The organism is Mesorhizobium sp. C277A, from assembly GCF_040324395.1.
In the GTDB taxonomy this organism is placed as follows: Bacteria; Pseudomonadota; Alphaproteobacteria; order Rhizobiales; family Rhizobiaceae; genus Mesorhizobium.
Window position 1 is genome coordinate 401,870 of record NZ_JAMYVW010000002.1, and the last position, 224,883, is coordinate 626,752.

General features: G+C 63.1%; 223 protein-coding genes, 1 tRNA gene and 2 pseudogenes (2 of these 226 only partly in view). 123 read left to right on the plus strand and 103 right to left on the minus strand.

Annotation, left to right across the window (positions count from 1 at the left end; genetic code table 11):
- The 3 genes from NKK52_RS01925 to NKK52_RS01935 form a co-directional block, all read left to right on the plus strand.
- Positions 1-121, plus strand: the end of a protein-coding gene (locus NKK52_RS01925; RefSeq protein WP_023684451.1) for a sugar ABC transporter ATP-binding protein. 1,391 nt of this gene lie to the left of the window's left edge; 121 of the gene's 1,512 nt are visible here — the last part of the coding sequence; the start codon falls outside the window, past its left edge; it ends in the stop codon at positions 119-121.
- A 74-nt stretch (positions 122-195) separates the two neighbouring features.
- Positions 196-1,191, plus strand: coding sequence for an ABC transporter permease (locus NKK52_RS01930; RefSeq protein WP_023684450.1), 996 nt, complete (start codon positions 196-198; stop codon positions 1,189-1,191).
- A 46-nt stretch (positions 1,192-1,237) separates the two neighbouring features.
- Positions 1,238-2,290, plus strand: coding sequence for a substrate-binding domain-containing protein (locus NKK52_RS01935; RefSeq protein WP_023692173.1), 1,053 nt, complete (start codon positions 1,238-1,240; stop codon positions 2,288-2,290).
- A gap of 70 nt (positions 2,291-2,360) precedes the next feature.
- On the opposite strand, the gene NKK52_RS01940 is transcribed toward NKK52_RS01935, so the two are convergent.
- From NKK52_RS01940 to NKK52_RS01960, 5 genes and pseudogenes are all read right to left on the minus strand, one after another.
- Positions 2,361-2,648 (minus strand): type II toxin-antitoxin system RelE/ParE family toxin, encoded by a 288-nt coding sequence (locus NKK52_RS01940; RefSeq protein WP_023696644.1) that lies wholly within the window; start codon positions 2,646-2,648, stop codon positions 2,361-2,363.
- Positions 2,641-2,901: a ribbon-helix-helix domain-containing protein gene (locus NKK52_RS01945; RefSeq protein WP_023692171.1), complete on the minus strand. Its 261-nt coding sequence runs from the start codon at positions 2,899-2,901 to the stop codon at positions 2,641-2,643. Before NKK52_RS01945 ends, NKK52_RS01940 begins: the two co-directional genes overlap by 8 nt.
- Before the next feature lie 94 nt (positions 2,902-2,995).
- Positions 2,996-3,330: pseudogene (locus NKK52_RS01950) on the minus strand (D-alanine--D-alanine ligase A); the annotation flags it as partial.
- A gap of 214 nt (positions 3,331-3,544) precedes the next feature.
- Positions 3,545-5,599 (minus strand): bifunctional aldolase/short-chain dehydrogenase, encoded by a 2,055-nt coding sequence (locus NKK52_RS01955; protein ID WP_023684446.1) that lies wholly within the window; start codon positions 5,597-5,599, stop codon positions 3,545-3,547.
- Positions 5,600-5,693: 94 nt separating this feature from the next.
- Positions 5,694-6,665: a sugar-binding transcriptional regulator gene (locus NKK52_RS01960; RefSeq protein ID WP_023684445.1), complete on the minus strand. Its 972-nt coding sequence runs from the start codon at positions 6,663-6,665 to the stop codon at positions 5,694-5,696.
- 190 nt (positions 6,666-6,855) lie between these two features.
- Between NKK52_RS01960 and NKK52_RS01965 the strand changes: the two genes are divergently transcribed.
- The 5 genes from NKK52_RS01965 (at position 6,856) to NKK52_RS01985 (ending at position 15,467) form a co-directional block, all read left to right on the plus strand.
- The gene (locus NKK52_RS01965) at positions 6,856-8,496 is read left to right on the plus strand and encodes an acyl-CoA synthetase (protein ID WP_023684444.1); all 1,641 of its coding nucleotides are present in this window, start codon (positions 6,856-6,858) and stop codon (positions 8,494-8,496) included.
- Between the two features lie 153 nt (positions 8,497-8,649).
- Positions 8,650-9,255: a TetR/AcrR family transcriptional regulator gene (locus NKK52_RS01970; protein WP_023668564.1), complete on the plus strand. Its 606-nt coding sequence runs from the start codon at positions 8,650-8,652 to the stop codon at positions 9,253-9,255.
- A gap of 58 nt (positions 9,256-9,313) precedes the next feature.
- A complete protein-coding gene (locus NKK52_RS01975) occupies positions 9,314-10,453 on the plus strand; it encodes an efflux RND transporter periplasmic adaptor subunit (protein ID WP_023692166.1) in 1,140 nt (379 codons plus the stop codon).
- 247 nt (positions 10,454-10,700) lie between these two features.
- Positions 10,701-13,838 (plus strand): efflux RND transporter permease subunit, encoded by a 3,138-nt coding sequence (locus NKK52_RS01980; RefSeq protein WP_023684443.1) that lies wholly within the window; start codon positions 10,701-10,703, stop codon positions 13,836-13,838.
- 273 nt (positions 13,839-14,111) lie between these two features.
- Positions 14,112-15,467: an LLM class flavin-dependent oxidoreductase gene (locus NKK52_RS01985; protein WP_023684442.1), complete on the plus strand. Its 1,356-nt coding sequence runs from the start codon at positions 14,112-14,114 to the stop codon at positions 15,465-15,467.
- A 62-nt stretch (positions 15,468-15,529) separates the two neighbouring features.
- Here NKK52_RS01985 and NKK52_RS01990 read toward each other — a convergent pair whose 3' ends face one another.
- The 16 genes from NKK52_RS01990 to NKK52_RS02065 form a co-directional block, all read right to left on the minus strand.
- A complete protein-coding gene (locus NKK52_RS01990; RefSeq protein WP_023684441.1) occupies positions 15,530-17,239 on the minus strand; it encodes a trimethylamine N-oxide permease in 1,710 nt (569 codons plus the stop codon).
- A 306-nt stretch (positions 17,240-17,545) separates the two neighbouring features.
- Positions 17,546-19,915 (minus strand): trimethylamine N-oxide demethylase, encoded by a 2,370-nt coding sequence (locus NKK52_RS01995; protein WP_023684440.1) that lies wholly within the window; start codon positions 19,913-19,915, stop codon positions 17,546-17,548.
- Positions 19,916-20,170: 255 nt separating this feature from the next.
- A complete protein-coding gene (locus NKK52_RS02000) occupies positions 20,171-20,797 on the minus strand; it encodes a sarcosine oxidase subunit gamma (protein ID WP_031204184.1) in 627 nt (208 codons plus the stop codon).
- Entirely contained in the window at positions 20,790-23,771 is a 2,982-nt protein-coding gene (locus NKK52_RS02005) for a sarcosine oxidase subunit alpha (RefSeq protein ID WP_023684438.1), read from the minus strand. Before NKK52_RS02005 ends, NKK52_RS02000 begins: the two co-directional genes overlap by 8 nt.
- A 199-nt stretch (positions 23,772-23,970) precedes the next feature.
- Entirely contained in the window at positions 23,971-24,246 is a 276-nt protein-coding gene (locus tag NKK52_RS02010) for a sarcosine oxidase subunit delta (protein ID WP_023684437.1), read from the minus strand.
- Positions 24,247-24,261: 15 nt separating this feature from the next.
- Positions 24,262-25,515, minus strand: a complete 1,254-nt coding sequence (locus tag NKK52_RS02015; protein WP_023668554.1) for a sarcosine oxidase subunit beta family protein — start codon at positions 25,513-25,515, stop codon at positions 24,262-24,264.
- 36 nt (positions 25,516-25,551) lie between these two features.
- The gene (gene glnT, locus NKK52_RS02020) at positions 25,552-26,859 is read right to left on the minus strand and encodes a type III glutamate--ammonia ligase (RefSeq protein WP_023684436.1); all 1,308 of its coding nucleotides are present in this window, start codon (positions 26,857-26,859) and stop codon (positions 25,552-25,554) included.
- 29 nt (positions 26,860-26,888) lie between these two features.
- Positions 26,889-28,217 carry an FMN-binding glutamate synthase family protein gene (locus NKK52_RS02025; RefSeq protein ID WP_023684435.1) on the minus strand — a complete coding sequence of 443 codons (1,329 nt, stop codon included), beginning with the start codon at positions 28,215-28,217 and terminating at the stop codon, positions 26,889-26,891.
- 6 nt (positions 28,218-28,223) lie between these two features.
- The gene (locus NKK52_RS02030) at positions 28,224-28,952 is read right to left on the minus strand and encodes a GltB/FmdC/FwdC-like GXGXG domain-containing protein (RefSeq protein WP_023684434.1); all 729 of its coding nucleotides are present in this window, start codon (positions 28,950-28,952) and stop codon (positions 28,224-28,226) included.
- A gap of 4 nt (positions 28,953-28,956) precedes the next feature.
- The gene (locus NKK52_RS02035) at positions 28,957-29,853 is read right to left on the minus strand and encodes a class II glutamine amidotransferase (protein WP_023684433.1); all 897 of its coding nucleotides are present in this window, start codon (positions 29,851-29,853) and stop codon (positions 28,957-28,959) included.
- Between the two features lie 85 nt (positions 29,854-29,938).
- Positions 29,939-30,262 (minus strand): hypothetical protein, encoded by a 324-nt coding sequence (locus NKK52_RS02040; RefSeq protein WP_031204182.1) that lies wholly within the window; start codon positions 30,260-30,262, stop codon positions 29,939-29,941.
- Entirely contained in the window at positions 30,259-30,948 is a 690-nt protein-coding gene (locus tag NKK52_RS02045) for a hypothetical protein (protein WP_031204180.1), read from the minus strand. The genes NKK52_RS02040 and NKK52_RS02045 overlap by 4 nt, the downstream gene beginning before the upstream one ends.
- Before the next feature lie 42 nt (positions 30,949-30,990).
- On the minus strand, positions 30,991-32,385 hold the full coding sequence (locus NKK52_RS02050) for an APC family permease (RefSeq protein ID WP_023668547.1): 1,395 nt from the start codon (positions 32,383-32,385) through the stop codon (positions 30,991-30,993).
- Positions 32,386-32,399: 14 nt separating this feature from the next.
- The gene (locus tag NKK52_RS02055) at positions 32,400-32,561 is read right to left on the minus strand and encodes a hypothetical protein (protein WP_023668546.1); all 162 of its coding nucleotides are present in this window, start codon (positions 32,559-32,561) and stop codon (positions 32,400-32,402) included.
- Positions 32,562-32,588: 27 nt separating this feature from the next.
- On the minus strand, positions 32,589-32,966 hold the full coding sequence (locus NKK52_RS02060; protein ID WP_023668545.1) for a hypothetical protein: 378 nt from the start codon (positions 32,964-32,966) through the stop codon (positions 32,589-32,591).
- A 28-nt stretch (positions 32,967-32,994) separates the two neighbouring features.
- Positions 32,995-33,282, minus strand: a complete 288-nt coding sequence (locus NKK52_RS02065; protein WP_023684429.1) for a hypothetical protein — start codon at positions 33,280-33,282, stop codon at positions 32,995-32,997.
- Positions 33,283-33,568: 286 nt separating this feature from the next.
- On the opposite strand from NKK52_RS02065, the gene NKK52_RS02070 reads away from it, so the two are divergent.
- The 4 genes from NKK52_RS02070 to NKK52_RS02085 are packed head-to-tail and all read left to right on the plus strand — an operon-like array spanning position 33,569 to position 37,352.
- Positions 33,569-34,702 carry an aminomethyl transferase family protein gene (locus NKK52_RS02070; protein ID WP_023684428.1) on the plus strand — a complete coding sequence of 378 codons (1,134 nt, stop codon included), beginning with the start codon at positions 33,569-33,571 and terminating at the stop codon, positions 34,700-34,702.
- Positions 34,703-34,743: 41 nt separating this feature from the next.
- Positions 34,744-35,340: a dimethylamine monooxygenase subunit DmmA family protein gene (locus tag NKK52_RS02075; protein ID WP_023668542.1), complete on the plus strand. Its 597-nt coding sequence runs from the start codon at positions 34,744-34,746 to the stop codon at positions 35,338-35,340.
- Positions 35,337-36,302, plus strand: coding sequence for a PDR/VanB family oxidoreductase (locus NKK52_RS02080; protein ID WP_023684427.1), 966 nt, complete (start codon positions 35,337-35,339; stop codon positions 36,300-36,302). The genes NKK52_RS02075 and NKK52_RS02080 overlap by 4 nt, the downstream gene beginning before the upstream one ends.
- Before the next feature lie 9 nt (positions 36,303-36,311).
- Positions 36,312-37,352: a heme-dependent oxidative N-demethylase family protein gene (locus NKK52_RS02085; protein ID WP_023684426.1), complete on the plus strand. Its 1,041-nt coding sequence runs from the start codon at positions 36,312-36,314 to the stop codon at positions 37,350-37,352.
- Between the two features lie 117 nt (positions 37,353-37,469).
- Here the strand turns inward: NKK52_RS02085 and NKK52_RS02090 are convergent, their stop codons facing one another.
- Positions 37,470-37,841 (minus strand): endonuclease domain-containing protein, encoded by a 372-nt coding sequence (locus tag NKK52_RS02090; protein WP_023684425.1) that lies wholly within the window; start codon positions 37,839-37,841, stop codon positions 37,470-37,472.
- 154 nt (positions 37,842-37,995) lie between these two features.
- Positions 37,996-38,706 carry a helix-turn-helix domain-containing protein gene (locus NKK52_RS02095; protein WP_023684424.1) on the minus strand — a complete coding sequence of 237 codons (711 nt, stop codon included), beginning with the start codon at positions 38,704-38,706 and terminating at the stop codon, positions 37,996-37,998.
- 265 nt (positions 38,707-38,971) lie between these two features.
- On the opposite strand from NKK52_RS02095, the gene NKK52_RS02100 reads away from it, so the two are divergent.
- Positions 38,972-40,330, plus strand: coding sequence for a trimethylamine monooxygenase (locus tag NKK52_RS02100; protein WP_023668538.1), 1,359 nt, complete (start codon positions 38,972-38,974; stop codon positions 40,328-40,330).
- Between the two features lie 41 nt (positions 40,331-40,371).
- Here the strand turns inward: NKK52_RS02100 and NKK52_RS02105 are convergent, their stop codons facing one another.
- The 11 genes from NKK52_RS02105 to NKK52_RS02155 all read right to left on the minus strand — a co-directional run bounded on the left by NKK52_RS02105 (position 40,372) and on the right by NKK52_RS02155 (position 52,046).
- On the minus strand, positions 40,372-41,166 hold the full coding sequence (locus NKK52_RS02105) for a hypothetical protein (protein ID WP_023684423.1): 795 nt from the start codon (positions 41,164-41,166) through the stop codon (positions 40,372-40,374).
- 155 nt (positions 41,167-41,321) lie between these two features.
- A complete protein-coding gene (locus NKK52_RS02110; protein WP_023684422.1) occupies positions 41,322-41,459 on the minus strand; it encodes a hypothetical protein in 138 nt (45 codons plus the stop codon).
- A gap of 4 nt (positions 41,460-41,463) precedes the next feature.
- Complete coding sequence (locus NKK52_RS02115; protein WP_023684421.1) at positions 41,464-42,264, minus strand: hypothetical protein; 801 nt, start codon at positions 42,262-42,264, stop codon at positions 41,464-41,466.
- A 7-nt stretch (positions 42,265-42,271) separates the two neighbouring features.
- Positions 42,272-44,251 (minus strand): ABC transporter permease, encoded by a 1,980-nt coding sequence (locus NKK52_RS02120; RefSeq protein WP_023684420.1) that lies wholly within the window; start codon positions 44,249-44,251, stop codon positions 42,272-42,274.
- Complete coding sequence (locus NKK52_RS02125) at positions 44,248-45,327, minus strand: quaternary amine ABC transporter ATP-binding protein (protein WP_023684419.1); 1,080 nt, start codon at positions 45,325-45,327, stop codon at positions 44,248-44,250. The genes NKK52_RS02120 and NKK52_RS02125 overlap by 4 nt, the downstream gene beginning before the upstream one ends.
- Before the next feature lie 70 nt (positions 45,328-45,397).
- Positions 45,398-46,372, minus strand: coding sequence for an ABC transporter substrate-binding protein (locus NKK52_RS02130; protein ID WP_023716139.1), 975 nt, complete (start codon positions 46,370-46,372; stop codon positions 45,398-45,400).
- Between the two features lie 418 nt (positions 46,373-46,790).
- Positions 46,791-47,576 (minus strand): glucose 1-dehydrogenase, encoded by a 786-nt coding sequence (locus tag NKK52_RS02135; RefSeq protein ID WP_023684417.1) that lies wholly within the window; start codon positions 47,574-47,576, stop codon positions 46,791-46,793.
- A 9-nt stretch (positions 47,577-47,585) separates the two neighbouring features.
- On the minus strand, positions 47,586-48,350 hold the full coding sequence (locus NKK52_RS02140) for an SDR family oxidoreductase (RefSeq protein WP_023684416.1): 765 nt from the start codon (positions 48,348-48,350) through the stop codon (positions 47,586-47,588).
- A gap of 106 nt (positions 48,351-48,456) precedes the next feature.
- A complete protein-coding gene (locus NKK52_RS02145; RefSeq protein WP_023684415.1) occupies positions 48,457-49,965 on the minus strand; it encodes a sugar ABC transporter ATP-binding protein in 1,509 nt (502 codons plus the stop codon).
- A 29-nt stretch (positions 49,966-49,994) separates the two neighbouring features.
- Complete coding sequence (locus tag NKK52_RS02150; RefSeq protein ID WP_023684414.1) at positions 49,995-50,933, minus strand: sugar ABC transporter substrate-binding protein; 939 nt, start codon at positions 50,931-50,933, stop codon at positions 49,995-49,997.
- A 129-nt stretch (positions 50,934-51,062) separates the two neighbouring features.
- Positions 51,063-52,046 carry an ABC transporter permease gene (locus tag NKK52_RS02155; RefSeq protein WP_050588086.1) on the minus strand — a complete coding sequence of 328 codons (984 nt, stop codon included), beginning with the start codon at positions 52,044-52,046 and terminating at the stop codon, positions 51,063-51,065.
- Between the two features lie 284 nt (positions 52,047-52,330).
- On the opposite strand from NKK52_RS02155, the gene NKK52_RS02160 reads away from it, so the two are divergent.
- The gene (locus tag NKK52_RS02160) at positions 52,331-53,293 is read left to right on the plus strand and encodes a sugar-binding transcriptional regulator (RefSeq protein WP_023684411.1); all 963 of its coding nucleotides are present in this window, start codon (positions 52,331-52,333) and stop codon (positions 53,291-53,293) included.
- A gap of 16 nt (positions 53,294-53,309) precedes the next feature.
- On the opposite strand, the gene NKK52_RS02165 is transcribed toward NKK52_RS02160, so the two are convergent.
- The 8 genes from NKK52_RS02165 to NKK52_RS02200 form a co-directional block, all read right to left on the minus strand.
- Positions 53,310-53,903, minus strand: coding sequence for a hypothetical protein (locus NKK52_RS02165; RefSeq protein ID WP_156939282.1), 594 nt, complete (start codon positions 53,901-53,903; stop codon positions 53,310-53,312).
- A 97-nt stretch (positions 53,904-54,000) separates the two neighbouring features.
- Positions 54,001-55,488, minus strand: coding sequence for a xylulokinase (locus NKK52_RS02170; RefSeq protein ID WP_023684409.1), 1,488 nt, complete (start codon positions 55,486-55,488; stop codon positions 54,001-54,003).
- A 20-nt stretch (positions 55,489-55,508) separates the two neighbouring features.
- Complete coding sequence (locus NKK52_RS02175; RefSeq protein ID WP_023668524.1) at positions 55,509-56,831, minus strand: NAD(P)H-dependent oxidoreductase; 1,323 nt, start codon at positions 56,829-56,831, stop codon at positions 55,509-55,511.
- Positions 56,832-56,992: 161 nt separating this feature from the next.
- Complete coding sequence (locus NKK52_RS02180; protein ID WP_023684408.1) at positions 56,993-58,096, minus strand: mandelate racemase/muconate lactonizing enzyme family protein; 1,104 nt, start codon at positions 58,094-58,096, stop codon at positions 56,993-56,995.
- A 17-nt stretch (positions 58,097-58,113) separates the two neighbouring features.
- Positions 58,114-58,821, minus strand: coding sequence for a GntR family transcriptional regulator (locus NKK52_RS02185; protein WP_023684407.1), 708 nt, complete (start codon positions 58,819-58,821; stop codon positions 58,114-58,116).
- 181 nt (positions 58,822-59,002) lie between these two features.
- Positions 59,003-60,157 carry an efflux RND transporter periplasmic adaptor subunit gene (locus NKK52_RS02190; protein WP_031198584.1) on the minus strand — a complete coding sequence of 385 codons (1,155 nt, stop codon included), beginning with the start codon at positions 60,155-60,157 and terminating at the stop codon, positions 59,003-59,005.
- Between the two features lie 14 nt (positions 60,158-60,171).
- The gene (locus NKK52_RS02195; RefSeq protein WP_023684405.1) at positions 60,172-63,360 is read right to left on the minus strand and encodes an efflux RND transporter permease subunit; all 3,189 of its coding nucleotides are present in this window, start codon (positions 63,358-63,360) and stop codon (positions 60,172-60,174) included.
- A complete protein-coding gene (locus NKK52_RS02200; RefSeq protein WP_023668519.1) occupies positions 63,354-63,614 on the minus strand; it encodes a hypothetical protein in 261 nt (86 codons plus the stop codon). Before NKK52_RS02200 ends, NKK52_RS02195 begins: the two co-directional genes overlap by 7 nt.
- A gap of 242 nt (positions 63,615-63,856) precedes the next feature.
- On the opposite strand from NKK52_RS02200, the gene NKK52_RS02205 reads away from it, so the two are divergent.
- Positions 63,857-64,438, plus strand: a complete 582-nt coding sequence (locus NKK52_RS02205; RefSeq protein ID WP_023668517.1) for a TetR/AcrR family transcriptional regulator — start codon at positions 63,857-63,859, stop codon at positions 64,436-64,438.
- Between the two features lie 335 nt (positions 64,439-64,773).
- On the opposite strand, the gene NKK52_RS02210 is transcribed toward NKK52_RS02205, so the two are convergent.
- The 7 genes from NKK52_RS02210 to NKK52_RS02240 form a co-directional block, all read right to left on the minus strand.
- Complete coding sequence (locus NKK52_RS02210) at positions 64,774-65,796, minus strand: LacI family DNA-binding transcriptional regulator (RefSeq protein WP_023668516.1); 1,023 nt, start codon at positions 65,794-65,796, stop codon at positions 64,774-64,776.
- Between the two features lie 136 nt (positions 65,797-65,932).
- The gene (locus tag NKK52_RS02215; protein ID WP_023668515.1) at positions 65,933-66,727 is read right to left on the minus strand and encodes an ATP-binding cassette domain-containing protein; all 795 of its coding nucleotides are present in this window, start codon (positions 66,725-66,727) and stop codon (positions 65,933-65,935) included.
- A gap of 4 nt (positions 66,728-66,731) precedes the next feature.
- A complete protein-coding gene (locus NKK52_RS02220) occupies positions 66,732-67,718 on the minus strand; it encodes an ABC transporter permease (protein ID WP_023668514.1) in 987 nt (328 codons plus the stop codon).
- A 109-nt stretch (positions 67,719-67,827) separates the two neighbouring features.
- On the minus strand, positions 67,828-68,760 hold the full coding sequence (locus tag NKK52_RS02225) for a substrate-binding domain-containing protein (RefSeq protein WP_023687083.1): 933 nt from the start codon (positions 68,758-68,760) through the stop codon (positions 67,828-67,830).
- 296 nt (positions 68,761-69,056) lie between these two features.
- Entirely contained in the window at positions 69,057-70,085 is a 1,029-nt protein-coding gene (locus NKK52_RS02230) for an ABC transporter permease (protein ID WP_196813737.1), read from the minus strand.
- Positions 70,082-71,626 (minus strand): sugar ABC transporter ATP-binding protein, encoded by a 1,545-nt coding sequence (locus NKK52_RS02235; RefSeq protein ID WP_023684402.1) that lies wholly within the window; start codon positions 71,624-71,626, stop codon positions 70,082-70,084. Before NKK52_RS02235 ends, NKK52_RS02230 begins: the two co-directional genes overlap by 4 nt.
- 137 nt (positions 71,627-71,763) lie before the next feature.
- Entirely contained in the window at positions 71,764-72,921 is a 1,158-nt protein-coding gene (locus NKK52_RS02240) for a fumarylacetoacetate hydrolase family protein (protein WP_023684401.1), read from the minus strand.
- A gap of 176 nt (positions 72,922-73,097) precedes the next feature.
- Here NKK52_RS02240 and NKK52_RS02245 point away from each other — a divergent pair, with 176 nt between their 5' ends.
- From NKK52_RS02245 to NKK52_RS02270, 6 genes are all read left to right on the plus strand, one after another.
- Complete coding sequence (locus NKK52_RS02245) at positions 73,098-74,375, plus strand: NAD(P)/FAD-dependent oxidoreductase (RefSeq protein ID WP_352628192.1); 1,278 nt, start codon at positions 73,098-73,100, stop codon at positions 74,373-74,375.
- Positions 74,376-74,442: 67 nt separating this feature from the next.
- Positions 74,443-75,324: an ABC transporter permease gene (locus NKK52_RS02250; RefSeq protein ID WP_023684398.1), complete on the plus strand. Its 882-nt coding sequence runs from the start codon at positions 74,443-74,445 to the stop codon at positions 75,322-75,324.
- Positions 75,321-76,148, plus strand: a complete 828-nt coding sequence (locus tag NKK52_RS02255) for an ABC transporter permease (RefSeq protein ID WP_502902980.1) — start codon at positions 75,321-75,323, stop codon at positions 76,146-76,148. The genes NKK52_RS02250 and NKK52_RS02255 overlap by 4 nt, the downstream gene beginning before the upstream one ends.
- Before the next feature lie 25 nt (positions 76,149-76,173).
- Complete coding sequence (locus tag NKK52_RS02260) at positions 76,174-77,280, plus strand: ABC transporter substrate-binding protein (protein WP_023668506.1); 1,107 nt, start codon at positions 76,174-76,176, stop codon at positions 77,278-77,280.
- A 281-nt stretch (positions 77,281-77,561) separates the two neighbouring features.
- Entirely contained in the window at positions 77,562-78,161 is a 600-nt protein-coding gene (locus NKK52_RS02265; RefSeq protein ID WP_023684396.1) for a helix-turn-helix domain-containing protein, read from the plus strand.
- Complete coding sequence (locus NKK52_RS02270) at positions 78,151-79,236, plus strand: ABC transporter ATP-binding protein (RefSeq protein ID WP_023684395.1); 1,086 nt, start codon at positions 78,151-78,153, stop codon at positions 79,234-79,236. The genes NKK52_RS02265 and NKK52_RS02270 overlap by 11 nt, the downstream gene beginning before the upstream one ends.
- Positions 79,237-79,676: 440 nt before the next feature.
- Here the strand turns inward: NKK52_RS02270 and NKK52_RS02275 are convergent, their stop codons facing one another.
- Positions 79,677-80,381 carry an SOS response-associated peptidase gene (locus NKK52_RS02275; RefSeq protein WP_023684394.1) on the minus strand — a complete coding sequence of 235 codons (705 nt, stop codon included), beginning with the start codon at positions 80,379-80,381 and terminating at the stop codon, positions 79,677-79,679.
- A gap of 186 nt (positions 80,382-80,567) precedes the next feature.
- Here NKK52_RS02275 and NKK52_RS02280 point away from each other — a divergent pair, with 186 nt between their 5' ends.
- Positions 80,568-80,921 carry a nuclear transport factor 2 family protein gene (locus tag NKK52_RS02280; protein WP_023684393.1) on the plus strand — a complete coding sequence of 118 codons (354 nt, stop codon included), beginning with the start codon at positions 80,568-80,570 and terminating at the stop codon, positions 80,919-80,921.
- An 89-nt stretch (positions 80,922-81,010) separates the two neighbouring features.
- On the opposite strand, the gene NKK52_RS02285 is transcribed toward NKK52_RS02280, so the two are convergent.
- The gene (locus NKK52_RS02285) at positions 81,011-81,490 is read right to left on the minus strand and encodes an SRPBCC family protein (protein WP_023668501.1); all 480 of its coding nucleotides are present in this window, start codon (positions 81,488-81,490) and stop codon (positions 81,011-81,013) included.
- Complete coding sequence (locus tag NKK52_RS02290; RefSeq protein WP_023684392.1) at positions 81,487-81,843, minus strand: ArsR/SmtB family transcription factor; 357 nt, start codon at positions 81,841-81,843, stop codon at positions 81,487-81,489. Before NKK52_RS02290 ends, NKK52_RS02285 begins: the two co-directional genes overlap by 4 nt.
- 165 nt (positions 81,844-82,008) lie before the next feature.
- Between NKK52_RS02290 and NKK52_RS02295 the strand changes: the two genes are divergently transcribed.
- Positions 82,009-82,356 carry an ArsC family reductase gene (locus NKK52_RS02295; RefSeq protein WP_023687095.1) on the plus strand — a complete coding sequence of 116 codons (348 nt, stop codon included), beginning with the start codon at positions 82,009-82,011 and terminating at the stop codon, positions 82,354-82,356.
- 138 nt (positions 82,357-82,494) lie between these two features.
- Here NKK52_RS02295 and NKK52_RS02300 read toward each other — a convergent pair whose 3' ends face one another.
- The 3 genes from NKK52_RS02300 to NKK52_RS02310 all read right to left on the minus strand — a co-directional run bounded on the left by NKK52_RS02300 (position 82,495) and on the right by NKK52_RS02310 (position 85,123).
- Entirely contained in the window at positions 82,495-82,851 is a 357-nt protein-coding gene (locus tag NKK52_RS02300) for a DUF488 domain-containing protein (RefSeq protein WP_023684390.1), read from the minus strand.
- A 15-nt stretch (positions 82,852-82,866) separates the two neighbouring features.
- Positions 82,867-84,123 carry an aminopeptidase gene (locus tag NKK52_RS02305; RefSeq protein WP_023684389.1) on the minus strand — a complete coding sequence of 419 codons (1,257 nt, stop codon included), beginning with the start codon at positions 84,121-84,123 and terminating at the stop codon, positions 82,867-82,869.
- Between the two features lie 85 nt (positions 84,124-84,208).
- Positions 84,209-85,123 (minus strand): LysR substrate-binding domain-containing protein, encoded by a 915-nt coding sequence (locus NKK52_RS02310; RefSeq protein ID WP_023752591.1) that lies wholly within the window; start codon positions 85,121-85,123, stop codon positions 84,209-84,211.
- Positions 85,124-85,217: 94 nt separating this feature from the next.
- Between NKK52_RS02310 and NKK52_RS02315 the strand changes: the two genes are divergently transcribed.
- From NKK52_RS02315 to sbmA, 3 genes are all read left to right on the plus strand, one after another.
- Entirely contained in the window at positions 85,218-85,421 is a 204-nt protein-coding gene (locus NKK52_RS02315; protein ID WP_023684387.1) for a hypothetical protein, read from the plus strand.
- 334 nt (positions 85,422-85,755) lie between these two features.
- Positions 85,756-86,913, plus strand: a complete 1,158-nt coding sequence (locus NKK52_RS02320; protein WP_023684386.1) for a YbfB/YjiJ family MFS transporter — start codon at positions 85,756-85,758, stop codon at positions 86,911-86,913.
- 120 nt (positions 86,914-87,033) lie between these two features.
- Positions 87,034-88,293, plus strand: a complete 1,260-nt coding sequence (sbmA, locus tag NKK52_RS02325; protein ID WP_023684385.1) for a peptide antibiotic transporter SbmA — start codon at positions 87,034-87,036, stop codon at positions 88,291-88,293.
- A gap of 33 nt (positions 88,294-88,326) precedes the next feature.
- Here the strand turns inward: sbmA and NKK52_RS02330 are convergent, their stop codons facing one another.
- Positions 88,327-89,331 (minus strand): polysaccharide deacetylase family protein, encoded by a 1,005-nt coding sequence (locus NKK52_RS02330; protein ID WP_031198580.1) that lies wholly within the window; start codon positions 89,329-89,331, stop codon positions 88,327-88,329.
- Between the two features lie 193 nt (positions 89,332-89,524).
- Here NKK52_RS02330 and NKK52_RS02335 point away from each other — a divergent pair, with 193 nt between their 5' ends.
- Together NKK52_RS02335 and der are read left to right on the plus strand one after the other, a co-directional pair.
- Complete coding sequence (locus NKK52_RS02335) at positions 89,525-90,187, plus strand: tetratricopeptide repeat protein (RefSeq protein WP_023668491.1); 663 nt, start codon at positions 89,525-89,527, stop codon at positions 90,185-90,187.
- Between the two features lie 59 nt (positions 90,188-90,246).
- A complete protein-coding gene (gene der, locus NKK52_RS02340; RefSeq protein ID WP_023684383.1) occupies positions 90,247-91,677 on the plus strand; it encodes a ribosome biogenesis GTPase Der in 1,431 nt (476 codons plus the stop codon).
- 239 nt (positions 91,678-91,916) lie between these two features.
- Here the strand turns inward: der and NKK52_RS02345 are convergent, their stop codons facing one another.
- Positions 91,917-92,825, minus strand: a complete 909-nt coding sequence (locus tag NKK52_RS02345) for a LysR substrate-binding domain-containing protein (RefSeq protein ID WP_023684382.1) — start codon at positions 92,823-92,825, stop codon at positions 91,917-91,919.
- A gap of 117 nt (positions 92,826-92,942) precedes the next feature.
- Between NKK52_RS02345 and NKK52_RS02350 the strand changes: the two genes are divergently transcribed.
- From NKK52_RS02350 to NKK52_RS02380, 7 genes are all read left to right on the plus strand, one after another.
- Entirely contained in the window at positions 92,943-94,238 is a 1,296-nt protein-coding gene (locus NKK52_RS02350) for an MFS transporter (protein WP_023716384.1), read from the plus strand.
- 137 nt (positions 94,239-94,375) lie between these two features.
- Complete coding sequence (locus NKK52_RS02355) at positions 94,376-95,560, plus strand: cell wall hydrolase (RefSeq protein ID WP_023668487.1); 1,185 nt, start codon at positions 94,376-94,378, stop codon at positions 95,558-95,560.
- Positions 95,561-95,824: 264 nt separating this feature from the next.
- Complete coding sequence (locus tag NKK52_RS02360) at positions 95,825-96,217, plus strand: AtpZ/AtpI family protein (protein ID WP_023668486.1); 393 nt, start codon at positions 95,825-95,827, stop codon at positions 96,215-96,217.
- A 65-nt stretch (positions 96,218-96,282) separates the two neighbouring features.
- Positions 96,283-97,041, plus strand: coding sequence for a F0F1 ATP synthase subunit A (locus NKK52_RS02365; RefSeq protein ID WP_023668485.1), 759 nt, complete (start codon positions 96,283-96,285; stop codon positions 97,039-97,041).
- Between the two features lie 66 nt (positions 97,042-97,107).
- Complete coding sequence (locus tag NKK52_RS02370; protein ID WP_006206606.1) at positions 97,108-97,332, plus strand: F0F1 ATP synthase subunit C; 225 nt, start codon at positions 97,108-97,110, stop codon at positions 97,330-97,332.
- A gap of 92 nt (positions 97,333-97,424) precedes the next feature.
- Complete coding sequence (locus tag NKK52_RS02375) at positions 97,425-98,024, plus strand: F0F1 ATP synthase subunit B (RefSeq protein ID WP_023684380.1); 600 nt, start codon at positions 97,425-97,427, stop codon at positions 98,022-98,024.
- Positions 98,025-98,034: 10 nt separating this feature from the next.
- On the plus strand, positions 98,035-98,526 hold the full coding sequence (locus tag NKK52_RS02380) for a F0F1 ATP synthase subunit B (RefSeq protein ID WP_023668483.1): 492 nt from the start codon (positions 98,035-98,037) through the stop codon (positions 98,524-98,526).
- 243 nt (positions 98,527-98,769) lie between these two features.
- On the opposite strand, the gene rnhB is transcribed toward NKK52_RS02380, so the two are convergent.
- Entirely contained in the window at positions 98,770-99,459 is a 690-nt protein-coding gene (gene rnhB / locus NKK52_RS02385) for a ribonuclease HII (protein ID WP_023684379.1), read from the minus strand.
- 154 nt (positions 99,460-99,613) lie between these two features.
- Positions 99,614-100,768, minus strand: a complete 1,155-nt coding sequence (locus tag NKK52_RS02390; RefSeq protein ID WP_023684378.1) for a PA0069 family radical SAM protein — start codon at positions 100,766-100,768, stop codon at positions 99,614-99,616.
- 150 nt (positions 100,769-100,918) lie between these two features.
- Between NKK52_RS02390 and NKK52_RS02395 the strand changes: the two genes are divergently transcribed.
- Positions 100,919-101,422: a glycosyltransferase gene (locus tag NKK52_RS02395; RefSeq protein WP_023684377.1), complete on the plus strand. Its 504-nt coding sequence runs from the start codon at positions 100,919-100,921 to the stop codon at positions 101,420-101,422.
- Positions 101,423-101,674: 252 nt separating this feature from the next.
- Positions 101,675-102,649 (plus strand): hypothetical protein, encoded by a 975-nt coding sequence (locus tag NKK52_RS02400; RefSeq protein ID WP_023684376.1) that lies wholly within the window; start codon positions 101,675-101,677, stop codon positions 102,647-102,649.
- Here NKK52_RS02400 and NKK52_RS02405 read toward each other — a convergent pair.
- From NKK52_RS02405 to NKK52_RS02435, 7 genes are all read right to left on the minus strand, one after another.
- On the minus strand, positions 102,639-103,070 hold the full coding sequence (locus tag NKK52_RS02405; RefSeq protein ID WP_023684375.1) for a GFA family protein: 432 nt from the start codon (positions 103,068-103,070) through the stop codon (positions 102,639-102,641). The two genes, NKK52_RS02400 and NKK52_RS02405, sit on opposite strands and share 11 nt — an antisense overlap.
- Positions 103,071-103,195: 125 nt before the next feature.
- On the minus strand, positions 103,196-103,750 hold the full coding sequence (gene moaB / locus NKK52_RS02410; RefSeq protein WP_023684374.1) for a molybdenum cofactor biosynthesis protein B: 555 nt from the start codon (positions 103,748-103,750) through the stop codon (positions 103,196-103,198).
- The gene (locus NKK52_RS02415; RefSeq protein ID WP_023684373.1) at positions 103,737-104,630 is read right to left on the minus strand and encodes a 4-(cytidine 5'-diphospho)-2-C-methyl-D-erythritol kinase; all 894 of its coding nucleotides are present in this window, start codon (positions 104,628-104,630) and stop codon (positions 103,737-103,739) included. The genes moaB and NKK52_RS02415 overlap by 14 nt, the downstream gene beginning before the upstream one ends.
- 26 nt (positions 104,631-104,656) lie before the next feature.
- Entirely contained in the window at positions 104,657-104,842 is a 186-nt protein-coding gene (locus tag NKK52_RS02420; RefSeq protein WP_023668475.1) for a membrane protein, read from the minus strand.
- 72 nt (positions 104,843-104,914) lie between these two features.
- Positions 104,915-105,772, minus strand: coding sequence for a S49 family peptidase (locus tag NKK52_RS02425; RefSeq protein WP_023668474.1), 858 nt, complete (start codon positions 105,770-105,772; stop codon positions 104,915-104,917).
- A gap of 120 nt (positions 105,773-105,892) precedes the next feature.
- Positions 105,893-106,687: a tRNA1(Val) (adenine(37)-N6)-methyltransferase gene (locus NKK52_RS02430; RefSeq protein WP_023684372.1), complete on the minus strand. Its 795-nt coding sequence runs from the start codon at positions 106,685-106,687 to the stop codon at positions 105,893-105,895.
- On the minus strand, positions 106,687-106,911 hold the full coding sequence (locus NKK52_RS02435; protein ID WP_023684371.1) for a putative signal transducing protein: 225 nt from the start codon (positions 106,909-106,911) through the stop codon (positions 106,687-106,689). Before NKK52_RS02435 ends, NKK52_RS02430 begins: the two co-directional genes overlap by 1 nt.
- A gap of 221 nt (positions 106,912-107,132) precedes the next feature.
- On the opposite strand from NKK52_RS02435, the gene NKK52_RS02440 reads away from it, so the two are divergent.
- The 5 genes from NKK52_RS02440 (at position 107,133) to NKK52_RS02460 (ending at position 112,346) form a co-directional block, all read left to right on the plus strand.
- On the plus strand, positions 107,133-108,149 hold the full coding sequence (locus tag NKK52_RS02440) for a polyprenyl synthetase family protein (protein WP_023668471.1): 1,017 nt from the start codon (positions 107,133-107,135) through the stop codon (positions 108,147-108,149).
- 87 nt (positions 108,150-108,236) lie between these two features.
- The gene (locus NKK52_RS02445) at positions 108,237-108,905 is read left to right on the plus strand and encodes a GntR family transcriptional regulator (protein ID WP_023687112.1); all 669 of its coding nucleotides are present in this window, start codon (positions 108,237-108,239) and stop codon (positions 108,903-108,905) included.
- A 353-nt stretch (positions 108,906-109,258) separates the two neighbouring features.
- Positions 109,259-109,852, plus strand: coding sequence for a biotin transporter BioY (locus tag NKK52_RS02450; RefSeq protein ID WP_023684369.1), 594 nt, complete (start codon positions 109,259-109,261; stop codon positions 109,850-109,852).
- 110 nt (positions 109,853-109,962) lie between these two features.
- The gene (locus NKK52_RS02455) at positions 109,963-110,379 is read left to right on the plus strand and encodes a DUF1284 domain-containing protein (protein WP_023684368.1); all 417 of its coding nucleotides are present in this window, start codon (positions 109,963-109,965) and stop codon (positions 110,377-110,379) included.
- A gap of 191 nt (positions 110,380-110,570) precedes the next feature.
- Positions 110,571-112,346, plus strand: a complete 1,776-nt coding sequence (locus tag NKK52_RS02460) for a tetratricopeptide repeat protein (protein ID WP_031204175.1) — start codon at positions 110,571-110,573, stop codon at positions 112,344-112,346.
- Between the two features lie 209 nt (positions 112,347-112,555).
- On the opposite strand, the gene NKK52_RS02465 is transcribed toward NKK52_RS02460, so the two are convergent.
- A complete protein-coding gene (locus NKK52_RS02465) occupies positions 112,556-113,017 on the minus strand; it encodes a GNAT family N-acetyltransferase (protein WP_023684366.1) in 462 nt (153 codons plus the stop codon).
- Positions 113,018-113,193: 176 nt separating this feature from the next.
- On the opposite strand from NKK52_RS02465, the gene NKK52_RS02470 reads away from it, so the two are divergent.
- From NKK52_RS02470 to glyS, 3 genes are all read left to right on the plus strand, one after another.
- Positions 113,194-114,138 carry a glycine--tRNA ligase subunit alpha gene (locus NKK52_RS02470; RefSeq protein WP_023684365.1) on the plus strand — a complete coding sequence of 315 codons (945 nt, stop codon included), beginning with the start codon at positions 113,194-113,196 and terminating at the stop codon, positions 114,136-114,138.
- A 397-nt stretch (positions 114,139-114,535) separates the two neighbouring features.
- Entirely contained in the window at positions 114,536-114,937 is a 402-nt protein-coding gene (locus NKK52_RS02475; protein ID WP_023692101.1) for an endonuclease domain-containing protein, read from the plus strand.
- 68 nt (positions 114,938-115,005) lie between these two features.
- On the plus strand, positions 115,006-117,474 hold the full coding sequence (gene glyS, locus NKK52_RS02480) for a glycine--tRNA ligase subunit beta (RefSeq protein ID WP_050591997.1): 2,469 nt from the start codon (positions 115,006-115,008) through the stop codon (positions 117,472-117,474).
- 80 nt (positions 117,475-117,554) lie between these two features.
- Here glyS and NKK52_RS02485 read toward each other — a convergent pair whose 3' ends face one another.
- Positions 117,555-117,938 (minus strand): hypothetical protein, encoded by a 384-nt coding sequence (locus NKK52_RS02485; protein ID WP_081726860.1) that lies wholly within the window; start codon positions 117,936-117,938, stop codon positions 117,555-117,557.
- Between the two features lie 165 nt (positions 117,939-118,103).
- Positions 118,104-118,556: a hypothetical protein gene (locus NKK52_RS02490; RefSeq protein ID WP_023684360.1), complete on the minus strand. Its 453-nt coding sequence runs from the start codon at positions 118,554-118,556 to the stop codon at positions 118,104-118,106.
- Between the two features lie 371 nt (positions 118,557-118,927).
- On the opposite strand from NKK52_RS02490, the gene NKK52_RS02495 reads away from it, so the two are divergent.
- The 4 genes from NKK52_RS02495 to NKK52_RS02510 all read left to right on the plus strand — a co-directional run bounded on the left by NKK52_RS02495 (position 118,928) and on the right by NKK52_RS02510 (position 123,279).
- Positions 118,928-119,893 carry an L-threonylcarbamoyladenylate synthase gene (locus NKK52_RS02495; RefSeq protein ID WP_023684359.1) on the plus strand — a complete coding sequence of 322 codons (966 nt, stop codon included), beginning with the start codon at positions 118,928-118,930 and terminating at the stop codon, positions 119,891-119,893.
- 18 nt (positions 119,894-119,911) lie between these two features.
- Positions 119,912-121,342, plus strand: a complete 1,431-nt coding sequence (locus tag NKK52_RS02500) for an FAD-binding oxidoreductase (protein ID WP_023684358.1) — start codon at positions 119,912-119,914, stop codon at positions 121,340-121,342.
- A gap of 183 nt (positions 121,343-121,525) precedes the next feature.
- Positions 121,526-122,092, plus strand: coding sequence for a DUF6101 family protein (locus NKK52_RS02505; RefSeq protein WP_023684357.1), 567 nt, complete (start codon positions 121,526-121,528; stop codon positions 122,090-122,092).
- Between the two features lie 212 nt (positions 122,093-122,304).
- On the plus strand, positions 122,305-123,279 hold the full coding sequence (locus tag NKK52_RS02510) for an IS5 family transposase (protein ID WP_023743626.1): 975 nt from the start codon (positions 122,305-122,307) through the stop codon (positions 123,277-123,279).
- A gap of 161 nt (positions 123,280-123,440) precedes the next feature.
- On the opposite strand, the gene ubiA is transcribed toward NKK52_RS02510, so the two are convergent.
- Entirely contained in the window at positions 123,441-124,424 is a 984-nt protein-coding gene (gene ubiA / locus NKK52_RS02515) for a 4-hydroxybenzoate octaprenyltransferase (protein WP_023685390.1), read from the minus strand.
- 51 nt (positions 124,425-124,475) lie between these two features.
- A complete protein-coding gene (locus tag NKK52_RS02520) occupies positions 124,476-125,387 on the minus strand; it encodes a LysR family transcriptional regulator (protein ID WP_023668455.1) in 912 nt (303 codons plus the stop codon).
- Between the two features lie 91 nt (positions 125,388-125,478).
- Here NKK52_RS02520 and NKK52_RS02525 point away from each other — a divergent pair, with 91 nt between their 5' ends.
- Together NKK52_RS02525 and purD are read left to right on the plus strand one after the other, a co-directional pair.
- Entirely contained in the window at positions 125,479-126,273 is a 795-nt protein-coding gene (locus NKK52_RS02525; RefSeq protein WP_023685391.1) for a phytanoyl-CoA dioxygenase family protein, read from the plus strand.
- A gap of 145 nt (positions 126,274-126,418) precedes the next feature.
- On the plus strand, positions 126,419-127,702 hold the full coding sequence (gene purD, locus NKK52_RS02530; RefSeq protein ID WP_031204361.1) for a phosphoribosylamine--glycine ligase: 1,284 nt from the start codon (positions 126,419-126,421) through the stop codon (positions 127,700-127,702).
- A gap of 3 nt (positions 127,703-127,705) precedes the next feature.
- Here the strand turns inward: purD and NKK52_RS02535 are convergent, their stop codons facing one another.
- Entirely contained in the window at positions 127,706-128,818 is a 1,113-nt protein-coding gene (locus tag NKK52_RS02535; RefSeq protein WP_032905831.1) for a glycoside hydrolase family 25 protein, read from the minus strand.
- A gap of 448 nt (positions 128,819-129,266) precedes the next feature.
- Here NKK52_RS02535 and NKK52_RS02540 point away from each other — a divergent pair, with 448 nt between their 5' ends.
- The 6 genes from NKK52_RS02540 (at position 129,267) to NKK52_RS02565 (ending at position 135,087) form a co-directional block, all read left to right on the plus strand.
- On the plus strand, positions 129,267-131,036 hold the full coding sequence (locus tag NKK52_RS02540) for an acyl-CoA dehydrogenase family protein (RefSeq protein ID WP_352628207.1): 1,770 nt from the start codon (positions 129,267-129,269) through the stop codon (positions 131,034-131,036).
- 31 nt (positions 131,037-131,067) lie between these two features.
- Positions 131,068-131,820, plus strand: a complete 753-nt coding sequence (locus NKK52_RS02545; RefSeq protein WP_031204362.1) for a crotonase/enoyl-CoA hydratase family protein — start codon at positions 131,068-131,070, stop codon at positions 131,818-131,820.
- A 199-nt stretch (positions 131,821-132,019) separates the two neighbouring features.
- A complete protein-coding gene (locus NKK52_RS02550; RefSeq protein ID WP_023685396.1) occupies positions 132,020-133,357 on the plus strand; it encodes a hypothetical protein in 1,338 nt (445 codons plus the stop codon).
- Positions 133,350-133,934: a hypothetical protein gene (locus tag NKK52_RS02555; protein WP_023685397.1), complete on the plus strand. Its 585-nt coding sequence runs from the start codon at positions 133,350-133,352 to the stop codon at positions 133,932-133,934. Before NKK52_RS02550 ends, NKK52_RS02555 begins: the two co-directional genes overlap by 8 nt.
- Positions 133,931-134,527: a hypothetical protein gene (locus NKK52_RS02560; protein ID WP_023685398.1), complete on the plus strand. Its 597-nt coding sequence runs from the start codon at positions 133,931-133,933 to the stop codon at positions 134,525-134,527. The genes NKK52_RS02555 and NKK52_RS02560 overlap by 4 nt, the downstream gene beginning before the upstream one ends.
- Positions 134,524-135,087, plus strand: a complete 564-nt coding sequence (locus NKK52_RS02565; protein WP_023685399.1) for a hypothetical protein — start codon at positions 134,524-134,526, stop codon at positions 135,085-135,087. Before NKK52_RS02560 ends, NKK52_RS02565 begins: the two co-directional genes overlap by 4 nt.
- Positions 135,088-135,109: 22 nt before the next feature.
- Here the strand turns inward: NKK52_RS02565 and pdxH are convergent, their stop codons facing one another.
- Positions 135,110-135,739: a pyridoxamine 5'-phosphate oxidase gene (gene pdxH / locus NKK52_RS02570; protein ID WP_081725434.1), complete on the minus strand. Its 630-nt coding sequence runs from the start codon at positions 135,737-135,739 to the stop codon at positions 135,110-135,112.
- Positions 135,740-135,767: 28 nt separating this feature from the next.
- Between pdxH and NKK52_RS02575 the strand changes: the two genes are divergently transcribed.
- Positions 135,768-136,229: an RT0821/Lpp0805 family surface protein gene (locus NKK52_RS02575; protein ID WP_023685400.1), complete on the plus strand. Its 462-nt coding sequence runs from the start codon at positions 135,768-135,770 to the stop codon at positions 136,227-136,229.
- 124 nt (positions 136,230-136,353) lie between these two features.
- A complete protein-coding gene (locus NKK52_RS02580; protein ID WP_023685401.1) occupies positions 136,354-137,283 on the plus strand; it encodes a DnaJ C-terminal domain-containing protein in 930 nt (309 codons plus the stop codon).
- 19 nt (positions 137,284-137,302) lie between these two features.
- Here the strand turns inward: NKK52_RS02580 and NKK52_RS02585 are convergent, their stop codons facing one another.
- Positions 137,303-137,938, minus strand: a complete 636-nt coding sequence (locus tag NKK52_RS02585; RefSeq protein WP_023685402.1) for a TetR/AcrR family transcriptional regulator — start codon at positions 137,936-137,938, stop codon at positions 137,303-137,305.
- A 187-nt stretch (positions 137,939-138,125) separates the two neighbouring features.
- On the opposite strand from NKK52_RS02585, the gene mddA reads away from it, so the two are divergent.
- The 3 genes from mddA (at position 138,126) to NKK52_RS02600 (ending at position 140,540) form a co-directional block, all read left to right on the plus strand.
- Positions 138,126-138,860, plus strand: a complete 735-nt coding sequence (mddA, locus tag NKK52_RS02590) for a methanethiol S-methyltransferase (RefSeq protein ID WP_023685403.1) — start codon at positions 138,126-138,128, stop codon at positions 138,858-138,860.
- Between the two features lie 224 nt (positions 138,861-139,084).
- Positions 139,085-139,906 (plus strand): enoyl-ACP reductase FabI, encoded by an 822-nt coding sequence (fabI, locus tag NKK52_RS02595; RefSeq protein WP_023727494.1) that lies wholly within the window; start codon positions 139,085-139,087, stop codon positions 139,904-139,906.
- Positions 139,907-139,952: 46 nt separating this feature from the next.
- The gene (locus NKK52_RS02600; protein WP_023685404.1) at positions 139,953-140,540 is read left to right on the plus strand and encodes a histidine phosphatase family protein; all 588 of its coding nucleotides are present in this window, start codon (positions 139,953-139,955) and stop codon (positions 140,538-140,540) included.
- 84 nt (positions 140,541-140,624) lie between these two features.
- On the opposite strand, the gene NKK52_RS02605 is transcribed toward NKK52_RS02600, so the two are convergent.
- A complete protein-coding gene (locus tag NKK52_RS02605) occupies positions 140,625-140,879 on the minus strand; it encodes a DUF1344 domain-containing protein (RefSeq protein WP_023685405.1) in 255 nt (84 codons plus the stop codon).
- A 184-nt stretch (positions 140,880-141,063) separates the two neighbouring features.
- Between NKK52_RS02605 and aroC the strand changes: the two genes are divergently transcribed.
- The 3 genes from aroC (at position 141,064) to NKK52_RS02620 (ending at position 143,795) form a co-directional block, all read left to right on the plus strand.
- Positions 141,064-142,179, plus strand: coding sequence for a chorismate synthase (gene aroC / locus NKK52_RS02610; RefSeq protein ID WP_023685406.1), 1,116 nt, complete (start codon positions 141,064-141,066; stop codon positions 142,177-142,179).
- A gap of 74 nt (positions 142,180-142,253) precedes the next feature.
- Positions 142,254-143,354 carry a 3,4-dihydroxy-2-butanone-4-phosphate synthase gene (gene ribB / locus NKK52_RS02615; protein WP_023685407.1) on the plus strand — a complete coding sequence of 367 codons (1,101 nt, stop codon included), beginning with the start codon at positions 142,254-142,256 and terminating at the stop codon, positions 143,352-143,354.
- Between the two features lie 18 nt (positions 143,355-143,372).
- On the plus strand, positions 143,373-143,795 hold the full coding sequence (locus NKK52_RS02620) for a hypothetical protein (RefSeq protein ID WP_023685408.1): 423 nt from the start codon (positions 143,373-143,375) through the stop codon (positions 143,793-143,795).
- Between the two features lie 62 nt (positions 143,796-143,857).
- Here the strand turns inward: NKK52_RS02620 and NKK52_RS02625 are convergent, their stop codons facing one another.
- Entirely contained in the window at positions 143,858-145,081 is a 1,224-nt protein-coding gene (locus tag NKK52_RS02625; protein ID WP_031204363.1) for an MFS transporter, read from the minus strand.
- A 118-nt stretch (positions 145,082-145,199) separates the two neighbouring features.
- On the opposite strand from NKK52_RS02625, the gene NKK52_RS02630 reads away from it, so the two are divergent.
- The 8 genes from NKK52_RS02630 to NKK52_RS02665 all read left to right on the plus strand — a co-directional run bounded on the left by NKK52_RS02630 (position 145,200) and on the right by NKK52_RS02665 (position 151,819).
- Positions 145,200-145,808 (plus strand): TetR/AcrR family transcriptional regulator, encoded by a 609-nt coding sequence (locus NKK52_RS02630; RefSeq protein ID WP_023685410.1) that lies wholly within the window; start codon positions 145,200-145,202, stop codon positions 145,806-145,808.
- A gap of 93 nt (positions 145,809-145,901) precedes the next feature.
- Positions 145,902-146,885 (plus strand): hypothetical protein, encoded by a 984-nt coding sequence (locus tag NKK52_RS02635; RefSeq protein WP_023685411.1) that lies wholly within the window; start codon positions 145,902-145,904, stop codon positions 146,883-146,885.
- A 71-nt stretch (positions 146,886-146,956) separates the two neighbouring features.
- Positions 146,957-147,883 (plus strand): histone deacetylase family protein, encoded by a 927-nt coding sequence (locus NKK52_RS02640; RefSeq protein WP_023685412.1) that lies wholly within the window; start codon positions 146,957-146,959, stop codon positions 147,881-147,883.
- 3 nt (positions 147,884-147,886) lie between these two features.
- A complete protein-coding gene (locus tag NKK52_RS02645; protein WP_023668433.1) occupies positions 147,887-148,138 on the plus strand; it encodes an exodeoxyribonuclease VII small subunit in 252 nt (83 codons plus the stop codon).
- 38 nt (positions 148,139-148,176) lie between these two features.
- Positions 148,177-148,443: a DUF2277 domain-containing protein gene (locus tag NKK52_RS02650; RefSeq protein WP_023668432.1), complete on the plus strand. Its 267-nt coding sequence runs from the start codon at positions 148,177-148,179 to the stop codon at positions 148,441-148,443.
- 10 nt (positions 148,444-148,453) lie between these two features.
- Complete coding sequence (locus NKK52_RS02655; RefSeq protein WP_023685413.1) at positions 148,454-149,374, plus strand: pirin family protein; 921 nt, start codon at positions 148,454-148,456, stop codon at positions 149,372-149,374.
- 101 nt (positions 149,375-149,475) lie between these two features.
- Positions 149,476-151,389 carry a 1-deoxy-D-xylulose-5-phosphate synthase gene (dxs, locus tag NKK52_RS02660; protein ID WP_023685414.1) on the plus strand — a complete coding sequence of 638 codons (1,914 nt, stop codon included), beginning with the start codon at positions 149,476-149,478 and terminating at the stop codon, positions 151,387-151,389.
- Positions 151,390-151,534: 145 nt separating this feature from the next.
- Entirely contained in the window at positions 151,535-151,819 is a 285-nt protein-coding gene (locus NKK52_RS02665; RefSeq protein WP_023668429.1) for a hypothetical protein, read from the plus strand.
- On the opposite strand, the pseudogene NKK52_RS02670 reads toward NKK52_RS02665, so the two are convergent.
- Positions 151,816-152,218: pseudogene (locus tag NKK52_RS02670) on the minus strand (GFA family protein). The gene NKK52_RS02665 and the pseudogene NKK52_RS02670 overlap by 4 nt on opposite strands.
- 146 nt (positions 152,219-152,364) lie before the next feature.
- Here NKK52_RS02670 and NKK52_RS02675 point away from each other — a divergent pair.
- Positions 152,365-153,141: a TlyA family RNA methyltransferase gene (locus NKK52_RS02675; protein WP_023685417.1), complete on the plus strand. Its 777-nt coding sequence runs from the start codon at positions 152,365-152,367 to the stop codon at positions 153,139-153,141.
- Positions 153,141-154,376 carry a class I SAM-dependent RNA methyltransferase gene (locus tag NKK52_RS02680; protein ID WP_023668426.1) on the plus strand — a complete coding sequence of 412 codons (1,236 nt, stop codon included), beginning with the start codon at positions 153,141-153,143 and terminating at the stop codon, positions 154,374-154,376. Before NKK52_RS02675 ends, NKK52_RS02680 begins: the two co-directional genes overlap by 1 nt.
- Positions 154,377-154,442: 66 nt before the next feature.
- Here the strand turns inward: NKK52_RS02680 and NKK52_RS02685 are convergent, their stop codons facing one another.
- The 5 genes from NKK52_RS02685 to NKK52_RS02705 all read right to left on the minus strand — a co-directional run bounded on the left by NKK52_RS02685 (position 154,443) and on the right by NKK52_RS02705 (position 157,725).
- A complete protein-coding gene (locus tag NKK52_RS02685; protein WP_023692077.1) occupies positions 154,443-154,832 on the minus strand; it encodes a type II toxin-antitoxin system VapC family toxin in 390 nt (129 codons plus the stop codon).
- Complete coding sequence (locus NKK52_RS02690; protein WP_081725433.1) at positions 154,819-155,094, minus strand: AbrB/MazE/SpoVT family DNA-binding domain-containing protein; 276 nt, start codon at positions 155,092-155,094, stop codon at positions 154,819-154,821. The genes NKK52_RS02685 and NKK52_RS02690 overlap by 14 nt, the downstream gene beginning before the upstream one ends.
- 79 nt (positions 155,095-155,173) lie before the next feature.
- Positions 155,174-156,877, minus strand: coding sequence for a metalloprotease TldD (gene tldD / locus NKK52_RS02695; protein WP_023685418.1), 1,704 nt, complete (start codon positions 156,875-156,877; stop codon positions 155,174-155,176).
- The gene (locus NKK52_RS02700; RefSeq protein WP_155923284.1) at positions 156,874-157,071 is read right to left on the minus strand and encodes a hypothetical protein; all 198 of its coding nucleotides are present in this window, start codon (positions 157,069-157,071) and stop codon (positions 156,874-156,876) included. Before NKK52_RS02700 ends, tldD begins: the two co-directional genes overlap by 4 nt.
- 69 nt (positions 157,072-157,140) lie before the next feature.
- Positions 157,141-157,725 carry an invasion associated locus B family protein gene (locus NKK52_RS02705; protein WP_023668422.1) on the minus strand — a complete coding sequence of 195 codons (585 nt, stop codon included), beginning with the start codon at positions 157,723-157,725 and terminating at the stop codon, positions 157,141-157,143.
- Positions 157,726-158,088: 363 nt separating this feature from the next.
- Here NKK52_RS02705 and coxB point away from each other — a divergent pair, with 363 nt between their 5' ends.
- The 13 genes from coxB to NKK52_RS02770 all read left to right on the plus strand — a co-directional run bounded on the left by coxB (position 158,089) and on the right by NKK52_RS02770 (position 168,022).
- Positions 158,089-158,985, plus strand: a complete 897-nt coding sequence (coxB, locus tag NKK52_RS02710) for a cytochrome c oxidase subunit II (protein WP_050485823.1) — start codon at positions 158,089-158,091, stop codon at positions 158,983-158,985.
- A 38-nt stretch (positions 158,986-159,023) separates the two neighbouring features.
- Positions 159,024-160,676, plus strand: coding sequence for a cytochrome c oxidase subunit I (ctaD, locus tag NKK52_RS02715; protein WP_023668420.1), 1,653 nt, complete (start codon positions 159,024-159,026; stop codon positions 160,674-160,676).
- A 70-nt stretch (positions 160,677-160,746) separates the two neighbouring features.
- Complete coding sequence (locus NKK52_RS02720; protein ID WP_023685421.1) at positions 160,747-161,691, plus strand: heme o synthase; 945 nt, start codon at positions 160,747-160,749, stop codon at positions 161,689-161,691.
- Positions 161,688-161,843 carry a cytochrome c oxidase system small membrane protein gene (locus tag NKK52_RS02725; RefSeq protein WP_023668418.1) on the plus strand — a complete coding sequence of 52 codons (156 nt, stop codon included), beginning with the start codon at positions 161,688-161,690 and terminating at the stop codon, positions 161,841-161,843. The genes NKK52_RS02720 and NKK52_RS02725 overlap by 4 nt, the downstream gene beginning before the upstream one ends.
- 8 nt (positions 161,844-161,851) lie before the next feature.
- On the plus strand, positions 161,852-162,478 hold the full coding sequence (locus tag NKK52_RS02730; protein ID WP_031204367.1) for a cytochrome c oxidase assembly protein: 627 nt from the start codon (positions 161,852-161,854) through the stop codon (positions 162,476-162,478).
- Between the two features lies 1 nt (position 162,479).
- Entirely contained in the window at positions 162,480-163,361 is an 882-nt protein-coding gene (locus NKK52_RS02735; RefSeq protein ID WP_023668416.1) for a cytochrome c oxidase subunit 3, read from the plus strand.
- 77 nt (positions 163,362-163,438) lie between these two features.
- A complete protein-coding gene (locus NKK52_RS02740; RefSeq protein WP_023668415.1) occupies positions 163,439-163,579 on the plus strand; it encodes a L,D-transpeptidase family protein in 141 nt (46 codons plus the stop codon).
- Between the two features lie 13 nt (positions 163,580-163,592).
- Positions 163,593-163,979 (plus strand): DUF983 domain-containing protein, encoded by a 387-nt coding sequence (locus NKK52_RS02745; RefSeq protein WP_023685423.1) that lies wholly within the window; start codon positions 163,593-163,595, stop codon positions 163,977-163,979.
- On the plus strand, positions 163,976-164,731 hold the full coding sequence (locus NKK52_RS02750; RefSeq protein ID WP_023685424.1) for an SURF1 family protein: 756 nt from the start codon (positions 163,976-163,978) through the stop codon (positions 164,729-164,731). The genes NKK52_RS02745 and NKK52_RS02750 overlap by 4 nt, the downstream gene beginning before the upstream one ends.
- A 162-nt stretch (positions 164,732-164,893) precedes the next feature.
- On the plus strand, positions 164,894-165,904 hold the full coding sequence (gene ispH, locus NKK52_RS02755) for a 4-hydroxy-3-methylbut-2-enyl diphosphate reductase (RefSeq protein ID WP_023685425.1): 1,011 nt from the start codon (positions 164,894-164,896) through the stop codon (positions 165,902-165,904).
- A 7-nt stretch (positions 165,905-165,911) separates the two neighbouring features.
- Positions 165,912-166,874, plus strand: coding sequence for a homoserine kinase (locus NKK52_RS02760; protein ID WP_023685426.1), 963 nt, complete (start codon positions 165,912-165,914; stop codon positions 166,872-166,874).
- The gene (rnhA, locus tag NKK52_RS02765) at positions 166,871-167,407 is read left to right on the plus strand and encodes a ribonuclease HI (protein WP_023685427.1); all 537 of its coding nucleotides are present in this window, start codon (positions 166,871-166,873) and stop codon (positions 167,405-167,407) included. Before NKK52_RS02760 ends, rnhA begins: the two co-directional genes overlap by 4 nt.
- A 30-nt stretch (positions 167,408-167,437) precedes the next feature.
- A complete protein-coding gene (locus NKK52_RS02770; protein ID WP_023685428.1) occupies positions 167,438-168,022 on the plus strand; it encodes a histidine phosphatase family protein in 585 nt (194 codons plus the stop codon).
- 72 nt (positions 168,023-168,094) lie between these two features.
- Here the strand turns inward: NKK52_RS02770 and NKK52_RS02775 are convergent, their stop codons facing one another.
- From NKK52_RS02775 to NKK52_RS02785, 3 genes are all read right to left on the minus strand, one after another.
- Positions 168,095-168,574: a DUF2938 domain-containing protein gene (locus tag NKK52_RS02775; protein ID WP_023685429.1), complete on the minus strand. Its 480-nt coding sequence runs from the start codon at positions 168,572-168,574 to the stop codon at positions 168,095-168,097.
- 87 nt (positions 168,575-168,661) lie between these two features.
- A complete protein-coding gene (locus tag NKK52_RS02780) occupies positions 168,662-169,144 on the minus strand; it encodes a peroxiredoxin (protein ID WP_023668407.1) in 483 nt (160 codons plus the stop codon).
- Between the two features lie 111 nt (positions 169,145-169,255).
- Entirely contained in the window at positions 169,256-170,062 is an 807-nt protein-coding gene (locus tag NKK52_RS02785; RefSeq protein WP_023685430.1) for a protein-disulfide reductase DsbD domain-containing protein, read from the minus strand.
- Between the two features lie 215 nt (positions 170,063-170,277).
- On the opposite strand from NKK52_RS02785, the gene NKK52_RS02790 reads away from it, so the two are divergent.
- On the plus strand, positions 170,278-170,886 hold the full coding sequence (locus NKK52_RS02790; RefSeq protein WP_023668405.1) for a YqgE/AlgH family protein: 609 nt from the start codon (positions 170,278-170,280) through the stop codon (positions 170,884-170,886).
- A gap of 195 nt (positions 170,887-171,081) precedes the next feature.
- Here the strand turns inward: NKK52_RS02790 and NKK52_RS02795 are convergent, their stop codons facing one another.
- From NKK52_RS02795 to thrC, 4 genes are read right to left on the minus strand one after another with little or no spacing between them, the layout of a single operon-like run.
- Positions 171,082-173,970, minus strand: a complete 2,889-nt coding sequence (locus NKK52_RS02795; RefSeq protein WP_023706671.1) for an EAL domain-containing protein — start codon at positions 173,968-173,970, stop codon at positions 171,082-171,084.
- 3 nt (positions 173,971-173,973) lie between these two features.
- Positions 173,974-174,570: a GNAT family N-acetyltransferase gene (locus NKK52_RS02800; protein ID WP_023668403.1), complete on the minus strand. Its 597-nt coding sequence runs from the start codon at positions 174,568-174,570 to the stop codon at positions 173,974-173,976.
- 14 nt (positions 174,571-174,584) lie between these two features.
- Entirely contained in the window at positions 174,585-175,877 is a 1,293-nt protein-coding gene (locus tag NKK52_RS02805) for a M16 family metallopeptidase (RefSeq protein ID WP_023685431.1), read from the minus strand.
- A gap of 14 nt (positions 175,878-175,891) precedes the next feature.
- Positions 175,892-177,289, minus strand: coding sequence for a threonine synthase (thrC, locus tag NKK52_RS02810; RefSeq protein ID WP_031204368.1), 1,398 nt, complete (start codon positions 177,287-177,289; stop codon positions 175,892-175,894).
- 128 nt (positions 177,290-177,417) lie between these two features.
- Here thrC and NKK52_RS02815 point away from each other — a divergent pair, with 128 nt between their 5' ends.
- From NKK52_RS02815 to NKK52_RS02845, 7 genes are all read left to right on the plus strand, one after another.
- Positions 177,418-178,149 (plus strand): hypothetical protein, encoded by a 732-nt coding sequence (locus NKK52_RS02815; RefSeq protein ID WP_031204370.1) that lies wholly within the window; start codon positions 177,418-177,420, stop codon positions 178,147-178,149.
- Between the two features lie 199 nt (positions 178,150-178,348).
- Positions 178,349-178,672: an ArsR/SmtB family transcription factor gene (locus tag NKK52_RS02820; RefSeq protein ID WP_023668399.1), complete on the plus strand. Its 324-nt coding sequence runs from the start codon at positions 178,349-178,351 to the stop codon at positions 178,670-178,672.
- Positions 178,669-179,094 (plus strand): SRPBCC family protein, encoded by a 426-nt coding sequence (locus NKK52_RS02825; RefSeq protein ID WP_023685434.1) that lies wholly within the window; start codon positions 178,669-178,671, stop codon positions 179,092-179,094. The genes NKK52_RS02820 and NKK52_RS02825 overlap by 4 nt, the downstream gene beginning before the upstream one ends.
- Before the next feature lie 57 nt (positions 179,095-179,151).
- Positions 179,152-179,544: a VOC family protein gene (locus NKK52_RS02830; protein WP_023668397.1), complete on the plus strand. Its 393-nt coding sequence runs from the start codon at positions 179,152-179,154 to the stop codon at positions 179,542-179,544.
- Between the two features lie 25 nt (positions 179,545-179,569).
- Complete coding sequence (locus tag NKK52_RS02835; RefSeq protein ID WP_023668396.1) at positions 179,570-179,791, plus strand: hypothetical protein; 222 nt, start codon at positions 179,570-179,572, stop codon at positions 179,789-179,791.
- Positions 179,792-179,794: 3 nt separating this feature from the next.
- The gene (locus NKK52_RS02840; RefSeq protein WP_023685435.1) at positions 179,795-180,253 is read left to right on the plus strand and encodes a DUF1801 domain-containing protein; all 459 of its coding nucleotides are present in this window, start codon (positions 179,795-179,797) and stop codon (positions 180,251-180,253) included.
- A 13-nt stretch (positions 180,254-180,266) separates the two neighbouring features.
- Complete coding sequence (locus tag NKK52_RS02845; protein ID WP_023685436.1) at positions 180,267-180,698, plus strand: DUF1801 domain-containing protein; 432 nt, start codon at positions 180,267-180,269, stop codon at positions 180,696-180,698.
- Positions 180,699-180,703: 5 nt separating this feature from the next.
- On the opposite strand, the gene NKK52_RS02850 is transcribed toward NKK52_RS02845, so the two are convergent.
- Positions 180,704-181,390 (minus strand): HAD family hydrolase, encoded by a 687-nt coding sequence (locus tag NKK52_RS02850; RefSeq protein ID WP_023685437.1) that lies wholly within the window; start codon positions 181,388-181,390, stop codon positions 180,704-180,706.
- A 187-nt stretch (positions 181,391-181,577) separates the two neighbouring features.
- Here NKK52_RS02850 and NKK52_RS02855 point away from each other — a divergent pair, with 187 nt between their 5' ends.
- On the plus strand, positions 181,578-182,711 hold the full coding sequence (locus NKK52_RS02855; RefSeq protein ID WP_023668392.1) for a site-specific DNA-methyltransferase: 1,134 nt from the start codon (positions 181,578-181,580) through the stop codon (positions 182,709-182,711).
- A 219-nt stretch (positions 182,712-182,930) separates the two neighbouring features.
- Here the strand turns inward: NKK52_RS02855 and NKK52_RS02860 are convergent, their stop codons facing one another.
- Positions 182,931-183,542: an HAD family hydrolase gene (locus tag NKK52_RS02860; protein ID WP_023685438.1), complete on the minus strand. Its 612-nt coding sequence runs from the start codon at positions 183,540-183,542 to the stop codon at positions 182,931-182,933.
- A gap of 22 nt (positions 183,543-183,564) precedes the next feature.
- Positions 183,565-184,686: an A/G-specific adenine glycosylase gene (gene mutY, locus NKK52_RS02865; protein WP_023685439.1), complete on the minus strand. Its 1,122-nt coding sequence runs from the start codon at positions 184,684-184,686 to the stop codon at positions 183,565-183,567.
- Between the two features lie 50 nt (positions 184,687-184,736).
- On the opposite strand from mutY, the gene NKK52_RS02870 reads away from it, so the two are divergent.
- From NKK52_RS02870 to NKK52_RS02885, 4 genes are all read left to right on the plus strand, one after another.
- Entirely contained in the window at positions 184,737-185,243 is a 507-nt protein-coding gene (locus NKK52_RS02870; RefSeq protein WP_023687168.1) for a DUF721 domain-containing protein, read from the plus strand.
- Between the two features lie 167 nt (positions 185,244-185,410).
- A complete protein-coding gene (locus tag NKK52_RS02875) occupies positions 185,411-186,139 on the plus strand; it encodes a DsbA family protein (RefSeq protein ID WP_023692056.1) in 729 nt (242 codons plus the stop codon).
- 69 nt (positions 186,140-186,208) lie between these two features.
- Positions 186,209-189,667 carry a chromosome segregation protein SMC gene (smc, locus tag NKK52_RS02880; protein ID WP_352628219.1) on the plus strand — a complete coding sequence of 1,153 codons (3,459 nt, stop codon included), beginning with the start codon at positions 186,209-186,211 and terminating at the stop codon, positions 189,665-189,667.
- 1,234 nt (positions 189,668-190,901) lie between these two features.
- Entirely contained in the window at positions 190,902-191,210 is a 309-nt protein-coding gene (locus NKK52_RS02885; RefSeq protein ID WP_023684610.1) for a hypothetical protein, read from the plus strand.
- A 117-nt stretch (positions 191,211-191,327) separates the two neighbouring features.
- Here the strand turns inward: NKK52_RS02885 and NKK52_RS02890 are convergent.
- Both NKK52_RS02890 and NKK52_RS02895 read right to left on the minus strand, forming a co-directional pair.
- Positions 191,328-191,402 (minus strand) — tRNA-Gln (locus tag NKK52_RS02890).
- Between the two features lie 110 nt (positions 191,403-191,512).
- The gene (locus tag NKK52_RS02895) at positions 191,513-191,857 is read right to left on the minus strand and encodes a VOC family protein (protein WP_023670692.1); all 345 of its coding nucleotides are present in this window, start codon (positions 191,855-191,857) and stop codon (positions 191,513-191,515) included.
- A 216-nt stretch (positions 191,858-192,073) separates the two neighbouring features.
- On the opposite strand from NKK52_RS02895, the gene ppdK reads away from it, so the two are divergent.
- From ppdK to NKK52_RS02910, 3 genes are all read left to right on the plus strand, one after another.
- Positions 192,074-194,779, plus strand: coding sequence for a pyruvate, phosphate dikinase (gene ppdK / locus NKK52_RS02900; RefSeq protein WP_023684609.1), 2,706 nt, complete (start codon positions 192,074-192,076; stop codon positions 194,777-194,779).
- A gap of 174 nt (positions 194,780-194,953) precedes the next feature.
- A complete protein-coding gene (locus tag NKK52_RS02905) occupies positions 194,954-196,054 on the plus strand; it encodes a glycosyltransferase family 9 protein (protein WP_023684608.1) in 1,101 nt (366 codons plus the stop codon).
- A gap of 89 nt (positions 196,055-196,143) precedes the next feature.
- Complete coding sequence (locus tag NKK52_RS02910; RefSeq protein WP_050592005.1) at positions 196,144-196,914, plus strand: polysaccharide deacetylase family protein; 771 nt, start codon at positions 196,144-196,146, stop codon at positions 196,912-196,914.
- Positions 196,915-197,078: 164 nt separating this feature from the next.
- Here the strand turns inward: NKK52_RS02910 and NKK52_RS02915 are convergent, their stop codons facing one another.
- Together NKK52_RS02915 and NKK52_RS02920 are read right to left on the minus strand one after the other, a co-directional pair.
- Entirely contained in the window at positions 197,079-197,468 is a 390-nt protein-coding gene (locus tag NKK52_RS02915) for a DUF427 domain-containing protein (RefSeq protein WP_023684606.1), read from the minus strand.
- A gap of 161 nt (positions 197,469-197,629) precedes the next feature.
- On the minus strand, positions 197,630-197,989 hold the full coding sequence (locus NKK52_RS02920; protein ID WP_023684605.1) for a hypothetical protein: 360 nt from the start codon (positions 197,987-197,989) through the stop codon (positions 197,630-197,632).
- A gap of 374 nt (positions 197,990-198,363) precedes the next feature.
- Here NKK52_RS02920 and NKK52_RS02925 point away from each other — a divergent pair, with 374 nt between their 5' ends.
- Both NKK52_RS02925 and NKK52_RS02930 read left to right on the plus strand, forming a co-directional pair.
- Positions 198,364-199,992 carry a fatty-acid--CoA ligase gene (locus NKK52_RS02925; RefSeq protein WP_023684604.1) on the plus strand — a complete coding sequence of 543 codons (1,629 nt, stop codon included), beginning with the start codon at positions 198,364-198,366 and terminating at the stop codon, positions 199,990-199,992.
- 122 nt (positions 199,993-200,114) lie between these two features.
- Positions 200,115-200,897 carry a DUF1499 domain-containing protein gene (locus tag NKK52_RS02930; protein WP_023684603.1) on the plus strand — a complete coding sequence of 261 codons (783 nt, stop codon included), beginning with the start codon at positions 200,115-200,117 and terminating at the stop codon, positions 200,895-200,897.
- 2 nt (positions 200,898-200,899) lie between these two features.
- Here NKK52_RS02930 and NKK52_RS02935 read toward each other — a convergent pair whose 3' ends face one another.
- Positions 200,900-201,808: an MBL fold metallo-hydrolase gene (locus NKK52_RS02935; protein ID WP_023684602.1), complete on the minus strand. Its 909-nt coding sequence runs from the start codon at positions 201,806-201,808 to the stop codon at positions 200,900-200,902.
- A gap of 117 nt (positions 201,809-201,925) precedes the next feature.
- On the opposite strand from NKK52_RS02935, the gene NKK52_RS02940 reads away from it, so the two are divergent.
- The 11 genes from NKK52_RS02940 to NKK52_RS02990 all read left to right on the plus strand — a co-directional run bounded on the left by NKK52_RS02940 (position 201,926) and on the right by NKK52_RS02990 (position 211,154).
- On the plus strand, positions 201,926-202,519 hold the full coding sequence (locus NKK52_RS02940; RefSeq protein WP_023684601.1) for a biotin transporter BioY: 594 nt from the start codon (positions 201,926-201,928) through the stop codon (positions 202,517-202,519).
- Positions 202,520-202,791: 272 nt separating this feature from the next.
- Positions 202,792-203,673 (plus strand): glucose-1-phosphate thymidylyltransferase RfbA, encoded by an 882-nt coding sequence (gene rfbA, locus NKK52_RS02945; protein ID WP_023684600.1) that lies wholly within the window; start codon positions 202,792-202,794, stop codon positions 203,671-203,673.
- 1 nt (position 203,674) lies between these two features.
- On the plus strand, positions 203,675-204,226 hold the full coding sequence (gene rfbC, locus NKK52_RS02950) for a dTDP-4-dehydrorhamnose 3,5-epimerase (RefSeq protein WP_023684599.1): 552 nt from the start codon (positions 203,675-203,677) through the stop codon (positions 204,224-204,226).
- A 25-nt stretch (positions 204,227-204,251) separates the two neighbouring features.
- Complete coding sequence (gene rfbB / locus NKK52_RS02955) at positions 204,252-205,355, plus strand: dTDP-glucose 4,6-dehydratase (protein ID WP_023684598.1); 1,104 nt, start codon at positions 204,252-204,254, stop codon at positions 205,353-205,355.
- A complete protein-coding gene (rfbD, locus tag NKK52_RS02960; protein WP_023684597.1) occupies positions 205,352-206,275 on the plus strand; it encodes a dTDP-4-dehydrorhamnose reductase in 924 nt (307 codons plus the stop codon). The genes rfbB and rfbD overlap by 4 nt, the downstream gene beginning before the upstream one ends.
- A 161-nt stretch (positions 206,276-206,436) precedes the next feature.
- Positions 206,437-207,174, plus strand: coding sequence for a hypothetical protein (locus NKK52_RS02965; protein WP_023684596.1), 738 nt, complete (start codon positions 206,437-206,439; stop codon positions 207,172-207,174).
- Between the two features lie 30 nt (positions 207,175-207,204).
- Entirely contained in the window at positions 207,205-207,645 is a 441-nt protein-coding gene (locus tag NKK52_RS02970) for a hypothetical protein (RefSeq protein ID WP_031198413.1), read from the plus strand.
- A complete protein-coding gene (locus tag NKK52_RS02975; protein WP_023715706.1) occupies positions 207,642-208,322 on the plus strand; it encodes a glycosyltransferase family 2 protein in 681 nt (226 codons plus the stop codon). Before NKK52_RS02970 ends, NKK52_RS02975 begins: the two co-directional genes overlap by 4 nt.
- The gene (locus tag NKK52_RS02980) at positions 208,322-209,518 is read left to right on the plus strand and encodes a glycosyltransferase family 2 protein (RefSeq protein ID WP_198031521.1); all 1,197 of its coding nucleotides are present in this window, start codon (positions 208,322-208,324) and stop codon (positions 209,516-209,518) included. Before NKK52_RS02975 ends, NKK52_RS02980 begins: the two co-directional genes overlap by 1 nt.
- Positions 209,518-210,051, plus strand: coding sequence for a DapH/DapD/GlmU-related protein (locus NKK52_RS02985; RefSeq protein WP_198026970.1), 534 nt, complete (start codon positions 209,518-209,520; stop codon positions 210,049-210,051). The genes NKK52_RS02980 and NKK52_RS02985 overlap by 1 nt, the downstream gene beginning before the upstream one ends.
- 2 nt (positions 210,052-210,053) lie before the next feature.
- Positions 210,054-211,154, plus strand: a complete 1,101-nt coding sequence (locus NKK52_RS02990) for a DegT/DnrJ/EryC1/StrS family aminotransferase (RefSeq protein ID WP_023684592.1) — start codon at positions 210,054-210,056, stop codon at positions 211,152-211,154.
- Here the strand turns inward: NKK52_RS02990 and NKK52_RS02995 are convergent.
- The 3 genes from NKK52_RS02995 to NKK52_RS03005 all read right to left on the minus strand — a co-directional run bounded on the left by NKK52_RS02995 (position 211,151) and on the right by NKK52_RS03005 (position 213,874).
- Positions 211,151-212,188, minus strand: a complete 1,038-nt coding sequence (locus tag NKK52_RS02995) for an acyltransferase family protein (RefSeq protein WP_245263130.1) — start codon at positions 212,186-212,188, stop codon at positions 211,151-211,153. The genes NKK52_RS02990 and NKK52_RS02995 overlap by 4 nt on opposite strands.
- Before the next feature lie 148 nt (positions 212,189-212,336).
- The gene (locus tag NKK52_RS03000) at positions 212,337-213,074 is read right to left on the minus strand and encodes an ABC transporter ATP-binding protein (RefSeq protein WP_023684590.1); all 738 of its coding nucleotides are present in this window, start codon (positions 213,072-213,074) and stop codon (positions 212,337-212,339) included.
- Between the two features lie 8 nt (positions 213,075-213,082).
- Entirely contained in the window at positions 213,083-213,874 is a 792-nt protein-coding gene (locus tag NKK52_RS03005; RefSeq protein WP_023684589.1) for an ABC transporter permease, read from the minus strand.
- A gap of 390 nt (positions 213,875-214,264) precedes the next feature.
- Here NKK52_RS03005 and NKK52_RS03010 point away from each other — a divergent pair, with 390 nt between their 5' ends.
- From NKK52_RS03010 to NKK52_RS03020, 3 genes are all read left to right on the plus strand, one after another.
- Positions 214,265-216,253, plus strand: coding sequence for a UDP-N-acetylglucosamine 4,6-dehydratase (locus NKK52_RS03010; protein WP_031198406.1), 1,989 nt, complete (start codon positions 214,265-214,267; stop codon positions 216,251-216,253).
- 138 nt (positions 216,254-216,391) lie between these two features.
- Positions 216,392-217,324: a glycosyltransferase family 2 protein gene (locus NKK52_RS03015; protein WP_023684587.1), complete on the plus strand. Its 933-nt coding sequence runs from the start codon at positions 216,392-216,394 to the stop codon at positions 217,322-217,324.
- Positions 217,325-217,341: 17 nt separating this feature from the next.
- Positions 217,342-217,881, plus strand: coding sequence for a sugar transferase (locus NKK52_RS03020; protein WP_023684586.1), 540 nt, complete (start codon positions 217,342-217,344; stop codon positions 217,879-217,881).
- Here the strand turns inward: NKK52_RS03020 and NKK52_RS03025 are convergent.
- Together NKK52_RS03025 and NKK52_RS03030 are read right to left on the minus strand one after the other, a co-directional pair.
- Positions 217,869-218,804 carry an NAD-dependent epimerase/dehydratase family protein gene (locus NKK52_RS03025; protein ID WP_023670715.1) on the minus strand — a complete coding sequence of 312 codons (936 nt, stop codon included), beginning with the start codon at positions 218,802-218,804 and terminating at the stop codon, positions 217,869-217,871. The two genes, NKK52_RS03020 and NKK52_RS03025, sit on opposite strands and share 13 nt — an antisense overlap.
- Positions 218,801-220,093: an O-antigen ligase family protein gene (locus tag NKK52_RS03030; protein WP_031198404.1), complete on the minus strand. Its 1,293-nt coding sequence runs from the start codon at positions 220,091-220,093 to the stop codon at positions 218,801-218,803. The genes NKK52_RS03025 and NKK52_RS03030 overlap by 4 nt, the downstream gene beginning before the upstream one ends.
- Positions 220,094-220,507: 414 nt before the next feature.
- Between NKK52_RS03030 and cysD the strand changes: the two genes are divergently transcribed.
- Genes cysD through cysQ form a run of 3 tightly spaced genes read left to right on the plus strand, consistent with a single transcriptional unit; the run spans position 220,508 to position 224,152 of the window.
- On the plus strand, positions 220,508-221,413 hold the full coding sequence (cysD, locus tag NKK52_RS03035) for a sulfate adenylyltransferase subunit CysD (protein ID WP_023670717.1): 906 nt from the start codon (positions 220,508-220,510) through the stop codon (positions 221,411-221,413).
- A 2-nt stretch (positions 221,414-221,415) separates the two neighbouring features.
- Positions 221,416-223,353 (plus strand): sulfate adenylyltransferase subunit CysN, encoded by a 1,938-nt coding sequence (gene cysN / locus NKK52_RS03040; RefSeq protein ID WP_023684584.1) that lies wholly within the window; start codon positions 221,416-221,418, stop codon positions 223,351-223,353.
- 10 nt (positions 223,354-223,363) lie between these two features.
- On the plus strand, positions 223,364-224,152 hold the full coding sequence (gene cysQ, locus NKK52_RS03045; RefSeq protein WP_031196090.1) for a 3'(2'),5'-bisphosphate nucleotidase CysQ: 789 nt from the start codon (positions 223,364-223,366) through the stop codon (positions 224,150-224,152).
- Position 224,153: 1 nt separating this feature from the next.
- Here cysQ and NKK52_RS03050 read toward each other — a convergent pair whose 3' ends face one another.
- Positions 224,154-224,883, minus strand: partial view of a DegT/DnrJ/EryC1/StrS family aminotransferase gene (locus NKK52_RS03050; RefSeq protein ID WP_023684583.1) — the 3' portion only. 413 nt of this gene lie beyond the right edge of the window; the window shows 730 of its 1,143 coding nt (coding positions 414-1,143); the start codon falls outside the window, past its right edge — the gene reads right to left on this strand; it ends in the stop codon at positions 224,154-224,156.

A 224,883-nucleotide genomic window follows, 5' to 3' on the forward strand; every position in this document is an offset into this window, starting at 1 on the left:
GGCCGATCGCATACTGGTGATGTCCGAGCAGACCATCGTCGGCGAACACCGCAACGCCGATGTCGATCTCGACCGTCTGCTGGCCGAAGTCGCGGGCGGGCCGTTGCACAGTGCGGCCTGAGCCACGATGATTGAAGAACTGAGGGTTGGAATGGAGTGCACGGGTTTGAGTTGGGTATTGACGGCGGGCGCTGAATGACGCTGCGCGACCACGCCATCCGCTATGGGTTCATCGTGCTTCTGTTCGGGCTGATCGCGTATTTCGCCATCGCCGCCGACGGGTTCGTCTCGCCGCAAAGTGCCGTCTTCATTTTCCAGTCGGTCGCCATCACCGGCGTGCTGGCGCTGGGCGTCACCGCCACACTGGTTGTCGGCGGCTTCGATCTCTCGATCGGCTCGGTTGCCACATCGGCCATGATGGCGGCTGCCTATGTCATGGTGGTGCTGGAGCAGAACGTTGTCGTCGCTGTCCTCATCTGCCTGCTCATCGGCGCCCTTGTCGGCCTCATCAATGGCTGGCTGATCGTCTATATGCGCGTGCCCGATCTGCTGGCGACGCTCGGCATGATGTTCCTGCTCGTCGGCCTGCAGCGCATCCCGACTGAAGGACGCTCCATCGCCACCGGTATGACAATGCCGGACGGCTCGGTCGCCAACGGCAAATTCTCCGACGCCTTCCTGGCGCTCGGCCGCCACCGCTTCGACTTCTTCATCCCGAACCTCATTCCGGTCTCGGTGGTCGTGCTGATCGTGCTCGCCGTGCTGATCTGGTTCTTCCTCGAATACACACGCTTCGGCCGCATGATGTATGCCGTGGGCAGCAATGAACGGGCCGCCGAACTCGCCGGCGCGCCTGTCAAGGCATACAAGATCTGGGCCTACGTCATTTCAGGAGTTTTTGCCTCGATCGGCGGGATTTTGCTGGCCGCACGGCTTGGACGCGGTGACATCGCGTCGGGTAATAATCTGCTGCTCGATGCGGTTGCCGCGGCGCTGATCGGCTACGCGGTGCTCGGCGCCGCCAAGCCGAACGCCTTCGGCACCGCCATCGGCGCGCTGTTCGTCGGCATCCTGCTGCAAGGCCTGACGATGATGAACGCGCCTTACTACACGCAGGATTTCGTCAAGGGCGTGGTTCTCGTCGTCGCCCTTGTCTTTACCTTCGCCCTTTCCGGCCGGGGCAGGAGATAGAATGGCTGCCGGAACAGTTTTGGGTTCAACAAACGGAGGAAAGAACGTGAACATCACAAGACGACTTTTGGGGAAGGTCGCGCTCGGATTGGCCGGCGCAACAATGCTGATGCAGGTCCCGGCCTTTGCCGCCGACAAGCCGGCGCCGTTCGACAAGCCCGGCGTCAAGATCGCGCTGGTGCGCTATCTCTCGACCGGCGATTTCTTCCAGGCCTATCTCTCAGGCGTCGAGTCCCAGTCCAAGGCGCTCGGCATCGACTTGCGCGTGCTGGACAGCCGCCAGGATGCCGCACTGCAATCCGACATGGTCGACCAGGCCATCGCACTCGGCGTGCAGGGCATCATCATCCAGCACGGCCTGACGGAATCGATGAAGGACGCCGCCCAGCGCGCGGTTGATGCCGGCATCAAGGTTGTCGCCTTCGACGTCAATGTCGAAAACCCCAAGATCCCGCAGATCGAACAGTCCGACAAGGACCTGGCGCGCCTGGCGCTCGAACAGGCCGTCAAGGACAATGGCGAGAGCTGGAACGCCGGCTATGTCTATGTCGCCGGCATCGCGCCGCTCGACCGCCGCAACGAGACCTGGGTCGACGTGAAGAAGAAACATGCCGGCATCAAGGAAGTCGCGATGTTCGGCACGCTCGACAACCCGATCGCCAACTCGGTCGCCAACCAGGCGCGCTCGGTGCTGCAGGCGCATCCCGACATCAATGTGATGTTCGCGCCCTATGACGAGTTCGCCAAGGGTGTGAAGATCGCCGTCGACGAGGCGGGGCTGAACAAGAAGATCAAGATCTACTCCGCCGACATCTCTACCTCGGACATCGCGGCCATGCGCGAGACCGACAGCGCCTGGGCCGCCACCGCCGCCACCAACCCTGCCGTCGTCGGCCAGGTCTCGGTGCGCGCGCTGGCGCAGCTGCTCGCCGGTGAAGATCCCGGCCACAACGTCATCGTGCCGCCGACGCTGATCACCCAGAAGGACCTGATCGACAAGGACATCAAGAACATGGAGGACCTGTCGGCCAAGCTGCCGCAATTCGCCCATGCCGATGTCGCCATGCCGGCCTGGATGCCGAACCCGAACGCGAAGTAGGATCGGACATCTGATAGATGCGAAGGGCGGCATGGGCCGCTCTTTTCATATTGATCGTAAGCCTGCCGGCCTACAACCAATGGTCTGGATCGCGCATCCCGTGGACAATCGCCACAGCGATAACACCATCGGGCTGCGGCTCGTAGATGATGATATAGCGGCCTTCGACGAGCACGCGGGCCGTTGCGCTTAACTCGGGCCGTGCGCTGCCCATCTTGGGGTGCTGCGCCGCCAGCTCCAGTCTTTCGAAAATGCGCATCAACAGTCTGTCTGCTGCCTTTTCATTGTCGGCGGCGATGGTGTGCCAGATGTCTCGCAAATCCTGCGAAGCGCGCGGTGTGAGCCTATAGCTAGCCACGGGCGCGGCGTTCTGCCTTCAGGCTGCCGATGAACTCGGTGGGGTCGACAGCCACTGGCTTGCCGCTGCCCATCCCGTCGGCATAGGCCCGCTTCAAGTGCTGGAGTTCGAGCGTGCGCAATTCCTCGCGCTGCTCCCATAAGCGCAGGGCGTCGCGGACAATCTCGCTGTTGGAAGCATAACCGCCACCTTCGATAGCGCTTTGCAGGCGAGCTATCTGCTGCGCGGTAAGGGATATGGTGAGGGTGCGCATAGGTTCGTTTTTCATACCCACATTATAATGCAGCCAACAAGATCTAACAATATCTGTTAGGAATCTGCCCCTGCATCATGACCGCCCGACGCGCACCAGCCACCGCGCCGTCCTCGCCATGCAGGCGTGCAGCACCGGAACACCATATTCGATGGCAGGCAGGTCATGCGGCGCCCTTGGCGGGATCGCCAGCATCCGCCATGCCCGCCCGGCGGCAGGCAAAGCTGCGTCCCATCAGACGGTGTCGCCAGCGCGCCGTCCTTGAAATCGCTCAGCAGCCATTGGCCTTCGCGGGTGACGAAGGTGGGAACGGAGTCGTATTTCGCCGATCCAGAGTACGCATGACATGGTTGCCGAAAGCAGCGAAACCTCATGCTCGGCGGAGCGCCCGCCGAACAGCACGCCGACACGAAGTCTCTTCGCAGCCATCGACAACTCCACCAAGGATCAGGGTCGGAGCTCGCATGCGAAACACAAGGCGCGCCCTAAAGTGGTCGAGCAATAGGCCAAGGATTGGAGTGGATTTTGACCAGTTCGAGCAGTTTTTCAGCACGACCTGCAAAAGCAGTTCTCCGCCTGGAGTCCTTCAGGTGGGAGAGCGGTTCGTCGTTTTGGTGAACGATGAACCGCTCCAGGTCTATGTCTAGCGCAGCGCTGCGGCGATGTTGCCACCGTCGACCGTCGTCACATCGGCGGTGGTGCGTTCGGCCAATGCTTGGTGCAGGAAGGCCTGCGCCACGTCTTCTGCCGTCACCTCCTGTCCGAGCAGATTGCCCGACATGTATTCCTTCTCCGACACGCCGCGCGCGCCGGAACGGCTGGCGATCATGGCGTCGGTCAACAGGCCGGAGCGGATGCGGTCGGCGTTGACCGCATTGGAGCGGATGCCGTGCGCGCCGTAGTCGAGCGCATATTGCCGGGACAGGAATAGCGTCGCCGCCTTCGGCACACCATAGGCGCCGAATTTCGGACCCGGGTTGACCGCCTGCTTGGAGGTGTTGAACAACAACACACCGCCGGTGCCCTGTTCCAGCATGATGCGCACCGCGTTCTGCGCCGCCGACTGGTGGGCGAAGAAGTTGAGCTCGAAACTCTTGCGCAGCAGGGCATCGTCGAGCTCGCCGATGCGGCCTTCCCAGGCGGCACCGGCGTTGGAGACCAGAATGTCGACGCCGCCATAGACAGCGACAGCTTTGTCGAAGGCGGCGCGCAGCTCGGCCGGGTTGGTGATGTCGGCGCCGACGCCGATCGAATTGTTGCCGGCTGCCTTTGCCGCCTCGGCCGCCCTGGCCGCATCGAGATCGACGACGACGGCATGCGCGCCATTGGCGGCGAACAGTTTTGCCGTCGCAGCACCGATCGCGCCGGCGCCGCCAGTGATCAGCACCACCTGGCCGGTCAGCGGCTTCGGCTTGTTGGAGGCGAGCTTGGCCTGCTCAAGCGACCAGTACTCCAGCGGGAAGAGGTCGGCCTTCGATAGAGGATGGAAGCTGCCGACGGCCTCGGCGCCGCGCACCGCCTCGATCCACATCTCGCCGACATCAGATGCGATCTTCGCATCCTTCAGCGTGCGGCCATGGCCGAACATGCCGAGGCCCGGCACCAGCGTCAGCCGCGGCATCGGGTCGAGCATGGTGCGCTGGACGTCGTCCAGCGCATCGTTGGTTTCGAAATAGGCGCGATAGTCGTTGGCGAAGGCGTCGACATGGCTCTTGATGACGGCCTTGTAGTCGCCAATCTTGTCGGCGTCTGGCGCCGGAACCGCCATCGGTCCGGTCTTGATGCGGATCGACAGGTCGGGCGTCGACACGCCGCGTCCGGCATAGGCTGCAATGCCGGCTGAGTTAATGAAATCGACGATGGCGTCCGAAGTGCGGAAATCGCTGATCATGCGGTCGAAGCGGCCTTCGCCACGCGCCACCGCCACCGCGCCACGCAGCATCGGCGCGATCGCTGCCGGCGTTGCGAGCTTGGCCGGCAGTGCGGCTTTCGCTGCCTTCGGCTTGCCGTTCTTCGCCACATAGTCTTCGGCCACGTTCACATAATGGATCATGCGGTCATAGGCCTGCTTCGCAGCGTCGCCGAAGGTGAAGATGCCATGCTTGTCGAGGATCAGGCCTTCGACGCTGGGGTCGGCGTCGTAGACATCGGCGGCCACCTTGGCGAGGTCGAAGCCCGGCTTGATGTAGGGCACGTACCCCATCTTGTCGCCGAACACGGTCTTGATCAGCGGCTTGCTGTCCGCCTGGTCGACGATGGCGAGGATCGCGGTCGAATGCGTGTGGTCGACGAATTTATGCGGCAGGAAGGCGTGCAGCAGCGTCTCGACCGATGGATTGGGGGAGGCGGGGTCGATGAGGTTCGCCCGCTGCAGCGCCACCATGTCCTCGTCGGCGAGGCTGGCCAGCGCACGCGCCTTCAGCAGCGCGCCGAGCTTGACCGCCGGCAGGCCTTGCGGCTCGATCACACCCATGTCCCAGCCGCTGCCCTTGACGCACAGCACATCCCATTCGTCGCCGACGAGATCGGTGGCCTTGGTCTTGCAGGAGGTGTTGCCGCCGCCATGCAGCACCAGCCGCGGCTCGCCGCCGAGCAGCCGGGTCGTGTAGACGCGCAGCGCGAGGTCGCGGGCAACGCCCTTTTTCGCATAGTCGGCAACCAGTCTTTCCGCGTCGCCGTCATTCCAAAGGTTCTTCATGTCGCTATGTCCGCTTTGCTGTCTTTGATGTTGCTGTGAACAGGAGTGCCGCGACGCCTTGATGACAATGCGCCTGCTGCTGGGATTTCGTTGGTCAGGAAGCCTTTTTTGCCCCCGCACTGGCTCCGGCATGGTCGAGCAGCCGCCGCGCCATGCTGGCGCCGACGACGAGATGCGTGCAGAGTCCGCCGGCGAGCGCGGCGAGCAGCGGTTCGAACTTGCTGTCTTCCTGCACCACCATCAGCCGCTTTTCGATCTGGCGCAGTGACGACAGCGAGGCCGAGATGACGCGGCGGTTGTAGCTGCAGTCGAGCGCCTTGCCGGTGGCATCGATGATCTGGCCGGCAACGACGCCGGCGGCGCCCGCTTCGCGCAACAGCCCCATCTCGCCGGGGCTGAGCGCGCCGCATTTGACGACATGGCTGTCGCCATCGACGGTGCCGACCGAATAGAGCGCCAGATCGCAGTTGGCAATATCGGCCAGTTGTTCGCGGATCACCGGTTCGGCGCGCAGCCCATGCGCCAGCAATTCCGTCGTCAGCACCAGCGGCGCGTAGAAATTGAGGCCCTTGGCGTTGAGCCGCCGGGCGATCTCCATCGTGCACTGGTCGGGACGGTAGGAGTAGGGCGCGCCGAGATTGCCGCAGAGCTGCACAACGGTGACGTCCTGCAGGTCGGCATAGGACATGACGTCGGCGATGGTGTAGACGGTGCGGCCCCAGGCGACGCCGATCCGGTCGCCCTTCTTGACCAGTTCGAGAAAGACGCCCGCCGCCAGCACCGCAACGTCCGTCGAAGGGTCGACGACATAGGCATTCTCCGGCGCGATCCACACCGCATCAAGCTTGAGCGCGTCCTCGAGCTGGCGCGCAAGCACGTCGTCGGTGAACAGCTGCGTCGAGGTCGAGATGTTGACGATGCCGGTCTCGCGCGCCTTGCGCAAATACATGGCGACCGAGGCGCGGGAGATGTTAAGCTGGCTGGCGACCTGGTCCTGGCGCAGGCCATGGGCATAATAGAGCCATGCGGCCTTGTGGATAAGCTGTTCTGCCGGTCGGATCGCCATGCCGTCTCCTCGGCTGACATTATTCACGGCTCTCGACAAAAGTCAAACTGGCGTGGGTACACGATACCTCTTTGCCCATCGAATCTGGACGATCATTGCGCCAAATGTGCCCGGTCGGGAATCGCCGATGGTGACGTGGCGGGAAGCTGTGGTTAGAAGTTCTCAACAATGAAAATTCGGGGAGCACGGGATGGGCAGTCCCTACGAGCAGGATCTCGGCAAGAACGCCGCCAACCATCAGCCGCTGACGCCGCTCACCTATCTGGAGCGGGCGGCAAGCACCTATCCCGATCATGTCGCCATCATCCATGGCAGCCAGCGCATCACCTATCGCACCTTCTGGCAGCGCTCGCTGAAGCTCGCCTCGGCGCTGTCGAAGCGCGGCATCGGCAAGGGTGATACGGTGACCGTCATGCTGTCCAACACGCCCCCCATGCTGGAGGCGCATTTCGGCGTGCCGATGGCCAAAGCGGTGCTGCATTCGCTCAACACAAGGCTCGATGCCGCCGTCATCGCGTTCCAGCTCGACCATGCCGAGACCAAGGTGCTCATCGTCGACCGCGAATTCGCTGCTGTCGTCAAACAGGCACTGGCACTGGCCAAGGTGAAGCCGCTGGTCATCGACTATGACGATCCCGACTATGCCGCCGATGCACCCTATCCCAAGGGCGAGCGCATCGGCGCGATCGACTATGAGGCGTTCGTCGCCGGCGGTGACCAGGGCTACGCCTGGTCGATGCCCGACGACGAATGGGACGCCATCTCGCTCAACTACACCTCCGGCACGACAGGCAATCCGAAGGGCGTCGTCTACCACCATCGCGGCGCTGCCCTGATGGCTTACACCAACACCATCCATGCCGGCATGGCCAAGCACGCCGTCTATCTGTGGACGCTGCCGATGTTCCACTGCAATGGTTGGTGCTTCCCATGGACAATGGCCGTCCAGGCCGGCACCCATGTCTGCCTGCGCTGGGTGCGGCCGAAGCCGATCTACGATGCCATCGCCGACCACGGCGTCACACATCTTTGCGGTGCGCCGGTCGTCATGTCGGTGCTCATCAACGCCAGCGATGAGGACAAGCGCCACTTCCCGCAGACCGTTACCTTCAACACCGCTGCCGCGCCGCCGCCGGAAGCCGTGCTGTCAGGCATGGCCGATGCCGGCTTTGCCGTCACCCATCTCTACGGCCTGACCGAGACCTATGGCCCGGCGGTCGTCAACGAATGGCACACCGCCTGGGACGGTCTCGACAAGGGCGAACGCAGCGCCAGAAAGGCCAGGCAGGGCGTGCGCTATGCCGCACTCGAAGGCCTGACGGTGATGGACGCGGAGACGATGCAGAAGACGCCGGCCGACGGCGAGACCATCGGCGAGGTCATGTTCCGCGGCAACATCGTCATGAAGGGCTATCTGAAGAACAGGAAGGCGACCGACGAGGCTTTCGCCGGCGGCTGGTTCCACTCCGGCGACCTCGGCGTCATGCATCCCGACGGCTACATCCAGCTCAAGGACCGCTCCAAGGACATCATCATCTCCGGCGGCGAGAACATTTCATCGATCGAGGTCGAGGAAGCCCTCTACAAACACCCGTCCGTGGCGTCCTGCGGCGTCGTCGCCAAGGCAGACGACAAATGGGGCGAGGTGCCGGTCGCCTATGTCGAGCTGAAGCCCGGCAAGGTGGCAAGCGAGGCCGAGATCATCGAACACTGCCGCGCGCTGCTCGCCCGCTTCAAGGTGCCGAAGGCGGTGATTTTTGCCGAGATCCCGAAGACATCGACGGGGAAGATCCAGAAGTTTCAGCTGCGGGAAATGGCGAAGGGATCTTAGTTCCAGAGCGCAACGGCACGCGCAAGGTCGAGTTCGCGCACACCCTCTGTCACCAAATTATACGCGTACGTCGAATTCGCATTGACACTTCCCTCTTTTCGATTTACGACTGACGAAAGTTGAAATTCGTCACTCATAAATCGACAGAGAGCCATGTCCGAAGCCGCCAGCATAATGGCCGACTCCACCCGCCAGGAGAATGTCACCCGCATTCTCGACTGTGCCGAACGCCTGTTCCGGCACTATGGTTACGGCAAGACCAATGTCGCCGACATCGCCCGCGAACTCGGCATGTCGCCGGCCAATATCTACCGTTTCTTCGCCTCCAAGGTCGAAATCCACCAGGCCGTCTGCGGCCGCATGCTCCTCGCCAGCTACAACATGGCCTACGAGATTTCCCGGTTGCCGATCAGCGCCGAGGAGCGGCTGCGCCGCTACGTGCATGCGCAGTACAAGATGACGCTGGAAGTCATGCTCGACGACCAGAAGGTCCACGAAATGGTCATCGTCGCGCTCGAGCGCGACTGGGGCGTCATCGACAAGCATATCGACAGCATTCACGACCTGTTTGCCGAGGTCATCCGCGAGGGCATCGAGGCCGGCGAGTTTGCCGACCAGGATCCGGTCATCGCATCGCGCTGCTTCGGCGCCGCCACCGTCATTCTGTGCCACCCGCAAATGGTGGCGCAGTGCCTTGCCAAGACCAATCGGGCGATGCCCGACGATCTCATCGATTACGCGATCAAGGCTCTGAAGTAATAGCCGCCGCCCGCCGGGCGCCGGTGTCGACCGTTCATCTCCAGTCGGGAGTACGAAAGTGTCTTTGTCCAGTTCCATCATCCGCAAGCTGCCGGTCGCCGGCCTGATCGTCGCCACGCTCGGGCTCGCCGCCTGCAGCCAGGAGAAGACCGAGGTCCAGGACATCATCCGTCCGGTCAAGGTGGTCGAGATCGGCCAGGCCGAAAAGAGTCGCGAACTCACCTATTCCGGCTCGGTGCGAGCCCGTACCGAAATGAACCTCGGCTTTCGCATCTCGGGCAAGGTCACTGAGCGTCTGGTCGACATCGGCCAGCATGTGACGACAGGCGATGTGCTAGCCCGTATCGATCCCACGGACTATGAGTTGTCGGTCAAGAGCGCCAAGGCCAGCCTCGACGCCGCCGAGCGGCAGGTCGAGACGGTCGATCTGTCCCGCAAGCGCGCCGAACAGCTTTTTGCCAAGAACTTCACCTCCAAGTCGCAGCTCGAACAGGCGACGCTGAGCTACAACCAGGCGGTAGCGACGCGCGATGCCGCCCGCTCTACCCTTGCCCAGGCGCAGAACCAGGTCGTCTACACCGATCTCAAGGCGAGCGAGAACGGCATCGTCACGGCGGTCTCGGCCGATGTCGGCCAGGTGGTCGGCGCCGGAACGCCTGTGATGACCGTTGCCGTCGACGGCGAAAAGGAAGTGCTGATCGCGGTTCCCGAAATGGACATCGCCGCCTTCAAGCCGGGAAAGGACGTCAAGGCCAGCTTCTGGTCCGATGACGCGCTGGCGCTCTCCGGCAAAGTGCGTGAAGTCGCCGGCAGCGCCGACCAGCAGTCGCGCACCTTTGCCGTCCGCGTCTCGCTGCCCGACGACCCGCGCGTGCTGCTCGGCATGACCGCCAACATCGAGGCCTCGGTGGCCAAGAAGCAGGAGATGGTGTCGATCCCGCTCAGCGCGCTTGCGGAAAAGGATGGTCGCAAGATTGTCTGGACCGTCGACCGCGCCGGCGAGACGGTGCACGAGCGCCTGGTCAAGGTTGCGGAGTTCACCGCCGACGGCGTCAGCGTCGCCGACGGGCTCAAGCCGGGGGATGTCGTCGTTGCCGCCGGCACCCAGTTCATGACCGAGAATCTCAAGGTCAAGCTGACCGGCGATGCGGTCCAGGCCGCCTCTGCGGAAGGCGATGCCGCAAAGGCCCTGCGCTGACCGCAGGCATGAAGCCGGCTTGATCGTCGCTTCGGCGAAAGGGCTGGGCAAGCGAATTCAGGTTTCCGGGCGGCGAGCGCCCGATGGTCGAGACGCCAAGATCGAGTTCCCCCGCATCGATCCGCGCGTCCCACCGCGATGAGTGTCTCTCCGCTCGGAAAGCCTCGCCGCCCGGAAGCCAGCATCGGAATATCCTAGCTGCATGCAAAGCGTATGCGCGCACGATCAACGAATTGGACTGACGCCGATGACCGCCACCGACAGCACTGAAAAGCAGCCTTTCAATCTTTCGCGCTGGGCCATCGGCCATCCCTCGATCGCGCGCTTCCTGTTCGGTCTGATCATCATTGCCGGCGCGCTCGGCCTGATGCGCATGGGCCAGAAGGAAGACCCCGATTTCACCTTCCGCGTCATGGTCGTCCAGGCGATCTGGCCGGGCTCCTCGATCCAGGAGATGGAAGACCAGGTCGTCAACAAGATCGAGCGCAAGCTGCAAGAAACGCCGCACCTCGACTTCGTCCGTTCCTACACCCGCGCCGGCAGCGCCATCATCACCGTCCAGATCAAGGGCGACACCAATGCAGAGGAGGTGAAGGACGCCTTCTACCAGGTGCGCAAGAAGGTTGGCGACATCTCCGGCGACCTGCCGCAAGGCCTGCTCGGGCCCTATTTCAACGACGAGTTCGGCGACACCTTCATCACCCTGCACTCGATCGGCGGCGACGGCTACAGCTGTCCGGAGCTGAAGAAATTCGCCACCCAGGCTCGCGACATGCTGCTGACGACGCCGGGAGTCGAGAAGGCCGTCATCATCGGCGACCAGCCGGAGAAGCTTTATATCGACGTCTCGTCCAAGGCCCTGGCCGAACGCGGCCTGACGCTGACCGACCTGCAGAACGCCATCAAGGGCCAGAACAATGTCGATCCGGCGGGCTCCGTCGACACCGGCCTGCGCTCGGTGCGCATCTCGGTCGAGGGCGATGTCACCAGGGCTGCCGACATCAGGGAATTGCGCCTGCGCGCCGGTGGTCAGGTGACACGTCTTGGCGACATCGCCACCGTGAGTTCCGGTCTCGAAGATCCCTATCAGCGCAAGTACCGCTTCAACGGCCACGAAAGCGTCCAGGTCGGCGTCGTCATGGCCAAGGGTTTTAACGTCAGGGACGTCGGCACGGATGTCGAGGCGACCTACAAGCGCTTTGAGGAAGCGCTGCCCTACGGCGTTGCGGTTGACCAGATCTCCAACCAGCCCGAGGTTGTCAAGGACGCCGTCAACGAGTTCATGGAGGCGCTCGGCGAGGCGCTGCTGATCGTGCTTGCTGTCTCGCTGCTGTCGATCGGCTGGCGTTCCGGCCTGGTCATCGCCATTGCCATTCCGCTGGTGCTGGCCGCCACCTTCGCCATCATGTACGAGCTCGGCATCGATCTGCAGCGCATTTCGCTCGGCGCCCTGATCATCGCGCTCGGGCTGTTGGTCGACGACGCCATGATCGTCGTCGAGATGATGGAGCGCAAGCTGGAGGAGGGGCTGGTCAAGATCGAGGCGGCGAGCTTCGCCTATTCCTCGACCGCCTTCCCGATGCTGAGCGGCACGCTGATCACTATCGCCGGCTTCATCCCGGTTGGCTTCGCCGCCTCGACCGCAGGCGAATATGTGCGCACGCTGTTCTATGTCGTCGGCATCGCGCTCGTCGTGTCGTGGTTCGTCGCCGTCTATTTCACGCCGTGGCTGGGCTACATGATCCTCAAGCAGCGCAAGCATGCCGGCAACCATCATGACGCCTTCGACACCGGCTTCTACCGGCGGCTGCGCGCCACGGTCGGCTGGGCGGTGCGCCACCGCATCATCGTTCTGGTGATGACGCTGGTCACCTTCGCCACCAGCCTGTGGGCGTTCCAGTTCATCCCACAAAACTTCTTCCCGCAATCCTCGCGGCCGGAAATCCTCGTCGATCTCTGGTTGCCTGAGGGAACCTCGATCAAGGAAGTCGAGACGCAGGCCAAGGCGCTGGAAGCCCGGATGATGGACGACAAGGACAAGCGCTTCATCGCCACCTATATCGGCGAAGGCGCGCCGCGCTTCTTCCTGCCGCTCGACCAGCAATTGCGCAATTCGAACTATGCGCAGCTTCTGGTGATGGCCAATGACGAGCCGGCACGCGAGCGGCTGATCCTCAAGCTGCGCTCAATCCTGGCGCAGGATTTCCCCTCGATCCGTTCCAAGGTCGACCGTCTGTTCCTCGGCCCGCCGACCGGCTGGCCGGTGCAGATGCGCATCATGGGTCCGGACCGCCAGGAGGTGCGCCGCATCGCCGACCAGGTGAAGGCGAAATTCGCCGAAAATCCGCTGCTCGGCGCCGTCCATGACGACTGGCTGGAGCCGGTACCGGCGATGAAGCTGATCATCGACCAGGACCGCGCCCGTGCTCTTGGCGTCACCTCGCAACGCATCCGCCAGATGCTGCAGGCAGCGATGTCCGGCGCGCCGCTCGATGACTTCCGTGATGGCGAGGAGACGGTTTCCATCGTCGCCCGCGAACCGGACGCCAGCCGCAGCCTGCTGTCCTCGGTCGACTCGGTCTATATCCCGACCGATTTCGGCGGCTTCGTGCCGCTGTCGCAGGTGGCCAAGGTGGTGCCGGTGCTCGAGCAGGGCGTCGAATGGCGGCGCGACCGCCTGCCGACCATCTCGGTGCGCGCCACGCTGCCGGATGGCGTGCAGTCGAACGACGTCGTCACCAAGCTCTACAATGACATGCAGGGCATGCGCGCCGGCCTGGCGCCCGGCTACAAGATCGAGATCCAGGGCGGTGCGGAAGATTCCGCCGAAAGCCAGGCCTCGATTGCCGCCAAGGCGCCGATCATGCTGGCCGTCATCGTCGTGCTCCTGATGATCCAGCTGCAGCATTTCGGCAAGGCGATGCTCGTGCTGGCCACCGGTCCGCTCGGCATCATCGGTGCGGCGGCGGCTCTGTTGATCAGCGGCGCGCCGTTCGGCTTCGTCGCCATCCTCGGTGTCATCGCGCTGCTCGGAATCATCATGCGCAACTCGATCATCCTGGTCGACCAGATCGATCAGGACATCGCCAGGGGGATGGACCGATCGGAGGCCATCATCGGCTCGGCCGTGCGCCGTTTCCGGCCAATCGTGCTGACGGCGATGACGGCGGTGCTGGCGTTGATCCCGATCTCGCGTGCGGTGTTCTGGGGACCGCTCGCCTACGCCATGATGGGCGGCATCCTCGTCGCCACCGTACTCACCATCCTGGTGCTGCCGGCAGGCTACGCGCTGTTCTTCGGCCGCGAGCTGAAGAAAGGCAGGAAGCCGGCTGATGAGGCGGTGCAGGACAATGACAGGCCGCCACTGGCGCTGGCCGCCGAGTAGGCGCTGCTGGGGCACAGGATCTTCCTTGGAAAATGCTGGAACGCCGTACGCTTGACGTGCGGTTCTGGCTTTCTCCTTGCCGGTGGCACCGAGCACCCAGGCAAGTATCTCAACACCGGGCGGGTTCATCAAAATAGGTTGAACGGCCACCTGTATGAAAATGCTTCGCGGCGCCGGTTTTGCAAAACAGAATTCCTTTCCAGGACAACAAAGCCGTCCGATCCTGCTTACATATCGGAGCGGCAACGCTCATTCGCATCAGGTGATCATCCCATGGTAGACAATAAGCAATTGCGGCTCGGCGCCTTCATGCGTCCGGTCAGTCTTCACACCGGGGCCTGGCGCTATCCCGGCTCATATCCCGATGCCAACTTCAACTTCGCCCATCTGAAGCGCTTCGCGCAGACGCTTGAGGCGGCGAAGTTCGACGCCTTCTTCATGGCCGACCATCTGGCCGTTCTCAACATGCCGATCGAGGCGCTACGGCGCAGCCACACGGTGACCTCGTTCGAGCCGTTCACGCTGCTGTCGGCGCTTGCCGCCGTCACCGACCATATCGGCCTTGTCGCCACCGCATCGACGACCTTCGACGCGCCCTATCACATTGCCCGCCGCTTCGCCTCGCTCGACCATATCAGCGGCGGCCGCGCCGGCTGGAACATCGTCACCACATCCAATCCCGATGCCGCGTTGAACTTCGGCCTCGACGAGCATGTCGAGCACGACGAGCGCTATCACAATGCGCGGGAATTCTACGATGTGGTGACCGGCCTCTGGGACAGCTTTGCCGACGACGCCTTCATCCGCGACGCCGAGAGCGGGCTCTATTTCGATCCCGCGAAGCTGCATGTGCTCGACCATAAGGGTGAGCATCTCTCGGTGCGCGGCCCGCTCAACATTGCGCGGCCGGTGCAGGGCTGGCCGGTCATCGTCCAGGCCGGCGCATCTGAGGCCGGGCGGCAGCTGGCAGCCGAAACGGCGGAGGTGATCTTCGCCGCCCATTCCGATCTGGCGGCTGGGCAGCGCTTCTTTGCCGATGTCAAAAGGCGGGCCGAGAAGCTCGGCCGTTCGCGCGACGACATCAAGATCCTGCCCGGCACCTTCGTCATCGTCGGCGACAGTGTCGAGGAAGCACAGGCCAAACGCGCCAAGCTCGACAGCCTGGTCTATTACGAGAGCGGCATTGCCTCGCTGTCGATCGCGCTGGGGCACGACGCATCCGGCTTCGATCCCGACGCGCCCCTGCCCGAAATCCCCGAGACCAATGCCTCGAAGAGCGGCCGTGAGCGCGTCATCGAGCTGGCGCGCCGGGAGACTTTGACCGTCCGCCAGCTGGCGCAGCGACTCGGCGGCTATTCCGGCCTTGCTTTCGTCGGCACGCCGAAAACCATCGCCGATTCGATGGAGGAATGGCTGTATGCCGAAGGGTCAGACGGCTTCAACGTCATGTTCCCCTATCTGCCAGCCGGGCTCGACGACTTCGCCGAGAAGGTGGTGCCCGAGCTGCAGCGGCGAAAGCTCTTCCGGCGCGAGTATGAGGGCACCACCTTGCGCGAGAATCTCGGCCTGAAGCGTCCGCCGAACCGGTTCTTCAAAGGCTCCGAAGGGGCCATTCGCAAGGCCGGCTGACGTCCTGCCATAAAAAGAAACAGGCGCGCCGAAGCGCGCCCATTCTTTTCAAGCCATCACTTTCAGATGACGAAGTACCAGTTGGCGAGCAGCATCACCACCACGCCGGCGACCAGCGTCAGGTAGGGCAGCATGCCTGCCTTTTTGACCGAGAGGTCTGCGCCCGCCATGCCGAGGTCGGCCAGCATGTGGTCGGGGAACTTGCCCTTGTCCTGGACGTAGTGCCGGTAGCAGAACACCGGGATGATCAAGGCGGCTGTGATCAGGCCGGCCCAGAGCGCCATCGGGTTCCACACCTTGGCGCCGGCGCCCATGAAGATGGCGTTTACATAGGCGAAGATGGCGCCGAGGCCGAGCAGCCAGCTCGGCGCCTTCCAAGGCCGGTTGATGTGGCCGTTGTCGATGCGGTGGATCCAGCCGGCATTGAGGTTGAGGAAGTTGAAGATGATGTAGCCGCAGTTCGACACGGCGAGGATGAAGAAGAAGCTCGTCGCGTCGGCCGAGGCGATGGCCAGCACGATCAGGTTGAAGACGAGATCGGTCCACATGGCGCGCGTCGGCGCGCCATGCTCGTTGACGTGGCTGAGATAGCGCGGCAGCCAGCCATCGACCGAGCCCTGGTAGAGCGTGCGCGACGAGCCGGCCATTGCCGTCATGATGCACAGCACCAGCGCCAGGATCATCAGCATCACCAAGAGGCTGTGGATCAATGCGCCACCCCCGACCATGCCGGCCAGTGCATCGGCGACACCCGAGCCGTCGACGATCGGCGTCGCCAGCATGCCGTTGAGGCCCAGCACGCCCTGGAAGGTGAAGGGCACCAGGATGAACAGAAGCATGCAGAGCAGGCCGGAATAGAAAATCGCCTTGAACGTGTCGGTGCCCGGGTTCTTGAACTCCGATGTGTAGCAGACGGCGGTCTCAAAACCATAGGTCGACCATGCGGCGATGAACATGCCGCCCAGCACCAGCGTCCAGCCGGCAATGTTCCACGAGCCGGGCTCCGGCGCGTAAGCCGCCGCCAGCGGCACCAGCGGCGAAAAGTTCGCCCAGTTGATCTGGCCGGTGACGATCGGCACGACACCGACGATCAGCATCGGGATGATGACCAGGAGGCCGATATACTTCTGCACATTGGCGGTGCCGAGAATGCCGCGATGCTGGATCGAGAAGATGATCAGCATCAGCACCGCGCCGATGAAGAAAGTGGCATTGAGGGTGAAGGAGACAGGACCTAGCGTGTGGCTGAACAGCGTCCAGTTGCGGATCGCCGGCGTGGCCGCCGCGGTCACCGCGGCGATGGCGTCGGCAGGCACCGTTCCGGCATGCGCCGCGATATAGGCGACGACGTCCGGCGACGCCTCGGTGAACAGCGGCACCGGCGCCAGCGCGTTGAGAATATAGGCGGCGGCGATCGAGCAGCCCAGCGACAGCACCGGCGACCAGGCGAACCAGTTGCACCACACCGACAGCGGCGCGATGAACTTGGAATAACGCAGCCAGGCGGTGGCGCCGTAGATCGAGGCGCCGCCCGACTTGTTCGGGAACAGGCCGGCGATCTCGGCATAGGTGAAGGATTGCAGGAAGCCCATGATCATGGAAGCGATCCAGATCCCGAAGGCCAGCGTTCCCGTCGTTCCGGCAATGCCGCCGATCGAAAACAGGACAAGGGCAGGAACGCCGCTCGCCACCCAGAAGGCGCCGCGCCAGTCGATGTTGCGGAGCAGCTTGCCTTCAGCGGGCTGCTCCAGGGCAGTGGTAATCGTGCTCATCTGTCTGAATTCCCCATTTTGTGTTCCCGGCCGGTGATGCCTCGGCTTCGCGAAGCTTGTTCCCCGGTACATGACCGCACGACTCCAGTGTTTCCACTCAGTCGTATTTTTTTCTTAACAGTGAAGATTGATCCGGCGCGCTTTCACGTCAAGTGATTTGTGGCGTCGTGCACATCACGGTTGCGAAACGCTCGCTTTGTCCTTCTCCCCTTGTGGGGTGAGAAGCGGTCCGCGGTAGCGGACGGAAAGCCAATTGCTTTCGAGCTTCGAACGCCCTGAGCCTGCGAAGGGCCGGGGGTGCAACCCTCAGGATCGCGGCCTGGTCTTTTGCGGATCGTAGTGGGCGAAGGCCACGACGCGCGCCGGCAGCCGCTTGGCATGACCGTCGAGCTTGCCGATCTCCACCTCTGTGCCGATTGCCGCGTGGGTGACGTCAAGCCTCGCCAGAGCGATGTTTTTGTTCAGCACCGGCGAGCGCATGCCCGAGGTGACGACACCGATCTGGGCGCGGCCGATATGGACGCAATCCCCATGGCCGACGGCGACATTGCTGTCGATGTCGAGGCCAACGAGCTTGTGCTGCGGATGTTCCTTGCGCCTTATCAGAGCCTCGCGGCCGATGAAATCGTCGGTCTTGGCCTTCAACGGTACGGTGAAGCCAATGCCCGCCTCGAACGGGTCGGTCTGGTCGGAGAATTCGTAACCGGCGAAGATCAGCCCGGCTTCGATGCGCACCATGTCGAGTGCCTGCAGGCCCATCGGCTTCAGCCCGTGCGGCTGGCCGGCCTCCCAGATGGCATCGAACACTTTTTCGGCGTCGCGTGGGTGGCACCAGATTTCGTAGCCGAGCTCGCCGGTATAACCGGTGCGCGACACCACGACCGGAATGCCATTGCCGCCGCCGATGCGCGCGACAGCGAAGCGGAACCATTCGAGTTCGTCGATCGACGGTTGCAGCGGCGAGGTCCAGACCACCTCTCGCAAAATGTCACGGCTCTTCGGCCCTTGGACAGCGACATTGTGCATCTGATCGGTGGAGGAACGCACCAGCACGTTGAGGCCAAGCTTTTTCGCGGTGTCGCGCAGCCATTCGCCGGACAGGTCGTCGCCGCCGACCCAACGGAAATTGTCCTTGCCGAGCCGCAGCAGCGTGCCGTCGTCGATCATGCCGCCATGCTCGTAGCACATGGCGGAATAGACGACCTGGCCGACGCCGAGCTTCTTGACGTCGCGGGTCAGCGTGTATTGCAGCAGCGCCTCGGAATCCGGGCCGGTGACCTCGAACTTGCGCAACGGCGACAGGTCCATGATCACGGCATCCTGCCGGCAGGCCCAGTATTCGGCGATGGCGCCTTCCTTGGCGAAGGAATTGGCCAGCCAATAACCCCGGTATTCCACGAAGTTGCGGGTGTGCTTGGCGAAGCTTGAATGGAAGGCGGTCTCGCGGGTCATTTTCGGTTCCGAATCGGGCGTCATGCGTCTGGCGATCGCTCGCGAGAATTTGTGTTGGCCGGAATAGGTTCGCACATGGATGTCGGTCGGGTTCCAGCCATTGGCCGGTGTCGTGTCGTCGGGACAGGCGGAGGAGACGCAGACGATGTCGGTGAGCGCCCTGAGCAGGACATAGTCGCCGGCGCGCGACCACGGCTCATCCGACACCATGACGCCATGGGCGTCGATCGCCGTGTTGAAGAAGAAGTTGATCGCCATCCAGCCGGCACGTGGGGTGACACCCTTGTCGGCCAGCGCGCGGTTGAAATTCTCCGAGCAGTTGGTGTGGCCGGGATAGCCGATGTCGTCGTAATATTTGGCGGCACACGCCAGCGCGAACGCGTCATGCCGGCCGCATGTGTCCTGGATAACCTCGACCAACGGCTCCATGTCCTGGTCGTAATATTTCGAGTGAAGGCCGGGCATCGGGTAGCTCGACCCCATCAGCGTGCGCGTGGTCGTTACGTCGAGCGGATGGTCCAGCCCCTTGTCCAGCTTGCGCGCCGAGAAGCACTGGAAATCGGTGCACTGGCGGCCGTCGACATCGATGATCTGCAGATAGTCGCCGGCCTTGACGAAATAGGATTCGGCTGTTGCCGAATGGACGCGCAAATCGAGCACCGGATCGGCGAGCGGATCGGCGAGCTGCGATTTCGATTTCAGGCGCACCGTGGCACGGCGGACGATGACGGTGAGCGGCGTTGCCGTGTCGTGGCCGTCGACCAGCATCGGCCCGCTAGGCGCTGCAATCAGCAAGCCGCCATCGCGCGCGACGGTGAAGGCCTGCTCGGTGCCTGCCGGCGTGGCGCCGCCGAAGACGCGCACCGCCTTGGCCTGGTCAAGCTGCACCTGGCGGCGCTCGAGTCCGCGGCGCACGGAAGCGAGGCTATCGTCGCCCTCGGCCAATAGCGCCTTGATCCCGGCGGCATTGCTATTGGACTTTTCGCCGAAGATGGCGGGGTCGGTGGCGCCTGACTTGTCCCAGGCCAAAAGCTCGCAGGCCTGGCCGCCCTCGACATTGCGGATGGCAAATGTATCGCCGGCCTCGATATCGATCAGCACCGCGCCGTAACCGGGGGCCGCATACCGCTCCATGCCCGGCGGCAGCGCGATCTGGCCGGGCCGCAGGATGAGGCTTGGCCGGGGCGGCCCGGCTGTCACTGAAGGGTAGGGCGACTGGCTCATCTCAGCCTTGCGGTTCGAGAAACAAGTTTGCCTGTGTGTAAAATTACTTTAGCTGCAAGAATAGCAGCGCAGTTGCGTTTGGCAAGGCTGGCTCCCCCTTCTCCCTCTGTGGGAGAAGGTGTCGCCGCAGGCGACGGATGAGGGGTGTTCCAGCGGTGAGACGTTGGCGTACCCTGGAACACCCCTCATCCGTCTCGGCACTAACGCGCCGATCTTCCTTCTCCCACAAGGGGAGAAGGAAGAAGCGCACAAGCGCTACGCCAAATCCTCGGAATGCCCGATCTCGACACCATACTCCGCCGCCGAATCCAGCATCGTGTGCCACAGACTTTCAGCAAATGTCGCAAACATCAGCACGTTGAACACCGCCTGCCCATCCGGCCGGTCATTCCCGCGCCAGAGCGTGACGCTGGTGTGATCCATCGAGGTCGCGGCAGCCGCCCCAACCAGAAATGCATCGGGATGCAGATCGATCGACGACAGCTTGCCCAGCATCGCCCGCGCCTTGGTACCGGAGATACTGATCAGCACTCGCGCATGCGACTGGTCCGATAGCGAAGCGGAAGACGCGAACGTCTGGGCGAGTGCTTCAGTCCCATGCTTGCCGCCCTTCAACAGCACGAAGAACTGGTCCGGTCCCGACCAGATCAGCGTCGCATCCGAAGTCTGCACCGCCTTGGGTGTCTCAGGAGCCGCAACACCGAAGCTTGCCTTCGCAGCGTTGGCCAAATCTCCCGCCTTGCCGCGCCGCGCCATCACCTGGATCAGGTCGAAATTGCGGATTTCGGTCAGCAACACGCCGACATTGCCGTTCGCGCCGTAAGGCCCGACAACAAGTGCCCGCTCGAGCGGGCTACGAACATTCCAGGAAAAATCAGCCACGCTGGCGCCCTCCATCGGGATCGTAGAAGACGGGATTGCAGAGCTCGACATCATAGTCTTCACCGCGCAGCGGATCATGCGCGTGGACGATCTCGCCGATGCGTTCGCGGCCGCGCTCGACAAGGCCGAGACCGATCCACTGGTCGAGCGTCGGCGAGAAGCAGACCGAGGTGACGTAGCCTTGGTCGTTATCAGGCCCGGGCGTCTGGCCCTTCGGGATGATGTGCGCGCCGGAGCGCAGGCGGCGCGCCTTGTCGATCGGCTTGATGCCGACCACGACCTGCCGGTCCGGCGCCACCAGCGCCTCGCGGCCGGCCATGACGCGACCGATGAAATCCTTCTTGGTCGACATCATCTTGCCGAGGCCGAGATCGGCGGCGGTCGTCATGCCGCTCAGTTCCGGTCCGGCGACATGGCCCTTTTCAACGCGCATGACGCCGAGGGCTTCTGTGCCATACGGCGTCACGCCGAACGGTTTTCCCGCCAGCATCAAATTGCGTGCCATCGCTTCACCGTAACGCGCCGGCACCGAAATCTCGAACGCCATCTCGCCGGAGAAGGAGATGCGGAACAGCCGCGCCTTGATGCCGCCGCGCAAAGCGACTTCGCGCACGCCCATGAAGGGAAAACCTTCGTTCGAAAGGTCCTCGGCAGGGTCGACGATTTCCTTCAACAGGTCTCGCGTCCTCGGCCCGGCAATCGAGAACTGCGCCCACTGGTCGGAGACCGAGGTCAGTTGCACGTCGAGTTCGGGGAATAGCACCTGCCGGCAGAATTCGAGATGCTGCATCACCAGCCCGGCCTTCGCCGTGGTCGTGGTGAGGAAATAATGGTCCTCGGCCAGCCGCGAGGTCGTGCCGTCATCATAGACGAGGCCGTCCTCGCGCAGCATCAGCCCGTAGCGGGCTTTTCCCACGGCAAGGTTTGAGAAGGTGTTGATGTAGACGCGGTCGAGGAAGGCGCCGGCATCGGGGCCGTGCACATCGATCTTGCCCAGCGTCGAGACATCGCAGAAGCCGACGCCCGAGCGCACCGCCTTGACCTCGCGGGTGACCGATTCCAGCCAGTCCTTCTCGCCCGCGCGCGGATACCATTGCGCGCGCTTCCACAGGCCGGTGTCGACAAAGATCGCGCCTTGTTCGGCCGCCCAGTGATGCGACGGCGTCAGCCGCGTCGCATGGAAATTTTCGTCGCGATGGTGGCCGGCAAAGGCGCCGATGGCGACCGGCACGTACGGCGGGCGATAGATGGTCGTGCCGGTCTCGGGAATGGATTTGCCCGACACCGCCGCCATGATGGCGAGGCCGGCGACATTGGACGTCTTGCCCTGGTCGGTCGCCATGCCGAGCGTGGTGTAGCGCTTCAGATGCTCGACCGATTCAAAACCCTCGCGCTGCGCCAGCTCGATGTCGGACGCGGTGACGTCATGCTGCTGGTCTACAAAGGCCTTGCCTTTGCCGGCGACGTGCCAGAGCGGGGTCAGTGAGAAGGACTCGTCGCCGGCAACAGCTGCAGAGCCCGGATTGCCATTGCGTCCCGCGTCCCGCGCCGCTGCGGCGCCGGCCTCGAAACCTGCGCGCAGGCAGGCGCCTAGCCCGAAGTCGCCGTTAGCCGCACCTGCGGCGACCATACCGGGCGGCGCGCCGTCCGGCACGAAGGCGGCGATGTCGTCTCGCCATTTCGGCCGGCCGCGATGGTAAGAGGTGAGCCCGACCGCCGGATTCCAGCCGCCGGAAACGGCAAGCCCGTCGGCCTCGACCTCGGCGCGCGCGCCGCCGGTCAGCGACACCGCTATTTTTCTTACGCCGTCCTTGCCGCCGTCGACGCCGCTGACCGAACCATGCAGCACGGTGAAGCCGTTCATGGAAGCGAGAGAACGATGGGCAGGCGAGACGTCAGGCCGCGCGTCGATCACCGCCGCGATCTGCAGCCCGGCGCCGAGTGCCGTCTCGACCGTGCGCCAGCCATCCTCATTGTTGGTGAACAGCGCGATCCGCTTTGCCGGCGTCGCCGCATAACGTGTGACGTAGGTGCGGATGGCGGACGCCATCATCACGCCGGGCGTGTCATTGCCGGCAAAGACGATGGGACGCTCAATCGCGCCGGCGGCGACGACGCAGCGCTTGGCCACGGTGCGCCACAGGCGCTGGCGCACCTGATGCTCGGGCGGCACCGGCAGATGATCGTTGACCCGCTCGATCGCGCCATAGGTACCGCCGTCATAGACGCCGAACAGGGTCGTGCGGGTCATGATGCGGACATCCGGCATCGAGCTGAGCTCGGCCAGTGTGCGCGACAGCCACTCCGCGGCCGGCAGACCGTCGATCGTGCCGCCATCCGACAACAGACGGCCGCCGGGCGCAAAATCTTCTTCGCACAGGATGACGCGCGCACCGCTGCGGCCTGCAGCGAGTGCGGCGGCGAGACCGGCCGGACCAGAGCCGGCGATCACCACATCGCAATGCGCCCAGGCCTTGTCGTAGTGATCCGGATCGGGGGTGACCGCCGCGCGACCCAGACCCGCGGCGCGTCGGATCGCCGGCTCGTAGACCATTTCCCAGAATTTTGCCGGCCACATGAAGGTTTTGTAGTAGAAGCCGGCGACGAAGATCGGTGCGAACAGCTGGTTCACCGACATCACATCGTGGCGCAGCGACGGCCAGCGGTTCTGGCTGGCCGCTTCGAGGCCTTCATAGAGTTCGGCCGTCGTGGCCTTGGTGTTGGCCTCGCGCCGTGCGCCGGTGCGCAGTTCGACCAGCGCGTTGGGTTCTTCCGAGCCCGCAGTCAGAATGCCGCGCGGACGATGGTATTTGAACGAGCGGCCGACCAGCTTGACGCCATTGGCGACCAGCGCCGACGCCAGCGTGTCGCCCTGGAAGCCGGAGAGGCTCTTGCCATCGAAGCGGAAGTTGAGCGGCGCCGAGCGGTCGATGAGACCGCCGGATGTGAGACGATGGGATTGGCTGGAACTCACGATGGCCGGCCTCTCATCGATCCAATGCCAGGCGGGACCGTCGCGCTCTTCACCCTCCCCCTTGTGGGGAGGGTCGCTGCGCAGCAGCGGGGTGGGGGTGCGGCACCGACCCCCACCCGGACCTGCGGTCCGACCTCCCCACAAGGGGGAGGTAGGGGGCTGGCGCTTTTCGCGACGGCTGTGGTCTCGACAGAATAGCTCATGTCTCCACCTGGCTCGCACCAGCCCCCGCCGCCGGTTCCACCGCCGAGATCTCGTGCGTCAGCGTGTTGCGGGTGACCTTCAGCCAGGCCCGGCAGCCACCGCCGTGATACCAGTTCTCTGCCATCACGCCGGCGATGTTGTCGCGCAGATAGACATAGTCGTAGACGGCATCTTCGCCGGCATCCGCCGCCGGCCGTACAGGCTTGGCATCGCCGAGATAGCTGAACTCGCCGAGTTCGCGTTCGCCGCAGAAAGGACAGGTGATACGCATCTTGTTCCGGCCGCCTCAATGCAGGTTCGGTTGGGCGCCTTGGCCCTTTTCGTCGATCATGGCGCCGCGCTGGAAGCGGTCGAGCCGAAACAGCGCCGCCTCCTTGTGCGTTTCGTCACGCGCCAGAAGATGGGCAAAGACGAAGCCGGAACCGGGCGTCGCCTTGAAGCCGCCATAACACCAGCCGGCGTTGAGGTAGAGCCCGTCGACCGGTGTCTTGTCGATGATCGGCGAGCCATCCATCGACATGTCCATGATACCGCCCCACTGGCGCAGAAGCCGCACGCGGCCGATCATCGGGATCAGCGCCATGCCGCCTTCGCAGACATCTTCCATGACAGGCAAATTGCCGCGCTGGGCGTAGGAATTGTAGCCATCGATGTCGCCGCCGAAGACCAGCCCGCCCTTGTCCGACTGGCTGACATAGAAATGCCCGGCGCCGAAGGTCATGACGCCGGGGATGAGCGGCTTGATCGCCTCCGAGACGAAAGCTTGCAGCACATGGCTTTCGATCGGCAGGCGCATGCCCGCCATCGCTGCGACACGCGACGATGACCCGGCGACTGCCATGCCGACCTTGCCGGCGCCGATCTTGCCGCGCGACGTCTCGACGCCAGTCACCTTGCCGTTGCCGTCCCGGACAAAGCCGGTGACCTCGCAGTTCTGGATGATGTCGACGCCGAGTTCGCTCGCCGCATGGGCATAGCCCCAGACCACCGCGTCATGCCGCGCGGTGCCGCCGCGGCGCTGCAGGAGGCCGCCCTGCACGGGAAAGCGCGCATGGTCGAAATTCAGGAACGGCAGCATCTTCTTCAGCGCCGCCTGGTCGAGCAGTTCGGCATCGATGCCATTGATGCGCATGGTGTTGCCGCGCCGCGCATAAGCGTCGCGCTGCGCATCGGAATGATAGAGGTTGAGGACGCCGCGCTGGCTGACCATGGCGTTATAGTTGAGGTCCTGCTCCATCCGCTCCCAAAGCTTCATCGAAAGCTCGTAGAAGCCGGTATTGCCGGGCAGGCCGTAATTGGAACGGATGATGGTGGTGTTGCGGCCGGCATTGCCGGAGCCGATCCAGCCCTTTTCCAGCACGGCGACGTTTCTGATGCCGAACTCGCTGGCGAGGAACCAGGCGGTGGCGAGCCCATGGCCGCCGCCGCCGATGATCACAACATCGTAGTGGTCCTTGGGCGCCGCATCGCGCCAGGTGCGCTGCCAGTTCTTGTGGCCGGAAAGGGCAGCACGGGCGAGCGAGAAGATCGAATATTTCATCAGGTCATTCCGAGGTCGCTCGCACCGCTAGGACGATTATATGTCCAGCGTGTGGTCGCGCTCCCATTGCGTGAAGTGCGAAGCATAGGAATTCCATTCCTGTTGCTTCAGCTTTAGATAAGCCGACGAGAATTCCTCACCCAGCGCCGCCTTGAGCGATTTGTCCTTGTCGTATTCGCGAAGCGCGTCGAGCAGGTTGAGCGGCAGCTTCGGCGCGCCCTTCACAGTGTGACCGTTCTGGTACATGTCGATGTCGTAGCGCTTGCCGGGATCGGCCTTGGAGCGGATGCCGTCGAGACCGGCGGCAATGATGACGGCCTGCAGCAGATAAGGGTTTGCGGCGCCGTCCGGCAACCGCAGCTCGAAGCGGCCGGGGCCGGGCACGCGCACCATGTGAGTGCGGTTGTTTCCGGTCCAGGTCACCGTGTTCGGCGCCCAGGTGGCGCCCGAAATGGTGCGCGGCGCGTTGATGCGTTTGTAGGAGTTCACCGTCGGGTTGGTGATGGCGGCCAGCGCCGAGGCATGTTTCATGATGCCGCCGAGGAAATTCTTGCCCTTGGCCGACAGGCCGAGTTCCATCGCGTTATCGGCAAAGACGTTGACCTTGCCGGCCTTGTCCCAGACCGAAATATGGGCGTGGCAGCCATTGCCGGTCAGGCCCTGGAAAGGCTTTGGCATGAAGGTCGCGCGCAGGCCGTGTTTCTCGGCCACCGACTTGACCATGAACTTGAAGAAGGAGTGCTTGTCGGCGGTGGCGAGCACATCGTCGAAAGCCCAGTTCATCTCGAACTGGCCGTTGGCGTCCTCATGGTCGTTCTGGTAGGGGCTCCAGCCCAGCGCCAACATGTGGTCGCAAATCTCGGCGATGACATCGTAGCGGCGCATCACCGCTTGCTGGTCGTAGCAGGGTTTTGAAGCCGTGTCGTATTTGTCGGAGATGACGCTGCCGTCCGGCGAGATCAGGAAGAACTCTGCCTCGACGCCAGTCTTGACATGCATGCCGTCAGTGGCGGCTTCCGCGATCAGCCGGCGCAGCGTGTTGCGCGGCGCCTGCTCGACTTCCTTGTCGTCCATGATGCAGTTGGCGGCGACCCAGGCGACATCGGGCTTCCACGGCAGCTGGATCACCGAATCCGGATCCGGCACCGCCAGCATATCAGGATGCGCCGGCGTCAGGTCGAGCCAAGTGGCGAAACCGGCGAAGCCGGCGCCGTCCTTCTGCATGTCGGCGATCGCCTGCGCCGGCACCAGCTTGGCGCGCTGGCCGCCGAACAGGTCGGTGTAGGAAATCATGAAATATTTGACGCCGTTCTCTTTGGCGAATGCGGCGAGATCGTTCCCCATTATAGTTCCTCGCTTATTTGATGTGTTTTTTAGAAGCCGTCTTTCCCCGGTATCCAGTTGGTGCCGGCCAGCGGCACGCCGGCCATGGCGGCGGCTTCGATGGTGAGGGCTACGAGATCCTCGGGCTCGAGATTGTGCAGGCTGTTCTTGCCGCAGGCACGCGCAATGGTCTGCGCCTCCAGCGTCATCACCTTGAGGTAGTTCGCGAGACGCCGTCCCGCGGCGACCGGATCAACCCGCTTCATCAGTTCGGGGTCCTGCGTGGTGATGCCCGCGGGGTCGCGGCCCTCGTGCCAGTCGTCATAGGCCCCGGCGGTGGTGCCGAGCGCATTGTACTCCGCTTCCCAGCGCGGATCATTGTCGCCGAGTGCGACCAGCGCTGCCGTGCCGATCGACACCGCGTCCACGCCGAGCGCCAGCGCCTTGGCGACGTCGGCGCCATTGCGGATGCCGCCGGACACGATCAGCTGCACCTTGCGGTGCATGCCGAGATCCTGCAGCGCCTGCACCGCCGGCCTGATACAGGCAAGCGTCGGCTGGCCGACATTTTCGATGAACACTTCCTGCGTCGCCGCCGTGCCGCCCTGCATGCCGTCGACGACGACGACATCGGCGCCGGCCTTCACCGCAAGTGCAGTGTCATAATAGGGGCGGGCGCCACCGACCTTGACGTAGATCGGCTTTTCCCAGTCGGTGATCTCGCGTAGTTCGAGGATCTTGATCTCGAGATCGTCCGGCCCGGTCCAGTCGGGATGGCGCGAGGCCGAACGCTGGTCGATGCCTTTCGGCAGCGTGCGCATTTCGGCAACGCGGTCGGAGATTTTCTGGCCAAGCAGCATGCCGCCACCGCCCGGCTTGGCGCCCTGGCCAACGACCACTTCGATGGCGTCGGCGCGGCGCAAATCCCTGGGGTTCATGCCGTAGCGCGACGGCAGGTACTGGTAGACCAGTTGCTTGGAATGGCCGCGCTCTTCCTCGGTCATGCCGCCGTCGCCGGTGGTGGTCGACGTGCCTGAGAGTGTGGCGCCACGGCCGAGCGCTTCCTTGGCCGGGCCGGACAGCGACCCGAAGCTCATGCCGGCAACGGTGATCGGGATTTTCAGCTCGATCGGCTTCTTGGCATAGCGCGAGCCCAGCACCACCGACGTGTCGCACCGCTCGCGATAGCCTTCCAGCGGATAGCGCGAGATCGAGGCGCCGAGGAACAGCAGATCGTCGAAATGCGGCAGCTTGCGCTTGGCCCCGGCGCCCCTGATGTCATAGATGCCGGTCGCCGCGGCGCGGCGGATTTCGGAAAGCGTGTAGTCGTCGAAGGTCGCGGATTTGCGCGGCGTCGTCGGCGGGTTCTTGTAGGTCATGCTGCCTCAATACGCGTCGGCGTTGTCGATATTGAAATTGTAGAGCGTGCGCGCCGAGCCGTAGCGCTTGAATTCCGACGGCTTGACGCCGGTGACGCCGGCGCGGTCGAGCAGGCCCTGCAGCAGTGCGATATGCTCGGGCCGCATCTCCTTGGCGATACAGTCGGCACCCAGGCTCTCGACCTTGCCGCGCACGAACAGCCGCGCCTCATAGATGGAATCGCCAAGTGCGTCGCCGGCATCGCCCAGCACCACCAGATTGCCGGACTGCGCCATGAAGGCCGACATGTGGCCGATATTGCCGTGCACGACGATGTCGATGCCCTTCATCGAGATGCCGCAGCGCGAGGATGCGTTGCCCTCGATGACGAGCAGCCCGCCCTTGCCGGTGGCGCCGGCATACTGGCTGGCGTCGCCCTTGATGACGATCGAGCCCGACATCATGTTTTCGCCGACGCCAGGCCCGGCCGAGCCGTGCACGGTGATCGCAGCGCCGTCATTCATGCCGGCGCAATAATAGCCGACGCTGCCGCGCACATCGATGCTGACCGGCTGGTCGACGCCGACCGCAACCGAATGGCTCCCCTTGGGGTGCAGCACTTCCCACGCCGTCTCGTTGGAACCGGGCGTCAGATTGTGCAGCGCCTGGTTCAGCTCGCGCAGCGACGACACATCGAGATCGAAGACCCGGGACGCCTGGTCTTGCGCCGCCTTCGAAAGTTTGGTTGCCGGCATGGGCTCAATGCTCCCAGAAATAGACGGTTGCGGGTTCCGGTTCCCAGACCCTCGCATTGTCTATGCCGGGCAGTTTGGTCAGCGCGCGATATTCCGAGCCGAAGGCGACATACTGATCGGTCTCGGCCATGACGGCGGGCTTGCAGGCGATCGGATCGCGCACCACGCCGAAACCGTTCTTGGTGCCGACGACGAAGGTGAAGAAGCCGTCGAGGTCGGACAGCGTGCCTTCCAGCGCCTCGCCGAGGTTCTTGCCATGCGCCATCTGCGACGAGAGATAGGCGGCGGCGACCTCGGTGTCGTTCTCGGTCTCGAATTTCATGCCCTCCCGCACCAGCTCACGCCGCACATTGTTGTGGTTGGACAGCGAGCCATTGTGCACCAGGCACTGGTCGGCGCCGGTCGAGAACGGATGCGCGCCCATCGTTGTGACGGCCGATTCCGTCGCCATGCGGGTATGGCCGATGCCATGCGTGCCGGACATCGAGCGGACGTCGAAGCGGTCGACGACCGCTTCCGGCAGACCGACTTCCTTGTAGATTTCCACCGCTTCGCCGGCGCCCATGATGCGCACGTCGGGGCGGATCGACTGCAGTACTTCGCGGGCGGCGTCGACCTTGTCTGGCGCGGTTCTCAACACTGCATGGGTGGACTTCACCGCAATGCTCACCGGCGCGCCGATGGCCTTGGCGAGTTCGGCGTCGAGGCCGCGGAAATCGCGCTCGGGCTTGGCGGACTGGATGGTGATCTTCGCTTCATTCCTGGACGGCGCGCCATAGATGGCGATGCCGGCACTGTCGGGGCCGCGATCGCTGAGCGATATCAGCATCTGCGACAGCATCGAGCCGAGCTGCGGCTCAAGCGCCTTGTCCTTCAGAAAAAGTCCGACGATTCCACACATGTCAGCCTCCCGGCGTTTGCAGCTAAGAGATGATGTACCGAATGCGTCGTGCGAATTCAATCATATGAAAAAAATATTCCTGTAGTTACGTATGTGGTTCGATGCCGCTTGGTGCACTATCGCTGCCGTCGCGGGCGCTGTGAACCCATGTAGCGGTGCGGATGCGGGCGATTTTGTAGGCGTCGAGGATCGACAGCGCATAGATCAGGAAGCCGCCGGCGTGGCGGCCGATGAAGCTGGCGTCGGCAGGCGCGATCTTGGCTGTCACCCAGGCGAGGATCACCATGAAGAACAGGAATTGCAGGCCGCGCACCGGCACGCCCAGAATGACGTGGCCGCTGGCCGGCAAGACGATTGCGGCGCCGAGCACGAGATAGGGGTTTGCCGGTGGGGGTAGGGGGGCGTTCATGCCACCTGCCTTTCCTGTCTGTTGATGGCGTCGCGCAGCCCCGAGGCTGAGGTGAGCAACCTCTCGACCAGCGCCGGATCCAGCCTTGTGCCGCCGAATGCAGCCTGCCGGAACACGCCGTAGCGCGCCCGTTCGGCCTCGGCCAGCAGCCAGACGATGCGCACGCCGTTCGGGGTGATCAAGAGTTCCTTGGCGCGGCCTTCGGCAAAGATGTCGAGATGGCTGGCGATCAGGTTCTGCGGAAAGCGCGCCGCCCTGAAGTCGGTTCGCAGCACGGCTTCAGCCGGAAATCCCGGAGCCTTCGGCAGCGTATGCTGAAGATGATCGAAATTGGAGAAGGTCGTCGGCGAGCCCGGCCGCATCATCATGTCGAAGGTCGCCGGCACCGCAACCGGCTCTGTGATCGTGACACTCAACCATCGCGCCGGCAGCTTTCGCGTCGCCAGCGTGTCGACGATGGTGCGCAGCTGCACGCGCTGTCCGTTCCACGAACCCGCCCAGGTGACAACGCCGGCTGTGCCATCGGAGACATCAACGGCATGTGTGATGACGGTCCGGATACTGGCTGCCTCGGCTGCAAGATCAGCCTTGGCCTTTTTGCGGCTGGCGCGCGCATGCCAGGCGAGGTGCAGGACGAGAGCCACGGCGACCGCCCCGGCCAGCAATGCTGTCGTCACGTCAGACACCTCGTCACGCCATGCCCGCCCAAACCGGCAGGCCCTCTCCTGTCAATAGCCCTGCGGCTTCGGCCACGGCATGGTGAACTGGTCGCCGCGACGCACATAGCGGTAACGGTAGAAGTGGAACCACAGCGAGATCAGGAAGTAGAAGGCGACCATGGCGATCAGCTGCGTGCCGTAGCCGAGGAAGATCGCAAAGAAGGTCACCACGCAGAGGCAAAACAACACGATGGCCGGGATCGGGTGGAACGGGTGCGTATAGCCGCGGCGGATCGTGCCCAGCGGCCACTTTTTGCGGAACATCATGATGTTGATGCTCATGAAGGTGTATTGCAGCACGCCCGACAGGATCGAGAAGGTGATCGCCTGGTTGAGGTCGGCAATGAAGGCGAAGGCGAGCGCGATCGGCAGCAGGAACAGGATCGAGCGATAGGGCGTGCGGTATTTCGGGTGCACGGCCGAGAACCATGTCGGCAGATAGCGGTCGCGTCCAAGCGAGAACCACGCGCGGGCCGCATCGTTGATACAGCCATTGGCCGACGCCAGTGCCGCGAGCAGCGTGGCGACGAACAACAGGTTTTCCAGCAGCGGGCTGCCGGTCAGCTTGCCGGCGTCCCACAAGGGATAATAGGTGATACCGAGGTACTCCCAGGGCATCAGCGAGGCGCAGACATACCAGGTCATGGCGGCGGCGATCAAAAGCGTGATCATGCCGGCCATGGTGCCGTAAGGCAGCGAACGCGCCGGCGAGCGCACTTCCTCGGCGGCCTGCGTGGTGCCTTCGATGCCGAGATAGTACCAGATGCCGAACTGGAAGGCCGCGATGACGCCGATCCAGCCATAGGGCAGCGCATTGCCGGGGGTGACCAGCTCGTTGAGCTTCAGCACAGCACCCTGCGTCCAGGGGCTGACCGAGAAGAACAGGATAACGATCGAGACATAGGCTATCGCCGTGATGACGAAGTTGACGTTGAGCGTCATCAGCACGCCGCGATAGTTCAGCCATGCCAGCACGACGATGGTGGCGGCAATGAAGGAGTTGTGGGTGAGCCCTTCGACGCCGGCCTTGGCGACGATGGTGTCGCCGAGCAGGATGGCGTCCGAAACCTCCAGCATGGTGTAGGCAAAGACCAGGAACAGCGCGACGTTGAAGGCCATCAGGGGCCCGACAATGTGCTTAGCCTGCGCGTATTGGCCGCCGGCGGCGGCAACCGTCGATGTCACCTCGGAGTCGATCATGGCGACCGAAGTGTACAAGAGCCCGACCACCCAGCAGACGATCAGCGCCGCCAGTGCGCCGCCCTTGTCCGCCGAGAAATTCCAGCCGGTGAATTCGCCGACCAGCACGATGCCGACGCCAAGCGCCCAGACATGGGCCGGGCCGAGCACGCGTAGCAGTGAAACTCTGTCGCCGTGTATTGCCGGTTCAAGCGTGATCGTCATTGTTCAATCCCCACTCAGATCCGGTGTTTTTCGGAAGCGGCTTCAAGCTCGCCTTCGCGCGAGGAAGTCAGCACCTCCTCGGAATAGGTCGTGTCGATCTTGAACCAGTCGTAGAGCATCCACAGCGCAAGCACGACCGAGATGCCCCACGATGCGTAAGAGAGTGCGACCCACATGAGCGTGCTTCCCCAAAATCTCTGGCGTTACTTGTCGTCGAACTTTTCGTTGATGACGTCGCGATATTCGCGGTCGGAGGCGCGGAACAGGAAGACGAAATAGCCGATCAGCACCGCCGCCATGATGATCAGCGTCGGCCAGTCGATGATGTAGTGGAAGCGGTTCTGGATGATGTCGTGCGCGGTCTCCGGCGTATAGCCGAGCTTTTCCCAGATCGAGGCCATGGTCGGGTTCTGTCCCAACGCTTCCCAGGTCTTGGCATCGAGCGCGTCGATGGATTTCGCCGCACCCGCCAGGCCGAGTTTCAATGGCAGCCACAGCGCCACGAAAATGGCGACCACGACGACCACGATATCGAAAATCTGCCCGGCCTTGCCTTGTTCCGGCGGCGTGTAGCGCGACATGTCTTCTACCCCTCAGGACGTTCTGTTTTCAGGACTTGCGGCTGCGGGCCGCGTCGGCGTTCTTGATGTCGAGACCGTAGATGAAGTCCTTGTCTTCCTTGTAGTGATTGACCATCGCCAGGATGGCGGCCGTGTTGAAGATCAGCACTGCGGCCGCCGCGATCGCGACGACGATCTTGATCCCGGTGTCCGGGATGTAGGGCCATGTCATGACGAGCACGAAGAGGATCGTCGCCCAAAGGCAGATGATCAGCAGCGCGGATCCGCGCAGGTCGGAACGGTACAGCGCTTCGATGCGCTGCTGCAGGTCTGACATCGGTTTTCCCCTTTTTCCAGCGCCCGACCCCGAATTGGCCGCCCGCTGCCCTCTTTCAACAGAGTGAAATTTTTTTCATAAATTCGGGCCGAATCCAGCAATTGTCAAGCCGATTTTACGTTGGGTTAACCGTTTGTCCCCAGCCGCGAATTTTGCCTGACAATGAAATTATTTGCTTGCGGGTATTGCGGCATCAGGACGTTTGCGATCAATATTCGACCAAATGCTCCCGCCTCCGCGCAGGGAGCCGGGAACACAATAGAATTTTCGAACGGAGGATTTGCGCATGACGGCATCCTGGAGATTTTCGACCCTGGCGGATCGCCATCGCGCGTTAGGCTCGAAGCTCGAAGACTGGAGCGGCATGGGCACCGCCTGGACCTACGACAAGGACGCCGACGAGGAATACACCGCCATCCGCACCAGGGCCGGGCTGATGGATGTGTCGGGCCTGAAGAAGGTTCACATCACCGGGCCGCACGCCTCACACCTCATAGACCTGGCAACGACGCGCGACGTGGAGAAGATCTATCCCGGCAAGTCGGCCTATGCCTGCATGCTGAACGAGGCCGGCAAATTCACCGACGACTGCATCCTCTACCGCACCGGGCCGAACGCCTGGATGGTGGTGCACGGCTCCGGCACCGGCCATGAGGAATTGCAGCGCGCTTCCGTCGGCCGCGACGTATCGTTGCGCTTCGACGACAATCTGCACGATCTGTCGCTGCAGGGGCCGACCGCGGTCGACTATCTCTCAAAGCATGTGCCGGGCATTCGCGACCTCAACTATTTCCATCATATGCAGACGCAGCTGTTCGGCTTTCCCGTCATGATCTCGCGCACCGGCTACACCGGCGAGCGCGGCTACGAGATATTCTGCCGCGGTCAGGACGCCGGCACCATCTGGGACAGGATCCTCGACGAGGGCAAGAGCGCCGGCATCATTCCGTGCCGCTTCACCACGCTCGATATGCTGCGCGTCGAAAGTTATTTGCTGTTTTATCCCTATGACAACTCGCAGAAATATCCGTTCGAGAACGAAGGCCCCGGCGACACGCTGTGGGAGCTCGGCCTCGACTTCACTGTCAGCCCCGGCAAGACCGGCTTTCGTGGCGCCGAAGAGCATTACCGCCTCAAGGGCAAGGAGCGCTTCAAGATCTACGGCGTGCTGCTCGACGGCAAGCAACCCGCGGATGAGGGCGCGCCGGTCTATCGCGACGGCAAAAAGGTGGGCGTGGTCACCTGCGCCATGTATTCGCCGCTGGTCGAGAAATCGATGGGCATCGCCCGCCTCGACGTCGACTGCGCGGTCAAGGACACCAGGCTCGAGATCCGCAACAAGAGCGGTTCGATCAGGGCGACGGCGCAGCCTCTGCCCTTCGACGATCCCAAAAAAACCAAGCGCACGGCGAAAGGCTGAGGCACAATCGACAGCGAGGGTTTCGAGGTACGAAGTAGAGAATGGCAGCCAAAACGATCATCAGCCGGCCCATTTACGGAACCCTGTCCCCGCAGCCCGGCAAGCATCATCTTTTCGTGGCGGATGCGGAAGGCGCGCTGGCGATCGTCGATATGGCAAGGACGGCGCCCCCCGGCTTCTTCGACGGCGCCGAAATCGTCTTCATTCCCGGGGCCGACGGCAAGCACGTTGCCGCTCTTGAGGCACTGAAGTCCGCGCAATTTCATGTCGCGCCAACCTTCGCCAGCCTGCTGCCCCGGCTGAAGCAGACGCTTGCCAACGCGCATATGGGCCTGCGCCTCTATCTCGCCGGCACCGAAGGGCTGATCGGCCAGGCCATGCAGGTGGCGCTCGAAGCCGGCATCGATCATACCTCCATGCAGACCGAGCATCGCGGCTCATTGGCGCGGCGCATGCAGTGCGTGCATTGCAAAGGCATCACCGAAAATGTGACGACGCAGCCGGCCACCTGCGCGCATTGCGGCCTGCTGCTTCTGGTGCGCGATCATTATTCGCGACGGCTGGCAGCATTCCAGGGCGTCTGCATAAATGCCGAGGATCGCTCGGAGATTCCTCCCATCGAGGAGGTCTTCCCATGAGCACCGGCACCACCAAGCTCGATGTCGTCGTCAGCGACGTCGTCCCGGTCAACGAACTGGTGACGCGCTTCCATTTCCGCCGCCGTGACGGTGAGCTTTTGCCGACCTTTTCCGGCGGCGCCCATGTCGTGGTCGAGATGCGCGATGGCGACCGCACAAGGCTCAATCCCTATTCGCTGATGGGATCGCCGCTCGACACCCGCGAATACACCATCTCGGTGCGCCGCGACGATGTCGGCCGCGGCGGCTCGTTGTTCATGCACCGGAGCGTCAACCCCGGCCTGGAGATGGTGGTCAGCTACCCCGTCAATCTGTTCTCGCTCGACCTCAGGGCCAAGAAGCATCTGATGCTTGCCGGCGGCATCGGTATCACGCCGTTCATGGCGCAGACCGCGCAGCTCGCCGGGTCCGGCGGCAATTTCGAGCTGCACTACACCTGCCGCACCGCCTCGCTCGGCACCTATGCCGATGTGCTGCAGGAGCGCTATGGCCGTCGCGTCCGGCTCTATCACGACGACCGCGACGAGCGCATCGAACTCGACCGTCTCTTGTCCTCGCAGCCGCTCGGCACCCATCTCTATGTCTGCGGCCCGACCGGCATGATCAACTGGGTGCGCGAGCGCGCTGCGGCTCTCGGCTGGCCGGCGGAGACCGTGCACTACGAGCATTTCGCGGCACCCCAGCCCGGCCTGCCGTTCGACGTCACACTTGCCGTCAGCGGCGAGACCATCCGCGTCGGCGAGCAGCAGAGCCTACTCGAAGCGATCGAGGCCGCCGGCGTCGATCCGCCCTATCTCTGCCGCGGCGGTGTCTGCGGCCAGTGCGAGACCAACGTCGTCTCGCATGACGGCAAGTTCATCCACAACGACCACTGGCTGAGTGAGGAAGACCACCGTTCCGGCTGCAAGATCATGCCGTGCGTGTCGCGCTTCGAAGGCAAGTCGCTGGTCCTGGAAAGATAGGAGGCGAGCTTGGGCATCACCTTTCGCAAGGAAACGTTTCGCGACGATTTCACCTTCAGGAACAGCCCGGAACACATCAGGCGGTTTCCGTTTCCGTTCCACGAAGACAGCTACATGTATGCGGTCAACATCGAGCCGCATGTCGTCGGTCCCAAGGGCAGCGTGCTGGAAAACCTGATCGACGTCGACGAGCACTATGTCGCGGAGATGCAGGACCGCGCTTTGGTGTTGGCCGAGGATCCGCTGCGTTGCCAGTCGCTGCCGCACATGACGCTGGCCGGCTGGGACCTGCTCGAACTCCTGATGGAGCAACAGGCACTTGGCTATCCCGAGCATTTCACCCTGACCCGCGACGGCGACCGCTGGCGCTGGATCAACCGGCCGCTCGGCATCGACGACACCTTCACCTTCGGCGACACCTCGACACTGCCTTACGGGCCGATGGAGTACATCACCCGCCAGAGCCAGGGCGATTTCTGCATCCTCGATCAGCGCGACGGCAATCTGTGGATGGACGCCGGCATGGTCACCACCCAGGCCGACTGGTCGCTCGATTTCGACATCGGCATGAATTTTTTCGAATGGCACGCGCCGGTGCCGCTGGCGCATGAAAAGGGCATTTTCGTCAGGGCGCTGAAGTTCCTCTCCAACATCCAGCAGGGCAAGCCGGCGCGGCGTCTCAACTGGACGATGACCATAAACCCGCGCCTCGACACCAGCCCGGAGAATTACCACAAATGGGGCCCGGACCGCGCGACGGTGACGCCCGAAAATGTCGGCGACAAGGTGCATCTGCGCGTCGAACTGCAAAGCTTCTGGCGCCTGCCGCGCTCGAACGGCATCGTCTTCCCGATCCGCTGCTATCTCATCAAGATGGACGAACTGGTGACACAGCCGAAATGGGCAAGACGACTGCACCGGGTGATCCGGGATTTGCCGGAAGAGCTGGCCACCTACAAGGGCCTGACGCGGTATCGGCCGACGCTGCTCGAATGGCTGTCGAAGCTGGATGATGGCAGTGCTACGTCACCGGGGTTCGGGCCGGACTAAAGATGCCCACAAAGCTGCTGATCTCCCCCCAAGAGGGGGAGATGCCCGGCAGGGCAGAGGGGGGCGCCGTAGAGTGCCGGCCCTTGCCCAATGTCCATCCCAGCGCTTCGGCGAAGCTCACGGCGCGCCGCTCAGCCCAGCCACAATCACGACATGCTGGCAGACATTGTCGATATCGCGAATGACATCGTCGTTCCAGAAGCGCAGGACCGTCCAGCCCTGAGCTTCAAACTTGGCGGTTCTTGCGACGTCCGATTCCGACGTTTCGGCTTGGCCATGCTGGGAACCATCAAGCTCGATGATCAGCTTTTTGTCCGGGCACGCAAAATCGACGATATGGCCATCGATAGGCATCTGGCGCCGAAACTTCAGTCCCATCAGCCTGTGTGCCCTGATCTCGTTCCAAAGCTTGAGTTCGGCATCGGTCATCACCTTGCGCATCCTGCGCGCATTGCGGCGGTTGTTGGCGGAAACCAGATTATGCGTCATCGCGGTTCGCCCCCCTCTGTCCTGCCGGACATCTCCCCCTCAAGTGGGGAGATCGGATGTCACGTCGGCTTTCGCCGATCGCCGATGTTGCAAAGGGGGGGCCGTCGCGGCACTACTGATCTCCGCACGAGAGGATCAAGGGAAGATCGAACTCCTACCCCGCGCTCTGCGGATAGCAAATAATCGACAGATACCGCATCGGAAGTTTCGTCAGTTGCTCCGGCCCGTGCGGCGCATCGGCGTCGAAGAACAGGCTGTCGCCGGGCTTCATCGGATAGAGGTTGCTGCCGTGCCGGTACACCACCTCGCCCACCAGCATATAGAGGAATTCCATGCCCTCATGCTGGAAGGTCGGGAACACATCCGAATCCTCGGTCAGTGTGATCAGATAGGGTTCGACGACGACGCCGCTGGTGTTGGAGCCGATATGGCCGAGCAGATTGTATTGATGGCCGGCGCGGGTGCCGCGGCGTTCGACATCGAGGCCTTCGCCGGCCTTGACGAAGACGGCGCTGCGCTCTTCCTCGAATCGGCGGAAGAAGGCGGTGACGGGAACGCCGAGCGCCCTCGACAGCGCCTGCAGTGTGGTCAGCGACGGCGAGGTGATGCCGTTCTCGATCTTCGACAGCATGCCCAGCGAAATATCGGTGGCGACGGCGAGATCGGCGACGGTGATGCCGAGCTTCTTGCGGAAGGCGCGCACCTCGCGCCCGATCGCCACCTCCAGCACTTTTTCGCGCTTGTCGCGAATGGCGTGCGGATTCTGCGTCAGCGGCGCGCGGATGGTTTTTCCGTCCACGGAGGCCTTTGCCGGTGGCTTTGCCCTTGTCGAAGCAGTCTTGGAATCGGAACTTGTCTTCGCCATCTCGCCTCCGAATCCCCATGATTATTTCACTCCAGGTGAACATATTCGGTGCCGATACAGAAACGCAACCGCGCAGCAAGCCCCTTAAGTCGAATGGTGTCCGAACAGGATTTACGCCGTCATCCGTTTCCGGAAATCCGCTGGGGCGAAACGCGGTTTCTCCACAAGGCCTGTTGACAGCATCCAAGAGGCAATTACTGTCCTGTGAGTGAAATTTGTTTCGTAAGAGCAATTCCAAAAATCGAATGACACCGGGAGGCCTGCCATGAAAACGCGCGTTGCCGTCATTGGAGCGGGGCCATCCGGTCTGGCCCAGCTCAGGGCCTTCAAGTCGGCTGCCGACAAGGGCGCCGAGATCCCCGAAATCGTCTGCTTCGAAAAGCAGTCGGACTGGGGCGGCCTATGGAACTACACCTGGCGCACCGGCCTCGACGAGCATGGCGACCCCGTCCACGGCTCGATGTACCGCTACCTCTGGTCGAACGGACCGAAGGAGTGCCTGGAATTCGCCGACTACACATTCGAGGAGCATTTCGGCCGTCCCATCGGCTCCTACCCGCCACGCGCGGTGCTGTGGGATTACATCAAGGGCCGGGTCGAGAAATCAGGCCTGCGCAAATGGGTGCGCTTCAACAGTCCGGTGCGCATGGTGACCTTCTCGGACGAGACGAGAAAATTCACCGTCACCGCGCATGACCGCACGAACGACGTCACCTACTCCGAGGAGTTCGACAATGTCGTCGTTGCCTCAGGGCATTTCTCGGTTCCCAACGTTCCCTATTTCGAAGGCTTTTCGACGTTCAACGGCCGTATCCTGCACAGCCATGATTTCCGCGATGCCATGGAGTTCAAGGGCAAGGACATACTGATCATCGGCCGCTCCTATTCTGCCGAGGACATCGGCTCGCAGTGCTACAAATACGGCGCCAGATCGATCACTTCCAGCTACCGCTCCAAACCGATGGGGTTCAAATGGCCGGAGAACTGGAAGGAAGTACCGCTGCTGCAGAAGGTCGTCGGCAAGACGGCGCACTTCAAGGATGGCACCACCAAGGACGTCGACGCCATCATCCTGTGCACCGGCTACCTGCATTCCTTCCCGTTCCTCACGGAAGAGCTGAAACTGAAGACCGCCAATCGCATGTGGCCGGACGGGCTCTATGAGGGCGTCGTGTGGGAGAAGAACCCGAAACTGTCCTATATCGGCATGCAGGACCAGTTCTACACTTTCAACATGTTCGACGCCCAGGCCTGGTTCGCCCGCGACGTCATCATGGGCCGTATCAAGCTGCCGTCGGTACAGGCGATGGCCGAGCACGGCGCCAAGTGGCGGGCACGCGAAGAGACGCTGGAAGACGCCGAGCAGATGATCTGGTTCCAGGGCGACTACACCAAGGAATTGATGGACCAGACCGACTATCCCGGCTTCGACGTCGAGGCGGTCAACCAGACCTTCATGGAGTGGGAGCACCACAAGGCGGAAGACATTATGAGCTTCCGCGACCACGCCTACCGCTCGCTGATGACCGGCACCATGGCGCCATTGCACCATACGCCCTGGCTGCAGGCGCTGGACGACTCGATGGAAAGCTATCTCCAGGTGAAGGGCGTGGCGGCGGAATAGGTCGGCGTGATGCAAAACAATGCGCCGGCACCGGCCCAGTTTCAATTCAGAGGGTAGTCGGGAGCCGCATCGGTCTCCGTCACCTTGACCCACACCAATTCGCTATAATAGGCGCCCTCCGGGCCGGTGCCGTACATGGACAGTCTGTCAGCCATCAGCAGATGTGTCATGTCGTTGAGTGCCCGGCCGGTCGGCTCCTCGGGCCAGGCGAAGACGCCGTCGGTTTTGGCGCCGAACCTCACATCGGTGCATCCGAAATCGATCTCGACCTTCCACGACAGCAACGGCCTGATATCGCTGAGCGGCGGGCGCGGCGGATCGGGCTGCTCGAAGTGATGGTCGACCGAGACTCTCGTCGGCACTGCCGGCGTGATGCCTTTGGCTTTGAAGGAGGCGATGGCGTCGTCGCCAAATCGTGCGAGCAGGCCAGCGTGCCATAACCGGTAGGTCGCGCGGAAAAAGCCGCTGACCCGGATAGATTTGCCATCGTTGTTGAAGACGTTCACAGCGGCGTAGAAACGGCGCAGTCGTGGCGCCAGCGCCCGCCAGTCGCATTCGGCCGGTGTCCCCGGCGTCGCGATGAAATCGTCAAGCAGATCGCTGCCGCGCACATTGGCGTTCAGCACCGTGCAATCCTCACCACGGATATGCCAGTGCCGCCGGAGCTCGGCTGCTGCGATGCCAGGCTTGCGCAGCTCTTCCACCGAGGCGCGAACCCGAGCAATCGCGTAGGACGTAGCCGCGTCCAACGTCTCAAACCCCGAAACCACATGCTCGCCGGTCTTGGCCATGTCGAAGACGACGACAGTAAAAGGCGGTTCGCGCTGATCGGGCATTCGGCAGCAAGCTCAGGCTGGTCGAGGATGAAGCAGCTTTCCGCGCGAAAATGCGTCAAAGTCAAGAGCTGGAGCGCGGCCTGGCATTTCCAGAAGAGGCGAACTCCAGAAGAGGCGAAACCGTTCTATCCGAGCCGTGCTTGAGCTTTCGCGGCTCAGGGGTCGACGACCGACCGCGATGATGTCGATGGCAGGTTGTTGCCAGCCCGCGACAATGCCGCGACTTTGGACAGTGCGATGGACACTTCCGGGTCGAGATCGCGTGTGCCGACCGAGGTGCAGGTGACGATCATCCTTTCAATCCAGCGGATAGTCGGGAGGCGCCTCCGTCTTCGTCACCTTGGCGGTTAGTATCTCGCAGTCGTTGGCCCAGTCGGGGCCATCGCCGCGCATGGCCATCATGTCGGCCATCAGCAGGAACTGCATGGTTCTGAGCGCCCAGTCGGTCGGCTCTTGCGGCCAGGCGAAGATTCCGGCGGCGTCGCCACCGAACTTCACGTCGTGGCAGACAAAACCGACCTCGACCTTCCAGGATCGCAGCGTCAAGCCTGGCGGCGGGTAGGGCGGGTCGGGAAGCTCGAAGTAATTGGCGACCATGAGCTTCGTCGGCTCCGCCGGCTCGATCCCCTTGGCTTTGAAGGCGGCAATGGCGTCGTCGCCAAAGCGCTCGAGGAGGCCGTCTCGCGTCAGCCTGTAGGTCGAGCGAAAGAAGCCGCCCGCCCAGACGGATTCGTTGTTGCCGTTGGAGATCAGCAGCGAGGCGCGGAAGCGGCGCAGCCTGGGCGCCAGCGCCTGCCAGTTGCACTCGGCTGGCGTCGCCGGCGTCGCAATGAAATCGTCGAGTAGATCGCTGCCGCGCACTCCGGCGTTCAGCACCGAACAGTCTTCGCCATAGAGCTGCCAGAGCTGGCGAAGCTCAGCAGTGGCGATGCCGGGCTTGCGCAACTCCTCCACCGAGGCGCGAACCCGCGCAATGGCGTAGGACGTCGCCGCCTCCAGCGTGTCAAACCCCGAAACTACGTGCTCCCCGTCCGGCTCGCCGGTCTTGGCCATGTCGAAGACGAGTACGGCAAAAGGCGGTTCGCCGGGATTGGACATTCAACAATTATCCTAGTCTTGCCCGCGCCTTCGCCGTCCAGGCATTGAACAGCCGGTCTGCGACGATGCCGATGAAAGCGATGGCGAGACCCGCGACAATGCCGCGTCCGGAATCGGCCTTGGACAGCGCGATGAAGACTTCCTGGCCGAGGTCGCGTGTGCCGACCATGGCGCAGATGATGATCATCGCCAGCGCCATCAGGATCGTCTGGTTGACGCCGAGCATGATTTCGGGAAGCGCCATTGGCAATTGTACCCGAAAGAAGGTCTGGCGCGGCGTGCAGCCGGAAACCTTCGCCGCCTCGATCAGCGCCGGCGGCACTTGCCGGATGCCGTGATTGGTGTAGCGGATCGCCGGCACCACAGCGAAGGCGACGGTGGCGATCATGGCGGTCACGTCGCCGACGCGGAACAGCATCACCACCGGAATGATGAAGCAGAAGGACGGCAGCACCTGCAGCGTGTCGATGATGGGCGTGACGATCTTTTCGAAGCGGTCGCTGCGGGCGGCCATCAGACCGATCGGAATGCCGATCAGGCAGGCGATGAAGGCCGAGATGCCGCAGAGATAAACCGTCGCCATGGTCTTTTCCCAAAGGCCGGTGACGGCGCAGAAGGCGGTCAGCGCGGCGACGAGGGCGGCGAGACGCAGGCCTGAGAGCTGGTAGCCGGCGAGGCCGAGCAGGGCCACTGCGCCGAGCCACGGAAAGCCTTCGCAGAAGGCGCGCAGCGGGTTCAGTACATTGAGGATGAGCGCCACGCGAAACGCTTCGATCACGTCGAAGAAGTTGATCGTCACCCAGTTGACCGCCGCCTTCCACAGTGGCGCGGTGGTGAAGGTGATCGCCTTCGGCACCGCTGCGAATGCCGGTACGAACAGGCCGAGCAGCGTCGTCACGACCAGGATGGCGATGGCCAGCGACAGATTGGGATAGCGCCGCCAAAAGCTCTGGTTCGCCTGCCGTTGAACGTGGCCCTTCGCCTGTTCGTGGGCGATGGCTTGGCTCAACCGGTCGAGCCCGATGGCGAGTGCCACAATGGCGAGCCCGGCTTCCATCGCTTCGCCGACCTTCAGCGCACGCAGCGCCAGCAGCACGTCGTAGCCGAGGCCGCCGGCGCCGATCATCGAGGCGATGATGACCATGTTGAGCGCCAGCATGATCACCTGGTTGACGCCGACCATCAGCGTCGGCCGCGCCGATGGCAGCAGCACGCGCCACAATTTCTGCCGCGCCGTGCAGCCGGCCATCTCTGAGAAATCATCGATCTCTGACGGCACCCGCGACAGACCCAGCATCGTTGCCCGCACCATCGGCGGCGTGGCGAAGATGGCGGTGGCGATCATCGCCGAGACCGGGCTGTTGCCGAACAAAAGCAGCATCGGGATGAGATAGGCGAAGGTCGGGATGGTCTGCATCAAATCGAGGGCAGGGGAGATGATCAGCCGCTCGGCCCATGGCTTGCGCCACGCCCAGATGCCGGCGAACAGGCCGGTGACGATGCAGAACGGCACCGCGATGGAAATCAGCGCCAGCGTCAGCATGGCGCTGGTCCATTGGCCGAACAGCGCGGTGTAGAGGAAGCAGCCGCCGACCAGCATGCCAAGCTTTCTACCGCCCGCGGCGTGCCCGGCGATGAACGCGGCGGCGCAGACGCCGATCCAGGACAGGCGCGGCAGGACATAGGCATCGGCACCGTGACCGATCTTGAAATTCTTGGCCAGCAGGTCGAGCGCGAAATCGAGGGGAACGCCGAGCACCGCGGTGATCGAGCGGGTCAGCCAGGACAAGTTCGACTTGATCCAGCGCATCAGCGCACTGACCCAGTCGGCGACGGGAACGACCGCATCGGCCGGATAGTCGACCGCCCATGGCAGCCTCTCCTGCAGCAGGAATACCACCAGCACGGCGGCCAGCGCCAGCGCCCAGATCAGCAGCCAGCGCTGAACCGGTGGCCTCGTTTGGCTGGCGCTTGCAGTCACCGTCATGCGCCGGCTCTTTGCTTGTCGATGCCGGCCAGCAGTCCGATCACGGCTTGCGGCGTCACCTCGCCGATCGACTTGCCGCTGCCGTTGACCACCGCGAACGGTTTTCCCGAAGCGACGATGCTGGCCGAGAAGCTGGCGATCCTGGCGTCGGGCGAAACCGTGCCGCCATGCTCGGAGCCATCCAGGGCACGCATCAGGCTGCGCGCCGAAATCACCTTGGCGCGGTCGACATCCCGGGTGAATTCGGTGACATAGTCGGTCGCCGGATTGACCACCAGTTGCTCCGGTGTGCCGATCTGGATGACCTCGCCGTCCTTCATGATGGCGATGCGGTCGGCCAGCCTGATCGCCTCGTCGAAATCATGGGTGATGAAAACGATGGTCTTGTGCAGCATGGTCTGCAGCCGCATCAGCTCGTCCTGCATCTCGCGGCGGATCAATGGGTCAAGCGCCGAGAACGGCTCGTCGAGGAACCAGATCTCCGGCTTGGTCGCGAGGCTGCGGGCAATGCCGACGCGCTGCTGCTGGCCGCCGGAGAGTTCGCGCGGATAGAAATGCTCGCGGCCGCGTAAGCCCACGAGATCGATCACCTCCCGCGCTCTCGCTTCGCGCGTCGGTCGGTCCTGGCCCTGGATGCTCAGGGGAAAGGCAATGTTGTCGAGCACGTTAAGATGCGGCAGCAGCGCAAAATTCTGGAACACCATACCCATGCGATGACGCCGCAGTTCGATCAGCGCCGCATCGGAAATCTTGAGCAGGTCGTTGCCTTCGAATTCGACCTTGCCGTAGGTCGGCTCGACCAGCCGCGACATGCAGCGCACCAGCGTCGACTTGCCGGAGCCGGACAGCCCCATGATGATGAAAATCTCGCCCTGGCGGATTTCGAGATCGACGGCGCGCACCGCGCCGACCAGTCCGGCGGCAGCGACATCGGCCATGCTGGCCTTGCCGGCACGCTCGCGGATGAAGCTGGCCGCGTTCGATCCGAACAGTTTCCAGACATTACGGCAGGCAAGCTTTATCGGCCGCACATCCTCCGGCGTGCCAGTTGCCTGCGGTTCAGTCGCTTCCGTCATCCAATGGTCCTTCTGGAAAATGGAGATAAGACCCGGCCGCTAGGGCCGGGTCTGGCTTCCAGTCAGGCGATCACTGCGCCCAGGCTTTCCAGTCGGCTTCGTGGGCGGCGATCCAGGCGGCGGCGACATCTTCGGGCGTCTTGCCGCCGAGGTCGATCTCGCCGCTCATCTTGTTGAGCTCATCGGTGTCGATCGTGTACGCCTTGGCCACCTTGTAGGCGACCGGCCATTTGTCCTTCATGCCGGACCAGGAGTATTTCCAGATTTCGCCATGCGGTTTGCCGCAATCATATTTGGCATCCGGGTTGGTGCCCCATTTCGGGTCGGTGTAGCACTCGGGCGTATACTCCGGGAATTCGACCCACTCGCCCTTGTACTTGGCCGGCGCCCAATGCGGCGAATAGATCCACAGCATGATCGGCGCCTTGCGCTGATAGGCCGAGTCCAACTCGGCGAACATCGCCGCGTCGGTGCCGGCATGGATGACGGTGAAGGGCAGCTTCAGCGCCTCGACGCGCTCGTCGTCAAAGCCTTCCCAGGTTACCGGGCCGCCGAGATAGCGGCCCTTCGGCGCCGTCTCCGCTGTCGAGAACGCCTCGGCGCATTTCGGGTCCTTCAGCGCTTCCCAATTGGGCAGGCCGGGGCATTTCTCCTTCATATATTCGGGAAACCACCATTCCTCCTTGGCCTTCGGCCCGAGCTTGCCCAGCCGCTCGGTCTGGCCGGTGGCGTCTGAAGCCTTCATCGCTTCGCCGGCCGTCGTGTCCCAGAACTCCAGGCCGACATCGAGGTCGCCATTGGTGAGACCGGTGGTCAGGCTGGAGAGGTAGTCGGCGGTGGGATACTCGACGGTGTAGCCAAGCTTTTCGAGGATGCCGCCAAGGATCTTGGCGTTGAGGTTGACGCTGGTCCAGTCGAACAGCGCGATCTTGATCGGGTCGTTGGATTCAGGTGCTGCTGCGTGGACCGGTGATGTAAGCGCACTTGCGGCGGCGAGTGCAAGGGCTGCCATTGATAGGTTCGAAATCACACTGCGAAATGACATGCTTGTTCTCCTGTCAAACCATGTGGAAATTTCTTGACCGTTCCCTTCTTGCGTCTTTTCTTGATTGTGTTGGAAAGGCGGGTCGTTGCGCAAGTTCGTTCGCACCATGCCATTGCCGCGGCCGCAACTTGCGCAGGCGAAATGGTTGCTCGACTTGGTGTTTATGTGATGCCGGGCGGGCCCGCGTCATGGCATCGGATGGATTGCTGCGTGAGCAATCGTCAACAGATCGATCGCCGCTCCAGCGGCGCTCTCAGACGTGCGAGCCATCAAGGTCCCATGGTCTCGGCCGGCGAGCTCGCCAAGGCCGTTTCATGAGATGAAATTATATATACCAACGTTCATGCGGCGCAACGGCTGATGCCCTGTGCACTGCGGAATTTCAGACTGGTCGATTGCCAACCGCCAGAGCTGACGTTCACGACATGATCAGGCCGCCATCGACATTGATGGTTTGGCCGGTGATGTAGGTGGCGTCGTCGCTGGCGAGAAAGCTGACCAAGCCGGACACGTCCTCGCCGCTGCCGGCGCGCCCCATCGGGATGTTCTTCACCCATTCGGCCATCAGCTCGCCGGGCTTGTAGTCACCCATCAGCTTGCCCCAGGCGGCGTCGTTGTAAGCCCACATGTCGGTGTCGATAATGCCGGGGCAGATCGCGTTGACGGTGATCTTTTCCTTGGCGACTTCCTTGGCCAGGCTCTGGGTAATGCCGACGACGCCGAACTTCGACGCCGCATAGTGCGGCGTGTAGATGAAACCCTGCCGCGCCTGGCCCGATGCCGTGTTGATCAGCCGGCCGCCGTCGCCATGCTTGCGAATGCGCGCGATCGCTTCCTGGCAGCACAGGAACACGCCCTTGGTGTTGACGGCCATCACCTTGTCCCACTCGGCCTCGGTCATCGCCTCGATCCGGGCGATGGTGATGACGCCGGCATTCTGCACCGAAATGTCGACACGGCCGAATTCCTTCTCGGCGAGATCGTAAAGCGCTGTAACCTCATCCTTCCTGGTCACGTCCATGCGCATCGACGCGACCTTGGCGCCCGCTGCTTTCAGGCCGGCGGCGACGTCCTCGACGCGGGCATCGATGGCGCTGACCACGACCGCGGCACCTTCCTCGGCGAAGCGCTTCGCCATCGCCGCGCCGATGCCACCGCTCGCGCCGGTGATGACCGCAGTCTTGCCTTCAAAACGCTTCTGCATCTTTTCTCCTTACCAGCAGACAAAACCGCCATCGACGATCAGGTCGATGCCGGTGACGTAACTCGCGGCGCGGCTGGCCAGGAACACGGTCGGGCCGACCATCTCTTCCGGCGTCGCCATGCGCCCCATGGGCGTGTCGCGTTCGAAGATCTTGATCTGTTCGGCGACCTCCGGCCGCTTGTTCATCGGCGTCAGCGTGTAGCCTGGGCTCACCACATTGACGCGCAGGCCGCGATCGGCCCATTCCATGGCGAGGCTTTTCGACATGTGGATGACCGCCGCCTTCGACGAATTGTAATGCGCCTGGGTCAGGCCGCGATTGACGATCGAACCCGACATGGAGGCGATGTTGATGATCGAGCCCTTGCGCCGCGTCAGCATGGCGCGCGCTTCGGCCTGGCAGGACAGGAACACGCCGCTGACATTGACGTCGTAGATTTTCTGCCACTTCTCCAGCGACAGCGTCTCGGCGGCCTCGGCTCCTGCAATGCCGGCATTGTTGACGGCGATGGTCAGCGCGCCGAGCTCCTTTTCCGTGCGCTCGACTGCGGTCGCCAAGTCGGCCTCCGACGTCACCGTCCCGGTCAGCACCACCGCCTTGCGGCCAAGCGCGGCGATCCTGTGCGCGGTCTCATCCAGCCCGCCTTTCGAGGCATGGCCGAAACAGGCTATGTCGGCGCCGGCTTCGGCGAGCCCGATGGCAATGGCCTGGCCAATGCCGCTGCCGGCGCCTGTTACCAGCGCTACGTCGCCGCTGAGATCGAATAGTTTCATGTTGTTCCCCCTCCTGAAATGAAGGGGCGCCAGTCTTTGCTGGCGCCCCGCGCGGTCCGGTCCTTGGGAGGATACCACCTGCTGCGCTTTGTTCCGACTCCTGTCCTCAGCTCGTGGCGAGTTCCATCACCGCGACATTGCTCGCCTCGCTGCGGTCGAGAATGCCGCGCTGGCGGCCGCGGCTCAGCACCAGCACCCGGTGCGACAGACCCAGCACCTCCTCGAGGTCGGAGCTCACCACCACCACCGCCATGCCGGAACGGGCGAGGTCGGCGATGACGTCGTAGATCGCTGCGCGCGCACCGACATCGATACCGCGCGTCGGCTCGTCGAGGATGAACACTTTTGGCGGCCGCGACACCCATTTGGCGATGATCACCTTCTGCTGGTTGCCGCCGGACAGTTTCGACACCGCCTGGTTCGGCTTGCCTTTGACGCCGAGACGGGAGATGCCGGCCTCGGCGAATTTCTGCACCGCTTTCGGGAACACCCAGCCCTTCGGCGCGACATGGTCGAAATTGCCGAACGCCAGATTCTCGCCGATGGTCTGGTCGAGCACCACGCCTTGCGCCTTGCGGTCTTCCGGCACCAGCACGACGCCGGCCTTGATGGCTGCCGCTGGCCCGCTGAGATGCACCGGTTTGCCGGCAACGCGCACCGAGCCCGACGAGATCGGATCGGCGCCGGCGATCGCCCGCACCAGTTCGGTGCGGCCGGCGCCGATCAACCCGGCAATGCCGAGGATCTCGCCTGCTTTGACCGAGAAGGAAACGTTGTTGAAGCTCTTCTCCGGCGAGGACAGGTTGTCGACCTCGAGCAGCGTCTCCTCGCGCGGCGACGACAGATGCGGGAACATCCGTTCGACCGAGCGGCCGACCATCTGCTCCACCACTGTGCGCACGGGAATATCGGCGCGCTCGTGGCGGGCGACGATGCGTCCGTCGCGCATCACAACCACGCGGTCGGCAATCTGCGCGATCTCGTCGAGACGATGGCTGATGTAGATGAAGGACATGCCCTCCGCCTTGAGCTTGCGGATCTGCTGGAACAAAAGCTCCGTTTCCTCGCCGCCGAGCGCTGCGGTGGGTTCGTCGAAGATCAGCAATTCGGCATTGAGCGTCAACGCCTTGGCGATCTCGACCTGTTGCTGGGCGGCGATGCGCAGCGTGCCCACCTTGCGCTCGGGCGAGACGTCGAGGCCAAGCCGCTTCAACTGCGCCGAGGCCTTAGCGTTCATCTCGGCGCGGTCGATGCGGCCGCCGCGCATCGGCAGGCGCCCGACATAGACGTTTTCCGCCACCGACAGATCCGGCAGCAGCTTCAGTTCCTGATGGATCATGCCCACACCGGCATCGATTGCCGCGGCAGGCGAGGCGGGGGAATAGGGCTTCCCCCGCCAGATGATGGTGCCCGCGTCGGGCCGGGTCGAGCCGGCGATGATATTGGACACCGTCGACTTGCCGGCGCCGTTTTCGCCGAGCAGCGCCACAACCTCGCCCGGCCGCACCTCAAAGCTTGCATCGGCCAGGACCTGGACCGGTCCGTAGCTCTTGCAAAGGCCGTTGACGAAGAGCCCGTTGTGCGGGCTTTCGCTGTGGCGAGGATCAGGAGACATCGTGGTGCTCTCTAAAGCGGTGCCGGTCGTTACGGATGCTTGGCGATGAACTGCTCGACATTGTCCTTGGTGGTCAGCGTCGCATCCTGCAGCTGCTCGGCCGGAACGCTTTCGCCGGCCACCAGCTTGATCGCCGCATCGACGGCGAGACGGCCCATGCCTTGCGTCTGCTGCGTCGCGGTGACGTCGAACACGCCGTCCTTCAGCGCCTTGAGCGCGGCCACGTCGCCATCGAAGCCGGCAACCCAGACCTTGTGGCCGGGATTGGCGACCTTGACCGCCTGTGCCGCACCCAGCGCCAGCGCATCGGCCTGGCCGATGACGATGGAGACATCGGGATGCGACTGCAGCAGGTCCTGCGTCAGCTTGAAGCCTTCGTCCTGGTGCCAGCCTTCGCTCCACAATTCGCCGACCACCTTGATATCGGGATAGGCCTTGAGCGCTTCGCCGCAACCCTTGGAACGGTCGACTTCCGGCGTGGTGCCCTTCTGGCCGTGGATGATGATCAGTTCGCCTTTGCCGCCGGCCTGCTTGGCGATGTAGTCGCACACCGCCTGCGCCGAGGCGACACTGTTGGTGGCGATGAAGGTGTCGCCGGGCGCGCCGTCGGCGTTGCGGTCGACATTGACCACCGGAATGCCGGCGGCCTTGGCGGTCTTGGTCGGCACGGTGGCGGCTGTGGCGCCGGCCGGAATGTAGATCAGCGCGTCGATGTTCTGCGTGATCAAATCCTGTACCTGGCTGACCTGCGTTGCCGAATCGCCCTTGGCGTCGACGGTGACGATCTCGATGCCCTTCTCCTTGCCGTAGGCTTCGACCGACTGCTTGATCTGGTTGAAGAAGTCGGCCTGCAAATTGGCCACCGCGAGGCCGAGTTTCTTGGCCTCCTTGGCCGAGGCCATGTCGGTCAGCCCGAGCAGGGGAATGATTGCGGCAGCGGCGAGCAGCAGTGAACGTTTGGTGAGCATGTGTTTCCTCCGTTGATAGTCAAACTGTCCCGCCAGCGCATCGCGCCCCTTGGAACATCCCAGTTTCGGATCGACCGATCCGTCTATCGCCCGGACGCTCCGGGCGAATTCTCAATTGTGCCCCGTTCTCTATCGCGCCCTGCGCCGCCAGGTATCGCTGGCGACCGCCAGCGCGATCACCACGCCGATCACCACCTGCTGGATGAAGGGCGAGACGCCGAGCAGATTGAGGCCGTTGCGCAGCACGCCGATGATGAGTACGCCGACAGCAGTGCCGCCGATCGAGCCGACGCCGCCCGACAGGCTGGCGCCGCCGATCACCACCGCCGCGATGGTGTCGAGCTCATAGCCGAGGCCGGAACTCGGCTGCACCGAATCCAGCCGCGCGGCAAGCACAATGCCTGCAAGACCCGCAAGCACGCCGCAGATGGCATAGACCCAGTTGGTCAGCGACTTCACCGGAATGCCGGAGAGCCGCGCCACCTCGGCGCTGCCGCCGATGGCGTAAAGGCTGCGGCCGGTGGCGCGGTAGTTGAGGAAGATGGCGAAGACGATCGCCAGCACCATCATCACCCCGACTGTGACCGACAGGAAGCCGAAATGGCGGATGATTGACAGGCTGGTGAACCAGTCGGGAAAGCCGACGATCTGCGAGCCGTCGGTGATCATGTTGGCAAGGCCGCGCGCCACCGACATCATCGCCAGCGTCGCGATGAACGGCGGCAGCCGGGTGACGGTCACCAGCAGGCCGGACACCAGTCCGCAAAGGCCGGCGACGACCAGTGCTGCAACGACGCCGGCCGCAAGGCCGAGATTGAGATAGTCGGGATGGGAGACAAAGCCCATCACCATGGCGGCCAGCGCCAGCACCGAGCCGACCGAGAGATCGATGCCGCCGATCAGGATCACCAGCGTCATGCCGATTGCCATGATGCCGAGCACGGTGATCTGGTCGAGTACGTTGAGGATGTTGCGCACGGTGAGGAACGTGTCGGTGGTCAGTGTCAGCGCCAGGCAAAGCAGCAGCAGCCCGATCAGCGGCCCCATGGTTCCGGCAAACAGCGCCGAAAGCTTCGCGGCCGTCGCACCTTGAGTGCCGGGCGCGGCTTTCAACTCGCCAGCCTTCGACTCGCTTGCATCATTACTCACGGCCACTTCGTCTCCTCCGTCAGCGAAACGGCGATGGCCTGCCGTCCGCTCTTGTTCACCAGGCACCTCCCTGTGAACAATTTATCTTTGATATGCAATTTTGTTCAGCTAAACTGTTCATTAGAAAATTGTCAAGAGCCGTTGCGCCATTCGGCGGTGGTTTGCGCCACAGGGCGGTTTGTCCTAGGGAAGGCCAGGGGGCGGCGCTTGCGGAAAGATTTCCGAAATCTGCCGCGGGAGGGCAAAAGATGGCGACCGTCGAAAACGAGAAGGCCTCGCGCTTCCCCGATGCCGAGCTCAAGGCCCGGGCCGCCTGGCATTACTATGTCGAAGGTCTGACGCAAGAGCGCATCTCCGAGATTCTTGGCGTCGGCCGCATCAAGGTGCACCGGATCCTGTCGGCCGCCCGCGAGGAAGGCATTGTCCAGTTCCGCATTCGCGACAGTGTCGTCGAATGTGTGCAGCTCGAGGAGAGCCTGAAGCAGCGCTTCGGGCTAAGCCAGGCGGTCGTGGTGCCGTCGGCCGCCGATCGCAGCAACGCGCCGCTGATGATCGGCCACGCGGCTGCCGCCTATCTCGCCGACAATGTGAATGCCGGCGACGTCATTGCGCTGGGCTGGGGTCGCACCCTGAAATTCGCCATCAACGAACTGCCGAGGCGGCCGATCGCCAGGACGACGGTTGTCTCGATGCTCGGCGGCCTCACCCACGCGCAGCCGCTCAACCCGACCGAAAGCGCCTGGGAGTTCGCCGAAAAGATCGGCGCTGAATGTTTCCTGCTGCCGGTGCCGGTCTATGCCGACAAGCCGGAACAGCGCGATGCCTTCATGAGCCAGCGCAGCGTTCAGGATGTCGTCTTCCGCGCGCGCCGCGCCAACATCGCCGTGCTCAGCGTCGGCTCGTTTTCCAAGGACAGCCCGATCGCCAATTACGGCTTCATCAAACCGAGCGAACTAGAGGAATTGCAGGCGGCCGGCGCGGTCGGCGACCTCTTGTGCCATTTCATCGACGCCGAGGGCCACTCTGTCGACCATGAGGTCAACCGCCGCGTCTGCGCCTATCCGCTGCAGGATCTGTCCGATATTCCGAGCATCATCCTGGTGTCAGGCGGTCAGGAGAAGGTCGCCGTCATGCGCGCCGCGCTCGCCAACACCAGGATTTCGGTGCTCATTACCGATGAGGATGCGGCCAAAGGCCTGCTCAACCGTTGAGCGCTGTCGGCGTCGGTCAGAATTCGCAGGGCTCCGGACGACTGTCGTCCGACCAGTCGGCCAGTGCGATCGACACGAATTTTCCCGCGACCGGTTTGCCGTCGTCCAGGTCCTTTGAAGCGGTACCTTTGCCGGTGAGAAAATTGATGTCGCAGCCGCCCAGCGTCGTCCCGACCGAGCCGTCGGCTTTCTGCACATTCCAGTCCCAGTCGCGACTGTAGCCGGCGACAAGGAATTTACCGCCGCGCCAGACGATGGTCAGCGTCGCATCCCATGATTTGTTGGCGCCGCAGCCGAAGCACGAGGTGACGACAAGCGATCCCTTGCCCTTGCTTTCGAGCCCGAGAATACGGTCCTGCGTCAGCGCCCTTTTGACAAAGTCAGGCTTGCGCGAAGGATCGAGCTTTCCTTCGCCGGCAGCCAGATAGATCGAGAGATCCGCCAGCCCGGTTTCGGAATCCGCCGCGATCGCGGCCCGATCCATCCTGCCGTCATTGTCCATGTCGAGCGTGACCTCGAAGGGCGGCTCGTCCTGCGCACGCGCCGTCATTGGAGCTGCCGCAAGCGCGACAATCCAGGGCAGGGCGGCAAGGTGAAATACTGCTTTCATGAGCCCGATGAGTCTAGCATTGGCCGGGCAGGACGCAAAATCGGCAAGCTGGGCAGGTTGGGCATGGGAGCCTCACGCAGGCAAGCTGCGCTTGAACTCAGATCGCACCGAGCCGCGCGTGGATGTCGCGTGTCGCGTGATAGAGGTCGCGGTAGATCGCCTTGCGCGCCCGGTAAGCCGGCACCAGCGTCATATCCGGATCGACACGCCTGGCCGGCGCCGCCGCCATCGCCTTGGCGGCGTCTTCCGGCGAGGCAAACCAGCCGATCGCCGAAGCCGCCAGCATGGCCGCGCCAAGGGCCGCCGCCTCGTTGACCGGCGACACGAACAGCGGCCGCTCCAGCACGCTGGCCATGATCTTCATCAGCAGCGCCGAATTGGTGCCGCCGCCGGCGGCAATCATCTCTCCCGGCTTGCCGCCGCTTTCGGCCTCCATCGCCTCGCTGGCGATGGCTTGCTCCAAAGCGATGCCTTCCAGCGTGGCGCGGAAGAGATGCCTGGGCTCATGGTCGAGCGACAGGCCAACAACGGCGCCGCGCGCCGCGCCATCCCAATAGGGGCTCATGACGCCGGCCCAATAGGGCATGACCAAAAGACCGTCGCTGCCGGCCGCAACATCGACCGCACCCTTCTCCAGTTCTGCCGCGGAAGACGCGCCGGTGGTGCGCACGATCCAGTCGACCAGTTGCATGCCCGAGCGCAGCACGGTTTCCAGCATGAAGCCCGAACCGGTGGGCGAGACCAGCGTGCGAAACGCGTCCGATGTGGTGACTGTGCCGGAATAGCAGCCGCAGACGACACCGGAGCCGAGCGAGAGATAGCTCCTGCCGGCACCATAGACGCCCATGCCGAGACCCATGGCCTGGCCATCGCCGGCGCCGGCGACAATTGGCGTGCCCGCTTTGAGGCCAGTCAGCTGGGCAATGCTTTCGGCAAGGCCGCCGCAGATTTCGCCTGGGCCGATCAGCGCCGGCAACTGCCGTGGCTGCAGCCCTGCAGCCGCCACAAGCTCAGCGTGCCATTCGCCTGTCGCGACATCGAGCAAGCCGAGCGGGTCGGCACTTGCCGTGCTGGTAACCAGCTGTGCGGTCAGCCGGTGAACGAAGAAGCCATGAACATCGACCAGGGCGGCGGCGTTGGCCAGCACCTGCGGCTGGTGTTCCGCCAACCAGGCGATGGCATAGAGCGCCGGCGTCGGATCCGGCGGCTTGCCGCTCCAGTCGCGGATCGCCTCGCGGCCGAGTTCGGCCGACAGCCGGGCGACTTGTGGCCGGGCGCGCTCGTCAAGCCACAGGATCGCCGGGATGAGCGGCGTGCCGGCCTGATCGATCAGGGTGAAGGTCTCGCGCTGATGGGCTATGGCAATTGCCGCCACGCGCGCGGCGCCGACCTTGTCGGCAACCTGCTTCAGCGCACTGACGAGGGCTGCCCACCAATGTTCGGCATCCTGCTCGAAATGGCCGGGCTTCGGATTGGCCAGCGGATAGGCCTCGCGCGCCTGGAACAGCTCCGCGCCGTCGCGGGTGAAGGCGATTGCCTTCACCGCCGTCGTCGAGGCATCGATCCCGATAACGACATCGTCCATCACAGGGAGATCCCGAAGGTTCAGGCGGCGTTGGTCACAAACTGTCCGTCCGACTGGTCGAGACGGCGGCGGATCTGCGTTATCACCATCGAATCGTCGGGTACACAATTTTCATAGGTGAGGAAGTCGCCGGTCTTGACCGGCTTGACCACCTTGGCGCGTTCGGCAATCCCGAGCGGCAGCGCGCCCTTGGCGCGGGCGTCCTCCCAGGTCATGGCGAAGCCGCGATAGTCGTTCTCGCCGATCATGCCGAGCGATTGGCCCGCGCCGAGATCGCTCTTGGCCACCGCCACCGCTTCGGCGACCGGATGGTCGAGCGGCTCCATGTCGGCGCGCTTGTAGACAACGGCGCGCGCCGCCGACAGCGGCACTTCAAGGCTTGTCAGGTGATAGGGACGGTAGATCGTGAAATAGGGACCCTTGCCGACCTTGAGGTCGACCATGCGCTCCAGCACGCGCGGATGCCTCGTTTCGATGATGCAGAACACGCCGGGCGCCACGCCCTTGCCGATGGAATAGTCGACCACGCCCTTGCGGTGCAGCACGCCGCCATCCTCGCGCGGGCAAAGCACGCTGGCCAGTTCCTCCAGCGTCGCCGTCGGGCCGTGCATGCCCGGCACGTCGGGCACCAGCCCGGTGGCGTTGGCAATCGCCACCATCTCGATCGCCGTCTTGGAACCGTCGACGAACTCGACCAGCATGCGCGCATTCATATTGCGCTCGGCCGCTTCCTTCTCGTAGTCGGCGGGCATGGCGTCGATCTTGAGCGGGTTGTTCTTGCCCTTGCCGGCGGCGATGATGTTGAAGCCGAGGCTCTTGGCGAAGCCGATGATCTCCAGCGTGCAGGCGGGTTCGTCGCCGGCCGCACCGGTGTAGACCACGCCGGCCTTGCGCGCTTCCTCCTTGAGGAAGCGGCCGATCGTAATGTCCGCCTCGACATTGAGCATGACGATGTGCTTGCCGTTCTTCATCACTTCGAGCGCAAACAGCGTGCCGATGTTGGGATTGCCTGTCGCGTCGATGATGACATCAATGCGGCCGGCCGCGGCCAGCGCATGCAGATCTTCGGTGACAGCGATCTTGCCGGCCTCGATGGCGCGGTCGATGGCAGAGGCGTTCGCAGCCTGGACGATGTCGGAGCGGTCATGGCCGGCGAGCAGTGCGGCATCGATCGCCGCTTGCGGGCGCACCTCGGAAATGGCACCGATCCGCATGCCCGGCATCAGCGCCACCTGGACGACGATGTCGGTGCCCATCTGCCCGGCGCCGGCGAGACCGATGGTGATAGGCCCTTGGGCTTCAGCGCGCTGCAGAAGTTCCGCTGCAAATTGCGGATGGGCCATATCGCTTCCTCCAGTCACGACGCGCCGCAGCGTCAAATCATCATTTTGAACATTCCTATTTCCATTTGAAAAATATTTCAACCCGCAAATCGGAGAATGGCTGCAGGACCAAATCTCCCACGGAGGATTCGTGGGGTGACAGCTTCATGCTGCGCTTGATCTCAGCCGATCCCTAGGAAAGGCTTGCCGAGCAGGTCGGGCACGACATCGATGCCGAGGCCGGGCCCGTCGGGAATGCCCATGTGGCTGCCGGTGACCGGTGGGGCGTTGGAGGCCGTGCGCACCGTCACCCACTCATGGAAGGCGATGGCGTGCAGCCGGCGTTCTTCCGGCGTCGACAGCGACAGATGTGCCATCGCCGCCGTGTCGATCTCGGCGCCGCCCGTATCCTCGACGGTGATCATGAAACCGAGATCGACGGCGACGTCGCGGATCTGCCTTGTCCTGGTTACGCCGCCAAGCCGCGAGATCTTCAGCGTCAGCCCGTCGGCGGCGCCCAGGCGATGGATTTCCAGCATCGCCTCGAGCGAGATGACGCTCTCGTCCAGCACCATCGGCTTGTCGAGCATGCGGCGCACCGACATGTTCTCCTCGATCGTTGTGCAGGGCTGCTCGAACGTGTAGTCGATGCCGCGCGTTGCATCGGCGAACTGCCGCGCCTGGTAGGGTGTCCAGCCGGCATTGGCGTCGCAGAAAATCACCGTGCCTTTCGGCACGGCCGAAGCGACCGCGCTCACCCGCTCGATGTCTTCATGCACATTGCCGCCAACCTTGACCTGCAGCCGGCGGCAGCCTTCGGCGATGATCCTTTTGGCCAGTGCCGCCATCTGGTCGAGCGTGCCGTGGGTGACGACGCGGTAGGTCTCCGCCATGTCGCTCTCGCGGCCGCCAAGCATGGTCACCAGCGGCACGTCGGCGGCGCGGGCCGCCAGATCCCAGCAGGCCATGTCGAGCGCCGACTTGATGTAGGGATGGCCCTTGAACACCGTATCCATCAATCGGCCGATGCCGGCGAGGCCACGCGGGTCTTGGCCGATCAGGTGCGGCGCGATCTCGACCACGCCCGCGCGCGTTCCCGCCGGAAACGCGGCCGAATAGAAGTTGCCGAGCGGCGCCATCTCGCCCCAGCCGGTCACGCCGCTGTCGGAGGTGATGGCGACGATCACCGTGTCGAAACAGTCGGCCACACGCCCCTTGGACATGCGGTAAGGCCCGTCCACGAAGGGCTGCACGACGCGATATGCCTTGATGGATTTGATCTGCACTTGTCTGTCCGTTGTCTCTAGGTGTTGAGGAGGGTCAGCCCTTCGATGTTCCGCTGCTCGAGGCCACGCGCATAGGCAAGCAGCTCTTCGAAATCGAGGTCGATATGCTCGCGCGCATGGCGCTGGGCAGCGCGCATGTCGGCGCCCTTCAAGAGCCGCACATAGGTCTCGTGGAGATCTTCGGCCGGCACCGGCTCGTTGCGGGCCCGCTGGTGCAGGGCAAAATACATTTGCAGCCGGCTGGTCAGCCGCTGCCAGGTTTCCAGCAGCACCGAATTGTCGGCCCATTCATAGATCAGCCCGTGCAATTGCAGCGCGGCTTCGATCTGGCGGGTGGTGTCGCGCGCGCGCGTCGCCTGCTTCACTGCCTCGTGCCGGCGGTCGAGTTCGTCGAAGAAGCGCTGGTCGCGCAGCTTCCATGTCCGCTCGATGGCGAATTCATCGAGCACCTTGTTCAGCGAATAGGCGTCGTCGATATCTTTGGCGGTGACATCGATGACGAAGGTGCCGGCATAGGGAATGCTGGTCAGGATGCCTTCCTGCACCAGCTCGCGCATCGCCTCGCGCAACGGCGCACGGCTGACCCTCATCTGCTCGGCGATCCTCAGCTCGTTCAGCTTTTGGCCGGGTTCCAGCTGGCCGGTCAGGATCGCCCGCCGCAACAGCGCGACAATCTCGGCCCGGCGTGTCGTATCCGCGATCGGACTGAAGTCCAGCTTGGCCATTCCGTCACTCCAGTGAGAGCCGGAAACCAGACAAGCAGATTGTCGACAATCCTACAAGATGATTGTTCCGGATTCTTGTGCCTTGCGGTTACTCCAAAAACGGCGTGCGGCGCTCCATAAAAAAACGGCGCCCTCGGCGTGGAAGCCGAAGGCGCCGCAGGACCGGGGCTGATGGGGGTTATCAGCTGGCCGGTTTCTCCTGGGGCAACGGCGAGACCGGCATTCCTGGTCCGATTTTCTGCAGATTGCCCGTGATCACCTGGTCGCCTTCGGCAACGCCGCTGAGCACCGCCACAAGGTCGCCGCTGGTCGCGCCAAGCGAGACGATGCGCTGGTCGACCGTGTTGCCCTTGCCGACGACATAGACATATTTGCCGAGCTGGCTCGAACCCAGCGCCACCTGCGGCACCATCAGCGCGTCGGGCAGCTGCTTGATGTGCAGCCGCACCCTGACATACTGGCCCGGCAGCAGCGAGAACTTCGCATTGCCGATGGTGGCGCGCGCCGTAATCGTGCCGGTCGAGTGGTCGACCGTGTTGTCGATGAAGGTGAGTTCGCCCTTCTGGCTGGCTTCGGTCTCGCCGGGCAGCAGCACCTCGACCTCGATCGGGCCGGCGGCGCGGGCCTGTTCGATTTCTGCCAGGTCCGTCTCGCTCGGATTGAAGGTGACGTAGATCGGGTCGAGCTGCACCAGCGTGTTCAGCACCGTGCCGGCAACGCTGACCAGCGTGCCGACCGAAGCCTGGTTGCGGCCGACGCGGCCGGCAAACGGAGCGTGGATTTCGGCGTAGCTCAAATTGAGCTCGGCCGTCCGCACCGCCGCCTGGTTGACGGCAAGCGACGCTTCGGCCTGACGCAAGGTGCTCGTACGCTGGTCGAACCCATCCTTGGCCAGATAACCGCTCTTGGCGAGTTCGGAGCCGCGGCCGAGATTGGAGCGTGCATAGTCGAGGCTCGCCTGGTCGCGCTGCACTTCGGCCTTGGCCTGGTCGAGAGCCGCCTTGAAGTCGTCGGGCGAGATCTTGTAGAGCAGATCGCCTTGGTGCACATCCGCGCCGTCCTCAGCCGTCTGCTCCTGCAGATAGCCGGGCACGCGGGCCTGCAAGGTGACGCTGCGGATCGCCTCGATGCGGGCGGCGTAGTCGAGGTAGATCGGGATCGTCTTCTTGACCACGCTCGTCACCGGCACCGGCATGACGAATGCCGCAGGTGCTGCCGTCGCTGCCGCCGTGCCGGCATTGAGGCTGAGATTGCCCATATCGAGGAAGTGGACGCTTGCCACCGAGATCGCTCCCAGGGCGACGGCCGTTCCCAAAGCTATTTTCCATTTACGCATTTTGGTCTCCAATTCTATTCGGCTGCTTCGGCCAGGCGCATCGGCGCTGGTTCGGCAGTCGGTTCATTATTGTCCTGGTCATGAGCAGCGTTCGGTTCGCTGCGCACGCGGCCTTCGCGCAGCTGTTCGATGACCGCGTAGAAGACTGGCACGAACACCAGCGACAGGATGGTCGCCGCGACCATGCCGCCAAACACGGTGGTGCCGATCGACTGCCGGCTTGCCGCACCCGCACCCGTCGCAAACATCAGCGGCAGCACGCCGAGGATGAAGGCGAAGGCCGTCATCAGGATCGGCCGCAGCCTCAGCCGCGCGGCTTCCATCGCCGCGTCGACAATGCTCAAGCCTTCCTCGCGCCGCCGCCTTGCAAACTCGACGATCAGGATCGCGTTCTTGGCGGCGAGGCCGATCAGCATGACGAAGCCGATCTGCGAGTAGACGTCGATCTGCATGCCGCGCAGGAACAGGGCTGCGAAGGCGCCGAACAGGGCCAGTGGCACCGCCAGCAGCACCATGAACGGCATCGCCCAGCTCTCATACTGCATCGCCAGGATCAGGAAGACGAAGACGATGGCGAGGCCGAAGACGACCGACGCGATCGATCCTGCCTTGAGCTCCTGGAAGGTGATGCCGGTCCATTCGAAACCGAAATCCCTGGGCAAAGCGGTGGCGGCGGCCCGTTCCATCGCGGCAACCGCCTGGCCCGACGAGAAGCCGGGGGCTGCGCCGCCATTGATCGTGGCCGAGGCGTTGTTGTTGTAGTGCGGCACGGTTTCCGGGCCGACGAACGGCACCAGTTTGCCCAGTGTGCTCAGCGGCACCATGCCGCCGGAGGCGTTGCGCACATAGAGCCGCGAAAGGTCGCCTGCGTCGGCACGTGCATCCTTGTCGGCCTGGATGGTCACCCGGAAGGTGCGGCCGAACAGGTTGAAGTCGTTGACGTAGAGCGAGCCGAGATAGATCTGCAGCGTGTTGAAGACGTCGGGCAGGTTGAGGCCGAGCAGTTTGGCCTTGCTGCGGTCGAGGTCGTAGTTGAACTGCGGCGTCGAGGTCGAGAACGGCGAGAACAGCTGCTGCGGATTGATTTCCGGCTGCTTGCGCGCCTCGGTGATCACGGCTTGCGTCGCGTCGTTGAGAGCTGAACTGCCGCGCCCGGTGAGATCCTCGACGACGAATTCGAAGCCGCCCGTGGTGCCGATACCCGGGATCGAAGGCGGATCGAAGGACAGCGCGAAGGCTTCCGGAATCTGCATCAGCTTGCCGCGCACGTCGGCTACGAGCTTGGACGCGCTCTGGTCCGGGCCGCGCTCTTCCCATGGCTTCAGGATGGCGAACTCGACCGCCGAGTTCGATTGCGCCGCACTGGTAAGGAAGTTCAGGCCGCTGATCGAACCGACAATTTCTACGCCGGGTGTTGCCTGCAATATGTCGCGCGCTTTCTGCGCCACCGCATCAGTGCGTTCCAGCGAGGCGCCGTCGGGCAACTGGATGACGACGAAGAAGTAACCCTGGTCCTCGACCGGAAGGAAGGTCGAGGGCAACTTCTGCCAGACGAAGTATGTGGCGACAAGGCCGGCCGCGAACAGACCGAGCATGATCCAGCGCAGCCGGATGAGGATTCGTACGCCATGGGCATAGGCATGCGACAGCCTGTCGAAACCCGTGTTGAACCAGCGGAACGGGGCGAACTGCGTCTCCCCGCGATGGCGCAGGAAGGCGGCGCTCAGCGCGGGGCTGAGCGTCAGCGAGTTGAAGGCGGATATGCCGACCGAAATCGCCACCGTCAGCGCGAACTGATTGTAGAGCTTGCCGGAGACGCCGGGAATGAAGGCGACGGGCACGAAGACGGCCATCAGCACTGCGGTGGTGGCGATGATCGGTCCGGTGACCTCGGCCATCGCGGCCTTGGTCGCCGCCAGCGGTTTGAGGCCCGCCTCCAATTGTCGCTCGACATTTTCGACCACCACGATGGCGTCGTCGACGACGAGGCCGATGGCCAGCACCATGCCGAGCAGGGAGAGCATGTTGAGCGAGAAGCCCATCATTTCCATGACGACCATCGTCGCCACCAGCGACACCGGAATGGCGATGGTCGGGATGATCGTCGTGCGCCAGCTCTGCAGGAAGATGAACACCACGGCCACGACCAGCACCAGCGCTTCGCCAAGCGTGATCAGCACGTCATGCATCGATGCCGACACGAAGCGCGTGGTGTCGTAGTGCATGGCGTAGCTGACGCCCTTGGGGAAACGGGCCGACAGTTCCTGCATCTTGTCCTTGACGTGCTGCTGCAGATCGAGCGCGTTGGAACCGGGCATCTGGTAGACGGCCAGCACCACCGTCGGGTCCTTGCCAAAGAAGGCCGACGACGAATATTGCAGCGCGCCGAGCTCGATGCGGGCGACGTCGCGCAGCCGCACCAGCGAGCCGGTGCCGGTGTTGGCGCGCACGACGATGTCGCCGAACTCCTTGGGGTCGCTCAGGCGGCCGACGGCGTTGACCTGCATCTCGAAGGCGGTGCCGGCGGGCGCCGGCGACTGGCCGATCTTGCCGGCCGCCACCTGGACGTTCTGTTCCGAGATGGCATTCTGGACGTCGACCGCGGTGATGCTAAGATTGGCGAGCTTGTCCGGGTCGAGCCAGACGCGCATCGAGTAGCGGCGCTCGCCGAATATCTGGACGTCGCCGACGCCAGGCAGCCGCTTCAGCGGATCGACGACCTGCAGATAGGCGAGGTTGCTCAGCGCCACCGGATCGACCGAACTGTCGGGCGAGGTCAGGTTGACGATGAGGACGAAATTCGGGTTCTGCTTCTTGATCGTCACGCCGCCCTGGTTGACGATCGCCGGCAGCGAGGAGGCCGCTTGCGAGACGCGGTTCTGAACGTCGACGGCAGCGGTGCTCAAGGAATAGCCGACATCGAAGGTGATGGTGATGGTCGAGGAGCCGTCATTGGAGCTCGACGACGACATGTAAGTCATGCCTTCGACGCCGTTGATCTGCTGTTCCAGCGGCGTCGTCACCGTATCGGCGACCACTTGCGCGCTGGCGCCCGGATAATGCGCGCTGACCACGACCTGCGGCGGCGTGATGTCGGGAAACTGCGAAACCGGCAAAAGGAAATAACAAATCGTCCCGGCGAGCACCATGATGATGGCGATGGCCGAGGCGAAGATCGGACGATGGATGAAATAATTTACCACGACACGCAAACCTCTTTAGAAGAACCGGCCTCTTTAAAAGAATGGGCAGACCGGGACAGCCGCCTGCTGCGCACCGAACCCGGGTCCTGCAAAAAATACGAAGACGGCGCCGCGCCGCTGAGGCCCTGCTCATCGGCAACGGTCCTCAGCATCGCTTCGAAGGCGCGCGGGTTGACGCGGTCCGCTTTCATCACCAGCCGGATCATCGGATCCCGGATGGCTTCATCGATGGTCAAATCCTTGCGCTGCGACATTGGAGCGTCTCCATTCCAGCGGCCCGCATCGGATGATCGCGAACCGGTTTTCATCTCTTCACCGGCCGGAGCCGCATGACCTGCAATTTTCACCCTTTGTGATCTGGCAGGACCAGTTCACGGCCTTGTTATTGACGGAAGGCTACATAGGTGTTACCAGTAAGTAACATTCGGATAGTTACAGACCGGTAACACCCTAGTCAAGAGGTGAACCGAATTTTTAGGGAGACAAGGAGACTGCGATGGCAGACGGCATTACGGATCGCGTGCGTCCCCGGGATCGAATCCTGGAGACGGCGCAGGACATGTTTCACAAACATGGCATCAAGGGCGTCGGCGTAGACGCCATCACGGAAGCCGCCGGCACCAACAAGATGACGCTCTACCGTCATTTTGAGTCGAAGGACGAACTGATCGTCCAGTGCCTGCGCGCGTCGGCGGCTAAAGGCGCCGCGATGTGGGACCAATTCGAGGCTGAGCATCCCGGCGACAAGCTCGCCCAGTTGCATGCCTGGATTCGCATGGCCGCTGCTTGCCTGGCGGCTGACGGTCGCGGCTGCGACATGGCCAATGCCGCCGCCGAATTGACCGAGCCGGACCATCCCGCCAGGAGCGTGATCAAGGAGCTCAAGAGCGCTCAGCGCGATCGCCTCGTTGCGCTGTGCCGGGATGCGGGCATCGGTCAGGCCGAGCTTCTGGCCGATACGCTGTCGCTGCTGTTCGAAGGGGCGCGCGTCAGCGTGCAGACCATGGGCTGCCAGGGCCCCAGCACGCAGTTCGTGCGCATGGCTGAAGGCCTGATCAGCTCTTTCAGGGCGCGCTGAATTCCAGCTTTCGGAGTTGAGGAGTCCCCATCATCCGGCGGGGCTTTTGGCTATTCTCCGAACTTGCCCGTCAACTCTAATTTAGATTCATTTGAGAATGAAAAAGCCCGCTGCCGGGAGGAGGTGGCAGCGGGCTCGATTTCGAACGAGATGCGGGAGGAGGTGCACCGCGCTCAGCGTCGGCATCGCATCTGGGAGGAGTAGATGGCCGACACCCAGATGAGTACGGGTTGCCCAATGATTCGGCAACAATGAAAGTTGCATGGCTGCTGTGCAGATTTGCGGCATCTACCCCGACTTGTCGTACAAATCGGAGAAACCGCCACGGCGCGACTTCACTGCACCGGCACGTTTTCCTTGAAGATCAGCCGTGGCTCGATGAACTTCTTCGTCAGGTATGGCGCGGCGGATGCGATCGAGCCAAGCAGGCGGATCACAGATTGCTCCGCGATCAGCCGCGCATTCTGGTCGATGACGACATCGGCGAGGTCGTCGACGAGATAGCCGCGCGTTTCCTTGGTCAGGTCGTGGCAGATGAAGACCGGCTTCTTCTTTGGCTTGGCCTCGAGCAGCGCTCTCGCCACACCTGAGCGCCCGGCGCCGACGCAATAGATGCCGAGCAGTTCCGGCTCGTTGTGCAGCGCCTGCATCGTTGCGGTGTAGCTGCCCTCCGGTTCGTCATTGATCTCGACCGCACTCGAGACCGTGAGATTGGGGAATTCCTCTGTCAGCACCGACCGAAAGCCCATTTCTCGCTCCTCGTGCCCGCGATAGGAACGCGAGCCGACGACCATCGCCAGATGACCCTGGCGGCCATTGAGGAAGCGCCCCATCAACAGCGCCGCCGTGCGTCCGGCAACCCGGTTGTCGATGCCGACATAGGCTGAACGCGGGGCGGCTGGAACGTCGGAGACCAGCGTGACAAGGCGGATGCCTGCCTCGACCACATCGCGCAATATGTTGCGCGTTCGCGGATGATCGACGGCAATGACGCCGACGCCATTGGCCTTCAGCGACAGATTTTCAACCGCCGCCTGCAGCGCTGCCGGCGAGATGCCGCCGAGATTGTGGATCCGGCACGAGGCGACCAGCGGCAGGCGCCCCGCATAGTCCTCGATGTGCCCGGCGAGGTCGATCATGAAACCGTTGGCGCCGATCGGCAGGAAGAATTCAAGATGCGCCGGCCGCGACGGCAGCGTCACCTGATCGACCACCGGCAAATAGCCGAGCTGCTTGGCCGCCTCCATCACCCGTTGGCGGTTGGCGGCGCTCGCGCCGGCCCGGTTGTTCAGAACCCGGTCGACGGTCGCGGTCGACAGGCCGCAGCTCCTGGCTATGTCGGCAACGGTGGCTTTCATGGCTGTAGTCATAGAGCATGATCCCGAAAAGTGGGAACCGGTTTTCTAGGACAAACGGGAACCGTTTTGTCAAAAGGTCATGCTCTACAACGAGTTAGAGCGGATGCGTTTCCGTGCCAGACGGCGCGAAGACGGTTCAGCCGTGCGATGGCCCGCCTTCGATGATGGCGTCGCGGATCTCCTTGTCGGACATCCCGGTGATGATGCGTTCGACCTCGGCCACGCTGGTCTTCTTCGGGTCGATGTCGTCGGCCACCACCTTGCCCCGGCGCATGACGACGATGCGGTCAACCACCTGGAAGACATGGTGGATGTTGTGGGCGATGAAGATGCAGGAATGCCCGGAATCGCGCGCGTTGCGCACGAAGCTCAGCACGCCTTGCGTCTCGGCGACGCCGAGATTGTTGGTCGGCTCGTCGAGGATGATCAGGTCGCTGTCGAAGTGCATGGCGCGCGCGATGGCGACGGCCTGCCGCTCGCCGCCGGACAGGGAGCCGATCGGCGTCGTCGGCGGGATGTTCTTGGAGATGCCGACCTGTTTCAACAGGTCGCGGGCGACATTGTTCATCGCCTCCTGGTCCATGCGGTTCAAAAAGCGCGGCGGTTTGATCGGCTCGCGGCCAAGGAACAGGTTGCGCGCGATCGACAGCTGCGTCACCAGTGCCGAATCCTGGTAGATCGTCTCGATGCCGTGCGCGATGGCGTCGCTGGTGCTGCGCAGATTGACCTTCTTGCCGCGGATGAAAATGTCGCCGCTGGTCAGCGGCACCGCCCCCGACAACACCTTGATCAGCGTCGATTTGCCGGCGCCATTGTCGCCGAGCAGGCCGACGATCTCCCTTTCGTTGACATGAAAATTGGCGTCTTCGAGCGCCTGCACGCGCCCGTAGGACTTTTTGATGTTGGACATGCGGATGAGCGGTTCAGCCATGGTTCTAGGTCCCTGCCTGATGCCGGCGTTCCAGCCATGAGTGCAGCGCCATCATGCCGAGGATGATGGCGCCGATGAAGATGTTGTAGGCCAGCCCGGGCACGCCGATCAGCACGATGCCGTTGCGCATGACGCGCAGGATGAGGATGCCGAGCACCGTGCCGATGATGGTGCCGCGCCCACCGGTCAGCGCCGTGCCGCCGATCACCACCATGGCGATGACTTCGAGCTCGTAGCCGGTGCCGCTGTTGGGGTTGGCGGCCGACGTGCGCAGCGACGAGATGACGCCGGCAAGCGAAGCCATCACCGACGACAGCACGAACAGGCCGATCTTGACGCCGCTGACGTTGACGCCGCGCGCCCTTGCGGCGCCTGGATTGCCGCCGGCTGCCTGGATCCAGTTGCCGGTCCGGCTTTGCGTCAGCACGTAGCCCAGTGCGATGGCCGCCGCGATGAACCAGAAGAGCGACATGTAGATGCGGAACGGGCCGATGAAGAAATCACCGACCAGCGCTTCGGCCAGCCAGCTGCCCTCGGCGCTCCACGTCCGCTGCGGAAAGCCGTCGGTGACGAACAGCGCGGTGCCGCGCACCACCAGCAGCATGCCGAGCGTCACCAGGAAGGATGGGATTTTCAGCTGCGTGACGAACCAGCCATTGACCAGGCCGATGAAGGCCGCGATCAGCAGCGCGGCGAGGAAGCCGACCTCCAGCGAGGTCAGGCCGCTGTTGAACAGCGTCCACATCAGCACCGGCGAAAAGCCGAACAGCGAGCCGACCGACAGATCGAATTCACCCGACGTCATCAACAGCGTCATCGCCAGCGCGATCAGCCCGAGCTCGACGGTGAAGGCCAGCGTGTTGGAGATGTTCTGCGGCGACAGGAAATCGTGGTTGATGCTCCAGAACACCGCGATTTCGACGATGAGCAGAACGAAGGGCCCGAATTCCGGCCTCGCGATCAGGCGTTGGATGAGCGAACGGTTTTCCACTGATAACCTGCGACAGGAAGGGGAAGGCTGAGCCCAGCGCGCAACGCGAAGGGCTCGGCGAAAAGACAGTCGCGACCGCGGCTGCGGCCGCGACTGTTGAAGGTCTGGGTTATTTGCCCGACAGGATGTCGTCGTAGACCTGCGCGGTGTCCTTTTCATAGAGCGCGCCGGTGATGACGTTGAAGCCCGGAGGAATGCCTGACGCCGCCATGTTGGCCAGCGACAGCGCGACGTAGCTGGTCGCCTGCGGGTCCTGCCACTGGCCGGCATTGACGTAGCCGGTCAGCACTTCCTGGGTGGTGTCGAGCGAGTTGCCCCAGCCGACGACCGGGATTTCGCCCGGCTTGATGCCGGCCTGGTCGAACACCCGCTTGATCGAGCCGGTGACCAGATCGCCGAGGCCGATGATTGCCTTGACCTTGGCCTTGTTGGCGGTGAGATAGTCGACCATGCGGTTGATGGCTTCGGCCTGGTCGAGGGTCGCTTCGGTGATCTCATAGGTGATCCCCAGCGGTTCGAAGACGCTCTTGATGCCTTCCTCTTCCTGGACGCCGTAGGTGGCGCCGGGGATTTCGACCGGCATCCAGACGAAGTCGCCCTTCTTCACCAGGCCCTTGTCGACCAGATATTGCGCCCAGTGCTTGCCGAAGGTGACGTTGTCGCCGCCGACATAGGCGTCGAAGCTTGCCTTGGGATCGGGCGTGTTGAAGTTGATGATCGGGATCTTGGCCGTGTTGGCTTCCTTGGCGATTTCGATCAGGCTGCCCGGATCGGGGCTGGTGGTGACGATGCCGTCGGCCTTTGCCGAGATCGCGGCGCGCACGGCCTCCTGCTGCGAGGCAACGTCGCCATTGTGGAACGAGGTGTTGACGGTGTTGCCGGTGTCCTTCGCCCATTGCTTGGCGCCGGCCAGGAAGTAGGTCCAGACCGGGTCGGCCGGGCCGCCATGCGAAATCCAGTAGAACGTCTTGGCCTGTGCCGCCGCCGGAACGGCCAGCGCCACAATCAAGCCAAGCACGAGTAATCGTAGCCTCGTCAGCATTTGCTTTCCTCCCATGTTGAAAAACGACCTCCACGTCCGGCGATGATCCGGGCCATGCCCTTGATCCTCTCCTCCTGCCAGCGCCGACCCGGATGCGCAGAGCATCTTCTTTTGCGGCCGATGGCAAGCCTCCATCCGCCCAATGGATGGTGGCGCGATGCAACGCGCCATCATCGATCCCATCAGATCGCATCAGTTAGAGGGCGATTCCAGGAAAAGTGTGAAACGGTTTTCCGTCCGGAATTGCGTCAACCAAGAGATAGAGATATTTCCCGGCAAGCAGGCGGGGCTTAAACTCAGGCGCGCGGATTTTCCTGAAAGCGCTCGGCCTGGCGGTTGCGCAGCACCTTGGCCAGCCGGTCGAGCGCGAGCGCCAGCACCATCACCGCGCCGATCACGAAGGGGCTCCATGCGGCGTCGATGCCGAACAGGGTCACGCCGCTCAAGATGACCTGGACGATCAGCATGCCGATCACCGCACCGAAGACGGTGCCGCGCCCGCCGGAAAGCGAGGTGCCGCCGATGATCGCCGCGGCAATCGCCATCAGCACGAAACCGCCGCCTTGGTCGACGTCGGTAACGGGAGAGCCAAGCCACAGCGCGCCCGCCAGCCCCGAGACGATGCCCATCAGCACCAGCGTCTGCAGCCGCACAGCACCTGTCGGGATGCCGGCATAGAGCGCCGCCTGCGGATTGCTGCCGACGGCCTGGATCCGGTAGCCGAAGCGGCTGCGGTGAAGCACGAGGTGCATCACCACCGCCATTGTGACGAAGACAAAGACAGCCGTCGGCACAAGGCCGAACAGCTTGCCGTGAACGATCTCAAAGAAGTCGCCGCCTGGGCTGGCCGGAGCTGTCGCTTGCATCTTGACGGCCACCGCCGCCAGGCCCCGGAACATTGCAAAGGTGCCCAGCGTAACGACGATGGCCGGCAGTCGCAGCGCCACCACCAGCAGGCCGTTGACGAGGCCGAGCCCGGCGCCGAGCAGCACGCCGGAAAGGGCGGCAAGCCACGGGTCGATGCCGGCGGCCAGAAGGAATGCGGTGAGAAGGGCCGCGAGATGGAATATCCAGCCGACGGAAAGGTCGATCTCGCGGAGTGCGAGCACGAACACCATGCCGATCGCCAGCATGCCGGGATACGCAGCGGTTTCCAGCAACGACAGCACATTGGCCTCGTCGAGGAAATCCGGCCGGGCAAAGCCTGTAATCGCCACAAGGACAACGAGCCCGATGAGCGGCCTGAGTTCGACGGGCAGGTGAAGGCTGCGCTTCGGGTGGGCAGCCGAACCGGCAAGCTGTAGCATGGGATCCAATCGTGTCATGCCATGGCTCCCACGAGTTTCTTTTTCGGCCGCTCCGCCTCCGGCATCTCGCCGGTGGTGGTCAGTTGCAGCACTGTCCTTCGCTTCATCTCGGCGCCGGACAGCTCGCCGGCGACCCGGCCGCGGTGGAAGACAAGGACGCGGTTGCTGAGGTTGGTCAGTTCGGACGGCTCGACCGAACGCAGCAAAACGATACAGCCATTGGCCGCCATCTGCCGGATCAGCGCATAGATCTTGCGCTTGGCAGCCGCCTCGATACCGCCAGCCGGATTGTCTAGGAGCAGCACTTGCGGCGCCGTCTCCAGCCATTTGGCGATTACGATCTTCTGCTGATCGCCGGCCAGCAGCGAATTCACCGGCGCGTCCGGCAGGCCCTTGATGCGCAGCGCATCGATCTGCCTTGCGGCGGCGGCGATCGCGGCCTTGGGCGAGTAGCGGCGAGACCCCCAGTTGCGGGCGCCGGTAGCGATGTTGCCTATGTTGAAGGCCAGCGACCGGTCGGGCATCAGGCCGTTGCACAGGCGGTTGGCCGGCACCAGGCCGATGCCGCGCCGCGCCGCTTCGGTCGGATTTCCAGGCAAGCCGTAGCCGTCGGGGAGCCGCACCCTGCCGCTTTGCGCCTCGCGCAGGCCAAACAGCATCTCGAACAGGTCTTCAACGCCCGACCCCTCAAGCCCGGCCAAGCCGAGGATCTCGCCGGAGCGGGCGGTGAAGCTGACGCCGGAAATCCGGCCGCCGCTCAGACCCTCCACCGTGATCCGCGGCCTTATCGTGCTGGCATTGGCCGGCAGTGCAGGCGGGAACAGGCTGCCGCGCTGCTGGCCGATCATGGCGTCGATCACATCGGCTTCGCTCAACGCCGAGCGCTCACTTGTCAGCACGTCACGGCCGTTGCGCATCACGGTGACCTGGTCTGCGATCGCAAACACGTCCTCCAGCCGGTGCGAGACATAGAGCACGCTCGTGCCCTTGGCCTTGAGGTCACTTAGTACGGTGAACAGGTGCTCGGTCTGGCGCCGGTCGAGCGCAGAATTCGGTTCATCGAGGATCAGCAGCCTCGGGCCTTCCAGAATTGCGCGGCCGAGTTCGACATAATGCCGTTCGCCCATGCCGAGTTGTCCCACAGGAGCGTGGACATCGACGTCGAGCTTGAGTTGCCGAAGCAAGGTGCGGCTGCGTGCCTCCATTTCGCGCCTGGAGACGAAGCCATTGCGCAACGGCTCGCGATTGACGAACAGATTGGCCAGCACCGAGCGGTCGGCAAACAGGCCGAGCCCCTGGTGGACGACGCCGAAGCTGTGCTTGCGTGCAGCGATCGGGCTGTCGACGGTGACGATCTGGTCGCCGACGCGGATGGTGCCGCTGTTGGGCCGGAGCACGCCGGCAAGCACCTTCACCAGCGTCGACTTTCCGGCGCCGCTTTCACCGACGACAGCATGGATGGTCCCCTGTCCGACAGACAGGTTCATATCCCTTAGCGCGAAAACGCCGCCATAACGCATGGCGAGATTGCGCACCGATATCATCGGCAAACCGAGCATGCGATTCGGCCCCCACAGACCGCGCCCCGATCCTGGAGCGAATTTCCGATACAGTCACCCGGATTCCGCTAACAAACGGCTTACAGGGACCGGATACGAACGTTTATCGGCTATCCGTTCGTCCCGCTGCTCCGAAATCAGATCAGGTCGGCCTTGGCGAGGTCCCGCATGAGATGGCTGGCGCCGTAGGTCCAGTGCGGGCAATCGGGCGACAGAAGCACGCGGTTCACCAGCGCGCCGAATTTCTCCGACGAGATGGTGACGATGTCGCCGATCTTGTGGGTGAATCCCTTGCCCTTCTCGCCGCGATCCTTCGACGGCACGAACATGGTGCCGAGATAAAGCGCCAAGCCGTCGGGATACTGGTGGTGCGGCCCCATGGCGGCCGCGACCAGCTCTTCGGGCGAACGGCTGATCTCGGCCATCGAGCTCGCGCCCTCCAGCGAAAACCCGTCCTCGCCCTCGACCTTCAGCCGCACCGTGGCGCGCTTGACATCGTCGATGGAAAAGCTTGCGTCGAACAACCGGATGAAGGGCCCAAGCGAGGCCGAGGCATTGTTGTCCTTGGCCTTGCCGAGCAGCAGCGCCGAGCGTCCCTCGACGTCGCGAAGATTGACGTCGTTGCCGATGGTGGCGCCGACGATCCTGCCGGTGCTGGCGGCGATCATGGCGATCTCCGGCTCGGGGTTGTTCCAGGTGGAGACAGGATGCAGCCCGACATCGGCGCCGAAGCCGACGGACGCCATCGGCTGGCATTTGGTGAAGATCTCGGCGTCGGGGCCGATGCCGACTTCCAGATATTGCGACCAGGCGCCGCGCTGGATGAGCTTGGCCTTGATCTCCATCGCTTCGGGTGAGCCGGGCTTCAGCTTCGACAGATCGTGGCCGATCAGCCCGGCAATGTCGGCGCGGATGGCGTCGGCCTTTTCCGCCGAGCCGCGCGCCTGCTCCTCGATGACGCGTTCGAGCAGGCTGACCACGAAGGTCACGCCCGACGCCTTCACCGCCTGCAGGTCGACAGGCGAGAGCAGATAGGGTTTTGCCGGATCGCGGGTGGCCTGAAAACTGTTGGCGGCGATCGCGTCGAGCGAGCCGATCGGTTCGCCCTTGGCAGAGCGCACGTGTCCGGCCGGATCGGCCATCTCGCAGATGTCGCGCACTGTGGGTGCGGTGGTCGAGGTGACGTCGAAAACGATCCCGTCGCGCACGGTGACCACCAGAGGATGCGAGGCATCGCTTGCCCTGGCTCGGCCGATGAAGAGCCCGTCGGCTGGAAGCTGCGTTGGGTTCGTCATGGCTTACGGTCCTTTGATGATCGAGATGGCAGCTGGGCCGCGGCACTTTCACCGGATTCACGCCAAAGGTCTATCCCGTGGCGCAGGCAATTGTCGGTTCTGACATGAGGCCCGCTCTTTCAAAAAAATGAAACTAGCACTAGAATTTTCATTTTCCGCATACTCCAGGTGAAGCCTTGCCCACACCGTTTTCCGTTCCGATCTGGCAGAAGCCGCAGACCGCATCCGCCTTCCAGTTGCTCGTCACTGCGCCGGTCGACGTTGCCATCGTCGGCGGCGGCTTCATGGGCCTGTCGACCGCCTTGCACGCAGCCCGGCTCGGTCTCGGTGTACAGGTGCTGGAGGCCGGCGAGATCGGCCAGGGCGCCTCGGGCCTCAATGGCGGCCAGGTCATTCCCGGCCTGAAATATGATCCCGAATGGCTGCTCGAGCATTTCGGCCCCGAGCGTGGCCGGGCGCTGGTCGATTTCGCCGCCTCGGCGGCGGATACGGTGTTCGATCTCATCCGCGACGAAAAGCTGGCGGTGCCGTTCACGCGCAAGGGCTGGATCCAGGCCGCGCATACCGAAACCGCATTGAAAGCGGCGGCGAACAGGGATCTTCAATGGCGGGCGCGTGGCGCCGATGTCCGGCTTCTGAATGAAAGCGAGATCGCCGATAAGACCGGCGCGCAAGGCTATCTCGGCGGCTGGCTCGACCGCCGCGCCGGCGTCATCGATCCGCTCGCCTATACAGTGGAACTGGCGCGCATCGCTGCCGCCGCCGGCGCCAGCATTGCCGAGCGGCAGAAGGTGGTGAAACTCCGCAAGGAGGGCGGCCTTTGGGGTGTTTCAACCGAAAACGGCGCCGAGGTGCGGGCGAAAGCGGTTGTCCTGGCGACGAACGCTTATACCGATGGACTGCTTCCGGGCCTCGCCGAAACGATCGTGCCGCTGCATTCCTTCCAGGTCGCGACCGCGCCGCTGTCATCCAACCTTGCGGCGACGATCCTGCCGGAAGGGCAGGCGGTGTCCGACTCCAGGCGCATTCTCGTCTACTACCGCAAAACAACCGACGGCCATCTGGTGCTTGGCGGCCGCGGCCGCATGGCGCGGCCGAGGAGCGAGGCCGACTGGGCGCATCTGCAGCGCGCGCTGGTGCGGCTCTATCCGGCCTTGGCCCATATCTCGATCGAGAAACGCTGGTTCGGTCGTGTGGCGATGACGCCGGATCACCTGCCGCACATCCATGAGCCGGAAAAGGGCCTGCTCGCCGTAGTTGGTTGCCAGGGCAGGGGCGTCGGCCTGATGACCGCGCTGGGAAAACGCATGGCGGGCTACCTCGCGGGCGGCGATGTCAATCAATTGCCGTTCCCGCTGTCGCCGGTCCGGCCGATCCCGTTCCACGCCTTCCGCCAGGTCGGCGTTGCCGCGACCATCGCCTGGTACCGGATGCTGGACGCGTTCGAGCGTTGATTCAACTTGACAGTTTCACAAATATGAAAAAAGTTAAGTCGATTTCATATTTCTGTCGAGTAGCCCGATGTCGACCGTCGTTGCGTCTGAAGCGCCAGCAGGCTCCGCCCGGGGCTTCCGCTTCGCCATGTTGCTGCCGGGCGGGCTCGTCACCTTCTTCCTGATCCTGTTTGCCCTCGGCCTGGTGCTGTTCCTCGCTTTGCGCGGCAATGACGGCTCGCTGCTCGGCGCCGGCTTCACGGCAGGCAACTTCATCACCGTGGTCTCCGATCCGCTCTACTGGACGGTGACGCTGCGCTCGCTGGTGATCGCCGGCCTGGTGACGCTGGCAACCGTCGTCACCGCCTATCCCGTCGCCTACTATCTCGCCTTCCATGCCGGCCGCCGCCGCAGCCTGCTTTTGTTTCTGGTGACCCTGCCGTTCTGGACCAGCTATCTCCTGCGTGTTTTCGCGTGGAAGATCGTGCTGGCCTACAATGGCGTCTTGAACTCGGCGCTGATCGAAAGCGGCATCTGGTCGGAACCGACGCTGGCCTTCCTCAACACGCCGGCGGCGGTGGTCGTCACGCTGGCGCATGCCTATGCGCCCTTCGCCATCCTGCCGATCTATGTGGCGCTGGACACCATCCCGAAATCGCTGCTCGAAGCCGCCTCCGATCTCGGCGCCAGACCGTTCACGGCGTTTCGCCGCGTCGTCTTGCCCAATTCGATGCCGGGCGTTCTGGCGGCCGCCCTCGTCGTCTTTGTGCCGACGGTCGGCGACTATGTCACCCCGGCCATGGTCGGCGGTCCCGCCAGCACCATGATCGGCACATTGATCCAGTCGCAGTTCGGCAAGGCCAATGACTGGCCGGTCGGGGCGGCACTTTCAGTCTGCGTGATGCTGGTCATCCTCTGCGTGGTGCTGGTCGCACGCGGCGCCGACCGCAAATTCGGCAGCCGCACATGAGCGCGGCGCGGAGAGATGATGGCCGCGGCTGGCTCGGCGTCTATGTGCTTGCCTATCTCGTCTTCCTCTATCTGCCGGTGCTGTTGATCCCGCTGTTTTCCTTCAACAACTCCATCCAGGCCGCGTTTCCGCTGGAGGGCTTCACGCTCGAATGGTATGCCACGCTCTATGGCAATCCGGCGCTGTCCGGCGCGCTTTTGAACAGTCTCGTCATTGGCGTCGTGGCCGCCGCCGGCGCCACGCTCTGCGGCATCACCGTCTCCTATATGGACCTCTACGGTCGTTCGCCGCTCGCCGCCACCATCAGCGCCATCTCCAGGCTGCCGATCCTGATCCCCGGCGTCATCGTCGGCATATCGTTGCTGATCCTCGTCAATCTCATCGGCCTCGGCCCGTCGCGCATCGCCATCGTTCTCGGCCACATACTGGTGGCGCTGCCGACCACCGTGGTGATCATGCGCAGCCGGTTTGCCGCAATTCCGAAAACCATTCGCGAGGCCGCACTCGATCTCGGCGCTTCCGACTGGACGACCTTCCGGCGGGTGATGTTGCCGCTCTCGCTGCCGGCCATCGTCTCGGCCTTCATGCTGGCCTTTCTGATTTCCTTCGACGAGTTCATCGTCGTCTTCTTCCTCGCCGGCACCGAGCCGACGCTGCCGCTCTACATCTGGAGCCAACTGCGTTTTCCTCGCTCGCTGCCTACCGTGATGGCGCTGGGGACAGCTATCCTTGCTGTGTCCGTCATCATCGCCGGCATCGCCGAAATCCTGCGCCATCGCGGGCTGAGCACAGCCCGTCGGACGGCGCCCACCAGTCCAGCCTGAACCATAACAAAAGAGGAGAACCGAAATGGCATTCGACCCGAAATCAATTACTGGGCTGAAATCGATCACTGGCCCGAAATCGATCACTGCAAAGACAGCCCGCACCGGGCTTGCCGCGCTTGCAATCGTCCTGTCGTCGACTGTCGCCTTCGCCGCCGACAAGCTGCAATATTTCACCTGGTCCGGCTATGAACTGCCCGACTTCAACAAGAGCTTCCTGACGGCCCATCCGGATGGCGTCGAGGCCTCGATCTTCGGCGACGACGACGATGCCTTCACCAAGGTCAAGGCCGGCTTCCGCCCCGATATCGCCCATCCCTGCTACGACAAGGTGGCGCGCTGGAACAAGGAAGGCCTGCTGCAGCCGATCGATACCAAGCGCATCAAGAACTGGGATTCGATCTTCCCGGTGTTCAAGAACCTGCCCGACATCCAGGCCGGCGACGGCAAGGTCTGGATGGTGCCGTGGGACTGGGGCAACACCTCGATCCTCTACCGCACCGATCTGGTGAAGAACCCGGAAGCGAGCTGGAACCTTCTGTGGGACAAGCAATATGCCGGCCGCATGGCGACCATCGATGCCGTGCATGACACGCCGATCGTTGCAGCACTTCTGGCCGGCGTAAACCCCTTCGATATGACGCCGGAGCAGATGGACAAGGTGGCGGAAAAATTGCGCGAGCAGCGTCCGCTGCTCTCCAACTACACCACCGACATGACCTCGGTCGAACAGGCGCTGGCCAGCGGCCAGCTGGTCGCCGCCATGACCTGGAACGCGTCGGCAACCTCGCTGAAGAAGCAGGGCGTGCCGGTCGAGTTCATGAAGCCGAAGGAGGGCATGCTGACCTGGGCCTGCGGCTTCGTCATGCTCAAGGACGCCAAAAACGTCGACCTCGCCTATGACTTCATCAACAGCCGGCTCGACGCCGACTCGGGTAAGTACCTGATCCAGGCCTACGGCTATGGCAGCTCGCTGAGCACCGCCTTCGCCGGCGTGGCGAAGGACGAACTGGACAAGCTGCAATTGCCGGCGGACCCGGAGGTGATGCTGAAGACCACCATCTTCACCGGCCCGATGAAGCAGAACGACGATGTGGCGAAGATGTTCGAGAAAGTGAAGGCGGGCGGCTGAGGGATCCATCGCCGACGGTTGCGCTGCCCCTCACCTGCCTGCCGGCATCCTCTCCCCGTATAGTGACGGGGAGAGGGGCGCTGTCACCAGCGATTTCGCAAATCGCAAACGTTGCAGAAATGGCGCCGAGTTTGCGACCAGCCGCTTTCTCCCCGTCACTATACGGGGAGAAATGTCCGGCAGGACAATGAGGGGCAGCGCCGACGGCAGGTAATTGTGACTAATCTCCTGAAGCCCGCGGGTCTTGCCGCCGCGCCAAAGACTGCAACAAGGACCAACTGATGGACATGCTTGAAGCGAAACCAAAGGCCGACGCCGACATTCGCGTCGGCCGGCGCGTGCGGGCGCTGCGGCTGGAGCGCAATTTGTCGTTGGCCGAGCTGGCAGCAAAAGCCGGCGTCTCCATCGGTGCGCTGAGCCAGATCGAGCGCGGCCTGTCTTCGCTGCGCGTCAAGGTGATCTGGCCGCTTGCGGCCGCGCTCGACATCGAGCCTTCGGCGCTGATCACCGACGGCAACGAAGCCGCCAACGATCTCTATTGCGTGCGCGCCGACAAAAGGCGGCAGCTCCCGGTCAAGTCGGAAGGCATCGCCAAGGCGCTGCTGTCGCCGCCGGGCGCGGCGCTGACCGGCCTCTTGGTGACCGTGGAAGCCGATGGCGGCACGGCGGAAGCCTATGCGCATATCGGTCACGAGTTCGGCTATGTCCTGTCGGGCGAGGTCGAACTGGTGGTGGACTCGACAAAATACGTGCTGAAGAGCGGCGACTCCTTTGCCTTCAAGAGCACGCTTCTGCACGCCTTCCGCAATCCCGGCACCGAGCCTTGCCAGATCCTCTGGGTCAACACCACCAAGCCGTCCGAGGTTCGCGATGGCGCCTGATGCGCTGGTACGCCTGGACACGGTCTCGAAGGTTTTCCCCGGCGGCATTGTCGGGCTCGACGCCGTCGATCTCGACATTATCAGCGGCGAGTTCATCACCCTGCTCGGGCCCTCGGGCTGCGGCAAGACCACCAGCCTGCGCGTCATTGCCGGTTTCGAGAGCCCGTCGAGCGGCAAGGTGCTGCTCGATGGTCGCGACATCACCGCGCTCAGGCCGTTCGACCGTCCCGTCAACACCGTGTTCCAGGATTATGCGCTGTTCCCGCATATGAACGTCGCCGAGAATGTCGGCTTCGGCCTGTCGCTGCGCAAACTGTCCGGCGCCGAGCAGGCAAAGCGCGTCCGCGAAGCCCTCGACATGGTCGGCCTCGCCGACAAGCTCGGCGCCCGCGTTTCCGAACTGTCGGGTGGCCAGCGCCAGCGCGTCGCGCTCGCCCGAGCCATAGTCTGCGAGCCGCGCGTTCTGTTGCTCGATGAACCGCTGTCGGCGCTCGATGCGCATCTGCGCGAACAGATGCAGGTCGAACTGAAGCGGCTGCAGTCGCGGCTCGGCACCACCTTCGTCATGGTCACCCACGACCAGACCGAAGCGCTGTCGATCTCCGACCGCATCGTCGTCATGAACAAGGGCCGCATCGAGCAGATCGCGCCGCCGGCTACGCTTTACGACCGGCCGGCGACGAAATTCGTCGCAAGCTTCATCGGCACCATGAACCTCTTGCAATCGCGCTTCATCGGCCGCGACGGCGACCGCCTGCGCTTCGCCGCTGGCGGGCTTTCGCTGGAAGCAACATCTGAAACCGGCGACACACCCGGCGAAGGCACTGAGCGCACCATCGGCGTTCGCCCCGAGGACTTGCTGGCCACCACCGATGCCGCCGCCGGCACCGCGCCGGCGCGCGTCAACTCCATCGTCTTCCACGGCCGCACGCTGCGGCTGCATGCTGAGCTGGGGCAGGGATTGCCGGTGGTGATCGATGCGCCGCGCCAGGCCGAGGGCTTTCAATTCAGCGTCGGCGACGTGGCGCATATCAGCCTGCGCCGTGGTGCCAACTGCCCTATGCTGCGAAGCTGATCCAACCCAATCCCTTCATCGACGGTTGGATTTAACCTGCTGTGAAGATCGCCAAGGTGGAATTAAGTGTGAATTGACTCGCAAAGGAACATATTCCTACTTTGCGGGATGCCCGAACTAAGCACCCGACCGCGCCGAAATGTGCAAACCCTCTGCTTGGCGCATGAAGTCGGGCAGCTAATTCGTGTTCGATGTCGGAACTGCAACATCACTCGACACTATCTGCCTGGCGATCTCGCAAAGCTGGTTGGTGATATCCCCTTTTGGGATGTGGAGCGGCACATGCGGTGCGAGCGCTGCAAAGGTCGTGAGCTCGATGCAGGAATCATTCTGCCAAGCGCTGCTGAACGCCTTAAAATTCGCGTCAGACGTCTTGTCGAAATCCGCATGGTTCGCCGGGTAATCTGGCGAGACGACGATTGAGGAGAGCCGATTTCGGGCTAAAACAGAGACCCTTGGGCCGGGGCCTGTGGTGGGAACTTGATCTGTGTGGCTGGCTTCTCAACGATCACCAACGCGTCGTTGGGCGCCGTCCGCTGCAAACGCCGTGCTTCCGACCATGGCGCCGTCAGCCAAGCCTCGGTTTCCTCCGGCGTGGTGAGGATCACGGGCATAGCCTTCTCATGTATCGGCGCAATGAGAGCATTAGGCTTGGTGGTCATGAAGGCGTATAGCTCGAAGTCGCCGGGACCGTCCTTGACCTTTCGCACGCCCTGCCAAGACGTCCAGAAACCAGCGAAGAAGAACAGCGGCCGGCTCTCGCCACGGGCAAACCAGTAATTTCGCTGGATTCCTGTTTCCGGGTCTTTATCGTTCGCCGCAGGGCTGGGCTCGGCAAAGCTGGTCACCGGCACGACACATCTGTGCTCGACGCCCACATATTGCTGCCAGTGCGAATATTGCGGATTGCGAACGTTGGTGGTGCCGTAGTCGGCCTTACCTTTCATGCGCTCGGGCGGCGTTGGCAACCCCCAAAGCAGTTTCGCCAGTTCACGCTCCCCATCCGTCCTGTTGCGAACGACAAGCCCAGGTTGATTGGGATAGACATCAAGCGAAGGTTCGAGGTTGCCGCTGATATCGCGCAATGTGCGGGTCCATTGGCGGACCGCCTCTTGCGTCGTCGTGATGTTGTAGAGGTTGCACATGCACCCAGCATTGCGGAATTGGCTTTTGTCTGCAACCGAAGTCGCTGTCCGACGCCGCCGCAATCGTCGTCACACAGCCGCGCTATATCATCGTCCTGACACACCTTGTCAGCTGTCGTGCGGGTAAAGGTGGCGGGCCGGCAAGCGCTTCCCTACTTCAAACCAGTCTGAACAGGAGGAACACACATGACCATCGCGGATGTTGCCAAGGATTTCACTGAAATGCTCCAGCAGGGGGATCACCTGGGTGCTGGTGAAAAGTACAATGCCGATGATATCGTCAGCCTCGAAGCCATGGAGGGGCCGATGGCCATCGCCCGTGGCAAGGAGGCTCTCAGGCAAAAGGGCGAATGGTGGCAAGAGAACCACGAAGTCCATGGCGGCTCTGTCGAAGGCCCCTATGTCAACGGCGACCAGTTCGCGGTGCGCTTCAAGTTCGACATAACGCCCAAGGCGACCGGCGAACGGGTCACCATGGACGAGGTTGGCCTGTACACGGTCAAGAACGGCAAGATCACCGAAGAGCGCTTCTACTACTGAGCCCGGGTGCCGTAGGGTTCCGGCGCACTTCGCTGCACGACCCAAAAACCAGGCGGCCGGGACAAAGTCCTGGCCGCAGTGGGAAAAGCTCAAATGGTCTTCACATACTGCGCCAACTGATCGGCCACCGTGCCCCAGCCGTCGAAGAACCCCATCTCTTCATGATTGTTGCGGGTAGCCTCGTCGCGATGGATGGCCGTTGCCGTGTAGCGCGTGCCCTTGTCATCCGACTGAAGCGAAATGACTGCGGTGATGAAGGGCTCGCCGGAGGGCCGATAGCCCGGCAGCAGCGCATCGGTCCACACCAGCCGCTCGTTCGGCACGATCTCGAGATAGCAGCAATGGCGGTCGTTGACCTCCTTGCCGTCGGGCGATTGCATGCGCGTCCGGAACAGTCCGCCCGGACGAAGGTCGATCTCGCAATCGGTGATCAGCCAGGGCTTGGGCGTGAACCATTGCTTGACATGCTCCGGCACCGTCATCGCGCTCCACAAGAGTTCGCGCGGCGCGTCGAGCTTGCGCTCCAGCACAAGGTCCAGTCTGGGGTCGGGCTTGAAGGGATAGCTCACTTTTCTTGCTCCTTGAGGCTCATCACATAGGCGTCGAATTGATTGAGTCGGCGCTCCCACAGCGTGCGCTGTTCGGCCAGCCAGTTTTCGGCGAGCTGCAGCGGTTCGGGCGCCAGCTGATAGGTCCTGGTGCGGCCGATTTTTTCCGATCGCACCAGACCGCAGCCTTCCAGCACTTTCAGATGCTCGATGAAGGAAGGCAGCGCCATCTCGAAAGGCTGCGCCAACTCGCTGACCGAGGCCGGACTGCGGTTCAACCGCTCGACCACGCGCCGCCGCGTCGGGTCAGCCAGCGCGCGGAAGATGCCGTCGATCGGCGGGAGACTTGTAGTTGGGGCGTGGAGGCTTGGCATGGGCGATCCTGAGGTCCGTCGACGGGTATAGAAAGATACTTAGGAAAATTCCTTAGTATTGGCAAGCCCTAAAAATGGGCTGATGTGACCGGGGTGCTGGCAAAGCGGGAAGGACGGTTTTAGGCTGTCCGGCGGATTCGACCACCAGCCCAAGGGAAGTGCGTTTTGACGATCACCATGTACGGCATCACCACCTGCGACACGATCAGGAAGGCGCGCACCTGGCTGGAGGGCCACGATGTGCCTTACCGTTTTCACGACTACCGGGCCGAGGGGATAGAGGTGGGCAGACTGGATGGATGGATCGGCAAGGTTGGCTGGGAAAAGCTGCTCAACAAGGGCAGCACGACCTTCCGCGAACTGCCCGACAAGCACAAGCAAGGGCTCGACGAGAAGAAGGCCAGGAAGCTGATGCTGGCCAACCCGACGATGATCAAGCGCCCGGTGCTCGAGGTCGGGGATGAGATTTTGGTGGGGTTCAAGCCGGAGGCTTATGAAGGGGTGGTGAAGTAGCGTAGCCCTGCCTCGTCAGCCTATGGCGTAGCAAGGAGCGAAGCGACGCAGCGCAGACACGAGGATGACGAACGCGTGGAGGGCGATCGCTAATTGTGAAGGCTTTCGCTTGCGGCGTATGCAGCGGTTCGCTGTCTCTCAACCCGTCCAGCGCAAATACCCCGCCAACGCCACCGCATTGTTATGCGCCTCGTGATGTGCGCCATAAAGCAGCGTCACCTTGGCCTTGCCGAGCAAGCCACGCAGTTTCGCCACCGCTTCTCTATTCCCATCCAGCTCGACCGAATACCGCACCTGAAACTCCGCCCATCGCGCCGGCTCATGTCCGAACCACCTCCGCAATTCATCGCTCGGCGCGATCTCCTTCAGCCACAGCGTCAGCGCGGCATCCTCCTTGCTGATGCCGCGCGGCCAGATGCGATCAACCAGCACCCGCTGCCCATCATCGGGCGCGGGTGCTTCGTAAATTCGCTTGACCGTCAGGTCGAAGGCCATCCGCCCTCCGCGAGCTTACGCCCACTCACCCTTGCGCATCACCGGCACCTTGCGGCCATCCTTGTGCACGCCGTCTATGTCGATCTTGTCGGAGCCGATCATCCAGTCGATGTGGATAAAACTCTTGTTGCCGCCGCGCTGGGCGATTTCGTCCTGGGTGAGCGAGGCGCCGTCGACGAAGCATTTTGAATAGCACTGCCCGAGCGCGATGTGGCAGGCGGCGTTCTCGTCGAACAGCGTGTTGAAGAACAGCAGGCCGCTGGCCGAGATCGGCGAGGAATGCGGCACCAGCGCCACCTCGCCGAGCCGGCGCGAACCCTCGTCGGTGTCGAGCACTTTCTTCAGCACGTCCTCGCCCTTCGAAGCCTTGGCCTCGACGATCCTGCCCTCTTCGAAACGCACCGAGATATCGTCGATCAGCGTGCCCTGGTAGGACAGCGGCTTGGTCGAGGATACACGGCCGGAGACGCGCCGTGCATGCGGCGTGGTGAAGACCTCCTCGGTCGGGATGTTCGGATTGCAGGTGACGCCGTTCTTGGCAGTCGAGGCGCCGCCCATCCATTCATGGCCATCGGCCAGCCCGACGGTGAGGTCGGTGCCCGGGCCGCTGAAATGCAGATCATGGAAATTGTGCTCGTTCAGCCACTTTGTGCGGCCGCGCAGCGCTGCATTGTGCGCCGTCCAGTTTGCGATCGGGTCTTCCACATCGACCCGTGATGCCGAAAAGATCGCATCGGCGAGCTTCACCACGGCGACATCGTCGGCATCGCCGGGGAAGACCTGTTTTGCCCAGGCGAGATCCGGGTAGGCGACGATGTTCCAGTTGATGTCGAAGCCGGTGATCTTTTCCAGCGCCGGCTGGTAGGCCATCGAGTTCGCCTTGTTGGCGCGCGCCACTTTCGCCGGGTCCTGCGCCGACAACAGCGACGGGTCCTCGCCGCGCACGGCAAGCCGCGCCGCATTGTTGGAAAAGGCCTTCGCCATGCCTTCATACATCCAGCCGGCGGCGCGGTCGAAGCCGGCATCCGCGCCGTAGCGGAAGCGCGCCAGCGTGATCTCGTCATCGTTGAAGATCGGCGTCACCAGGCCGGCGCCCGCTTTATAAGCGTGCTCAACGATGCGCCTGGTCAGCGGCAGTGCGGCGATCGACGAGGTCAGCACCAGATCCTGCCCCGGCTGCAATTGCAGCCCGACCTTGATGGCGACTTCCGCCAGCCTGTCGAGCTTCACCGGGTCGATCGTTGCGGAAACGCCGCGCGAATGTGTGGTCATGATCCTGCCTGCCTTGGTCCGGGAGTGAGAGTTCCAACATAGGCCGGCGCGGCTGTCCTTTCCAGCACCGTCGCGACGGACAGCCCTAGGCAGCGCTTTCCAGCGCGCTGAACTGCGCCACGGTCGCCGCGATTTCCTCGCGGATCCAGATCTTGAAATCGCGCACCTTGCGGCTTTCGGTCTTGGTCGCCGAGGTCACCAGCCAGTAGCCGAGGCCGCTCTGCGCCCGCACGCCGAAAGGCGCGACGAGGCGGCCGTCGGCCAGCGCATCGGCGGCCAGCAATTGCCAGCCGAGCATGACGCCATGGCCGGCGATCGCCGATTCCAGGCACAGCATCGGGTCGGTGAAGCGCGCGCCCTTGCGGAAGGTGACCGGCTCGGCTCCGGCGGCCTTGAACCAGCTCTCCCAGTTGACCATCGCCCGCTCGTCGGTGATGGCGCAGGTCTGTGCGAGGTCTTCGATCGACGTCAGCTTTTTGGCGATCACCGGCGCACAGACCGGAAAGACCTCCTGCGCCAACAAAAGTTCCGCCCGGCCGCCCGGCCATTTGCCGTCGCCGAGCCGGATGGCGATGTCGATGTCGGAACGCTCGAGATCGGCGAGCCGCACCGAGGCGTCGATGCGCAGCAGCACGTTGGGATGGCGGTCGAAATGCCGCGACAATCGCGGCAGCAGCCATTTCGAGGCGAAGGCCGGCGCCACCGAAACCACCAGCGTGCACTGGCTTGCCTCGTCGGCCAGCGCCACTGCCTGCGCCAGCTCGCGAAAACCGGCGCCCAGCCGGGCGGAAAAAACCGTGCCGAACTCGGTCAGCACCAGCCCGCTCGCCGTTCGTTCGAACAGCGCCTGTCCAAGCTGCTTTTCGGTGCGGTTGATCTGCTGGCTGACGGCGCTGACGGAGACGTTGAGCTCGCCGGCAGCGGCCGCCAGCGAGCCGAGGCGGGCGACGGTTTCGACGGCGCGCAGGCCGTTGAGATGGACGCGGTTCAGCATAGCCATTCCAGTTTTTCTAAACCGGCGCGGCCGAAATCTCAATTGAAAGACGGCGAGACAGGGCAGATTCTAGCGGGACAGTCAGACCGAGGAGGCGAGGATGGTGACGATCGTATCATTGCTCAAAGTCTTTGCCGCCGGCTACACGCGGCGGCGCCATGACGGGGATGTCCTCAATTGGGTGACCGATCCGCTGTCGCATCCCGTGCTCGACACCATGTCGGAGCGCGAACTCGGCGACATGCCGTTTCGCCTGACGGCGCGCCGCACTGCATACGAGACGGCGCAAGCAGGCTGCCGCTGAAATCGCGGACGCGGTAACTGGGAAGGCGATACTGTCGGCGCCAGCGCTGCCGCTCATTGGCCTGCCGGGCATTTCTCCCCGTAAGGGAGAAAGGTTGCCGGCGCCGAAGGTTTCGCCAATCACCAGCCCTGCAGGCAAGGGCGCCGAGGCACACGGTTAACCCCCTTCTCCCCGTCACTATATGGGGAGAAGGTGCCGGCAGGCGGGGCGGCGCGACGCCAAGTGGCCCTCGCGCCTCGGCACAGTCACGCCAACGGCCACTGTCGCCGCCGCCAAGTCTGGCCCAACGCAAGTGGATTGGTCTGATCGGTCCGCACCCTTATTGTGCGCTGCAATGAACGCCGCGCCATCACCCTCGCGCCTTGCTCTCGCCGGCATGATCGCCATGGCCGTCGCCATGGGCATTGGCCGTTTCGTCTACACGCCGATCCTGCCCGGAATGATGGAAGAACTGCATCTGTCGCCGGCCGATGCCGGCTGGATCGCGTCGGCCAACTACCTCGGCTACCTCGTCGGCGCGCTTGCGGCGGCCGGCGGCTGGGCGCATGGGCGCGAGCGGCTGCTGATGTTTGGCGGCCTTGCCGCCAGTGCTGCGCTCGCCGCCCTAATGGGACTGACCGAAACGATGACGGCCTTCATCCTCATCCGTTTCCTTGCCGGTCTCGCCAGCGCCTTCGTCATGGTGTTCATGGCCTCCATCGTCTTCGGTCACCTGGCAGCCGCCAACAGAAGCGACCTGCAGGCGCTGCATTTCGGCGGCGTCGGCCTCGGCATCGCGGCATCCTCAGCGCTGATGGCGGTTCTGGTCACCGAACATGCCGGCTGGGCTTCGGGCTGGCTGTGGTCGGCAGCGATTTCCGCCGGCGGCCTTGCGCTCGTCGCCTTGCTCGCCGGCGGCACCGCACCTGCCAGCGGCGTGGCCGACCGCGAACCGGCACTGCCGAGGGACCGGTCGCTGATGAAAGTCATCGTTGCCTACGGCCTGTTCGGCTTTGGCTATGTGGTGACGGCGACCTTCTTGGTCGCCATCGTGCGCCAGGGCGGCGGCGGCCGCGTCTTCGAGGCAAGCGTCTGGATGGTCACCGGCCTTGCCGGCTTTCCCTCGGTCCGGCTGTGGCAGAAGGTAGCGGCACGGATCGGGCTTTACGCGGCCTATGCCGTGGGCTGCCTGGTCGAGGTGGTCGGCGTCACCGCCAGCGTCGCCATCGGCGGCACCGCCGGGCCGCTGTTGGCGGGCGTCCTGCTCGGCGGCACCTTCATCGCCGTCACGGCACTGGGCCTGCAGACGGCAAGGCTGCTTGTCCCGCAGGCGCCGCGCCGGATTTTTGCGCTGATGACCGCTTCCTTCGGCATCGGCCAGATCGTCGGCCCTGTCGTCGCCGGCCTGCTGGCGCAAGCCTCGGGCAACTTCTTCCTCGCTTCGATCGTCGCTGCTGCGGTCTTGCTGGTCTCGGCAGGCATCACCTGGTCGGCCGCGCCAAAATCGCCATGATTGTGGTCTTGCTCGATGCCGGGCATCGGGCACGGGCATTTGCTTTCCACCTAATGTGTGACTTTATGCCCCTAACCAGCAACCCCGCTGATTTGCGCACCGACCGAGGAATTCGCCACAGTGTTCGTATCCTTCTTCCCGCAGCCGAAGCTGTTTTTCACCTCGGCCGCCGTCTGGAGCCTTTTCGGCATCCTGTTTTGGTTCTTCGGCGGCCAGCAGCTGGGCGCAAACATCGGCTTGCCGCCTGCGGCGGCCGACGCGCCGGCCATCGGCGACATCTCTGTGTTCTGGTCGCTCCCATTTCTGTGGTTTTATGTCTATTTCGCGTTTTTCGTGGCCGCCTTCTACGCGTTCTGGGCTTGGTATTCGCCGCATCCATGGCAAAATTGGTCGATCCTGGTCACCGCGATCATCCTGTTCCTCATCTATTTCAATGTGCAGATCAGCGTCGCGGTCAACGCCTGGTACGGGCCATTCTTCGACTACGTCCAAGGGCTGATGTCAGGAAAGATTGAATCCACTGTCGGCGAATTTTATGCTGGACAATCCAGCTTTGTCTGGCTGGCGTTGATCGGCATGAATGTATCGGTCGTCAATGCCTTCATTGTCAGCCACTGGGTCTTCCGTTGGCGCATGGCGATGAACGGCCATTTCATGGCCAATTGGGGACGGCTTCGCCACATCGAGGGCGCGTCACAGCGTATCCAGGAAGATACGATGCGTTTCTCCCAGATCATGGAAGATCTAGGAGCGACCTTCGTCCAGTCCATCATGACGCTCATCGCCTTCCTGCCGGTCATGGTCGCTCTGCAACAGCATATTACCGAATTGCCAATCATCGGCGCTGTACCCCAGCCGCTTGTCGTAGCGGCGATCGGCTGGTGCCTTTTTGGGACGCTCGCCGTAATGCTTGCCGGCGTCAAACTCCCGGGCTTGCAATTTCGCAACCAGCGCGTCGAGGCAGCCTATCGCAAGGAACTCGTCTATGGCGAGGACCACGAGGACCGTGCTCAGCCGGAAACAACGACGGAACTGTTCGATAATGTGCGGAAGAACTATTTCCGCCTATATTTTCATTACATCTACTTCAACGTCGTGCGTTACACCTTTCTTCAGGCAGATAATATATTCTCCTTTATTATTCTCGCCCCGTCCTTTATCGCGCACAAGATAACCTTTGGATCGCTCAGCCAGATATCCAACGCCTTCGGGCGAGTGACGGGATCGCTCCAGTTTTTGATCAATTCCTGGTCGACCATCGTTGAACTCCAGTCGGTTCACAAACGCTTGCGCGCCTTCGAAGCGACACTGCAAGGCGAGCCGCTGCCGCCCATCGATCAACGTTACCTTGAGCGGCAGAGCGCCGAAGATCCGGCGTAAACCGAGCTTTGACGATTGAACGAAGTGGGCGGCTCAGCCGCCCACCGCCGCCTGTCTGTCGCCGCCACGCTGCCTCTGCACATAATCGCGGAAGCTGATGCACTCGACATTGGCTTTGACGCAGGTCTCGTCGGCAAAGCGCTCAAGCGCATTCCAATAGGCGCCGTCATTCATCAGGGTGAAGTGGAAGCTCAGCACCAGCGGGATGCGCTTGCCCTGATATTGCTTGTCGAAGGCGGCGCGGAAGGCCTGGTAGGTCCGATCGCTGAACTCGGCTGCCTGGCTCGGCCGCTCGAAGCCGCCGGAATGCCGGACATAGAGATTGTAGTCCATGGCGATCACCGGCCTTGAATTCGGGCCTTCCGGGATCTGTGGCAGCGAAAAGCGGGTCAGGCCGCCGCCGGTCGGCGGCTCGACCGGGCCATTCGAAACGCCGCTGGCGTCATAGTGGTAGCCGGCTTCACCCAGGGCCTCGTAGAGCCCTTTGCCGGTCGAGAGGTAGGGTGCGCGAAAGCCGACAACGGCATGGGCGATAGCGCGCCAGCCTGCCGGCTCGGGCGCAATGCCGTTGATCGCATAGGCGTTCTCCAGAATGTGCCCGAACGAGGCGAATTCCTTCAGCCAGTCGGCCTTGCTCCAGTCCTTGCCGTCGAAGTGGCCGCAGCCATGGCTGGCGATGTCGTGGCCCTCCGCCGCGGCAAGCCCGATCTGGTCGAGCCGATCGGCTACTTCCTGTTTCGAGGCGGCAAAACCGATGTTGGATTTGCCCGCGGACTTGCCCGGCGCGGTGTATTCGGCGCGCGTCTGCTGCGACAACAGGAACACGCAGGACAGAAAGTAGGTGAAATGCGCGCCGGTGCGCTTGGCCAGTGCCCGGCTGCGCTGCCATTGCGAGATCTCCCGGGCGCTGTCGAACGAGATGATGACGATTTGCTTCGGCTTTGCCGGGGCAGGCGGCGCCGGCGGGTCGGCGAAAGCAGTGCCCGCCATGGCAAGCACGGCTGAGGAAAACGCAACAACGCGGGACAAACGTGGCATCGGCAATCTGGGCTTGATCTGGAGGCAGTCCAAGCCGGCTATCGGCAAAATGTGGCGTGGGTGCGATCAATGTCGGGAGCTATGCGCCCGGCGATTAGCCGATTTTCCTGCCGAGCCCCTTCCATGCCCGCGAAATTTCGCTAAAACGCGGGCTCAAGAAGCGCCCCTGTTGGGGCAGCAATGGTTTTGATTGATGTCCGACGACAGTTTTATCCGCGAAGTCAACGACGAGATCCGTCGCGAAAAGGCGCAGGTGCTGTGGGATCGTTTCGGCCCGGCGATCCTTGTCCTCGCCGTCCTGGTGGTGCTCGGCACCGCTGCCTTCGTCGGCTACCGCTATTGGGACGAGACCCGCGCCAACCGCTCGGGCGATGCGTTTTCGCAGGCGCTGAAGCTTGCCAATGACGGCAAGAGCGACGAGTCGCTGACCGCCCTCGAACAGCTGGAAAAGGACGGCTACGGCGCCTATCCGCTGCTCGCCCGCATGCGCGCGGCAACCGTCAAGGCCGACAAGGGCGACTTTGCCGCTGCCGTCGCGGATTTCGATGGCGTCGCCGCCGACACCGCCATTCCCCAGGGCATTCGCGACATGGCGCGCCTGCGGGCCGCCCTGCTGCTCGTCGATCACGGCTCCTTCGCCGACGTTTCCAGCCGCGTCGAGGCGCTGACCGCCGACAACAACACGCTACGCCACACGGCGCGCGAAGCGCTCGGCCTTGCCGCCTGGAAAGAAGGCAAGACCCAGGATGCGCTGAAACTGTTCGACCAGATCGCCGCCGATGACGGCGCCCCGCGCAATGCGCGCCAGCGGGCGACGCTGATGTCCGAACTGATCCGCGGCTCGGGCGCGTCATGATACGCATCGCCCAAAATGCGCTGCGGTTTTGGGCGATGGATGACGGATTGTAGGGCCGGATGAGCTTCAAAGTCGCCATTATCGGCCGTCCCAACGTCGGCAAATCGACGCTTTTCAACCGGCTGGTGGGACGGAAGCTGGCGCTTGTCGACGACACGCCGGGCGTCACCCGCGACCGTCGCGTCCACGCGGCAAAACTCTACGATTTGCATTTCGATGTCATCGACACCGCCGGCTTCGAGGACGCCGCCGCTTCGACGCTGCCCGGCCGCATGCGCGCGCAGACCGAGATCGCCATCCGCGAGGCCGACCTGATCTTCTTCACCATCGACGCCAAGTCCGGCCTGCTGCCCGACGACCGGACCTTTGCCGAAATCGTGCGCAAGTCCGGCAAGCCGGTCGTGCTGGTCGCCAACAAGGCCGAGGCCAAGGGCGCCCAGGGCGGCATGCTTGAAGCCTGGGAACTGGGCTTGGGCGAGCCGATCCCAGTCTCGGCCGAGCATGGCCAGGGCATGCCCGATCTGCGCGACGCGGTGATCAAGGCGCTGGGCAAAGACCGCGCCTTCGGCGAGGAAGAAGATGAGGCCGAGGACGTCGCCGCCAGCGAGGTGCTGATCGGCGAGGACATCACCGATCCCGACGCCGAACCCGCCTATGACGACACCAAGCCGATGCGCATTGCCGTCGTCGGCCGGCCCAATGCCGGCAAGTCGACGCTGATCAACGCGCTGATCGGCGAGGAGCGGCTGTTGACCGGCCCGGAAGCCGGCATCACCCGCGATTCCATCTCCGTCGACTGGGACTGGCATGGCCGTCGCCTAAGACTGTTCGACACTGCCGGCATGCGGCGCAAGGCCAGGATCCACGAGAAGCTGGAAGTGATGTCGGTGCAGGACGGCCTGCGCGCCATCCGCTTTGCCGAGATCGTCATCATCGTGCTCGACGCCACCATCCCGTTCGAGAAGCAGGACCTGCAGATCGCCGACCTGATCATCCGCGAAGGCAGGGCGCCGGTCATCGCCTTCAACAAATGGGACCTGATCGACAATCCGCAGGAACTGCTGGCGGAACTGCGCGAAAAGACCACACGGCTTTTGCCGCAGGTGCGCGGCATCCAGGCGGTGACCGTTTCGGCCGAGACCGGGCGCAGCCTCGACAAGCTGATGGATGCCGTCATCAAGACGCACAAGGTGTGGAACAGCCGCGTTTCCACCGGCAAGCTCAACCGTTGGCTGGAAAGCATTCTGGCGCATCACCCGCCACCCGCCGTCGCCGGCCGCCGGCTCAAGGTCAAATACGTCACCCAGGCCAAGACCCGGCCGCCGGGTTTCGTCGTCCAGTGCTCGCGGCCCGACGCGATGCCGCAATCCTATGTCCGCTACCTCTCCAACAGCCTGCGCGAAGCCTTCGACATGCCCGGCGTGCCGATCAGGATAGCGCTGCGGACTTCGGACAACCCGTTCGCGGGGAGAGCGAACAAGCGCAAGTGAGCGGTGACGGTTGCGAAATTCTCCGCAAGATTGGCGGGGCAGCACCCCCCTCTGCCCTGCCGGGCATCCCCCTCAAGGGGGGAGATCAGCAGCCGCTGCGGCCGTTCTCACCTTGCAAGATCAAAAATTGGCGAAAGCGTTGATGACAGCAATCTCCCCCCTTGAGGGCCCTTGAGGGGGAGATGTCCGGCAGGACAGAGGGGGGTGTGACGGAACGCGACACCGGGTGATCACCGCGTCTAAGCGACCTCTCTCAACCGCTCGTCCTGCGGCAGCGCCGCCACCGCCGCCTGCCACAAAATATCCGCCAGCCGCGTCGCCACCGGGTCCAGTTCGGCGTCTTTCTGGTGCATCACCAGCGCCATGGTTGGCAGCGGGGGTAAGCCCAACGTTTGCGGTGCCATCGTCCTGACATTGGCCGGCAGGCCGATATCCGTGCGGATGGTCAGGCCGAGGCCGGCGGCGACCGCCGCCCAGATGCCGCCAAGGCTGGGGCTGGAGAAGGCCATCCGCCATGGCAGGCCGGCGCGGTCGAGCGTTTCCGTCGTCACTGTGCGCAGCAGGCATGGCGCTTCCAGCGCCACCAGCGGCAGTGCCTCGCCCTCGCGTAGCCTGGTCTCGATCAGCTTTGCCGGCCCGATCCAGCGCAATTGCGCGTCGCCGACATGCCGGCTGTAAGGCAGCGCCTGGCCGCTGTCCCAGGCCAGCGCAATGTCGAGATTGCCTGATGTGATCCGCTCGGCGAGTTCATAGCTGCGCCCGATCCGCGCCTCGATCTTGACCTTGGGGTGCGCGCGGGCGAAGCGTCCGAGCACCTCCGGCAGCACCGCCTCGCCGAAATCCTCCTGCAGGCCGAGCCTGACCCAGCCTTCCAGTTCCACGTCGCGGATGGCCGAGGCCGCCTCGTCGTTCAACTCGAGCAGCCGCCTGGCATAGCCGAGCATGGTTTCGCCGGCTTCGGTCAACGCCAGTCCGCGGCCCGACTTGCGGAAGATCGGCGTCGCCGCCTGGTCCTCCAACTTCTTCAGTTGCGCGCTCACCGCCGAGGTCGAGCGTCCAAGCCGGTCGGCGGCCTTGGCGAAGCTGCCGAGTTCCATGCCGGTGACGAAGCTTCGGAGGACATCGAGGTCGAAGGTTACGCGGCGCATCACAACGATCCTGTTTTTCGGGAACAATTGTCAAAAACTTCCCGATATTCGGGATGAAGTTATGGCGGTAAAGACGAGGCGTCAAGGTCCCGAAAGGGCATCAACAGGAGTCCCGCCATGTCGATTGCCGACGCAAATTGTGAGCCAGGCCGGGTTGGCCGAGCCGCCGCCGTCACGTCGAAGGCTGAACGATTTCGCGCCAATCATCGCTGGAAGGTGCTTGGCATCGGCGTTGCCGCCAATGCCAGTTTCTCCGCCACCTTCGCCGGCATACCGGCGGCGGCGGTGTTTCTGCGGTCGGGCTATCACTTGAGCAATGGCAATCTCGGCCTGGTCCTCGGTCTTCTCGGACTGGGCGTTGCCTTGAGCGAACTGCCCTGGGGTCTGCTCACCGACCGCTGGGGCGATCGCGGCGTGCTATTGACCGGCCTTGGTGCGACCGCGGCGTGGCTCGCCCTGATGGCGTTGTTCATCGTGCCCTCAGTGACCTATGTGCCTGGCGTCGCAATGCTGGCCGCATGCCTTCTGGTCACCGGCCTGCTCGGCGGCAGCGTCAACGGTTCCAGCGGCCGCGCCATCATGGCCTGGTTCCACGAAGGCGAACGTGGCTTTGCCATGAGCATCAGGCAGACCGCGGTGCCGCTCGGCGGCGGGCTCGGCGCGCTGGTCCTGCCGTCGCTGGCATCGGTGCACGGTTTCGCGGCGGTCTTCGGGCTGCTGGCCGCCATGAACGCCGTCTCTGCGCTGTTTGCCTGGCGATGGCTGCACCAGCCGCCGGAACTGGACAATGCCGGCAGCATGGCCATGGCAAAGTCGGGCGGTCCGGCGCCGCTGCGCAATGTCGAGGTCTGGCGCATCGCCACCGCCATCGGCCTGCTCTGCTTTCCGCAAGTGGCGGTGCTCACCTTCGCCTCCGTCTTCCTGCACGATTTCGCCGGCATGGCCACGCTCACGATCAGCGCCAGCCTTGCCGCGGTGCAGACCGGCGCGATGGTGATGCGCGTCTGGAGCGGCCGCTTCACCGACCGCCATGGCAACCGCCGCTGGTTCCTGCGCCTCTGCAGCATGACGAGCGCGCTTGGCTTCGCGGCCGTCTGCCTGCTGGTCCTGGCGGCAGGAGCCACGCCAGACGCCCATGCCGCGTTGATCCCGGCGATCGACGTGCTGCTGGTCGTTGCCGGCATTTCGGTCTCCGCCTGGCATGGCGTCGCCTACACCGAACTCGCCACGCTTGCCGGCGCCAGCCGCGCCGGAACCGCGCTCGGTCTTGCCAACAGCTTCGTCTTCATCGCCTTCTTCGTGGTGCCGACCGCCATTCCGGCTTTGCTGCTCATCTGGTCGTGGCCTGGCGTCTGGCTGGTGGGCGCGCTCTGCGCCATGATTGCATGGCCAATTTTCCTGCGGCCGAACTGACGGGTTGGCCGGCCTGCAAGCGGCGTCCCATTTGGGGCCGCTTCGGAAAAACACGATCAACCGCGTTAACCCCGCATCAAGGTTAATGCTTCACTTTGGCTCTCCAGTGGCTCAGTGGCGTTTCTGGAGAGTTCCCCGTGCATCGACGTGTCCTGAAGCGGCTGGCCGCCGCCGCCGGTGAGAAAAAACGTTCCTTCGTATCGCCATTGGTCATCGGGCTCGGCATCTGGATCGGCTTTCCAACTGTCGTCGCCTACCAGGACATGGGCAGCTTGATTTCCGGCCTCGAAGCCTCGGGCACCCGCTGGAACTCTTATGTCGAGCGCTCCGTCGCCGGCTCGGTTCATGCCGCCGAAATGCCTTTCATCGATTCCGTCACCACCGGTTCGCTCTCGGGTTCGGGCGTGCGCCTGCCCGGCGTCGGCAAGGTCTCGTTTCGCGGCAAGGGCAATGTCGCCGGCATCACGCCCGACGAGGACCGCATCATGCGCGCCGACAAGAAGGGCCGCATCATCCAGGTCTCGCCGGTGGCGCCGCCGAAGAACTTCAATGCCGGCTCGATCTTTCAGCGCACGTCCTCGCTGCTGCGGCCGAGCATGGACAGCGGCCTGAAGCTCGCCTTCGCCAAGCCCGGCATCAAGGGCAAGGAAATCCAGATCGCCCAGGCCTTCCACACCAACGTGGACAAGAAGCCCGATCCCGGCGTGCCGGCCATGCTTGCCGCGTTGGTCAACAATGACAGACCGGACGTGCTGGCCACCGCCTATGCCCAGGCCGAACCCGATTACGCCAAGGCCTCACCCTTCGAAGCGCTGCTGCAGGACGAGGAGCCGAGCAGCGGGCGCTTCATTCCGCCGATGGCCAAGGGTGACCACTCGTGGATCCAGAACCCGCTGCCGGCCAGCGTCTTCTCCACGAAGGAGCAGGCCTGCCTCGCCAACGGCATCTATTTCGAGGCGCGCGGCGAATCCGTGCGCGGCCAGGCCGCCGTCGCGCAGGTCATTCTCAACCGCGTCCGCAATCCGGCCTATCCGAACTCGATTTGCGGCGTCGTCTACCAGAACGACAACTGGCTGAACCGCTGCCAGTTCTCCTTCGCCTGCGACGGCCGCAAGAAGCGCATCGAGAGCCCCGCCCATTACAAGACCGCGCAGGACGTCGCGATGGCGGTCACCGCCGGCAAGATATTCATTCCCGAAGTCGGCTCATCGACCCACTACTACGCCAACTACGTCCATCCGGGCTGGGCGCGCACGATGCAGAAGATGACCAAGATCGGCCTGCATATCTTCTACCGCACCTATGGCGGCGGCTGGAGCTGAGCCCTTCGGCTTGCCTGTCGCAAACGAACCGCAAGGCCCTGGAAGCCGAAATCGGACAGCGGTCGCCGGACGGATTCGGGGCATGTGCCGACCCGATAGTGCCGGGCACGATGTCGCACCTCGCCAAGTAATTGATTCCAATAGAAAAAATACATGGCTTTGAAGTCCCGCCCGTGGCTTGACGGGCGCAAACCCTCTAACTATGTTGCCGGCGACTTTAGAAGCGGACGGACGGTGACGGTCTGACCGGGCAGGGGGGTTACGATGGCCGACAAGAACGGGCCAGACGGAACCGGAGAAACCGGCCGCGGCAGCAAGCACGAGGCCGACATCCGCGACGAAGATCTCGAACGCCGCCGGCGTGAGCTTGGAGCATCGCTTGCGACAAGACGGCCGGATCAGCTCGAGGGGAATGACGGCGCGAAAGCGACGGCCGGATATGGCCAGGCGCTCAAGCTGTCCAGCGAGTTCATCGCCGGGATAGTGGTGGGTGTGGGCCTTGGCTGGTTTCTGGATCGCGTGGCGGGAACCTCGCCATGGGGTCTGGTCGTCGGCTTGTTGCTGGGCTTTGGCGCCGGCGTGCTCAATGTCCTGCGTTCGTCAGGTGTTGTGGCGGAATTCGGAAAAAGCGAGAAGTCGCACGATCCGAAAGAATGAAATGGCGCGCCGCCAATGGCGCACAAGGACACTTAAGGCCGCTCGCGGTTTTGACGGGGATGTAAATGGCTGCTGACAAGGTCGATCCGATCCACCAGTTCCATATCGTCAAGCTGATTCCGATCAATATCGGAGGCTATGACCTGTCCTTCACCAATTCGTCCCTGTTCATGGTCGCGACCGTGCTCGTCGCATCGGCGTTTCTGTACCTCTCGACCTCCAGCCGCAGCCTTGTTCCCGGGCGCCTGCAGTCGGTTTCGGAAATGGGCTACGAGTTCGTCTCCAACATGCTGCGCGACGCCGCCGGAACGCAGGGCATGAAGTTCTTCCCATTCGTGTTCTCGCTGTTCATGTTCGTGCTGGTCGCCAACCTGCTTGGCCTTTTCCCCTACTTCTTCACCGTCACCAGCCACATCATCGTCACCTTCGGCCTCGCAGCCCTGGTGATCGGAACCGTCGTTGTCTACGGCTTCACGAAGCACGGTCTGGGCTTCCTCAAGCTCTTCGTGCCGCACGGCGTTCCGGTGTTCCTGTTACCGCTGGTGGTGCTGATCGAGGTGATCTCCTTCGTGTCGCGCCCGGTCAGCCTCTCGGTTCGTCTGTTCGCCAACATGCTGGCCGGCCACATCACCCTGAAGGTGTTTTCGGGCTTCGTCGTCAGCCTGAGCGCGCTCGGCGCCGTCGGCGTTGCCGGTTCGGTGTTGCCGCTGGCCATGGCAGTCGCGCTGACCGCGCTGGAATTGCTGGTCGCTTTCCTGCAGGCCTACGTCTTTGCGGTGCTGACCTGCATGTATCTGAACGACGCCCTGCATCCCGGGCACTGACCTAGAATTTCCGGCATCTTTCGCCGGATGGAATTGCAACGAATTACAGATCCAAAGGAGTTTAAAATGGACGCAGAAGCAGCAAAGTACATCGGCGCCGGTATCGCTTGCCTGGGCATGGGCGGCGCGGGCATTGGCCTCGGCAACATCTTCGGCAGCTACCTGGCGGGCGCCCTGCGCAATCCGTCGGCCGCCGATGGCCAGTTCGGCCGCCTGATTTTCGGCTTCGCCGTGACCGAAGCTCTGGGCATTTTCTCGCTTCTCATCGCGCTTCTCGCCCTGTTCGGCTGAGCCCCTGTTCGGCCAATTATTGGTCGGACGAGCATTGGGAAGAATTGGCTGGCCGCATTCCTGCGGCCATGCCTGATATCAGGGGATAGTCCATGTTCGTGACATCTGCGTTTGCGCAAGAGTCCGCACCCGCCGCTGAAGGCGCCCATACCGGTACGGAAGGCGACACGCATTCCGGCACCGGCGTGCCTGCCGAGGCGCACGGCACGTTCCCGCCATTCGATCCGGCGACGTTTCCGTCCCAGCTTCTGTGGCTGGCGATCACGTTCGGGCTGTTCTATTTGTTCCTGAAGAAGGTGGTGATGCCGCGCCTTGGCGGCATCATCGACGTCCGCAGCGATCGCATCACGCAGGACCTCGACCAGGCCGCCAAGCTGAAGGGCGAGGCCGACGCCGCCGTTGCCGCTTACGAGCAGGAACTGGCGGAAGCCAAGGCCAAGGCCAACGCGATCGGCCAGCAGGCCAACGACGCTGCCAAGGCTGAAGCCGAGGCTGCCCGCAAGAAGGTCGAGGCCGCCCTCGACAAGAAGCTCGGCGAGGCGGAGGCCAGCATTGCTTCCATCAAGGCCAACGCCATGAAGGAAGTCGGCACGATTGCCGAGGACACCGCTTCAGCCATCGTCGATGCGCTTGTCGGCGGCAAGACCAGCAAGGCCGAGATCTCGGCTGCGGTCAAATCCGTGGCCCGGTGAGGAGCACATTATGGACGCCACATCTCTCGCAACGCTCTGGGCAACGGTTGCCCTCGTCATTTTCCTCGGCGTTGCCGTTTACATCAAGGTGCCGGGCCTGATCGCCAAGTCGCTCGACGCCCGCGCGACCAAGATCAGCGACGAGCTTGCGGAAGCCCGCCGGTTGCGCGAAGAGGCCCAGCAACTGCTCGGCCAATACCAGAAGAAGCGCAAGGAAGCCGAGCAGGAGGCCGCAGCCATCGTCGCTGCCGCCAAGCGCGAAGCCGACATGCTTGCCGCCGAGGCGCACAAGAAGACCGAAGACTATGTCACCCGCCGCACCGCGCTTGCCGAGCAGAAGATCGGCCAGGCCGAGCGCGAAGCCGTCGCCGAAGTGCGCGCCAGCGCCGTCGACATCGCCGTCGAGGCGGCCCGCACGCTGCTCGCCGGCAAGATCGACGCCAAGGCCGGCGCGGATCTGTTCAAGTCCGCGCTGCAGGACGTGAAGGCCAGGCTGAACTGAGCGGGGTTAACTCGCTGACATCAAGCCGCCCGGGCAACCTGGCGGCTTTTTTGTTGAGCGGCGACGGAGATTGGCGAAGGCGGTGGTGCGCCTGATCTCCCCCCTCGAGGGGGAGATGTCGCCAAAGGCGACAGGGGGGTCCGTTCGACCAGGCGCGACGCTCTTTCTGCGACCAAGAAGGGCTAGCGCTTGACGCGCGGCGCCCCCCTCTGGCCTGCCGGCCATCTCCCCCTCAAGGGGAGATTAGCTGTCCAACCCGACAAACCCATCTTCCTCAACCCCACCCAGCCTGAACGGCGCGAATGACGCCCGGTGCAGCCGTGCCACCGGCCCATGCTCTTCGATCGCGGTGCGGTGCCGCACGGTGGCGTAGCCCATATGGACTTCGAACCCGTAGCGTTCGTGGTGGCTGCCGCAGCCGCACATCATGCGGTCGCGCATCACCTTGGCGACGATCGAGGCGGCGGCGATCGATTGCGAGCGCTGGTCGCCCTTGATCAGCGCGCGGCCTTCGCAGAGGAGGCCCGGCGGCACATCGCGGCCATCGGCCAGCGCCAGCTTCGCCTGGATCGGCAGGCCGGCAAGGGCGCGGCGCATGGCTTCCAGGCTGGCCTTGAGGATGTTGCTGCCGTCAATGCCTTCGGCGCTGACCGAGGCCATCGACACGCCGAGCGCTGACCCCAGGATTTTCAGGAACAGCGCCTCGCGCTGCAAATGGTTGAGCCGTTTGGAATCGTCGAGCCCGTCGGGAATGTTGGCGGGATCGAGGATCACGGCCGCCGCCACCACCGGCCCCGCCAGCGGACCGCGGCCGGCCTCGTCCATGCCTGCCACCGGCCACAGTCCTTCGGCCATCGCCTTCGTCTCGAAGGAGAAGTCGGGCTTTTCGACGATTTCGAAAAGAAGCGGAGAATCGGAACGCGCGCGAGCCATGTTGCGGCGAGGTTCGCATCGGCTCCGATTCTCCGCAAGTCCCTCCAGGGTCGAGTGGGGCAAGACCGGGAGGGCACCGTCTGCAGGCCGGGGGACAGGCCGGACGGGATTCTTGGGTCGCCTGACAGCCACGAGGGCAGGGCAGGCGCTACTCTCAGAGCAGCATCAGCTGCTCGGTCGCCTTGGCGGCGGCGACAAACTGGTCGGTTCGGAGCGTGCGCCGCTCGGCGTTGAGGCCGAGCCGCTTGGCCGTGATCTCGAAGCGCCGGCCGATCTGCCAGGCATAGGGGCCGGCGCCTTTCATCCGCTTGCCCCATTCCGAATCATAGTCCTTGCCGTCGCGCATCGAACGGATCAGCGACATCACGTGCCGGTAGCGGTCGGGATAGTGGCGCAGCAGCCAGTCCTTGAAGATCGGCGCCACCTCGAGCGGCAGGCGCAGGATCACATAGCCGGCCTCGCGGGCGCCTGCGGCGCGTGCCGAATCGAGGATGCGCTCCATCTCCTGGTCGGTCAGGCCGGGAATGATCGGCGCCACCATGACAGAGGCCGGGATGCCGGCATCGGAAAGCTGCCGGATCGCCTCGAGGCGCTTGGTCGGCGTCGACGCGCGTGGCTCCATGGTGCGCGCCAGCATGCGGTCCATCGTCGTCACCGACAGCGCCACCTTGGCCAGCCCGCGTTCGGCCATGCGCGACAAGATGTCGATGTCGCGCGTCACCAGATGGGATTTGGTGACGATGCCGACCGGATGGCCGCGCGCCTCCAGCACTTCGAGGATCTCGCGCATAATCCGGTATTGTTTCTCGATCGGCTGGTAGGGATCGGTGTTGGTGCCGATGGCGATGGTGCGCGGCTGATAGCCATCCTTCGACAGTTCCTTGTCGAGCAGCCGCGCCGCATCCGGCTTGGCAAACAGCTTCGCTTCGAAATCCAGCCCCGGCGACAGGCCCATGAAGGAATGCGTCGGCCGGGCGAAACAATAGACGCAGCCATGCTCGCAGCCGCGATAGGGGTTGATCGAGCGGTCGAAGGAAATGTCGGGCGATTCGTTGCGGGTGATGATGGTGCGCGGCTTCTCGACCTGCACTTCGGTCTTGAACGGCGGCAATTCCTCCAGCGAATTCCAGCCGTCGTCGAACACATGCCGGCTGACCGGCTCGAACCGGCCGGACGGGTTGATGCCCGCGGAACGGCCGCGGTTGCGATCCGGACGGACGCGCATGCCGCTCTGTTCGATCATCGCATTGGCCATCTCGGCTCGCCCTGCTCCGAAAGCAGCAATGTCCGCACGCACGATATGTTCCATTTTGGCCCTTTCCCAAGGACTGTCGGCTGGCTGTCGAATCGCTCTGTTCATGAAAATAATCCTATTTCGCTGATGAGAACAAAGCAAGAACTTTTTCGTTGGGCCATGCACAACTGGCGCTGCGCCGGGCTTTCCGCTATTCGGCTAAAAATGCTCAGCGTTCTCATCGAAACCCGGGATGACGAAGAAGGCCTTGCCCGCACGCTCGCCTCGTTGATCGGCGGCGCGGTCGAGGGCGTGGTGCGCGATGTCATCGTCTGCGACACCGGCTCGACCGACCAGACGCATCGGGTTGCCGATCATGCCGGCTGCCACTTCGTGGCCGGCGGCATTGCCGCGGGAATCAGGCAGGCGAAGGGTGACTGGCTGCTGTTTCTGGAACCCGGCGCAAGGCTGGCGGAGGGCTGGATCGACGACGTTGTCGCTCACACGGCGCGGCAAACCATGCCGGCGCGCTTTTCCCGTGCGCGCGGCAGCCGCACGCCGTTCCTGTCACGGGTGTTTTCGGGCAACCGGGCGCTGGCCGAAGGGCTGGTCATCAGCAAGCGCCAGGCCGCTGCCCTGTCGAAGAACGCGCACAGCGCCGAAGCCCTTGCGCGCGGTCTCGCCACCAGGCGGCTCGACGCCGAAATCTGGCTGGCGCCGAAGAAGTGATGTTTCTCCCTTTTCCCGTTCCCAGGGAGAAGGGTGCCCGAAGGGCGGATGAGGGGCAGCGTCGGCGTCTCATCCGCATTGGCACGGTCGCAGCACCATCCCTCTTTTTCGCCGCAAAAAGCTATTGTGCATTGCACAAAAGCTGACGCGGGATTAGCATTCCGTTGATGCGGGATATCGGGGTTTGGGTAGTGCCGGAGCGGTAAGCAAGCGCCGCGTCGTCGTTGCTGCCGTTCATATCTGAGGACCCCGATGAACCTTTCGTCCCCTGACAAATCCGGCGCCCCCAGTCTGGAAGCCATTGCCCGCAACGGCAGCCTGCTCCGCCGCATTGCGGTGCGTATCCCGACCTATCTGTCCGACCTGCGCGAAAATCCCGCATGGCTGCCGATGTTCGTGCTTGCCCGCACCATGCCGGCGCGCAAACTGCACTGGCTTGGCGCCAAAGCCGCGCGCCCCGCGCAGAGTGCCGGAGCGACGATGTTCAGGGGCGTCGACCTCAAGTCGATCGTCGCGGCGCTGCGCGCCGATGGCCTGTTCTCCGGACTGGTCCTTCCGCAGGCAATCCACGAAGAGATCGCCAGCTTCGCTCAGAGCACGCCGTGCTTCGGCAATTTCGACCGCCGGCTCGAATTCATGCCCGGAGAACACGCAGAAGCCGAGAAGCGGTTCGGCCGCTCTTTGCTCAGCGGACACTATTTCGAGCGCATCCTCGGCTGCAAGGCGGCACTCGCCATCCAGAACGACCCGCTGCTGCTCGACATCGCCGAGCACTATCTGGGCGGGCAGGCGAAGCTGATCACCACGCGTGTCTGGTGGAGCTTTCCGACCGGCGAGGCTTCCGACGCCGACAAGAACCTTGCCTCGCTCGGCAAATATCATTTCGATCTCGACGACTGGCGGATGCTGAAATTCTTCTTCTATCTCAAGCCCTGCGATGCCGGCACCGGCCCGCACGTCTATGTCAAAGGCAGCCACAACAGGCGCAGCCTCAAGCACCAGTTGACGCTGCTGGTCGGCCATCCGGCGCAAGACGTGCTCAAGGTCTATGGCGACGACAGCCCGGTCACGCTGACCGGCGAGGCCGGCCTCGGCTTCGTCGAGGACCCGTTCGGCTTCCACATGGGCACCGTGCCGTCCACCACGCCACGGCTGATGATGGAGGTCGGCTTCGGCGTCTCGCCGCCCTCGCGCCGCCGCTTCCACGGCGAACCGGTCATCCGCTGAGGCCGGAGCGGATCTCGACCGGCATCCAGCGCGCTTGCCGCCGGGCAATGCGACCCTCTTTGTTCTCGGCATCATAGTCCATCGGGACCGGCTCGCGGTTGAACCGCGGCCGGTCATCCAGCGCATTGACGATGACGATCGCTCTCGGTTCGCCGTCGGTGGTCACAGCAGCGACATAGACGCCGCAGTCGCGGCAGATGAGATAGTCGGCGGTGCGCAATCCGAACCGGTATCGGTGCAGCCGGCCCTCGTCCTCGACCGAGACGATCAATCGGCCCTGCGGATCGGCGGCGGCGCGTGAGCCATGCCGGACGCAGAAGGCGCACTGGCAGGCGCGGATCTCCATCTCGGCCGGCTCCATTCCCGTTTCGAACGTCAGGTGGATGTTGCCGCAATGGCAGCCGCCGCGGTGCGCGTTCATTGGATCTCTTCCGTCTTGACTTGGCGACAGACTATCCGCCCGACGACCCGGAGGAAATGACCTCTCGAAGGCCCAGCCGCCATTCTGCCTGACAAAGGCAGCACTTGCCGGCACTTTGCCTTGGTTTACGAGGCGGCCTTGCCGCGCCGCAAATGCTCGTCCAGGCGCGGCATGATCTCGACGAAGTTGCAGGGCATGTGGCGGTAGTCGAGCTGCGGCTTCAGGATGCCGTCCCAGGCGTCCTTGCAGGCGCCGGGCGAGCCCGGCAGCACGAAGACGAAGGTGGCGTTGACGACGCCGCCCGTCGCTCGGCTCTGCACTGTCGAGGTGCCGATCTTGTCGTAGGAAATGCGATGGAACACTTCGGAAAAGCCGTCCATGCGCTTCTCGAAGATCGGCTCCAGCGCCTCCGGCGTCACGTCGCGGCCGGTGAAGCCGGTGCCGCCGGTGGTGATGACGACGTCGATCTCCTTGTCGCGCGACCAGCCCAGCACCTTGTCGCGGATTTTCTCCCGGTCGTCGGTGACGATGTCGCGCGCGGCCAGGACATGGCCGGCCTCGGCGATGCGATCAGCCAGCGTCTGGCCGGATTTGTCGTCGGCAAGGCTGCGCGTATCGGACACCGCCAGCACCGCGATGCGCACCGGGATGAACGGGCGGCTCTCGTCAATTTTGGCCATCGGCCCCCTCCGAAGCGATGCTTCGTGTCACGGCTACAAACCACTCCGGTTCGCGGCTGCGGATCTCGGCGGCGGCGCGCTTGGCGACATTGCCGGTCTCGAACAGCCCGAAGCATGTCGCGCCGGACCCCGACATGCGCGAGAATCCAGATCCGGCCCTGTTCAGCAGGGAAAGCGCTCGGCCGATGGGCGGCTGGATCGCCTGCGCCGCCGGCTCAAGATCGTTGCGGGTGATCTCCAGCCAATTGCGGACGCTGTGGAAGTCAAATGCGCGCGGCAGCGGCGGCAATCCATCATTCTCGCGTTTCTCAAGTGCGTTGAACACATCAGGCGTCGAGACGGCGACGCCGGGATTAACCAGCACCAAAGCGAGCGCCGGAAAATCCGGCACCAGCGACAGCTCGTCGCCGACGGCACGCGCAACCAGCGGTTTTGCCGCAAGACACATCGGCACGTCGGCGCCGAGCGTGAGACCGATCCGGCTCAGTTCGGCCTCGCCGATGTCGAGCCCCCAGGTCCCGACAAGACCCTGCAATACCGCCGCCGCGTCGCTCGAGCCGCCGCCGACCCCGGATGCGACCGGCAGGTTCTTTTCCAGCCGGATGGCAACCGGCGCCGTGCTCTGCTGGCCGGCCTGCCTGCGCAGCGCCTCGCGCGCCTTCACCACCAGATTGCTGTCGTCGATCGGCACGGAAGTCGCGTAACGGCCCGATACGGAGAACCGGTCGGCGTCGGCAGGCTCGATCTCGACCCTATCGCCGAAGCGGGTGAAAACGACCAGGCTCTCAAGCAGATGATACCCGTCGGCGCGCCTGCCGGTGACGTGCAGCGCCAGATTTATCTTGGCGGGCGCAAGCCACGTCCGGGCTGCGGCATCCAAACTGTCGGCTGCTGACGGGATGATGCTCAGTCCTTGGCCAAGCGGTATTCGCCGGTCTTGGGATCCTGGACCAGCGTGCCGTTGGTGCCGTTGGCTGCCTGCTTTTCGGTGCGCCGCACCTTGGCGGTCACACGTTCGGCCTCGCGGACGAAAGTGCGGTAGCCGAAATAAGCGGCGGCGCCGACAACTGCGAAGAAAATGATCTGTGGCATTTCAAAGCTCCTCCCTCGCAAGGCGGCAAGGCAGACTGTCAAGCGCTTATGCTAGACGCTTTCCCCGCTTTTTCAAAGCCCGAAGCGCGCCCACAATGCGCGCTCTTCCGCCGCATCGATCACGCCGCTTGCGGCGGCGGCGGCAATATCGGGCGCTGAAAAGTTCGAGCCGAACAGGCCGATGCGGCCAAACAGGCCACGCGGCGCGGTGACCAGCCTGAGCTGGGTTTTCGCGCCGAAGCGGGTTTTCAGTACCGTGCGCATGTCGCTCAACGCATCGACGAGGCCAAGCTCCAGCCCTTTCTTGCCGGTCCAGAACAGGCCGGTGAACAGGTCCGGATCGTCCTTCAGCTTGGTGCCACGGCGTTCCCTGACCAGGTCGATGAAGGTCTCGTGCACTTCCAGCTGCAGCGCCTTCAGGCGCTCGACGTCTTCCCTCTTCTCCGGCTTGAACGGGTCGAGCACCGCCTTGTTCTGGCCGGCGGTGTGGACACGGCGCTCGACACCGATCTTCTTCATCAACTCGGGAAAGCCGAACGAGGCCGAGACGACACCAATCGAACCGACGATGGAGGACGGATCGGCAAAGATCTCGTCGCCGGCGACCGCGATCATGTAGCCGCCCGAGGCCGCCACATCCTCGACGAAGACCAGCACCTTCTTGTTCTTCTCGACCGCGAGGTCGCGGATGCGCTTGAAGATCAGCCGCGACTGCACCGGCGAGCCGCCAGGCGAATTGATCGAAATGGCGACGGCGGGCGCATCGAACAGGAACGCCTTTTCGATGAGGGCGGCGGTGGACGCCAAGGAGAGGCTCGGCCGGAACGGGCCGCCGCCGGCCATGATGGTGCCATGCAGCCTGATGACGGGAATGGTGACGACGCTGGATCGCCAGGATTTCGGCAGCAGGCGGTTGAAAAGGCGTTTCACGAGGTGGCTGTCTCCAAATGGCTTCAACGCATGTAGGGATTTGCCGGTCAACGGCAATGCTGCAATCCATCTCAGCCAACTGTGTGCCGGTTTTGCGGCAACGACACTGACGGGCCCAAATCAATCGCCAAACAGCGACGCCAGTCCGTTGTTGATCATCTCGGTTCGTTCCGACGGGCCGTCGCCCGTTTGCCCATGCAGCATCAAAGGCGGGCGGATCGACAGCTTGCCGCGCGCGCCGAGCGCTGCCCTGACGACAATGCGGATTGCGGCTGCTTCCGGGCGCGGATGCACGGCCAGCATCTCGGCGTCGCCGAAGCGGCCCGACAGCGCATGGAGGAGGTCGCCAAGCTGTTCCGGCCGCGCAATGACGGCCAGGCCCCCGCGCGGCTTGGCGACGGCAGCCGCACTCCGGATCCAGCTTTCGAACAGCCCGTCGTCCATGACATGCGCCTGCCGCCGCAGCGGATCTGGCGTGGCGCGGTCTTGCGCCGCGTTGAAGGGCGGGTTCATGATGACGAAATCGAAGGAATTGTCGGCGAGGCCGGCTTGCGTCCGCGCCCGGCCTGACAGCGTGACGTCGGCGGTCAGCACCGAGGCGCGATTGCCGAGATGCGCATTGCCGGGATGGGCGAGCGTGGTTGTGGCGAAGCCTGCCATCTCGGCCGACCGTTCGACGAGCACGACCTGCGCCTCTGGGCAGCGCGACAGCACGGCGAGACCCGCCGCACCGGCGCCGGCGCCGAAATCGGCGAGGCGTCCAGAAAAGCCGGATGAAACTGCTGCCGCCAGCATCATGGCATCCATCCCGGCGCGATGCCCTGTCCTGGGCTGGACAAGCCAGAAGCGGCCGCGATGGAAGGCATCGACCGTGTGGGCCGGCGTATCGCTGGTAAGCGCGCTCGCTTCAGCCATTATGTCAGGCGGATTTCGTTCTCGATGCCGGCGTCTTTCAAGATGCGCCGCGCCTGATCGGCCTGGTCGGCATCGACCATCACGCGCTTCTGCAAAAGACCGATCGACCCTTCGAGAATGCTCATGTTCTGGTCGGCGACGAAGCAGGCAATCCCGGCATCGCGCATCAGCGATTCGACAAAGGAGATGATCACGGCATCGTTGGTGCGCACGAGTTCTATCATCGGACGAAGTTCGCAGGTTGCAGCGTTGATGTAAACGCTGGAGCATGGCGCCGAAAAGTGTGGAGCGGTTTTCGGGCAACGGCATGCGGTCGCTAAGGTTGACACGCCGTCACCGCAGCCGCGCCAATTCGCCTCTTGCCGTGCCCGTATGTGCCGCCCTAGAGTCCCAGGCGGGACCAGGGTGCCGTCGCACGCGTGATCAAAGACGGGAGTGTTTGTTGGTGGGTGTCGTTCTCAACATCGAAAACGGGAAGCGGGAACCCGCCTCCATCAAGGATCTCATCGACCTGACAGCAGCCGATATGGGGCGCGTCAACAAACTGATCCTGTCCAAGGCCGGCTCCGACGTCGAGATGATCCCGGAGGTCGCCAATCATCTGATCTCGTCGGGCGGCAAAAGGCTGCGTCCCATGCTGACGCTCGCGGCGGCCCAGATGTTCGGCTATTCCGGCGAGGGCCACGTCAAGCTCGCCACCGCGGTCGAGTTCATGCACACCGCCACGCTGCTCCATGACGACGTCGTCGACGAGAGCGGCATGCGGCGCGGCAAAAAGACTGCCCGCATGATCTGGGGCAACCAGGCGAGCGTGCTGGTCGGCGATTTCCTGCTCGGCCAGGCTTTTCGCATGATGGTCGATGTCGGTTCGCTGGAAGCGCTCGACATCCTGTCCAGCGCCGCCTCGATCATCGCCGAGGGCGAGGTGATGCAGCTGGCGGCAGCCAAGAACCTGGATACCACCGAGGACGAGCATTTCGCCGTCATCAAGGCCAAGACCGCGGCGCTGTTCTCGGCTGCCGCCGAGGTCGGTCCGGTCATCGCATCGGCGACGCGCAACGATCGCGCCGCATTGCGCTCCTACGGCATGAATCTCGGCCTTGCCTTCCAGCTCATCGACGATGCGCTGGATTACGGCGGCTCCAGCCAGGAGCTGGGCAAGAATGTCGGCGACGATTTCCGCGAAGGCAAGGTGACGCTTCCGGTCATCCTCGCCTACCGGCGCGGCACCAAGGCCGAGCGCACCTTCTGGAAGCGCGCCATCGAGGACAATGTCACCGACGATGCCGGCCTGGAAAAGGCGATCGGCCTGATGACCCGCCATGGCGCCATTGCCGACACCATCGGACGGGCCCGCCATTTCGGCGAGATCGCCCGCGACGCGCTGGCGCCGCTGGAAGCGACGCCGCAGAAATCGGCGCTGATCGACGTCATCGACTTCTGCATCAGCCGGGTGAACTGACCCGCGCCTGGCGCCAAAGCAAGATTGCATGCAAAATCGGGCAATCACCGCTCGACAATCGGTTGCGGCGCAAATTATCTATAAAACATGGCAAAGACCGCAGACGACACCATCGCCGTGCGCATCAGCAAGGTGCTGGCGGATCGCATCATATCGGGCGCGATCGAACCCGGCGCCCGGCTGCGGCAGGATCACATCGCCGAGGAATTCCAGACCAGCCATGTCCCGGTGCGCGAAGCCTTCCGGCGCCTGGAGGCGCAAGGGCTGGCGGTCAGTGAGCCCAGGCGGGGCGTGCGCGTCGCCGCTTTCGATCTCGGCGAGGTAAGGGAAGTCGCCGAAATGCGGGCAGCCCTCGAAGTGCTGGCGCTGCGCCATGCCGCGCCGCATCTGACGGCTTCCATTCTCAACCTTGCCGAAGAAGCCACAAAGGCCGGCGACAAATCCCGCGATGTCCGCTCTTGGGAGGAGGCCAACCGCACCTTCCACCGGCTGATCCTGGCGCCCTGCGGCATGCCGCGGCTCATCGCCACCATCGACGATTTGCACGCCGCAAGCGCCCGCTTCCTGTTCGCCGCCTGGCGCTCGGAATGGGAAATCCGCACCGACCAGGATCATCGCGCGATCCTGAGCGCGCTGCGGCAAGGCAACACCGAATCGGCCGCGGCCACGCTTGGCCGGCACGTTCAGTGGATCGGCCAGAAACCGGTCAAGACCGCGTCGGGCAAGATGCGCGAAGCGTTTGCCATCGTCGGGTAGGGACGAAGGGACAAGTCGTCGGATTCCGCGCGTAGCGATCCTTCACACCCCCCTCTGTCCTGCCGGACATCTCCCCCGCAAGGGGGGAGATCAACAGCTTTGCCGTTGCGTTAGTCCTGCAACGTCGGTCATTGGCGAAAGCAAAGGCGACATCCGATCTCCCCACTTGCGGGGGAGATGGCCGGCAGGCCAGAGGGGGGTGCTGTCCCGCCAGCCTTTCCAAATGTCCTTTATTCGACACGCAAGCCCAAGCCTTTTTAGGGGCGAGGGTTGCCATTCCCGCGCAAATATGGATTCGATAATAGATCGAACAACAAAATTATCTATAATTCAAACCAGCCAGGGAAGCCGCCATGACCGACATCGCCTTTTCGCCCTCCAAGCCCTCCTTCAGCCCGTTGCGCCTGCAAACCCGCTCGTATGCCTGGCAAGCCGCGGCCATCGTCATCGGCACGCTGTCCATTGCGCTCGCCTCCTACATGGAAGTGCCGATGCTGCCGGTTCCAATGAACATGCAGACCTTTGCGGTGACGCTGGTGGGCGCGCTCTACGGCTGGCGGCTCGGCGCGATCACCATCGCCGCATGGCTCGTCGAGGGCGCTGTGGGTTTGCCGGTGCTGTCGGGCGGAGCTGCCGGCATCCAGCATTTTGCCGGGCCGACCGCCGGTTATCTCTTCGCCTTCCCGCTTGTCGGCGCGCTCGTCGGCTGGCTGGCCGAGCGCGGCTGGAACGGCAACCGCGTGCTGCTCGCCTTCGCCGGCATGGTCCTCGGCAACCTCGCCTGCCTGGTTCTCGGCACGGCCTGGCTCGCCCTCATGATCGGCCTCGAACAGGCCATCGCCTTCGGCTTCTTGCCCTTCCTCGTCGGCGGCCTGCTGAAATCGGCGCTCGGCGCCGCGACGCTCAAGCTGTTTTGGAGCAACAAGGCGGACCCGGCAGGAGCATGATCCCGAAAAGTGGAGTCCGGTTTTCGGAAGAGATCATGCTCAAACAAAGAGATGGAGCCCCATCCCGATACCATCGGGATGGAACAGGCTCCGCTGGTGCGTCCTGACCGATGACCGTCCGGCTGCGCTCCCACCATCTTCTTTGCCTGCTGACCTATATCGGCGAAGGGTACAGCGCAGCCTTCGTCGCCAACTATGACGTGATCGCGAAACGTCTGGGCCGGGGCGAGGATATTCTGATCGTCTCCGGCCCCGACGACATCTGCCAGCCGCTGCTCGGCGGGGCGCAGCCCCACTGCTTGCGCGAAAGCGCCGCCGGCCGGGACGAGCTGGCAGCACGCGATGTCGGCAAGCTGCTGACCCGGCCGATCCGGGCCGGCGTCCGCTTCAGCCTCGACGCGGCAACGCTTGCCGGCTTGCGCGCCGCCTTTGCAGCCGGCGTGACGCGTGAGGCCTGCCAGGGTTGCGAGTGGGCCGGCCTGTGCAGCACTGTCGCGGCAGGCGGATATCGCGATGTCAGGCTGTAGCTCCCAACCCCGATCTGCTATTGTCGGAACCGATAGTGTCTGCGTCGCCATGGTTTGTTAATCGGGTGACCCGATTGTGAATTCGGTCCGGATTGAAGCCTGACCCCAAAAAGGCCATGCTTTGTCAGGAAACATCGAGTCTATGGCTTCTCCGCGCCGACGCGGGATGGCGCTTGGCTGAAAGGGATACGATGCGGCAAGGACGTGCGCGCTGGCTCGCGGGGCTGGCAATTGTGGCAGGGATGGCGATTTCTCCGCTGCCTGCCTACGCCAAGGAATCGACCGACCCGGTCAAGATCACCTCCTTCTCGGGCGCCTATCTCGCCGCCCGCATCGCCGAAGGCGACAACGACCTCGACAATGCCATCGCTTATTACAAGCAGGCGCTCGCCTTCAATCCCGGCGACACCTCACTGCAGCAAAGCCTGATGCTGTCGCTGATCGCGCAAGGCCGCTTCGAGGAATCGCTGGTCTATGCCGACAAGCTCAAGGGAGTTCCCGACGTCGAGCGCTTCTCGCGTCTGGCTCTGGCGGTCGATTCCTTCCACAAGAAGGATTTCACCAAGGCGCAGTACTGGCTCAAGCTGTCGCTCGAATCCGATCTCGACCGACTGATTTCCGGCGTCATGTCCGGCTGGGCACAAGAGGGCGCCGGCGACCCCACCGGGGCGATGGCCTCGATCGACAAACTGCAGGGGCCTGACTGGTTCGGCCTGTTCAAGTCCTTCCACCGCGCGCTGATCGCCGATGCCGCAGGCCTATCGGACAAGGCCGACGCGCTTTATGACGCGACCCTGACCGACGTCACGGCCGGCGGTGCCGCGCCCGAGACATGGATGCGCAACGCCCAGGCCTACGCGTCTTTCCTGGCGCGCAAGGGCAACAAGAACAAGGCGCTCTACGTGCTCGACAAGGCCGAGGCGTTCGCGCCCGGCAAGCTCGACATCCAGGCGCTTCGCGACAGGATCAGCAAGGGCGACAAGATCGAGCCCTTCGTCGCCAGTCCCTCCGAAGGCGCCGCTGAAATCCTGCTCGACCTCGCCATCGCGCTCAATCGCGGCGGCGGCGAGCCGTTCGTGCGCCTCTATCTGCAATATGCGCTCGCGCTCAAGCCAGACAGCGACGCCGCTTTGGTGCAGCTTGCCGCCGTTGCGGAGCAGCTGAAGGACGGCGAAGGCGCCATTGCGCTCTATAGCCGCATTCCAGCCTCCTCGCCGCTGAAGGAGCTTTCCGACCTGCAGCTCGGCCTCAACCTTGCCGATCTCAACCGTCACGACGAGGCGATCGCCCATCTCAAGGCATTCGTCGAAGCTCACCCCGATGACATGCGCGCCTATCTGGCGCTGGGCGGGGTCTATGCCTCGAAGGAGGATTTCCGCTCCGCCGCCACTGTCTACGACAATGCGGTCGCGGTGCTGAAGACGCCGACCAATGCCAACTGGAACATCTACTATCAGCGCGGCATCGCCTATGAGCGGCTGAAGGAATGGCCCAAGGCCGAACCGAACTTCCTCAAGGCGCTGGAACTGTTCCCCGACCAGCCGCAGGTGCTGAACTATCTCGGCTATTCCTGGGTCGACATGAACATGAACCTCAAGGAAGGCCTGGCGATGATCCAGAAGGCCGTCGACCTCAGGCCGAGCGACGGCTACATCGTCGATTCGCTGGGCTGGGCCTATTTCCGCATGGGCCGGTTCGACGACGCCGTGCGCGAAATGGAGCGCGCCGTGTCGCTCAAGCCGGAAGATCCGGTGCTCAACGACCATCTCGGCGATGCCTATTGGCGCGTCGGCCGCAAGCTCGAAGCCACTTTCCAGTGGAATCAGGCGCGCGACCTGAAGCCGGATCCCGATGTGCTTGCCATTTTGCAGCAGAAGCTGATGAAGGGCCTGCCGCCGATCGAATCCAACACGGCGCAGGAAACCCCGAAGGTCAAGCCGGCCACCCCGCCAGCGCCGAAGGGGTGATCGGGCCATACTTCTGATGAAACGGGGCTCGCTGAGCCCCGTTTTTGTTTCGGCTAGGCGTCTTAGAGCAATTCCAGGAAAAGTGTGCGCGGTTTTCCGCTCGGAATTGCGACAGAAACAAAGAGATAGAGACGCCCTATCGCGATCGTCATTCTATGGCGGAGCAAGGAGCGAAGCGACGCGGCGCAGACCCAGCGTTGGCGCTCATTCTAGAACAGCTTTCGGTAGACGACGAAGCCCGAGAGATCGCCGATCTTGTCGTAGAGCTTCATCGCCGTGTGGTTGGTTTCGTGTGTCAGCCAGTAGACGCGGCTGGAGCCTGCGGTTTGCGCCCTGGTATAGACGTCTTCGATCAGTGCCCGGCCGACGCCCTTGCCGCGCGACGCCTCATTGGTGAAGAGGTCCTGCAGATAGCAGTTCGGCGAAATCGCCGTCGTGGTGCGGTGATAGAGATAGTGGACAAGACCGAGAAGCTTGCCTTCGCTCTCCGCGACCAGCGCATGCATAGGCTCATAGGCATCGAAGAAGCGCGACCATGTCATTGCAGTGATGTCACCGGGCAGGGCGGTCTCGCCCGAGCGGCCGTAAAACGCATTGTAGCCGTCCCACAGCGGCAGCCATTGCTCGTAATCCTCTCGGGTGACGGGGCGTACGGTGAGCTGGCCTTGCATAGCTGAACCTCTGTCGTTGAAGCTGGGCGAGCAAACGGCCACCGGCACCGTCCGGCAATGGGCCAGTCCGAAGCAAAGCGTTCAACCTCTCATCAAGGCGGCGATAGGCGCTGCCTTGACGCTAGCCGGCCCGGCAACTAGGGAATGGCATCATTTCAGCGCTTTCCGAGGCCGCCGTGACGTCAGACAGTCCAGCCCATATACATCCCAGCCGCTCGTTCCAGGGGCTGATCCTGACCCTGCACAATTACTGGGCCGCCTATGGCTGCGTCATCCTGCAGCCTTACGACATGGAAGTCGGCGCCGGCACCTTCCATCCGGCCACCACGCTGCGCGCGCTCGGGCCCAAGGGCTGGAACGCCGCCTATGTCCAGCCCTCGCGCCGGCCCAAGGACGGCCGCTACGGCGAAAACCCCAACCGGCTGCAGCATTATTACCAGTACCAGGTGATCCTGAAGCCCAACCCGCCGAACCTGCAGGAGCTCTATCTCGGCTCGCTCAAGGCGATCGGCGTCGATCCGTTGCTGCACGACATTCGCTTCGTCGAGGACGACTGGGCAAGCCCGACGCTTGGCGCCTGGGGGCTCGGCTGGGAGTGCTGGTGCGACGGCATGGAAGTGTCGCAGTTCACCTATTTCCAGCAGGTCTGCGGCATCGAATGCGCGCCGGTGGCGGGAGAACTGACCTACGGCCTGGAGCGGCTGGCCATGTATGTGCAGGGCGTCGACAATGTCTACGACCTCAACTTCAATGGCCGAGAAGGCGCCGAAAAAGTCACCTATGGCGATGTCTTCCTGCAGGCCGAGCAGGAATATTCCAGGCACAATTTCGAATATGCCAACACCGCCATGCTGCTCAGGCATTTCGAGGACGCCGAAGCCGAATGCAAGGCGCTGCTCGCGGCCGGCGCCCCGGCTTCGAACGACAATCTGCCGATGCACCGCATGGTCTTCCCGGCCTATGACCAGTGCATCAAGGCCAGCCACGTCTTCAACCTGCTCGACGCGCGCGGCGTGATTTCGGTGACCGAGCGGCAGAGCTACATCCTGCGGGTGCGCAATCTGGCGAAAGCCTGCGGCGAGGCATTTTTGCAGACCCAGGCCGGCGGGCTCGCCGCCTGAGGCTCACTTCATCATTTCGAGGGAAATGTTGATTGGGGCCAACATCGGGCCAGTCGACCCCGCCATGGTCCGCATAGCCTGCCGTACGCCCGGCATCGAGAAGGCGCCATGCACCTGCGCGGCGAAACAGGCGCTGAGCGCGATGATCTGGAGAAGTCTCGATGCCGTTTTCATGGTCGTTCAGCCAATAGGTCCCTGCCTGAGCGTTGGTCGCTTCAGCGCTGCGTTTGGTTCATGGAAATCTTTGATCCAAGGACGGGCGGGCTGGTTGCGGCCCGACAGGGGCGGTCAAAATTCCTGGAAACAGCGGTCAGCCGAGTTGCTATGCCCTCTTACCTCCCCCTAGATGGGGGAGGTCGCCGCGAAGCGGCGGGTGGGGGTGACAGCGCGACGTTCCATGCCAAAACTCGATCGATTCAAGCTGCAGTCTGCGCAAAGGCTTCGCGCGGCGATGACCGACGAGGAACGCATCCTGTGGCGGCATCTGTGGCGCATTCCAGTAGAAGGCACTCATTTTCGCAGGCAGGCGTCGGTAGGCGTTTACTTCCCTGATTTCATCTCCCACCGGCTGAAGCTGATCATTGAGGTGGACGGTGCCCATCACAGCTTCGATGACCAGCTGCGCCATGACGAGCGTCGAACGAAATGGTTCGAGAGCCAAGGCTACCGCGTCATTCGCTTCTGGAACCATGAAATCAAAAACGAACTGGATTCCGTGCTCGATACGATCTATGCGGCGGTGGAAGAACGAAAATCACACCTGCGTTTGCGCGATGGTGCCGAAGGTATCGGCGGCTGAGAGGTCGCCACCCCACCCCGGCGCTACGCGCCGACCCTCCCCATCAAGGGGAGGGTGGGAGCTTAACCATGCCAGACCTGCTCTTAGAACTTCGCTCCGAGGAAATCCCCGCCCGTATGCAGCGCAAGGCGGCGGGCGATCTCAGGAAGATGCTGACCGACGGTCTGGTCGAGGCGGGTCTGACCTATGACGCCGCGCGCGAATACTGGACGCCGCGGCGCCTGGCGCTCGATGTCAGGGGCCTGACCGCGCGCTCGAAGGATACCCACGAGGAGATCAAGGGGCCGTCGACGACGGCGCCGGAACAGGCGGTGCAGGGTTTTCTGCGCAAGGCAGGCCTTGCCTCGGTTGCCGAGGCGCATGTTCATTCCGATCCGAAGAAGGGCGATTTCTACGTCGCCCATATTTCGAAGCCGGGCAGGGCGGCGGAAGAAATCATCGCCGAACTGGTGCCGGCCATCATTCGCGGCTTCCCCTGGCCGACATCGATGCGCTGGGGGCCGGCTTCAGCCAAGCCCGGTTCGCTACGCTGGGTGCGGCCGCTGCAGACGATTCTGTGCACCTTCGGCCCGGAGACCGAGGAGCCGGTGGTGGTCGATTTCGAGATCGATGGCATCCGCTCGGGCAATATCACCTACGGCCATCGTTTCATGGCGCCGGGAGAAATCACCGTGCGCCGCTTCGACGATTACGTGACCAAGCTGGAAGCGGCCAAGGTCGTGCTCGATAGCGACCGCCGCAAGGAGATCATCCTTGCCGACGCCCGCAACCTCGCCTTCGCCAACGGGCTCGATCTGGTCGAGGACGAAGGGTTGTTGGAAGAAGTGTCGGGCCTGGTCGAATGGCCGGTGGTGCTGATGGGCGAATTCGAGCAGGCCTTTCTTGCCATACCGCCAGAAGTGGTCCGGCTGACCATCCGCGCCAATCAGAAATGCTTTGTCACCCGGCCGCAGGGCGACGGCGAAAACCTCTCCAACCGCTTCATCCTCACCGCCAACATCGAGGCCAAGGACGGCGGCAAGGAGGTCGCGCACGGCAACGGCAAGGTGGTGCGTGCCCGCCTGTCGGACGCGCTGTATTTCTGGAAGACCGACCAGGGCGATCTGCCGGATCTGGAGCAGCTCGAGGCGTCGGCGAAGAAATTCGGGCTCGATCTGAAAAAGCCGCTCGACCAGCGCATGGCCCGCCTCGACCATCTCAATGTCACCTTTCACGCCAAGCTCGGTACGCAAGGCGATCGGGTGGAGCGGATCAAGCGGCTGGCGCAGGAGCTGGCGCCAACAGTGGCGCAGTCGATCTCCCCCCTTGAGGGGGAGATGGCCGGCAGGCCAGAGGGGGTCGCTTCGGCTGCCGCGACGCCGTCCGGTCTCTCGAAGAAAGAGGGAGTTGGCACTCCACGCGAGACGACCCCCTCTGTCGCCTTCGGCGACATCTCCCCCTCAAGGGGGGAGATTACCGCGCTCGCCGCTCGCGCCGCCGTGCTGGCCAAGGCTGATCTCACGACAGAAGCAGTGGGCGAGTTTCCGGAACTGCAAGGCGCAATGGGCCGCAAATACGCGCTGCTGCAGGGTGAGCATCCGTCCGTGGCTGCGGCGATCGAGGGGCACTACAAACCGCAAGGTCCGTCGGATAGCGTGCCGACCAATCCGGTGTCGATTGCCGTCGCGCTGGCCGACAAAATCGATACGCTGGTCGGCTTCTGGGTCATTGATGAAAAGCCGACGGGGTCGAAGGACCCTTACGCGCTGAGAAGGGCCGCACTGGGCGTGGTGAGAATCCTGATCGAGAATGGGATCTCACTGCCGCTGACATCGCTCTTCGATAGTGCCTATCAAACGGCGAGTTATCTCGCGTCTAAGGCTGGACGGGCATTTGGGCCCGACCTCCTCGCCTTCTTCCACGACCGCCTGAAAGTCTATCTCCGCGACCAGGGCGCTCGGCATGATCTCATTGACGCCGTGCTGGCAGGTGGTGGAAGCGCGCCAATCTCCCCCCTTTTGGGGGCGGCGAAGTCGACAAAGGGGGGCGCTGTCCCGCCGACCTCTCATTCTGGCGCGCCCCCCTCTGCCCTGCCGGGCATCTCCCCCACAAGGGGGGAGATCGGCCAATCGCACTCGGACGACCTCCTGCAGATCGTGCGTCGCGTCGAAGCTCTGGGGTCCTTCCTCGACACCGAGGACGGCAAGAACCTGCTCGCCGGCGCCAAGCGGGCGGCCAACATTCTGGCTGCCGAGGAGAAGAAGAAAACGCTCGTCGCCGAGACTGTTGAGCCGGCGCTGTTTCGCGAGGAGGCCGAGAAATCGCTGTTTGCAGCGGTGAATCAGGCGGAGAGAGAAGCCGGCGAAGCGATTCAAAACGAAGACTTTTCCGCCGCCATGCTGGCGCTTAGCGTGCTGCGCGAACCGGTTGATTCATTCTTTGAACGTGTTCTCGTGAATGATGAGGACCAGGCCGTGCGCGCCAACCGTCTGGCATTGCTCGCCCGCATCCGCACGGCCACCGACCAGGTGGCTGATTTCTCCAGAATAGCTGGCTAGCTAAGGGACGGACAAGCCCGAACACGGGCGGCGTTCACACGCCGCCCGTCTTGTTTTCAGTCCTCCCGAGGCTGACTCCGTCAGTCCTCCAAAATGCTGACATGCACGCTGTCTGAATAGACGTCGACCTGGATCAGCGGCTCGCCATTGACGATGGCGTTCCGTGTCGAGGAGCTCATCGCGCCACTGCGCTTCAGCATGCGTTCCAGATACGCGCGATCATCGTTGCTGCGGAACCAGTCATCGCCCTGGTCGTCGGCGTCGCGCCGGTGGAACTTGTGCCAGTTGGCACGGTCCTGCCGCACCATCTGTGCTGCGCTGCTCAGCTCATAGCCGTCGCTGGCATGGTGGTCGCGATCGGAAATGCGCGCGACGTAGGACCCTAGCTCGTCACCGGCCTGCGCGCCGCCGACACCTATAGGTGACGCCAGCAACAGGCCGGCAATAATCAAAGATTTCGTCATGTTCATGATAACCCCTCGCTCTCCTACAACCCGGCGCGCTCATGCCAAAACCGATTGGCGAAATTGGGGCCGCCGCCGCCAAGCCGATCGTGCGCCGGGCTGTCGATTGGCGTCAAGCGGCATGGATCGGCCGACTGTCTTGGCCGACTGTTTTGGCTGAATGGCCTACTCGGCTTTGCCGACGCCCTCGATCGGCTGCTGCGGTGTTGTTGCCGGCTGCGGCGCTGCCGGTTGCGACTCGGGCTTGCCGTTCGATGCCGTTGCAGTTCCGGCTGGTGCGGTCTCTGCCGTCGGCTCAGTTGCCGGCGCCGCGGCGCTCGCCCTGGCCGGAGCCGGCGCGGCGAAGGCGCCGCCGACGATGCCGCCGCGAATGATCATCGGATCCTGCCTAGGCTTTTCGGGGATCGCCGCGACCTTTTCATAAGTCACATCGGGCTGGGCATCGCCGAGCGCGACGATCGATGGCGTCGAGGCGGTCCTGACCGGTTCGGATCCGCCAACCTTGATGACCGATGGCGTCGAGGTCGAGACGCCGAGAAAGACGATCGACGAGGCGTGCGCCCCACCGGTCATCGCCGCCAGGGTGAAACCAAGCGCTCCAAGCACACGCATCGACATCGAAACCGTCCCCTTGCCCAACAAGCCGCCAGCCCTAACCCAAGTAGCCTTAACCCGAGTGGATTGATGCCGGCTTGCAGGGAAACATAGCATTTTAGGCATTGATAATTCGCCAACGCCGGCTTGCCCGAAAACCACTGCCGTATTAGAGCAATTCCAGGAAAAGTGAGTAGCGGTTTTCCGTCCGGAATTCCGCAAAAACAAATACTTAGAGCGTTTAAGCGAACAGCTGAACCGCTCTAATGCATGTCGCTCAAAAGTGGCCCCGGTTTTGAGAGAACGACATGCATCAAAACAAAGACCTAAAGCGCGTCGCATGAATCCGGTTCAGCGCGACGCGCTTTAGATCCGGCGCCTGTGAGGTGAAGCGAGTGGCTGAGATACTATCCGTCGGCGAAGCGATGGAGCAGGCGTTGGCGCTGCTCGAGGGCGGCGACGTCGTCGCCATCCCGACGGAGACCGTCTATGGACTGGCCAGCGACGCGACCAATGGCGTCGGCGTCGCCCGCATTTTCGAAGCCAAGGGCCGGCCGCGCTTCAACCCGCTGATTGCCCATGTCGCCGATCTGGCGATGGCCGAGCGCATTGCGGCCTTCGATCCGCTGTCGAAACGGCTGGCCGAGGCGTTCTGGCCGGGGCCGCTGACGCTGGTGCTGCCGCTCCAACCCGGCAACGGCATCCATCCGCTGGTCACCGCCGGGCTGGACACGATCGCGCTGCGCATGCCCAGGGGGTTCGGCGGCGAGCTGATCGCCAGACTCGGCCGGCCGTTGGCCGCGCCCAGCGCGAACTCTTCGGGCAAGATCAGCGCCACGACGGCGCAAGCCGTCGCGGCCGATCTCGGCGCCAAAATCCAGCTGGTGGTCGATGGCGGCGCCACCCCGGTCGGGCTGGAATCGACCATCGTCAAGGTCGAAGGCAACAGCGTGCGGCTGCTGAGGCCAGGCGGCATCGCTGCCGCCGATATCGAGGCCGTCACCGGCATTAAGCTGCAGCGCGGCGCGACAGCCGGCGTCGAGGCGCCCGGCATGCTGGCGTCGCATTATGCGCCGCGCGCATCGGTGCGGCTCGATGCACAGAGTGTGGCTGAAGGCGAGGCCTTGCTGGCCTTTGGTGGCGACCGCGCCGAAGGCTGGCAAGCGGCGGCCGCCTTGCGCAACCTGTCCGCGTCAGGCGATTTGCGCGAAGCCGCAAGCAATCTGTTCGCGTATTTGCAGGAACTCGACCGCAGCGGTGCGGCGACGATCGCCGTCGAGCCGATCCCGTTCGATGGGCTCGGCGAGGCGATCAACGATCGGCTGTTTCGTGCCGCTGCCCCCCGTGACAAGCTCGATTGAGCGCCATAGTTTGCGCCCATGAACGACGCACCCTTCGACCTCGATCCCGCTCTCATCGCCCGCTTCGCGGCAATCGCCGGCGACAAATACGCGCTGCGCGACCAGGCCGATATTGCGCCGTATCTTACCGAGCGGCGCGGTCTGTGGCATGGCAGGACCGCCTTGGTGCTGCGTCCCGGCAGCGTCGACGAGGTGAGCCGTATCATGCGGTTGGCGAGCGAGACGGGAACGCCGGTCGTGCCGCAAAGCGGCAACACCGGGCTGGTCGGCGCCCAGGTGCCTGACGCATCCGGCCGCGAGATTGTGCTTTCTTTGTCGCGGCTGAACCGCATTCGCGAGATCGACGTCTTCTCGAACACGGTGACCGTCGAAGCCGGCGTCATCCTGCAGACGCTGCAGGAAGCCGCCGACGCCGCCGACCGGCTGTTTCCGCTGTCGCTTGCCGCGCAGGGCTCCTGCCAAATCGGCGGCAACCTCTCGTCCAATGCCGGCGGCACCGGCGTGCTCGCCTATGGCAATGCGCGCGAACTCTGCCTCGGCGTCGAAGTGGTGCTGCCGACCGGCGAAGTCTTCGACGATCTGCGCAAACTGAAGAAGGACAACACCGGTTACGATCTGAAGAACCTGTTCGTCGGCGCCGAAGGCACGCTCGGCATCATCACCGCGGCGGTGCTGAAACTGTTTCCCAAGCCCAAGGGGCGCGAAGTGGCCTTTGCCGGCCTGTCGTCGCCGGAAGCAGCGCTTTCGCTGTTCAGCCTGGCGATGGACCGGGCAGGGGCGGCACTCACCGCCTTCGAGCTGATCGGCCAGCGTCCTTATGATTTCACGCTGCGCCATGCGCAGGGCGTCACGCGGCCGCTGGCGCAGGATTGGCCATGGTATGTGTTGATGCAGGTGTCGTCGGGCCGTTCGGCCGAGGACGCCAGGGGGCTGATCGAAGAAGTGCTGTCGGCAGGCCTCCAGCAAGGCATCGTCGGCGACGCGGTGATCGCGGCCAGCCTGGCGCAGGGCGACGCGTTCTGGAACTTCCGCGAGGTGCTGCCGGATTCGCAAAAGCCCGAAGGCGCTTCGATCAAGCATGATATTTCGGTACCGGTGGCATCCATCCCGGCGTTTATCGAAAAGGCGGCCGGTGCAGTGGCTTCGGTCAGTCCGCAGGCGCGCGTGGTCTGCTTCGGCCATATGGGCGACGGCAATCTCCACTACAACATCTCCCGGCCGGAGGGCGGTGACGACGAAGCGTTTCTCGGCCTCTACCACGCCATGAACCATGCCGTGCACGATGTCGTGCGCTCCTTCCACGGCTCGATCTCGGCCGAGCACGGCATCGGCCAGTTGAAGCGCGACGAGCTGATCGCCACCGCGCCGCCAATGGCGATCGAGCTGATGCGCCGGGTGAAGGCCGTCTTCGATCCGGCCGGCATCATGAATCCCGGTAAGGTTATCTGATCCTTTCAACATTTTGTGGCTGGTCTCATTCCGATAACCATCGCCTGAGATCAGCAAAATTTAACTGACTTTCTTAAGCCGGGCGGCAGAAGCTCGCGCTAATGTTTCACACAACGAGGCCGGGAAAACCGGCCCGGAGAGACCCGCAAAACGGCTCTCAGGAGAAACACAGGAAGGCAGCAGATGAACAGTGTATTGAAGCCCGTCTGGGCCGGGCGCAACATGCGCCTCGACCCATTCCGCCTGCCGCAAGTGGTGAGCTATGCCACGCGCGACGACTATGGCGACGTTACCTTCACCATCGACCAGCGCGGCGCCGTCATCCGCCGCACGCTCGAGATGAGCGGCGTGCCGGCGATCATCGCGCTGCCCGCCAACGCGTTTCGCGGCGTCGCCGCCCGCGCGATGGAGGATGCGCAAGGCAATGTCACGGTAACCCTCGAACTCCTGCACAACGACCCGATGCTGTCGGTGCCGCTGCTGGTGGCCGACGATCTCGACGACGTCGCCGCCGACTGGCGCGCCTGGGCCGATGCTTACCGGCTGCAGATGCTGCTGATCGAATCCGACGGCATTGCCCGCACGCTTGAGGAATCGCTCGGCGCCGCCATCAAGGCGCTGCCGGCCAAGGATCGCCGCAAGGGCCGGGTCTCGACCACGCGCCGCCCGCGCTTCCTCGCCCGCCGCAGGGCCGGCGACCTCGGGCTGAGGCTGGTTATTGATGGCCAGGAGATTATTTCGAGAGAATAGAGCGCTCTTCTCCTTCCCCCCTTGTGGGGAAGGTGGATTGCCGCGAAGCGGCAAGACGGATGAGGGGTGTTCCAGGGAACGCCAACGCCTCACTCCGCTGGAGCACCCCTCATCCGTCTCGGCGCTGCGCGTCGATCCACCTTCTCCCACAAGGGCACTGTTGCAAAATTGGGTGGATGTGATTCCCTGTTTTTGAAACGGGGATTTTTGCGATGACGACAAAGCCGAGCGGTCAGTTCAGTTTTGTAGAGGCTCTGCTGCCGCAGGGTCTTGGTCGGAGCGGACGACTGGACCGGCTGTCGTCGCTGGTGAAGTGGTATCGCTTCGAGAAGATCCTGGCACGGCTGCGCTCGCCAACTGGGCCGGGGCGGCCTGCGTACAATTCGCTGGTGATGTTCAAGGCGCTTCTGCTGCAATCCTTGTATGGGCTGTCGGACAACGAACTGGAGGAGGCGCTCGCCGATCGGCTGTCGTTCCGCCGCTTCGTTGGACTGACGCTCGAGGAGACGGTGCCCGACCACACCACGCTCAACCGCTTTCGCAATCTTCTCGTGGAGGCCGGGCTTCTGGAGAAGCTGTTTGGCGAACTGGACCATCAACTGGACAAGGCCGGGCTGATCCTGCGGCGCGGCACGATGCTCGATGCCACGGTGATCGAGACGGCGGCGGCACGGCCGCCCAGTGGGGCCGCGCACGAAGCGGGCGATGCCGGCGATCCCGATGCCGGCTTTACACGCCGGCAGGGCAAGCCTGGCTCCTCCTACGGCTACAAGGCCCATGTCGGCGTCGACCAGGGTTCTGGTCTGATCCGCCGGGTGAGGACGACAGCAGCCAACGTCAACGACACGGTCGAGGCGGATCATCTGATCTGTGGCGACGAAGGCGCGGTGCTGGCGGATGCGGCCTATCACACGAAGGCGCGCGAGCTGTCGCTGAGGCAGCGCGGGATCAAGCCGCGGCTGATGCGGCGGGCCAACAAGCATCATCCGCGCCTGCCGGCGCGCCTGAAGCAGTTCAACCAACTGATCGCCCGGCAACGTTTTGCCGTCGAGACGACCTTCGCCACCTTGAAGAACCGCATGCGACTTTGCGCCATCCGCTATCGCGGTCTGGCCAAGGCGGCAGGACAGGTTCTCATCGCCGCCATGGCCTTCAACATGCGTCGCTGGGTGACGCTGGCGACCTGATCTAGGGTCGCACTGCGCCCGAAATCCGCCGAATACGCCAACTCCTACCCCATCTGGCCACAAACCAGCGCCGGAAACCACCTCGCATTGCCCTTGCCGTCTCTCTCCACGCCCAAAGCCTATAACGCAACGGGCCCACAAGGGGAGAAGGAAGAGGGAGCCTACACCAGCGGCTTCAGCGCCACCCACAGCGCACCGCCGATCAGGCCGAGGAAGATCAGCCAGCCGACCTGGTTGCTCGATTTGAACAGCCGCAGGCATTGATCGGGATCGTTGATATCCAGAACCGCTATCTGCCGCGCCATATGCGCGCCGGCGGCGATCAGCCCGGCCAGCGCCACCACCGGCGCCTGCACCGAGGCGAAGGCGATGGCGAAGCAGACCAGCGTGCCGCCATAAAGCCCGACCAGCCAGGTCTTGGTGTTGTCGCCGAACAGCCGCGCCGTCGAGCGCACGCCGACGATGGCGTCGTCTTCCTTGTCCTGATGTGCATAGATGGTGTCGTAGCCGATCACCCACAGGATCGAGCCGATATAGAGCATGATGGCCGGGCCATCGAGATCGCCGAACTCGACCGCCCAGCCCATCAGTGCACCCCAGGAGAAGGCGAGCCCGAGCACCAATTGCGGCCAGTTGGTGAAGCGCTTCATGAAGGGATAGACGGCAACGATGACCAGCGAGACGATGCCGAGCGGAATGGCGAAGTCGTTGAACTGCAGCAGCACGACGAGGCCCAGCAAGGCCTGGATGACCAGGAACGCCCAGGCTTGGCGGCGCGTCACCTTGCCGGCCGGCAATGGCCGCGAGCGCGTGCGCTCGACCTTGTTGTCGATGTCCTGGTCGACAATGTCGTTATAGGTGCAGCCGGCGCCACGCATGGCGACGGCGCCGACAAAGAACAGGAACAGGAACCACGGCGACGGCAGCAATGTGAGCAACGGGTCGCTTGCGCGCGGATAGGCGCTGGCCGCAAGCGCTGCCGACCACCAGCAGGGCCACAGCAGCAATTGCCAGCCGATCGGCCGGTCCCAGCGCGCAAGCTGCGCGTAAGGCCACAGCCAGCGCGGCAATATCTTGTAGACCCAATGGCCGCTCGGCGCGTCGGCGACGCGGCCCTGTGCGGCTTTCGACTGGATGGTTTCCATCGTGCTGGAGTGGCAGCAGCGGCGTGCCCCGTCAAGCGGCCGCATTGTCGCTCAGGCGGTGAAAATATCGTGGCTGGCAAACCATTCCTTCGCCACCTCCGTGAAGGCCAGCGCCGCCTTCGACAGCCTTTGCCTTGTGTCATGGGTGAGGATGATGCGCTGCATCGGCAGCGGATCGGACAGCGGCTTGCAGACCAGCGGCAGCCCGTCATAACTCCTGTCGCCATAAGGCCTGGTGTAGCTCACCGCGACGCCGAAGCCGTTGGCGACCATGCTGCGCTGCAGTTCGAACGAACTCGCCGTCGATTGCGAGACCGGCGACAGGCCGCGGCTGAGGAACAGGTCCAGCATATGCTGCCAGCTATGCGGCTGGTCGGTGGTGATCAAGGGATGGGTCGCCAGCTCCGCCAGGCTGACGCTGGCCTGGCTGGCCAGCGCGTGGCCTTGCGGCAGAAGCGCGTGTGGCCGCAGCTCATGCAGCAGGATGCGGGCGAAGTGCGAGGGCAGGCCGAGATCGTAGGTCAGGCCGAGATCGATCGCCGCATCGCCGAGCCGCCGGCCCAGCGTCTCGAAGGTCTCGTCGCGGACCACCACGGTGACCGCCGGGCAGCGTTGCGAAAAAGCGCGGATCAGCGCCGGCGCGAAATAAGGCGCCAGATCCTCGAAACAGCCGAGCACAAGTTCGCCCCCGACATCGGCGTCGCGCGTCCCGAGCCCAACCAGTTCGTCCGCTTCGGCCAGCACCTGCTTTGCCTTCGCCACCGCGCTGCGGCCGAACGAGGTCAGCGCGATGCCGCTGCCGCGCTGGCGCACGAACAGTTTCTGGCCGAGCGTCGCTTCGACATTGTCGATCGCCACCGAGATCGAGGGCTGCGAGACGTTCAGCATCCGCGCGGCCGCGGTGACGCTGCCATGCCGTGCGACGGCGACGAGGTAACGCAGCTGGGTGAGGGTCAGATTCATAGTCTAAAACTATAAGAGAGATGAGAAGTTATTATTTTACGCGATGTGCGGCGGCTGCGATAGTCGGTCATCGAAACAGGGAAGACATGAGATGGCCGCCAGACATATCGATGCCGCAGCGATTGCCGACTACCAGCGCGACGGCGCGGTCTGCATACGCGGCGCTTTCAAGGACTGGGTCGGCACCATCGCCGCCGGCATCGAGCGCAACATGCAAAACCGCAGCGCCACGGCGTCGGACATCGCCAACGGCAAGGGCAGCTTCTTCGACGATTACTGCAATTGGGAGCGCATTCCCGAATTCGTCGACGTGGTGCGCAATTCCCCGGCCGCGGAACTCGCGGCAGCGGCGATGCAGTCGCGCAGCGCCCAGTTCTTCCACGACCATGTGCTGGTCAAGGAACCGGGCACGCAAAAGCCGACGCCTTGGCACCAGGACATCCCGTATTACTTCGTCGATGGCACCCAGACCGTCAGCTTCTGGATTCCGATCGATCCGGTCAAGGAAGCGACGCTGCGGCTGATCGCCGGCTCGCACAAATGGGACAAGATGATCCTGCCGGTGCGCTGGCTCGATGACAGCAATTTCTATGCCGGCGAGGGCGATTATCTGCCCGTGCCGGATCCAGACAAGGACCCGTCGCTGAAGGTGCTCGAATGGGAGATGGAGCCGGGCGACGCCATCCTGTTCGACTTCCGCACCGCGCATGGTGCGCGCGGCAATCCGACCGCGGCGCGTCGCCGGGCGCTGTCGCTGCGCTGGGTCGGCGACGATGCGCGCTATGTCGAGCGCCCCGGCCGTACCTCGCCGCCCTATCCCGGCCATGACATGAAGCCCGGCCAGAAACTGCGCGAGGACTGGTTTCCGGTTGTCTACCAGAGCTGAGTCGCGAGAGCCGCGCTTCTGCTTCGGCTTGCCGGTGCGTGCGACGCTGCCGTGCGCAACCGGCAAGCAGCGGACCAAAAGTCTTGACCCGCGCCGCGCAGCGCAATAGCGCAGTCCCTGTCGTGAAATGACAAGGGACATCGGCATGCGCATTTTGTTGATCGGCTCCGGCGGCCGCGAACATGCCCTGGCCTGGAAGATCGCGGCCTCGCCGCTTTTGACCAGGCTCTATGCCGCGCCCGGCAATCCGGGCATCGCCCACGAGGCCGAACTGGTCAAGCTCGACATCGCTGACCATGCCGCTGTTGCCAGCTTCTGCCAGAACAACGCGATCGATCTCGTCGTCGTCGGGCCGGAAGGGCCGCTGGTCGCCGGCATTGCCGACGATCTGCGTGAGCAGGGCATCCGCGTCTTCGGCCCGTCGAAGCGGGCAGCGCGGCTCGAAGGCTCGAAAGGTTTTACCAAGGACCTTTGCGCCAAATACGGCATCCCGACCGCCGCCTATGGCCGCTTCACCGATCTTGCCTCGGCGAAAGCCTATGTCGAAAAGGTCGGCGCGCCGATCGTCATCAAGGCCGACGGGCTTGCCGCCGGCAAGGGCGTCACCATCGCCATGACGCTGGACGAGGCGCGCGCCGCCCTCGATGCTTGTTTCGACGGCGCATTCGGTGACGCCGGCGCTGAGGTAGTAGTCGAGGAATTCATGACCGGCGAGGAGGCGAGTTTCTTCTGCCTGTGCGACGGCACGACCGCACTTCCCTTTGGCACCGCGCAGGACCACAAGCGCGTCGGCGACGGCGACACCGGCCCCAACACCGGCGGCATGGGCGCCTATTCGCCGGCGCCGGTGATGAGCCCCGAAATGGTCGAGCGCACCATGCGCGAGATCGTCGAGCCGACCATGCGCGGCATGGCCGAGCTTGGCGCGCCGTTCGCCGGCATTCTCTTCGCCGGGCTGATGATCACGGACAAAGGGCCGAAGCTGATCGAATACAACACCCGCTTCGGCGATCCCGAATGCCAGGTGCTGATGATGCGGCTGAAGGACGATCTGCTGGTGCTGCTCAACGCCGCCGTCGACGGCCAGTTGGCGCACAGTTCGATCCGCTGGCGCGACGATGCCGCGCTGACCGTGGTGATGGCGGCACAGGGCTATCCCGGGACGCCGGAAAAAGGCTCGGTCATCCGCGGGCTGGAAGAGGCGGCCGGCGATGGTGTTGAGATTTTCCACGCCGGCACCGCCATCAATGGCGGCGCGCTGGTCGCCAATGGCGGCCGCGTGCTCAACGTCACCGCGTCAGGCAAGACGGTCGGCGAAGCGCAGAGCCGCGCCTACGCCGCGCTCGACCGCATCGACTGGCCGCGAGGCTTCTGCCGCCGCGACATAGGCTGGCAGGCGGTGGCGCGGGAGAAAGCCAGCGCCACCTGAGCCTCAGCGCTCGCGAACGAGTTCCGTCGAAGCGGTGCTGACCGGGTCGGCGGCCTGCGAGAAGGCGGCCTCGAGCAGAGCCTCCGAACGATACGCAGTCCGCTTCCAGGCGACATACTCGGCAATGCCGAAGCGCGCGCGGCGCGGCACCGTCTTGACCACCGGCATGCGGAAGGCGGCGCGGAATGTCTGCCAGCGCGCGCCGAGCACCGCCACCATCTCCTCGACCGTCGGTGGCGTCGCCACATCGGCGTATGTGATGGTGACTTTGCCGGCGAGCCCGGCCGCGCGCGACACCGGCACCGGTATCGAGGCGAGGTAGTCGGGCGGCACGTCGATCAGGCCGCCGAAGGGCCATTGCTGGCGCAGTGCCGCCGCGTCCATCGGCGCGACGTTGACGTCGATGTCGTTGGGCGTGCCGGCGACGCGGTAGGGGCAGCGCAGGCGCCCGCAATTGGCCTGCGCCGAGAACTGCCACAGCGCATAGCCCTGCCAGTTGCCCATCGGAAAATGCACGTCGATGTCGGGCTTGTAGCGCGCATACCAGAGCGGCAGCCGCGACAGCAGACGGTATCGATAGCGGTTGTCGGCGATGTACTGGGCGGTCTTGCCGTTGGTGTAGAGGATCGGGAAACGGCCGAGCCGCCGGTGCACCTGGCGCACGAATTCCTCGGCATCCTCGAGCGACATCCATTGCGAGGGGTCGTTGCCTTCGAGATCGAGGGCGAGCAGATCGTCAGGGGCTGGCTCGGCGAAATCGATGAAACTGTTGGCCTGCTCGAGCGGATTGCCGGGGCGGGCAAGATGATACGCGCCCCATTTCAGGCCGAGCGCCTTGGCCACCACCTTGCGCGTCTGAAACAGCTCGCGCGTCACCGCAAAGCGTTTCCACAATGTCTTGCAGAGTTTGACCGTAGGCTCGTCGCCGTAGCAGAAATAGGGCGGCGGCAGCCCGTCGGAGGCCTTGTTGATGAAGCCGACAATGCGCTTGTCGGTGGCAAGCTGCGCCCAGTCGATGGAATTGTATTCATAGGCGTCGACCACCAGCGCGCGGTCGCCATCCCGCCAAGGCTCGGAAAAGTCCGAGGCTGTAGCCGCTGACGTCAGCGCCATCATCGCCGCGAGAGCGATCGCTGAGCGGCGAAGAAGATGCGCCGGCGTTTTCAAACAGGGGATCCCCGCTGACCAAACACCGATGGTGGACCGGTATGGTTAAGGAAGTGCTTTCGGGCAGGAGTCCTGTCGCTCTCGCGATTTCGTCATTCTATGGCGAAGCAAGGAGCGAAGCGACGCGGCGCGGACCATAGTATGCATTCCGCGACTTCGAAGCGTTGCCACGGCGCGGAATTCTGCACCGTTGCGCCCCTAGCGCGAGGTCGCGACATGGTACTCGGCGTCCGCTACGCTCCCGCTCCACCTGTGGACGACGAAGTTCGATGAAAATCCGCGTGACAAAGTTTGACGTTTACGTAAAAAGAAGGTCGGAGGCCGCCCAGAGGCGGATGGTTTTGCATCGGCCCGGGTCCTAGGATCGAGCGGTCGGAGCAGCGGAGGAGAAAGCGGCATGTACAAGGCCCCGGTCGACGACATTTCGTTCACGCTCAAGCATGTCGTCGGGCTCAAGCCGGCGCTCGACAGCGGCGCGTTCGGGGACCTCGGCGAAGACCTTGTCGACGCCATCCTGGCCGAGGCCGGCCGCTTCGCCAGCGAGGAGGTGGCGCCGCTCTACAAGATCGGCGACGAACACGGCGCGATGCTGAAGGATGCAGCCGTGACCATGCCGCCCGGTTGGAAGGCGCTTTACCGCAGCTGGATCGACGGTGGCTGGAACGCGCTGTCGGGGCCGGAAGAATTTGGCGGCCAGGGCCTGCCGACCATGTTGGGCATGGCCGCGCTCGAAATGTGGAACTCCGCCGCCATGGCCTTCGGCATCGGCCCGACGCTGACCATGGGCGCCGTCGAGGCGCTGGACAAGCATTCCTCCGAAGCGCTGAAGGCAAAGTATTTGGCAAAGCTCGTCTCCGGCGAGTGGATGGGGACGATGAACCTGACCGAGCCGCAGGCCGGTTCCGATCTCGCAGCCCTGCGCAGCCGCGCCGAGCCTGCCGGCGACGGCACCTACCGCATCTTCGGCCAAAAGATCTTCATCACCTATGGCGAGCATGATTTCACCGACAACATCATCCATCTGGTGTTGGCGCGGCTGCCCGACGCACCGGCCGGCACGCGCGGCATCTCGCTGTTTTTGGTGCCGAAATTCCTGGTCAATGATGACGGCTCGCTCGGCGCCCGCAACGACGTCTTCTGTTCGGGCCTCGAGCACAAGCTCGGCATCCATGCCTCGCCAACCTGCACCATGATCTATGGCGACGGTTTTCAAGACGCGACCCCCGGCGCCATCGGCTGGCTGATCGGCGAGGAAAACAAGGGGCTCGCCTGCATGTTCACCATGATGAACAACGCGAGGCTTTGCGTCGGCATGCAGGGCGTGGCGGTGGCGGAAGCCGCGACACAGAAGGCGATCGCCTATGCCAATGAGCGCCGCCAGGGCAAGGCATCCGACTTTTCAGGCGCCGGGATGGCGCCGATCGTCCATCACCCCGACGTGCAGCGCAATCTCTTGACCATGAAGGCTTTGACCCAGATCGCCCGCGCCATCTCGTATTCCTGCGCCCACGCCATCGACTTCGCGCGTCTGTCGGCAGGCGAGGAGGCCGCGCATTGGCGCGATCGCGCCAATCTGCTGACGCCGCTGGCCAAGGCCTTTTCCACCGATATCGGCGTCGACGTTGCGTCGCTGGGTGTCCAGGTCCACGGCGGCATGGGCTTCATCGAGGAGACGGGCGCGGCCGCGCTCTATCGCGACGCCCGCATTGCGCCGATCTATGAAGGCACCAACGGCATCCAGGCGATCGACCTTGTAGCCCGCAAATTGCCGCTTGGCGGCGGCGAGCATGTGCATGGCTATATCGCCGAACTGGAGGCCATCGCTGACGAGGTGCGGACCTCGAACCTGCAGGGCTTCGGCCGCACCGCCGAAGCGCTTGACCAGGCGTTCGACGATCTCACCGAGGCGACGCGCTTCCTGCAGAAGCTGCTGGCCGACGGCCGTCTGGACGAAGCGCAAGCCGGTGCGACCCCCTATCTCAGGCTGATCTCGCTTGCTGCCGGCGGCGCTTATCTGGCGCGTGGCGGACTTGCCCAGCAGAGCCGCATCGCCCTTTGCCGCTTTTTCGCCGAAAACCTGCTCGGCGAAGTCAGCGCCTTGAAGGAACGCGTCATCGATGGCGCCGAGAGCCTCGCTGACGCCGGCAAGGCGCTGATAACGGCCTGAATACCAGAGCGCTCACCAGGGAAGAATGACCGTGACAGACCATATTCTCGTCGAGCGCCAGGGCGCCATCCAGATCATCCGCATGAACCGTCCCGACAAGAAGAACGCACTGACGCGCGCCATGTATGCGACAATGTCCAAGGCGCTGGCTGATGGCGATGCCGACCCGGCGGTCCGCGTCCATGTCTTCCTCGGTGTTTCAGGCGCCTTCTCTTCCGGCAACGATCTCGCCGATTTCCTGGTCATCGCCACCGGCGGTGAGGGCGGCAACGAGGTCTGGGACTTCCTGATGGCGCTGGCCAAAACGGAGAAGCCGATGGTCTCCGGCGTCGACGGCATTGCGGTCGGCATCGGCACCACGCTCAATTTGCATTGCGACCTGACTTTCGCCACGCCGCGCACGGTGTTCCGCACACCCTTCGTCGACCTCGGCCTGGTGCCGGAGGCGGGCTCCAGCCTGCTGGCGCCGCTCATCCTCGGCAGGCAGGGCGCCTTCGCCCTGCTTGGGCTCGGCGAAGGTTTTTCCGCCGAGCGCGCCAAGGCCGCCGGCCTGATCTATGAGGTGGTCGAGGAGGACCGGCTAGAAGCCGCGGTACTCGCAGCGGCCGGCGAGATCGCCGCCAAGCCGCCGCAGGCGCTGAAGATTGCGCGTGACCTGATGCGCGCCCCGCGCCACGAGCTTGTCGCCCGCATCAAGGTGGAGAGCGAGCATTTCTCCGAGCGGCTGAAGTCCGACGAAGCGCGCGCCGCATTGACGGCCTTCATGACGCGCAAGAAGGCATAGGCTCACGCCAAGCTGTATCCGACCTTGGCGGTGGCGGTAGGCGTCAGGGGAAAACCGCTCAAGGGTTGTCAAAGCGCTTCGGCCTGCACTATTTCTCGCTCGATCCTGGCGGCCAGGTGGAGAGGACATGACCCGAGAATTTGTCATCGATGCGCACAGCATCGAAGCCGGCGCCCGTTGACGGGTTGAACGCCGGGACATGCTTGCCGATTTTGCAAGGCCGCTCGGCCTGACGTTCAGGCTCTGGTGGCGCTTCTGGCCGCAGCTGATCGCCATGGTGCTGTTGGGCATTTTGGGCGGCGACCTGTTCATGCAGATCGCCGCGCGCGCCGCCTTCCTCAACCATATGGCGGGCTTGGCGCTGCTGACGCTCGTCGCCTTGACGCAGCTCATCGTCACCGTCGCCATGTTCCAGACCCTGCTTCCCGGCCTGCCGGCGATCCGCGCGGCGCAACAGGCCGCGCGGGACAAAGCCTCCGATAAGACGTCTCGCGAAGAACCGAGCAGCAGCGCCGCAAGGCTGGCGCGCATGGTCACTGTCGCGCTCCTGCCTTTCTTCGCCTATTACGCCGCCTGGGGCTTTCTTGGCGATTCGGTGCGGCAATATTCGCGCGTCACCCTCGACATGGCGCCGTTCGGCGAAGGCGCGGGTAATGTGCTGGATGTGCTGGATTCGCGCTGGCTCATATTTTCCGTCGTCATCTCCTGGCTGGTCAGGCGTTTTGCCCAGGCGATGCAGAAGCGCGGCGGCGCAAAGTCCTTCTGGCAAATCGTGGTCGTGATCTGCGAGACCAACTGGATCTTCGTCGGTCTGTACGTCATCTCGCGCTGGAAGGACGATATCGTCGGCTGGATCATGAGCCGCAACATCTTTTCCACGCTTCAGGCTGCGGCCGACGGCGTCGCCAATCCGGTTTCCGCCGCCTTTGCCGACCCGATGGTGCCAGTCGAAGTCACCTCGATCGATACGACAACAAAACTCATCGCGCTGTTCTTCTTCATGCTGCTGCCGGTGATCTGGCTGGTCATGACGGCGTTGATCTATGGCTATGATGTACGCGACGACAAGGAACTGCTGCGCGTGCACGACCGGGTCGAGCGCCTCGGCGCCCGCTATCGAAGCATCCCGAAGTTCATGCGCGACTTCGTCGAACACTTCATCTCCGGCTATCGCTCGCGCTATCTGCCGATCGCCAATGGCGTGCGCATCACGCTGAGCTCGGGTGTCGTGCTCATGCTCACGCTGATCGTCGGCTATCGTCTCATCGACTGGCTGGCGGCATGGGCGTGGCTGGGGGCAACCCGCATCATCGGTCCGCACGACCTCGACACCTGGCAGGTTTTTTCGCAGAGCGTGTCGCTGCTGTTCGGCAGCGCTTTCCAGGACTCATCGACCGGTGTTCTGGTCGAGCCGTTGCGCATCTGCTTCCTCGCGGCGATCCTCGAAACGGCATTTGCGCTGCCCAAGCGCCGGGCCAGCGAGGCTGCGCAGCCGGCTGGTCCGGCCAGTCCGGAAGGCGAGGCGCAGAATGCTTGAAACCGCCCGATCGCGGCTGAAAGCGTGGATTGCCGCCGGCATCGGCACGGCCGCGGCGATTGCCGTTGCCGGCGTGCTTGGCGCCTTCGGGGCAAGGCACGCGCAAGTGCCGGTTCTGGCTCCAGCCGGCCCGATCGAAACCGGACAATGGCTTCTGCAGCCGGTGAAGGCCTATGTCAGCGCCCAGAAATATGTCTATGGCATGTTGCGCAAGCCTGGGACCAAAGCGCTGGTCTTCGAGGTCGACATGACCAACCGCACGGCCCAGTCGACGAGGGATTATTTCGAACTCCTCCAGGCAAGCCAGCCGGCTGTCGACCCGGCGACAAAACCGTACATCGTGCTGACGCGCGACGAGACGCTGTCGCCGGAACTGCACCCGGATATGCCGGAGCGCATGGCCTATATCTGGGAGCTGCCGGAAGGTGCTGCCGCTCCAGCCAGCCTCGACCTGACAGTCATCCGCAAAACCTACAAACAGCGCGACAACCTCTACGGCCTGCCCGGCTGGTTCAATCCGAGCCCGGTCGGCACGCTGACCATTCCTGTCGCGCCCGATGCTGGAGGCCAGCCATGATGCGCAGACTGGCCAATCTCGTCCTGCTGCTCGCCGCCGTAGCGCTCTGCTACGGCTTGCAGGTTTCGAAACCGCACTATGCCGACCTGATTGGCCCGATCCCGGTACGGGGCAATGTGGGAGAGACAATCGTCGGCCGCAGCTTCGAGGTGCGCGCGGAAAAGCTGGAGTTTGCGCGCAAGCTCAAGGCCGACCGGTTCGGCGAGACCAAGGTGCTGACCACTGGCGGCGTGTGGGCGGTGGTGACCGTCGAGTTCGCGGCCAAGGCTGCGTCCACGATCGTCGCGGTCGCCTCATGGCGCGGACCAACGGGCTTGACCTACGACCACACCGAGCGGCTGTCGTTCATCAACAAAGGCATTCTCCCGGTAGCTGTCGACCCCGGCCTGCCGCGGAAGGCGAGGCTGGTCTTCGAGGTGAGGCCAGAGGAGGCCGGCAACGCGACGGTGCTGATTTCAAGCAAGCTGATGGCGGCGCTCGATTCGCAGGCCGAGATTTCGATCGGACCGGTCGCAGCCGGTTCCGACGGCCTGCCTGCCGGCACCGTCGGCACGCTCGATCTGGCGCAGCCGATCGATGGGCAACCGAAATGACGGCGCTGATTGAGGATAGAGGGCTGACGGAGAAAAAATGGCGCCGCCGCAGCCTTTGGGCGCTGCTTGTGCTCGTTCCCCTGACCCTGGCGGTGCAGGCCTATGACAGCGTCAAGGCGCTGCTCGGCGACAACGATCTGTTCGAGCGCCGCGTGGCCTGGGGCCAGAGCGCGCATTTCGGCGGCAGCGAGTGGAAGCTGACCGATCTGCGCGGCGCCTTCGGAATGAAGAACCTGCCGCCCGATTCCGTACCGGTGCTCGCGGATTTCGCGGTGACCATCGGCGATCCCGACCTGCAGAACCTCTGGCTTGGCTGCAAGGTGATGCTGATCGATGCCGAGGGAAGGCGCTGGTCGCCGACATCGGCGGTAAGGCTGAACGCGCCGGACAATGTTCAGACCTGCATTTCCGCGATGTTTTCGGGCGCCAAGGCCGGGGACACGATCAAGCTGCGCGAGACATTCCTGGTGCCGAAGGACGTCACCAGGACTATACGACCAGCGGTCGGCGCTGCCAGCGAACGGCCGCATTTCCTGCTGTTCCAGATGGAGAAGGACTGATCTCCGGCGGCCCCGGCGATCCTCAGGGATAAAGCCGTGTCTTGTCCCAGCCGCCTTCGGCGTTGCGCGAAAAGACCAGCCGATCGTGCAGCCGGAATGGCCGGTCATGCCAGAACTCGATCGCCTGCGGCACGATGCGGAAGCCCGACCAGTGCTTGGGCCGCGGGATTTCGCCGATAGGGTAGCGCGCCGTGTATTCGGCCACCGCCTTCTCCAGGGCAAAGCGGCTTTCCAGCGGCCGCGACTGTTTCGAGGCCCAGGCGCCGATGCGGCTGCCGCGCGGCCGCGTCGCGTAATAGGCATCCGCCTCGGCGTCGCTGACGATCTCCACCGGACCGCGTATGCGCACCTGGCGGCGCAGCGATTTCCAGTGGAAGCACATCGCCGCCTTCATGCTGCCAAGAATCTCGCGGCCCTTGGCGCTCTCGAAATTCGTGTAGAAGACAAAGCCGCTTTCATCGAAACCCTTGAGCAGCACCATCCGCACATCCGGCATGCCGTCGGCATCGACGGTTGCAAGTGCTACGCCGTTGGCGTCGTTGATTTCGCTTTTCTTGGCGTCCTCCAGCCACTCGGCAAAGAGCCGGAACGGCTCGGCGGCTTCGGTAAAGTCACTACTTGTTAACTCAGTGTCACTCATAGTTTTTCTCAAATTGTCTCGAGCTTCAGGAGGTTGCCGATTGTCGCGTATCGCGCAAGCTTTTGACAGCGGGCAATGGAGCGTTATCGCTTCGGCCAGTTCGAAAGCCGTGATCGTGATTATCGCCCTGCCGCTTGCCGCCTGCGGCGTCGGCGGCTTCAGCCTGGAAAAGGCCGAGGTCGATCGTTCCATCGTCACCTCAAGCGCGCCGGCCAGGGTGACATCGACGGACGCCGACAGCGCTTCCGACCAGACCACGATCGGCAATGCGGTGTCTTCGGCCGACATCGAGGAGCTTCGCGGCCAGGCCGTGCCCTGGGCGAATGCCGACACCGGCTCGCGGGGCTCCATCACTGAACTCGCCGAAGTGCAGGACAACGGCCAGGCCTGCCGCAGCTTTACCGCCTCGCGCGAAAGCTTCGACGGCGTCGCTTTGTTCAAGGGGCAATTGTGCATCGCCGCGGCCGGCGGCTGGCACATGCAGGACTTCAAACCGCTCTGATTTTCGAGGTTTGCGGGCATCGCAATTTCAACCCTCGATTAGCCTGCGCGCCACTGGAATTTCTTCCTATGGGAGCGCATATAAGGGCCAACGTGGATTTAACTCATTTTCCAGGGCAGGACGCATGCGCGACCCCTATGAGGTGCTGGGCATTGCCAAGAACGCATCGGCCAAGGACATAAAATCGGCTTACCGCAAGCTCGCCAAGAAGTATCATCCGGACCAGAATCCGAATGATCCCAAGGCCAAGGACCGTTTTGCCGCCGCCAATCAGGCCTATGAGGTCGTCGGCGACGAGAAGAACCGTGCGGCCTTCGACCGCGGCGAGATCGACGCCGACGGCAAGCCGAAATTCCAGGGCTTCGAGGGCGCAGCCGGCGGCGGCGATCCGTTCGGTGGCTTCCGCCGCCAGCAGGGCGCCGGCGGCTCGCGCTTCGAATTCCGATCGGGGCGTCCGGGCGGCGATCCGTTCGACGGCAACAGCGACATTTTCAGCCAGATCTTCGGCGACGCCTTTTCCGGCGCGCGCGGCGCCGGAACAGGCGACCGCCGCCAGCAGGCGACCGCCGCCGATCTGAACGTCACGCTCGACGTCACCATCGAGGAGATAGCGACCGCCGAAAAGGTGACGGCGATGTTCCCCGACGGCCGCAAGATCGCGGTCAAGCTGCCGGTCTATGTCGAGGATGGCCAGACCATCCGGCTGAAGGGCCAGGGCGAGCAGGGGCCGGGACAGCCGGGCGATGCGCTGGTCAAGATCCGTATCCGCAGGCACCCGCGCTACCGCATCGAGGGCCGTGACTTGCATGCCGATCTGGAGGTAGCGTTGGCCGACGCGGTGCTGGGCGCCAAGGTGCCGGTCGACACGCCGACCGGCAGGCTGGCGGTCAACATTCCGGCCTGGTCGAGTTCCGATAAGGTGCTGCGCCTGAAGGGCAGGGGCTTGCCGGAAAAGGCCGGCGGCCATGGCGATCTCTACGCCCATGTCCGCATCATGCTGCCGGAAGGCGGCGACAGCGAACTCGAAGCGCTGATGCGCAGCCGCAAAGGCTGACGCGGCTCGACTTCGCTGGCTAACTGCCGGGCGCCACTTCCTCCATCCGCCGGATGGTTTCGCCGAAGCGGCGCAGCGCCTGCCGTACCGGGACATGCGGGCTCTCGATCTCCAGCAGGATCATCGTCTCGCTGCCGAGGAAGGCGGCGCTGACCAGGCTGGTCACTTCGGCGGCGGAGAATGGCCCGAGGCCGCCGAACCGCCGCTCCGCCTCTTGCGCCAGTCCGTCCAGCAGTTCGAACCAGCCGCGCAGGTCGCGGCGCACCGCCTTGGCGATTTCGGGGCTCGACAGGCTTGCCGCGATCATCTCGTGCAGGATCCGGACATAGCCGGACGCCAGATCATCGTCGAGGAAATCGCAAGCGCGCTCCCAGCGTTGCCACAGCGGCATAGGTGCCGCAAAAGTCTCCGCCTGGCGCTTCAGCAGGCCCTCGTTCAGATGGTCGAGCAGCGCCAGGAACAGCCGTTCCTTGGAGCCGAAATGGTAATGGATCTGGCTGAGCGGAACGCCGGCGATCTCGGCAACGCGGCGCGTCGACAGATCGGCATAACCGCCTCGATGGAGGCATAACTCGGCAGCCGAAATCAGTTCGGCGCGCGTGTCGCGCTTTTGCTTGTTCTGCGGCGGGGTAACGGCTTGGGCAGCGTCCGTCATGCGGCGTGGCTGCCGCTGGTAGCGGTGCAATCTGGGCGGATCATAGCTTCTCCTGTCCGGGGCTGGACGTCCCTCCACTCTATCTCGGTCGAGCGACCGATCAAGTTGACTCGCTAGAAAATTTATGGTTTTTGACGCTGAATTCGGTCGACCGACCGAATCCTGATGCTTGCATGGAGGGGCAGTCATGGCGGGCGTAATCACCCTTATCTACGGCGTTGCCGCATACCTGATTTTTCTCGGTTCGTTTCTCTATGCGGTCGGTTTCGTCGGCAACATGGTCGTGCCGAAATCGATCGATTCCGGAGTCGCTGGAAGTCCGGTCGAAGCCGTCATCGTCAATGCACTGCTGCTCGGCCTTTTCGCCGCCCAGCACAGCATCATGGCGCGACCGGTTTTCAAGCGCTGGTGGACACGGATTGTCCCGCACGCGGCCGAACGCAGCACCTATGTGCTTTTGGCCAGCCTCATCCTGCTGCTGCTCTACTGGCAATGGCGGCCGATTCCCGGTCTCGTCTGGACGGTCGAGAACCCGGTCTGGGTCGCCGTCATCCATGGCGTGTTCTGGCTCGGCTGGGCGGTATTGTTGACCAGCACCTTTCTGATCAACCATTTCGAACTGTTCGGCCTGCGCCAGGTTCTCGCCGCTTTGCGCAAGAGCGAACCGGCGCCGCCCGTGTTCAGGACGCCACTGTTCTACAAATGGGTCCGGCACCCGCTCTATGTCGGCTTCCTCCTGGCCTTCTGGGCGACGCCGTCCATGACATGGGGCCATCTCCTGTTCGCGGCGGGCAGCACCGGCTACATCTTGCTCGGCATCTTCCTCGAGGAACGCGATCTCGTCGCGATGTTCGGCGATCAGTACCGAAGCTACCGCAAGCAGGTGGGAATGCTCATTCCCTGGCGCAAAATGGCTGGATAGGGCCGATGCGTTGCCGGCCAGCCGATTCGGCTGGTCGGGCGGGCCTGGGCCATCAAGGCGCGCTGGCCGCAGTGAGGCGTTCAAATCTCACAACAACGTTATTATCCCCCATTCGTTGTCACGCCGAGTGTCTGAATTGAACGCGCGCCCCGTCTGCGCTTGATGCGCCTTTCTGCCTGTGCGATAGGCACTCCAAAGCAGAAAATCTTTCGGAGAGCGCTGACATGGCGGGTGGACAGGGCCTTATGGCCGGCAAGCGCGGCCTTATACTGGGCGTCGCCAACAACAGATCGATTGCCTACGGCATCGCCAAGGCCTGCGTCGACCATGGCGCCGAGATCGCGCTGACCTATCAGGGCGAGGCGTTCAAGAAGCGCGTCGAGCCGCTGGCTGCGGAATTGGGCGCCTTTGTCGCCGGTCATTGCGATGTCACTGATCCGGCGAGCCTCGACGAGGTGTTTGCCAATGTCGCCAAGCATTGGGGCGGCAAGCTCGACTTCCTCGTCCATGCCATCGCCTTTTCCGACAAGGACGAGCTGACCGGACGCTATGTCGAGACGACGCGCGACAATTTCCTGCGCACCATGGACATTTCGGTCTATTCCTTCACCACCATCGCCAAGCGCGCCGAAGCGTTGATGACCGATGGCGGCTCGCTGCTGACGCTGACCTATTACGGCGCCGAAAAGGTCATGCCGCATTACAACGTCATGGGTGTCGCCAAGGCCGCGCTCGAAGCCAGCGTGCGCTATCTCGCCGTCGACCTCGGCGGCAAGAAGATCCGCGTCAACGCTATCTCGGCCGGGCCGATCAAGACCTTGGCTGCTTCGGGCATCGGCGACTTCCGCTACATCCTCAAGTGGAACGAATACAATTCGCCGCTGAAGCAGACCGTCACCCAGGAAGAAGTCGGCGATTCCGCCGTCTATTTCCTGTCGGACCTGTCGCGTGGCGTCACCGGCGAGGTGCACCATGTCGATTCCGGCTATCACGTCGTCGGCATGAAGGCGGTCGACGCGCCGGATATTTCGACCGTCAAGGAATAGTTCTGCCGCGGTTTCCGCCCGCCTGTCCTGATTTCCGGAAGACCTGATGGTTCCGCTCGTCTACATCGTGCGCCATGGCCAGACGCAGTGGAATGCCGAGTCGCGGCTGCAGGGCCAGGCCGACACCGATCTCAACGCGCTCGGCCGCGAGCAGGCGACCCGCAATGGACGGCGGCTGGCCGAACTGATCCAGAATCCTGAGGATTTCGACTTTGTCGCCAGCCCGATGAAGCGGACGCGCGAGACGATGCAGCGGCTGCGCTTGGCGATGCAGCTCGATCCCGATGCCTACCGCACCGACCCGCGTCTGGTCGAGGTGCACTTTGGCGACTGGCAGGGCTTTACCTATGCCGAACTCGACGCGCGAATGCCGGGCTCGGCGAAGGCGCGACGACGCAACAAATGGAATTTCCAGCCGCCGGGCGAGGGCGCCGAAAGCTACCAGATGCTGCTCGAACGGGTGAAGCCGTGGTTCGAGGCGCTCGACCGCCAGACGGTCTGCGTCACGCATGGTGGCGTCGTGCGGACTCTGTTTCGGATGGTCGAAGGTGTTTCCGAACATGAAGCGGCAAACCTGGAAGTGCGGCAGGACCGGGTGCTCAGGCTGCAGGACGGGCGTCTGGATTGGCTTTAGGTTCGAGCAGATAAAAACAGGACGACCGTCCTGTTTATCCGGGCAGGGCTCCGCCGAGCGGCAAGACCCTGTTCGGCGTCGGTGTTACTCGGTGTCGGGCAGTTCCATGTCGGTGACGACGTTCTCGCCATTCGTCACGTCATAGGCAATGACGATATCCATGCCCGGCTTTAGCGAATCGAGATCGGTCTCGGCGTTGAGCTTGAAGGACTTGCCGTCCTCCAGCGTCAGCGTCAGCGCGTCCTTGTCGACCTTCTTGATCAGGCCTTCGGTCTGGCCGGCATAGGCGGCGGTGGAAATCAGCAACATGGCGGCAGCAGCGCCAATCAGGGTACGCATCGTCGTCCTCTTTGTCATTGCGCCTGCACGGATGGCGGCGAGCTTTCAACGGGCGGATGGAAGAGAGCAGAAACCAACCGAATGTGTCAAAACTAAAACCGCCGGATCACAGTTTGACCGCTGTGGAAAACGCCAATAGAACGCACCCTTGATCCGGCTCCGCTGCCGGGCAGGGCTAAAATTCATGTCTCACAACACGTTCGGCCATCTCTTCCGCGTCACCACCTGGGGCGAAAGCCATGGCCCGTCGCTCGGCTGTGTCGTCGACGGCTGCCCGCCCGGCATCCGCTTCACACGGGCCGAAATCCAGGCCGAACTCGACAAGCGCCGTCCCGGCCAGTCGCGTTTTGTGACCCAGCGCCGCGAGCCGGACGAGGTGAACGTGCTATCCGGCTTCATCCTCGACGAGGACGGCGAGACGATGATCACCACCGGCACGCCCGTCTCGATGCTGATCGAGAATGTCGACCAGCGCTCCAAGGACTATGGCGAGATCGCCCGCCAGTACCGGCCCGGCCACGCCGACTACACCTATGACGTCAAATACGGCCTGCGCGACCATCGCGGCGGCGGCCGCTCCTCGGCCCGCGAGACGGCCGCGCGCGTGGCCGCCGGCGCGCTCGCCCGTAAGGTGGTGCCCGGCATGGTGGTGCGCGGCGCGCTGGTGTCTATGGGCGAGAAATCGATCGACCGCGCCAACTGGAACTGGAATTTCATCGGTGACGCCGAAAACCCGTTCTTCACCCCCGATCCGGCCTCCGTTCCGGTCTTCACCAGCTATCTCGACGGCATCCGCAAATCCGGCTCCTCGGTCGGCGCGGTTATCGAGATCGTCGCCGACGGCGTGCCGGCCGGCCTTGGCGCGCCGATATACGCCAAGCTCGACCAGGACATCGCGTCCGGCCTGATGTCGATCAACGCCGTCAAGGGCGTCGAGATCGGCAACGGTTTCGAAGCCGCCCGCATCACCGGCGAACAGAATGCCGACGAGATGCGCATCGGCAATGACGGCAAGCCGGTCTTCTTGTCCAACAATGCCGGCGGCATTCTGGGCGGCATCTCGACCGGCCAGGCGATCGTCGCCCGCTTCGCCGTCAAGCCGACCTCGTCGATCCTGACGCCGCGCAAATCCATCGACAAGGACGGCAACGACGTCGACGTCATGACCAAGGGCCGCCACGACCCCTGCGTCGGCATCCGCGCCGTGCCGATCGGCGAAGCCATGGTTGCCTGCGCCATCGCCGACCATTATCTGCGGCACCGGGGACAGACAGGCCGGGGATTAGGCAGTAGGGATTAGGCAATAAGCCAGCCCGTACTTCCTTCCCTAACTCCTACTGCCCAACCCCTATTCCCTGCGAGCGAAGCGAGCCAATGCCATACGATCAGAAGAAAATCGTCGAAGCCATCCGCGCCTTCGAGCGCGGCGAGATCGTCGTCGTCATGGACGATGACGGGCGTGAGAACGAGGGCGACCTGATCGTTGCCGCCGTGCATTGCAGCCCGGAGAAAATGGCCTTCATCATCCGTCACACCTCCGGCATCGTCTGCACGCCGATGCCGCGCGAGGAGGCCAAGCGGCTCAATCTGCAGCCGATGGTCGCCGACAATGATTCCGCCCACACCACGGCCTTTACCGTCAGCGTCGATTTCAAGCATGGCACCACCACCGGCATTTCGGCCGAGGACCGCACGCTGACCGTGCGCAACCTGGCCAACGGCAATGTCGGCGGTTCGGATTTCGTTCGCCCCGGCCACATCTTCCCGCTGATCGCTAGGGAAGGCGGCGTGCTGATGCGTTCGGGCCATACCGAAGCCGCGGTCGATCTCTGCAAGCTTGCCGGCCTGCCGCCGGTTGGCGTGATCTCGGAGTTGGTCAATGACGACGGCACCGTCAAGCGCGGCCCGCAGGTGGCGAGCTTTGCCGAGGAACACGGCCTCAAGCAGGTCTCGGTCGCCGACCTCATCGCCTACCGGCAGCGCAAGGAAACGCTGGTCGAACGCGTCGCCTGCTCCGAAATCGACACACTCGGCGGCAAGGCACAGGTCTTCACCTACACGCTGCCCTGGGATTCCATGCACCATGTCGCGGTCGTTTTCGGCGACATCCGTGACGGCGAGGACGTGCCGGTGCGGCTGCATTCGGAGGATGTGGTGACCGACGTGTTCGGCACCAGCCACCGGCTCGACGCCATTATGAAGGCGATGGGCGAACGCAAGCGCGGCGTCATCGTTTACCTCCGAGAGGGTTCGGTCGGCGTCGCCCATCAGGAGCGCAACCGGCCGATGAGTGCCGACCGTGAGGACCACGAAGAGGCCCGCCGCCGTGAGAACGAGTGGCGAGAAATCGGCCTCGGCGCGCAGATTCTCAAGGATCTCGGCATCTCCTCGATCAATTTGATCGCCTCGCGCGAACGCCACTATGTCGGGCTTGAGGGCTTTGGCATTCATATCGCCAAGACCGAGATTTTCTAGGGGACAGGGGGCGGTCGGATGAGCTTCGAGGCCTATCTCAATTGCTTTGAAGATGGCGAAGAGAGCTACTTCCCCACATCGATCGTCGAGGATGCCTTCGCGCCGTTCGTCACCAGGCGTGAACCTGAATTCACCTGCTGGGTCGTCGCCTATGACGATGCGTCGTCGGCCGACCTCTATCTCAATTTCGACCCCGGCGATGCCTCGCGATGTTCAGGCTTCACCGTCGCGCGGCCGCCCGACGATCCGCGCCTCTACGAAGCGCTGTGGAAAATCCTGCGTGTCACCAGCTCGGTCGTGTATTGCGCCGGAGAATGTCCGCCGATGGTCGGGCGCGCTGAAACCATACCCCATCTGAACCCGGATATGGTTGAGACACTGGGAAGTCCTGTTGTCGTTCTCGATGGAAACGAGATCCGCAAGAGGCTTGAACAGTCGTAGGGAGCCGCGCTCCTTTGGAGAAGCTGCGTCCGATCCGCGTTCCCGACCGGACGCTTGTGCGTTTATTCCGCGGGAACGGCGGCTGCACCGCAGCCGTCCAGCTCGCAGGCGCGGGTGGCCAGGCTGCGCTGGCCCAGCAACACCGTCACCAATGCGATGACGCCGGCCGCCACCGAGACCCAGAACCCGTTGCGGGCGCCGAATTCATCCACCACCGCACCGGCGGCAAACAAACCGAGCGCCATGCCGATGCCGATGCCTGTCATCACCCAGGTGATGCCTTCGGTCAGCATCGCTTCCGGCACGTGGCGTTCGATCAGGCCGAAGGCGGTGATGAAGGTTGGCGAGATCGCCACGCCGCTGATGAAAACGGTCAGCGCCAGCAGCGGCACCGTGTCGGCGGTGAGCGGCAGCAGCGTGCCGAGCGCAACGAGGGCGACCGCGAGGGCCAACTGGCGCTGCAGCGGCGCTTTCAGGTTGAGCGCGCCGACGATAAGGCCGAGCACGAACGATCCCAGCGCATAGACGCCGATGACGAGGCTGGCGGCGCCCGGCTGGCCGAGTTCCTTGGTGATCGCCACCGTGCTCACTTCCGTGGTCGCGAAGGTGGCGCCGACGAAGATCAGGGCGAAGGTGATGATCTGCACCGACCTGAGCCGGATTGCCGAGCCGCTCGAGACATGATTCACCGGCCGCACTTGTGGTTCGGTCGAACGCTGCAGGATGAAGGCTGCCGAGCCAAGGGCGAGGAATAGCGTGCTGACCAGGACACCGGCTTCCGGGAACAGAGCGGCACTCAAGCCCACCGACAGCGATGCGCCTGCAATGTAGACGAGTTCGTCCGCCGCCGATTCGAAGGCGAATGCGGTGTTCATCTGCGGCCGGCCGCGAAAAATCTCGGTCCAGCGCGCGCGCACCATCGCCGGCATGCTGGGCATGGCGGCGGCCGCCAGTGCCGACACAAACAGCGTCCACACCGGCCAGTCCTGATTGGCTGCGGCAATCAGCACCGCGAAGGCGAGCACGGTGAGGATGGTGGTCGGAATCACGATCCGCGTCTGGCCGAGGCGATCGACCAGCCGTGATATCTGCGGCGCCACGAAAGCGTTGCTCAGCGCGAACGTCGCCGAGACAGCTCCCGCCAGCCAGTATTCGCCACGCGTCTGCGAGAGCATGGCCACGATGCCGATCGGCGCCATGGCGATCGGCAGCCGCGCGAGGAAGCCCGCGGCGGCAAACCCCTTGGCTCCAGGGGCACCAAAGATTTCCGAGTATGGGTTTTGCATGGCTGGTTCCTCGACAAAGGCCAATTCGACAATTACATACGGTCCGTATGAATATAGGTAGTCGATACGCCGCGTATGTCAATTGGCATACGAAGCGTATGTGAATAAGGCCAGAACCATGCACAGACCCCGCAAGGAGATGATTGCCGAAACGCGCGCCAAGCTGATCACGGCGGCCCGCCACGCTTTCGGCACAATCGGCTATGCCGAGGCGTCGATGGACGACTTCACCGCCTCGGCCGGGCTGACCCGCGGCGCGCTCTACCATCATTTCGGCGACAAGAAGGGCCTGCTGCAGGCTGTCATCGCCGAAATCGATGGCGAGATGGCCGTCCGCATCCATGAGATTGCGTCGCGGGCGCCAAGCCGCTGGCAGCGTTTCGTCGACGAATGCACGACCTATATCGAGATGGCGCTGGAGCCGGAAATCCAGCGCATCATGTTTCGCGACGGTCCGGCTGTGCTCGGCGATCCGGCGCAATGGCCGAATGCCAATGCCTGCGTCGGTTCAATGACCGATCATCTGACGGCTCTGCAGCAGGAGGGGGTGGTCGTCCCCGGCGTCGACCCCGAAACCGCCGCCCGGCTGATCAACGGCGCCAGCAGCCAGGCGGCACAGCGCATCGCCAATTCGAACGACCCCGAAGCCACGTCGAAGACCGTGGTGGCGGCCTTCCAGCAGTTGCTTGAAGGCTTGCTTAAAAAGCAGGACTCGCAGCCGGTCTGAAATCTCGCCAGCCGATCCCCGGCATTGCCGAGATTGACAATTCCCGGCCCGGGTTCATCCTCGCCGTCCATCTCTGAGGGGAGATTCGGGCGCATGTGGGATTTCGAAATCGGCAGGTCGGTGTCCATCATGATCAGGACATGGCCATTCATCGTCTTTCGCATGATCGTCTATTTCGGCATTACGCTCGCCTACATCGTGGCGACCGGCAGCGGCGCCTCGGTCGGCTATGGCGTCGGCCACATCTCCACCGATCCCGACGGGCCGCTGTCTTTTGCGCTCTGGGGCGGCATCGTCGGCATCGGCGTCGTTTCGATCGCGCTGTACTGGATCCGCGAATACATCCTCTATGTCGTCAAGGCCGGCCATATCGCCGTCATGGTCCATTTGATCGATGGCCGGGACGTTCCCAATGGGCAGGACCAGATCGCCTACGCCAAGGACGTGGTGAAGGAGCGTTTCGCCGAGGCCAACATCCTTTTCGTGGTCGACCAGCTGGTCAAGGGCGCCATCCGCGCCATCACCGGCCTGATCGGCGGCATCGCCGCCTTCCTGCCCATTCCGGGTCTCGGCGGCCTGATCGCTTTCATCAATACGGTCATCCGCCTGTCGCTGACCTATGTCGACGAGATCATCCTCGGCTACAACATCCGCATCAATTCATCATCGCCCTTCGAGACAGCCCGGCAAGGCGTCGTGCTCTACGCCCAGAACGGCAAGACCATGGTCAAGAACGCCATCTGGCTGGCGGTCATCATGTGGGGTGTGTCCTTCGTCATCTTCCTTTTGATGCTGGCGCCGGCCGCCGCCATCATGTGGTTCATTCCGGGGCAGCTCGGCGGCTGGGCCTTCGTGCTCGCCATCCTCCTTGCCTGGGCCTTCAAGGCGGCCTTCATCGAACCCTTCGCCATAGCCTGCCTGATGCAGGTCTATTTCAAGACCATCGAAGGCCAGGTGCCGAACGCCGAATGGGACCAGCGGCTGGCCGAGGGGTCGTCCAAGTTCAGGGAACTCAGGGATAAGGCGCTGGCCTCCTTCGGCGGCTCGCGCTGGACGCAGCCGGCGCCCGGGGTGTAATCCCTGTTGAACGTCGGGGCGGTGCGGCGTCAAACCATGGTCAAAGCGGCCGGGCGCGCCTATATCGGGTCATGGTCACCAGGCTCTACACCCATCCGATCTTCCTCGAACATCTGACGCCCCCCGGTCATCCGGAGCGGCCGGACCGCTTGCGCGCTATCGAGCGCGTGCTCGACGACGAGGCCTTCACCGCACTCGATCGGGTAACGGCGCCGCAAGGCGACGAGGCCACAATCCTCTACGCCCACCCCGAGGATTTCGTCGCCCGCGTCCGCGCCGCGATCCCTGAAAGCGGCATTGCCTCGATCGACGCCGACACGAGCGCCAGCCCGAAAAGCTGGCAGGCGGTGGTCACTGCCATCGGTGCGGCCAACGCTGCCGTCGACGATGTTTTCGAGGGCAGCGTTGCCAATGCCTTCGTCGCCGCGCGTCCGCCCGGCCATCATGCCGAAAAGACCACGGCCATGGGCTTTTGCCTGTTCAACACCGCGGCGATCGCGGCCCGCTACGCGCAGAAGAAACACGGCGCCGAGCGTGTCGCCATCGTCGACTGGGACGTGCATCACGGCAATGGCACGCAGGACATTTTCTGGGACGATCCCTCGGTGCTCTATTGTTCGACGCACCAGATGCCGCTCTATCCCGGCACCGGGGCTAAAAACGAAACCGGCGCCGGCAACATCGTCAACGCGCCGCTGGCGCCGCAGACCGGCTCGGACATGTTTCGCGATGCCTTGCTGTCGCGCGTCCTGCCGGCACTCGACAATTTCGCGCCCGATCTGATCATCATTTCCGCAGGCTTCGACGCTCACCATCGCGATCCGTTGGCCGAGATCAACCTCAGCGAGGACGATTTCGACTGGGCGACCGGCCAGTTGCTGGAACGCGCCGGGCGCCACAGCGGCAACCGGCTCGTCAGCCTGCTCGAGGGCGGCTACGATCTGCAGGGATTGGCATTTTCGGTCGCTGCCCATGTCGGGCGGCTGATGAAGGGATAAAGTATGGCTGGCGAAGCAAACGAAGACGTCAAGGCGATGAGCTTCGAGCAGGCACTCGACGCGCTGGAAAAGATTGTCGATGATCTCGAACGCGGCGACGTGCCGCTCGACCAGTCGATCAAGATCTATGAGCGCGGCGAAGCGCTGAAGGCCCATTGCGACCGGCTGCTGAAGGCCGCCGAAGACAAGGTCGAGAAGATCAGGCTGTCGCGTGATGGCAAACCGGTGGGAACGGAGCCGCTCGACGCGGAGTAGTGGAATGGGGCGGGCATAAAGCAGATAGGAGTTCAAGCATGTGCAGAAACATCAAGACCCTGTTCAATTTCGAGCCGCCGGCGACCCATGACGAGATCCGCGACGCCGCGCTTCAATTCGTGCGCAAACTGAGCGGAACGACGCGGCCCTCGCAGCGCAACCAGGCGGCCTTCGACCGTGCCGTCGAGGCGATCGCCGAATCGGCGCATGAATTGCTGCATTCGCTGGAAACCACGCATCATCCGCGCAATCGCGAAGAGGTGGCGGCCAAGGCAAAAGCCAAATCGGCGCTCCGCTTCGCCTGAGGACATCCAGATGAGTTTCTTCCCCGGCAAGGACCCTGAGCCTGGCGATGCCTTCGCCAGCGACCAGATCGAGCTCATGGTCATTCCAAACGCCAAGGATATTGGCGGCTTCCAGGTTCGCCGCGCTCTGCCGACGGCAAAGCGGCGGCTGGTCGGTCCCTTCATCTTCTTCGACCGCATGGGGCCGGCGATCTTGCGCGCCGGCCAGGCGATGGATGTGCGCCCGCACCCGCATATCGGGCTTTCCACCGTCACCTATCTGTTCGACGGCAATATCAGGCACCGCGATTCGCTCGGCACCGAGATGGTCATCCAGCCCGGCGACGTGAATTTGATGACCGCCGGCCGCGGCATTGTCCATTCCGAGCGCACGCCCGAAGAACTGCGCGGCGCGCCGATGTCGGTCTCCGGCCTGCAGACATGGCTGGCTTTGCCCGACGGCAAGGAGGAAGTGGCGCCGGTTTTCGAGAACACGGCCGCGCTCCTTCTGCCCGAGATCGACGCCGAAGGTGTTTCCGGCCGCGTGGTGATCGGCGATTTCCAGGGACTGCGCTCGCCGGTAAGAGCCGACACCGAGACGCTCTACGCCGATCTGAGGCTGGCGCCCGGCGCCAGCGTCAAAATTCCCGCCGACGCCGAGGAACGCGCCATCTACACGCTGGACGGCGATGTCTCAATCTCGGGCGACCGTTTTCCGGCCGAACGGCTGCTGGTGTTCCGGCCTGGCGACGAGATCGTCGTGTCGTCCGAGCGCGGCGCCCATTTCATGCTCTTCGGCGGCGCTTCGCTCGGCTCCCCGCGCCACATCTGGTGGAACTTCGTCTCGTCGTCGAAGGAACGCATCGAACAGGCCAAGCAGGAATGGAAGACGGGCCGCTTCGATATCGTTCCCGGAGACGAGGAAGAGTTCATTCCGTTACCGGACAATTAACGTCAGCATCACCCGCGTCACTGACACGCATTTACATTCCGGCGACGCAGGCATATTTCGCCATGATCGACGCGCATCATAGCTGAGCAGGCCCTTTACCAGTGAACGCAACGCTGCATACGCCGCTTCTCGACAAGGTCCGCATTCCAGCCGACCTGAAGAAGCTTGACGAAAGCGAGCTGCCGCAGCTGGCCTCGGAGCTGCGCGCCGAGCTGATCGATGCCGTCTCGCATACGGGCGGGCATCTCGGCGCCGGCCTCGGTGTCGTCGAACTGACGGTGGCGCTGCACTATGTCTTCAACACGCCGGAAGACCGCGTGATCTGGGATGTCGGCCACCAGGCCTATCCGCACAAGATCCTGACCGGCCGCCGCGACCGCATCCGCACGCTGCGCCAGGAGGGCGGCCTGTCCGGCTTCACCCGTCGCGCCGAGAGCGAATACGACCCGTTCGGCGCCGCGCACTCCTCGACCTCCATTTCCGCTGGCCTCGGCATGGCCATGGCGCGCGACCTCTCCGGCGGCCACAACAATGTCATTGCCGTCATTGGCGACGGCGCCATGTCTGCCGGCATGGCCTATGAAGCCATGAACAATGCCGGCGCGCTCGATGCTCGCCTGATCGTCATTCTCAACGACAACGACATGTCGATCGCGCCGCCGACCGGCGCCATGAGCGCCTATCTGGCGCGGCTTGCCTCTGGCAAGACCTATCTTGGCCTGCGCGACTTCGGCAAGAAACTGACCTCCTATCTCGGCAAGCGTGCCGATCGCGCCATCAAGCGGGCGGTCGAGCATGCGCGCGGCTACGTCACCGGCGGCACGCTGTTCGAGGAGCTTGGCTTCTACCATATCGGCCCGATCGACGGCCACAATCTCGAGCATCTGATCCCGGTGCTGAAGAACGTCCGCGACCATGCCGACGGTCCGGTGCTGATCCATGTCGTGACCCAGAAGGGCAAGGGCTACGCGCCGGCCGAGGCTGCGGCCGACAAATATCATGGCGTGAACAAGTTCGACGTCATCACCGGCGCGCAGACCAAGGCCCCGGCCAATGCGCCGGCCTACACCAAGGTGTTTGCCGAAAGCCTGGTCCAGGAAGCCCGCCTGGACGAACGTATCGTCGCCGTCACCGCCGCCATGCCGAACGGCACCGGCCTCGATTTGTTCGGCGAAGCGTTTCCGACCCGGACCTTCGATGTCGGCATTGCCGAGCAACATGCCGTGACCTTCGCCGCCGGCCTCGCCAGCGAGGGCTACAAGCCCTTCGCCGCCATCTATTCGACCTTCCTGCAGCGCGCCTACGATCAGGTCGTCCATGATGTGGCGATCCAGAAACTGCCGGTGCGTTTCCCGATCGACCGCGCCGGTTTCGTCGGCGCCGACGGCGCCACTCATTGCGGCGCCTTCGACACCACCTTCCTGGCGACGCTGCCGGGCTTCGTGGTGATGGCGGCCGCCGACGAGGCGGAGCTTCGCCACATGGTGCGCACCGCCGCCTATTATGACGAAGGCCCGATCGCCTTCCGCTATCCGCGCGGCAATGGCGTCGGCGTCGACATGCCGGAGCGCGGCTCGGTGCTCGAAATTGGCAAGGGCCGCATCGTCAGGGAAGGCACCAAGGTGGCGCTTCTGTCCTTTGGCACAAGACTGCAGGACTGTCTGCTGGCGGCCGAGGAACTCGGCGCGGCAGGGCTTTCGACGACGGTTGCGGACGCCCGTTTCGCCAAGCCGCTGGACGAGGATTTGATCCGCCGTCTCGCCCGCTCGCACGAAGTGCTGGTGACGGTGGAAGAGGGGGCTGTCGGCGGTTTCGCCAGCCACGTGCTGCAGTTCCTCGCCCATGAAGGCTTGCTGGAAAGCGGTCTGAAAGTTCGGCCGCTGGTGCTGCCGGACGAGTTCACCGACCACGCCAAGCCGGAAAAAATGTATGCCGATGCCGGGCTCGACGCGGCCGGCATCGTGCGCACCGTGTTCGTCGCGCTCGGCCATTCCGCGCGCGCGCAGCGCGCCTGAATCAAACCTCACGCAGCTGAAGCAGTTGCCTGTGCAAGCCTGACACTTTGTTAACGCTTCTCTTTGGCGTTTCGCTTACCGTCTCTTTTGGCCGTTTTTCAACGCCGCCCTGCTAGAACTGCCTCCAGGCAGGGAGTTAAAAACAATGCGAACGCTTCTGTGCGGCGCGGCCCTTTTGGCCGTCATCGCCGCGCCGGCCATGGCCGAGACGCGCTATGACCGCAAGCTCGAACAGGCGGTGGCAGGCATCGTCGCCCGCAAGATGGGCGATATCAGGGGCGCTTTTTCCTACAAGCAGGTGCCGCAGCTTGTCGTCGTGCCGGACGCACCAGTCGTTGCTGTCGAGCGCCCGCGCAAGCAGGCTTCAGATGACGGAAGCGACGGCCTGATGCCGGCCGTTGAACGGCAGGTCTCACGGACGATCTTCTAAAACCACATATCGCGCACGCAGCGCCCATCGCGCGGCAGGTCGTCATAAGTGTCCAGCCCGTCGAAATGGTCGATCGGCAGGTCGGCGACCGCCTCAGGCGGTGCCAGCCTGACATTGACGGCGACACGCGTGCGGCCGCTGTCGCTGCGGCGCAAACCGCGCCAGGCAAGCACACAGGCACATGTCGGGCAAAACAGGATTTCCAGCGACGGCGTCTCCTTGCCGGCGCGGGTGTAGGACTGCACAGGCCCCGCAAGCCGGATACGCTCGTCGACAAAGTCATAGGCCCAGAGCGTGCCATAGCGGCGGCAAAGCGTGCAATTGCAGGCCGTGATCGGGCCGGGGATCGCCTTCCAGGGTCCAGTGGGCGGCGCCGCAATGGCAGGTTCCCGTCAGCATTCGTCTTCCTCCGCATTGCCTGAGCCTCTACATCTTGCCGGACTGGCTGCGCTATTCAACCGGGCGGACTGGCTTGCGGCCCGGGTCTCGACGTCCTCCTATGCCAATGTCCTTGCCTTCGCGGCCGGCTTTCGCCATGAAGGCCGATGAACTCCCCTCTGCCAGCCAGCACACGCCAGCGGCTCGACGAATTGCTCGTCCAGCGCGGCCTGTTTGCGAGCCGCTCGCGCGCCCGCGACGCGGTCGAGCGCGGCACCGTGATGGTCGACGGCGTGGTCGCCCGCAAGCCCGGCCAGACGGTTCTGCCGCACTGTCTCATCGTCATCGACGACCCGGCGCAGGGTTATGTCTCACGCGCGGCGCTGAAGCTGATCGCCGGCCTCGACCATTTCAGTCTCGATCCCGCGGGCAGTGAAGCTCTCGATATCGGCGCCTCGACAGGCGGCTTCACCCAGGTGCTGCTCGAACGCGGCGCGGCCCATGTCACTGCCGTCGATGTCGGCCACGGCCAGATGCATCCCGGTGTCTCGTCCGACCCGCGCGTCACCGTCATCGAGGGCCTCAACGCTCGCGAGCTCGCGGCTGCCGATCTCGGCGGCCGTATCCCCGATTTCATCGTCTCCGATGTCAGCTTCATCTCGTTGAAACTGGCGATGCCACCGGCGTTGGCATTGGCACGGGACGGCGCTCGTGCGGTGTTTCTGGTCAAGCCGCAATTCGAGGCCGGCCGCGAGGCGATCGGCAAGGGCGGTCTTTTGAAAGACCCTTATGACGCCGCCCGTGTGGCCGGCTTGCTGCAGGAATGGCTCGAAGGCGTCCCTGGCTGGCGTACATTGGGCTTGCACATGTCGCCGATCGAAGGCGGGGACGGCAACCGCGAATTCCTGCTTGCCGGGATCAAGGATGCCGGGGCCAAGGACTGATGAGCACGGGCTTCACCATCAAGAGACTGGGTTCGCAGGGCGACGGCGTCGCCGAGACGGAAACCGGCGAGCTGTTCATTCCCTTCACCCTGCCCGGCGAGACCGTCACCGCCGCGCGCGAGAGGGATCGCGCCATGCTGATGGCGGTATTGGAGACGTCGCCGCTGCGTATCGATCCGGCCTGCCGGCATTTCACCGAATGCGGCGGCTGCGCCGTCCAGCATCTGCAAGCCGACGCTTACCAGCAATGGAAACGCGACAAGGTCGTGCACGCCTTGAAAGGCATTGCCGGCGACATCGGCGCCCTGGTGCCGTGTGCGCCACACACACGCCGCCGCGTCGTGCTTGCCGCCAGGCGCGCCGACACAGGCATGCTGCTTGGCTTCCATCGCCATCTGTCGCCGGAAATCATCCCCATCGAGGAATGTCCGATCTCGCTGCCGGAGATCGTTGCCGCGCTCGATCGCTTGAGGTCGGTCGCCGACCTGGTTTGCGCCACCACCAAATCGTTCCGGATGGCGGTCACTGTGACGGGCTCGGGGCTTGACGTCGCTGTCTATGAGTCGGGCAAGCTGGGCGAGAACCAGCGCCGGGTCGCCTCCAACTTCATCATGGCCAATGGCTTTGCCCGGCTTTCGATCGACGACGAGATTGTCATCGAGCCGAAAAAGCCGGTGGTCATGTTCGGCACCGTCGCTGTCGCCATACCGCCTGGCGCCTTCCTGCAGGCAACGCAAGCCGCCGAGCAGACGATGGCCGATCTCGTTGGCGGACATCTGAAGCGGGCCAGGAAAGTCGCGGATCTTTTCGCCGGCTGCGGCAGCTTTGCGCTTCGGCTGGCGGCCAAATCCGAAGTCCACGCGGTCGAAGGCGACGCGGCAGCCCTTTCGGCGCTCGACCGCGGATCGCGCTTCGCCACCGGCCTGAAGCGGGTAACCGGCGAACGCCGCGACCTGTTCCGGCGGCCGCTGACGTTCAAGGAGCTGAATGCTTTCGATGGCGTCGTCTTCGACCCGCCGCGCGCCGGCGCCGAGGACCAGTCGAAGCAGATCGCCCGCTCGGATGTGCCGTTCGTCGCCGCCGTCTCCTGCAATCCGGTGACGCTGGCACGCGACCTGCGCATCCTGATTGACGGCGGCTACATCTTGAAGAGCGTCACGCCCATCGACCAGTTCCTGTGGTCGCCGCATGTCGAGGCCGTGGCGCTGCTGGAGAAGCCGAAACGGCGACGTTAATCCGCCGATTTTCACAAGGCCGTGCTTGAGTTTGCCGCCCCCCGCAAGACGTAGCCGGCTGGCAAACTAGCCTTCGCGAACGCTTTCGTACCCGGCCGCTTGTGCGGCCTTGATGAACTTACGGTCGAAGGACACAAATGCTGAGCAGTGCGAGGACTTGCCCAGATGGAGCGCATCGGCGAAATCCATTCCCGTCTCGGCTAGATCGACCGCGGAAGAGACGATCGCAGCATCCTCTATCTCGACAGTGGGAAGCCCGCCGAACACCCGCAGTGCATTGACGATCGAGGCCTGATCATAACCATAGCCGCTGCGCAGCACCCACTCAGCCTCCAGGATCACCGTGACGGCGACGAAAACGGGCTGACCGTCGATCAGCCGCCGGGCTCGCGGGGACTGCTCGGGATCGTCGTTCGTCAGATACCTGACGACAACGTTGGTATCAATCGCGAGCATGGCGCCGCCGTGCTTCAGCAAGGACGGCCGCGTCCATCTCCTCCAAGGTCTTCGGTCTGCCACTGTGCGGCAGGACACCAAAGACATCTTCTGGTCGTGTCGGGGCAAAGGCAGGCGCCGGTCTCAAAAGTACACCGTCCGGTGTGTCTTCGACCTGCAGGCGCGTGCCCGCGCCCCAGTCCCTCCGTTTGCGGATAGCGCTGGGCAGGATGACTTGTCCCTTGGTCGAGACGGTCGTTATAAGCTTTTCTATTGCACCCATTGCGGTATTACCCTTGTGTAAGACAAAGGTAAGATATCCCTGTGAGGGGAACTATTCAAGCCCGCCGACGTCTCCTCGCTCAAACCCTGGTGCCGCCGACCGTCATCTGGTTCATCCTGAGATGCGGCTGGCCGACGCCGACCGGCACGCCTTGTCCGGCCTTGCCGCACATGCCGATGCCGGTGTCGAGTTTCATGTCGTTGCCGATCATCGAAACGCGGTGCATGGCGTCCGGTCCGTTGCCGATCAGCATGGCGCCCTTTATCGGCTGCGTCACCTTGCCGTTCTCGATCATGTAGGCCTCGGTGCAGCCGAACACGAACTTGCCTGACGTGATGTCGACCTGGCCGCCGCCGAAGGATACGGCATAGATGCCGGTCTTGACCGAGGCGATGATCTCGTCCGGCTCCATGTCGCCCGCCGTCATATAGGTGTTGGTCATGCGCGGCATCGGCTGGTGCGCATAGCCTTCGCGCCGGCCGTTTCCCGTGGCTTTCATGCCCATCAGCCGGGCGTTCTGGCGGTCCTGCATGTAGCCGACAAGCTTGCCGTCCTCGATCAGCACATTGCGGGCCGAAGGCGTGCCTTCATCGTCGACGGTCAGCGAACCCCGCCGCTCCGGCATGGTGCCGTCATCGACCACGGTAACGCCCTTGGCCGCCACCTGCTGGCCCAGCAGGCCGGCGAAGGCGGACGTCTTCTTGCGGTTGAAGTCGCCTTCCAGCCCGTGGCCGACAGCCTCATGCAGCATGACGCCCGGCCAGCCGCTGGACAAAACGATGTCGAACGTTCCGGCCGGCGCGGGAATGGCTTCGAGATTGACCAGCGCCTGCCTGAGCGCCTCCCTGGCCGCATGCTTCCAGGCGTCCTCGACCAGGAACTCGCCGAACGCCTTGCGCCCGCCCATGCCATAGGAACCGCTTTCCTGGCGGTCGCCGTCGCCGACGACGACGGAAACGTTGATGCGGACCAGCGGGCGGATGTCGCGCACGATCTGGCCGTCGGCGCGCACGATCTCGACATGCTGCCAGGACGCCGCGAGCGAGGCCGTCACCTGGCGCACGCGCGGGTCCTCGGCACGCAGCCATGCGTCGATCTCCTGCAACAGCTTGGCCTTGACCTCGAAGGAAGGCGAGGGGATCGGGTTCTCCTCGCCATAGAGATGGCGGTTGGTGCGCGCGGGTGCCGCGGCAAGCGTGCCGGAATAGCCGCCCTTGACGGTCGAGACGACGTCGGCGGCGCGCAGCAGCGACGCCTCGGAAAGATCGCTGGAATGGGCGTAGCCGCTGGCCTCGCCGGCCACGGCGCGAAGGCCAAAACCCTGGTCAGTGTTGAAATTGGCGGTCTTCAGCCTGCCATTGTCGAACATCAGCGCTTCGCTCTCGCTGTATTCGAGGAACAGTTCGCCGTCGTCGGCGCCGTTCAGTGTGTCGGCGACGATCCGCTTGATGCGATCGTCTGAAATGTCGAATTGGCCGGTCAGGCTGTTCATGGCAGGTCCGCTCACAAGAGGAATGGTGTTGCCACGATGTAGGCGCGAAGACGCGCCTGCACAATCCGCAATGACGATCCGCAGCAGGTAGGAGCGGGTAACCCCGCCCCTGAACATGACATCCATCTTGAAGTTCGACCCGTCACCCGAAAAGGCCTTCACCCAGCGATATTTCTTGTTCCATTCATCGGCCTGGTCGGCCGTGAAGGGGTCGGTATAGCCCGAGGAGAACTGGATCGACTTGCACTTCTCATGGTTTTCGCAGCCATAGAAGTAGATGACATATTTCATGCCCTGAAGCCGGCCCGAGACCATCGGATCGCCCCGTCGTCCTTGTCCATCTTGGCCGAGCCATAGCCTTTCGCAAGCTCGAAAATGACGGCCGGATCGGGCGCCGTGATGATTTCGGAATCCTCGGCAAAGGCGACGGAAACGGCGCCGGTCAGGATTAGACCGGTCGACAAAAGCAAAGAACAAGCACGCATGATGACCCCCACAGCCAAAGATCAAACCCGTGGGAATTGTGAGGAAAGACGGTTTCGCAAGCATCAAGCTCAGGGCAGGGCGGCAAAACCGTCGGCGAAGCCCTTGAGGTCGACGGGGATGCCGATGCCTTCTTCCGGCGTCTGGAAGACGATGAAGGTGGCCGACGTCCCGGTCTTCAGCGTATCGAGCAGCGGCTTTTCGAGAATGACCTCGGCATAGCAGCCGTCCTGGAAGCAGCGCACGAAATAGGCGCGGCCAATATCCTTGCCGTCGACATTGAGGCCCAGGCCATTGGGCAGCAGAACGCCGAGCGGGGCCAGCACGCGCAGGATCTCGGCCTTGTTGTCGGCGGTGCGCAGGACGACGACGGACAGTCCCATTTCCGGGCGATCCTCGGCAACGACGTTCTGCATCATCACGCATTGTTCCGAGGTGGCGCCGGCCGGCGTGTCGCAGATGATCGACCACGCGCCATGCGTTGACTTGACCGTGCCGCTGGGCTGCGCTGCATTGGCGACGCCGGTTGCGGACGAGCCGATACCGATCAGGGCGGCGAGAAAAACGACCTTCGCCCCGCTTCTCGAAAGCCAAGCGCTTTTCGAATGCCAGGCGCTCTTCGAATGCCAAGCGTTTCTCGAAAGCCAAGAGGTCATGACGGCTCCATTGCGAATCACGGCACTTTAAGCCGCGCCAAGGCCAAGTAAAGGATAGGGCGACCGCCGGTCAGCCCCGGCAGGCGCAATAATGCGCTTTTCCCTAGCAAATTCGCCCGAATTGCGACCGTCGGGCGCATTCCGGACACAAGCCCGCATAGCCTGTCTGTCGACGACCCGCGCGGGCCACGAGGCCGTCGAAACAGCGCGGCAGCACTTGCGCGCAAAAATGCCGCACGGTTTCGCCCGCTCCTTTCTTGCGGAGGGAAATAGAGTATGGTTTGAACCACCCTTGGGACTGTCCGGGATTCCCATCCCGGCATTGTTCGATATTCTTGCGTCGCGATCGCGACGAACCGGGAGATGAAGAGGGCGATGAGAAAATTCCCAGCAAGCGCCAAATTGATGGCAACGGCAGGCGCCGCCGCCGCATTTTTCGCCGGTGCCTCCGCCCATGCGGCCCAGCCGCAGCCGTGGGAGATGACTTTTCAGCCGCCGGCGACAGACATGATGCGGCAGATCGAGTGGTTCGGGAACTACACGATGTGGTTCGTCGTCCCGATCACTGCTTTGGTTCTGGCGCTTCTCGCCTGGTGCATCTTCAGGTTCCGCGCCAGCAAAAACCCGGTTCCGTCCAAGACCAGCCACAACACGCTGATCGAGATCATCTGGACAGTCGGGCCGGTCGTCGTCCTGCTGTTCATCGCCATTCCCTCGTTCCAGTTGCTGACGGCGCAGTACACGCCGCCGGAAGAGGCCAAGCTGACCGTCAAGGTAACGGGCAATCAGTGGAACTGGGACTATGAGTACCAGACCGAGAACACGCTCTCCTTCAACTCGGCCATCCTGCAGGACGCCGACCGCGCCGCGATCGGCAAGGAAGACCGCAAGGTCTATCCGCGCCTGCTGGCGGTCGACAACGAGCTGGTCGTGCCGGTCAACACCATGACGCGCGTCCTGGTTACCGCAGCCGACGTGATCCATTCCTTTGCCGTTCCGGCCTTCGGCATCAAGATGGACGCGGTTCCCGGCCGCACCAACGAGACGTGGTTCAAGGCGGAAAAGGAAGGCATCTATTACGGCCAGTGCTCGCAGCTCTGCGGCAAGGACCATGCCTTCATGCCGATCGCCGTCCGCGTCGTATCCGATGCGCAGTACAAGACCTGGCTGGCAGCAGCCAAGACCGACCTCCCCGGCGCCAACAAGGCGCTGATGGCCGAGGTCGACGGTACCAACAAGGTAGCGGCCGCCGGCAATTGATGCCGCGGGTTAGCAAGAATTAGGGAACGGAGCCGACCATGGCAGAAGCTGCAGCTCACGACGACCACGACCACAAGCCCTATCATGGCTGGGTCCGGTGGGTGTACTCCACCAACCACAAGGACATCGGCACGCTCTACCTGATCTTTGCGATCTTCGCGGGCATCGTCGGCGGCGCGCTTTCGGTCGTCATCCGCATGGAGCTGCAGGAGCCGGGCATCCAGATATTCACCGGTCTGGCGCAGATGGTCTACGGCATGAACGGCGATGCCGCCATCGACGGCGGCAAGAGCATGTACAACGCCTTCGGCACCGCGCACGCGCTGATCATGATCTTCTTCATGGTCATGCCGGCGCTGATCGGCGGCTTCGCCAACTGGATGGTGCCGATCATGATCGGCGCGCCTGACATGGCCTTCCCGCGCATGAACAACATCTCGTTCTGGCTGCTGCCGCCGGCCTTCCTGCTGCTGATCGCTTCGGCTTTCATGCCGAGCGCGCCCGGCGCCTATGGCGTTGGCGGCGGCTGGACGCTCTATCCGCCGCTGTCGACCTCCGGCCAGCCCGGGCCGGCCATGGATCTGGCGATCCTGTCGATCCACATTGCCGGCGCGTCCTCGATCCTGGGCGCCATCAACTTCATCACCACCATTTTCAACATGCGCGCGCCGGGCATGACGCTGCACAAGATGCCGCTGTTTGCCTGGTCGGTTCTGATCACCGCCTTCCTGCTGCTCTTGTCGCTTCCGGTTCTGGCCGGTGGCATCACCATGCTGCTTACCGACCGCAATTTCGGCACCACCTTCTTCGCCCCGGATGGCGGCGGCGATCCGATCCTGTTCCAGCATCTGTTCTGGTTCTTCGGTCACCCCGAAGTGTACATCCTGATCCTGCCGGGCTTCGGCATCATCAGCCACATCGTCTCGACCTTCTCGAAGAAGCCGGTGTTCGGCTATCTCGGCATGGCCTACGCCATGGTCGCGATCGGCGCCGTCGGCTTCATCGTCTGGGCGCACCACATGTACACGACCGGCCTGTCGCTCGACACGCAGCGCTATTTCGTCTTTGCCACCATGGTCATCGCCGTGCCGACAGGCGTGAAGATCTTCTCCTGGATCGCGACGATGTGGGGCGGCTCGATCTCGTTCAAGACGCCGATGCTGTGGGCGCTGGGCTTCATCTTCCTGTTCACGGTCGGCGGTGTCACCGGCGTCCAGCTCGCCAATGCGGGCCTCGACCGCTCGCTGCATGACACCTATTTCGTCATTGCCCACTTCCACTATGTGCTGTCGCTTGGCGCGGTCTTCGCCATCTTCGCCGGCTGGTACTACTGGTTCCCCAAGATGACCGGCTACATGTACTCGCCGGTGATCGCCAACACCCACTTCTGGGTCACCTTCGTCGGCGTCAATTTGATCTTCTTCCCGCAGCATTTCCTCGGCCTGGCCGGCATGCCGCGCCGCACCATCGACTATCCCGACGCGTTCGCCGGCTGGAACATGGTGTCGTCCTACGGCTCCTATATATCGGCCGTCGGCGTGGTGATCTTCCTCTATGGCGTGTTCGAGGCCTTCCAGAAGAAGCGCGTCGCCGGCGCCAATCCGTGGGGCGAGGGTGCAACGACGCTCGAATGGCAGCTGCCTTCGCCGCCGCCCTTCCACCAGTGGGAACAGCTGCCGAAGATCAAGTAAGGCAGCCCGAATACGAAACCGCCGGCCCGCCGGCGGTTTCGGCCAACGGAATGATTGGACTTATGTACGCATGGCCCTTGTCGACGACCCAATGATTGACGAAGCGGGCTTTCGCATGTCGGAAGCCACGTCGGGCGATTTCTTCGCCCTGCTGAAGCCGCGCGTCATGTCGCTGGTGGTGTTCACGGCCTTTGTCGGCATGGTCGCTGCGCCCGTGGCCATCAACCCGCTGCTGGCGGTGATCGCCATCCTGGCCATTGCCATCGGCGCCGGCGCCTCTGGTGCGCTCAACATGTGGTACGACGCCGACATCGACGCAGTAATGAGCCGGACCGCCGGCCGCCCGGTACCCTCCGGCCGCATCCTGCCCGGCGAAGCCCTGAGCTTCGGCCTTGTGCTTTCGGTGCTATCGGTGATGACGCTGGGCGTACTGGTCAACTGGCTGTCGGCGGCGCTGCTTGCCTTCACCATCTTCTTCTACGCCGCCGTCTACACGATGTGGCTGAAGCGCTCGACGCCGCAGAACATCGTCATCGGCGGTGCCGCCGGCGCCATCCCGCCGGTCATCGGCTGGGCCGCGGTGACCGGAACGGTGAGCCTGGAAAGCCTCGTCCTGTTCCTGATCATCTTCCTGTGGACGCCGCCGCACTTCTGGGCGCTGGCACTGTTCAAGTCCGACGACTACGCCAAGGCCGGCATCCCGATGATGCCGAACGTCGCCGGCCAGGCCTCGACCCGCCGCCAGATCTTTGCCTACGCCCTGATCCTGGCGCCGATCGGTGTGCTGCCCTGGGTGCTCGGTTTCACTACCGCCTTCTATGGCGTCGCATCAGTGGCTCTCGGCGCCGGCTTCGTCTGGTATGCCTGGAAAGTGCTGTGCATGACCGACAGCGACCGCGTCATGAAGCCGGCCAAGGCTCTGTTCGCCTATTCGCTGCTCTACCTCTTCGCCATCTTCGCCATTTATCTTGCCGACTGTGTCGTCGGTCGCGCTTTGGCCATCGGTGGAGCATGACCATGATCGACAAGAAGCTTGAACTGGTCACGCTGACCGAAAGCCAGAAGAAGGCGCGGCGCAACCGTTCGGCGGCGATCGGCGTCGCGCTGGCGATTCTGGTCGTCATCTTCTACGTCGCGACCATCGTGAAATTCGGCCATACCGGATGAGACCGATGATGACCCGCCAGACCGTGACCGATTCCAGGAAGAAGAACACCAACCGCGTCGTCGCCGCCGTCTGCGTCGCCTTCTTCGGCGGCATGATCGGCATGGCCTACGCCGCGGTGCCGCTCTACAAGATGTTCTGCCAGGCCACCGGCTATGGCGGCACCACGCAGCGGGCCGAAAAGCAATATGCCGGCCGCATCCTCGACCGCGACATCACCGTGCGCTTCGACGCCAACACCAACGGCATTCCCTGGCAGTTCCAGCCGGTCGCCCGCTCGGTCACCATCAAGATCGGCGAGACCACGCAGGCGCATTACAGCGCCACCAACAAGTTCGACCGCGCCGTTACCGGCCGCGCCACCTTCAACGTGCAGCCGGAACTGGCGGGCCCCTACTTCAACAAGGTCGAGTGTTTCTGCTTCACCGACACGACGCTGAAGCCCGGCGAGACGCTGGACATGCCGGTCGTGTTCTATGTGGATCCCGATATCGTCAACGTGCCGGAACTGAAGGACTTGAAGACGATCACCCTGTCCTACACCATGTTCCCGGTCCAAAAGAACAAGCCGGTGGCGTCATCGACGCCGGACAGCAGCAGCAAAGTTTCAGATACCGAAGCAAATCTCGGGGGTTGATATGGCAGACGCGCACGCAAAACCACAACACGACTACCATCTCGTCAACCCGAGCCCGTGGCCCTTCCTGGGGTCGATCGGCGCGCTGGTGACTGCAGTCGGCGGCGTCGCCCTGATGCAGTATCTCAAGAACGGCGATTTTCCGATTTTCGGCCACAACATCGCAAATCCATGGCTGTTCTTCATCGGCCTGGTCATCGTCCTCTACACGATGTTTGCCTGGTGGTCGGACACCATCAAGGAAGCGCATGAGGGCCACCACACGCGCGTCGTGTCGCTGCATCTGCGCTACGGCATGATCATGTTCATCGCTTCGGAAGTGATGTTCTTCGTTGCCTGGTTCTGGGCCTATTTCGATGCCAGCCTGTTTCCGAGCGAAGTGCAGAATTACGCCCGCACCGCTTTCACTGGTGGCGTCTGGCCGCCGAAGGGTCTCGAAGTCCTCGATCCCTTCCATCTGCCGCTCTACAACACCATCATTCTGCTTCTGTCGGGCACCACGGTGACATGGGCGCACCATTCGCTTATCCATGGCGACCGCAAGGGCCTGATCAACGGCCTGGTGCTGACCGTCGGCCTCGGCATGCTGTTCACCATGGTGCAGGCCTACGAGTACATGCACGCTCCGTTCGGCTTCAAGGATTCCATCTACGGCGCCACCTTCTTCATGGCGACCGGCTTCCATGGCTTCCACGTCATCATCGGCACCATCTTCCTCCTGGTCTGCCTGATCCGCGCCTGGAAAGGCGACTTCACGCCCAAGCAGCATTTCGGCTTCGAGGCGGCTGCCTGGTACTGGCACTTCGTCGACGTGGTCTGGCTGTTCCTGTTCGCATCGATCTACGTCTGGGGATCGGTCGGCGCGGTGATCGAAGGCCACTGACGGCTTTCACCGAACCGACAAATCAGAAGGGCGGTCGCGGCAACGCGGTCGCCTTTCTTCTTTTCGGCGCCCCATCAATGGCCAACGGATTCGGCTGGTCGGGCTGGCTGCTTCAATTGGTCGACTGGACCGATGGCTGCATTGGGGTTACCGACTGCGACATGGACGAAATCTGGACTATGGTGCCGGATGGAACGCTGATCGAAATCGAGCCGTAAAGCATGACTATCCATGAGTGAAGACAGGGCGATCTGGCCACCCATCGAGCCGATCTCGGCCGGCCTGCACGGACGCTGCCCGCGCTGCGGCGAAGGACGGCTGTTTTCCGGCTTCCTCACCGTCGGCAAGCGCTGCAACAATTGCGGCCTCGACTATTCCTACGCCGATGCCGGCGACGGCCCGGCGGTGTTCGTCATCCTGATCATCGGCTTCATCGTCGTGGGGCTGGCGCTGTGGGTGGAGGTCACGCTGAGCCCGCCGCTCTGGCTGCATTTCATCATCTGGATACCGCTGGCCGTGGGACTGTGCCTGACGGCGCTGAGGTTGATCAAGGGGGTGCTGCTGACGCTTCAATACGCCAACAAGGCGGCCGAAGGCCGCCTGGACCAAGGGCAATGAGCGAGGCGCTGACCAAGCCCGCCGGCCGCTCGCGGCCGAAGACGGCATTGCTGCTCGGCCTCGGCCTGGTGGTGTTCGTCATCCTGCTCGGGCTTGGCACATGGCAGGTGCAGCGCCTGTACTGGAAGGAAGCCCTTCTGCAGACCATCGACCAGCGCACCCATTCAGCGCCGCAGCCGCTGGCGGACGTCGAGAAGGAATTCGCCGCCACCGGTGATGTCGACTACACGCCGGTCACCGTCAGCGGGACGTTCCTGCACTCCGGCGAGCGGCATTTCTACGCCACATGGGACGGCGACGCCGGCTTCAACGTCTATACCCCGCTGGCCCTCGACGATGGCCGCTATGTCCTGATCAACCGCGGCTTCGTTCCCTATGATGTCAAGGATGCCGCCAAGCGCCCGCAAGGGCAGGTGACCGGCAAGGTCACGGTCACCGGCCTGGCGCGCAACCCGCTGCCGGCCAAGCCGTCGATGATGCTGCCCGACAATGACGTGGCCAAGAACATCTTCTATTGGAAGGATCGTGATGTCATGGCGGCGAGTGCCGGCCTGCCGGCCGGTGCCGTGCTGGTGCCGATCTTCATCGACGCCGACAAGACGCCGAACCCGGGCGGGCTGCCGGTCGGCGGCGTCACCATCATCGACCTGCCGAATTCTCATCTGCAATATGCCTTCACCTGGTATGGCCTGGCGGCGGCTCTTGCCGCGGTTCTGATCGTCAGGCTGCGCGGTCCGGCAAAGACTGAATGATCCAGAGCATCACCCCGAAAAGTGGGAACCGGTTTCGGACAAGATCATGCTCCAACAAAGAGTTAGATCAGGTTGACCATTCAACCTGATCTCAACTGCCCTTGACAGGGCAGGGGTGCACACCTCATTTCGCCAAACGATACGATCAACCGATCTGGAATCATGCTGCAGACCGCCACAAAACCACCGCTGACGATCCGGCTCTGCCAGCCGCGCGGCTTTTGCGCCGGTGTCGACCGCGCGATCCAGATCGTCGTGCTGGCGTTGAAGAAATACGGCGCGCCGGTCTATGTCCGCCACGAGATCGTTCACAACCGCTATGTCGTCGAGGGCCTGCAAAGCCTTGGCGCGGTTTTCATCGAGGAACTCTCGGAAATCCCGGCCGAGCACCGCAAGTCGCCGGTTGTCTTCTCAGCCCACGGCGTGCCGAAATCGGTGCCGGCCGACGCCAAGGCACGCGAGCTCTTCTATCTCGACGCCACCTGCCCGCTGGTGTCCAAGGTGCACAAGCAGGCGATGCGCCATCAGCGGCTCGGCCGCCATGTGCTTCTGATCGGCCATGCCGGCCATCCCGAAGTGATCGGCACCATGGGCCAACTGGCTGAAGGCGCCGTCACGCTGATCGAGACCGAAGCCGACGCTGGGACCTTTGCCCCCGCCGACCCGGAAGCGCTCGGCTTCGTAAGCCAGACAACGTTGTCGGTCGAAGACACTGCCGGCATATTGCGGGTGCTGCAGGAGCGCTTCCCGCAACTGCATGCACCGGCCGCCGAATCGATCTGCTACGCCACCACCAACCGCCAGGAAGCGGTCAAGGAAACCGCCGCCGGCGCCGATCTCTATCTGATCGTCGGTGCGCCCAATTCCTCCAATTCGCGCCGTCTTGTCGAAGTGGCGGAGCGCGCCGGCGCCACCATGTCGCTTCTCGTACAGCGCGCCGCCGAAATTCCGTGGAATGACATCACAAACATCTCGACGCTCGGCCTGTCTGCCGGCGCGTCGGCGCCGGAGATCATCGTCGACGAGATCATCGATGCCTTCCGCCAGCGCTTCGAGGTGACCATCGACCTGGCGATCACCGCCACCGAAACGGAGGATTTTCCAGTCATGCGGGTTCTGCGCGATGTCGAACTGACGCGGGCCGACATGGCCTTCGTCAACGGAGCCGCGTGAACAGCCCATGGCGGTCTACACCGACGTCAATGAGGGCGAACTCGGCGCGTTCCTGAGGGCATATCCGGTCGGCGAACTCTTGTCCTACAAGGGGATCGCCGAAGGCACCGAGAATTCGAACTTTTTGCTGCACACCTCAAGCGGCTCTTACATACTGACGCTTTACGAGAAGCGCGTCGACAAGGCCGACCTGCCGTTCTTCCTCGGCCTGATGGGCCATCTCGCCCGCAAAGGCATTTCCTGCCCGTTGCCGGTGACCGCGCATGACGGCACCGTCATCGGCACGCTGGCCGGCCGCCCCGCGGTCATCATCACCTTCCTCGAAGGCCTGTCGCTGCGGCGGCCGACAGCGGCGCATTGCGCGGAGGTCGGCAAGGCGCTCGCCGCCCTGCATCTCGCCGGCCAGGATTTTGCGATGACGCGTGACAACGCGCTCGCCATCGAGGGCTGGCGCAAACTCTGGAATGCCTCGCGCGACCGAGCCGACGAGGTCGAGCCGGGACTGGCGGCCGAGGTCGACGCGGATTTCGCGGATTTCGAACGCCATTGGCCGCAGGGCCTGCCGGCAGGCATCATCCATGCCGATCTGTTTCCCGACAATGTCTTCTTCCTCGGCGAGAAACTGTCCGGCCTCATCGACTTCTATTTCGCCTGCCACGACCTCTACGCCTATGACGTCGCCACCTGTCTCAACGCCTGGTGTTTCGAGAAGGATTTCTCCTTCAACCTGACCAAAGGCACGGCGCTGCTGGCCGGCTATCAGAGCGTGCGGCCTTTGAGCGAGGGCGAGAAAGCAGCGCTGCCGATTCTTTCGCGCGGCTCGGCGCTGCGCTTTATGCTGACCCGGCTCTATGACTGGCTGACCGTTCCCGACGGCGGGCTGGTCATGAAGCGCGATCCGACCGAATATATCCGCCGCATGCGCTTCCACCGCGCGATCAAGTCGCCTTCGGAATACGGACTGACATGACCAAGCAGGTCGAAATCTTCACCGACGGTGCCTGCTCGGGCAATCCCGGTCCCGGCGGCTGGGGCGCCATCCTGCGCTTCAACGGCAAGACCAAGGAATTGTCGGGCGGCGAGGCCGAGACGACCAATAACCGTATGGAGCTGCTGGCCGCCATCTCGGCGCTGAATGCGCTGAAGGAGCCGTGCGCCGTCGAGCTTCACACCGACAGCAAATATGTCATGGACGGTATCTCCAAATGGATCCACGGCTGGAAGAAAAACGGCTGGAAGACCGCCGACAAGAAGCCGGTCAAGAACGGTGAACTGTGGCAGGCGCTGGATGAGGCCAATCGGCGCCACAAGGTGACCTGGAACTGGGTCAAGGGCCATGCCGGCCACACCGAGAACGAACGCGCCGACGAACTCGCAAGGGAAGGTATGGCGCCGTTCAAGAGGGGCTCAGCCAAACCTGCGGCGCCGAAAGTGGCGCTGAAGCCGGCGGCATCCGAGAAACAGCCGGCGCCACGGGCACGGCGCTCGACCCAAAGCTATTGAGCTCAAGCTATCGGCAATGGGATCTCACTCATGCCGATCGTATACTACATCACCCATCCCCAGGTTCAGATCGATGCCAACGTTCCCGTGCCGCACTGGGGGCTGTCCGAGATCGGACGAGCGCGAGCATCAGCCATGCTCGATCAGCCATGGGTCGGATCGATCCGCCGTGTCGTCTCGTCGGCCGAGCGCAAGGCGATCGAAACCGCCGAGATCCTTGGCAAACACCTCGGCCTCGCGGTCGAGGTGAAGGAGCGCATGCATGAGAACGATCGGTCGGCAACCGGCTTCCTGCCGCCGCCGGAGTTCGAGGCGGTCGCCGACCAGTTCTTCGCCAACCCGCACAAAAGCATCCGCGGCTGGGAGCGGGCCATCGATGCCCAGCAACGCATTGTCAGCGAGGTCGAAACGGTGCTGGGTGCTGCCGATGGCGGCGACATTGCCTTCGTCGGCCATGGCGGCGTCGGAACGCTCTTGCTGCTCTCGCTCAGCGGCCGCGCAATCAGCCGCGCGGCGGATCAGCCGGCCGGCGGCGGCAACTACTTCGCCTATGATGTCGGCACGCGCCGCGTCGTCCACGGATGGCGGTCGATAGACAGTCTGGCGCCGCGCTAAAGCGGATGTCAGGATATCATCGATACCGTAGCCGCGATGAAGCCGCGCGCGACCAACGGATAGAACCCGTCCTCAGCGGATCAGCAGGGCCGTGCCGTAGAGGCCGAGCGCGAACACCGTGTGCGAGATCACGTTGAAGGCGCGGATCTGTATCGCGTTGGGGCGCTTTGAGGCAGCCCAGCCGGCGCCCATGCCGGGCGCCAGCAGGAACCAGCCGGCGCCGATGGTGACCATGCCGAGGATGAAGGCCGGCAGGAAGGTCGGCGCGTCCAGCCATGCCGTGCCCGCCAGCGCCACCAGGATGAAGCCGTAGACGATGCCGGTGACATAGTGGAAAGCCCAGCCCAGCGCCTGCTCATGCGCATAGGGCGCGGCTTGTGCGATGTCGTCGTGGAAAACCTTGCCTTCCCTGAGGTGCCAGACCCAGCGGCCGGGCGGCCCCCAGTTCGGCCGCGGCTGACTGAGCGCCAGATGCAGGAACATCGCCCAGAGATCCATCAGCACCGTGGCGCCGATGCCAATCGCAATGCTGCGCCAGATGATGTCAAACATCGTCGATGTCCCCCAAAGCAGGCAATCCGGCTGGAAGCGCGTGGTCGTCAGGCCATCGCGTTCATGAGCCGAGGCGGCCGCCGCGGTTTAGAGCTGGCTCAGAATGTGAGCGGCACCCGACGTGTCGACTCCTGGCTTGGTCTCGACGTTGAGCGCGGTGACCTTGCCATTGTCGACGATCATCGAGAAGCGCTTCGAGCGCAATCCCATGCCGCCGCTGGAATAGTCGGAGTCGAGGCCGATCGACTTGGCGAAGTCGCCATTGCCGTCGGCGAGATAGAGGATCTTGCCTTGACCGCCGGTGAAATTGGCCCAGGCACCCATGACATGGACGTCGTTGACCGACACGACGGCGATGGTGTCGACGCCGCGGGCCAGGATGGCATCGTGGTTCTCAAGATAGCCCGGCAGGTGGTTGTTGCTGCAGGTCGGCGTGAACGCCCCGGGAACACCGAACAGCACCACTTTCTTGCCCGCAAAAATCTCGGCCGAGGTGATCACCTTGGCGCCGTCGGCGGTCATTTCCTTGAAGGTCGCGTCGGGCAGTTTGTCGCCAACGGCAATCGTCATGATGGTCCTCGTGTGAAAAGCAGGGAAGGTTTCTTGCGATAGCGAAATCGGGCATCTCCCGCAACCGCCGACAAGGCCTGGATCAAGGGAAAGCCTGGATCGGGTTCCGTTTCAGGGGAACGGCAGAACGCCCTCGACCGCGCCTTCGGCACTTGTCAGGGTGTAATACAACCCGCCATCGGTCGGTGTCGTCGACGGCCGGTCGAGGATCGGAATGGTAAATACCAGCCGGCCGTCCTTTTCGTTGCGTGCAGGCGCCCCGAACATATAGTCGCGTCCCCCGGCGACGAATAAATCCGCCGCCTCCGGATCTCCGGGAAAAGTCGCCTCGACGATCAGCGTCTCATGGTCGCCCGGCAGCACCTTGATCCCGAAATCGGGCTTGGCAGGCGCGGGCAAGGTGGCGAGTGCAGCCTTCACCAGCGCCGCATCCTCGGCATTGTCGGGATCGGCGCCGGGATCGACGCTCAGCCGCGTCTGCACCGGAATACAGATCGTCTCGCAGATGCCAAGAAAGATGTCGGCATCGATGACGGCCGCATCCCCAGGCGACGACAAAGTGAATGTCACCGGCAGCGAGACCGGATGGTTGTAGCCGGCCCATTTGCCGTAGCCGTCGTCATGGCGCTGCGGCGGCGGGAAGGAAAACGCCGCATCGGTGATGTTGGTGCTGGCCGAAACGTCGATCTGCGGCGGCACGCCGGCGTCGCCCGGATCGCGCCAATAAGTTTTCCAGCCGGGCTTGAGCGCGATGTCGAGCACGCCCTGTATGCGGCCGGCCTCGTCGGCCTTGCCTGTTGTCACCAGCCGCACCCTGCCGCCTTCGCTGTTGTACCAGTCGGAAGACGAGGCGGCGGCGGGAAGGGCTACTCCGCATCCGATGGCGGCGCCGAGCAGCAGGATTTTCAAGCTTTGCATGGCGTTGATTTGATCGTCAGTTCATGGCCGCGCAATGTTTTCATGGCGCTCTGCGTATCATATTTGCGTGACCTTCGGGCAAGGAACAGTTGGGTTCAAGCAATCGGCCGAGCAAAGTTTACAGCCAGGAATCCGTTGTTCCAACCGTCGGGCTTTGGCCGAATCCCACGCCACGCATCTTTTCGGCGTCCCGGAAACGCGTTACGCTCCCGTCCATGGACTTGTTGCGCCACAAAAAGACGGCCGGTGGACGCGGCTTTCTTGACGACCAGTTTCTGATTGCCATGCCCGGCATGAAGGACGATCGCTTCACGCGCTCGGTCATCTACATCTGTGCGCACAGCGATGAAGGCGCCATGGGCCTGATCATCAACCAGACGCAACAGATGCTGTTTCCCGATCTTCTGGTGCAGCTCGGCATCATGAACGAGCAGGAGGCGATCAGGCTGCCGGCGCAGGCCCGCGACTTCGTCGTGCGCAATGGCGGCCCGGTGGACCGCAGCCGCGGCTTCGTCCTGCACTCGGGCGACTACCGGGTGGAATCCTCGCTCACCGTCTCCGACGATATCTGCCTGACCGCGACGGTCGACATATTGCGCGCCATCTCGTCCGGCCGCGGCCCGCGGCGCGCGTTGATGGCGCTCGGCTATTCCGGCTGGGGCGCCGGCCAGCTGGAAACCGAGATCGCCGAGAATGGCTGGCTGACCTGTCCGGCCACGCCGGAGCTTCTGTTCGACGCCGACATCGAGCGCAAATACGACCGCATCCTGGCATCGATCGGGATTGATCTGGCGCATTTGAGCCTGGCCGCGGGGCACGCCTGAGGCCTCGCCTCGCCGACGTTCCGCCGAACCTTCGCGACTAGCCGAAGCCGCCCGCCACTTTCGTCATCCTAGGGTCTGCGCTGCGTCGCTGCGCTCCTTGCTTCGCCCTAGGATGACGAAGGCGCGGTCGCTTCAGCTAATTTTCGGGGTTCATTCCAATGTAACCACGCGCCTGCACGACGCATGCCTCACCCATCACGCCTGCGTCATCGGGTACTGCTCTTTCAACGCCTTCAGCACCTGGTCGCCTGGCATCGGCGCGCCGAACATGAAGCTTTGCACATATTCGCAGCCCATCTGGCGCAATTCCAGCGCATCGCTTTCGTCGGAAATGCCCTCGGCCACCACCGACAGGCCGAGTTCATGCGCCATGTTGACCATGGATTTGAGCAGCACCGCCCGCTTCGGCGTCGCGTCGTCGACGAAGCTCTTGTCGATCTTGATGGTGTCGAAGGGGAAGCGGGTCAGATAGGCGAGCGAGGAATAGCCGGTGCCGAAATCGTCCAGCGACAGGCCGATGCCGAGCTGCTTGAGTTTGGTCAGCACATGCGAGGTCTGCTCTGGATTGTCCATGACCAGCGATTCGGTAAGTTCGAGCCGGAAGCAGCGCGGCTTCAGATTGGCGCGGGCGATGACCGAGCGGACATCGCTGACCAGGTCGCGGCGGATCAGCTGGCGGCTGGACAGATTGACCGACACCGACAGCGGGGTGTCGCCGATCTGCTTTTGCCAGCCGGCGAGGTCTTCGGCCGCCTGCTGCATGGCAAACAGCCCAAGCTGCACGATCAGGCCACAGCTTTCGGCGACCGGAATGAAATCGCCGGGCGGGATCATGCCGCGGCGCGGATGGTCCCAACGCAGCAGCGCTTCGAAGCCGGCAATGCTGCCGTCCTCCAGCCGCACGATCGGCTGGTAGGCAAGGGTGAATTCGCGCCGCTCGATGGCGCGGCGCAGATCGGATTCGAATTGCAGCCGGTCGGTGCCGACGGTGCGGAAGGCCGGCCGGAACGGCTCGATCCTGTCGCCGCCGAAGCGCTTGGCCTGGTGCATGGCAAGCTCGGCGTCCTTGACCATGTCTTCTGCCGAAGTCTGCGCCGAGGTCCAGGTGATCAGGCCGATCGAGGCGGTCAGCACGATCTCGCGCTTGGCGAAGGTGATCGGGTTGTTGATCGCGTGCTTGATGGCGTCTGCCACCGCCGCGATGCGGGAGGGTTCCTGTTCGGAGAGCAGCATCAGGGCGAACTGGTCACCGGCAAAGCGCGACAGCGAATCCTTCGGTTTCAACAGCCGGTGCAAGCGGCGCGCAATGGTGAGCAGGATGGTGTCGCCGGCCGAGATGCCAAGCCCGTCATTGACCTGCTTGAAACGGTCGATGTCGATGACGAAGACGGTGGGGCGCACCTTCTCTTCGGTGCGCGCGATCGAGATGATGGCTTCCAGCCGGTTCATCAGAAGTTCGCGGTTGGGCAGGCCGGTCAGATTGTCGTGAACGGCATCGTGCAGCAGCCTTTCCTCGGACTTTTTCTGCTCGGTGACGTCGACCATGGTGCCGACGCAGCGAATCACTTCGCCATCCGAGCCGATCACCGGCCGCGCCCGAAGCAAGAACCAGTGGTAGTGCCCGTCGGCGCCGCGCAGGCGGAAATTCTGCGAGACCCGGCCGCGCCGATGTTCGAGCACCACGTCGAGCGTGGTGCGGAACGTGTCGCGGTCGTCGGCATGCAGCACCGGCAGCCAGTTGCGGGCCGCACCCCCCAGGCTGTTGGGCGCCAGGCCAAGCTGGATGCTGACGTCGGGCTTGGTGACGACGCGGTCGCGCAGCACGTCCCAGTCCCACACCGTGTCGCCGGAGCCGGCGACGGCCAGCGCCTGGCGCTCAAGATCGGAGAACAGGCCCTGATGCAGCGCGCCGCCGGCAAAGGCATGCTGCATGACGGTGAAGCCGATCAAAAGGATGATCAGGATCAGCCCGCCGCCCAATGCCGGCTGGGCGATGTCGTTGTCGAGCATGCCGGTGATCGCCATCCACGACCCGCACAGCCATAGCAGCACCATCACCCAACTGGGCACCAGCATGATCGCACGGTCGTAACCACGAAGACCGAGCAGGATGATGAGGCCGAGCCCGGTCAGCGCGGTGGCGGCAAAGGACAGCCGGGCAATACCGGCGGCGACGGCCGGATCGATGATGGCCACACCCGCAATCAGCACCAGACCGAGGATCCAGACCAGCGCGCCATAGCTGAAATGGCCGTGCCACCGGTTGAGGTTGAGATAGGCGAACAGGAACACCACGAAGGTCGCCGCAAGCGCCACCTCCGTTCCCGCCCGCCACATCTGCTCGTTCCCGGGCGATATCTCTATGATCTTGTTTAGAAAGCCGAAATCGACGCAGATATAGGCAAGTACCGCCCACGCAAGTGCGGCTGTCGCCGGAAACATCGAGGTTCCCTTGACGACGAAAAGGATGGTCAGGAAGAGCGCCAGCAACCCGGCGATGCCGATGACGATGCCACGGAACAGCGTATAGGAATTGACCGAGTCCTTGTAGGCTTCCGGCTCCCATAGATAGACCTGCGGCAGCTTCGGCGAGGCGAGTTCGGCGATGAAGGTGATCACCGTTCCCGGGTTCAGCGTTACCCGGAACACGTCGGCGTCGGAGCTTGACTGGCGGTCGAGCGCGAAGCCCTCGCTGGGGGTGATCGCGGCGATGCGGGTGGCGCCGAGATCGGGCCAGAAGATGCCGGAATTCACCAGCCGGAAATGCGGCGCCACGATCAGCCGGTCGAGCTGCTGGTCGGTGGTGTTGGCGAGCGCGAACACCGCCCAGTCGCCGCTCGAGCGCGCGTCATTGGCCTCGACCTCGATGCGCCGCACGATGCCGTCGGGACCGGGCGCGGTCGACACCTGGAAGTTTTCGCCCTGATTGACGTAGATCTGGACGGCGCGCGACAGGTCGAGCGCGACATCGTCGCGGGCAATCTTGATCGGTTCGACGGCGAAGGCCGGGAGCGCCGCGCAAAGCGTGACGACAACCGCCAGAACAAAGGCCAACAGCGACCCGTTTCGCAGGAAATTCGTCAAAAATCAGTCCTTCGTTCCAGCGCCCGGCGGATCGTCCGCGATCCGGGCGTAGAGGTAGTGGTCCTGCCAGATGCCGTTGATCCTGAGGTAGGATCGCAGAAGTCCTTCGCGCCGGAATCCGGCTTTTTCAAGCACGCGGATCGACCGGACATTGTCGGGAATACAGGCAGCTTCGATCCGGTGCAACCTCAGCGTATCGAAGGCGAAGCGGCAGACCACCTTGACCGCGTCGGTCATCAGGCCGCGGCCGCCGAACCGCTCCCCGATCCAGTAGCCGACATGGCCGCTTTGCGAGACGCCGTGGCGGATATTGCCGAGCGTAATGCCGCCTGCAAGCTTGCCGCTCGCCTTCTCGAAGATGAAGAAGGCGATGGCGGTTCCCTGCGCATAGTCTTCGCGGTAGCGGCCGATGCGCAGCCGCCAGGCGGTGCGGTCGAGTTCATCGGGCGTCCAGCGCGGCTCCCACGGTTCGAGGAAGGCACGGCTTTCGCCGCGCACCGCCGACCATTCGCGATAGTCGTTGGTGTAGGGCACGCGCAGCATGACCCGGTCGCCTTTCAGTGCCGGCAGGTCACGGCGAAAGAAAGGGAGCGCGAACACCGGCGCTTGAAGGCTTAGACGGCGAGCTTGCGGGCCGTGGTGTGCGTGCCCGCAAGCGAATCGAGAATCGCCTCATAGGGCGCGAGCGTACCCACCGGTCCAACCGCAGTCAGCGTCGGCTTGGTCGAAAACAGCCGGGACGAAAGGTCGGTCAGCCGCTCGACGGTCAGCGCCGACAGCCGTTCCATCAACTCCTCCTTGGCGATCGGCCGGCCGAACAGAAGCAGCTGCCTGGCGATCTGCGAGGCGCGGCTGGCCGGGCTTTCAGCCGACATGATCAGGCCGGCGCGGTATTGCGCGCGGGCGCGGTCGAGCTCTTCCTGAAGGATATTCTCGCCGGCCTTCTGCAGCTCGTCGATAATGACCGGAACCAGTTCGGCAATGTCGCTCTGCCCGGTCGCGGCATGAACGCCGAAGATGCCGGTATCGGAAAAACCCCAGTGGAAGGCATAGACCGAATAGCACAGGCCACGCTTTTCGCGGACCTCCTGGAACAGCCGGGACGACATGCCGCCGCCGAGGATCATCGACAGCACCTGCGAAGCGTAGAAATCGCGCACATGATAGGCTCGGCCTTCGAAGCCGAGCACGATCTGCGCGTCCATCAGGTCGCGATCCTCGCGGAAATCGCCGCCGACATACTGCGCATATTGCGGCAGGGTGCTGTCGGACTTGCTGCGGAAACCGCCGAGCTGCTTTTCGACCTCGCGCACGAAATTGTCGTGCTTGATGTCGCCGGCCGCCACGATCACCATCTTCTCGGCGCCATATTGGCGCTCGATGAAATCATGCAGCTGTTTGGAGGTGAAGGATTTGACGGTTTCCGGCGTGCCGAGGATCGAGCGGCCGATCGTCTGGTGGCGGAAGGCGGTCTCGGTGAAACGGTCGAAGACGATGTCGTCGGGCGTGTCGTGCGCGGCGCCGATCTCCTGCAGGATCACATGCTGCTCGCGCTCCAGTTCCTCTGGGTCGAATTCGGACTCCTGCAGGATATCGGCAAGGATATCCACCGCCAGCGGCACATCGTCGGACAGCACCCTGGCGTAATAGGACGTCGTCTCGACTGATGTGGCGGCATTGATCTCGCCGCCGACATCCTCGATTTCCGAGGCGATCTCGAAGGCCGTCCGCCTTTTCGTACCCTTGAAGGCCATATGCTCGAGCAGATGGGCCATTCCGTGCTCGTCGTCACGCTCATTGCGGGCGCCGGACTTGACCCAGGCGCCAAGGGCAACGGATTCGAGGCTTGGAAGGGTTTCGGTGGCGACTGTCAGGCCGTTCGACAGACGGCTTACCTCAACACCCATATGGCAAGTACTCCCTAACGCGCTGCCCTTGAGTGGCGGCTCACGTAATCTTCCACCATTTTCAGGTCGGATGGAAGTACCGTGTACTTTTCGTCGGCTGACATCAAGGACCCCAGCCATGCGGGCAGGGCCGGCGACACGCCGCAGGCGGCTTCGACCGCGGCCGGGAACTTGGCCGGGTGCGCCGTGCCCAGCACCACCATCGGCACTGCACCGTCAGCCTTGCCGGCGGCGAGATGCACGGCCGCGGCCGTGTGCGGATCGAGCAGATAATTGCTGGATTCGAGCGTTGAACGGATGGTGGCGGCAACCTCGTCCATATCAGCGCGTCCGGCGTCGAATTCGGACCGCATCCGGTCGATTTCTGCGGTTTCGATGGTGAAGGCGCCGGATTGCTTGAGGCCGGCCATGTAACGCCGCACCGTCTCTGCGTTACGGTCGCAGGCCTCGAACAGCAGTCGCTCGAAGTTCGACGATACCTGGATGTCCATCGATGGCGACGTCGTCGCAAACACACCCTTGGTGCGGTATTCACCGGTCGCGAAAGTGCGCGCCAATATGTCGTTGTCGTTGGTGGCGACGATCAGCCGCTCGATCGGCAGGCCCATCTTCTTGGCGGCGTAACCGGCGAAAATATCGCCGAAATTGCCGGTCGGCACGGTAAAGGAGACCGGCCTGTCCGGCGCGCCGAGCGAAAGCGCCGAGGAAAAATAATAGACGATCTGGGCCATGATGCGGGCCCAGTTGATCGAATTGACGCCCGACAGCGACACGCGATCACGAAAACCATGATCGTTGAACATATCCTTCAGCAGGCCCTGGCAATCGTCGAAATTGCCTTCGATCGCCAGCGCCTGGACGTTGGCGGCAGTCGATGTCGTCATCTGCCGCTGCTGCACCGGCGAGACGCGGCCATGCGGGAACATCACGAAAATGTCAGTTCGATCGCGGCCGGCGAAGGCATCGATGGCGGCGCCACCAGTGTCACCCGAGGTCGCGCCGACGATGGTGGCGCGCTGGCCGCGCTCAGTCAGCACATGGTCCATCAGCCGGGCAAGCAGCTGCATGGCAACGTCCTTGAAGGCCAGCGTCGGACCGTGGAAGAGCTCGAGGATGAACGTGTTGGCGCCGGTCTGCACCAGCGGGCAGACGGCCTGGTGGCGGAAGGTGGCATAGGCTTCTCGCACCAGGCGCTCGAAGACGGGTGCGGCGATCTCGCCGCCGAGGAAGGGCGTCAGCACGCGGATGGCGAGGTCCGCATAGGGCAGGCCGCGCATGGCGCGGATCTCGGCTGCCGAAAACTGCGGCCATGTCTGCGGCACATAAAGCCCGCCGTCGCGGGCCAGCCCCGCCAGCACCGCATCGGCAAATCCAAGCACGGGCACATCCCCGCGGGTACTCACATAGCGCATCGTCAAAGGTCCATTGCTGCCGCCGGTTTCATCCACGGCAATTGGTTAATTTTCCGAGCCGCCTCAGTCGCATTTTTGCCGTGGCGTTGCTATACGTCACCAACTTTGCGAGAGGGAAGTGCAGTTTCATGGCGTTTCATAGGTTCAACCGTCGCTTTGTCGCGGGTCTGGCGCTAACGGGCTTTATGCTTGCCGCCGCCGGTTGCCAATCGAGCGACAATGGCATCCTCAATCTCGGTTTCGGCAAGAAGACCGACCCGAATGCGCCAATACCGCCTCAGGATCCCAAGGTTCTCGCCAGCCAGTTGCAGGCCTACTGCCCGAAAGTGACGGTGCGTGACGGCACCGCATACTTCAATACCTACGCCAAGGGCGCGCCGCAGCCGAAAAAGAAAAAGGCTGATGCAACACAGGATGCCGAGGCCGCTGCCGCCGCGCAGACGGCGCCTGACGGCTCCATCGTCGATCCGAACAAGGATCCGGCCAAGATCATCTACCAGGCCTCGATCAGCGATGTGAGCCGCGATTGCAGCCGTGCCAACGGCCAGTTGACGATGAAGGTTGGGGTTGCCGGCAAGATCGTGCCGGGACCGCTGTTCGCCCCCGGCACCATCACCATGCCGATCCGCATTGCCGTCATGCACGGCCCCGACGTACTTTATTCGCAGATCCACCCCTATCAGATCCAGGTCAGCGATCCCTCGACCGCCACCCAGTTCGTGTTCACCGATCCCAACGTCGTCGTGCCCGAACCCTCCGCCCGGGATTACACTGTCTATGCCGGCTATGACGACACCGCGCCGGCGGCGGCGGACAAGAAGTCCGGCAAGAAAAAGAAGCGCGCTCCCGCGACGAACTAAGCGCCTGGGCGCCGTCGCTGCTGCGACGGTGCCGGTCAACTCTTTGAAAGATCCAAACGATCCGATCGTAATCCTGCAGGCGTGCGCCTGCGGCAGGTCGCGTCTGCGCTTTAATCTCGATCCATTCCGCCAGCGCACTTGACTCATCCATATCCCGGCGGTTATACGTCAATCAATAGCTCGCAGGTTATTGATCCCGATGCCGGACGCCCACGATACTTTGTTCAGAACGCTTGCCGACCCGACTCGGCGGGCCATCTTCGAGCGCTTGTGCCGCCAAGGTGAGCAGACCGTGGGGGCGCTGACGGCGCAGTCCGGGGTCTCGCAACCAGCGGTGTCGAAGCATCTCGGCGTCCTGAAGCTGGCCGGCCTGGTGCGTGACCGCCACGCCGGACGCCAGACCCACTACAGCGCCCAGCCCGCGGCACTTGGCCCGCTGACCGACTGGACAGTTCAAATGACTGGATTCTGGGAGAGCCGCTTCGATGATCTCGAGAGCCTGCTGAAAAGGATGGACCAGTGAGCAATCCCGAGCTGCGCACCGTCGTCGTCGAACGTGAAATATCCTGGCCGGCGGAGAAGATCTGGCGCGCGTTGACGCAGCCGCATCTGATTGAGGAATGGCTCATGAAGAACGATTTCAAGCCTGTCGTCGGCCACAGCTTCAATCTTCGCGGCGACTGGGGCGGCGTGCTCGACTGCGAGGTGCTGGCCATCGAGCAAAACAGGACGCTGTCCTACAGCTGGGATTTTGCGCATGAGGATGCCGCCTACAATCTGACGAGCGTGGTGACGTTCACGCTCACACCCACGAGCTCGGGAACCCATCTGCGCGTCGAGCAGTCGGGCTTCCATCCGAGCCAGAAGCAGGCCTATGGCGGCGCCAGGGCCGGGTGGCAGCAATTCCTCACCAAGCTGGAGCAGATCCTGGCGAAGCCGGATTGAAGCCTGCCGGTACCATGCCCTGATCGCGGGGCACCGAATGCAAAAAGGAGTAAATCGATGAAGATCAAGCTGACCAGCGTCTATGTGGACAACCAGGACAACGCACTGCGCTTCTACACCGACGTGCTGGGCTTTGCCGTGAAGGCCGACTTCAGCAATGGGCCTTTTCGTTGGCTGACCGTCATCTCACCCGATGAGCCCGAGGGAGCCGAGCTACAGCTGGCGCTCAACGACAACCCGGCCGCCAAGGCCTACCAGCAGGCCATCTTCAAGCAGGGGCAGCCCGCGCTCATGCTGTTCACCGACGACGTCAAGGGTGATTACGAGCGCATCAAGGGACGCGGCGGTGCGTTCGCCATGGCGCCGACAGAAGTGACCGGCTCGACTATCGCCCAGCTCAACGACAGCTGCGGCAATCTCATCCAGATCACCCAACTGGCGCGTTGGTAGGCGCTGGTTTCAAGAGGAAGTTGCAATGAACTTGAGCAAATGGATACGTCAAACCCATCGTTGGCTGTCGATCATCTTCACGCTGACCGTGGCAGCCAATTTCATCACCATGGCGTTCGGGCAACCTCCGGCCTGGGTGGTCTATTCGCCGCTGCTGCCGCTATTCCTGCTGCTGTTCAGCGGCCTCTATATGTTCGTGCTGCCTTACGTCGCGAGATCGCGTGGCGAGCAGGGCGCGCAAGGGTAGGACATGGCCAAGGCGCCGGGAAAATCGAAGGTCGCAAAACCGGCCCCAGACAAGCCGGAAAAGCCGGTCCTGCTTTCGGGCGGCAACCCGCAGATCCCTAAGGTCTATGGGGACGCTCCGGTGCAGGTATATATTGCCGCCATGCCGGGCTGGAAAAGCGATGTCGGGCGCCGGATCGACGCACTTATCGTCAGCGCCGTCCCCGGCGTCTACAAGGCGGTGAAGTGGAACTCACCTTTCTATGGCATCGAGGGGGACGGTTGGTTCCTCAGCCTGCATTGCTTCACCAGATACGTCAAAGTCGCCTTCTTTCGCGGCACGTCGCTCGATCCTGTGCCTCCCGGCGGTTCCAGGCAAAAGGAAGTGCGGTATCTCGACATCCATGAAGGCGAAGAGATCGACGAAGCCCACTTCGCCTCCTGGGTGAAGCAGGCCAGCCGATTGCCCGGCGAGAAGATGTGAACGGAGGCAGACCATGAAGATCAGCATGTCGAGCAAGGACGAGGGAGGCGCCTCTGCCTCCGAGCGGATAGATGCCCGAATCCGGGAGCTGGACGATTGGCGGGGCAAGACGTTGGCCAGCCTGCGCAAGACCATCCTCGACGCCGACCCGGAAATCATCGAGGAGTGGAAGTGGATGGGCAGCCCGGTATGGTCACGCGACGGCATGATCGCCGTCGGCAACGCTCACAAGGACAAGGTGAAGCTGACCTTTTCTCACGGCGCCAGCCTGCCGGATCCCGACAGGCTGTTCAACAACGGGCTCAACGGCAAGGTGTGGCGCGCCATCGATGTGTCGGAGGGCGGCGTGATCGATGCGGATGCGCTGAAAGCGCTCGTCCGCGCCGCGATTGCCTACAACAGGGCTAAGAAGAAACCGGCCAGGTCGGCCAAAGCCAAGGGCTGATCGGTTCAGGCGTCCGACCACTCCGACAGAGCGGCAATCACACTTTTCAGTTCGGCCCAGCGGCGGATGACGGTTTCGGCTCCGGCTTCGGTCAGCACATCGGCATGGCCGGGATAGCTGTGCGCGGCGCCGGTGAAGCCGATCACGCGCATGCCGGCGGCCCTGGCGCCGGTGACGCCGTGCACCGAATCCTCGATGACGAAGGTGTTTGCCGGATTGGCGTTGAGTTGCTCCGCCGCAATCAGGAACACATCCGGCGCGGGCTTGGTTTTCTTGCTTGGTATTTCCAGCGCTGAAAAAATCCGGCCGGCGAAGAACGGCAGCAGGCCCACTTTCTCGAGCATGAACTCGATCCGCTCCAAGCGTGAGTTCGAGCAGACGCAGCGCGGCGCGGTGACCGCGGCGACCGCCTCGCGCACGCCGTCGATGGCGCGCACGTCGCTGCGCAGTTTGCGGTCGACCAGCTCTTCGGCCCGGTCGATCATCGAGGCCTGGAACGGGATGGCGGATTTTTGCTCGACCCGCATCATGATGTCCTTGAAGGTCAGTCCGGCATAGGTTTCGGCGTATTCCTCAGCCGAAATTTCATATCCGGCCAAGGTCAGCAATTCGGCCTCGACGCGGGCTGCGATGATTTCGGAATCGACGAGCACGCCGTCGCAATCGAAGATGACAAGATCTGGCTGGGGCATGGCAATCCGAACGAGGAGGGTGATGGAGGCCCGGCAAGGCTCAAGCGGCGCGACATACACCAACGGGCCGGGCTGCGCAAATTGACGACGTCAGGGCTGCCTAGACCGTTGCGTCCTTCACCGAATATTTACGCTGATCGGTAACCATAACGGGGAGTAAACAGTAACGCGTGCCTTGGGTGTAAAAATGTCTGCCGTGCGTCTTCTCGCCGACCTCTCCCACGCCCCCCAGCAATCCGAGTGGCTGGACACGATCCTCAAGGGCGATTGTGTCGCCGCGCTCGACCGGCTGCCGGAAAAATCCATCGACGTCATCTTCGCCGATCCGCCTTACAATCTGCAGCTCGACGGCGATTTGCACCGGCCCGACCAGTCCAAGGTCGACGCCGTCGACGATGACTGGGACCAGTTCGAGAGTTTCGAGGCCTATGACGCCTTCACCCGCGCCTGGCTCCTGGCGGCACGCCGCGTGCTGAAGCCGAATGGCACCATCTGGGTTATCGGCTCCTACCACAACATCTTCCGCGTCGGCGCCAAGATGCAGGATCTCGGCTTCTGGATCCTCAACGATGTCGTCTGGCGCAAGACCAACCCTATGCCGAATTTCCGCGGTCGCCGCTTCCAGAACGCGCATGAGACCATGATCTGGGCTTCGCGCGACCAGAAGGGCAAGGGCTATACCTTCAATTACGAAGCCATGAAGGCATCGAACGACGACATCCAGATGCGCTCCGACTGGCTGTTCCCGATCTGCACTGGCGGCGAGCGGCTGAAGAACGACAATGGCGACAAGCTGCATCCGACGCAGAAGCCGGAAGCGCTGCTCGCCCGCATCATGATGGCCTCGACCAAGCCGGGCGACATCGTGCTCGACCCGTTCTTCGGATCCGGCACAACCGGCGCCGTGGCCAAGCGGCTTGGCCGCCATTTCGTCGGCATCGAGCGCGAGCAGGCCTATATCGACGCCGCCAATGAGCGCATCGATGCCGTGCGGCCGCTGGAAACCGCCGATCTCACCGTGCTCACCGGCAAGCGCGCCGAGCCGCGCGTCGCCTTTGTCAGCCTCATCGATACCGGGCTTATGCAGCCCGGCGCCACGCTTTACGATGCCAAGAAGCGCTGGTCGGCCAAGGTACGCGCCGACGGCACGGTGGCGATCGGCGACAGCGCCGGCTCGATCCACAAGATCGGCGCCGAAGTGCAGGGCCTGGACGCCTGCAATGGCTGGACCTTCTGGCACTATGAGCGCTCGGGCGGCCTGACCCCGATCGACGAACTGCGCCGCATCGCCAGGCTCGGCATGGAACGGGCAGGGGCTTGAGATTCAAGGTTTAAATTCGGCGCTCTACGACGGCCCCCCTCTGCCCTGCCGGGCATCTCCCCCTCAAGGGGGGAGATTGCTGTCATCAACGCTTTCGCCAATTTTTGATCTTGCAAGGTGAGAACGGCCGCAGCGGCTGCTGATCTCCCCCCTTGAGGGGGAGATGGCCGGCAGGCCAGAGGGGGGCGCCATAGAGCGTTACTTCGGCCCTCCGCGCATTCACACCGCGATCCCATACCCCGCAAGATCTGCCCGCAGCGTTTTTGCATCCGTGAACAGCACCGACTGCCAGCCGGCGGCCCTGGCGCCATCGACATTTCTGGGGCTGTCGTCGATGAACAGCGTGGCTGACGGTTCGAGACCGAACGCGGCGACGTGATGGTCGTAGATGGCGCGGTCGGGCTTGATCTCACGGATATCGGCCGACACGGTCACGCCGCGCGGGCGGCTAAGGAAATCGAAGCGCAGTCTTGCCTCGGCAAGCGTGTCGGCGGCGAAGTTCGTCAGCATGGTCACGTCGCGGCCGCTCTCGATCAGGCCGAGCATGATGGCGACGCTGTCCTCATAGGCATGCGGCACCATGTCGTTCCAATAGCGCCGGAAATTGCGAATGTTTTCAGCATGATCCGGGTAATCCGCGATCAGCAGCGCTTCCGCCTCTTCCCACGTCCGGCCACGATCCTGCTCGATGTTCCAGTCATGCGTGCAGACATTGTCGAAGAACCACTTGCGCTCTTCGGCATCGGGAATGAGGCGGCTGAACGGAATGTTCGGATCGTAGTGGAGCAAGACGCGGCCGATGTCGAACACGATATGGCGGATTTCAGTCATTTCTGGCCTTTCAAAGCGAATGCTAGTCAATTGGGCGGTGTTTTTTGGTTGCGCCCGGTATCGCTGCTTCGATGACCTTTTTCATGACGGTCGGCAGCGCTTCTCCGGAAATGTCATGGGCCAGCGACCAGAAATGCCCTTCCGGCGCATCACTTTTCACTTGAGCGTGAAAAACTTCGAGCTCGAGCGCGAAATGGGTGAAGACATGCGCGATCTCTCCAGCGCGCCGCCAGTCGGCAGGGAAGGGCGCTGCCTCCGAAGTGGTTGCACCGTCGATCCGCGCTGTCCAACCTGTGGTCGGCACCTCGGTCATGCCGCCGAGCAGGCCCTTGTCAGGCCGCTTGCGCAACAGGATGGCGCCGTCGCCGCGCTCGGCGACGAAGGCGGCACCCCGCCTGAGTGGTTTGTCGACCTTGGGCAGGCGGACCGGAAAGCGCTCGGGGTCGCCGGACAGGATGGCGCTGCAATCCTCGCGCACCGGGCACAGCATGCAGCGCGGCCGTCTTGGCGTGCAGATCGTGGCGCCAAGGTCCATCATTGCCTGGGCGAAGTCGCCCGGCCTTGTCTGCGGAACCAGTCTTGCGACGAGCGCGCGGATTTCAGGCTTTGCCTCGCTGAGCGGCGTTGCGATCGAATAGAGCCGCGAGATGACACGTTCGACATTGCCGTCGACGACCGCCGCCGGACGGTCGAAGGCGATCGCCGCGATCGCCGCCGCCGTATAGGCGCCGATCCCCGGCAATTCCCTCAATCCCGTTTCGTTGTCGGGAAAACGGCCGCCCTGGCTCGCAACCAGATCGGCGCAGGCCTTGAGGTTGCGCGCCCGTGAATAATAGCCGAGCCCGGCCCAGGCCTTCATCACATCCTCGGCCGGCGCAGCCGCCAGCGCCTTCACATCAGGCCATTTCTCGACAAAGGCGCGAAAATAGGATTTTACCGCTTCGACCGTGGTCTGCTGCAGCATCACTTCCGAAAGCCAGATGCGATAGGGGTCCGGCCGTGCACCGCCGGCCGCGGCGTGCGGCGTGATCCGCCACGGCAGTTCGCGATGGTGCGCGTCGTACCAGGCAAGCAGACGCGCGGCGATCTCTCCCGATAGAGTTGGTCCGGATGCGGCCTTGCGGGTCTGTTCGTGCAGTGCCATTGATCGCGGGCTGGCTCTAGGCTGGTGAGGAGCGTGGCTGGAGAACGTACATGGCAGGGAGAACGCCTTACGGCAATCCCGTTCCGGTGAGCGATCTCGCGACCGCGATCCTCGACCCCGTGCTGCGCAAGCGGGCCGGCATTTCGATCGGGCTGGTGCAGTCATGGGAAGAGATCGCCGGCCCCAGGCTCGCCGGCCATTCGCGCCCCGAAAAAATCCAGTGGCCGCGCCGCATGCATGAGGACGATCCGTTCGAGCCGGCGGTGCTGGTCATCGCCTGCGAGGGCATGGCCGCGCTGCACCTACAGCACGAGACCGGCGAGATCATCAACCGCGTCAATGCCTTTCTCGGCTTCAACGCGATCGGCAGGATCCGGATCGTGCAAAAGCCGGTGCTGAGGGACAAAGCCCGGCCGAAACCGACGCCGAGAGCACTGACTTCTGTCGAAAAGGCCAAATTGTCCGATACCGTCGGCAAGATCGAGGATGAAGGCTTGCGCGCCTCGCTGGAGCGTCTTGGCGCCACAATTCTTGGCCAAAGGAAGCGGCCAAGGTAATCAACCGGTAATCAGTCGGTCATGAACGCGTCATCTATCTCGCGCATTCGTGATCCTGCATGTAGAGTTTGGCGATTGGAATGGGGACGGCGATGCCTTAATTCCCGCCAACTCTCGCCTTTTCTAGCCTTTGCGTTGCAAAATCAAACCACAGTCAGGTGATTCGCATGAACCGTAGCTTGTCCCGCAGAAACCTCCTGTCTTCGCTGGCCGTCATTCCGGCAGTGGCTATGCTCGCCGCATGCAGCGATTCAGGCGAGGATGCCAAAGCAGCGGATGTGAAGCCTGCGGCTCCCGCGCCTGCTTCGACGCCTGCCACTCCGGCCGCCGTCAAGGTCCCGGAGTCTTCCGGCAATGTCGACATGGCCGAACTGCTGAAGCCCGGCGCTTTGCCCGACAAGCAGCTCGGCAAGGATGACGCCAAGGTCACCATCGTCGAATATGCTTCGATGACCTGCCCGCATTGTGCGCATTTCGCCGCGACCACCTTCCCTGAGTTGAAGACCAAATACATCGACACCGGCAAGGCGCGTTACATCCTGCGCGAATTCCCGTTCGATCCGAGCGCCGAGGCCGGTTTCATGCTGGCGCGCTGTTCGAAGGACAATTATTTCCCGATGGTCGACGTGCTGTTCAAGCAGCAGGCCAACTGGGTGGGCGTCAACAATACCAAGGATGCGCTGCTGCAGATCTCCAAGCTCGCCGGTTTTACACAGGAGTCCTTCGAGGCCTGCTTGACGGACCAGAAACTTCTGGACGATGTGAGATCAGTCCAGAAGCGCGGCGCCGATGAATTCAAGGTCGACTCGACACCGACCTTCTTCATCAACGGGAAAACCTACAAAGGTGCGATGTCGATTGAGGAAATATCGGCCATCATCGACCCTCTGCTCTGACGTCCAGGCGGCGCCGGAGCGACTGCGCTTCGGCGTCAGCGCACCTTTGTGCCTTCCAGGCAGTCGCGAATGAAGTTTTCGCGCCTTCGCCTCCTCGGCTTCAAGTCCTTCGTCGAACCCGGCGAGTTCGTCATCGAACGCGGCCTGACCGGCATTGTCGGGCCGAATGGCTGCGGCAAGTCGAACCTTGTCGAGGCGATGCGCTGGGTGATGGGCGAAAGCTCATACAAGAACATGCGCGCGTCCGGCATGGACGACGTGATCTTTTCCGGCTCGGGAACGCGCCCGGCCCGCAACACCGCCGAAGTCACGCTGTTCCTCGACAATAGCGACCGGACCGCGCCCGCCGCCTTCAACGACGCCGATGAATTGCAAGTGTCGCGCCGAATCGAGCGCGAAGCCGGCTCGCTCTACCGCATCAACGGCAAGGAAGCCCGCGCCAAGGACGTGCAGCTTCTGTTCGCCGACCAGTCGACCGGCGCGCGCTCGCCTTCCATGGTCGGACAGGGCCGCATCGGCGAACTGATCCAGGCCAAGCCGCAGGCGCGCCGCGCGCTGCTCGAAGAGGCCGCCGGCATTTCCGGCCTGCACACGCGCCGTCACGAGGCCGAGCTTCGGCTGAAGGCGGCCGAACAAAATCTGGAACGGCTGGACGATGTCGTCGGCGAACTTGAGAGCCAGATCGAAAGCCTTAAGCGCCAGGCGCGCCAGGCATCGCGCTTCAAGAACCTGTCGGCCGATATCCGTAAGGCGGAAGCCACGCTCTTGCATCTGCGCTGGACTTTGGCCAAAACCCAGGAGGGCGATGCGCGTTCGGCATTGGCGGTTGCCACAGCTCTGGTCGGCGACCGCGCCGCCGCCCAGATGGCTGCCGCCCGTGAGCAAGGCGTCGGCGCCCACCGGCTGCCCGATCTGCGCGATGCCGAGGCCGCCGCGGCTGCCGCCTTCCAGCGCCTGTCGATCGCCAAGGCTCAGATCGAGGAGGAGGCTGGCCGCATCCGCGCCCGCCAGGCCGAACTGGAGCGCCGGCTGCAGCAGCTCGACGGCGACATCGCCCGCGAGGAGCGCATGGTGCGCGACAATGCGGATATTCTTGAGCGCCTGCGCGAGGAAGAAGCGACACTCAACTCCGAAAATGCCGGCGCCGCCGAGCGCGAAGCCACGACGCGGGCCGCTTTCGAGCAGGCCGGCGCAACGCTTGTCACAAGCGAAGCAAAGCTCGCTGCGCTGACCGCCGAACGCGCGGAGGCTGCCGCCTCGCGCAATCAGATCGAGCGCACGCTGCGCGAAAACGCCGAACGCCGCGACCGCTTTGCCCGCCAGCTGGCCGACGTCGACCGCGAATTGTCCGAAATTGTGTCGAAGGTTGCGGGCTTGCCTGACCCGGCCGAAAAACGTGCTCTGGTCGAGGACGCGCTCGCCCGGCTGGAGGAAGCCGAGGCCGGCGCCATTGCTGCCGAACAGGCGGTCGCCGAGGCGCGCGCCACCGAGAGTGCCGCCCGTCCGCCGCTGCAGGATGCCAGGGCCGAACTCGCCGGCATCGAGACCGAAGCCCGCACGCTGGCCAAGATCCTCAATGCCGCCAGCGGCGATCTTTTCCCGTCGGTGCTGGAGCAACTCAGCGTCGAACGCGGCTATGAGACGGCCCTTGGTGCTGCGCTTGGCGAGGACCTCGACGTGCCGCTCGACCGCAGCGCGCCGGTGCATTGGGGCGAAAGCCAGGTTCAACCAGGCGATGCGGCCTTGCCGGAAGGCATCAAGAGCCTCGCCAGCGTGGTGCGCGCGCCTTCGCAGCTTGCCCGCCGACTGGCGCAGATCGGCATTGTCGACGCGGCTAATGGCCGCCGCCTGCAGACGCTGCTTGCGCCCGGCCAGCGGCTGGTCAGCCGCGATGGCGCGCTGTGGCGCTGGGACGGGCTGACCGCCAGCGCCGATGCACCGACCGCGGCGGCGCAAAGGCTGGCGCAGAAGAACCGGCTGGCCGAGCTCGATGCCGAGGCGGTGCAGGCGGCGCAGATCGTTCGCGAGGCCGAAGCCGCCCTTGCCCAGGCCGAACAGGCGCTGCGCCAGGCGAGCGAGGCCGAACGCAATGCCCGCCAGGCAGGGCGCGATGCCCAGCACGGCCTGGACGCCGCCCGCAACGCCTTGGCCGAGGCCGAAAAGGCCGGCGGCGAATTGGCAAGCCGCCGCGCCGCGCTCGACGAGGCGCGCGCGCGCATCGTCGACAGCCATGAAGAGACGGCCGCCGCCTTCGCCGAGGCCGAAATGCTGCTGCAGGACGCCCCCGATCTCGGCGACCTGCAACTTCAGCTCGAACAGACCGCCGCCAATGTCAGCCGCGATCGCGCAACCTTGGCCGACGCGCGTGCCGTCCATGAAGGCCTGCGCCGCGAAGCCGAGGCGCGCACGCGCCGGCTCGATGCCATCGGCGCCGAGCGCAGCAACTGGCTGCAGCGGGCCGAAAACGCCTCGACCCAGATCGCCTCTCTCGGCGAGCGCAGGGCCGAGGCCGAGGCCGAGCGCGAAACGCTGGCCGACGCCCCCGACGAGATCGACGCCAGGCGGCGCGCGCTGCTGTCGCAGCTGACCGAGGCAGAGACCTTGCGCAAGGCGGCCGCCGACCGCTTGCAGGAGGCCGAGAACAAGCAGGCCGAGCTGGACAAGGCCGCCACCGCGGCGATCCAGTCGCTGGCCGATTCCCGCGAAACCCGCGTCCGCGCCGAAGAGCGTTTGACCGCCGCCGATGAGCGCCGGCTCGAGGTCGAGGCGCGCATCCAGGAAACGCTGAACACGCCGCCGCATCTGGTCATTCGCCATACTGGCCTGGAAGCCGACAGCCCGATGCCCGAAATGGCCGAGATCGAGCGCCAGCTCGACCGGCTGAAGGTTGAGCGCGAGCGGCTCGGCGCCGTCAATCTGCGCGCCGAGGAAGAGCAGAAGGAATTGTCGGACCGGCTGGAGGCCATCGTTTCCGAGCGCGAGGACATCATCGAGGCAATCCGCAAACTGAGGCAAGCGATCCAGAGCCTGAACCGCGAAGGCCGCGAACGGCTGCTTGCCGCTTTCGAGGTGGTCAACGGCCATTTCCAGCGGCTGTTCTCGCATCTGTTCGGTGGCGGCACGGCCGAATTGCAGCTGATCGAATCCGACGACCCGCTCGAAGCCGGGCTCGAAATCCTGGCCCGTCCGCCCGGCAAGAAGCCGCAGACCATGACGCTGCTGTCCGGCGGCGAGCAGGCGCTGACGGCGATGTCGCTTATCTTTGCCGTGTTCCTGACCAATCCGGCGCCGATCTGCGTGCTCGACGAAGTCGACGCGCCGCTCGACGATCACAATGTCGAACGCTTCTGCAACCTTATGGACGAAATGGCCGCGACCACCGAGACGCGCTTCGTCATCATCACCCACAACCCGATCACGATGGCGCGCATGAACCGCCTGTTCGGCGTGACCATGGCCGAGCAGGGCGTCAGCCAACTGGTCTCGGTCGATCTGCAGGCCGCCGAGGCGATGCGCGAGGCGAGCTGACGCAGCATGCTTTGTTGATTTCGTCGGCGATGGCGTCGATCCGACTGTTGCAACAGGACCGTCGCCCTTGCGACCTGCTTGCGACGCGCATTCTGTAAGGTTCGAAGAGAAGGAATTTAAGCACCACCTGAGAGCGAACGCCAAAGCCCACATGCAAAGCGCCCGGCCAACGCGAAAGCGATGCCTATAAGGCACAGATGGCAATAGGCTCCGACCGCAATTCAGCTGCCACGTTTATCGGAAGCCCAGGAAGCTCAGTATCGCAATCACGATAACGACTGCTCCGATGAGCCAGATTATGTTGTTCACCGTATCTCTCCCGAACTAGTTGCTGGGAGTGAACTCGTAAGAGCCTACTAATGTTCCCGCATTTTCTGCGTCGAAACAAAATGGCGGCCATCGCTTCGTCGATTGCCAGACCAAGGTCCGACCAGGGTATGACTGAAGTCCTGACGTCGGAGCCATAGGCCTGAAGGCGGGCAACCTATGCCCTCCCGATACATTGGAACCGGGCTGCCGAGCATGAGTCCCTTCATCGGTGGTCAATCGGGTGCCCGCCATTCCTGAGAGGTTAGCGGGCACCCGATTGTCGTGACACCGCCAACGCGTGCGTTTCAATAGCGAGGCTAACAGTGACCTTTGTCCAGAGATCTGTGCGTGACGGCGCCACCCGACCCGCAAACGACAACGACAGTCCTGCGGAAGTTTCTTCCGTTCTTGACCTCATACCATCGGCTGACGACGACAACGTCGCTGAACTTGTCAGGCGAACAGAGCGCCTGGCAATCGCAGTGGTTATCGGAATCGCGGTTCTGCTGATCTTGGCGCCGGTGGTTTACCTTGCACTTTCTTACGGGATCTGAGACGGCCCGACTTAGGCGATCTAAGATGGCCTGATTGGTCGTATTCTCGTAAATCTGAAAAGTTGTGCCGACAGTCCTCCTCGCAAGACAAGTGTTTCCCGTCACATAAAGGAGATCGAACGCGACGACATAGAATGGTCGTGCGCAGCGCTGCTTTGTCGAGTTGCGTAACCTTGGTGGCCGGCTTGAAAGGGCGTGCTCACCAGAATTTGCCAACAAGAGCTGTTGTCGCAATTCCTTCCTTCACACGCCGTGTTGCGCGGGAGCAGCCGTCACTGATCGCGCCCGTGGACCGACGACGCTACTCGGAACCAAAGGGATGGGACGCGGTTATCCCCGCGAAGGGATAATTAGCAGGTGGAGATATTACAATGAAAACAATGATCGTGAGCGCCTTGGCGCTGTTCATTGCCATGCCGACGATAGCTCCGGCAGCCGAAGCTGACGTGGTCATCACGACCCACCATCGACATCATCACAGGAGCGTAAAGGTCATCAATGACCAGGGTCAACGCCTTCATCACCGCAGACACGGCACGGTTGCCTTCTACGACCACGGCCGCAGACATCATCGCCGGGATACGGTCATCGTGACCGGCTCGATCGAGCGCAGCCATCATCGCCATTATCGACATCATCGGCATCATCCCGTCGTCATCCAGGACGACAACGATTACTGATCCTCTCCGCACGGCCCCGGCTCTGTCAACGGAGTCGGGGTCGCGTGGGAGTCAGATAGCTCCTGACGGCAGCCATCGATAAGGTCGGTAAATCATTGATTCCAAAGGCATGTGATTTGGCTGGGGCGCCAGGATTCGAACCTGGGAATGTCGGTACCAAAAACCGATGCCTTACCACTTGGCGACGCCCCAGCAAGCGAGCTTTGCCCGTTGCGCGCGGCCTTATAGGACGAGCGGCACGAAAGCTCAATGCCGAGTTGGCCACTGTGCAAAACTGATCCACCGCTTGGCGCGGGGGCGCGCTATTCGCCCCAGACCGCCAACTCGTTGCCAGCGGGATCGGTGAAATGGAACCGCCTGCCGCCCGGGAACGAGAATATCGGCTTGACGATCGTGCCGCCGGCGCTTTCGACAACGTCGAGCGTTGCTTCCAGATCCTGCGAATAGAGCACCGGCAATGGTTTCGCCGGCGCCTCCGCCGCATCGGCCTGGAAGCCGCCATCGAGCCCTTCGCCGAAGGCCGAATAGGTCGGCCCGTAATCGGTGAACGACCACGAGAAGGCGGCGCTGTAGAAAGCCTTGACGCTGTCCAGCGTCGCGCCGGTCGCGGGCAGTTCGAGATAGTCGAGTTTTCCGTTGAGTTTCATCACGCTGCTCCCAACTTGTTCCCTATATGTTCTATATCCTGGGCAGCGATCCGGCAAGTCTTTTCGACGCAGCTTTTGCTTAATCGATTGTAGTCGCCGGGCTTCGCTGCCACACCTTGCCTTTCGCACTGCAGCATAATAACGCTCGGGTCGGAGCGCGGGGGAACCGGGTCTTGGCCCCGGGGTTCTAATCTTCCGAGAACTTGGAGGGCGAGCATGACCAAATGGGTCTACACCTTCGGCGATGGCGCCGCGGAAGGACGTGCGGGCGACCGCAACCTTCTCGGTGGCAAAGGCGCCAATCTGGCCGAGATGTGCAGTCTTGGCCTGCCGGTGCCGCCGGGCTTTACGCTCACCACCGAAGTCTGCAACGCCTATTACGCCAACGGCAACAGCTATCCGGCCGCGTTGCAGGCCGATGTCGTCAAGGCGCTGGACCATATCGGGCAACTGACCGGGCGCCGTTTCGGCGATCCGTCGAAGCTGCTTCTGGTCTCGGTCCGCTCCGGGGCCAGGGCCTCGATGCCGGGCATGATGGACACCGTGCTCAATCTCGGCCTCAATGACGAGACGGTCGAGGCGCTGGCAGCCGATTCCGGCGATGCCCGCTTTGCCTATGACAGCTACCGCCGCTTCATCCAGATGTATTCCGATGTCGTCATGGGTCTCGACCACGAAGTGTTCGAGGAAATCCTCGAGGACCAGAAGGCGAGCCTCGGCCACGAGCTCGACACCGAACTGACAGCGCAGGAATGGCAGAGCGTCATTGCCCTCTACAAGGCCAAGGTCGAGGAGGAGCTCGACAGGCCGTTTCCACAGGACCCGCACGAGCAGCTGTGGGGGGCGATCGGCGCGGTGTTTTCCAGCTGGATGAACAACCGCGCCATCACCTACCGGCGCCTGCACGACATCCCGGAAAGCTGGGGCACGGCGGTCAATGTCCAGGCCATGGTGTTCGGCAATATGGGCGAGACGTCAGCCACTGGCGTCGCCTTCACCCGCAATCCCTCGACCGGCGAAAAGATGCTCTATGGCGAGTTCCTGGTGAACGCGCAGGGCGAGGATGTCGTAGCCGGCATCCGCACGCCGCAGAACATCACCGAGGCGGCGCGCATTGCCGCCGGCTCGGACAAGCCGTCGCTGCAGAAACTGATGCCGGACGCGTTTCGCTCCTTCGTCGACATCTCCGACCGCCTGGAACAGCACTACCGCGATATGCAGGACCTCGAATTCACCATCGAGCGCGGCAAATTGTGGATGCTGCAGACGCGTTCCGGCAAACGCACCGCCAAGGCGGCGCTGAAGATCGCCGTCGAGATGGCGCGCGACAAGCTGATCACGACGGAGGAGGCGGTCGCCCGCATCGATCCGGCCTCGCTCGATCAGCTGTTGCATCCGACCATCGACCCCAAGGCCGCGCGCGATGTCATCGGCGTCGGCCTGCCGGCTTCTCCGGGCGCGGCGACCGGCGAGATTGTTTTCTCCTCGGGCGATGCCGAGGATCTGAAGACGCAAGGTCGCAAGGCAATCCTGGTGCGCATCGAAACCAGCCCCGAAGACATTCATGGGATGCATGCTTCGGAAGGCATCCTGACCACGCGCGGCGGCATGACCAGCCACGCCGCCGTGGTCGCGCGCGGCATGGGCAAGCCTTGCGTTTCGGGCGCCGGCTCGCTGCGTGTCGACTACAAGGCCGGCACGCTGATGTCGATGGGCCAGACCTTCCGCAAGGGCGACATCATCACCATCGATGGCAGCAACGGCCAGGTGCTGAAGGGCGCCGTGTCGATGCTGCAGCCGGAACTGTCGGGCGATTTCGCCGCCATCATGGAATGGGCCGATGCGGTGCGCCGCATGAAGGTGCGCACCAATGCCGAGACGCCGCTCGATGCGCGCATGGCGCGCTCCTTCGGCGCCGAAGGCATCGGCCTCTGCCGCACCGAGCACATGTTCTTCGACGGCGAGCGTATCGTCGCTATGCGCGAGATGATCCTGGCCGATACCGAGAAGGACCGCCGCACCGCACTTGCCAAGCTGTTGCCGATGCAGCGCTCGGATTTCCTCGAACTGTTCGAGATTATGGCCGGCCTGCCGGTGACGATCCGGCTGCTCGATCCGCCGCTGCACGAATTCCTGCCCAAGACGGAAGCGGAGGTGGCGGAGGTCGCCGCCGCCATGAACGTCTCGCCCGACAAGCTCAGGCAGCGCACAGAAGCCCTGCATGAGTTCAACCCGATGCTTGGCCATCGCGGCTGCCGTCTCGCCGTCTCCTATCCCGAGATCGCCGAGATGCAGGCGCGCGCCATTTTCGAGGCCGCGGTCGAGGCCGGCAAGAAGGCCGGCGCGCTGGTCGTTCCCGAGATCATGGTGCCGCTGGTCGGCCTGGTGAAGGAGCTCGACTACGTCAAGGCGCGCATCGATGCGGTTGCCAAGGCTGTCATGGACGAGACCGGCGTCAAGATCGACTATCTCACCGGCACGATGATCGAGCTGCCGCGCGCGGCGATCCGCGCCCACGTCATCGCCGCTACGGCCGAGTTCTTCTCCTTCGGCACCAACGATCTCACCCAGACCACTTTCGGCATCTCGCGCGACGATGCGGCGTCCTTCCTCGAGACCTATCGGCAGAAAGGCATCATCGAGCAGGACCCGTTCGTCTCGCTCGACATCGAGGGCGTCGGCGAACTGGTGCGCATGGCTGCGCAAAAGGGCAGGGCGACGCGGCCCGACATCAAGCTCGGCATATGCGGCGAACATGGCGGCGATCCGGCCTCGATCCGCTTCTGCGAAGAGGTCGGCCTCGACTATGTCTCGTGCTCTCCCTACCGCGTGCCGATCGCAAGATTGGCCGCAGCCCAAGCCGCGGTGCAGATTGCCAAAACAGCAGTGCCGCGCCCCAAAAAGAGCGCCGCGGCATCCTGATTTCGACATAGTCCTTTCGGTATCGATGAAACGGCCAGCCCTGCGTGGCCGTTTGGCGCTAAGCTTACGATTTTGTAAGCAAATTCACGCTGATGTGCGCGGCTCAACACGCAATCCCGACATCGTTTCTTCCCAATTTCACGGCCCCCCAACCCGCCCGGTGCCGAGAAAAAGATGTTACAGATTTCGCCCAGACCCTTCCGCTCGATCCTGATTATCCAGACCAAGTTCATCGGCGATATTGTTCTGTCCTCCACGCTGGCCAAGAACCTGCAGCTCGAATATCCCGGTGTCAGGATCGTCTTTCTCTGCGAGGCGCGCCTGGCCAGTTTCGTCACCGCGCACGGCATCGCCGCCGAGGTCGTCAGCTTCCGCCGCGCTGCCATGCGTGGCACCCCGCTGGAGCGTGGGCGCGAGCTCTATTCTATGATCAGCAAGCTGCGCCAATTCCGTTTCGACCTGACCATCGACCTCACCGATTCAAAGACATCGCGGCTCATCGTCAGGTTCCTCAACGCCAGGACGCGCATCGGCTACAATCCTCCGGAAAGGCCGCTGCGCTGGCATGAGCGCCAGCCCGCCAATGTCTTTGCCGAGCCGTTCGGTTTTGGCGAACGTCACTATCTCTACCGCTACCTTTCGCCGCTCGAGCCGCTCGGCGTCGGTCTGCGCGTGCGGGTGCCGTCGATTCGGCCATTGCCGATGGAGACGGCGAGGGCCCAGGCATTGCTGGACAAACACCATCTGCGGCCAAATGGCTTTATCGCGGTGCATGCCGGCGCCAGTTTTCACGGCCGGCGCTGGCAGCATGAACGCTTTGCCGCCGTGATCGACACGGTTGCGCGCGAAACCGGACTGGATTTCGTACTCGTCGGCGGCCCTGACGAGCGCAAGCCGGCCGAGCAGATCCTCGCCAGTGCCGCGTCGATCGTCAACTTCGTCGGCGCGCTGTCGCTGGAAACGCTCCTGGCGGTGTTGCAGCAGGCGCGGCTGTTTGTCGGCAATGAGAGCGGCCCCATGCACATGGCAGCAGCGGCCGGAACGCCGGTTGTCGGCCTTTTCGGCCTGACCAGCCCGGCCGTCTGGGGACCGGTTGGCGTGCCCAGCCTCGCCTTGCAGCCATCCATGCCGTGCAATTGCGTGGCGGGCAGCCTGTGCAATCCGCTCGATCCCAGCAAGGCCTGCTGCGTCTGGCGCCTCGAGGTCGAACCGGTCGTCGCGGCCGTGCGCGAAGTCCTGTCACGCACGCATGTGGAACTGGAACACGCCGTCTGACGGTGCGCGGCGGTCACATTGTCGGGATATCAGCTTTCTCACGGCCACTATCCCGATTTCCGCCTTGTTGCGGGTCCTGGGATGCGGCTATGACAGCGCCGATTCTCAGACAAGACAGGCATCCCTTGCAAAAGCTGTTTTGCGCCTTGGCGCTATCTATCGTGGCCGTGTCCTCGGCCCAGGCCGCGCCGCTTGTCGAGCCGGCGCTGCATCTGAAGGCTGAGGACGGTAGCAGTGTCGGCCGCGTCGCGCTCACGCTCGACGCCTGCGGCGGGCAGACCGATACGAGGATACTCTCGGCCCTGGTGGAGAACCGGATTCCGGCGACGATCTTCGTCACCGGTATCTGGCTGAAGCGAAATGCCGCCGCCGTCGAGATCATGCGCGCACATCCCGATCTGTTCGAACTGGAAAACCATGGCGGCCGTCACATCCCGGCTGTCGACACGCCGCAGAAAATCTATGGCATCCGCAGCGCCGGCAGCCCTGAAGCGGTGCAGGCCGAAGTCGAGTCGGGCGCGGCCGCTCTTGCCGGCACCGGCGAGCCGGCGCCGAAATGGTTTCGCGGCGCGACCGCCGAATACAGTCCGTCGGCCATCGCCATGATCCGCAGGCTCGGCTTCAAGATCGCCGGCTTTTCGATCAACGGCGATGGCGGCTCGTTGCTTGGTGCAAAAGAAACCGCCCGGCGCATCGCCGCCGCCAAGGATGGCGACGTCATCATCGCTCACATCAACCAGCCGACCCACGCCGCCGGCGAGGGCGTCGTGCAAGGTCTGCTCGCGCTGAAGGCCAAGGGGCTGATGTTCGTGCGGCTGGATGACGCCGACGGTGTCGGCAACGACGGGACGACTGATTAGGATTAGGCGGCGGCAGGCGGTTTCCTCGCCTTTGGACTAACGTCGCCGAGGTTTGAGATTAGCCGAGGCCTCTAAACTCGTCATCCCGGAATGAAACAGGAGCGAAGCTCCGTCGCGAAGACCCTGGGATGATGAAGCGAGCAACGGCGGCTTGAGTCGCTTGCTCAGGCCGGTGCTGCTTCGATCGTCACCCTGTTGGGATAGAAGGCGCCGTGGTAGCGTATCTCAGCCATTTCCTCGAAGGGCTGCTCATAGCCCCACATTGCGTCCTTGCCGGTCTCGCCGGCCGGCAGCACGCTCCAGTAGCTGGCGTCGCCCTTGTAGGGGCAGTGGGTCGACAGGGTGGTTTTGCCGAGCTGGGTGAAGTCGATGTCTTCGAAGGGGATGTAGAATGCCTGGGGGTAGGGCGGTTCGGACAGAAGCTTCGCTCGCGTCGATGAGGCGATCACCGTATCGCCGGCACGCACGACCACGGTACCGCGATAGGGTTCGACGGTGATGACCTTGCCCGGATTGCTCTGAAAGCCGGGGGCGGGGTTGGCGACCTGGTCCATGCGGGGGTTCTCCTTGTTCGATTGGGAGCACAGTTCGATTGGGAGCGTGCGGGGTTGCTTCCCATGTCCCTAAAATGTGTCTGGAGAACTCGTTGCGCAAGCCTTCGCCAGTAGGCCAGAGCTGGCCTTCCGATCACAAAAAACGATCCCGCGTGGAATGCTCAGGCTGCGGTCTTGAACACGTCCATGAGGCCGGCATAGGCCGCGGCAATACCGGCTACCGGGTTGGTGCTTCTTGACGTCGTCTCGACCTTCAGCGGGCCGCCGCCGGTCGGCAAGGTGAGCAGCAGGAACTGGCGATTGCCGCCGTCGCCGATCGATGCGGCGGCGACATGCTGGCCTTCGCCTTCGTTCTGGACGCACATTTTGAACAGCAGCGTGCCGCCGACCGCTTCCAGGGCGCCGCCGACCACCTCGACAAATTCGTCTTCGGTGACCTTTTTGGCCTCCGGCACGAGATCGGCCAGACTTGCGGCAAGCGTGTCTTCAAGCTCTTTGTCGTCGAGTTGAATATCGTCCAACTGCACGTCTTGGGCCCCGCTGTCATCCAGCTGCCTGTCGTCGATCTGCCTGTCGTCGATCTGCCTGTCGTCGATCTGCCTGTCGTCGATCTGCCTGTCGTCGATCTGCCTGTCGTCGATCTGCTTGCCGTCGATCTGCTTGTCGTCGAGCTGCGTGTCCATGCGAACCTCTTTCAGTCTCGCCAATCCGCACCCCTACCCCGTTAACGAACCTTAACGTCGACGATGGCCGGATTGTGGCGGTTTTCTCCGCCTTTCGATCACTGCTTGCTTCAGCCGTTAACGGTTGGAGACGTCACGACTGGACAATCCTTCCGTTCGTCCCACAATGGAACAAAAGACGGGAAAAACGAGGAAGCAATGGGAGGAACCAGATGCTCGGACTGATGCAGGAATGGCCGCTGCTCTGCCACAAGCTGATCGACAATGCCGAGCGTCAGCACGGGACGCGCGAGATCGTCTCGCGCTCGATCGAAGGTCCTGTCGTTCGCACCACCTATGCTGAAGTTCATCGCCGCGCGCTCAAGGTCGCTCAACGGTTGGAGCGCGATGGCTTTGTGCTCGGCGACCGCATCGCGACCCTGGCCTGGAACACGGCGCGCCACATAGAGGCCTGGTACGGCATCATGGGCATCGGCGCCATCTACCATACGCTTAACCCGCGTTTGTTCCCCGAGCAGATCGTCTGGATCATGAACAATGCGCAGGATAGAGGGATCTTCGTCGACCTGACCTTCATGCCGCTGCTGGAAAAGATCGCCGGCGCGGTCAAATCGCTGAAAAAGGTGATCGTCCTGACCGACAAGGCGCATCTGCCTGAAACGACGCTGCCGAATGTGGTTGCCTATGAGGACTGGTTGAACGAGGCCGATGGCGACTTCGCCTGGAAGGTTTTCGGCGAAAACACCGCAGCCGGCATGTGCTACACCTCCGGCACGACGGGCGATCCCAAAGGCGTGCTCTACAGCCACCGCTCGAATGTGCTGCATGCCATGATCGCCGCCATGCCCGACGCCATGGGCCTCTCCGCGCGGGACACGATCCTCCCCGTCGTGCCGATGTTTCATGCCAATGCCTGGGGCCTTGGCCAGAGCGCGCCGATGATCGGCGCCAAGCTGGTCATGCCCGGTTGCAAGATGGACGGCGCCTCGATCTACGAGCTGCTCGACACCGAGAAGGTGACCTTCAGCGCCGCCGTGCCGACCGTCTGGATGATGCTGCTGCAGCATCTGGAAGAGACCGGCAAGAAGCTTCCCTATCTCAGCAAAGTCGTCATCGGCGGCTCGTCCTGCCCGCGCGCCATCATCAGGAAATTCCAGGACAATTACGGTGTCGAAGTCATCCATGCCTGGGGCATGACCGAAATGTCGCCGCTCGGCACGCTGTGCACCATGAAGCCGCAGTATCAAGCGCTCGAGGGCGAGGACCGGCTCGATATCCAGGGCAAGCAGGGCTACCCGCCCTTCGGGGTCGAGATGAAGGTGACGGATGACGACGACAAGGAACTGCCTTGGGACGGCAAGACCTTCGGCCGGCTGAAGGTGCGCGGTCCAGCCGTCGCCAGCGCCTATTATGGCGGCGTCGGAGCCGAGCAGTTCGACAAGGACGGCTGGTTCGACACTGGCGATGTCGCCCATATCGATTCCGGCGGCTACATGCAGATCACCGATCGCGCCAAGGACGTCATCAAGTCGGGCGGCGAGTGGATATCGACCATCGACCTGGAGAACCTCGCCGTCGGCCATCCCGATGTCGCCGAGGCCGCGGCGATCGGCGTCCATCATTCGAAATGGGGCGAACGGCCCTTGCTGGTCGTGGTCGCCAAACCCGGCAAGGAGCCGAGCAAGGCGGACATACTGGCGTTCATGGACGGCAAGGTGGCGAAATGGTGGATGCCCGACGACGTCGCTTTCATCAGCGAAATCCCGCACACCGCCACCGGCAAGATCCAGAAGATCACCTTGCGCAAGCAGTTCAGCGACTACCGCCTGCCGACGGATTGACCGGGACCGTGCGTTTCCTTGACCTTCAAGCTACCGGCGGCAAAAACGTTAGGGCAGGGGATGTTCAATTTGAGCATCCTTTGCTCTAAGCGTCTGTGCGGGTTGGGGCGGTGCTGAAGACAATGGAAATTGACGAGCGGCAGACATCGAAGGCGGCCGGCTGGTCGCGGCGCACGGGCGCTTTTGCCCTGGTCCTGCTGCTCACCGTGCTGGCCGGCCATCATTTCGAACTGGTGGAAACGCCGGCCTTCCTGTGGGTGCTGGCGATCGTCGCCCTGCTTGCCGCATTCGCTTTGCTGTTTGCCGGTCTCGCTCTGTCCAGGCTGTGGCATTTCGGTGACCGTGGCGGCCGCGACCTCTCGGTCGGCGCCCTGCTGGCGCTGCTGGTGCTGACGCCCTACGGCTTTGCCACCTATTTGGCGGCGACCACGCCGCCCCTGAGGGACATCACGACGGACCTCGACAATCCGCCAGTGCTCGACACCAGCGACCGCACCAAGGACATGAACGTGCTCGCGCTGCCAACGCCGGGCGAAGCGCGCCTGCAGGCCGACGCCTATCCGCTGGTCACCGGGCATAGCTACAATCTGCCTTTCGAAACCGTCGTCGACGCCGTTGAAACCGTGCTCGACCGCCGCGATTGGCAACTTACCGCGCCATACCCAGTGACCGACGGTCAAGACGAGGTGACGATATCGGCCGTGGCCCGGAGCTTCGTCGTGGGCCTGCCCGCCGACGTCGCCATCCGGGTCAGCAATGATGGCGACACCATCGTCGTCGACATGCGCTCGGCCTCCCGCTACGGCCGCTACGACCTCGGCGACAATGCCGCCCGTATCGTCGGGTTCCTCGCCGAACTTGATCAGGAAGTTGCGGGCCAGGTGGGTGCGGCGCCGGCTGAGTAGTTCTACCCCACCGGCACAAAAACGCCGTCGATGGCCGGGTCACCCTGGGTAGCAACCAGGCCGCGCGCCACCAGGTCCTCGAGATGGGCAAGCACCGACAGGCCGGCGGCGCCATGCAGGCGCGGGTCGGTGTCCCTGTAGATCGCCTTGACCATGTCCGGGATTGTCCGGTCGCCGCCCCGGATGCGTTCGAGGATCGCCCGTTCGCGCATCTTGCGGTGAGTCTTCAGCCCGCGCATGAAGCTGCGCGGCGCATTCACCGGGCCGCCATGGCCGGGCAGCAGCAGGCGGTCGCCGCGCGCGATCAATTTATCCAGCGAGGCCATGTAGTCGGCCATCGCGCCGTCCGGCGGCGCCACGATCGACGTCGCCCACGCCATCACATGGTCGGCCGAAAACAGGATGCCGGTGCCTTCGAGCGCAAATGCCGCGTGATTGGCGGTGTGGCCCGGCGTCAGCACCGTCCGGATCGTCCAGCCATCGCCCTCGACCAGCGTATCGTCGGGCAAAGTGACATCCGGCGCGAAACCGGTGTCGGCGCTGGCGTCGAGCGGATTGATCTCGCCGATCCGCAGCGGCCTTGCCGGGCGGTGCGGGCCTTCGGCCAGCACGGCGGCACCGGTGCGCGCTTTCAGCCGGGCGGCCAGCGGAGAATGGTCGCGATGCGTGTGACTGACTAAAATATGGCTCACCGGCCGGTTTGCGATCACCTTCAGCAACGTCTGGAAATGCGCTTCATCATCCGGACCCGGGTCGATCACCGCCAGTGTGTCGCGGCCGATAATGTAGCTGTTTGTGCCGTGAAAGGTGAATGGGCTGGGGTTTTTGGCGGTGACGCGCAAGACCTCGAGCGCGACGGTGACGCCCCGGCCATAGGCGGGATCGAAGCTGGTGTCGAATTTGAGCGCCATGGCGGTGTCGTTGAACCTCTGTTCAGGAGGACGGCAAAACTGATTGCCGCATAACACGGAAGCCAATATAGAAAAACGCAAGGCCGCGATCTGCGGCAATCCGGATTGGGGAAGACCATGGCACTTGCAACGACGATGCGTCCGCTTGTTTCTCTCGCTTTGCCCCAGGAGGGCGCGCAGCGCCTGGCAACCCAGCTTTTGCTCGCGATCGCCGGAACGCTGCTTTTGACCCTGTCGGCCAAGACGAAAGTCGTGCTCGGGCCGGTCGACATCTCGATGCAGACGCTGGCCGTCCTGCTGATCGCCACCGCATTTGGCCTGCGGCTTGGCGTCGCTACCCTGCTTCTCTACATGGCCGAAGGCGCCATGGGCTTCCCGGTCTTCCAAAGCACGCCTGAAAAGGGCATCGGCATCGCCTACATGATCGGCGGCACCGGCGGTTATCTCGCCGGCTTCGTCGTCATGGCGGCCATTGTCGGCTGGGCCGCCGACCGCGGCTGGGACCGCCACCCGATCAAGTTGTTCAACGCCATGCTGGTCGCCGAAATCGTCATGATGGCCATGGGCTTTGCCTGGCTGGCCACCCTCATCGGCGCGGAAAAGGCGTGGCAGTTCGGCGTTTTGCCGTTCGTCCTCGGCGACCTGATCAAGGTTGCGCTCGCCGCCAGCCTGGTGCCGGCGGTATGGTCGCTGCTGCCCAAGCAGCCCTGAAACCGGACAAATGAATGAGCCGGCGGGCCCTGGGCCCGCCGGCTTTTTGTTGTCACGCGTCCGCCAGCCGATGGTGCAAGCCGGTTGCCAAATCGCCACGCCCATTTGCATCGTCAGCTTGTGCCTGGTCGGTCAAATTGCCGCGAGGCGGCAGATGCAGAGCAACTCTGGCGCCGATCCACGGCCGAGATTGAATTGACAAGCCATTGCGCGAAACCTAAGCACGGGCAACTTGATTTCGAGGCGGGGGCCGGTAACTCAAGGAGAGCTTGTTGAAGGGAATAATCCTTGCAGGAGGCAGCGGGACGCGTCTGTATCCCCTTACATTAGCGATCTCTAAGCAGATTCTGCCGATATACGACAAGCCGATGATTTTTTATCCGCTGAGCGTCTTGATGCTCGCCGGTATCCGCCAGATTTTGATCATTTCGACACCTCGCGACTTGCCGGTGTTTCGGGAGTTGCTGGGGGACGGTTCGGATTTCGGGGTCGAATTCTCCTATGCCGAGCAGGCGCAGCCCAACGGGCTTGCCGAGGCCTTCATCATCGGCCGCGACTTCATCGGCAAGGATAATGTGTCGATGATTCTCGGCGACAACATCTATTTCGGCGACGGCCTGTCGCAGCTCTGCCGCACTGCTGCGCAGCGCCAAAGCGGCGCGTCGGTGTTCGCCTACCATGTCGAGGACCCGCAGCGCTACGGCGTGGTGTCGTTCGACAAGCTCAGCGGCACGGCTTTGACGATTGAGGAGAAGCCGCGGGAGCCGAAGTCCAACTGGGCGGTCACCGGCCTCTATTTCTACGACAATGAGGTCGTCGACATCGCGTCGACGATCAAGCCCTCGGCGCGTGGCGAACTCGAGATCACGGCGGTCAACAACGTCTATCTCGAGCGCGGGAAATTGCACGTGCATCAGCTCGGCCGCGGCTATGCCTGGCTCGACACCGGCACGCATGACAGCCTGCATGAAGCCTCTTCCTTCGTGCGCACGATCGAGCACCGCCAGGGGATCAAGGTCGCCTGTCCTGAAGAAATCGCTTTCGAGCAGGGCTGGCTGACTGCCGACAAGGTGCTTGAGCGCGCGACGCGGCTGGGCAAGAACGAATACGCCGCCTATCTGCGCCGGCGTGTCACTGAGCTGACGGAGAACTAGAGTGGACTTCAGGCAGCTTGGTCTTGATGGCGTGCTCGAGATCGTGCCGAAGCGGCACGGCGATGCGCGCGGCTATTTCATCGAGACCTGGAATGCCGAGCGCTTTTTTGAAGCCGGCATCGACCTGCGTTTCGTCCAGGACAATCACTCCTATTCGGCGGCGGCAGGTGTCGTGCGGGGGCTCCACTATCAGCTTCCTCCACGCGCGCAGGACAAGTTGCTGCGTGTGATCAGAGGCAAGATTCTCGACGTGGCGGTCGACATTCGCCGCAGCTCGAAAACCTTCGGCAAATGGGTCGCGCTCGAAATATCGGCCGAGAAAGGCAACCAGATCCTGGTGCCGAAGGGTTTCGCGCACGGCTTCGTCACGCTCGTGCCGGACACCGAGGTTGTGTATAAGGTCACCGACACATATTCGCCGGCGCACGACCGATCGATCCGTTTCGACGACCCCGACATCGGCATCGATTGGCCATCGCCCACCGGCGGCTTCGAGCTCTCGGCCAAGGACCTCAAGGCGCCGCCGCTCGCCACGGCCGAGGTGTTCGCATGACGCGCGACGATGTGAGGAGAGCGCCATGAATTTTCTGGTGACAGGCGGTGCCGGCTTCATCGGCTCGGCGGTGTGCCGGCATTTGTGCGCCAATCCGGCCTACCATGTGACCAATCTCGACAAGCTTACCTATGCCGGCAATCTCGCCTCGCTGCGCACCATCGAGAATGCGCACAACTACAAATTTGCGCAGGCCGACATCTGTGACGAGCGGGCGGTTCTCGACATCCTCCACCGCGACGAGATCGACGTCGTCATGAACCTCGCCGCCGAAAGCCATGTCGACCGCTCGATCGACGGACCGGGCGCCTTCATCGAGACCAACATCGTCGGCGCCTACCGGGTGCTGAATTCGGCGCTCGAATATTGGCGTGGCCTTGGCGACGACAGGAAAGCCCGCTTCCGCTTCCACCATGTGTCGACCGACGAGGTGTTCGGCGATCTGCCTTTCGACGGCGGCATGTTCGTCGAGGAAACGCCTTACGCGCCGTCCTCGCCCTATTCTGCCTCCAAGGCGGCGTCGGACCATCTGGTGCGGGCCTGGCACGAGACCTACGGCCTGCCAGTCGTGCTCTCCAATTGCTCGAACAATTACGGGCCCTATCACTTCCCCGAAAAGCTGATCCCGCTGGTCATCCTCAACGCGCTCGACGAAAAGCCGCTGCCGGTCTACGGCGCTGGCGCCAATGTGCGCGATTGGCTGTTCGTCGAGGATCACGCCCGTGCTCTGGAACTGGTCGCCACAAAGGGCCAGCCCGGCGAAAGTTACAATGTCGGCGGCAATTCCGAGCGTACCAACCTTGGCGTCGTCGAGACGATCTGCGGCCTGCTCGACATCAGGCGTCCGCGCAGCGGCGGCAGGAGCTACCGCGATTTGATCAGCTTCGTCACCGATCGGCCCGGCCACGACCGCCGCTATGCCATCGATGCCTCCAAGATCGGCAGGGATCTTGGCTGGGCGCCGGCGGAGAGTTTCGACAGCGGCCTGGCGAGGACGGTCGACTGGTTCCTCGACAACAAATGGTGGTGGGGACCGATCCGCGAGCAGCGCTATGCCGGCGAGCGGCTGGGGCAAGTCCAGTCCCATGGCCAGGTTGACCAGGTTGAAGGCAGGAAGGGCGCGGCGTGAGGCTGGTTGTCACCGGACGCGACGGTCAGGTCGCTGCCAGCCTGCTGGAGGCCGGGCAGAGGCGCGATGGCATCGAGGTCGTCACCCTCGGCCGCCCAGTGCTCGATCTGGCGCGGCCCGATACGGTGTTCGACGCACTCGCGGCAGCGCGGCCGGATATCGTGGTGTCGGCTGCCGCCTACACCGCGGTCGACCAGGCCGAGGACGAGCCCGATCTTGCCTTCGCTGTGAACGCCGTCGGCGCCGGCAAGGTCGCCGAGGCGGCCGCGAAGCTCGGCGTGCCCGTAATCCATCTGTCGACCGACTACGTCTTCGATGGCACCAAGGACGGCGCCTATGTCGAGACCGACGCCACCGCACCGCTCGGCGTCTACGGCGCCTCCAAGCTCGCCGGCGAACTGGCTGTGGCAGCCGCCAATCCGCGCCATCTGATCCTGCGCACCGCCTGGCTCTACAGCCCATTCGGCAAGAATTTCGTCAAGACCATGCTGCGGCTGGCCGGCGACCGCGACGAGATCGCGGTGGTCGCCGATCAATGGGGAAATCCGACTTCGGCGCTTGATATTGCCGATGCGATCCTGCATGCGGCGGCGATGTTGGCGGACGACGAGCGCTTTGAAGGATATGGCATCTATCATCTTGCGGGAACCGGGGATGTAAATTGGAGCGGTTTTGCCCGACATATTCTCGACGCGAGCGCCATTCTCGGCGGCCCCACCGCGCGGATACGTGACATCGCCACGGCGAATTATCCGGCAAACGCGCAGCGTCCGGCCAATTCTCGGCTTTGGAGCGCAAAGTTCAGTGATACATTCGGTTGGATCGCGCCGGAATGGCGGGAATCGACAAAAGAGGTTGTTGCCGGCCTCATCGACGATTCGTCGCGACGCAGTGTCGATAATTGGCGCAGTAGGAACTGAGGAGAGGCCGAAGCAAAACGATGCGAGTCAGCCTTCACGTAGGCCCTCATAAGACAGGTACAACTTCCATCCAGACGTATCTACTCGATCGCTTTGGAAGCCCTCTACCGAAAGAGGTGTGGTATCCTGCGCTACCGGACCGCGGTCCTGGCCATTCCGCCTTGGCGTTTGACCTAATCAATGGTGGCGCTCTTTTTCAAACGTTGATCGATTCGGCCCAGTCTGCGGGAGTGCGGCATCTTATTCTCAGCAGCGAGGACTTCTCGTTCCTATTCCCGGAGGCCTTAACGCAGCTTTCTATCCTCAACAGCTTTAGCACGCAGCTTATCTTCACGTTCAATTCGCCGATCCTGCGTGCAGCCTCTCTTTGGCAGGAAATGGTGAAGCACGGTCACTCGAAAACACTATCAGACTCCATGCTTGAAATTCGAAATATGCCAGGTATGCAACCCTCGTTTGTAAGCGCGATCACCGATGTCGTAAGGCCGGCTGATCTGGCCACGATATTCATTTCTGTCCGAGATAGGCAAGATGTACTGCTAACGAACCTCTGCGGCGCACTGAATATTGAATACACCGCGCGGGCAGAAGTCAATCGGAACAATAGTCTCAACTATCTTGAGACGGAGTTGCTCCGATCGATAAACAAGACGATGGAGTCTAATGGCTTCGAGCAAGCGACGATGAACGCCCTGCGCGAGATAGCTATAGCGATGTTTCAATCACCTGAATGGCGAGAATGCAACCGGCCAATACCAATCGTCGTGCCCCCGGAGTGGGTTGCGGATTTTCGTTCTTGCGCGGAAGGCACGTTGTCCGCAATTTCAAACATACAGAAAAAATGGAAAACCAGGATATTTGGCTCGTCAGACGCGATGCGTGAAGAAAATAAAGCATAGTTTTCTGGGCAGATCGGGGCTAGTGTGAGAATGCAAAAGAAAGAGAAAACTTTAGTATTTCCAGGCCTGTCGAGATTGTTGACAGATATAGGTGTTGTGAGTTACGAACGCGACGGACTTCCAAGTAATTTTTATGCGCTTAGGAGTTTAATTATTCCATTCCTTCGCAGAAACATCAAAGTGCGAGAGAGTGACGTTTTGGACATGTATCCCGGAATAAAATTTGCTCTTGACCAAGGTGATATCATCGACGTTCGTGAATACGTTGTGTCGGAAGGGTACTTCTATGGGGTATTGCCGCTGAGAATTTCTTTTGATGAGGGTTTCTATATTGGAGAATACGAGGATGTATACGTTGCGGTCTCGTCGGGGAAAACTACGCCGATGGAGCATTGGTTGACCTGGGGGTATAAGGAGGGCCGGGTCCCGTCTGGGTCGGTGGATTATCTCAACGCGGGCGATCTCCTATGACGAAGATATCAATCTGCATCGCAGCAAGTGATCGTCCCGAGTTGCTTCTCAATCGATGCTTGCCATCGATTATGCGGCAGACGCATCAAAACTTCGAGATTTGCATAGTTGGCGATTTTGTGGACGAAGCGAGTGCGGGAAAGATACAGGGAATCAGAGACCCTCGGGTTTCGTTCACAAACCTCCTCCAGAGAGGCCCCTATCCGCGTCCTGGGATCGCTCGATGGCAGGTTGCCGGTACCTACGCGATGAACGCCGCAATGGCTCGGGCCACGGGGCAGTATATTTGCCATATTGACGATGATGACGAGATGATGCCGGACAAACTCGAGCGGTGTTTGGAAGCCTGTCAGTCACGCAAAGTGGATTTCGTTCACCACGCATTTTGCACTCAGATGCCCAACCGGCAGTGGGTCGTCCTTGGCAATGGTTCGTTCGAACTTGGACAAATTACCACTGGCGCAGTTTTCTATCGACGTAAGTACGCGGCCATAGGTTGGGACGTAAATGCCTTTAAGCGTAACACGCCAGGGGACTGGGACCGCTTTAGCCGGATTAGGTCCGAGCTAAAGCCTCGTATTGGCTTTGTCAAAGAACCTCTTCTTTGGCACTACAAAGAAAACAACTATCCGGTTTTTGTAGCGAAATCATTCGAAGAATTTGTCGAGGTTGAATGATGTTGGTCAGCATCCACCTTACGACCTTCTGTCAGGCTGAAAGCGGTTGGCTTAAACGCGCTATCGAATCCGTTTTATCTCAGACGTTCCAAGCGTTTGAGCTAATCTGCTATGACGACGCCAGCTATGATGGCACGGCTGACATTCTCAAGAGATTTGCGAACCGGGATTCTCGCGTACGCATTATAACGGGCAGCGACAACTTCAACTCCGTCAGCAAAAGTCTGGGCGCCTGTTTTGTTGCCAGGAATCCCGACGCAGAAGCACTTACCTGGATGTTCGATGACAACGTCCTAGAACCCGACGCGCTAGAGACGCTCGTAAGAGAAATGAACGTTACCGGAGCTGACGTCGTGTATGGGCAGACCCGCATCATGATGCGAGATGGTGATAGTTGGCAAATCGGCCAACGGTCACCGGGTATGATTGCGAAGAGTTTTGACGAGACGAGTGCAGACGTGCCCAACGCCGGAATCTTGGTCCGAACAAAGGTGTTTGAACAATCCGGTTGGTATGATCCGAACATTATCATTCGACGTTCGTGTGACTGGGACTTGTTTCGTCGCGTCTGGTCGACGGCGAATGGGATCGTAAAAGTTGATCACATCTGTTCTACCGAATATGGAGAGCTTTCGAGCTCAAGCCTTCGGAATTCTTTCGATACGTCTTTCGTGTTGATGAAGAAGTACGTGCAGCTACGGGACGAACAAGGCTTCCGACTGGACCCCCTCGCTGCCGTTTATGGTCCGCCCGATATCATTCCGTTGGGCGATTGGACAGATGATGAACTCATTTACATTTATAAGGGCTTCGTCCGCTACTTTGTGACTGTGGGAAACCTTGCGAAGGCAGTGGAATGGAGCCAGGTTTTGATTGATGCGTTACATCTTAACGACGATTTACTTATACGAAACCTCCGTCATCACTTCGCGGGCAGCCCCGAGATACTAGACGCTGTCCTTGTGGGTATGTTCTCCGGGAGAGCAATCGCCCCCATTCCACCGGTTGATAGAACAAATACGACGTTGGCAACGAACGCTGTTACGGTTCTGGCGCATGGTATTCAAACTAAAGTGTCGAATTATCTTCGACAGAGGATTCGTGATTCTCAGACGTCTTTAGGCAAGGCCTTTTGGCGCAACGTTTTTCGCACCTGCCGGTATCTATGGCGGCGTCGGCCTCAACGGGCTGCCTGATGCAAATTCTAGTCGGAAATGGCGGACATGCTCGTTCGTGTAGGGATGTCCTGGCAGAGCAAGATCTACCTCTATACTTCTTCTCCGATCTAGATGATGGCCATCCTTTGCGGGTTGGGTCGTTCGCCGACATTCCAAAATTTTTAGAGTCAAATCTCCACCTCGCGATTGGTCCCTCGAAGGCGAGAGTAAATCTCGCGAACTACCTGTCGGAACTAGGAGCCAAGTGGTTTTCGATAATATCTCCATCTTCTTATCTTAGGTCTAACTGTCTCGGAGAGGGTGTTTTTATTGGCCACAAGGCTTATGTCGGGCCAGGAGTTCGTATTGGATCTTTGTCCATTGTCAACACAGGCGCTATTGTCGAGCACGATTGCGTGATCGAGGAAGGCGCATTCATTGGCCCTGGTGCTGTACTTTGTGGAGCAGTCACGGTAGGGGCGAATGCGATGATCGGCGCCGGCGCCGTCGTGATTCCCAAGATGAAAATCGAGCCCGGAACTCGGATTCCGGCCGGTGCGACAGTGAGGTAATTGTGAACAAGGCGGCCTTTCCTTTCATCGTTCCCGATCTTCCGCGAACCTCCTCGTGGGTTCCCATCTATGAGAGCGCCTTTGAGACTGGCGTTTATTCAAATTTCGGCCCGCTTTCGCGTGAACTGGAGCGCAAGCTCGCAGAACGATACGCGGTTCGGGGGTATGGCGCCGTGGCATGCTCATCGGCGACGCAAGGCCTATTGGCCGCACTGATGGAGCGTTTCGAACCTGGACAGGCGATCGCATTCTCGAATTTCACCTTTGCAGCGACGTACCAAGCCATACGAATGGCAGGCTTGGTTCCGGTCCCAATTGATATTGACGGTCGTACGCTCGAAATGAGTGTCGACAGCCTTTCGCAGGCGATCAATCGGACCCAAATCGATGGGGTTATGCCAGTGCGGCCGTTTGGATTGGTGCGCGACCAATCTGAACTCGTGACGTTTTGCCAGTCAAAGCATTTACCGCTAATCTTCGACGCTGCCGCAAGTTTAGGAGGAGCACAACTTCCCTTATTCGGTTCGGACGCCGGCGAGGTTGAGGTTTTTTCACTTCACGCAACAAAGACATTCGCTATCGGCGAGGGAGGTGTGATTTTTGCCCCACTCGACCGAGTTGAAGCAATCCGCAAACGGCTCAATTTCGGTTTCGAGGCTGATCGCACTTATTTTCGCGGTACAAATGGAAAAATGGACGAACTGCATGCCGCGCTCGCGTTGGCGCAGTTGGGCCGAATCGATGAGATGCAGGCTGCTCGCGAGAAACATGCAAGACGATACGATATGTTCTTCTCGTCTGTAGAAGACGCGCAAATTCCAACCAATGTCACACCAGGTAGCGGGTGGACCATGTATCCGGTAATCTTTTCTAAGCATTCAGCCCCGGAGCTCATTGCTAAAGCCCTTGAACATGGAATAGAGGCGAAACGTTATTATTGGCCAACAGTCTCCAGCGGGGCAAATGATCGTATCGATCAATTTGTTAAGCTTGATGTATCCGAGCGCATTGCCAGAAATATAGTTTGCTTTCCGATATACAGCTTGAATACTGAACACCTGGTGGATGGGTTGTTTGGTGAACTTGATCGTCTATTCTTCTAGGGAATTTGGGTCATCTCGCGTTCTTTAAGTGCGGATCTTTCCCACTCACTCGACCTTCGCCGCATACGCCATTTGCTAATCGGCTTCTCGACATAGTGCCAAAGTGGTACCGCAACCGAAAGCGACAGGCTGGCGGATACCACAAAAAGCAGGAGCGGCTCGGCTGGCAGGCCCAAAGTGAGAAAGTAGTGAACGCAGACCTGCTGGATTGGCCAGGCAAAGACAAAGACGCCGTAGCTGTAGTCATTTTGCAATCGCACCGAGAATGGTGAGAAAGCACAAAGGTAAATGACGGCGATTGGTAGTGCCAATAAATAAATCATATAGCGGACGCCGCCGACGTCGATGTCCCATACGAATCCTAGTGGCCACTGCCTGAGAAAGTCGAGGACCAAATCAGAGATCCCCGGCGCAAACAGAAGGAATAGGCTGATGAGCGCAAAGGGGCCGAGTCGGCCGATGTCGATCTCCCTGTTCATCTGCAGAAGGGCCCCGCAAACGAAAAGTAGGATCAACGGGGCGATTACCGTCGATCCAGTGCTGGTCGACTGCATATTGATACAGATCAATAAAAGGCCTACGGCGTAAAGGCTGCCTAGGACGGCTGGGCGCAACAGGCCCATGACGCCAAACAGGCAGACCCCCACATACATCAGGACCTCCCAGTTAATTGTCCACAAACTGCCGTGGTAAATCCACGGCACTGGTTGCCCGATGTAGTTGTTGTATGCGCTGGCGGCGATCAGTGCGAAAGCATGGCTTACGATCAGAGCCGGGGCTAGCCGAGCAATTCGGCGAAATACGAAGTTCCATCCGGGAGAGCGCGCCCACGAACCGGCGATCAAATAGCCGCTAATCACGAAGAAGCAGTGGACAGCGAAACTCCCGACCGTCCGATTCATGACAATCAGTTCATGCGATTGGCCGATGAGCGGGTAGGAATGACTTAAAACCACCGCCATAGCAGCGGCGAGACGGACGGCTGTAAAGTTGTTACTTGTCGTATCACGAGACTCGCTGGCCGGACCGATCACTTCCAAGATTGTGTCCTCTAAATGATGGTGCGCGAAACAATTGTATGGCACAAAATCTGCAATAATCTAACCTGCCGATCTCGGATGCAAATCGACTTTGAAGGCTGCTGTCTGTCTCGCGTCCACTCTTGCTGAAGATGGCGGCAATCTAGGCACTCAGCATCCGATCGGGTTCGGCCGGTTCCGACCTAAGTGATTCTACTCGACCACTTCGGAGCGTCAGTCTCTTCGTGCACACTCTTTCGATCAGGCTCTCATTGTGGCTCGCCAGAACAATGATGCCGGCCTTTTCAGCAAGTTCGTCCATGCGTCTTTTGGCCTTGTCCTGGAAAGAAGCATCACCCGCTCCGATCCACTCATCCATAAGGAGAATCTCTGGATCGAGCGCGGTGGCTACCGAAAAGGCAAGCCGCGCCGCCATGCCCTGGCTGTATGCCTTGAACGGCAGGTCAATGAAGTCGCCAAGCTCGCTGAAGGCGATGATATCCTCTATCTTTTCCTGGATCTCGGCTTCCGTCCATCCGTTGATCAGTCCACGAAGAACAATGTTTCTGCGGCCCGTGGCCTCGCGACGAAAGCCGATATTGATGTTAAACAGGGCGTCGACCTTGCCTTCGATGGTGATGCTTCCCCCCGAGGGCTCGTAGATGCCATAGAGCACTTTGAGAAGTGTCGTCTTGCCGGCGCCGTTCGGGCCGACAAGACCCAGCCGATCGCCCGCCTTCAGTTCGAGACTGACGCCGTCAAGCGCTTGCACAAACTGCTTCCTGCCGGAGCCTTCAATCCTGCCGCCTGTTGCGCCCAAACGCTTATCCGGCGCGGAAAGCGTCAGCTTTTCGTGCAGTTTGTAGACCAGACTGATATTATCCAGCGTAATTGAAACCATCAAAAAACTCAGATCAGGAATATGACTTGCCTGCGGTATCGACCCAGCAGCAGCAATGCAACCGCCCACATCCCTAGCGATATGCTGCCGGTTACGGCGAACGCTTGCACCGGCATTTCGCCGCTGATGATCGGGACACGCACGATCTCCAGGAAATAGGCGAATGGGTTCCAGTGGTAGGCGTAATTTTGAATGCCGCCTTGCCCGTTGTATACCCAGAAGACGGGCGTGAAAAACATGCCGACACGCATCATGTTGCCGACGATGAACTCGCTGTCCGGGAAGAAAGCGCCGAGAAAAGCAAAGACCGTGATAACGGCCGGACTGGCCAGCAGGATCATCAAAAGCCCCGCGAGCGACCATAGCCATGCAACGTTGAGCGCCGAGCCGCTCAGGACCAGAATGACTACACAACCCACGATCGCATAGCCCGCGCGAATAATGGACTGCAGCGCCAGGCGCATCACATACACAAACAATGGCAGCGTCGTGCCTTCTATGAAGCTCTCTTCGCGCTGAAAGAGCGAGACGCTTAGGGAAATGATCTCCATCAGGTAGAACCAAACCAGAAGGCCGATGGCGACATAGGCGGAGTAGCCGGCAGCGTCCTTGCCCGCGGGCTGGAACACGAAGACGAAGGTGCCGACGAAGGCAACGTAGTTGACCAGAAGCCAAAGTGGACCAAGCGTCGTGCGCCGATGCTGGTCGCCGATATCCTCGTGTGCGAGGGCGATCCACACCCGGTGCAGCCTCATGGCCCTGCCAATGTCGTCGAGGGCGCCGTTCAGTGCCAAAATCATCGTTATAGTTTCGCATCCATGCTTGTCGCTTCATACGTCGATGGCGACATGAGGCGAGGGGACACTTCATAGCCGTTGCGACTAGCATATGGCAACGGACTGCGGCCTATTGAAGCCGCGCTCAATATTCAAGGCGCCCATTAGCAACGCCTGTTGAACCTGTACAATTGACCCGCAAAACAGTTCAACAGCTAGGATTGGTCTGAAAACAACGCATTCACGTTTGATCACATATTCGTCAAAAAACATCTGGCGGTGCCCTCAACTCCACGCTATGCCGATATTCGGGCGATAGGCGGGGGATTTGGTGCTTTGGAGTGGTGACGGACGATGGCGGTCCGGTGCCGGTCCAACGGCCGAGCTTTCGTACCAGGAGTTCAGTACTACCCAATGACATCCTATGTAGAGGTCGTGTCCGGACTTCGGCCGAAGATGCGGCGCGCCATTATAATGATCCAGGACCTGGTCATGGTCCTGGTCGCGGTGGCGCTGAGTCTGGGGCTTTCGCAGTCGAGACTTTCATTCGACGCGCTCTCCACGGCCGGCCTGGCGTGCTGGGCAAGTATTGTTTTTCTCAGCCATATGCTGTTTCGCTATTGCGGCCTCTACAACACCGTGTGGCGTTTCGCCTCCACGCCGGACTTCTTCAACATCCTGAAGAGCTGCGCCATCCTGACCGTCACGCTCTATGTCGTCTCGCTGGCGGTTCGATCGTTTCAGCCGGTGACCGGCCTCAACGAGCGCCAGTTCATCGTCTTTTTCCTCGTCTCCTTCACCATCATATCGGCGCCTCGGCTCTATTACCGGTTCCTGCGCGACGGGGCGAGCTGGCGAATCCTGAGCCGCAACCCAAACAATGCGGCGATCAAACAAGCGCTGTTCGTCGGCAGGCTTGGCGAAGCAGACGTCATCATCCGCTTCACACGCACGGCCGAGCCGGCCGAATATTCCATCGCCGGCATCATGGCCATCGAGAACGGCGCGCCGTTGGGCACGCAGATACAGGGCGTTCCGGTGGTGGCCGTGCGGCCCCGCCTGGTCGAGGTCCTCGAAGAATATGCAAGAGGCACCAAAAGCCTCGACATGCTGATTTTCGGCAATGGCACCGAGCGCGAGATCGAGGAATACTCGGAGCTGGTCCGTGTCGCCCGTCACAGCGGCATCGCCGTCGTCCAGTTCTCCGGTGTCTCGGAGCTCGGGCAGGGCGGAAAGCTGGTTCTCGACGCTGTCGAGATGGAAACGATCCTGCGCCGCTCCACGGTCCCGTCGGACGTTGAGCGCATTGGCGGCTTCGTCAGCGGCAAGCGCGTCCTGGTGACCGGCGGCGCCGGCTCAATCGGTCGCATCCTGGTCAAGCGGTCGCTGGAACTTGGCGCCGAGGCGGTTCTGGTCGCCGATATCTCGGAGTTCGGTATTTTCCAGCTCGACCAGCAGGTTGACGAAAAGGACCATGTCCGGCTCAAGAGCCGCATCGTCGATGTCACAGACCGGCGCCAGATCACCCGCGTCGTCAGCGATTTCAAGCCCGACATCATCTTCCATGCCGCCGCGCTCAAACATGTGCCGCTGCTCGAGGAAAATTGGGAATCGGCGATCCAGACCAACATTTTGGGCACCCTCGTCTGCGCCGAGGTTGCCGCCAAATGCGGGGTGCCGCAGTTCCTACTGATTTCCAGCGATAAGGCGGTCGATCCGACCTCGGTGCTCGGTATGACGAAACGCGCCGCCGAGCAGATCGTCTCTTCGCTGCACGAAACGCACGCCACCGGGGCCAGCGGCCGTCGCTCCGGCACCAAGTTCATCGCCGTGCGGTTCGGCAACGTCTTCGGCTCCAATGGCTCGGTCGCCACCATCTTCCAGGCGCAGATCGAGGCCGGCGGTCCGGTCACCATCACCGATCGCCGCATGACCCGCTACTTCATGACGGTGGCCGAAGCCGTCGACCTCGTCATCATGTCGGCGGCCGACGCCGAGCGGCGCCAGGGCAAGGACGACTACGCCATCTACATGCTCGACATGGGCAAGCCGGTGCCGATCCTCGAAGTCGCTGAAACCATGATCCGCATGGCCGGCAAAAGCCCCTACACCGACATTCCGATCCGTTTCACCGGGATCAGGCCGGGCGAGAAGCTTCACGAAGTGCTGCATGGCGGCAATGAGGAGATCGTCGCGCTGGATATCCCCAAGATCTTCGGCCTCAGGACCGATGTCGTGGGATGGCCCAAGGTCCAGGCGGCGCTGACATTGCTGCAGGCGGCCATGCGCGATCAGGACAAGGCCTCGGCGCTCGCCGTCATGGCCGGCCTCTATCAGGCGGAAGAGCCTCCAAGTGAGGCACGCCGGGAAACCGTTGCGAAAACAGTCGGGCAAGCTGGTTAGAGCAATTCCAAGAAAAGTGTGGAGCGGTTTTCCGTCCGGGATTGCGTCAAAACAAAGAGCCTGTCCTGATCGACCGGGATTGGCTATTGAAACCGATCCGATGGCCGTTCCCAGGCGTTTGCAGATGATTTTGAACCAGTGAGCAGACAAGATCAGCGCGTGGCCGTGCTGCTGGGCACGAAAGATGGCGCGGCTTTCCTTGACGAGCAGCTCGCGTCGCTGGCTGCGCAATCGCATCCTGTTGTCGACCTCTGGGTTTCCGACGACGGTTCGACAGACGGCACTTCGGCCATTATCGGCGCCTGGCAGAGCCGCTGGTCCAAGGGCCGGTTGACCCTGTCGAATGGTCCTCGCCAAGGCTTTGCCGCCAATTTCCGCGCGATGATCATCGATCCGCGCATCGAGGCCGACTACTACGCCTTCTGCGACCAGGACGACATCTGGGAGCCGGACAGGCTGGAGAGCGCCATTGCCTGGATGCAAGGGCACGACGCCGGAACGCCGCTGCTGTTTTGCTCCAGAACCGCGACCATGTCCGAAACCGGAGCAGCGCAAGGGTATTCGCCGCTGTTCCAGCATCCACCCGCATTTCGCAATGCGCTTGTGCAAAGCATTGCCGGCGGCAACACGATGATGATCAACCGCGCCGCGCGAAAGTTGCTGGCAAAGGCATCGGCAAGGACCGAGTTCGTCAGCCATGACTGGTGGACCTATCTGATCGTCACGGCTGCCGGCGGCATTGTCCGCTATGACCCGCGACCGCTGGTGCGCTACCGCCAGCATGAGGCAAACCTGGTCGGCGCCAACGTGTCGTGGAAGGCGAGGCTGTCGCGGCTGGGGCGCCTCTTCAGGGGCGAGTTCGCCGTCTGGACCGATCACAATCTGAGCGGCCTGGCCGTCAATCGCGACATCCTCACGAGGGATGCCGTCGCCTGTCTCGGCCTGTTCATCAGGGCGCGAAAGGGCGGTATCTTGCGACGCCTGCGCCTTCTCAGGAAAAGCGGCGTCTACCGGCAGACGCTGGCTGGGACGCTTGGGCTCTATGTGGCCTTCATCTGGCGGCGGATCTAGAGCATGCTGAGATGGCCATGAGGGGACCCAAGCGAGCTTTCGATCTCGTCGCGGCGGCGGTTCTGTTGCCGCTGACCTCGCCCGTCACCCTGCTTGCCATACTGGCAATCAGGCTGTCGTCGCCCGGACCGGCACTCCTCTCCCAAACTCGCGTCGGCCAGCACGGGGTGCTGTTTCGCTGCCACAAGTTGAGGACGATGGTTGTGGGAACGCCATCTCTGCCCTCGCATCAGGCGCCGGCAAACTCCGTCACCGCCGCCGGTAAGGTGCTGCGAAAATTCAAGATCGACGAGCTGCCGCAGCTCTGGAACGTGCTGAAGGGCGAGATGAGCCTGGTCGGGCCGCGTCCATGCCTGCCCACGCAAACCGAGTTGGTCGACCGCCGCAGGCAATTGGGTGTGCTTGCCGCACTTCCAGGCATTACCGGGCTTGCGCAGATGAGAGGCATCGACATGTCGGATCCGAAACTCTGCGCCGAAACCGATGCCGAATATCTCAGGGGAGCCTCGATCGGACTTGACGTCAAAATCCTGCTTGGCACAATCTACCGGACCTGACGGGCCTGTCGTGCAAGTTCCTCAATCCGGCCGAGCGTGTCGGTTTCCGGCATCCAGCCTTCCGAGATCAGCAGTGACGGGTCGCAAATCTGTGTCGCCATGGAAGCGTCGTACGCTGCTTTTCTGCCAAGCAGTGTGGCGAACAGCCTGAATGGCCAGGCCGGCACAGGAACGAGCCGGGTCGGAACGTCGTATCCGTGCCTGAATGCAGTCAAGATTTCGAACATCGCAACGGGGGAAGCATCGCCCAGGACATAGGTCGGGCGCGGTGGCGTGGGACGAGTCAAAAGATGCGCCACGGCGCCAGCCACCGCGTCGCGCGATATCAGCGAACGAACTGCGGTGAAAGCGCCTAAGGGCAATGGTAAGGCAATGGCGGCAGCCCGCATCATTCCACGCAGGTTTCCCTTCATGCCTTCGCCATAGACCGGCGGCAGGCGCAGCGCCGTGGCATCGGAGGGCCTGGACGCATAGGCTTCCAGTGTCTTGATCTCGCCTTCGCGTTTCGAGCGCCCGTAGGCGCATTGCGGGGCAGGGAGCGTCGCCTCGCTGATCGTTCCGCTGAAACCGGGACCGGCTACTGCCCGGATCGACGACAGATAGATGAAGCGCCCGCTTGTCCGCGAGGCGGCCGCGCGCGCCAGCTGCGCGGTCAGTGTCGCGTTGGCTGCCATGAAGTCGGCTTCGCTCGCCTTGCGGTCATTGTTGAGCGCCGCACAGTGGACGACATGGGTGATATCTCGCATCAGCGCCTGGTATGCCTGAGCCGGTGCGTCGAAGTCCGGCAACAAAACCGCATCGCTCACGGGATCGAGCCGTTCCGGGTGGCGCGATGCCATGCGCACCCCGAACCCGGCTTCGCGCAGCTGGTTGACGACCTGCCTGCCGATGAAACCCGTCGCGCCTGTGACCAGCACTTTCACGGCCGGCTTGCCTGGGGCGCCGGGGCCGGTGCCTGTTGTTCCGGCAGCATTTGTTGCCGGCCCGATGCAAGATATGTCCCGGACACCAGGAACACCATCAGTGTGGCATCGAGGATGTCGTGGCCGACCAGAATGCCGGTCAGGCCGCCGATGAGGTAGGTGATCGCAGTGACGACAATCATCGTGGCGCCGAACCGCTCGATCGCGTCCGTGCTGGTGCGCAGCACGATGGCCGCGTTTCTCGCGGCAACGAAGAACACAGCCGCGAGCGTTACGGCTCCAAGCAGCCCGGCCTCCACCAATGCAGTCAGGAAGCCATTGTGAAAATGGCTGAAGCCCGTGGACGGCATGTGGAACTGATTGTGGAATCCATCCTTTATCAGCTCACGGCTTGCAGCAATGCCGTGACCGAAAATCGGCATGTCGTGGAAGGCGCTCAGCCCAATCTGCCAAAGTGCTGCGCGCAAGCCGAGCGCGGTCGTGTGGTCGCCCTTCGTGGCGAGCGCATCCCAGTCGCTGAACAGGAAGGCCGCGCGCTCGGAAATGATGGGGAGACCAATGACCGCGATGACGATGCCGATCGCGCCCGCAATCAGCAAAAGCCGAATGGCGTTTCTGTTGTTGAGCTTGCGACGGTTGATCAGCAGGACCGCGATGCCGGCCACCAGCATCGCCAGCCAGATGATCCGCGACCCCGAATAGACAATGTCGACCGCGCCGGCCAGTGTCGCGCAGGCCAGCAACGCCCTGTTCTTTTCGACACCCGATAAGGCGCCTGCCAGGCACATCATCATGCTGAGGCAGGCGACGGTCGCGAACACGATCGGATTGCCGGCGCCGCCTTCGGCCCGTATGCCCAGCCCGTGATATTGCACGACCGCCAGCAGCAGGGCGCCAAAACAGGCGGCGGCGCTCGCCAGCACGACGATGCGCGTCAGCGTGGTTTTCTCGGTAATGCTCCAGGTCGCGTATGAGACAGGGAAAAACAGGAAGGTGATCAGCCCTGCCAGATGCGGCGCATCCCTGGCGATCGAATTGTTGACGATGGAGGCGAGCACGCTGGCTGCGCAATAGGCATAGATGGCCACCGTCATCGCGGTCATCGGCCGGTCGATGTTGAAACGCCGTCTTTTCAGCGCAAGCAGAAGCACCGACCACAGGCCGCCGCCATTGAACAAAAAGCTGACCGCCGATCCCAGTACCGGCGGGAAAAAGAAGCACAAAATGGAGAAGGTGACGTTGATCCGTGACGGCGAAACGTGCTGCTTGATGGCGGAGATCGGGGTCAATGCTCTGGTTCACAATGCGCTGGGTCGCGTGGCGACGGACAATGTTTGGCGGCGGCATTTGCGGCATGCCGCCCGGCGCAGGTTCAGGAGCCGGTATAGCGGCTGGGTGCGGTTTTCGAAAGTGCGACGAGGTCCGGCCGGCGTTTCTTTCGGTCCAGGCAAGATTTTTCCCGGCCTTTGAATGCTATCGCTCCGTCGGGCAGGAATTTTCGGATTCTAGGCTTTTCATGGAAAATTCGTTGCCGATCGGTGTGGCCGCCGGCCTTTCCAGCGTTGTTATATCAGGTGGCGATCTGCTAGAACGCCGGCACGAACCGATAGTGTCCAGCAGTGAAGCTTGAACCGGGCGGCTGAAAAGGACGCCCGATCCATCTGATGCAAGGTCTGGATTGCACGAGAGAACGCTCACAGTCCATGAACATCGCGCTTACGCACCTGCAGCGGCTCGAGGCCGAGTCCATCCACATCTTCCGTGAGGTTGCCGCCTCCTTCTCCAAGCCGGTGATGCTCTATTCCGTCGGCAAGGATTCCTCCGTGCTGATGCATCTGGCGATGAAGGCCTTCTATCCGGCCAAGCCGCCTTTCCCCTTCCTGCATGTCGACACCACCTGGAAGTTCCGCGAGATGATCGCCTTTCGCGACCAGATGGCGCAGAAGCTCGGCTTCGACCTGCTGGTCCACGTCAATGAAGACGGCGTGCGCGACGGTATCAACCCCTTTGACCATGGCTCGAACACCCACACCCATGTCATGAAGACGGTGGCGTTGCGCCAGGCGCTCGACAAATACGGCTTTGACGCTGCCTTCGGCGGGGCTCGGCGCGACGAGGAGAAGTCGCGCGCCAAGGAGCGCATCTTTTCCTTCCGCAACGCCCAGCATGTCTGGGACCCGAAGAACCAGCGGCCGGAGATGTGGAAGATCTTCAACACCCGCATCGCGCCGGGCGAATCGATCCGCGTGTTTCCGCTGTCGAACTGGACCGAGCTCGATATCTGGCAGTACATTCTGCAGGAAAACATCCCGATCGTGCCGCTCTATTTCGCCAAGGAGCGGCCGGTGGTCGAACGCGACGGCATGCTGATCATGAAGGATGACGATCGCATGCAATTGCGCCCCGGTGAGACGATGGAGAACCGTCTGGTGCGTTTCCGCACGCTCGGCTGTTATCCGCTGACCGGCGCCATCGAATCCGACGCGGACACGCTCGAAGCCATCGTCGGCGAGATGCTGACGGCGCGCACCTCCGAGCGCCAGGGCCGCCTCATCGACCGCGATGAAGCCGGCTCGATGGAAAAGAAGAAGCGCGAGGGATATTTCTGAGCATGCGCCATATCCTGGCCAAGAGCCTCGCTCCCACCGACGGCGTGCGCGAATACATGGCGGCGCAGGAGAAGAAGTCGCTGCTGCGCTTCCTCACCTGCGGCTCGGTCGACGACGGCAAGTCGACGCTGATCGGCCGTCTTCTGTCCGACACAAAGCAGATCTTCGAGGACCAGCTCGCCGCACTCGAGCGCGATTCCCGCAAGCACGGCACCACTGGCGACGACATCGACTTCGCGCTTCTGGTCGACGGCCTCGAGGCCGAGCGCGAGCAAGGCATCACCATCGACGTCGCCTACCGCTTCTTCGCCACGCCCAAGCGCAAGTTCATCGTCGCCGACACGCCCGGCCATGAACAGTACACCCGCAACATGGCGACCGGCGCATCGACTGCCGATCTCGCCATCGTGCTGATCGATGCGCGCCAGGCTGTGCTGCGCCAGACCCGGCGCCACTCGATCATCGCTTCGCTGCTCGGCATCCGCCATATCGTGCTTGCCGTCAACAAGATCGACCTCGTCGATTTCGACCAGGCGGTGTTCGACCGTATCGTCGAGGATTACCGGCAGTTCTCGCACGAGCTCGGCTTCCAGACGATCGTGCCGATCCCGATGTCGGCCCGCTATGGCGACAATGTCACCAGCCGCTCCGGCAAGACGGCGTGGTATTCCGGCCCGTCGCTGATCGAGCATCTCGAAACTATATCGGTCGACGAGGCCGCGGTCGAACTGCCGTTCCGGTTTCCGGTGCAGTATGTCAACCGGCCCAATCTCGACTTCCGCGGCTTTGCCGGCACCATCGCGTCCGGCTCCGTCGCGCAGGGCGACGAGGTGGTGGTCGCCAAATCCGGCAAGGCCTCGCGGGTCAAGCGCATCGTCGCGCAAGGCGGCGATCTTGCCCAGGCGGTGGCCGGCCAGGCCATCACCCTTGTGCTCGATGACGAGGTCGAGGTCTCCAGAGGCAACATGCTGGTGTCGCCGGCGGCACGGCCGCAGGTCGCCGACCAGTTCGCCGCCAACATCGTCTGGTTCGACGAGGCAGCGCTGCTGCCGGGACGCTCCTATATACTGCGCACCGAGACCGACCAGACCAGCGCCACCGTCACCGACCTGAAATACCGCGTCAACGTCAACGACTTCGCTCGCGAGGCGGCGAAGTCGCTCGAGATGAACGAAGTCGGCATCTGCAACATCTCGACCCGGGCGCCGATCGCCTTCGACACCTTCGCCGACAACCGCGATACCGGCGCCTTCATCCTGATCGACCGCATCACCAATGCCACGGTCGGCGCCGGCATGATCCTGCATACCTTGCGCCGCGCCGAAAACATCCACTGGCAGTCGCTCGATGTCGGCAAGCGTGGCCGTTCCGACTTGAAGAGCCAGCGTCCCGCCGTGTTCTGGTTCACCGGCCTTTCCGGTTCGGGCAAGTCGACCATCGCCAACCTGCTCGAGAAGAAGCTGTTCGCTTCCGGGCGTCACACCTACATTCTCGACGGCGACAATGTCCGCCACGGCCTCAACCGCGATCTCGGCTTCACCGACGCCGATCGGGTCGAAAACATCCGCCGTGTCGCCGAAGTGGCAAAGCTGATGGCCGATGCCGGGCTGATCGTCATCGTCTCCTTCATTTCCCCCTTCAGCGCCGAGCGGCGCATGGCCAGGGAGTTGATGGCCGACGGCGAGTTCGTCGAAGTGTTCGTCGATACGCCGTTCGAGGAATGCGCCCGACGCGACCCGAAAGGCCTTTACGCACGGGCGCTGAATGGCGAGATCAAGAACTTCACCGGCGTCGATTCCCCGTATGAAGCTCCCGAAAATCCCGAAATCCATCTCAAGACACTCGGCAAGACGGCCGAGGAGATGGTAGAGGCTCTGGAACACTGGCTGAATGAGCGCGACATTGCCGAAGACCAATATGACAGCGGCGGCGGCATCTGACGACGAAGTGATGCTCGACGTGTTCGAGCGCCTGGCGCTCGAAGCCGGACGCGAGGTGATGCGGGTCTTCAAGGCCGGCTGCGCGGTCGACAGCAAGTCGGACTCCTCGCCGGTCACGGAAGCCGACCGCGAGAGCGAGACGATCATCCTCGCCGGCCTGCGTGCGGCCTATCCCGATATTCCCTGCGTGGCCGAGGAAGAGGTCGCCGAAGGCATTGTGCCGCCCGATCTGGATGGCGCCTTCTTCCTGATCGATCCGCTCGATGGAACGAAGGAATTCGTCAACCGCCGGACCGATTTCACCGTCAACATCGCGCTTGTCCGGCACGGCGTGCCGGAGATCGGCGTCGTCTTCGCACCGTGCAGCGGGCGGTTCTTCTCTGGACGGCCGGGCTGGGCCGAAGCAATCGAGGTCGATGGCGACTTCCGTATCGTCGGCCGCCGGCGGATTTCGGTTAGGAGGGCGGTCACGCCGCTGGCGGTCGTTGCCAGCCGCTCGCACAACACCCCGGAGACCGAAGCCTTCATCAAGGATCTCGGCGCCGCCGAGATCGTCTCGGTCGGCTCATCGCTGAAATTCTGCCTGCTCGCCGCAGCCGAAGCCGACATCTATCCGCGCTTCGGCCGCACCATGGAATGGGACACGGCGGCCGGCGACGCCGTACTGCGCGCCGCCGGCGGCATGACGCGCACGCTGGACGGCGAGCCGCTCACCTATGGCAAGCGCAAACAGAGCGACGACGAGGATTTCGCCAACCCGCATTTTATTGCGAGCGGGAAGGCGGCGGACGCGGCGTAACTTACGCCGCCGCTACATGCGCCGAGTTCGAGCCAATGTAGTTGCGGATCGTCTCGATGATGCGGTCCTGGTCGGCTTCGCTGAGATAGGGATGCATCGGCAGGCACAGGATGCGCTTCGGCAGTTCCTCCGAAACCGCAAGCCCGGTCGGCGTGCGCGGATAGTCGCGATAGGCGACCTGCTCGTGCAGCGGCTTCACATAATAGATCACCGAAGGGATGCCCTTTTCGCCGAGATGCGCCCTCAACCCGTCGCGCTTCGGCGTCTCGATGGCGTATTGCGCCCAGGCCGAGCGGCCACCGCCCAGATTGCGTGACGCCTTGACGATGTCGCCGAGACCTTCGGCGTAGCGCTTGGCCACGACCTGGCGGGCGACCATCTCGTCTTCGAGGATGGCGAGTTTCTCGATCAGGATCGCCGCCTGGATGGTGTCGAGGCGTGAATTGATGCCGACGCGGACATTGTCATACTGCGTCCCGCCCTTACCGTGGAACGCAAACGAGCGCAGCTGGTCGGCCAGCGCGTCGTCATTGGTGAACATCGCGCCGCCATCGCCGTAGCAGCCCAGCGGCTTGGCCGGATAAAAGCTGGTCGAGCCGACATGGCCGAAGGCGCCGCACATTGTGCCGTCGGCCGAACCGCCGATCGACTGCGCCGCATCCTCGATCACCAGCAGCCCTTCGCGCCTGGCAATCGCCATGATCGCCTCGTAGTTGGCGGCAAGCCCAAAC

Coding starts and splice junctions, on each gene's coding strand:
- NKK52_RS01930 (WP_023684450.1), top strand. CDS start 196: ATGACGCTGCGCGACCACGCCATCCGCTATGGGTTCATCGTGCTTCTG.
- NKK52_RS01945 (WP_023692171.1), bottom strand. CDS start 2,901: ATGCGCACCCTCACCATATCCCTTACCGCGCAGCAGATAGCTCGCCTG.
- NKK52_RS01955 (WP_023684446.1), bottom strand. CDS start 5,599: ATGAAGAACCTTTGGAATGACGGCGACGCGGAAAGACTGGTTGCCGAC.
- NKK52_RS01960 (WP_023684445.1), bottom strand. CDS start 6,665: ATGGCGATCCGACCGGCAGAACAGCTTATCCACAAGGCCGCATGGCTC.
- NKK52_RS01965 (WP_023684444.1), top strand. CDS start 6,856: ATGGGCAGTCCCTACGAGCAGGATCTCGGCAAGAACGCCGCCAACCAT.
- NKK52_RS01970 (WP_023668564.1), top strand. CDS start 8,650: ATGTCCGAAGCCGCCAGCATAATGGCCGACTCCACCCGCCAGGAGAAT.
- NKK52_RS01980 (WP_023684443.1), top strand. CDS start 10,701: ATGACCGCCACCGACAGCACTGAAAAGCAGCCTTTCAATCTTTCGCGC.
- NKK52_RS01985 (WP_023684442.1), top strand. CDS start 14,112: ATGGTAGACAATAAGCAATTGCGGCTCGGCGCCTTCATGCGTCCGGTC.
- NKK52_RS01990 (WP_023684441.1), bottom strand. CDS start 17,239: ATGAGCACGATTACCACTGCCCTGGAGCAGCCCGCTGAAGGCAAGCTG.
- NKK52_RS01995 (WP_023684440.1), bottom strand. CDS start 19,915: ATGAGCCAGTCGCCCTACCCTTCAGTGACAGCCGGGCCGCCCCGGCCA.
- NKK52_RS02010 (WP_023684437.1), bottom strand. CDS start 24,246: ATGCGTATCACCTGTCCTTTCTGCGGCGAACGCGAACTCGGCGAGTTC.
- NKK52_RS02015 (WP_023668554.1), bottom strand. CDS start 25,515: ATGAAATATTCGATCTTCTCGCTCGCCCGTGCTGCCCTTTCCGGCCAC.
- glnT (WP_023684436.1), bottom strand. CDS start 26,859: ATGGGGAACGATCTCGCCGCATTCGCCAAAGAGAACGGCGTCAAATAT.
- NKK52_RS02025 (WP_023684435.1), bottom strand. CDS start 28,217: ATGACCTACAAGAACCCGCCGACGACGCCGCGCAAATCCGCGACCTTC.
- NKK52_RS02030 (WP_023684434.1), bottom strand. CDS start 28,952: ATGCCGGCAACCAAACTTTCGAAGGCGGCGCAAGACCAGGCGTCCCGG.
- NKK52_RS02035 (WP_023684433.1), bottom strand. CDS start 29,853: ATGTGTGGAATCGTCGGACTTTTTCTGAAGGACAAGGCGCTTGAGCCG.
- NKK52_RS02040 (WP_031204182.1), bottom strand. CDS start 30,262: ATGAACGCCCCCCTACCCCCACCGGCAAACCCCTATCTCGTGCTCGGC.
- NKK52_RS02050 (WP_023668547.1), bottom strand. CDS start 32,385: ATGACGATCACGCTTGAACCGGCAATACACGGCGACAGAGTTTCACTG.
- NKK52_RS02055 (WP_023668546.1), bottom strand. CDS start 32,561: ATGTGGGTCGCACTCTCTTACGCATCGTGGGGCATCTCGGTCGTGCTT.
- NKK52_RS02060 (WP_023668545.1), bottom strand. CDS start 32,966: ATGTCGCGCTACACGCCGCCGGAACAAGGCAAGGCCGGGCAGATTTTC.
- NKK52_RS02065 (WP_023684429.1), bottom strand. CDS start 33,282: ATGTCAGACCTGCAGCAGCGCATCGAAGCGCTGTACCGTTCCGACCTG.
- NKK52_RS02070 (WP_023684428.1), top strand. CDS start 33,569: ATGACGGCATCCTGGAGATTTTCGACCCTGGCGGATCGCCATCGCGCG.
- NKK52_RS02075 (WP_023668542.1), top strand. CDS start 34,744: ATGGCAGCCAAAACGATCATCAGCCGGCCCATTTACGGAACCCTGTCC.
- NKK52_RS02080 (WP_023684427.1), top strand. CDS start 35,337: ATGAGCACCGGCACCACCAAGCTCGATGTCGTCGTCAGCGACGTCGTC.
- NKK52_RS02090 (WP_023684425.1), bottom strand. CDS start 37,841: ATGACGCATAATCTGGTTTCCGCCAACAACCGCCGCAATGCGCGCAGG.
- NKK52_RS02095 (WP_023684424.1), bottom strand. CDS start 38,706: ATGGCGAAGACAAGTTCCGATTCCAAGACTGCTTCGACAAGGGCAAAG.
- NKK52_RS02100 (WP_023668538.1), top strand. CDS start 38,972: ATGAAAACGCGCGTTGCCGTCATTGGAGCGGGGCCATCCGGTCTGGCC.
- NKK52_RS02105 (WP_023684423.1), bottom strand. CDS start 41,166: ATGCCCGATCAGCGCGAACCGCCTTTTACTGTCGTCGTCTTCGACATG.
- NKK52_RS02110 (WP_023684422.1), bottom strand. CDS start 41,459: ATGATCGTCACCTGCACCTCGGTCGGCACACGCGATCTCGACCCGGAA.
- NKK52_RS02115 (WP_023684421.1), bottom strand. CDS start 42,264: ATGTCCAATCCCGGCGAACCGCCTTTTGCCGTACTCGTCTTCGACATG.
- NKK52_RS02120 (WP_023684420.1), bottom strand. CDS start 44,251: ATGACGGTGACTGCAAGCGCCAGCCAAACGAGGCCACCGGTTCAGCGC.
- NKK52_RS02125 (WP_023684419.1), bottom strand. CDS start 45,327: ATGACGGAAGCGACTGAACCGCAGGCAACTGGCACGCCGGAGGATGTG.
- NKK52_RS02130 (WP_023716139.1), bottom strand. CDS start 46,372: ATGTCATTTCGCAGTGTGATTTCGAACCTATCAATGGCAGCCCTTGCA.
- NKK52_RS02135 (WP_023684417.1), bottom strand. CDS start 47,576: ATGCAGAAGCGTTTTGAAGGCAAGACTGCGGTCATCACCGGCGCGAGC.
- NKK52_RS02140 (WP_023684416.1), bottom strand. CDS start 48,350: ATGAAACTATTCGATCTCAGCGGCGACGTAGCGCTGGTAACAGGCGCC.
- NKK52_RS02145 (WP_023684415.1), bottom strand. CDS start 49,965: ATGTCTCCTGATCCTCGCCACAGCGAAAGCCCGCACAACGGGCTCTTC.
- NKK52_RS02150 (WP_023684414.1), bottom strand. CDS start 50,933: ATGCTCACCAAACGTTCACTGCTGCTCGCCGCTGCCGCAATCATTCCC.
- NKK52_RS02160 (WP_023684411.1), top strand. CDS start 52,331: ATGGCGACCGTCGAAAACGAGAAGGCCTCGCGCTTCCCCGATGCCGAG.
- NKK52_RS02165 (WP_156939282.1), bottom strand. CDS start 53,903: ATGAAAGCAGTATTTCACCTTGCCGCCCTGCCCTGGATTGTCGCGCTT.
- NKK52_RS02170 (WP_023684409.1), bottom strand. CDS start 55,488: ATGGACGATGTCGTTATCGGGATCGATGCCTCGACGACGGCGGTGAAG.
- NKK52_RS02175 (WP_023668524.1), bottom strand. CDS start 56,831: ATGGCCCATCCGCAATTTGCAGCGGAACTTCTGCAGCGCGCTGAAGCC.
- NKK52_RS02185 (WP_023684407.1), bottom strand. CDS start 58,821: ATGGCCAAGCTGGACTTCAGTCCGATCGCGGATACGACACGCCGGGCC.
- NKK52_RS02190 (WP_031198584.1), bottom strand. CDS start 60,157: ATGCGTAAATGGAAAATAGCTTTGGGAACGGCCGTCGCCCTGGGAGCG.
- NKK52_RS02200 (WP_023668519.1), bottom strand. CDS start 63,614: ATGTCGCAGCGCAAGGATTTGACCATCGATGAAGCCATCCGGGATCCG.
- NKK52_RS02205 (WP_023668517.1), top strand. CDS start 63,857: ATGGCAGACGGCATTACGGATCGCGTGCGTCCCCGGGATCGAATCCTG.
- NKK52_RS02210 (WP_023668516.1), bottom strand. CDS start 65,796: ATGAAAGCCACCGTTGCCGACATAGCCAGGAGCTGCGGCCTGTCGACC.
- NKK52_RS02215 (WP_023668515.1), bottom strand. CDS start 66,727: ATGGCTGAACCGCTCATCCGCATGTCCAACATCAAAAAGTCCTACGGG.
- NKK52_RS02225 (WP_023687083.1), bottom strand. CDS start 68,760: ATGCTGACGAGGCTACGATTACTCGTGCTTGGCTTGATTGTGGCGCTG.
- NKK52_RS02230 (WP_196813737.1), bottom strand. CDS start 70,085: ATGACACGATTGGATCCCATGCTACAGCTTGCCGGTTCGGCTGCCCAC.
- NKK52_RS02235 (WP_023684402.1), bottom strand. CDS start 71,626: ATGCTCGGTTTGCCGATGATATCGGTGCGCAATCTCGCCATGCGTTAT.
- NKK52_RS02240 (WP_023684401.1), bottom strand. CDS start 72,921: ATGACGAACCCAACGCAGCTTCCAGCCGACGGGCTCTTCATCGGCCGA.
- NKK52_RS02250 (WP_023684398.1), top strand. CDS start 74,443: ATGTCGACCGTCGTTGCGTCTGAAGCGCCAGCAGGCTCCGCCCGGGGC.
- NKK52_RS02255 (WP_502902980.1), top strand. CDS start 75,321: ATGAGCGCGGCGCGGAGAGATGATGGCCGCGGCTGGCTCGGCGTCTAT.
- NKK52_RS02260 (WP_023668506.1), top strand. CDS start 76,174: ATGGCATTCGACCCGAAATCAATTACTGGGCTGAAATCGATCACTGGC.
- NKK52_RS02265 (WP_023684396.1), top strand. CDS start 77,562: ATGGACATGCTTGAAGCGAAACCAAAGGCCGACGCCGACATTCGCGTC.
- NKK52_RS02270 (WP_023684395.1), top strand. CDS start 78,151: ATGGCGCCTGATGCGCTGGTACGCCTGGACACGGTCTCGAAGGTTTTC.
- NKK52_RS02275 (WP_023684394.1), bottom strand. CDS start 80,381: ATGTGCAACCTCTACAACATCACGACGACGCAAGAGGCGGTCCGCCAA.
- NKK52_RS02280 (WP_023684393.1), top strand. CDS start 80,568: ATGACCATCGCGGATGTTGCCAAGGATTTCACTGAAATGCTCCAGCAG.
- NKK52_RS02290 (WP_023684392.1), bottom strand. CDS start 81,843: ATGCCAAGCCTCCACGCCCCAACTACAAGTCTCCCGCCGATCGACGGC.
- NKK52_RS02300 (WP_023684390.1), bottom strand. CDS start 82,851: ATGGCCTTCGACCTGACGGTCAAGCGAATTTACGAAGCACCCGCGCCC.
- NKK52_RS02305 (WP_023684389.1), bottom strand. CDS start 84,123: ATGACCACACATTCGCGCGGCGTTTCCGCAACGATCGACCCGGTGAAG.
- NKK52_RS02310 (WP_023752591.1), bottom strand. CDS start 85,123: ATGGCTATGCTGAACCGCGTCCATCTCAACGGCCTGCGCGCCGTCGAA.
- NKK52_RS02315 (WP_023684387.1), top strand. CDS start 85,218: ATGGTGACGATCGTATCATTGCTCAAAGTCTTTGCCGCCGGCTACACG.
- NKK52_RS02320 (WP_023684386.1), top strand. CDS start 85,756: ATGAACGCCGCGCCATCACCCTCGCGCCTTGCTCTCGCCGGCATGATC.
- NKK52_RS02330 (WP_031198580.1), bottom strand. CDS start 89,331: ATGCCACGTTTGTCCCGCGTTGTTGCGTTTTCCTCAGCCGTGCTTGCC.
- NKK52_RS02335 (WP_023668491.1), top strand. CDS start 89,525: ATGTCCGACGACAGTTTTATCCGCGAAGTCAACGACGAGATCCGTCGC.
- der (WP_023684383.1), top strand. CDS start 90,247: ATGAGCTTCAAAGTCGCCATTATCGGCCGTCCCAACGTCGGCAAATCG.
- NKK52_RS02345 (WP_023684382.1), bottom strand. CDS start 92,825: ATGCGCCGCGTAACCTTCGACCTCGATGTCCTCCGAAGCTTCGTCACC.
- NKK52_RS02350 (WP_023716384.1), top strand. CDS start 92,943: ATGTCGATTGCCGACGCAAATTGTGAGCCAGGCCGGGTTGGCCGAGCC.
- NKK52_RS02360 (WP_023668486.1), top strand. CDS start 95,825: ATGGCCGACAAGAACGGGCCAGACGGAACCGGAGAAACCGGCCGCGGC.
- NKK52_RS02365 (WP_023668485.1), top strand. CDS start 96,283: ATGGCTGCTGACAAGGTCGATCCGATCCACCAGTTCCATATCGTCAAG.
- NKK52_RS02370 (WP_006206606.1), top strand. CDS start 97,108: ATGGACGCAGAAGCAGCAAAGTACATCGGCGCCGGTATCGCTTGCCTG.
- NKK52_RS02375 (WP_023684380.1), top strand. CDS start 97,425: ATGTTCGTGACATCTGCGTTTGCGCAAGAGTCCGCACCCGCCGCTGAA.
- NKK52_RS02380 (WP_023668483.1), top strand. CDS start 98,035: ATGGACGCCACATCTCTCGCAACGCTCTGGGCAACGGTTGCCCTCGTC.
- rnhB (WP_023684379.1), bottom strand. CDS start 99,459: ATGGCTCGCGCGCGTTCCGATTCTCCGCTTCTTTTCGAAATCGTCGAA.
- NKK52_RS02390 (WP_023684378.1), bottom strand. CDS start 100,768: ATGGAACATATCGTGCGTGCGGACATTGCTGCTTTCGGAGCAGGGCGA.
- NKK52_RS02395 (WP_023684377.1), top strand. CDS start 100,919: ATGCTCAGCGTTCTCATCGAAACCCGGGATGACGAAGAAGGCCTTGCC.
- NKK52_RS02400 (WP_023684376.1), top strand. CDS start 101,675: ATGAACCTTTCGTCCCCTGACAAATCCGGCGCCCCCAGTCTGGAAGCC.
- NKK52_RS02405 (WP_023684375.1), bottom strand. CDS start 103,070: ATGAACGCGCACCGCGGCGGCTGCCATTGCGGCAACATCCACCTGACG.
- moaB (WP_023684374.1), bottom strand. CDS start 103,750: ATGGCCAAAATTGACGAGAGCCGCCCGTTCATCCCGGTGCGCATCGCG.
- NKK52_RS02420 (WP_023668475.1), bottom strand. CDS start 104,842: ATGCCACAGATCATTTTCTTCGCAGTTGTCGGCGCCGCCGCTTATTTC.
- NKK52_RS02430 (WP_023684372.1), bottom strand. CDS start 106,687: ATGGCTGAAGCGAGCGCGCTTACCAGCGATACGCCGGCCCACACGGTC.
- NKK52_RS02435 (WP_023684371.1), bottom strand. CDS start 106,911: ATGATAGAACTCGTGCGCACCAACGATGCCGTGATCATCTCCTTTGTC.
- NKK52_RS02445 (WP_023687112.1), top strand. CDS start 108,237: ATGGCAAAGACCGCAGACGACACCATCGCCGTGCGCATCAGCAAGGTG.
- NKK52_RS02450 (WP_023684369.1), top strand. CDS start 109,259: ATGACCGACATCGCCTTTTCGCCCTCCAAGCCCTCCTTCAGCCCGTTG.
- NKK52_RS02455 (WP_023684368.1), top strand. CDS start 109,963: ATGACCGTCCGGCTGCGCTCCCACCATCTTCTTTGCCTGCTGACCTAT.
- NKK52_RS02460 (WP_031204175.1), top strand. CDS start 110,571: ATGCGGCAAGGACGTGCGCGCTGGCTCGCGGGGCTGGCAATTGTGGCA.
- NKK52_RS02465 (WP_023684366.1), bottom strand. CDS start 113,017: ATGCAAGGCCAGCTCACCGTACGCCCCGTCACCCGAGAGGATTACGAG.
- NKK52_RS02475 (WP_023692101.1), top strand. CDS start 114,536: ATGCCAAAACTCGATCGATTCAAGCTGCAGTCTGCGCAAAGGCTTCGC.
- glyS (WP_050591997.1), top strand. CDS start 115,006: ATGCCAGACCTGCTCTTAGAACTTCGCTCCGAGGAAATCCCCGCCCGT.
- NKK52_RS02485 (WP_081726860.1), bottom strand. CDS start 117,938: ATGACGAAATCTTTGATTATTGCCGGCCTGTTGCTGGCGTCACCTATA.
- NKK52_RS02490 (WP_023684360.1), bottom strand. CDS start 118,556: ATGTCGATGCGTGTGCTTGGAGCGCTTGGTTTCACCCTGGCGGCGATG.
- NKK52_RS02500 (WP_023684358.1), top strand. CDS start 119,912: ATGAACGACGCACCCTTCGACCTCGATCCCGCTCTCATCGCCCGCTTC.
- NKK52_RS02505 (WP_023684357.1), top strand. CDS start 121,526: ATGAACAGTGTATTGAAGCCCGTCTGGGCCGGGCGCAACATGCGCCTC.
- NKK52_RS02510 (WP_023743626.1), top strand. CDS start 122,305: ATGACGACAAAGCCGAGCGGTCAGTTCAGTTTTGTAGAGGCTCTGCTG.
- ubiA (WP_023685390.1), bottom strand. CDS start 124,424: ATGGAAACCATCCAGTCGAAAGCCGCACAGGGCCGCGTCGCCGACGCG.
- NKK52_RS02520 (WP_023668455.1), bottom strand. CDS start 125,387: ATGAATCTGACCCTCACCCAGCTGCGTTACCTCGTCGCCGTCGCACGG.
- NKK52_RS02525 (WP_023685391.1), top strand. CDS start 125,479: ATGGCCGCCAGACATATCGATGCCGCAGCGATTGCCGACTACCAGCGC.
- purD (WP_031204361.1), top strand. CDS start 126,419: ATGCGCATTTTGTTGATCGGCTCCGGCGGCCGCGAACATGCCCTGGCC.
- NKK52_RS02535 (WP_032905831.1), bottom strand. CDS start 128,818: ATGATGGCGCTGACGTCAGCGGCTACAGCCTCGGACTTTTCCGAGCCT.
- NKK52_RS02540 (WP_352628207.1), top strand. CDS start 129,267: ATGTACAAGGCCCCGGTCGACGACATTTCGTTCACGCTCAAGCATGTC.
- NKK52_RS02550 (WP_023685396.1), top strand. CDS start 132,020: ATGCTTGCCGATTTTGCAAGGCCGCTCGGCCTGACGTTCAGGCTCTGG.
- NKK52_RS02555 (WP_023685397.1), top strand. CDS start 133,350: ATGCTTGAAACCGCCCGATCGCGGCTGAAAGCGTGGATTGCCGCCGGC.
- NKK52_RS02560 (WP_023685398.1), top strand. CDS start 133,931: ATGATGCGCAGACTGGCCAATCTCGTCCTGCTGCTCGCCGCCGTAGCG.
- NKK52_RS02565 (WP_023685399.1), top strand. CDS start 134,524: ATGACGGCGCTGATTGAGGATAGAGGGCTGACGGAGAAAAAATGGCGC.
- NKK52_RS02580 (WP_023685401.1), top strand. CDS start 136,354: ATGCGCGACCCCTATGAGGTGCTGGGCATTGCCAAGAACGCATCGGCC.
- NKK52_RS02585 (WP_023685402.1), bottom strand. CDS start 137,938: ATGACGGACGCTGCCCAAGCCGTTACCCCGCCGCAGAACAAGCAAAAG.
- mddA (WP_023685403.1), top strand. CDS start 138,126: ATGGCGGGCGTAATCACCCTTATCTACGGCGTTGCCGCATACCTGATT.
- fabI (WP_023727494.1), top strand. CDS start 139,085: ATGGCGGGTGGACAGGGCCTTATGGCCGGCAAGCGCGGCCTTATACTG.
- NKK52_RS02600 (WP_023685404.1), top strand. CDS start 139,953: ATGGTTCCGCTCGTCTACATCGTGCGCCATGGCCAGACGCAGTGGAAT.
- NKK52_RS02605 (WP_023685405.1), bottom strand. CDS start 140,879: ATGCGTACCCTGATTGGCGCTGCTGCCGCCATGTTGCTGATTTCCACC.
- aroC (WP_023685406.1), top strand. CDS start 141,064: ATGTCTCACAACACGTTCGGCCATCTCTTCCGCGTCACCACCTGGGGC.
- ribB (WP_023685407.1), top strand. CDS start 142,254: ATGCCATACGATCAGAAGAAAATCGTCGAAGCCATCCGCGCCTTCGAG.
- NKK52_RS02620 (WP_023685408.1), top strand. CDS start 143,373: ATGAGCTTCGAGGCCTATCTCAATTGCTTTGAAGATGGCGAAGAGAGC.
- NKK52_RS02625 (WP_031204363.1), bottom strand. CDS start 145,081: ATGCAAAACCCATACTCGGAAATCTTTGGTGCCCCTGGAGCCAAGGGG.
- NKK52_RS02630 (WP_023685410.1), top strand. CDS start 145,200: ATGCACAGACCCCGCAAGGAGATGATTGCCGAAACGCGCGCCAAGCTG.
- NKK52_RS02635 (WP_023685411.1), top strand. CDS start 145,902: ATGTGGGATTTCGAAATCGGCAGGTCGGTGTCCATCATGATCAGGACA.
- NKK52_RS02640 (WP_023685412.1), top strand. CDS start 146,957: ATGGTCACCAGGCTCTACACCCATCCGATCTTCCTCGAACATCTGACG.
- NKK52_RS02645 (WP_023668433.1), top strand. CDS start 147,887: ATGGCTGGCGAAGCAAACGAAGACGTCAAGGCGATGAGCTTCGAGCAG.
- NKK52_RS02650 (WP_023668432.1), top strand. CDS start 148,177: ATGTGCAGAAACATCAAGACCCTGTTCAATTTCGAGCCGCCGGCGACC.
- NKK52_RS02655 (WP_023685413.1), top strand. CDS start 148,454: ATGAGTTTCTTCCCCGGCAAGGACCCTGAGCCTGGCGATGCCTTCGCC.
- NKK52_RS02665 (WP_023668429.1), top strand. CDS start 151,535: ATGCGAACGCTTCTGTGCGGCGCGGCCCTTTTGGCCGTCATCGCCGCG.
- NKK52_RS02675 (WP_023685417.1), top strand. CDS start 152,365: ATGAACTCCCCTCTGCCAGCCAGCACACGCCAGCGGCTCGACGAATTG.
- NKK52_RS02680 (WP_023668426.1), top strand. CDS start 153,141: ATGAGCACGGGCTTCACCATCAAGAGACTGGGTTCGCAGGGCGACGGC.
- NKK52_RS02685 (WP_023692077.1), bottom strand. CDS start 154,832: ATGCTCGCGATTGATACCAACGTTGTCGTCAGGTATCTGACGAACGAC.
- NKK52_RS02690 (WP_081725433.1), bottom strand. CDS start 155,094: ATGGGTGCAATAGAAAAGCTTATAACGACCGTCTCGACCAAGGGACAA.
- tldD (WP_023685418.1), bottom strand. CDS start 156,877: ATGAAATATGTCATCTACTTCTATGGCTGCGAAAACCATGAGAAGTGC.
- NKK52_RS02700 (WP_155923284.1), bottom strand. CDS start 157,071: ATGCGTGCTTGTTCTTTGCTTTTGTCGACCGGTCTAATCCTGACCGGC.
- NKK52_RS02705 (WP_023668422.1), bottom strand. CDS start 157,725: ATGACCTCTTGGCTTTCGAGAAACGCTTGGCATTCGAAGAGCGCCTGG.
- coxB (WP_050485823.1), top strand. CDS start 158,089: ATGAAGAGGGCGATGAGAAAATTCCCAGCAAGCGCCAAATTGATGGCA.
- ctaD (WP_023668420.1), top strand. CDS start 159,024: ATGGCAGAAGCTGCAGCTCACGACGACCACGACCACAAGCCCTATCAT.
- NKK52_RS02720 (WP_023685421.1), top strand. CDS start 160,747: ATGGCCCTTGTCGACGACCCAATGATTGACGAAGCGGGCTTTCGCATG.
- NKK52_RS02725 (WP_023668418.1), top strand. CDS start 161,688: ATGACCATGATCGACAAGAAGCTTGAACTGGTCACGCTGACCGAAAGC.
- NKK52_RS02730 (WP_031204367.1), top strand. CDS start 161,852: ATGACCCGCCAGACCGTGACCGATTCCAGGAAGAAGAACACCAACCGC.
- NKK52_RS02735 (WP_023668416.1), top strand. CDS start 162,480: ATGGCAGACGCGCACGCAAAACCACAACACGACTACCATCTCGTCAAC.
- NKK52_RS02740 (WP_023668415.1), top strand. CDS start 163,439: ATGGCCAACGGATTCGGCTGGTCGGGCTGGCTGCTTCAATTGGTCGAC.
- NKK52_RS02745 (WP_023685423.1), top strand. CDS start 163,593: ATGAGTGAAGACAGGGCGATCTGGCCACCCATCGAGCCGATCTCGGCC.
- NKK52_RS02750 (WP_023685424.1), top strand. CDS start 163,976: ATGAGCGAGGCGCTGACCAAGCCCGCCGGCCGCTCGCGGCCGAAGACG.
- ispH (WP_023685425.1), top strand. CDS start 164,894: ATGCTGCAGACCGCCACAAAACCACCGCTGACGATCCGGCTCTGCCAG.
- NKK52_RS02760 (WP_023685426.1), top strand. CDS start 165,912: ATGGCGGTCTACACCGACGTCAATGAGGGCGAACTCGGCGCGTTCCTG.
- rnhA (WP_023685427.1), top strand. CDS start 166,871: ATGACCAAGCAGGTCGAAATCTTCACCGACGGTGCCTGCTCGGGCAAT.
- NKK52_RS02770 (WP_023685428.1), top strand. CDS start 167,438: ATGCCGATCGTATACTACATCACCCATCCCCAGGTTCAGATCGATGCC.
- NKK52_RS02775 (WP_023685429.1), bottom strand. CDS start 168,574: ATGTTTGACATCATCTGGCGCAGCATTGCGATTGGCATCGGCGCCACG.
- NKK52_RS02780 (WP_023668407.1), bottom strand. CDS start 169,144: ATGACGATTGCCGTTGGCGACAAACTGCCCGACGCGACCTTCAAGGAA.
- NKK52_RS02785 (WP_023685430.1), bottom strand. CDS start 170,062: ATGCAAAGCTTGAAAATCCTGCTGCTCGGCGCCGCCATCGGATGCGGA.
- NKK52_RS02790 (WP_023668405.1), top strand. CDS start 170,278: ATGGACTTGTTGCGCCACAAAAAGACGGCCGGTGGACGCGGCTTTCTT.
- NKK52_RS02805 (WP_023685431.1), bottom strand. CDS start 175,877: ATGGGTGTTGAGGTAAGCCGTCTGTCGAACGGCCTGACAGTCGCCACC.
- thrC (WP_031204368.1), bottom strand. CDS start 177,289: ATGCGCTATGTGAGTACCCGCGGGGATGTGCCCGTGCTTGGATTTGCC.
- NKK52_RS02815 (WP_031204370.1), top strand. CDS start 177,418: ATGGCGTTTCATAGGTTCAACCGTCGCTTTGTCGCGGGTCTGGCGCTA.
- NKK52_RS02820 (WP_023668399.1), top strand. CDS start 178,349: ATGCCGGACGCCCACGATACTTTGTTCAGAACGCTTGCCGACCCGACT.
- NKK52_RS02830 (WP_023668397.1), top strand. CDS start 179,152: ATGAAGATCAAGCTGACCAGCGTCTATGTGGACAACCAGGACAACGCA.
- NKK52_RS02835 (WP_023668396.1), top strand. CDS start 179,570: ATGAACTTGAGCAAATGGATACGTCAAACCCATCGTTGGCTGTCGATC.
- NKK52_RS02840 (WP_023685435.1), top strand. CDS start 179,795: ATGGCCAAGGCGCCGGGAAAATCGAAGGTCGCAAAACCGGCCCCAGAC.
- NKK52_RS02845 (WP_023685436.1), top strand. CDS start 180,267: ATGAAGATCAGCATGTCGAGCAAGGACGAGGGAGGCGCCTCTGCCTCC.
- NKK52_RS02850 (WP_023685437.1), bottom strand. CDS start 181,390: ATGCCCCAGCCAGATCTTGTCATCTTCGATTGCGACGGCGTGCTCGTC.
- NKK52_RS02855 (WP_023668392.1), top strand. CDS start 181,578: ATGTCTGCCGTGCGTCTTCTCGCCGACCTCTCCCACGCCCCCCAGCAA.
- NKK52_RS02860 (WP_023685438.1), bottom strand. CDS start 183,542: ATGACTGAAATCCGCCATATCGTGTTCGACATCGGCCGCGTCTTGCTC.
- mutY (WP_023685439.1), bottom strand. CDS start 184,686: ATGGCACTGCACGAACAGACCCGCAAGGCCGCATCCGGACCAACTCTA.
- NKK52_RS02870 (WP_023687168.1), top strand. CDS start 184,737: ATGGCAGGGAGAACGCCTTACGGCAATCCCGTTCCGGTGAGCGATCTC.
- NKK52_RS02875 (WP_023692056.1), top strand. CDS start 185,411: ATGAACCGTAGCTTGTCCCGCAGAAACCTCCTGTCTTCGCTGGCCGTC.
- smc (WP_352628219.1), top strand. CDS start 186,209: ATGAAGTTTTCGCGCCTTCGCCTCCTCGGCTTCAAGTCCTTCGTCGAA.
- NKK52_RS02885 (WP_023684610.1), top strand. CDS start 190,902: ATGAAAACAATGATCGTGAGCGCCTTGGCGCTGTTCATTGCCATGCCG.
- NKK52_RS02895 (WP_023670692.1), bottom strand. CDS start 191,857: ATGAAACTCAACGGAAAACTCGACTATCTCGAACTGCCCGCGACCGGC.
- ppdK (WP_023684609.1), top strand. CDS start 192,074: ATGACCAAATGGGTCTACACCTTCGGCGATGGCGCCGCGGAAGGACGT.
- NKK52_RS02905 (WP_023684608.1), top strand. CDS start 194,954: ATGTTACAGATTTCGCCCAGACCCTTCCGCTCGATCCTGATTATCCAG.
- NKK52_RS02910 (WP_050592005.1), top strand. CDS start 196,144: ATGACAGCGCCGATTCTCAGACAAGACAGGCATCCCTTGCAAAAGCTG.
- NKK52_RS02915 (WP_023684606.1), bottom strand. CDS start 197,468: ATGGACCAGGTCGCCAACCCCGCCCCCGGCTTTCAGAGCAATCCGGGC.
- NKK52_RS02925 (WP_023684604.1), top strand. CDS start 198,364: ATGCTCGGACTGATGCAGGAATGGCCGCTGCTCTGCCACAAGCTGATC.
- NKK52_RS02930 (WP_023684603.1), top strand. CDS start 200,115: ATGGAAATTGACGAGCGGCAGACATCGAAGGCGGCCGGCTGGTCGCGG.
- NKK52_RS02935 (WP_023684602.1), bottom strand. CDS start 201,808: ATGGCGCTCAAATTCGACACCAGCTTCGATCCCGCCTATGGCCGGGGC.
- NKK52_RS02940 (WP_023684601.1), top strand. CDS start 201,926: ATGGCACTTGCAACGACGATGCGTCCGCTTGTTTCTCTCGCTTTGCCC.
- rfbB (WP_023684598.1), top strand. CDS start 204,252: ATGAATTTTCTGGTGACAGGCGGTGCCGGCTTCATCGGCTCGGCGGTG.
- NKK52_RS02970 (WP_031198413.1), top strand. CDS start 207,205: ATGCAAAAGAAAGAGAAAACTTTAGTATTTCCAGGCCTGTCGAGATTG.
- NKK52_RS02975 (WP_023715706.1), top strand. CDS start 207,642: ATGACGAAGATATCAATCTGCATCGCAGCAAGTGATCGTCCCGAGTTG.
- NKK52_RS02980 (WP_198031521.1), top strand. CDS start 208,322: ATGTTGGTCAGCATCCACCTTACGACCTTCTGTCAGGCTGAAAGCGGT.
- NKK52_RS02985 (WP_198026970.1), top strand. CDS start 209,518: ATGCAAATTCTAGTCGGAAATGGCGGACATGCTCGTTCGTGTAGGGAT.
- NKK52_RS03000 (WP_023684590.1), bottom strand. CDS start 213,074: ATGGTTTCAATTACGCTGGATAATATCAGTCTGGTCTACAAACTGCAC.
- NKK52_RS03005 (WP_023684589.1), bottom strand. CDS start 213,874: ATGATTTTGGCACTGAACGGCGCCCTCGACGACATTGGCAGGGCCATG.
- NKK52_RS03010 (WP_031198406.1), top strand. CDS start 214,265: ATGACATCCTATGTAGAGGTCGTGTCCGGACTTCGGCCGAAGATGCGG.
- NKK52_RS03020 (WP_023684586.1), top strand. CDS start 217,342: ATGAGGGGACCCAAGCGAGCTTTCGATCTCGTCGCGGCGGCGGTTCTG.
- cysD (WP_023670717.1), top strand. CDS start 220,508: ATGAACATCGCGCTTACGCACCTGCAGCGGCTCGAGGCCGAGTCCATC.
- cysN (WP_023684584.1), top strand. CDS start 221,416: ATGCGCCATATCCTGGCCAAGAGCCTCGCTCCCACCGACGGCGTGCGC.
- cysQ (WP_031196090.1), top strand. CDS start 223,364: ATGCTCGACGTGTTCGAGCGCCTGGCGCTCGAAGCCGGACGCGAGGTG.